The organism is Aquitalea sp. USM4 (assembly GCF_004328945.1).
Lineage (GTDB): Bacteria > Pseudomonadota > Gammaproteobacteria > Burkholderiales > Chromobacteriaceae > Aquitalea > Aquitalea pelogenes.
In genome coordinates, this window is record NZ_CP029539.1 from 3313749 (window position 1) to 3544434 (window position 230686).

196 protein-coding genes, 3 tRNA genes, 3 rRNA genes and 2 riboswitches (2 of these 204 only partly in view) are annotated in these 230686 nt (G+C 59.1%); of the genes, 112 read left to right on the top strand and 90 right to left on the bottom strand.

Features of this window, described 5'->3' with window-relative positions; all coding sequences use genetic code 11:
• From DKK66_RS15340 to DKK66_RS15355, 4 genes are all read left to right on the top strand, one after another.
• Window positions 1-2198 carry the 3' portion of a type VI secretion system Vgr family protein gene (locus tag DKK66_RS15340; protein ID WP_131359480.1) on the top strand. 454 nt of this gene lie to the left of the window's left edge, so only the last 2198 of its 2652 coding nucleotides appear in the window; its start codon lies off the left edge, out of view; the stop codon is at window positions 2196-2198.
• The gene (locus tag DKK66_RS15345) at window positions 2195-4351 is read left to right on the top strand and encodes a phospholipase D-like domain-containing protein (protein WP_207389792.1); all 2157 of its coding nucleotides are present in this window, start codon (window positions 2195-2197) and stop codon (window positions 4349-4351) included. The genes DKK66_RS15340 and DKK66_RS15345 overlap by 4 nt, the downstream gene beginning before the upstream one ends.
• Before the next feature lie 3 nt (window positions 4352-4354).
• The gene (locus DKK66_RS15350; protein WP_131359482.1) at window positions 4355-5659 is read left to right on the top strand and encodes a DUF6396 domain-containing protein; all 1305 of its coding nucleotides are present in this window, start codon (window positions 4355-4357) and stop codon (window positions 5657-5659) included.
• Between the two features lie 118 nt (window positions 5660-5777).
• The gene (locus DKK66_RS15355) at window positions 5778-6704 is read left to right on the top strand and encodes a LysR family transcriptional regulator (RefSeq protein ID WP_131359484.1); all 927 of its coding nucleotides are present in this window, start codon (window positions 5778-5780) and stop codon (window positions 6702-6704) included.
• A gap of 5 nt (window positions 6705-6709) precedes the next feature.
• Here the strand turns inward: DKK66_RS15355 and bluB are convergent, their stop codons facing one another.
• The 17 genes from bluB to cbiB all read right to left on the bottom strand — a co-directional run bounded on the left by bluB (window position 6710) and on the right by cbiB (window position 29893).
• The gene (bluB, locus tag DKK66_RS15360; protein WP_131359486.1) at window positions 6710-7363 is read right to left on the bottom strand and encodes a 5,6-dimethylbenzimidazole synthase; all 654 of its coding nucleotides are present in this window, start codon (window positions 7361-7363) and stop codon (window positions 6710-6712) included.
• Window positions 7360-8652, bottom strand: a complete 1293-nt coding sequence (locus DKK66_RS15365; RefSeq protein ID WP_131359488.1) for a cobyrinate a,c-diamide synthase — start codon at window positions 8650-8652, stop codon at window positions 7360-7362. The genes bluB and DKK66_RS15365 overlap by 4 nt, the downstream gene beginning before the upstream one ends.
• 1 nt (window position 8653) lies before the next feature.
• Window positions 8654-9256: a cob(I)yrinic acid a,c-diamide adenosyltransferase gene (gene cobO, locus DKK66_RS15370; RefSeq protein WP_131359490.1), complete on the bottom strand. Its 603-nt coding sequence runs from the start codon at window positions 9254-9256 to the stop codon at window positions 8654-8656.
• A gap of 30 nt (window positions 9257-9286) precedes the next feature.
• The gene (locus DKK66_RS15375; protein ID WP_131359492.1) at window positions 9287-10387 is read right to left on the bottom strand and encodes a GTP-binding protein; all 1101 of its coding nucleotides are present in this window, start codon (window positions 10385-10387) and stop codon (window positions 9287-9289) included.
• Window positions 10384-11922 carry a precorrin-3B C(17)-methyltransferase gene (gene cobJ / locus DKK66_RS15380; RefSeq protein WP_045845053.1) on the bottom strand — a complete coding sequence of 513 codons (1539 nt, stop codon included), beginning with the start codon at window positions 11920-11922 and terminating at the stop codon, window positions 10384-10386. Before cobJ ends, DKK66_RS15375 begins: the two co-directional genes overlap by 4 nt.
• 2452 nt (window positions 11923-14374) lie before the next feature.
• Entirely contained in the window at window positions 14375-15139 is a 765-nt protein-coding gene (locus DKK66_RS15385; protein WP_131359494.1) for a cobalt-precorrin 5A hydrolase, read from the bottom strand.
• Window positions 15136-15975, bottom strand: a complete 840-nt coding sequence (gene cobM / locus DKK66_RS15390) for a precorrin-4 C(11)-methyltransferase (RefSeq protein WP_131359496.1) — start codon at window positions 15973-15975, stop codon at window positions 15136-15138. Before cobM ends, DKK66_RS15385 begins: the two co-directional genes overlap by 4 nt.
• The gene (cobI, locus tag DKK66_RS15395) at window positions 15972-16703 is read right to left on the bottom strand and encodes a precorrin-2 C(20)-methyltransferase (RefSeq protein ID WP_131359498.1); all 732 of its coding nucleotides are present in this window, start codon (window positions 16701-16703) and stop codon (window positions 15972-15974) included. Before cobI ends, cobM begins: the two co-directional genes overlap by 4 nt.
• Window positions 16696-17850 carry a cobalt-precorrin-5B (C(1))-methyltransferase CbiD gene (gene cbiD, locus DKK66_RS15400; RefSeq protein ID WP_131359501.1) on the bottom strand — a complete coding sequence of 385 codons (1155 nt, stop codon included), beginning with the start codon at window positions 17848-17850 and terminating at the stop codon, window positions 16696-16698. The genes cobI and cbiD overlap by 8 nt, the downstream gene beginning before the upstream one ends.
• Window positions 17847-19418 (bottom strand): precorrin-8X methylmutase, encoded by a 1572-nt coding sequence (locus tag DKK66_RS15405; RefSeq protein WP_131359503.1) that lies wholly within the window; start codon window positions 19416-19418, stop codon window positions 17847-17849. The genes cbiD and DKK66_RS15405 overlap by 4 nt, the downstream gene beginning before the upstream one ends.
• Entirely contained in the window at window positions 19415-20155 is a 741-nt protein-coding gene (locus DKK66_RS15410) for a cobalt-precorrin-7 (C(5))-methyltransferase (protein WP_255434277.1), read from the bottom strand. The genes DKK66_RS15405 and DKK66_RS15410 overlap by 4 nt, the downstream gene beginning before the upstream one ends.
• A gap of 10 nt (window positions 20156-20165) precedes the next feature.
• A complete protein-coding gene (locus DKK66_RS15415) occupies window positions 20166-22112 on the bottom strand; it encodes a putative cobaltochelatase (RefSeq protein ID WP_131359505.1) in 1947 nt (648 codons plus the stop codon).
• Entirely contained in the window at window positions 22109-26251 is a 4143-nt protein-coding gene (locus DKK66_RS15420) for a cobaltochelatase subunit CobN (RefSeq protein WP_131359507.1), read from the bottom strand. The genes DKK66_RS15415 and DKK66_RS15420 overlap by 4 nt, the downstream gene beginning before the upstream one ends.
• Window positions 26248-26577 carry a ferredoxin gene (locus tag DKK66_RS15425; RefSeq protein ID WP_131359509.1) on the bottom strand — a complete coding sequence of 110 codons (330 nt, stop codon included), beginning with the start codon at window positions 26575-26577 and terminating at the stop codon, window positions 26248-26250. Before DKK66_RS15425 ends, DKK66_RS15420 begins: the two co-directional genes overlap by 4 nt.
• A gap of 16 nt (window positions 26578-26593) precedes the next feature.
• The gene (locus tag DKK66_RS15430; RefSeq protein WP_045848307.1) at window positions 26594-27652 is read right to left on the bottom strand and encodes a HoxN/HupN/NixA family nickel/cobalt transporter; all 1059 of its coding nucleotides are present in this window, start codon (window positions 27650-27652) and stop codon (window positions 26594-26596) included.
• Between the two features lie 100 nt (window positions 27653-27752).
• Window positions 27753-27930, bottom strand: a riboswitch (cobalamin riboswitch).
• Between the two features lie 42 nt (window positions 27931-27972).
• Window positions 27973-28959: a threonine-phosphate decarboxylase CobD gene (gene cobD / locus DKK66_RS15435; RefSeq protein WP_131359510.1), complete on the bottom strand. Its 987-nt coding sequence runs from the start codon at window positions 28957-28959 to the stop codon at window positions 27973-27975.
• On the bottom strand, window positions 28952-29893 hold the full coding sequence (cbiB, locus tag DKK66_RS15440) for an adenosylcobinamide-phosphate synthase CbiB (RefSeq protein WP_131359512.1): 942 nt from the start codon (window positions 29891-29893) through the stop codon (window positions 28952-28954). The genes cobD and cbiB overlap by 8 nt, the downstream gene beginning before the upstream one ends.
• Before the next feature lie 113 nt (window positions 29894-30006).
• Between cbiB and DKK66_RS15445 the strand changes: the two genes are divergently transcribed.
• Window positions 30007-31470, top strand: a complete 1464-nt coding sequence (locus DKK66_RS15445; protein ID WP_131359514.1) for a cobyric acid synthase — start codon at window positions 30007-30009, stop codon at window positions 31468-31470.
• Between the two features lie 42 nt (window positions 31471-31512).
• Here the strand turns inward: DKK66_RS15445 and DKK66_RS15450 are convergent, their stop codons facing one another.
• A complete protein-coding gene (locus DKK66_RS15450; RefSeq protein ID WP_131359516.1) occupies window positions 31513-34140 on the bottom strand; it encodes a response regulator in 2628 nt (875 codons plus the stop codon).
• A 21-nt stretch (window positions 34141-34161) separates the two neighbouring features.
• Entirely contained in the window at window positions 34162-34665 is a 504-nt protein-coding gene (locus tag DKK66_RS15455; RefSeq protein ID WP_062787153.1) for a molybdopterin-dependent oxidoreductase, read from the bottom strand.
• A gap of 456 nt (window positions 34666-35121) precedes the next feature.
• Here DKK66_RS15455 and DKK66_RS15460 point away from each other — a divergent pair, with 456 nt between their 5' ends.
• The 3 genes from DKK66_RS15460 (at window position 35122) to DKK66_RS15470 (ending at window position 37712) form a co-directional block, all read left to right on the top strand.
• Window positions 35122-36417: an NAD(P)/FAD-dependent oxidoreductase gene (locus DKK66_RS15460; RefSeq protein WP_242673506.1), complete on the top strand. Its 1296-nt coding sequence runs from the start codon at window positions 35122-35124 to the stop codon at window positions 36415-36417.
• Window positions 36418-36621: 204 nt separating this feature from the next.
• Window positions 36622-37044, top strand: coding sequence for a RidA family protein (locus tag DKK66_RS15465; protein ID WP_045848302.1), 423 nt, complete (start codon window positions 36622-36624; stop codon window positions 37042-37044).
• The gene (locus DKK66_RS15470; protein ID WP_131359520.1) at window positions 37041-37712 is read left to right on the top strand and encodes a DUF1028 domain-containing protein; all 672 of its coding nucleotides are present in this window, start codon (window positions 37041-37043) and stop codon (window positions 37710-37712) included. Before DKK66_RS15465 ends, DKK66_RS15470 begins: the two co-directional genes overlap by 4 nt.
• A gap of 54 nt (window positions 37713-37766) precedes the next feature.
• Here the strand turns inward: DKK66_RS15470 and DKK66_RS15475 are convergent, their stop codons facing one another.
• The 3 genes from DKK66_RS15475 to DKK66_RS15485 form a co-directional block, all read right to left on the bottom strand.
• The gene (locus tag DKK66_RS15475) at window positions 37767-38549 is read right to left on the bottom strand and encodes a transporter substrate-binding domain-containing protein (RefSeq protein WP_062787144.1); all 783 of its coding nucleotides are present in this window, start codon (window positions 38547-38549) and stop codon (window positions 37767-37769) included.
• An 80-nt stretch (window positions 38550-38629) separates the two neighbouring features.
• Window positions 38630-39439, bottom strand: coding sequence for a carbon-nitrogen hydrolase family protein (locus DKK66_RS15480; RefSeq protein ID WP_131359522.1), 810 nt, complete (start codon window positions 39437-39439; stop codon window positions 38630-38632).
• Complete coding sequence (locus tag DKK66_RS15485; protein ID WP_131359524.1) at window positions 39436-40602, bottom strand: methionine aminotransferase; 1167 nt, start codon at window positions 40600-40602, stop codon at window positions 39436-39438. The genes DKK66_RS15480 and DKK66_RS15485 overlap by 4 nt, the downstream gene beginning before the upstream one ends.
• 112 nt (window positions 40603-40714) lie before the next feature.
• Here DKK66_RS15485 and DKK66_RS15490 point away from each other — a divergent pair, with 112 nt between their 5' ends.
• Window positions 40715-41635 carry a LysR substrate-binding domain-containing protein gene (locus DKK66_RS15490; protein WP_165494189.1) on the top strand — a complete coding sequence of 307 codons (921 nt, stop codon included), beginning with the start codon at window positions 40715-40717 and terminating at the stop codon, window positions 41633-41635.
• Between the two features lie 49 nt (window positions 41636-41684).
• Here DKK66_RS15490 and DKK66_RS15495 read toward each other — a convergent pair whose 3' ends face one another.
• Both DKK66_RS15495 and DKK66_RS15500 read right to left on the bottom strand, forming a co-directional pair.
• Window positions 41685-42140: a single-stranded DNA-binding protein gene (locus DKK66_RS15495; protein WP_045848297.1), complete on the bottom strand. Its 456-nt coding sequence runs from the start codon at window positions 42138-42140 to the stop codon at window positions 41685-41687.
• 90 nt (window positions 42141-42230) lie between these two features.
• Window positions 42231-43595, bottom strand: a complete 1365-nt coding sequence (locus DKK66_RS15500) for an MFS transporter (protein WP_131359528.1) — start codon at window positions 43593-43595, stop codon at window positions 42231-42233.
• 180 nt (window positions 43596-43775) lie between these two features.
• Here DKK66_RS15500 and uvrA point away from each other — a divergent pair, with 180 nt between their 5' ends.
• Both uvrA and DKK66_RS15510 read left to right on the top strand, forming a co-directional pair.
• Window positions 43776-46604, top strand: a complete 2829-nt coding sequence (gene uvrA, locus DKK66_RS15505; RefSeq protein ID WP_045848295.1) for an excinuclease ABC subunit UvrA — start codon at window positions 43776-43778, stop codon at window positions 46602-46604.
• 128 nt (window positions 46605-46732) lie between these two features.
• A complete protein-coding gene (locus tag DKK66_RS15510; RefSeq protein ID WP_131359530.1) occupies window positions 46733-47176 on the top strand; it encodes a VOC family protein in 444 nt (147 codons plus the stop codon).
• Between the two features lie 23 nt (window positions 47177-47199).
• Here DKK66_RS15510 and DKK66_RS20210 read toward each other — a convergent pair whose 3' ends face one another.
• Window positions 47200-47361, bottom strand: coding sequence for a hypothetical protein (locus DKK66_RS20210; RefSeq protein WP_165494190.1), 162 nt, complete (start codon window positions 47359-47361; stop codon window positions 47200-47202).
• A 126-nt stretch (window positions 47362-47487) separates the two neighbouring features.
• Between DKK66_RS20210 and DKK66_RS15515 the strand changes: the two genes are divergently transcribed.
• The gene (locus DKK66_RS15515; RefSeq protein WP_045848293.1) at window positions 47488-47688 is read left to right on the top strand and encodes a hypothetical protein; all 201 of its coding nucleotides are present in this window, start codon (window positions 47488-47490) and stop codon (window positions 47686-47688) included.
• Window positions 47689-47786: 98 nt separating this feature from the next.
• On the opposite strand, the gene DKK66_RS15520 is transcribed toward DKK66_RS15515, so the two are convergent.
• From DKK66_RS15520 to DKK66_RS15540, 5 genes are all read right to left on the bottom strand, one after another.
• Window positions 47787-48899, bottom strand: a complete 1113-nt coding sequence (locus DKK66_RS15520) for a class II histone deacetylase (protein WP_131359532.1) — start codon at window positions 48897-48899, stop codon at window positions 47787-47789.
• A 16-nt stretch (window positions 48900-48915) separates the two neighbouring features.
• Window positions 48916-50097 (bottom strand): MFS transporter, encoded by a 1182-nt coding sequence (locus tag DKK66_RS15525; protein WP_131359534.1) that lies wholly within the window; start codon window positions 50095-50097, stop codon window positions 48916-48918.
• Window positions 50098-50155: 58 nt separating this feature from the next.
• Window positions 50156-51031 (bottom strand): transporter, encoded by an 876-nt coding sequence (locus DKK66_RS15530; protein ID WP_131359536.1) that lies wholly within the window; start codon window positions 51029-51031, stop codon window positions 50156-50158.
• A 123-nt stretch (window positions 51032-51154) separates the two neighbouring features.
• A complete protein-coding gene (locus tag DKK66_RS15535; RefSeq protein ID WP_131359538.1) occupies window positions 51155-52132 on the bottom strand; it encodes a helix-turn-helix transcriptional regulator in 978 nt (325 codons plus the stop codon).
• 324 nt (window positions 52133-52456) lie between these two features.
• Complete coding sequence (locus DKK66_RS15540) at window positions 52457-53353, bottom strand: LysR family transcriptional regulator (protein WP_131359540.1); 897 nt, start codon at window positions 53351-53353, stop codon at window positions 52457-52459.
• A 101-nt stretch (window positions 53354-53454) separates the two neighbouring features.
• On the opposite strand from DKK66_RS15540, the gene DKK66_RS15545 reads away from it, so the two are divergent.
• Window positions 53455-54723 carry an MFS transporter gene (locus DKK66_RS15545; RefSeq protein WP_131359542.1) on the top strand — a complete coding sequence of 423 codons (1269 nt, stop codon included), beginning with the start codon at window positions 53455-53457 and terminating at the stop codon, window positions 54721-54723.
• A gap of 83 nt (window positions 54724-54806) precedes the next feature.
• Here the strand turns inward: DKK66_RS15545 and DKK66_RS15550 are convergent, their stop codons facing one another.
• On the bottom strand, window positions 54807-56207 hold the full coding sequence (locus tag DKK66_RS15550) for an L-serine ammonia-lyase (protein WP_131359544.1): 1401 nt from the start codon (window positions 56205-56207) through the stop codon (window positions 54807-54809).
• Between the two features lie 394 nt (window positions 56208-56601).
• A riboswitch (glycine riboswitch) is annotated at window positions 56602-56689 on the bottom strand.
• 146 nt (window positions 56690-56835) lie between these two features.
• On the bottom strand, window positions 56836-57477 hold the full coding sequence (locus tag DKK66_RS15555) for an NAD(P)-dependent oxidoreductase (protein WP_131359546.1): 642 nt from the start codon (window positions 57475-57477) through the stop codon (window positions 56836-56838).
• Window positions 57478-57601: 124 nt separating this feature from the next.
• Here DKK66_RS15555 and DKK66_RS15560 point away from each other — a divergent pair, with 124 nt between their 5' ends.
• Both DKK66_RS15560 and mmuM read left to right on the top strand, forming a co-directional pair.
• Window positions 57602-58489 (top strand): LysR family transcriptional regulator, encoded by an 888-nt coding sequence (locus DKK66_RS15560; RefSeq protein WP_197077251.1) that lies wholly within the window; start codon window positions 57602-57604, stop codon window positions 58487-58489.
• Window positions 58486-59442: a homocysteine S-methyltransferase gene (gene mmuM, locus DKK66_RS15565; RefSeq protein ID WP_131359548.1), complete on the top strand. Its 957-nt coding sequence runs from the start codon at window positions 58486-58488 to the stop codon at window positions 59440-59442. The genes DKK66_RS15560 and mmuM overlap by 4 nt, the downstream gene beginning before the upstream one ends.
• A 46-nt stretch (window positions 59443-59488) precedes the next feature.
• On the opposite strand, the gene DKK66_RS20705 is transcribed toward mmuM, so the two are convergent.
• Entirely contained in the window at window positions 59489-60595 is a 1107-nt protein-coding gene (locus tag DKK66_RS20705; RefSeq protein ID WP_131359550.1) for a methyl-accepting chemotaxis protein, read from the bottom strand.
• 397 nt (window positions 60596-60992) lie between these two features.
• Between DKK66_RS20705 and tauA the strand changes: the two genes are divergently transcribed.
• Genes tauA through tauD form a run of 4 tightly spaced genes read left to right on the top strand, consistent with a single transcriptional unit; the run spans window position 60993 to window position 64553 of the window.
• Entirely contained in the window at window positions 60993-61988 is a 996-nt protein-coding gene (gene tauA, locus DKK66_RS15575) for a taurine ABC transporter substrate-binding protein (protein ID WP_131359552.1), read from the top strand.
• Between the two features lie 2 nt (window positions 61989-61990).
• Complete coding sequence (gene tauB / locus DKK66_RS15580) at window positions 61991-62782, top strand: taurine ABC transporter ATP-binding subunit (protein ID WP_045847932.1); 792 nt, start codon at window positions 61991-61993, stop codon at window positions 62780-62782.
• The gene (gene tauC / locus DKK66_RS15585; protein ID WP_131359554.1) at window positions 62779-63660 is read left to right on the top strand and encodes a taurine ABC transporter permease TauC; all 882 of its coding nucleotides are present in this window, start codon (window positions 62779-62781) and stop codon (window positions 63658-63660) included. Before tauB ends, tauC begins: the two co-directional genes overlap by 4 nt.
• Before the next feature lie 59 nt (window positions 63661-63719).
• Complete coding sequence (gene tauD / locus DKK66_RS15590; RefSeq protein WP_062787079.1) at window positions 63720-64553, top strand: taurine dioxygenase; 834 nt, start codon at window positions 63720-63722, stop codon at window positions 64551-64553.
• A gap of 109 nt (window positions 64554-64662) precedes the next feature.
• Here the strand turns inward: tauD and dbpA are convergent, their stop codons facing one another.
• On the bottom strand, window positions 64663-66048 hold the full coding sequence (gene dbpA, locus DKK66_RS15595) for an ATP-dependent RNA helicase DbpA (RefSeq protein WP_131359556.1): 1386 nt from the start codon (window positions 66046-66048) through the stop codon (window positions 64663-64665).
• Between the two features lie 157 nt (window positions 66049-66205).
• The gene (locus DKK66_RS15600) at window positions 66206-67834 is read right to left on the bottom strand and encodes a methyl-accepting chemotaxis protein (protein WP_131359558.1); all 1629 of its coding nucleotides are present in this window, start codon (window positions 67832-67834) and stop codon (window positions 66206-66208) included.
• A 242-nt stretch (window positions 67835-68076) separates the two neighbouring features.
• Here DKK66_RS15600 and DKK66_RS15605 point away from each other — a divergent pair, with 242 nt between their 5' ends.
• Both DKK66_RS15605 and DKK66_RS15610 read left to right on the top strand, forming a co-directional pair.
• Window positions 68077-69324, top strand: a complete 1248-nt coding sequence (locus DKK66_RS15605) for a TIGR03862 family flavoprotein (protein ID WP_131359560.1) — start codon at window positions 68077-68079, stop codon at window positions 69322-69324.
• Between the two features lie 166 nt (window positions 69325-69490).
• Window positions 69491-69703 carry a sigma factor-like helix-turn-helix DNA-binding protein gene (locus DKK66_RS15610; protein ID WP_045847980.1) on the top strand — a complete coding sequence of 71 codons (213 nt, stop codon included), beginning with the start codon at window positions 69491-69493 and terminating at the stop codon, window positions 69701-69703.
• A 49-nt stretch (window positions 69704-69752) separates the two neighbouring features.
• On the opposite strand, the gene DKK66_RS15615 is transcribed toward DKK66_RS15610, so the two are convergent.
• On the bottom strand, window positions 69753-70649 hold the full coding sequence (locus DKK66_RS15615; protein WP_165494191.1) for a LysR substrate-binding domain-containing protein: 897 nt from the start codon (window positions 70647-70649) through the stop codon (window positions 69753-69755).
• Between the two features lie 96 nt (window positions 70650-70745).
• Here DKK66_RS15615 and lysA point away from each other — a divergent pair, with 96 nt between their 5' ends.
• Together lysA and DKK66_RS15625 are read left to right on the top strand one after the other, a co-directional pair.
• The gene (gene lysA / locus DKK66_RS15620) at window positions 70746-72131 is read left to right on the top strand and encodes a diaminopimelate decarboxylase (RefSeq protein ID WP_131359564.1); all 1386 of its coding nucleotides are present in this window, start codon (window positions 70746-70748) and stop codon (window positions 72129-72131) included.
• A 111-nt stretch (window positions 72132-72242) separates the two neighbouring features.
• A complete protein-coding gene (locus DKK66_RS15625) occupies window positions 72243-73028 on the top strand; it encodes an ABC transporter substrate-binding protein (RefSeq protein ID WP_052694230.1) in 786 nt (261 codons plus the stop codon).
• 45 nt (window positions 73029-73073) lie between these two features.
• Here the strand turns inward: DKK66_RS15625 and DKK66_RS15630 are convergent, their stop codons facing one another.
• Both DKK66_RS15630 and DKK66_RS15635 read right to left on the bottom strand, forming a co-directional pair.
• The gene (locus tag DKK66_RS15630) at window positions 73074-73742 is read right to left on the bottom strand and encodes a hypothetical protein (RefSeq protein WP_045847938.1); all 669 of its coding nucleotides are present in this window, start codon (window positions 73740-73742) and stop codon (window positions 73074-73076) included.
• A 181-nt stretch (window positions 73743-73923) separates the two neighbouring features.
• Complete coding sequence (locus DKK66_RS15635) at window positions 73924-74472, bottom strand: NADPH-dependent FMN reductase (protein WP_131359566.1); 549 nt, start codon at window positions 74470-74472, stop codon at window positions 73924-73926.
• Window positions 74473-74659: 187 nt separating this feature from the next.
• Here DKK66_RS15635 and asd point away from each other — a divergent pair, with 187 nt between their 5' ends.
• Both asd and DKK66_RS15645 read left to right on the top strand, forming a co-directional pair.
• A complete protein-coding gene (gene asd / locus DKK66_RS15640) occupies window positions 74660-75508 on the top strand; it encodes an archaetidylserine decarboxylase (RefSeq protein WP_207389793.1) in 849 nt (282 codons plus the stop codon).
• Between the two features lie 302 nt (window positions 75509-75810).
• The gene (locus tag DKK66_RS15645) at window positions 75811-77310 is read left to right on the top strand and encodes a diguanylate cyclase (RefSeq protein WP_131359569.1); all 1500 of its coding nucleotides are present in this window, start codon (window positions 75811-75813) and stop codon (window positions 77308-77310) included.
• A 75-nt stretch (window positions 77311-77385) separates the two neighbouring features.
• Here the strand turns inward: DKK66_RS15645 and prpF are convergent, their stop codons facing one another.
• From prpF to prpB, 4 genes are all read right to left on the bottom strand, one after another.
• A complete protein-coding gene (gene prpF, locus DKK66_RS15650) occupies window positions 77386-78573 on the bottom strand; it encodes a 2-methylaconitate cis-trans isomerase PrpF (protein WP_131359571.1) in 1188 nt (395 codons plus the stop codon).
• A gap of 169 nt (window positions 78574-78742) precedes the next feature.
• Complete coding sequence (gene acnD, locus DKK66_RS15655; RefSeq protein WP_131359573.1) at window positions 78743-81343, bottom strand: Fe/S-dependent 2-methylisocitrate dehydratase AcnD; 2601 nt, start codon at window positions 81341-81343, stop codon at window positions 78743-78745.
• Window positions 81344-81412: 69 nt separating this feature from the next.
• Window positions 81413-82561, bottom strand: a complete 1149-nt coding sequence (prpC, locus tag DKK66_RS15660; protein ID WP_059287001.1) for a 2-methylcitrate synthase — start codon at window positions 82559-82561, stop codon at window positions 81413-81415.
• A 137-nt stretch (window positions 82562-82698) separates the two neighbouring features.
• Window positions 82699-83580: a methylisocitrate lyase gene (gene prpB, locus DKK66_RS15665; protein WP_045847945.1), complete on the bottom strand. Its 882-nt coding sequence runs from the start codon at window positions 83578-83580 to the stop codon at window positions 82699-82701.
• A 243-nt stretch (window positions 83581-83823) separates the two neighbouring features.
• Between prpB and rpoE the strand changes: the two genes are divergently transcribed.
• The 16 genes from rpoE to nagZ all read left to right on the top strand — a co-directional run bounded on the left by rpoE (window position 83824) and on the right by nagZ (window position 96307).
• Entirely contained in the window at window positions 83824-84423 is a 600-nt protein-coding gene (gene rpoE / locus DKK66_RS15670) for an RNA polymerase sigma factor RpoE (protein ID WP_045847946.1), read from the top strand.
• A 2-nt stretch (window positions 84424-84425) separates the two neighbouring features.
• Window positions 84426-84899 carry a sigma-E factor negative regulatory protein gene (locus tag DKK66_RS15675; protein WP_131359575.1) on the top strand — a complete coding sequence of 158 codons (474 nt, stop codon included), beginning with the start codon at window positions 84426-84428 and terminating at the stop codon, window positions 84897-84899.
• Window positions 84899-85855 carry a MucB/RseB C-terminal domain-containing protein gene (locus tag DKK66_RS15680; RefSeq protein ID WP_131359577.1) on the top strand — a complete coding sequence of 319 codons (957 nt, stop codon included), beginning with the start codon at window positions 84899-84901 and terminating at the stop codon, window positions 85853-85855. Before DKK66_RS15675 ends, DKK66_RS15680 begins: the two co-directional genes overlap by 1 nt.
• Window positions 85856-85950: 95 nt before the next feature.
• A complete protein-coding gene (locus DKK66_RS15685; RefSeq protein ID WP_062787045.1) occupies window positions 85951-87366 on the top strand; it encodes a DegQ family serine endoprotease in 1416 nt (471 codons plus the stop codon).
• Complete coding sequence (locus DKK66_RS15690; protein WP_045847950.1) at window positions 87363-87602, top strand: glutaredoxin family protein; 240 nt, start codon at window positions 87363-87365, stop codon at window positions 87600-87602. The genes DKK66_RS15685 and DKK66_RS15690 overlap by 4 nt, the downstream gene beginning before the upstream one ends.
• 65 nt (window positions 87603-87667) lie before the next feature.
• Window positions 87668-89461: a translation elongation factor 4 gene (lepA, locus tag DKK66_RS15695; RefSeq protein ID WP_131359579.1), complete on the top strand. Its 1794-nt coding sequence runs from the start codon at window positions 87668-87670 to the stop codon at window positions 89459-89461.
• On the top strand, window positions 89462-90424 hold the full coding sequence (gene lepB, locus DKK66_RS15700) for a signal peptidase I (RefSeq protein ID WP_052694226.1): 963 nt from the start codon (window positions 89462-89464) through the stop codon (window positions 90422-90424).
• Window positions 90425-90445: 21 nt separating this feature from the next.
• Window positions 90446-90802 (top strand): DUF4845 domain-containing protein, encoded by a 357-nt coding sequence (locus DKK66_RS15705; RefSeq protein ID WP_131359581.1) that lies wholly within the window; start codon window positions 90446-90448, stop codon window positions 90800-90802.
• A gap of 5 nt (window positions 90803-90807) precedes the next feature.
• Window positions 90808-91518, top strand: a complete 711-nt coding sequence (gene rnc / locus DKK66_RS15710) for a ribonuclease III (protein WP_045847953.1) — start codon at window positions 90808-90810, stop codon at window positions 91516-91518.
• Window positions 91515-92405: a GTPase Era gene (gene era, locus DKK66_RS15715; protein WP_045847954.1), complete on the top strand. Its 891-nt coding sequence runs from the start codon at window positions 91515-91517 to the stop codon at window positions 92403-92405. Before rnc ends, era begins: the two co-directional genes overlap by 4 nt.
• Window positions 92405-92722, top strand: a complete 318-nt coding sequence (locus DKK66_RS15720; RefSeq protein WP_131359583.1) for an antibiotic biosynthesis monooxygenase — start codon at window positions 92405-92407, stop codon at window positions 92720-92722. The genes era and DKK66_RS15720 overlap by 1 nt, the downstream gene beginning before the upstream one ends.
• Window positions 92719-93450 (top strand): DNA repair protein RecO, encoded by a 732-nt coding sequence (gene recO / locus DKK66_RS15725; RefSeq protein ID WP_045847956.1) that lies wholly within the window; start codon window positions 92719-92721, stop codon window positions 93448-93450. The genes DKK66_RS15720 and recO overlap by 4 nt, the downstream gene beginning before the upstream one ends.
• Before the next feature lie 22 nt (window positions 93451-93472).
• Window positions 93473-94201 (top strand): pyridoxine 5'-phosphate synthase, encoded by a 729-nt coding sequence (gene pdxJ / locus DKK66_RS15730; protein ID WP_045847957.1) that lies wholly within the window; start codon window positions 93473-93475, stop codon window positions 94199-94201.
• A 5-nt stretch (window positions 94202-94206) separates the two neighbouring features.
• Entirely contained in the window at window positions 94207-94770 is a 564-nt protein-coding gene (locus DKK66_RS15735) for a metal-dependent hydrolase (protein WP_131359585.1), read from the top strand.
• Entirely contained in the window at window positions 94767-95147 is a 381-nt protein-coding gene (gene acpS, locus DKK66_RS15740; protein WP_131359587.1) for a holo-ACP synthase, read from the top strand. Before DKK66_RS15735 ends, acpS begins: the two co-directional genes overlap by 4 nt.
• Window positions 95148-95224: 77 nt before the next feature.
• Window positions 95225-96307 carry a beta-N-acetylhexosaminidase gene (nagZ, locus tag DKK66_RS15745; protein ID WP_131359589.1) on the top strand — a complete coding sequence of 361 codons (1083 nt, stop codon included), beginning with the start codon at window positions 95225-95227 and terminating at the stop codon, window positions 96305-96307.
• 61 nt (window positions 96308-96368) lie between these two features.
• Here the strand turns inward: nagZ and DKK66_RS15750 are convergent, their stop codons facing one another.
• The 5 genes from DKK66_RS15750 to DKK66_RS15770 all read right to left on the bottom strand — a co-directional run bounded on the left by DKK66_RS15750 (window position 96369) and on the right by DKK66_RS15770 (window position 105129).
• Window positions 96369-97529, bottom strand: coding sequence for an HD-GYP domain-containing protein (locus DKK66_RS15750; RefSeq protein WP_045847961.1), 1161 nt, complete (start codon window positions 97527-97529; stop codon window positions 96369-96371).
• A gap of 126 nt (window positions 97530-97655) precedes the next feature.
• Window positions 97656-98789, bottom strand: coding sequence for an HD-GYP domain-containing protein (locus DKK66_RS15755; RefSeq protein ID WP_131359591.1), 1134 nt, complete (start codon window positions 98787-98789; stop codon window positions 97656-97658).
• 86 nt (window positions 98790-98875) lie between these two features.
• Window positions 98876-102817, bottom strand: coding sequence for an ATP-dependent RNA helicase HrpA (gene hrpA, locus DKK66_RS15760; RefSeq protein WP_131359593.1), 3942 nt, complete (start codon window positions 102815-102817; stop codon window positions 98876-98878).
• 112 nt (window positions 102818-102929) lie between these two features.
• Window positions 102930-104405 (bottom strand): methyl-accepting chemotaxis protein, encoded by a 1476-nt coding sequence (locus DKK66_RS15765; protein ID WP_131359595.1) that lies wholly within the window; start codon window positions 104403-104405, stop codon window positions 102930-102932.
• Between the two features lie 445 nt (window positions 104406-104850).
• Entirely contained in the window at window positions 104851-105129 is a 279-nt protein-coding gene (locus tag DKK66_RS15770) for a hypothetical protein (RefSeq protein WP_131359597.1), read from the bottom strand.
• 483 nt (window positions 105130-105612) lie between these two features.
• Between DKK66_RS15770 and DKK66_RS15775 the strand changes: the two genes are divergently transcribed.
• The 21 genes from DKK66_RS15775 (at window position 105613) to DKK66_RS15875 (ending at window position 130217) form a co-directional block, all read left to right on the top strand.
• Complete coding sequence (locus DKK66_RS15775) at window positions 105613-105879, top strand: hypothetical protein (RefSeq protein ID WP_131359599.1); 267 nt, start codon at window positions 105613-105615, stop codon at window positions 105877-105879.
• Window positions 105880-106429: 550 nt separating this feature from the next.
• Window positions 106430-108259: an acyltransferase family protein gene (locus tag DKK66_RS15780; RefSeq protein ID WP_165494192.1), complete on the top strand. Its 1830-nt coding sequence runs from the start codon at window positions 106430-106432 to the stop codon at window positions 108257-108259.
• A 114-nt stretch (window positions 108260-108373) separates the two neighbouring features.
• The gene (locus tag DKK66_RS15785) at window positions 108374-109594 is read left to right on the top strand and encodes an outer membrane beta-barrel protein (protein WP_131359603.1); all 1221 of its coding nucleotides are present in this window, start codon (window positions 108374-108376) and stop codon (window positions 109592-109594) included.
• A gap of 35 nt (window positions 109595-109629) precedes the next feature.
• Window positions 109630-111015 carry an undecaprenyl-phosphate glucose phosphotransferase gene (locus DKK66_RS15790; protein WP_131359605.1) on the top strand — a complete coding sequence of 462 codons (1386 nt, stop codon included), beginning with the start codon at window positions 109630-109632 and terminating at the stop codon, window positions 111013-111015.
• A gap of 25 nt (window positions 111016-111040) precedes the next feature.
• On the top strand, window positions 111041-111850 hold the full coding sequence (locus DKK66_RS15795; protein ID WP_165494193.1) for an EpsD family peptidyl-prolyl cis-trans isomerase: 810 nt from the start codon (window positions 111041-111043) through the stop codon (window positions 111848-111850).
• 4 nt (window positions 111851-111854) lie between these two features.
• Window positions 111855-112706 (top strand): polysaccharide export protein EpsE, encoded by an 852-nt coding sequence (epsE, locus tag DKK66_RS15800; protein WP_207389794.1) that lies wholly within the window; start codon window positions 111855-111857, stop codon window positions 112704-112706.
• A gap of 42 nt (window positions 112707-112748) precedes the next feature.
• A complete protein-coding gene (gene epsF, locus DKK66_RS15805) occupies window positions 112749-114158 on the top strand; it encodes a chain length determinant protein EpsF (RefSeq protein ID WP_131359609.1) in 1410 nt (469 codons plus the stop codon).
• Window positions 114159-114187: 29 nt separating this feature from the next.
• A complete protein-coding gene (epsG, locus tag DKK66_RS15810) occupies window positions 114188-115060 on the top strand; it encodes a chain length determinant protein tyrosine kinase EpsG (RefSeq protein WP_131359611.1) in 873 nt (290 codons plus the stop codon).
• A 64-nt stretch (window positions 115061-115124) separates the two neighbouring features.
• A complete protein-coding gene (xrtB, locus tag DKK66_RS20215) occupies window positions 115125-116753 on the top strand; it encodes an exosortase B (RefSeq protein WP_165494194.1) in 1629 nt (542 codons plus the stop codon).
• Between the two features lie 140 nt (window positions 116754-116893).
• Window positions 116894-117961: a glycosyltransferase gene (locus tag DKK66_RS15820; RefSeq protein ID WP_165494195.1), complete on the top strand. Its 1068-nt coding sequence runs from the start codon at window positions 116894-116896 to the stop codon at window positions 117959-117961.
• Between the two features lie 5 nt (window positions 117962-117966).
• A complete protein-coding gene (locus DKK66_RS15825) occupies window positions 117967-118632 on the top strand; it encodes a hypothetical protein (RefSeq protein WP_165494196.1) in 666 nt (221 codons plus the stop codon).
• Between the two features lie 87 nt (window positions 118633-118719).
• On the top strand, window positions 118720-119808 hold the full coding sequence (locus DKK66_RS15830) for an acyltransferase (protein WP_131359616.1): 1089 nt from the start codon (window positions 118720-118722) through the stop codon (window positions 119806-119808).
• A gap of 1 nt (window position 119809) precedes the next feature.
• Complete coding sequence (locus DKK66_RS15835) at window positions 119810-120871, top strand: acyltransferase (protein WP_131359618.1); 1062 nt, start codon at window positions 119810-119812, stop codon at window positions 120869-120871.
• Window positions 120868-121845 (top strand): glycoside hydrolase family 16 protein, encoded by a 978-nt coding sequence (locus tag DKK66_RS15840; protein ID WP_131359620.1) that lies wholly within the window; start codon window positions 120868-120870, stop codon window positions 121843-121845. Before DKK66_RS15835 ends, DKK66_RS15840 begins: the two co-directional genes overlap by 4 nt.
• A 20-nt stretch (window positions 121846-121865) precedes the next feature.
• Window positions 121866-123092 carry an O-antigen ligase gene (locus DKK66_RS15845; protein WP_165494197.1) on the top strand — a complete coding sequence of 409 codons (1227 nt, stop codon included), beginning with the start codon at window positions 121866-121868 and terminating at the stop codon, window positions 123090-123092.
• Window positions 123085-124011, top strand: coding sequence for a glycosyltransferase family 2 protein (locus DKK66_RS15850; protein ID WP_131359624.1), 927 nt, complete (start codon window positions 123085-123087; stop codon window positions 124009-124011). The genes DKK66_RS15845 and DKK66_RS15850 overlap by 8 nt, the downstream gene beginning before the upstream one ends.
• Window positions 124012-124017: 6 nt before the next feature.
• Complete coding sequence (locus DKK66_RS15855; protein WP_242673630.1) at window positions 124018-124956, top strand: glycosyltransferase; 939 nt, start codon at window positions 124018-124020, stop codon at window positions 124954-124956.
• A gap of 9 nt (window positions 124957-124965) precedes the next feature.
• A complete protein-coding gene (locus DKK66_RS15860; protein ID WP_131359628.1) occupies window positions 124966-126234 on the top strand; it encodes a lipopolysaccharide biosynthesis protein in 1269 nt (422 codons plus the stop codon).
• Between the two features lie 18 nt (window positions 126235-126252).
• Window positions 126253-127575, top strand: coding sequence for a UDP-glucose/GDP-mannose dehydrogenase family protein (locus tag DKK66_RS15865; RefSeq protein ID WP_131359630.1), 1323 nt, complete (start codon window positions 126253-126255; stop codon window positions 127573-127575).
• Between the two features lie 50 nt (window positions 127576-127625).
• Entirely contained in the window at window positions 127626-128756 is a 1131-nt protein-coding gene (locus tag DKK66_RS15870; protein ID WP_131359632.1) for a sugar phosphate nucleotidyltransferase, read from the top strand.
• A 60-nt stretch (window positions 128757-128816) separates the two neighbouring features.
• Window positions 128817-130217: a mannose-1-phosphate guanylyltransferase/mannose-6-phosphate isomerase gene (locus DKK66_RS15875; RefSeq protein WP_131359635.1), complete on the top strand. Its 1401-nt coding sequence runs from the start codon at window positions 128817-128819 to the stop codon at window positions 130215-130217.
• A 78-nt stretch (window positions 130218-130295) separates the two neighbouring features.
• Here the strand turns inward: DKK66_RS15875 and DKK66_RS15880 are convergent, their stop codons facing one another.
• The 4 genes from DKK66_RS15880 to DKK66_RS15895 all read right to left on the bottom strand — a co-directional run bounded on the left by DKK66_RS15880 (window position 130296) and on the right by DKK66_RS15895 (window position 136047).
• Window positions 130296-131282: a glycosyltransferase family 2 protein gene (locus tag DKK66_RS15880; RefSeq protein WP_131359637.1), complete on the bottom strand. Its 987-nt coding sequence runs from the start codon at window positions 131280-131282 to the stop codon at window positions 130296-130298.
• A gap of 68 nt (window positions 131283-131350) precedes the next feature.
• Entirely contained in the window at window positions 131351-132310 is a 960-nt protein-coding gene (locus DKK66_RS15885) for an NAD(P)-dependent oxidoreductase (RefSeq protein ID WP_131359639.1), read from the bottom strand.
• Between the two features lie 439 nt (window positions 132311-132749).
• Window positions 132750-134828, bottom strand: a complete 2079-nt coding sequence (pta, locus tag DKK66_RS15890; RefSeq protein WP_131359641.1) for a phosphate acetyltransferase — start codon at window positions 134826-134828, stop codon at window positions 132750-132752.
• Window positions 134829-134853: 25 nt separating this feature from the next.
• On the bottom strand, window positions 134854-136047 hold the full coding sequence (locus DKK66_RS15895) for an acetate/propionate family kinase (RefSeq protein ID WP_131359643.1): 1194 nt from the start codon (window positions 136045-136047) through the stop codon (window positions 134854-134856).
• Between the two features lie 666 nt (window positions 136048-136713).
• On the opposite strand from DKK66_RS15895, the gene DKK66_RS15900 reads away from it, so the two are divergent.
• The 10 genes from DKK66_RS15900 to rrf all read left to right on the top strand — a co-directional run bounded on the left by DKK66_RS15900 (window position 136714) and on the right by rrf (window position 147935).
• Window positions 136714-137823 (top strand): aromatic ring-hydroxylating dioxygenase subunit alpha, encoded by a 1110-nt coding sequence (locus tag DKK66_RS15900; RefSeq protein ID WP_131359645.1) that lies wholly within the window; start codon window positions 136714-136716, stop codon window positions 137821-137823.
• A 13-nt stretch (window positions 137824-137836) separates the two neighbouring features.
• Window positions 137837-138418, top strand: coding sequence for a hypothetical protein (locus tag DKK66_RS15905; RefSeq protein ID WP_231588915.1), 582 nt, complete (start codon window positions 137837-137839; stop codon window positions 138416-138418).
• A gap of 34 nt (window positions 138419-138452) precedes the next feature.
• A complete protein-coding gene (locus tag DKK66_RS15910; RefSeq protein WP_255434154.1) occupies window positions 138453-139322 on the top strand; it encodes a DMT family transporter in 870 nt (289 codons plus the stop codon).
• Between the two features lie 145 nt (window positions 139323-139467).
• Window positions 139468-139824, top strand: coding sequence for an STAS/SEC14 domain-containing protein (locus tag DKK66_RS15915; RefSeq protein ID WP_131359647.1), 357 nt, complete (start codon window positions 139468-139470; stop codon window positions 139822-139824).
• A gap of 59 nt (window positions 139825-139883) precedes the next feature.
• Complete coding sequence (locus tag DKK66_RS15920) at window positions 139884-142199, top strand: Tex family protein (protein ID WP_131359649.1); 2316 nt, start codon at window positions 139884-139886, stop codon at window positions 142197-142199.
• Between the two features lie 472 nt (window positions 142200-142671).
• Window positions 142672-144207 (top strand): 16S ribosomal RNA (locus tag DKK66_RS15925).
• 64 nt (window positions 144208-144271) lie between these two features.
• Window positions 144272-144348: transfer RNA gene (locus DKK66_RS15930), tRNA-Ile, on the top strand.
• A gap of 4 nt (window positions 144349-144352) precedes the next feature.
• A tRNA-Ala gene (locus tag DKK66_RS15935) sits at window positions 144353-144428 on the top strand.
• A gap of 281 nt (window positions 144429-144709) precedes the next feature.
• Window positions 144710-147596: ribosomal RNA gene (locus DKK66_RS15940) — 23S ribosomal RNA — on the top strand.
• A 224-nt stretch (window positions 147597-147820) separates the two neighbouring features.
• Window positions 147821-147935: ribosomal RNA gene (gene rrf, locus DKK66_RS15945) — 5S ribosomal RNA — on the top strand.
• Together the 16S, 23S and 5S rRNA genes with 2 tRNA genes alongside form the textbook arrangement of a ribosomal RNA operon.
• Window positions 147936-148116: 181 nt before the next feature.
• On the opposite strand, the gene DKK66_RS15950 is transcribed toward rrf, so the two are convergent.
• Both DKK66_RS15950 and DKK66_RS15955 read right to left on the bottom strand, forming a co-directional pair.
• Window positions 148117-149079, bottom strand: a complete 963-nt coding sequence (locus DKK66_RS15950; RefSeq protein WP_242673507.1) for an LD-carboxypeptidase — start codon at window positions 149077-149079, stop codon at window positions 148117-148119.
• Between the two features lie 166 nt (window positions 149080-149245).
• On the bottom strand, window positions 149246-151405 hold the full coding sequence (locus DKK66_RS15955) for an HDOD domain-containing protein (RefSeq protein WP_131359651.1): 2160 nt from the start codon (window positions 151403-151405) through the stop codon (window positions 149246-149248).
• 224 nt (window positions 151406-151629) lie between these two features.
• Between DKK66_RS15955 and cysD the strand changes: the two genes are divergently transcribed.
• Both cysD and cysN read left to right on the top strand, forming a co-directional pair.
• A complete protein-coding gene (gene cysD, locus DKK66_RS15960) occupies window positions 151630-152553 on the top strand; it encodes a sulfate adenylyltransferase subunit CysD (RefSeq protein WP_045848721.1) in 924 nt (307 codons plus the stop codon).
• 78 nt (window positions 152554-152631) lie between these two features.
• The gene (cysN, locus tag DKK66_RS15965; RefSeq protein WP_131359653.1) at window positions 152632-154062 is read left to right on the top strand and encodes a sulfate adenylyltransferase subunit CysN; all 1431 of its coding nucleotides are present in this window, start codon (window positions 152632-152634) and stop codon (window positions 154060-154062) included.
• Between the two features lie 1034 nt (window positions 154063-155096).
• On the opposite strand, the gene DKK66_RS20365 is transcribed toward cysN, so the two are convergent.
• Complete coding sequence (locus DKK66_RS20365; protein WP_207389796.1) at window positions 155097-155378, bottom strand: hypothetical protein; 282 nt, start codon at window positions 155376-155378, stop codon at window positions 155097-155099.
• On the opposite strand from DKK66_RS20365, the gene DKK66_RS15970 reads away from it, so the two are divergent.
• A complete protein-coding gene (locus tag DKK66_RS15970) occupies window positions 155377-157401 on the top strand; it encodes a methyl-accepting chemotaxis protein (RefSeq protein ID WP_207389797.1) in 2025 nt (674 codons plus the stop codon). The two genes, DKK66_RS20365 and DKK66_RS15970, sit on opposite strands and share 2 nt — an antisense overlap.
• Window positions 157402-157548: 147 nt before the next feature.
• Here DKK66_RS15970 and DKK66_RS15975 read toward each other — a convergent pair whose 3' ends face one another.
• Both DKK66_RS15975 and DKK66_RS15980 read right to left on the bottom strand, forming a co-directional pair.
• The gene (locus tag DKK66_RS15975) at window positions 157549-158397 is read right to left on the bottom strand and encodes a 23S rRNA (adenine(2030)-N(6))-methyltransferase RlmJ (RefSeq protein ID WP_045848109.1); all 849 of its coding nucleotides are present in this window, start codon (window positions 158395-158397) and stop codon (window positions 157549-157551) included.
• Window positions 158398-158447: 50 nt separating this feature from the next.
• Window positions 158448-159194, bottom strand: coding sequence for a tRNA pseudouridine(65) synthase TruC (locus DKK66_RS15980; protein ID WP_131361048.1), 747 nt, complete (start codon window positions 159192-159194; stop codon window positions 158448-158450).
• 463 nt (window positions 159195-159657) lie between these two features.
• On the opposite strand from DKK66_RS15980, the gene DKK66_RS15985 reads away from it, so the two are divergent.
• The 7 genes from DKK66_RS15985 to DKK66_RS16010 all read left to right on the top strand — a co-directional run bounded on the left by DKK66_RS15985 (window position 159658) and on the right by DKK66_RS16010 (window position 166493).
• Window positions 159658-160662 carry a BMP family protein gene (locus DKK66_RS15985; protein WP_045848108.1) on the top strand — a complete coding sequence of 335 codons (1005 nt, stop codon included), beginning with the start codon at window positions 159658-159660 and terminating at the stop codon, window positions 160660-160662.
• A gap of 123 nt (window positions 160663-160785) precedes the next feature.
• A complete protein-coding gene (locus DKK66_RS15990) occupies window positions 160786-162312 on the top strand; it encodes an ABC transporter ATP-binding protein (RefSeq protein WP_062790674.1) in 1527 nt (508 codons plus the stop codon).
• A complete protein-coding gene (locus tag DKK66_RS15995; protein ID WP_082696176.1) occupies window positions 162309-163415 on the top strand; it encodes an ABC transporter permease in 1107 nt (368 codons plus the stop codon). The genes DKK66_RS15990 and DKK66_RS15995 overlap by 4 nt, the downstream gene beginning before the upstream one ends.
• On the top strand, window positions 163415-164377 hold the full coding sequence (locus DKK66_RS16000; RefSeq protein WP_197715528.1) for an ABC transporter permease: 963 nt from the start codon (window positions 163415-163417) through the stop codon (window positions 164375-164377). The genes DKK66_RS15995 and DKK66_RS16000 overlap by 1 nt, the downstream gene beginning before the upstream one ends.
• A 224-nt stretch (window positions 164378-164601) precedes the next feature.
• Entirely contained in the window at window positions 164602-165282 is a 681-nt protein-coding gene (locus DKK66_RS16005) for a hypothetical protein (RefSeq protein ID WP_131359657.1), read from the top strand.
• Complete coding sequence (locus tag DKK66_RS20220; RefSeq protein WP_165494199.1) at window positions 165282-165440, top strand: hypothetical protein; 159 nt, start codon at window positions 165282-165284, stop codon at window positions 165438-165440. The genes DKK66_RS16005 and DKK66_RS20220 overlap by 1 nt, the downstream gene beginning before the upstream one ends.
• Window positions 165441-165929: 489 nt before the next feature.
• Window positions 165930-166493, top strand: a complete 564-nt coding sequence (locus DKK66_RS16010; RefSeq protein ID WP_131359659.1) for an FxDxF family PEP-CTERM protein — start codon at window positions 165930-165932, stop codon at window positions 166491-166493.
• A 76-nt stretch (window positions 166494-166569) separates the two neighbouring features.
• Here DKK66_RS16010 and DKK66_RS16015 read toward each other — a convergent pair whose 3' ends face one another.
• Both DKK66_RS16015 and DKK66_RS16020 read right to left on the bottom strand, forming a co-directional pair.
• The gene (locus tag DKK66_RS16015; protein ID WP_165494200.1) at window positions 166570-167202 is read right to left on the bottom strand and encodes a phosphatase PAP2 family protein; all 633 of its coding nucleotides are present in this window, start codon (window positions 167200-167202) and stop codon (window positions 166570-166572) included.
• A gap of 473 nt (window positions 167203-167675) precedes the next feature.
• Window positions 167676-169163, bottom strand: coding sequence for a hypothetical protein (locus tag DKK66_RS16020; protein ID WP_131359663.1), 1488 nt, complete (start codon window positions 169161-169163; stop codon window positions 167676-167678).
• A 379-nt stretch (window positions 169164-169542) separates the two neighbouring features.
• On the opposite strand from DKK66_RS16020, the gene DKK66_RS16025 reads away from it, so the two are divergent.
• The gene (locus DKK66_RS16025; protein ID WP_131359665.1) at window positions 169543-169947 is read left to right on the top strand and encodes a cytochrome b562; all 405 of its coding nucleotides are present in this window, start codon (window positions 169543-169545) and stop codon (window positions 169945-169947) included.
• Between the two features lie 13 nt (window positions 169948-169960).
• Window positions 169961-170524 carry a cytochrome b gene (locus DKK66_RS16030; RefSeq protein WP_207389798.1) on the top strand — a complete coding sequence of 188 codons (564 nt, stop codon included), beginning with the start codon at window positions 169961-169963 and terminating at the stop codon, window positions 170522-170524.
• 171 nt (window positions 170525-170695) lie between these two features.
• On the opposite strand, the gene DKK66_RS16035 is transcribed toward DKK66_RS16030, so the two are convergent.
• Window positions 170696-172039, bottom strand: a complete 1344-nt coding sequence (locus DKK66_RS16035; protein ID WP_131359667.1) for a sigma-54-dependent Fis family transcriptional regulator — start codon at window positions 172037-172039, stop codon at window positions 170696-170698.
• Window positions 172040-172214: 175 nt separating this feature from the next.
• Here DKK66_RS16035 and cydP point away from each other — a divergent pair, with 175 nt between their 5' ends.
• From cydP to DKK66_RS16070, 7 genes are all read left to right on the top strand, one after another.
• Window positions 172215-172406 carry a cytochrome oxidase putative small subunit CydP gene (gene cydP / locus DKK66_RS16040; RefSeq protein WP_062790996.1) on the top strand — a complete coding sequence of 64 codons (192 nt, stop codon included), beginning with the start codon at window positions 172215-172217 and terminating at the stop codon, window positions 172404-172406.
• Window positions 172396-173946 (top strand): cytochrome ubiquinol oxidase subunit I, encoded by a 1551-nt coding sequence (locus tag DKK66_RS16045; RefSeq protein ID WP_131359669.1) that lies wholly within the window; start codon window positions 172396-172398, stop codon window positions 173944-173946. The genes cydP and DKK66_RS16045 overlap by 11 nt, the downstream gene beginning before the upstream one ends.
• Before the next feature lie 78 nt (window positions 173947-174024).
• The gene (gene cydB / locus DKK66_RS16050) at window positions 174025-175164 is read left to right on the top strand and encodes a cytochrome d ubiquinol oxidase subunit II (RefSeq protein WP_207389799.1); all 1140 of its coding nucleotides are present in this window, start codon (window positions 174025-174027) and stop codon (window positions 175162-175164) included.
• 1 nt (window position 175165) lies between these two features.
• Window positions 175166-175525, top strand: a complete 360-nt coding sequence (locus tag DKK66_RS16055; protein WP_131359671.1) for a nitrogen fixation protein — start codon at window positions 175166-175168, stop codon at window positions 175523-175525.
• Entirely contained in the window at window positions 175522-175626 is a 105-nt protein-coding gene (gene cydX / locus DKK66_RS16060; protein WP_370302624.1) for a cytochrome bd-I oxidase subunit CydX, read from the top strand. The genes DKK66_RS16055 and cydX overlap by 4 nt, the downstream gene beginning before the upstream one ends.
• A 214-nt stretch (window positions 175627-175840) precedes the next feature.
• Window positions 175841-176176, top strand: coding sequence for a hypothetical protein (locus DKK66_RS16065; protein ID WP_131359673.1), 336 nt, complete (start codon window positions 175841-175843; stop codon window positions 176174-176176).
• A 54-nt stretch (window positions 176177-176230) separates the two neighbouring features.
• Entirely contained in the window at window positions 176231-178123 is a 1893-nt protein-coding gene (locus DKK66_RS16070) for an FAD-dependent oxidoreductase (RefSeq protein ID WP_131359675.1), read from the top strand.
• Window positions 178124-178261: 138 nt separating this feature from the next.
• Here the strand turns inward: DKK66_RS16070 and DKK66_RS16075 are convergent, their stop codons facing one another.
• Window positions 178262-179167 (bottom strand): LysR family transcriptional regulator, encoded by a 906-nt coding sequence (locus DKK66_RS16075; RefSeq protein ID WP_131359676.1) that lies wholly within the window; start codon window positions 179165-179167, stop codon window positions 178262-178264.
• Between the two features lie 133 nt (window positions 179168-179300).
• Here DKK66_RS16075 and DKK66_RS16080 point away from each other — a divergent pair, with 133 nt between their 5' ends.
• Complete coding sequence (locus DKK66_RS16080; protein WP_131359678.1) at window positions 179301-180047, top strand: SDR family oxidoreductase; 747 nt, start codon at window positions 179301-179303, stop codon at window positions 180045-180047.
• A 91-nt stretch (window positions 180048-180138) separates the two neighbouring features.
• On the opposite strand, the gene DKK66_RS16085 is transcribed toward DKK66_RS16080, so the two are convergent.
• The 3 genes from DKK66_RS16085 to DKK66_RS16095 are packed head-to-tail and all read right to left on the bottom strand — an operon-like array spanning window position 180139 to window position 182882.
• Window positions 180139-181233, bottom strand: coding sequence for an MBL fold metallo-hydrolase (locus tag DKK66_RS16085; protein ID WP_131359681.1), 1095 nt, complete (start codon window positions 181231-181233; stop codon window positions 180139-180141).
• A gap of 43 nt (window positions 181234-181276) precedes the next feature.
• The gene (locus DKK66_RS16090; RefSeq protein ID WP_165494201.1) at window positions 181277-182254 is read right to left on the bottom strand and encodes an aldo/keto reductase; all 978 of its coding nucleotides are present in this window, start codon (window positions 182252-182254) and stop codon (window positions 181277-181279) included.
• Between the two features lie 58 nt (window positions 182255-182312).
• Window positions 182313-182882, bottom strand: a complete 570-nt coding sequence (locus DKK66_RS16095) for a TetR/AcrR family transcriptional regulator (RefSeq protein WP_131359685.1) — start codon at window positions 182880-182882, stop codon at window positions 182313-182315.
• Window positions 182883-183109: 227 nt separating this feature from the next.
• On the opposite strand from DKK66_RS16095, the gene DKK66_RS16100 reads away from it, so the two are divergent.
• The 5 genes from DKK66_RS16100 to DKK66_RS16120 all read left to right on the top strand — a co-directional run bounded on the left by DKK66_RS16100 (window position 183110) and on the right by DKK66_RS16120 (window position 190448).
• Window positions 183110-184012, top strand: a complete 903-nt coding sequence (locus DKK66_RS16100) for a LysR family transcriptional regulator (RefSeq protein WP_131359687.1) — start codon at window positions 183110-183112, stop codon at window positions 184010-184012.
• Between the two features lie 286 nt (window positions 184013-184298).
• On the top strand, window positions 184299-185501 hold the full coding sequence (locus tag DKK66_RS16105; protein WP_131359689.1) for an efflux RND transporter periplasmic adaptor subunit: 1203 nt from the start codon (window positions 184299-184301) through the stop codon (window positions 185499-185501).
• 20 nt (window positions 185502-185521) lie between these two features.
• On the top strand, window positions 185522-188764 hold the full coding sequence (locus DKK66_RS16110; RefSeq protein WP_131359691.1) for an efflux RND transporter permease subunit: 3243 nt from the start codon (window positions 185522-185524) through the stop codon (window positions 188762-188764).
• A 12-nt stretch (window positions 188765-188776) separates the two neighbouring features.
• The gene (locus DKK66_RS16115) at window positions 188777-190228 is read left to right on the top strand and encodes an efflux transporter outer membrane subunit (protein ID WP_131359693.1); all 1452 of its coding nucleotides are present in this window, start codon (window positions 188777-188779) and stop codon (window positions 190226-190228) included.
• Window positions 190229-190265: 37 nt separating this feature from the next.
• Window positions 190266-190448 carry a hypothetical protein gene (locus tag DKK66_RS16120; protein WP_131359695.1) on the top strand — a complete coding sequence of 61 codons (183 nt, stop codon included), beginning with the start codon at window positions 190266-190268 and terminating at the stop codon, window positions 190446-190448.
• A gap of 96 nt (window positions 190449-190544) precedes the next feature.
• Here DKK66_RS16120 and DKK66_RS16125 read toward each other — a convergent pair whose 3' ends face one another.
• The 5 genes from DKK66_RS16125 to DKK66_RS16145 form a co-directional block, all read right to left on the bottom strand.
• Window positions 190545-191459, bottom strand: a complete 915-nt coding sequence (locus DKK66_RS16125; RefSeq protein WP_131359697.1) for a carbohydrate kinase — start codon at window positions 191457-191459, stop codon at window positions 190545-190547.
• Entirely contained in the window at window positions 191456-192883 is a 1428-nt protein-coding gene (locus DKK66_RS16130; RefSeq protein ID WP_165494202.1) for a glycoside hydrolase family 32 protein, read from the bottom strand. Before DKK66_RS16130 ends, DKK66_RS16125 begins: the two co-directional genes overlap by 4 nt.
• On the bottom strand, window positions 192873-194255 hold the full coding sequence (locus tag DKK66_RS16135) for a sucrose-specific PTS transporter subunit IIBC (protein ID WP_131359701.1): 1383 nt from the start codon (window positions 194253-194255) through the stop codon (window positions 192873-192875). The genes DKK66_RS16130 and DKK66_RS16135 overlap by 11 nt, the downstream gene beginning before the upstream one ends.
• Before the next feature lie 55 nt (window positions 194256-194310).
• Window positions 194311-195339, bottom strand: a complete 1029-nt coding sequence (locus tag DKK66_RS16140; protein ID WP_131359703.1) for a LacI family DNA-binding transcriptional regulator — start codon at window positions 195337-195339, stop codon at window positions 194311-194313.
• 109 nt (window positions 195340-195448) lie between these two features.
• Window positions 195449-196366 (bottom strand): LysR family transcriptional regulator, encoded by a 918-nt coding sequence (locus tag DKK66_RS16145; protein WP_131359705.1) that lies wholly within the window; start codon window positions 196364-196366, stop codon window positions 195449-195451.
• A 114-nt stretch (window positions 196367-196480) separates the two neighbouring features.
• On the opposite strand from DKK66_RS16145, the gene DKK66_RS16150 reads away from it, so the two are divergent.
• A complete protein-coding gene (locus tag DKK66_RS16150) occupies window positions 196481-196987 on the top strand; it encodes an SRPBCC domain-containing protein (protein ID WP_131359707.1) in 507 nt (168 codons plus the stop codon).
• Window positions 196988-197061: 74 nt separating this feature from the next.
• Here the strand turns inward: DKK66_RS16150 and DKK66_RS16155 are convergent, their stop codons facing one another.
• A complete protein-coding gene (locus DKK66_RS16155) occupies window positions 197062-197820 on the bottom strand; it encodes an SDR family NAD(P)-dependent oxidoreductase (RefSeq protein WP_131359709.1) in 759 nt (252 codons plus the stop codon).
• 134 nt (window positions 197821-197954) lie between these two features.
• Between DKK66_RS16155 and DKK66_RS16160 the strand changes: the two genes are divergently transcribed.
• Window positions 197955-198875, top strand: a complete 921-nt coding sequence (locus tag DKK66_RS16160; protein ID WP_131359711.1) for a LysR family transcriptional regulator — start codon at window positions 197955-197957, stop codon at window positions 198873-198875.
• Window positions 198876-199026: 151 nt separating this feature from the next.
• On the opposite strand, the gene DKK66_RS16165 is transcribed toward DKK66_RS16160, so the two are convergent.
• The 3 genes from DKK66_RS16165 to DKK66_RS16175 all read right to left on the bottom strand — a co-directional run bounded on the left by DKK66_RS16165 (window position 199027) and on the right by DKK66_RS16175 (window position 203291).
• Window positions 199027-200466, bottom strand: coding sequence for a family 16 glycosylhydrolase (locus tag DKK66_RS16165; protein WP_131359713.1), 1440 nt, complete (start codon window positions 200464-200466; stop codon window positions 199027-199029).
• Entirely contained in the window at window positions 200463-201173 is a 711-nt protein-coding gene (locus tag DKK66_RS16170) for a hypothetical protein (protein ID WP_131359715.1), read from the bottom strand. The genes DKK66_RS16165 and DKK66_RS16170 overlap by 4 nt, the downstream gene beginning before the upstream one ends.
• A gap of 240 nt (window positions 201174-201413) precedes the next feature.
• Window positions 201414-203291, bottom strand: coding sequence for a methyl-accepting chemotaxis protein (locus tag DKK66_RS16175; RefSeq protein WP_131359717.1), 1878 nt, complete (start codon window positions 203289-203291; stop codon window positions 201414-201416).
• A 659-nt stretch (window positions 203292-203950) separates the two neighbouring features.
• On the opposite strand from DKK66_RS16175, the gene DKK66_RS16180 reads away from it, so the two are divergent.
• A complete protein-coding gene (locus DKK66_RS16180) occupies window positions 203951-205588 on the top strand; it encodes an alpha/beta hydrolase (protein ID WP_131359719.1) in 1638 nt (545 codons plus the stop codon).
• A 72-nt stretch (window positions 205589-205660) separates the two neighbouring features.
• On the opposite strand, the gene DKK66_RS16185 is transcribed toward DKK66_RS16180, so the two are convergent.
• Window positions 205661-206569, bottom strand: a complete 909-nt coding sequence (locus DKK66_RS16185; protein WP_131359721.1) for a lysine exporter LysO family protein — start codon at window positions 206567-206569, stop codon at window positions 205661-205663.
• Window positions 206570-206766: 197 nt separating this feature from the next.
• On the opposite strand from DKK66_RS16185, the gene DKK66_RS16190 reads away from it, so the two are divergent.
• Complete coding sequence (locus DKK66_RS16190) at window positions 206767-207681, top strand: LysR family transcriptional regulator (RefSeq protein WP_131359723.1); 915 nt, start codon at window positions 206767-206769, stop codon at window positions 207679-207681.
• 109 nt (window positions 207682-207790) lie between these two features.
• On the opposite strand, the gene DKK66_RS16195 is transcribed toward DKK66_RS16190, so the two are convergent.
• Window positions 207791-208978, bottom strand: a complete 1188-nt coding sequence (locus tag DKK66_RS16195; protein WP_131359725.1) for an MFS transporter — start codon at window positions 208976-208978, stop codon at window positions 207791-207793.
• Window positions 208979-209198: 220 nt separating this feature from the next.
• Between DKK66_RS16195 and DKK66_RS16200 the strand changes: the two genes are divergently transcribed.
• Window positions 209199-210098, top strand: coding sequence for a LysR family transcriptional regulator (locus DKK66_RS16200; RefSeq protein WP_131359727.1), 900 nt, complete (start codon window positions 209199-209201; stop codon window positions 210096-210098).
• A 335-nt stretch (window positions 210099-210433) separates the two neighbouring features.
• Complete coding sequence (locus DKK66_RS16205) at window positions 210434-211048, top strand: DJ-1/PfpI family protein (protein WP_062787840.1); 615 nt, start codon at window positions 210434-210436, stop codon at window positions 211046-211048.
• A gap of 69 nt (window positions 211049-211117) precedes the next feature.
• On the opposite strand, the gene DKK66_RS16210 is transcribed toward DKK66_RS16205, so the two are convergent.
• The 3 genes from DKK66_RS16210 to DKK66_RS16220 all read right to left on the bottom strand — a co-directional run bounded on the left by DKK66_RS16210 (window position 211118) and on the right by DKK66_RS16220 (window position 213526).
• The gene (locus DKK66_RS16210; RefSeq protein WP_131359729.1) at window positions 211118-211753 is read right to left on the bottom strand and encodes a glutathione S-transferase family protein; all 636 of its coding nucleotides are present in this window, start codon (window positions 211751-211753) and stop codon (window positions 211118-211120) included.
• Between the two features lie 72 nt (window positions 211754-211825).
• A complete protein-coding gene (locus DKK66_RS16215; protein WP_131359731.1) occupies window positions 211826-212533 on the bottom strand; it encodes a YafY family protein in 708 nt (235 codons plus the stop codon).
• 108 nt (window positions 212534-212641) lie between these two features.
• Window positions 212642-213526 (bottom strand): LysR substrate-binding domain-containing protein, encoded by an 885-nt coding sequence (locus DKK66_RS16220; RefSeq protein ID WP_131359733.1) that lies wholly within the window; start codon window positions 213524-213526, stop codon window positions 212642-212644.
• 106 nt (window positions 213527-213632) lie between these two features.
• Here DKK66_RS16220 and DKK66_RS16225 point away from each other — a divergent pair, with 106 nt between their 5' ends.
• The 3 genes from DKK66_RS16225 to DKK66_RS16235 are packed head-to-tail and all read left to right on the top strand — an operon-like array spanning window position 213633 to window position 214933.
• On the top strand, window positions 213633-213953 hold the full coding sequence (locus DKK66_RS16225) for a carboxymuconolactone decarboxylase family protein (RefSeq protein ID WP_131359735.1): 321 nt from the start codon (window positions 213633-213635) through the stop codon (window positions 213951-213953).
• 7 nt (window positions 213954-213960) lie between these two features.
• Window positions 213961-214359: a tautomerase family protein gene (locus tag DKK66_RS16230; RefSeq protein ID WP_131359737.1), complete on the top strand. Its 399-nt coding sequence runs from the start codon at window positions 213961-213963 to the stop codon at window positions 214357-214359.
• A 10-nt stretch (window positions 214360-214369) separates the two neighbouring features.
• Entirely contained in the window at window positions 214370-214933 is a 564-nt protein-coding gene (locus DKK66_RS16235) for a DUF4865 family protein (RefSeq protein WP_131359739.1), read from the top strand.
• A 102-nt stretch (window positions 214934-215035) separates the two neighbouring features.
• On the opposite strand, the gene DKK66_RS16240 is transcribed toward DKK66_RS16235, so the two are convergent.
• Together DKK66_RS16240 and DKK66_RS16245 are read right to left on the bottom strand one after the other, a co-directional pair.
• Window positions 215036-216298: a Y-family DNA polymerase gene (locus DKK66_RS16240; protein ID WP_131359741.1), complete on the bottom strand. Its 1263-nt coding sequence runs from the start codon at window positions 216296-216298 to the stop codon at window positions 215036-215038.
• On the bottom strand, window positions 216295-216711 hold the full coding sequence (locus DKK66_RS16245) for a LexA family transcriptional regulator (protein WP_062787855.1): 417 nt from the start codon (window positions 216709-216711) through the stop codon (window positions 216295-216297). The genes DKK66_RS16240 and DKK66_RS16245 overlap by 4 nt, the downstream gene beginning before the upstream one ends.
• Window positions 216712-216859: 148 nt before the next feature.
• Between DKK66_RS16245 and DKK66_RS16250 the strand changes: the two genes are divergently transcribed.
• The 3 genes from DKK66_RS16250 to DKK66_RS16260 all read left to right on the top strand — a co-directional run bounded on the left by DKK66_RS16250 (window position 216860) and on the right by DKK66_RS16260 (window position 219284).
• Entirely contained in the window at window positions 216860-217516 is a 657-nt protein-coding gene (locus DKK66_RS16250; RefSeq protein ID WP_242673508.1) for an SOS response-associated peptidase, read from the top strand.
• Window positions 217517-217985: 469 nt separating this feature from the next.
• A complete protein-coding gene (locus DKK66_RS16255) occupies window positions 217986-218555 on the top strand; it encodes a hypothetical protein (protein WP_131359745.1) in 570 nt (189 codons plus the stop codon).
• Between the two features lie 219 nt (window positions 218556-218774).
• Entirely contained in the window at window positions 218775-219284 is a 510-nt protein-coding gene (locus DKK66_RS16260; protein ID WP_131359747.1) for a hypothetical protein, read from the top strand.
• 359 nt (window positions 219285-219643) lie between these two features.
• On the opposite strand, the gene DKK66_RS16265 is transcribed toward DKK66_RS16260, so the two are convergent.
• From DKK66_RS16265 to DKK66_RS16300, 8 genes are all read right to left on the bottom strand, one after another.
• Window positions 219644-219731: transfer RNA gene (locus tag DKK66_RS16265), tRNA-Ser, on the bottom strand.
• A 70-nt stretch (window positions 219732-219801) separates the two neighbouring features.
• The gene (recN, locus tag DKK66_RS16270; protein ID WP_131359749.1) at window positions 219802-221472 is read right to left on the bottom strand and encodes a DNA repair protein RecN; all 1671 of its coding nucleotides are present in this window, start codon (window positions 221470-221472) and stop codon (window positions 219802-219804) included.
• 12 nt (window positions 221473-221484) lie between these two features.
• Window positions 221485-222360 (bottom strand): NAD kinase, encoded by an 876-nt coding sequence (locus DKK66_RS16275; RefSeq protein WP_131359751.1) that lies wholly within the window; start codon window positions 222358-222360, stop codon window positions 221485-221487.
• Window positions 222361-222370: 10 nt separating this feature from the next.
• Window positions 222371-223039: a response regulator transcription factor gene (locus tag DKK66_RS16280; protein WP_062787864.1), complete on the bottom strand. Its 669-nt coding sequence runs from the start codon at window positions 223037-223039 to the stop codon at window positions 222371-222373.
• 362 nt (window positions 223040-223401) lie between these two features.
• Entirely contained in the window at window positions 223402-223932 is a 531-nt protein-coding gene (msrA, locus tag DKK66_RS16285) for a peptide-methionine (S)-S-oxide reductase MsrA (protein WP_131359753.1), read from the bottom strand.
• A 58-nt stretch (window positions 223933-223990) separates the two neighbouring features.
• Entirely contained in the window at window positions 223991-224887 is an 897-nt protein-coding gene (locus tag DKK66_RS16290; protein ID WP_131359756.1) for a histone deacetylase, read from the bottom strand.
• Window positions 224888-224898: 11 nt separating this feature from the next.
• Window positions 224899-225114 (bottom strand): DUF1653 domain-containing protein, encoded by a 216-nt coding sequence (locus DKK66_RS16295; protein ID WP_045847383.1) that lies wholly within the window; start codon window positions 225112-225114, stop codon window positions 224899-224901.
• Window positions 225115-225171: 57 nt separating this feature from the next.
• Window positions 225172-225627 carry an N-acetyltransferase gene (locus DKK66_RS16300; protein ID WP_131359758.1) on the bottom strand — a complete coding sequence of 152 codons (456 nt, stop codon included), beginning with the start codon at window positions 225625-225627 and terminating at the stop codon, window positions 225172-225174.
• Between the two features lie 60 nt (window positions 225628-225687).
• On the opposite strand from DKK66_RS16300, the gene DKK66_RS16305 reads away from it, so the two are divergent.
• The gene (locus DKK66_RS16305; protein ID WP_131359760.1) at window positions 225688-226635 is read left to right on the top strand and encodes a tRNA-dihydrouridine synthase; all 948 of its coding nucleotides are present in this window, start codon (window positions 225688-225690) and stop codon (window positions 226633-226635) included.
• A 331-nt stretch (window positions 226636-226966) separates the two neighbouring features.
• Here DKK66_RS16305 and DKK66_RS20225 read toward each other — a convergent pair whose 3' ends face one another.
• The 3 genes from DKK66_RS20225 to DKK66_RS16315 form a co-directional block, all read right to left on the bottom strand.
• Entirely contained in the window at window positions 226967-227116 is a 150-nt protein-coding gene (locus DKK66_RS20225) for a hypothetical protein (RefSeq protein WP_156156974.1), read from the bottom strand.
• An 8-nt stretch (window positions 227117-227124) separates the two neighbouring features.
• Window positions 227125-227541, bottom strand: coding sequence for a translesion error-prone DNA polymerase V autoproteolytic subunit (locus DKK66_RS16310; protein WP_353851342.1), 417 nt, complete (start codon window positions 227539-227541; stop codon window positions 227125-227127).
• A 316-nt stretch (window positions 227542-227857) separates the two neighbouring features.
• Window positions 227858-228673: a LuxR C-terminal-related transcriptional regulator gene (locus DKK66_RS16315; protein WP_045847379.1), complete on the bottom strand. Its 816-nt coding sequence runs from the start codon at window positions 228671-228673 to the stop codon at window positions 227858-227860.
• Window positions 228674-228872: 199 nt separating this feature from the next.
• Between DKK66_RS16315 and DKK66_RS16320 the strand changes: the two genes are divergently transcribed.
• Window positions 228873-230369, top strand: a complete 1497-nt coding sequence (locus DKK66_RS16320; RefSeq protein ID WP_131359762.1) for an aldehyde dehydrogenase — start codon at window positions 228873-228875, stop codon at window positions 230367-230369.
• Between the two features lie 26 nt (window positions 230370-230395).
• Window positions 230396-230686, top strand: the start of a protein-coding gene (locus DKK66_RS16325; RefSeq protein WP_131359764.1) for an aspartate aminotransferase family protein. It continues 1092 nt past the right edge of the window; only the first 291 of its 1383 coding nucleotides appear in the window; the start codon lies at window positions 230396-230398; its stop codon lies off the right edge, out of view.

Here is a 230686-nt window from a genome sequence, read left to right on the forward strand (position 1 = left end):
TTGCCGCCAGTGCCGTGCGCTTTCAGTTGACGGCGCCACTGCCCACCCATGCCCATCTCACCCAGTGGCGCGAGTCGGATTTGCAGTTCATTTCCCGCCTGGCGGCGGAGGCGGGCCTGTTTTACCAGTTTGTGGTGGAGGAGGCGGGCAAGGAGGTGCTGCTGTTTGGCGATAATCTGGAGCACTATGGCCGCGGGCGGCTGCTGGATATTCCGCTGCGGGCGGCGGGCGGGCTGCGCCAGGATGACAGCCCGGCCGTCCAGCAGTGGCAGATTCATCATCGCAGCCTGTTGCACAGCGTGCGCCGCACCGATTTCAACTATCTCACCGCCGATACCGTACTGGATGCCGCGCATGGTGTGGCTGGACCGCAAGCAGCGGCCTACGGCGTGGATTATGCCTGGGGCGAGGGCGGACGTGATGCAGCGGAGACCGAGCGCATCGCCCAGCTGCGCCATCAGGCCTCGCAGGCGCGCCAGTGTGTGGCCAGTGGCAGCGGCACCGTGCTGCACAGCCGTCCGGGCGAGGTGTTGCGGCTGGCGCAGGCGTTTGATGAAGCGCCGCATGGCTGGCTGATCATTGCCGCCCGGCATCAGGGCGCGCGCGATCAGGCCTATCACAACCACTTCCAGGCCATTCCGGCCGACCGCATCTGGCGACCGGCCTTGCTGCCCAGGCCGCGCATCCACGGCACCTTGCCGGCCATGGTGGTGAGTCCGGGCGATAACAGCTATCGCTATCCCTTTCTGGATGAGCTGGGCCGCTACCGGGTGCGTTTCCTGTTTGATCTGGACCGCTGGAGCCCCGGTGGCGACTCGCGCCCGGTGCGGCTGGCCAAGCCCTTTGCCGGCGGCGGCTTTGGTTTTCATCTGCCCTTGCATGCCGGTACCCGCGTCAACCTGGGCTTTGATGATGGCGACCCGGACCACCCCTACATTGCCTCGGTGCTGCACGACAGCAGCAAGCCGGACCACATCGACAGCGGCTGGCACACCCGCAACGTCATCCTCACCCGTTCCCACAACAAGCTGCGCATGGAGGACTTGCAGGGCAAGGAGCATATCAAGCTGGCCACCGAATATGGCAAGACCCAGCTCAATATCGGCCACCTGGTGGATGCCCAGCGCCAGCCGCGCGGGGCAGGGTTTGAGTTGCGCAGCGACCAGTGGGGGGCCATCCGGGCCGGTAAAGGCCTGCTGCTGTCCGCCCACGCCCAGCCGGGGGCTGGCGGCCCGCAACGCGACATGGCGCAGGCGCTACAGCAACTGGAGCGGGCCAATCAAAGCATCGACAGTCTGAATGCCGCCGCCAGCCAGGCCAGGGCCGACCCGCTGCACTGGCAAGCGCAGCTGGACTTGCTCAATCAGCAGGTGAAGGACCTGCAGCAGGCGGTGCTGCTGGCCAGCGCCCCGGCCGGCATGGCGCTCACGACTGGCGGCAGCCTGCACGCCGCCGCCGGGCAGGACATCGCCCTCACCGCCCAGCAGCAGGTGGGCGTATCGGCGCTGAAGTCGCTGGTGGTGAACATCGGCCAGGCCATCAGCCTGTTTGCTGCCAAGGCGGGCATCAAGCTGGTCGCCAACCAGGGCAATGTCGACATCCAGGCGCAGGGCGCTGCCTTGCTGCTGTCCTCGCGCCAGGACACGCAAATCCGCAGCTTGCAGAAGATCAGCCTGGCGGCGCAGGAGGAGATTGTACTGAGCGTGGGCGGCAATGCGGTGCGCATTACCGCCGAGGGGGTCAGTACGCTGGGCAAGACCACGGTGTACGGCGGCTTCTCGATCACATCCAAACAGCAACTGAACGTGGGGATGCCGGACTTCCCGGTGTCGCAGGTGAAGGTGCCGCTGCAATTACAGCTGCAACAAGGTCCGGAGGGCGGCGTGGGCTGGGCTCGCATGCCCTATACCGTGCTGGCCAACGGGGTGGAAGTCAGCAAGGGCGTGATGGGCGCGGATGGCACCATCCCGCTGGCGCATGAGGCGGGCACCCAGCGTTATCAGGTGAGATTGGGGAATGGCACGCGCTTTGAAATTCCTGTGGCACAGGATTTCAGCAATCCAGACCAAGGGGTCATGGCCAACCAGGGGCTGCCCAAGCTCTGGGACGACACTGGCGTCATCGACACAATCCGCCAGCGCTATCAAGCCTTGCTCAGCACATCGGCCACTGACCATCACGATCAGGAGGAATCATGAACCGCGCCAAGCAAATTCAACAAACCCTTCCTATCCTGGCGTGCGATCTCAAGGGCAGTGCCAATGCCCAATGGCATGTCAACGGCTCGAAATATGCGCCTTGTGAGGCCACTTATCGGCCACTCAATTGCGGAGAAGAAGCGTTCCGCGAGGTGTATCAGGCCATTGCTGCGGCCAGGCATTGCATCGACATCATTTGCTGGGGGTTTCAACCTTCCATGTTCTTTATCCGCGATGGCGGTAAGTCACTGATGATAGGCCAGTTGCTTGAGCAAAAAGCCAAGCAGGGCGTCAGCATCAAAATCCTCGGCTGGGACATGTCCCCCTTGGGGCTGAATGTCTCTGGCATGGGCGGCGAGGCGAATCTGCCGGGGGTAGGAGGCGGCCTCAAGAACCGTAACAAAGTCTTCCGCCTGGATGACAAGCGCAGCTATAGCAAAGGCGGGCAATACACCTCGACTGATGCGCAATTCGCATACGATCAATACTGGTTTGCCACCTATATGGACACCACAGCGCCGGAAGAAGCCACCGGTGGCAACGATGCCTTTGCGCTGTACCTGCAAAGAGCGCAATTGAAAAAGATGAATGCCGGCAAAAAACTGCGTTTTCATGGTCGGGGGTTTTCCAATTTCGACCGCGGGGAAATTGCCGCCCGCATGGAACGCCTGAGCCGCCTGCCAGGCCAGGCCATGTCCGACACCCAGAAAGCCGCCTTGGCCGCTGCCCCCAGTCATCACCAAAAAAGCGTGCTGGTGGATTATGTCGACCCCGAGCGCGCCATTGGTTTTGTCATGGGCCACAACATGCTGGACGAATACTGGGATACCGAGGCCCACCACTATCTGCCCAAAGCGCCAGATGCCGGACGCAATGGCTACGGCCCGCGCCAGGATATTTCTGCCATGGTCAGCGGCCCGGTGCTGTGGTATCTGCACGATAACTTTGTCAAAGCCTGGCAGCACAATACCGACGAAGACCTGGCCGCCGAACCGGCACGCCAACGTGCCAGCCAGCGTTACCGCGACACAGCACAAGCCTGCGCACTGCTGCGCCATGACAAGGGCCAGGCCACCATGGCACAAGTGTTCCGCACCCAGCCGCAGGAAAAATGCACCGACATTGCCAGGCTGTATTTTCAGGCAGTCAATAATGCCACCCGCCTGATTTATATCGAAAACCAGTATTTCCGCTGGCTGCCTCTGGCGGAAGAAATCAAGCAGGTCGCGCAAAACCTGGTGCGGCATGGTGCCCACCCCGGTCAGTACGGCGATTTATACCTGTTTGTCGTCACCAATAGCGACGATGACGGCGTCGGCAAAGGCACGGTCAACACCTACAAAATGCTGGACAGCCTGGGCCGTGCCGACACCATCCCCAATGTGGCCCGCAGCCAGGAAATCGACTGGCGCAAACAGCAGCTGGAACAAGCAAAAGCCAAGCAAGCCAGGCTGGAATCCCAGGTCAACCGCTCTGCCGCCCACTACCCGCGCGTCAACCCTGGGCATGAGGCCCTGCTCAAACAGGTGAATGAGGCCAGGGACGAGGTAGTCAAGGCCCAGGACGCGCTGCAAGCCAGCAGTGTGGCCCGCGATGCCGCACAGAAACGCGGCAAGGAACAAACCATCCAGCCGCAAACCGTACCCGGCCTGAAAATGCATATTTGCACGCTGGTGGCCCCGGATTCCCCCGGCTATCAACCGGACGTATATCGCCCCACACCCGCCAATCCCAGACAGACGCTGGCCATGCGCTACGACCCTCAGGCCGATCCTGCCCCGCGCCAACTGGTCAAGAACACCACTTGGGTGCCGGTGTATGTACACAGCAAGCTGATGATTGTGGACGATGTGATGATCACCAACGGCTCTGCCAATCTCAATGTGCGCAGCATGGAAGTGGATAGCGAGCTGAACATCATGTCGCCCAATGCCAAGGTGGCGCGCGCCTTTCGCCAGCGGCTGTGGAAGCAGCATACGACGAACCACTTTAACGGCAAGGTCCAAGGGCTACATGATGACCCAGCAAAGGCATATCAGTTGTGGGGCTCATTAATTAAGCAAAATAAGACCGCCCAAAAGCAGGGTAAACCGCCCGAAGCCTCGCTGGTCGAGTTCTTCCGCGACAGCCCCGACCTGTCAGACCTGGACTAAACCATGCGCTTATTTTTTTATCTGCCACTCAGCCTGTGCCTGCTCGGCTGTCAGGCCAAACCGGAGCATGCCATGCCCGATGTCTCTGCCGTTCACGCCAAACTGGCCTTCACCTGCGCCTACGAGAAAGACCGCCTGCCGCCGCTGAACCCGGAAGCCGAACAGTTATTCCGCTATGGCCGCTGGCTGTGGCGCGGCAATATCGTCACCCCCAAGCCCGCCGTCTATGCCGACATGGCGCGCTATTACCGCATTGCTGCTGCCTATGGCCATTACAAAGCCAATTTCAATCTGCAAAACCTGTATAGCCAGGGCGTGATTGACGGCGATATCGAGGAAATGCTCGACCTCAACGATGCCTTGATCAAGGCAGGGATACCGGTTGGCTACTACCTGCTCGGCCATTATGTGGAAGGCGGCGTCGGCTATGACGCCAATAAAGAACTGGCTTTGAAATACTTTCGCAAAGCCGCCGACCTGGGCAATAAAGAGGCCCAATACTATGTTGGCGATATTCTTGAAATGAAATTCATCGGCCAACTCGCCGTTCAGTCGATCGGCAGTGCAATGAAGCGCTGTGCAGCCGAGCAGGGGCATGGTGTAGCCGCGCAAGAAGTCGGTATTGATCTTAAGTCAAACAAACATTATCCAGAGGCGGTCAAATATTTTGAGATGGGTGCCCGCGCTGGGGATAATGGTTCAGCTTTCTGGTTAGCCGGTGGCTATAAGGAGAACGATCCCCAAGGTATGTTTTATCTTGCCTTGCCGCTGGATGAAGAACGTAGCCAACGCTATGACACGCTCAGCACATTGTTGCTGAACTACGAAATCTTCAACCCGGTGCTACCCGATCTGGCCGAGATTATTCCCCCCCCTCCAGCCCCGCTGCCGCCGTGGGATGGCAAATTCCAATGGCTGCGCGACTTTGAAGCCAACGTCCCGCCACCGCTGCCAACAGAACAACGCATCCGTGAACTGGCCGAGGCCAAGGCGCTGGACCCGGCCACCGGGCGACCCGACCCCAAACGCCAACAGGCGCAAAAAGCCCAGGCCGCGCAAGCCAAGGCACTGCCCTTGGGCACTACCCGCCACACAGGCGAGAGCTGTCCGCAAAGCGGTATCTGGCATGCCCAGTTTCCACCGCACAGCATCAGCAACCGCCAGCCGGGTTACGACGTACAACGCTTTTTTGCCCAGGGCAGCCTGCTGCCCCCTTTACCGGTGCACTACCTCCGGCTGCTGGGGCGCTGGCTGGGCTACCCCGCCCAGGTGGAGCCGGTACGCTGGATTCTGATGGAGTATGCCTGATGCACTCGCTGCGCTATCCGTAGATGGAGTGCCTGCTACGCAACGTCACCCATATAGATACCAGCTGAATAGGCGCGGCTGACTTATCCAGGCCGCATGAAAAAGGCGAGTCATAACCGTGGCATTTTCCTTCCGGCAGTTGAAGTATTTTGTGGCCACGGCTGAAACAGGGCAGGTTTCCCAGGCGGCCATCCAGCTGTGCATCACCCAATCGGCAGTGACGGCAGCCATCCGGCAACTGGAAGAAGTGCTGGCTACGTCCTTGTTTGTCCGCCACCCTCAGGGCATGGTGCTGACCGACTGCGGACGGCGCTTTCTGGGTCATGCCTACGAAATTATGGCCAATGTGGAAGAGGCCATGCTGCTGGGCAAACGGGATGGCGATTTTGCCGGCAGGCTGACCGTGGCTGCCAGCTATACGGTGATGGGGTATTTTCTGCCTGCCCATGTGTGCCGCCTGTCCGCCTTTTACCCGCAACTGAGGATTGAACTGTTCGAATTGTCACGTGAGGACATTGAAGCCGGGCTGCTGCGGCAGGATTTCGATGTCGCGGTGCTGTTGACTTCCAATGTGGACAACCCGGCTTTGCGGCTGGAGCCCATCATCAGTTCGCCCCGGCGCTTGTGGCTGCCGGCACAGCATCCGCTGCTGTCACACCCGGCACCCGACTTGCAGGATATTGCCGAGCAGCCTTACATCATGCTGACGGTGGATGAGGCAGAACAGACAACGTGGCGCTATTGGCAGCAGTCGCCATGGCAGCCGCAGGTGAGGGTGCGCACCAGTTCGGTGGAGGCGGTGCGCAGCATGGTGGCCAATGGCAGCGGGGTGAGCATTCTGTCAGACATGGTGTTCCGGCCGTGGTCGCTGGAGGGGCGTCGTATCGAAACGGTGAGTCTGCACGGTCTGGTGCCGCCGATGACGCTGGGGCTGGCATGGAAGGCCGGGTCTGAGGTCAGCCCGGCCATTGCCTTGTTCCGTGATTATTTCCGGCAGCAATTCATGAGCCCGGCCAGCAGCCAGCGTAGCGCGGCTGCCCGCTGAGGGCTTCAGACGGCTGGGCGACTGTCAGCCCAGCTGTTTTCAAATACCAGCTCGGCCAGGTTTTGCCGCTTTGCCCAGTTTTCCTGTTCCAGCATGGGTTTGTCGTAGAAAGCCTCGACATGGCCGATGCACAGGATGGCCACCGCCTTGGCCTCGGCCGGCAGGCCCAGCAGCGTGCCCAGCCGCTGCGGGTCGAACAGCGATACCCAGCCCAGGCCGATGCCCTCGGCGCGGGCGGCCAGCCACATGTTCTGGATGGCGCAGGCGATGGAGCAGATATCCATTTCCGGCAGGGTGCGGCGGCCGAATACATGGCGTTCGCGCCCGTCCATCAGCGCCGCCACCAGCACCTCGCCGCAGTCGAGAATGCCCTCAACCTTCAGCTTCATGAATTCGTCTTCCCGCTGGCCCAGTGCCTTGGCAGTGGCTACCCGTTCTACTTCCACCTCGGCATGCAGTTGCTGGCGCAGCGCGGTATCGCTAATGCGGATGAAGCGCCAGGGCTGCATGAAACCCACGCTGGGGGCCTGGTGCGCGGCCTGTAGCAGGCGTTGCAGCAGGGCCGGGGCCACCGGGTCCGGCTTGAAGTGGCGCATGTCGCGCCGTTCGCGGATGGCGCGGTAGACGGCGTCGATGTCGGCTTGGGGATAGGCATTCATGGCAGGAACAATCTGGCGCAGGCCGCAGGGTTGGACGGGAAGTAAAGATGCAGATAACTGGCCAGCAGGCTGCCGTGGCGGTATACCGCCTCGCCCGGCCCGCTACCGGTGGCGCGGCTGGCATGGGTGAGCGGGGTGATGGGTGTATCCAGGCTGGAATAGTGAAAAGTGTGGCCACGCAGCACTGCGCCATCCAGTTGCAGTTGTTGCAGGCCGAGCGCGCTCAGGCGGGTATTCAGCCGGGCATGGCCGGGCAACAGGCCCAGCATCTGTCCGCTTTGACCCTGCTTGTCGGTCAGGCTGTCCAGCAAATACAGCATGCCGCCACATTCGGCATACAGCGGTTTGCCTGCTGCCACGTGGGCATGCAGGCTGGTGCGGCTGTGCTCTGCACCTGCCAGCGCGGCCAGATGCAGTTCCGGATAGCCACCGGGCAGCCAGACTGCGTCGCAGTCGGGCAGGGCATCGTCGGCCAGTGGCGAGAAGTAATGCAGTTCGGCACCCAATGCCTGTAGCGTCTGGATATTGGCCGGGTAGATGAAGCTGAAGGCGGTATCGCGGGCGATGGCGATGCGCACGCCGTCCAGCAGCCGTGGCAGGCTGGGTGCCGTGGCAGGCTGGAAGGCGACTGCGGGTGGCAGATCGGCCAGACGGGTGGTGGCAAGCTGGGCGGCGGCGCGCTCCAGCCGTGCTTCCAGATCGTCCACTTCCTGCGCCTGCACCAGCCCCAGATGGCGCTCCGGCAGGCCCATGTCCTGCTGGCGCATCACCGCGCCCAGATAGTTGAGGCTGGCGGGCAGGGCGGCGGTGAGCATTTCTGCATGACGGGCTGATGCCACCTGATTGGCCAGTACGCCGTAAAACGGCAGGCCGGGGCGGAAGCTGGCCAGGCCATGTGCTACCGCCGCAAAGGTTTGCGCCATGCCGGCCGCGTCGATGATGGCGGCTACCGGCACGCCGAACAGCTGGGCCAGGTCGGCACTGCTGGGGGTGCCGTCAAACAGGCCCATGCTGCCTTCAATCAGGATGAGGTCGGCCTCGGCGGCGGCCTGGTACAGGCGCTGGCGGCAGTCATCCTCGCCGTTCATCCACAAATCCAGCGCATACACGGTGTGGCCGCTGGCCTGTTCCAGCACATAGGGGTCGAGGAAATCCGGCCCGGTCTTGAACACGCGCACGGTTCGGCCCAGCTGGCGGTGGTAACGCGCCAGCCCGGCGCTAAGGGTGGTCTTGCCCTGATGCGAGGCAGGGGCGCTGATGAACAGCGCCGGGCAGTGGCGGATGGCCATGTCAGAACTCCACGCCCTGTTGCGCCTTGATGCCCTGCTCGCGGAAGGGGTGCTTCACCAGTTTCATCTCGGTGACCAGATCGGCGGCATCAATCAGCGCCTGCGGCGCATGGCGGCCGGTAATCACCACATGCAGGTTAGCCGGGCGGCTGGCCAGTGCCGCCAGTACCTCGTCCAGCGGCAGGTAGTCGTACTTCAGCACGATGTTCAGCTCGTCCAGGATCAGCATGTCGTAGTGGCCACTGTTCAGCATCTCCAGTGCGGCCTCCCAGCCCTGACGCGCGGTGGCGATGTCGGCCTCGCGGTTCTGGGTGTTCCAGGTATAGCCCTCGCCCATGGTGAGGAAGCGGCAGTTGTCGAAGCGGCTGAACAGATCGCGCTCGGCAGTGTGCAGTGCGCCCTTGATGAACTGCACCACACCCAGCTGCATGCCGTGGCCGACAATGCGCAGCCCCATGCCGAAGGCGGCGCTGCTCTTGCCCTTGCCGCTACCGGTATGGACGATGAGCAAGCCTTTTTCCTTGGTGGCGGCAGCCTTTTTCTTTTCAAAGCCGGCCTTGCGCTTTTCCACCATGCGCTGGTGGGCGGCGGCGTCGGTTTTCATGGTCTTGTCCTTGTCTGATCAGGCTGGCGCTTACTGCCAGTGCGTGCCGGTCAATGTTTTGAGCCGCTCCACAATGCGCGGCCGGCTGGGGTGATAGCCGATGAATACCAGCTGCGCCTGCCGTGGTGCGGCGGTGTCCGCTTCCTGTTGCAGCTGTACGCGCTGGCGTACCGCTTGCAGTGTCAGCCGGCCCTCTCCATTGGCACTGGCCGCATGGCCCTTGATGCGCAACAGCGCTTCCTCGCGGGCAATGGTTTCCACCGCTGCCAGTAGCCGTGCTGGGTCCTGTGCGTCCTTGCTGCGAATCAGGAAGGACTGCCAGCCCGGGTCCTGCTCGTGAAAATGCTTGTGGGTGGCCAGGCCATGACTGTGCGCGGCCAGGCCGCCGTGGCTGTGGCCGTCCAGCAGCGCCTGGTTGGCCAGCGGCCGCAGATTCAGCGGCAGGCTGGATACCGGGCCGTAATGGCGGTGGCCGCTGCCGCTGACTTCGTGCAGATGCAGGCCCAGCGTCAGCCGGGTGTCCAGTTTTGCCTGATAGGCCAGCTCGATAAAGCGGATGGACGGCGCCAGCTGGCGCACCGTGCTTTCCGCTTGCAGCATGGCGGTATCGGTAAGGGTGTCGATCTTGTTCAGCACCACGATGTCGGCGTTCTCCAGTTGCTGGCGGAACAGGCTGGCCACCGCGTCGTCCTGCTGGCCGTGGCCGCTGTCAAAATCGCCAGCCAGCAGCAGCGGGGTATCCACCACCGCCAGTGTGGCGTCCAGAACAAAGCGCTCGGCCAGCTCCGGGCCTTGCAGCTGCTCCATTACCGCGCTGGGCAGGGCCAGTCCCGAGGTTTCGATCAGCACATGGTCGATTTGCTGACGGCGCTGCCACAAGGCCAGCATGGTGGGCAGGAAGTGTTCGTCGTCGTCGTAAGCCACCAGACCATTGGCCAAATCGTGAATCTCCACCCCGGCCTTGTCGTCCGTACGCAGGATGGTGCCGTCGATGGACACCTCGCCAAATTCGTTGACCAGAATGGCCAGCCGCCGTTGTTTGCTGTCGCGGATCAGATTGGACAGCAGGGTGGTTTTGCCCGCGCCCAGAAAACCGGTGAGCACGGTGACCGGAATGCGCGGGCTGCTCATGCCAGTTGCTCCAGTGCGGCTTGCAGGCTGGCAAAGTCGGCAAAGCTGACCGGGTAGTCCAGCTGCGGACGGTCCACCACGATGAAGGGAATGCCCAGTGCGGCCGCAGCGGCAGCCTTGGCGCTGTAGCCACCGGCGTCACCCGATTGCTTGCTGATGACACAGTCGATCTGCCAGTCGCGCCACAGGGTTTCATTGGCCGCCTGCGAAAACGGGCCTTGCATCGCGCACAAGCGCGCACGCGGAATGCCCAGATCGATGGCGCGTTGCAGGTGTTGCGGGTCCGGTGCCAGCCGCACGAACCATTGCTTGTCAGCCGCACCCTCGGCCTGCACAAAGCTGGCCAGCTCCTTGCTGCCGGTGGCCAGGAAAATGCGCTGGCCATGCTGCATTGCCAGCTTTGCTGCTTCGGCCATGCTGCTGCAGTGAATGGCCGGGTGCTGATCCACCGCGCTGGGGCGCTCGTAGCGCAGATAAGGCAGGGCCAGTTCCTGCGCCAGCGCCATCAGCTGTTGCGACATTTCCGTGGCATAGGGGTGGGTGGCATCCACGATGCAGCGTGCCTGGCTTTGTTGCAGCAGCTCGCGGCGACGCTCCACACCCAGGCGCCCGCTGATGCTGGTGAGGCCGGGGCTGTCGGCGGCGACGATTTCGGCACCGTAGTCGCTTGCCGTGCTGACAATCACCGGCTGGCCTCCTGCTGCCAGTTGACGTGCCAGCGCATTGCCGTCGCTGGTGCCGGCAAACACCCAGGCGGCAGCGCCAGGCAGGCTGTCAGCGGTAATGGTGTCGGCGGTGTTCTGCCAGTTGAAATAACCGCGCGGGGTGAACATCCAGTTGCGCTTGCGGCGGGTGAAACGGTTGCCGATTACCAGCGAGGTGAGCATGTTGAACTGGCGGGTGCGCAGCTCGGCCAGGGTGACGATTTCCACCGTCTGGCCCTCGCGGTAGGCATTGTGCACGATGCCGCACAGGGTTTCCGGCCGCTTGTGTTCCAGCATGATGTCCAGAATGCGGTACACGCCTTCCTGCCGCTGCTTGCTTTGCACGTTGTAAAACACCACGGCCAGATCCGCCTCGGCAATATGGCGGGCGCGGCTTTCAATCCACTCCCACGGGCACAGCAGGTCGGACAGGCTGAGGGTGGCAAAGTCGTGCGACAGCGGCGCGCCCAGCAGCGAGGCGCAGGCATTGGCCGAGGTGATGCCGGGAATCAGCTGCACGTCGAAGGTATCGTCCTCGCGCATGTCCTCGTAAGCCAGCGTGGCCATCGCATAAATGCCGATGTCGCCGCTGGAAATCAGTGCGACGGTCTTGCCGGCGCGGGCTTCTTCCAGCGCCAGCTGGGCGCGGTCGCGTTCCTGGGTGAGCGGCAGGGTGCGGATGTCCTTGCCGGCAATCCACGGCTGGATCCAGGTAAGGTAGAGGTCGTAGGCGACGATGACGTCGCTGGCGGCCAGCGCCTGTTCCACCATGGGCGGGATCAGTTCGCGGCTGCCGGGGCCGACGGAGACAAGATAAAGTTTGCCGGTCATTGTTTTGTGCTTTCTGCTGCATGCAGGCGGGGCCTGCCAAAAGTTTGTCTGGGCAATGCGTGCTGCGCATTGCGGATGTAGATCCTGTATTTGTTACGTAGCGGTGCTGGTATTCCCACACTGGGTTATCACCGTAAACATAAAAACCAAAATCAAATCGCGGGTCTCGCCCCGCCGTCGAGGTACTTTCTTTTGCTTCGCCGAAAAGAAAGTACCCAAAGAAAAGGCGACCCGCAGCGCGTCGAATTCCCGCCCCAGCCATCCTGCCCAAGGCGCGGCTGAACTCGCACCGTGCTACCGTCACGGTGCTCAAACATGCAGCCGCTTAAAACCTTGGGCAGCACGCCTGTGTCGGCTCGCGCTGACGGGACTGGGACCGCGCCGGGTTTGTACTCACCATCTTTAAAAGCCGTGGGATTCGAACCCACAGTCCGGTCAGATAAAACCGGATTTTCTACCGTTCCTCATCATTTCCACCGTAACGACGCCACCCTTGGCCCCATCAAGCATGCCGACGGGTGGCCGGGGCGAGGTGTTAAGCGCCTGCAATGTCTGAGCGATTTGACGTTAGCAAATCGCGAGTTCAGGCGCGCCTCGCCCCGGATGGGACCTGTCGGGCAGCCGCAGGCCATGCTTGTGGGGTGGCCTTGGAGGTGAAGGAGGGCTTGGCCAGGCAAGCCCTCCTTCCCGTCTGCCGCGCGGAAGCGGCACTTAAACCATCATCCGCGTAGCGGATGCAAAGCCTGTTTTGACTTGGCAATGGCAACCCGATTTTCATCCAGCGCTACTGCGTTTAACTTCGCGGGTCTCGCCCCGCCGTCGAGGTACTTTACTTTTGCTTCGCCAAAAGAAAGTACCCAAAGAAAAGGCGACCCGCAGCGCGTCGAATTCCCGCCCCAGCCGCACCGCTCAGGGCGCGGCCGGAACTTGCGGCACGCTAGCGTCGCGCCGCTGCGGACAGCCGACCGCTTAAGACCCTGAGCGGCACGTCTGTGTCGGCTCGCGCTGACGGGGCCGGGACCGCGCCGGGTTTGTACTCACCATCTTTAAAAGCTGTGGGATTCGAACCCACAACCCGGTCGGATAAAACCGGATTCTTTTACCTTTTCACATCACTGCCATCGAACCGACGCCACCCTTGGCCCCATCAAGCATGCCGACGGGTGGCCGGGGCGAGGTCTTAAGCGCCTGCAATGTCTGAGCGATTTGACGTTAGCAAATCGCGAGTTCAGGCGCGCCTCGCACCGGACGGGGCCTGTCGGGCAGCCGCAGGCCATGCTTGTGGGGTGGCCTTGGAGGTGAAGGAGGGCTTGGCCAGGCAAGCCCTCCTTCCCGTCCGCCGCGCGGAAGCGGCATGTAAATCATCATCCGCGTCAGCGGATTTCTAACCAGCACCATCCAACGAAAAACCAACAACAAAAGCCACTTCGCGGGTCTCGCCCCGCCGTCGAGGTACTTTGCTTTTGCTTCGCCAAAAGAAAGTACCCAAAGAAAAGGCGACCCGCAGCGCGTCGAATTCCCGCCCCAGCCATCCTGCCCAAGGCGCGGCTGAACTCGCACCGTGCTACCGTCACGGTGCTCAAACATGCAGCCGCTTAAAACCTTGGGCAGCACGTCTGTGTCGGCTCGCGCTGACGGGACTGGGGCTGCGTCGAATTTGTCGTTTCAACGAACCAACGACTGCGACGACACCCGGCACATCCTAATTTTTACTGCTGTCTTGGCCTCGTCTGGAGACGGGGTCACCAACGATGCTGTTTGTCTTTCAAAAATCAACCACCGTACCAACGCGCCCATGGGCCCCGTCAAGCATGCCGACGGGTGGTCGGGGCGAGGTGTTAAGCGCCTGCAATGTCTGAGCGATTTGACGTTAGCAAATCGCGAGTTCAGGCGCGCCTCGCACCGGACGGGTCCTGTCGGGCAGCCGCAGGCCATGCTTGTGGGGTGGCCTTGGAGGTGAAGGAGGGCTTGGCCAGGCAAGCCCTCTTTCCCGTCCGCCGCGCGGAAGCGGCACTTACATCATCATCCGCGTGAGCGGATGCAAAGCCTGTTTTGACTTGGCAATGGCAACCCGATTTTCATCCAGCGCTACTGCGTTTAACTTCGCGGGTCTCGCCCCGCCGTCGAGGTACTTTACTTTTGCTTCGCCAAAAGAAAGTACCCAAAGAAAAGGCGACCCGCAGCGCCGCGAAACCCCGCCCCTGCCGCACAGCTCAGGGCGCGGCCGGAACTTGCGGCACGCTAGCGTCGCGCCGCTGCGGACAGCCGACCGCTTAAGACCCTGAGCGGCCCGTCTGTGTCGGCTCGCGCTGACGGGACTGGTCTGCTCCGACATGCGTTCTGATCAAATAAGCACCGTCCACCGCGCGGAAGCGGCATGTAAATCATCATCCGCGTAAGCGGATGCTTGCCCTTTGTGTCTCAAGAGCCACCCTTAGCGGATACAAATCCCTCATCCACCTGCGCCAAAATCAGCAACCCCATCTTCCACCACCGCCACCGTCACCCCCTCACGCGCTATTTTCGGCACCAGCAGCCGCCCGCGCGGGCTGGCAATCAAGGCGCAGGGTTCGCACACCCCGTCCACCCCCACGTTCTGCTGCACCCAGGCGGATGGCTGGCCGGTCCAGCCGCGGGCCGCCACGTCGTTGCGGGCAATGACGCGCAAGGGCAGCGCATGACGGGCGCAGAATTCCAGCAGGCCGGTTTCATCGGCCTTCAGGTCGATGGTGGCTACTTCGCGCACGTCATTGAGGCTGCGTCCGGCCAGTGCCTGCAACACAGCCTGTTCGATGGCGTCGGCGCTCTTGCCACGGCGGCAGCCTATGCCCAGCGTCAGCGGCTTGAGTGCTTCGGTGGCCGTGGTGATGGCAGGGGTGGCACCGGTCAGGCGGGCGACGTGGTAGGCCAGCGAATTGGCACCGCCTTCGTGGCCGGACAGCAGCGGGATGGCAAAGCGCGCGGCTTCGTCCAGCACCACCACCGCCGGGTCGGTGAGTTTGCTTTGTGGCAGGCCATCCAGATAGCGCACGGCAATGCCGCTGGCCATCAGCAATACCCATTGGCGGTGCTGGTGGAAGACAGCAGCAAATTGCTGGCGCGCGTTGTCATCCGGCTGTTGCCAGGGCTGGTAGAGGGTGGCGTCCAGCGCGCGGGCCAGTTGCCGCGCCAGCGGCAGCGCCGATTCGCGTACTGTCCAGATGGCGGTGTGGCTCACGAGGCTAGCTGCTCCGGGTCCTGTTCCGATTGTGCTGCCAGTTCCGGCTTGCGCTTGCTGGGGCGCGGGGTTTTGCGGTCGGTGCCATCGCGGAAAATATGCGTGAAACCAGCGGCGTACAGGCTGGATTCCACCCCGCCTTCGCGCGACAGTGCAGCACCCACCAGCAGCAGGGTGGTGAGCAGCCAGTCTTTCTGTTTGACCTCTTCCAGCAGCTTGCCCAGCGTGCTGCGATGGATGGACTGGTCCGGCCAGCTGGCGCGGCGCACCAGTGCCACCGGGGTGTCCGGCGGGTAGTGCAGCAGCAGGTCGGCCACGGTGTATTTCAGCCGCTGGCCGGACAGGAAGATGCACATGGTGGCCTGGTGTTCGGCAAAGCGGGCGATGGATTCCAGCTCCGGCACCGCGCTGGCGCGGCCGGAGACGCGGGTGAGGATGATGGACTGCGAGATGGCCGGGCGGGTCAGCTCGCTGCCCAGTGCGGCGGCGGCTGCGGTGAAGGACGACACGCCGGGGACGATTTCGTATTCAATACCCAGCGCTTCCAGCCTGCGCATTTGTTCGGCGGTGGCGCCGTAGATGGCCGGGTCGCCGGAGTGCAACCGCGCTACGTCGATATTGGCGGCCTGGGCGCGGCGGTAGCAGTCTTCCTGCTGGTCCAGCGACAGTTCGGCGGTGTCGAGGATTTCGGCACCTTCACTGCAATGCTGCAGCATGTCGGTGGGCACTAGCGAACCGGCGTACAGCACCATGCCGCAACTACCCAACAGGCGCGCGCCGCGCAGGGTGATCAGGTCGGCGGCACCGGGGCCGGCACCAATGAAATAGACTTTCATGAATGACGTTTCTCTCTCGCCTGACGGCGGATCAGCATGGTGGCCAGGTAACCGCTGGCCGAGGCGTCCAGCTGGCTGACATCCGGACACAGGATTTCATCGCTCAGGCCGATGCGGCGGGCAAAGGCACAATGCTGGGCAATACCCAGCCGCGACAGCAGGGCCAGTACGTCCGGCAGACGCTGGCCGATTTTCATCAGCACCACGATGTCGTGGCTGGCGATGTCCGCTTCCAGCGCGGCCATGTCGTCCGGGCAGGGCAGAATCAGCATGCGTTCCTTGCCTTCACCCAGCGGCCAGGACAGCGCCGAGGCGGTGGCGGCAAAGCTGGTGACACCGGGAAAGGTGGTGTGGGCAAGGCCGGGCAGGCGTTCGCGCAGCGCGGCCAGCAGGTAGCCGTAGGTGGAGTAGGTCATGCTGTCGCCGATGGTGAGATAGGCCACGTTATGGCCTTGCTCCAGTTCGGCAGCCACGCTGGCAGCCAGCGCGGCGTAGTGGTCGGCCAGCAGGCTGCGGTCCGGGTCCATGATGAATTCCACGTCACGGAATTTGCTGGCGTCGACGGGCAGGCCGGCCAGACATTGCTGTGCCACCGATTGCTCGCTGCCACGTGCGCGCGGCAGGTAGATGATGTCGGCCTGCTGCAATGCCTGCAGCGCAGCCACCGGTATCAGCCCGGCCTGGCCCGGGCCTACGCCCACGCCAATGAAATGTCCCAGTTCACTCATGTGTGTCTCCGGCGGCTGCGCCCAGCGGCGTGCCGTCCATGCTGAACAGCCGCACTGCCACGCGGCGGGCGCTGGGCAGTCGGCTGTGCATGCGGGTGGATACCCGCTGTTCTATCTCCATCCAGAAGGCTTGCGCCTGCGGATGGCCTTGCAATATCTGCACGATGTTTTCCACCGTATTGGCCTGGCGGATGGCCTGTACCAGCGCCGCGCTCAGGCCCAGTTCCTGCGCCAGTTGTGCCACATCGCCCATGGCCATGCCGCTTTTGCCGGAGTGGGTGTCCCATACCGTGGGGTCCAGCAGCTTGGCCAGCTTGCCGGGGTGGCCCAGCACCCACAGTGTGTCCAGCACCCGGCCTTGTTCCTGCAGGATGGTTTCGGCCTGTTCCAGCGAGCTGCCGACAAAGTTGGCAATCTGCACCACCTGCTTTTTCGGCAGGCCCAGTACGTCGGCGGCGTAGCCTCGGCCTATCTTGCCGGGGGTGAAGGCGATGGCGGCAGGCAGATCGCCCAGCGCCACGCGGATATACACCTCGATGGAAGCCATCCAGGCTGCCAGTGACATCGGCTCGACAATGCCGCTGGTGCCCAGGATGGAAATGCCGCCGACGATGCCCAGCATCGGATTGAAGGTGCGTTTGGCAATGCGCCCGCCCTCCACGCAGCCGATGGCCAGGTCAAAACCGGGGTCGGCACGGCCGGCCAGCACCTCGGCCATCGCCCACTGCATCATCTGCCGTGGTACCGGGTTGATGGCCGGTTCGCCCGGAGGAATGCGCAGGCCGGGCAGGGTGACCGTGCCCACGCCTTCGGCGGCGATAAAACGCAGCTGGCCGCTGCCATTGCATCGCACCTCGGCAAAGATGGTGGCGCCGTGGGTGTTGTCCGGGTCGTCGCCACCGTCTTTCAGCACTTCGGCGCGCGCGGTGTGTTCATCCAGCAGGTCCACCGCCTGTATCGGCACGCTGAGGTAGTAGTCCGGGTCGGGCAGGCTGATGTCCACTTCGCTGGCGCGCACCCCGTCCAGCAGGCAGGCCAGCGCGGCTTTCACTGCCGCCGTGGCACAGCTGCCGGTGGTGCGACCGCGGCGCAGGCCGTTGGGGGCCGGCACCGTCAGGTCGTAGGGGACGCGCCGTTCGTGGGTCATGCCTCTTGCGCTGCCTGTTGCTGCTGGTAAACATGGCCGATGGCGTCAATCATCAGCGCATTGACGATGGTAGCCGCCCACGGCGAGCCGCCACGGGTGCCGCTATTGGTGATGCGCGGCACTTGCAGCAGGCCGCGCAGCGCGTCCTTGCATTCGCGGGTGCCGACAAAGCCCACCGGCAGTCCTACCACCAGTTGTGGCCGCCAGCCGTGTTCGCGCACCAGCCGTACCAGTTCCATGATGGCAGTGGGCGCGTCGCCAATGGCGACGATCACGTCATTGCCAAACTTTTCCCAGGCGCGGCGGATGCCGGCAGCAGAGCGGGTGAGGCCGTGGGCCTCGGCCAGCAGATAGGTTTCCGGGTCGTGCACGCCGCACCAGGTTTCCACCTCCAGCTGTTGCAGTACCGCGCGCTTGAGGCCGGTTTCCACCATGGTGACATCGGTGACGATGCGGCGGCAGCGCAGCAGGGCGCGCATGCCGATGGCGGCTGCGCCGGGGGAGAAAAACAGCTCGTCCACGCTGCTGAAGTCGCCGGTGGTGTGCACCAGCCGGTGCAGCGCGGTGTGCTGTTCTGCCGGAAAGGCGGACCAGTCACGCCCCTCGCGGATGATGCGCATGCTTTCCGCCTCGATGGGGTGCGGCACATAGGGCGGCCAGGCGGGCGCGGCGGCAGGGGTGTTGTCCTTGGCCAGCAGGCCGCGCACCTTGCCGTGATGGCCTTGTTGCGGCGTGCCCACTTGCTGTTCGAAACCGATGATCTGCACCCGGTATTTGCACAGCGAGCAGTTCATGCTGGCGCGGCCTTCCACGCCTTCCTGCGCCCGCTCCAGAAATACCTCGGCCACATGTTCGTGCACGCCCAGATAAGGCGCGGCCAGCACTTCGATGTCCGGGCAGCGCGCGGCCAGATCGTCCACCGCGCCGTAAATGCGCTTGACCAGCACGCCATCGAACAGGAAGTAAGGCAGCACCACGATGCGCTCAAAGCCCAGCAGGCTGGCCGCTTTCAGGCCATCGGCCACCAGCGGGCGCGCGGTGCCGGAATAGCAGACAAAGGATGCGCCAAAGCCCATGCCTTCTTCCAGCATACGGGTGAGTTTGGCGATTTCCGAGTTGGCGTCCGGGTCGGTGGTACCACGGCCCACCACCACCAGGCAGCTGTCGCCACGCGCTACGGTGCGCGTTGAACGTGCCTCGGCCTCGATGATGCGCAGGCGGCACAGCTCCAGCAGGCGTGGGTGCAGGTCCATGGCCGCGCCAAAGTGGAAGGCGGTGTCCGGGTGTTCCTGTTGCAGCGCCAGCAGTTCGCTGGGCATGTCGTTCTTGGCATGGGTAGCGGCCAGCAGCACGCCGGGGGTCATCACCACCGTCTTGGCACCATCGGCAATGGCTTCTGCCACCGCCTGGTCGATGGTGGGCGTGGCGAATTCCAGAAAGCCGTGGTAGATACGGCGCTGCGGTGCACGCTGGCGCATCAGCTCAACCAGCGACATGAATTCGGCGATACCGGCCGGGTCGCGGCTGCCATGCCCGGCCAGCACGATGCTGTAGTCCTGCGTGCTCATTGCGCCTGCTCCGGCGTGGGCAGATGGCTGGGCTCGATCTGGCTGGCCATCGGCGTTTTGGTGCGGATCAGCATGATGCTCATGTCCGAGCAGCGGTGTTCGGCGCACTCGGCCAGCGTGCCGTGCCATTCGGCTTCACCACGGGTGAGGTTTTCCCACACTTCTACCTGCTGGTCGGCCGGAATGCCGTTTTCCAGCAGGTAGGCAGCGATATGCCAGGGCATGAAGGAGCGCGCTTCGTCCCAGGGACAGGGAATCACGATGGCATTGCGCTGGTCTTGCAGCACATGCACCAGATGGCGCTTGAACGGGGTGAGGTCGCCACGGCGGTGGAAGGTGATGAAGGTGGTTTCGTCAAAACACACCTTGGCACGCGAGGCCAATACCTGGGCCGAGGACAGGCCGGGCATGGTTTCCACCGGGTGGCCGCAGGCGCGTTCCACCCGTTCCAGATACTGGAAGCCGCTGAAATGGATGTCGCCCATGAATACCACCACGCAGTTCTTGCCGGCGTGGTGCAGTTTGGCCACTTCGTCCAGCTGGGCCACCTGGTCGCGGTAACCCATCTGGATGACCTGGGCGCTGTCCGGAATCAGCGGGCGCACCACGTCGATGACGGCGTTGAAACCGGCGACGACGTCGGCATTGGCAATGAGGTCGGCCGAGCGGCGTGGCAGGTAGCCGATATCGCCGGGACCGGCACCGATGCAGATAATCATGTCTGTTCCTTTATGCAGCGCGACGGCATCAGCCCAGTCGCGCCTGAATCGTGATGGTGAGTTGTTCGCTGGACAGCTGCTCGCACGGCAGGTATTCCGCCCGCATGGCCTGGGCCAGCTCGCGGGCGCGGCCCAGCTTCACATAAGCTTGTTCGGTATCCAGTACCAGCGCTGGAATGGCGGCGTCGGCCAGCTCGCCCGCCAGTTGCAGGCTTTGCTGCCACGGGTCGGCATGGTCTTCGCCCAGCGCCACATTGGCGCGGCCGTCGCTCAGCACTACCAATAGCGGCGATAGGCCCTGCGCGCCCTGACGGCCCAGCGTGGTGGCAGCCAGTTGCAATGCATGCGGCAGCGGGGTGCGGCCACCGGTGGGCAGCGCGTGCAGCGCCTGTTCGGCCTGTTCCACCTGACGGGTGGGCGGCAGCACCAGCTCGGCCTGACGGCCACGGAAGGCGATGACGGCAATCTGGTCGCGGCGCTGGTAGGCGTCCTGCAGCAGGCTGAGTACCGTGCCCTTTACCTGTTCCATGCGCTGCTGGGCGGCCATGGAGCCGGAGGCGTCCACCACCAGCACGATCAGATTGCCCTGTTTTGCCGTGCGCACCTTGTTGTGCAGGTCGGCGCGGGTGACGGCAAATTCCGCCGGATTACGCTGGATGGCATGGCGCAGGGTGGCGTCCAGTGCCAGGGCCTGCGGCTGGGTACTGGGCACGGCGCGCACGCTGTGACCCCGCCGTGCATTCAGCACCGTGCTGCGGCGGCCGCTGGCCTCGCTATCGCTGCTGTGGCTGGCCAGGCGGATGGTGCCGATGTCCTGCGGTGCGCGGGCGGCAAACACCTGTTCGCTGCCGTTATCTGCTGGTGACTGCTGGTCCTGCTCGTCGTCAGCGGGCGTGTCTTGCTGCTCGCCCGGCTGTTGTTCTGTGGTGGCGGCGTCATCGGCTGCGCTGGCGGGCGGCGGCGGATTTTGCGCTTGCTGCGTCAGCTCGTCCAGCTTGTCCTGATCCAGCCCGCTTTGCTCGAAAGGCTTGCGGCGGCGGCGGTGCGGCAGCACCAGCATGGCGGCATTGCGGATGTCTTCGGCGCTGACCTGTGCCCGCGCATCCAGCGCGGCCAGTGCCCGTGCCGCCTTGTGCAGCACGATGTCGGCGCGCAGGCTGGCCACTTCGAATTCGCAGCACAACTGGCTGATGAAGTCGAACAGGTGCTCGCTCACCGTCACCGTGGCCAGCATGGCCTGGGCCTGACGAATCTGCTCCTGCAGCGCGCTGCCATCGGCCTGCCAGCGGGCGGCAAAAGCCTGCGGGTCGGCTTCGAAAGCCAGGCGGCGGCGTACCACCTCGCTGCGGATGGCGGCATCGCGCGGGGCGCTGACGTCCACCATCAGGCCGAAGCGGTCCAAGAGTTGCGGGCGCAGTTCGCCTTCTTCCTGGTTCATGGTGCCCAGCAAGGTGATGCGCGCCGGGTGGCTGATGGACAGGCCTTCACGCTGCACGGTGTTGACGCCCATGGCGGCCACGTCCAGCAGCACGTCTACCAGATGGTCGGCCAGCAGGTTCACTTCGTCGATGTACAGCAGGCCGCGGTGGGCATTGGCCAGCAGGCCGGGCTTGAACGCCTGGCGGGCCTGCTTGAGTGCCTGTTCAAAGTCCAGGCTGCCCAGGACGCGGTCTTCGCTGGCACCCAGCGGCAGGTTGACGAAGGGAATAGCAGCATCTTCCGCCACCGCGTGTTCGCCCTGACAGCAGCTGCATTCGGGCAGGGGAGAGGCCGGGTCGCAGTTAAAGGCACAGCCCGGCACGCGGCGGATGGGCGGCAAAATGGCCGCCAGCCCGCGTGCAGCGGTGCTCTTGGCACTGCCCTTGTCACCACGGATCAGCACACCGCCTATGCTCGGGTCGACCGCACACAGCAGCAGCGCCTGCTTCAGTTGTTCCTGACCGACGATGGCGGCAAACGGATAAATCTGTTTCATGAGCGGCCTTGCGGATGTTCGCCACGCGCTTCGAGCATGGCTTCGCTATTCAGATGCAGTTGTTGCAGCGCGGCCAGGGTTTCCGGCCTGGGCTGCTGCCACAGCTGGCGCTGGGCGGCTTCCAGCAGGCGTTCGCTGATGGCATTGAGCGCCCACGGGTTGCTGTCGGCAAAAAACTGCTGCATGGCCGGGTCCAGCGCGTAGCGGGCGGCCAGTTCCTCGTATACCCAGTCGTCCACCACATGGGCGGTGGCATCGTAGCCGAACAGGTAGTCCACGGTGGCGGTCAGTTCCAGCCCGCCCTTGTAGCCGTGCTGCTGGATGCTGGCAATCCACTTGGGGTTGGCCACGCGCGAGCGGAACACGCGCAGCACTTCTTCCTTCAGCCCGCGCACTTGCGGCTGGTCCGGGTTATGGCTGTCGCCAAAGAAGGCGCGCGGCTGACGGCCGGTCAGGCTGCGGATGGTGGCAATCATGCCGCCGTGGTACTGCAGGTAGTCGTCGCTGTCGAAGATGTCGTGTTCGCGATTGTCCTGATTGTGCAGTGCCACTTCCACGCCGGACAGGCGATGGCGCAGCGCGTCGCGCGCATCGGCCCCCTGCACGTGGCGGCCATAGGCATAGCCGCCCCAGTTGAGGTAGGCGGTGGCGAAGTCGGCATCGGTCTGCCAGTTCTGCTCGTTGATCAAGGGCAGAATGCCGGCACCGTAGCTGCCGGGCTTGGCACCGAAGATGCGTAGCAGCGCCGGTTCGGCGGCGTGGTCGGGCAGGGCTTGCAGCAACTGCTGGCGCATATCGTCCAGATAATGCTTGCGCAGGTAGTTGTCGGCCGGGTCTTCGTCCAGCATGGCCACCGCCTGCACTGCGTCGTCCACCAGCGCAATCAGCTGCGGGAAGGCATCGCGGAAAAAGCCGCTGATGCGCACCGTGACGTCAATGCGCGGGCGGCCCAGCTCGGCCAGCGGAATCACCTCGATACCGGCCACACGGCGGCTTTCGGCCTGCCAGCGCGGACGCACGCCCAGCAGGGCGAGGATTTCGGCAATATCGTCGCCATGGGTGCGCATGGCGCTGGTACCCCACACGCTGATGCTGACCGATTCCGGATAGCTGCCGGTTTCCTTGCGATGGCGCGCCAGCATTTCATTGGCCAGCTGGCTGCCCACCTGCCAGGCAGCTTGCGAGGGCAGGCCGCGCGGGTCTACCGAATAGAAATTGCGTCCGGTAGGCAGGATGTGCGCCATGCCACGGGTGGGCGCGCCGCTGGGGCCTGCCGGCACATACCCACCGGCCAGACCGCGCAGCAGGTTGTCGATTTCCTCGTGGGTGCGCGCCAGATTGGGCAGCAGTTCGCGCTGGATATAGGCCAGCACCTGTTGCAGGGCCTGGCTGTTACCGGCCTGCGGCAATACGGCGGCAATGATGGCGGGCAGCGGCGAGCTGACCGGGGCCAGCAAGCGGGCCACCAGCTGGCGGGCCAGCTGGTTGATGTGGTCGATGGCATCGCTGCGGGTGTGCAGCAGTTGCGGGCTGCTCATTTCCAGCGGGGCGGGCACGTTTTCCAGGCGGCGGCCCTTGTCGTCCTGCAATGCCTCCCACTCCACCCCCAGCGCGGCGGCCACGCTGGCGGGCAGGCTGGGCACAGCCAGGTTGGGCAGGCGGGTGAGGGCGCACAGCATGTCCACCAGTGCCTCGCCCTGCGGGGCCTGACCGAGAATGTGCAGGCCGTCGCGGATTTGCGCCGCGCCCAGTTCGCACAGATAGCCGTCGATATCCTCGATCAGGTGGGCCACGTCCACGCCCTCCATCTTGGCCAGCGTCAGCGGCACGCCGTCGGCGTTCAGTGTGTTATCCCATTCGTGGGCATGGTCGTGGCCGTGATCGTGATGATCATGATCATGGTCGTGGTGATGGTGCCCGTGTCCATGGTGATGATGCCCATGGTCATGATGGTGATGATCATGTGCGCCATGGCTGTGCGCTGCGCCCTTGGCCACCGGGCGGAACTGCATGCCGGCTGCCTTGGCTGGCGTCGCTTTCCCGGCTTTGGCTGGCTGGCTCAGACGATAGCCCGCTGGCGCTGCCTTGGGCGCATGCGGGTGGGCATGATCATGGCCGTGGTGATGGTCGTCATGGTCGTGCTCATGTTCATCATGGTGATGATGGTCGTGCCCCAGCATGGCAGCCAGATCGCTATCCAGCTTTGCTTCCTTGATCAGGTCCCAGATTTGCTGCTGCAACAGTGGCAGCTTGTTCGGGTCCAGCATTTCCACCTGGTAGTACTCGTCTACCAGCTGGGTGAGCTGGGCCAGCGGGCCGTAGGTGTCGGCGGTGGTCATCGGCGGGGTCAGGTGGTCGATGATCACCGAATGGGCGCGACGCTTGGCCTGCGAGCCTTCACCCGGATCGTTCAGGATAAAGGGGTAGAACATGGGCATGTCGCCCAGCAGCGCGTCGGGGAAGCAGTGCTCCGACACGCCCACGCCCTTGCCCGGCAGCCATTCCAGCGTGCCGTGCTTGCCCACGTGGACAATGGCGTCGGCCTGCCATTCGTCGCGCAGCCAGCAGTACAACGCGTAGTAGTGATGGGTGGGCGGCAGGTCCGGCGTGTGGTAGATGGCGTCCGGGTCCATGCCATAGCCACGTGGCGGTTGCAGCGCGACAAAGGCATTGCCCAGCTCCATGCCGGCAAATACCAGCTGGTCGCCATCCACATAGGCCGTGCCGGGTGCTGCGCCCCAGCGTTCCAGCATGCGTTGTTGCAGCGGGGCGGGCAGTTCGGCAAACCATGTCTGGTAACGCGCCAGCGGCACGCGGGCCACGGCATTGCGTAGTTGCTCGGCGCTCAGGTAGTCGGTGTCGTAACAGCCGCGGTCGATCAGGCTGTGCATCAGCGCGTCGCTGCTCTCCGGCAGCGGGCCTATCCGGTAGCCATCGGCCTGCATCGCCTGCAGCAGTGCATACAGCGAGGCGGCGGAATCCAGCCCCACCGCATTGCCCACTTGCGAGGCCTTGCTGTTGGAGTTGGTAAAAATAAAGGCTACCCGCTTGTCCGCCGCCGGGGTGTGCTTGAGCCGTGCCAGCCGGGCGGCAATGCCGGCCAGACGGCGCATGCGGTCCGGCAGTGGCTGGTAGTCGCTGCTGGCCGGGTCTTCCGGCTTGAACGATACCGGCACGCCGATGATGCGGCCGTCGAATTCCGGCAGCGCCACATTCATGGCGGTGTCCAGCGGGTTCAGCCCGCGTTCGGATGCTTCCCACTGCGCCTGGGTCATGCTGCTGGTGATGGCTTGCAGCACCGGGATGTCCAGCTGTTCGAAGGCTTCTACTGCCCAGCTGGCCTGGGTGGCCCCTTCGGCATTCACTTCGCCCATGGCAAAGGAGGTGGTGTTGATGAGCACGCAGGGCTGGCCGGCACGCGGGTCGCGCAGCAATTGCAGCGCAGCAGGCAGGCCCTGCTCATCCTGGCTGCGCAGCGAGGAGGTAAACAGCGGCAGCGCGTTGATCTGCCGCTCGGCCAGCATGTCCACCAGCATGTCGATGAAGCGGGTGTTGCCGCTCAGCCAGTGGGCGCGGTAGAAGCTGATGGCCACCGTGGGCCAGCCGGGCTGGCGAATTTCACACCAGTCATCCAGGCTGCAGCCGTCGGACAGTTCCGGGTGATACAGGCCGTGTTCCGGCAGTGCGGCTGGCGGCAGGTAGCCGTGGCCGGTGAGCAACAGGCGGTCGGACAGATAGCGCATCAGCTGCGCCATATTGCTGCTGCCACCGGCTTGCAGGTAGGCATTGGCATCCTGCTGGATGGCCGGGGGGACGGTGCTGAGGGCGGCCAGTTCCGGGTCCGGCTCGCCGGTGCCGCTGAGGATGATCAGCGCCTGTCGTCGTGCCAGCGCCTGCTGGCGCAGGGCATCGAAAGCGGGGATGGCCTGCACCCGGCCAAGTACGCGCAGCAGCAGGATGCGGGCGCTGGCCAGCGGGCCGTCCAGCAACTGCTGCATCTGGTTTTCATCGGCGATGTGTTGCAGGGCAAGGCCGGACACCGGGCTGAAATCCTGCGGCCAGTGGACGCGGCCCAGCGCGGTAAGGTCGGTGCCGGCATGGCTGAGCAGCACGATGCCGCCAGTATTGTCATGCGTCATTGCGGGCTTTCCGTGCCGACATCGCCCGTGCCCAGGCGATGGAAAATCAGGGGTTCCACTGGTGTGCCGCCTTGCAGGTGCTCGCTGACAATGCGCTGTACTGCACTGGCATCCACCTTGCGATACCACACGCCCTCCGGGTAAACCACCATGATGGGGCCTTCCTTGCACACGGCAAAACAATGGCTGCGCGTGCGTTTCACCTTCAGACCGTCGCAGGCGTCAATGGCCTGGCCCAGTTGCTTGAACATGGCCTCGGCCTGCTGGCCGTTTTCGGTACAGCGCGGGCCGGTACACATCAGCACGTGTTTGTAATGCAGTCGCATGCGGTTCTCGCGGCAATCACCCAGCCTGTTGGCCGGGCAGGGTGTCAAAACGTTTCCACTTGTAGATGGCGGCGGACAGCGCCCAGGTGAGGGCAAACAAGGCCACCACGAAATAGCCGAAGTGGGCCAGATTGTCGTTGAGCATGGCCACCACATCCCAGGCGCCGCCGCTCAGCTTCAGCTTGTCGGCAATCAGGCCCAGGGTTTCCAGCCCGCCTATGCACACGGCCACCAGTACCGACACCAGGGTGATGGTGAGGTTGTACCACAGCTTGCGGATGGGGTTGATGAATGCCCAGCCGTACACTTCCACCATCAGCATGCTGTCCAGCGTGTCCACCAATGCCATGCCGGCGGCAAACAGCACCGGAAACACCATGATGTTCCACAAGGGAATGCCGTCCGCGCTTTGCGAGGAGGCAATGGCAAACAGGCCGATTTCGGTGGCGGTATCAAAACCCAGGCCAAACAGCAGGCCGATGGGCAGCATGTGCCAGCTTTTGCTCACCATGCGGAACAAGGGCCGCAGCAGGCGCGACAGCATGCCACGGTTGCCCAGCAGGATGTTGAGCTGCTCGTCACACACGGCTTCACCCGCGCGGGCGCGGCGGAAGCTGTGCCAGATACCGCGCAGCGCAGACAGGTTCATTGCGGCCAGCGCCAGCAGGAAAAAGGCGGAAATGCCGGTGCTGATGGCCCCGCCGATTTCACGGAAGCCGTTGATCTGGTCTTGCAGCGCACGGGTGGCAAACACCACCGCAGCCACCGCGGCAATCACCAGCAGGGAATGACCGATGGAAAAGAAAAAACCCACGCACAGCGGTTGCTGGTTTTCCTGCATCAGCTTGCGCACGGTGTTGTCGATGGCGGCGATATGGTCGGCATCCACGGCATGGCGCAAGCCCAGCAGATAAGCCAGCAAGGCGGTGCCCAGCTGGGCCGGGTGGTCGGCAAAGGCGGTGAGTGCCCAGGCCCATACCAGCAGATTGGCTGCCAGCAAGGGCAGCAACACCAGTAAATGACGGGAGCGGCGCTTGCCGCTGTAAGGTAAGGAAGAACGCAGATCTGCTTGCATGATGCCCTCGGAGACGATACGTCGCCGCAAGCGAGGGCACTGTCCGCCGGCAGTGGGCGGCATCGTGCAATCCCCCGGTACACCCCGCCCGGATTCAGCCTGCGTCGACACGTATGACGGCCGGTCTCCTGGCTCGCGCTTCTTTACCCGGCATCGCCTTCCCGGATGGGCCGGTGGCATGTGATGCGGACTCGTCGCTTACAGTTGCGGGGGCAGCTGCGGTGTCTCACCGCATTCCCGTTTCACCCCGATGGGGCACCGTCATGGAAGCGGGCATGATACGTGACAAGCGGGTAAATGGGAATTCTGCCGACTGATTTTCAAGGCTTTTCCCATTGACCAAGTGCGGTTTCCAGCCGCAGCCAGCCCGCTTCGTCGGGTGGAAGGCCAAGGCGCAGGCTGGGGCCATCGGCAAAGCGGCGCACCAGAATGCCTTTGCTCGCCAGAAAGTCGAACAAGGCCGGGCAGTACGCCCCGTGCAGCCACTGGAACAGGCGGCTGCCGCCTGCCGGAGTCAGGCCGTGGTCTTGCAGTAGCTGCTGCAAACGCTGGCTGTCGCGGGCCAGTTGCCCGCACATGGCTTGCTGCCAGACGTGGTCCTGCAAGGCCAGTTTCACCACTTCACGCGCCGGGCCGTTGATGCTCCACGGCCCGATGGCTTCGGCCAGCTGTTGCAGCAGGGCCGGCCAGGCAAACACAAAACCCACCCGCGCGCCAGCCAGGCCAAAGAACTTGCCCACTGATCGCAGGATAATCAGCCCCGGCAGGCCCACATCACCCAGCAGGCTGTGTTCCGGTGTGGCGTCCATGAAGGCTTCGTCGATGACCAGCCAGCCGCCCCGGCTGGCCAGCCGGGCACGCCAGTCTTGCAGCCGGGCGCGGGAAAAGGTGGTGCCGGTGGGGTTGTTGGGATGGCACAGCAGCAGCACGTCCAGTTCATCAAGCGCCGTGTCGATGTCCTCGGGCGCATGACGGCTTAGCGTGTGGCCGTGCTGTTCCCAGTGCCAGGGGTGTTCGGCATAACACAAGGGCAGCATGCCCACCCGGCAGGGCGGGCGCAGCGTCGGAAGTAGCTGGATGGCAGGCTGGGAACCGGCCACCGGCAGCAGTAGCGGGCTGCCGTAGTAATCCGCCGCGGCTTGTTCCAGCCCGTCGTCCTGTTCTGGCAGGCGCTGCCAGCTGCGCGGGCTGATGGGCGGCACCGGCCAGCCTTGCGGGTTCAGTCCGGTGGACAGGTCCAGCCAGTTTTCCACCGCAATGCCGTATTGCTCTGCGGCACGCAGGATGCCGCCACCGTGTTCAAGCATGAGAAAAACTCCAGTTGAGCAAGCCAGCCAGCAAGGCCAGCGCCACCCACAGCCACAGGCTGCGCTGTACCAGCGCGATGGCGCGGGCGATGTCCTCGGCCACCGGCGGGCGTTGCAGGCCCAGGGTGGGGCGCTGTTTCAGCTTGCCGTGATAGCTGGCGGCACCGCCCAGCAGCACACCCAGCGCACCGGCACCGGCGGCCATTACCGGCCCGGCATTGGGGCTGTACCAGGTGGGGGCCTGGGCGCGCCAGCATTGCCAGCCCTGACGGGTATGGCCCAGCAGGATGTAAGTCAGCGCGGTGAGGCGGGCGGGAATCAGGTTGAGCACATCGTCAAAGCGGGCGGCGGCCCAGCCAAAGTGCAAAAAGCGTTCGTTGCGGTAGCCCCACATGGCGTCCAGGGTATTGGCGGCGCGGTACAGCACCACGCCGGGTGCGCCCAGCAGCAGAAACCAGAATACGGCGGCAAAAATGGCATCACTGCCGTTTTCCAGCACCGATTCGATGGTGGCGCGCGCTACCGCAGTTTCGTCCAGTTCGCTGGTGTTGCGGCTGACGATCATCGACACCTTGTAGCGGGCCAGCGGCAGATCGCCAGCGCGCAGCGCATCCAGCACGGCTTGCGCATGCTCACGCAGGCTCTGTGCGCCAATGGCCAGATACAGCAGCAATACCGAGGCCAGCTGCCCGATCCACGGTAAACGTGACAGCCCGCAGGCAAGGCCGGTCAATGGCAGCAGCAACAGGCTGATGCCCAGCACGCCACGCAAACGCATGCGCCACACCGGCTCGGCCTGGGGGACGGCCGGGTAAAGTGCATGCTCCACCTTGCGCACCAGGTAGCCATAACCCACCAGTGGATGCCAGCGCCGTGGCTCACCCAGCAGGCGGTCCAGCACCACGGCCAAAAACAGAAAAACAGCTGAAATCACATCACTCGCCTATATAATCGCCGGCTTCAGGACAGCTGCATGGCTGGCTGTCCATGGTCGAAAAAAGCGTCATTTTAGGGGGCTTCCCGAAAAAATGCGCGCCGGAGAACAGCATGTCTGCCAAAACCATCATGATTCAGGGCACCACTTCGGATGCCGGCAAGAGCACTTTCGCCACCGGCTTCTGCCGTTTGCTGGCCCGGCGCGGCCTGCGCGTGGCCCCGTTCAAGCCGCAGAACATGGCGCTCAACAGTGCGGTGACGGTGGATGGAGGCGAGATTGGCCGCTCGCAAGCGGTGCAGGCGCTGGCCTGCGGCGTGGAACCGCATACCGACATGAACCCGGTGCTGCTCAAGCCCAATAGCAATACCGGTTCCCAGCTCATCATCCAGGGGCGGGCGGTGGGCAATATGGACGCGGTGTCCTACCACGCTTACAAGCCGGTGGCGATGCAGGCGGTGTTGCAGTCGCACGCCCGGCTGGCCACGCAATACCAGTGCATCGTGGTGGAAGGGGCGGGCAGCCCGGCGGAAATCAATCTGCGCGAGGGAGATATCGCCAATATGGGCTTTGCCGAGGCAGTGGACTGCCCGGTGGTGCTGGTGGCGGATATCGAGCGCGGCGGCGTGTTCGCCCATCTGGTGGGCACGCTGGAATTGCTGTCCGACAGCGAACGCGCGCGGGTGGTGGGGCTGGTGATCAATCGCTTCCGTGGCGACCCGGCGCTGCTGCAGTCCGGCGTGGAGTGGGTGGAGCAGCGCACCGGCAAGCCGGTGCTGGGCGTACTGCCGTATCTGAATGGCCTGCATATCGAGGCGGAAGACAGCCTGGCGCTCAATCGTCCGCAAGGCGAACATGCGCCGCAGCAAACGCTGCGCGTGGTGGTGCCGGTGTTGCCGCGCATCAGTAATCACACCGATTTCGACCCGCTGCGCCTGCACCCGCAAGTGGAGCTGTTGCTGGTCAAGCCCGGTCAGCCGCTGCCGCCTGCCGACCTGATCATCCTGCCCGGCAGCAAGAGTGTGCGGGCTGATCTGGCCAGCTTGCGTGCTGCCGGTTGGGAAGCGGCCATTGCCCGCCACCTGCGCTATGGCGGCAAGCTGATCGGCATTTGTGGCGGTTTGCAAATGCTGGGCCAGCAGCTGCACGACCCGCTGGGGCTGGAAGGCGAGGCGGGCAGCAGTGACGGCCTGGGCTGGCTGGAGATGGAAACCACGCTGGCCACGCACAAGCAGCTGACGCGGGTGAACGGCCAGCTGACGCTGGGTGCGGCAGCGGTGAGCGGCTATGAAATCCACATGGGGGTCAGTACCGGTGCGGCACTGGCGCAGCCTGCGGTGCGGCTGGAGGATGGCCGCTGCGACGGGGCCATCAGCGCCGATGGCCAGATTCTGGCCACCTATCTGCACGGGGTGTTCGATCAACCGGCAAGCCTGGCCGCGCTGTTGCAATGGGCCGGGCTGGCTGCGCCGCAGCCGCTGGACTACCCGGCCATCCGCGAGGCACATATCGAGCGGCTGGCCGACATGCTGGAGCAGCATCTGGACCTGACACCGCTGGCGCGCTGGCTGCCCTGATTGGCCAGTCCTGATCGGCCTGTCCTGATCGGCCTGCTGTGGTCAGCCAGTTGTGGCATCTTGCGGCGGCAGGTACGGGTGGATTTCCACCAGCAGGGCCTGATGGCAATCCAGCAACTGGGGCAGCAATTGCTCCAGTTCGGCTGCGGATTGCTGCTGGGCGGCGGATTCAATGCGGTAACACAAGGCAGCAAACGGTGCCGCACCAATCGACAGCGCCGCCCCGCGCAGCGCATGGGAGAACATGGCGATATCGGTCATGCGTTGCTGGCTGACAGCCTGCTGCAGTTTTTCCAGCCGTAACTGGGCATCGCGCACAAAGGTTTGCAGCAGGGTGAGCAGGAATTCCTGATCACCATCACAGTTTTCCAGGGTTTTCTGGTAGTCCAGCTGGCCGCTGGCGGCGGCCTCGGCCTGCGGTGCCGCATGCTGGGGCAGGGTGCCCTCGCCACTCAGTACCCGTTCTATTTCCTCGAACAGACGCTGGGCATCCACCGGCTTGCTGACGTAGCCATCCATGCCGGCAGCCAGGCAGCGTTCCCGGTCGCCGGTCATGGCATTGGCGGTCATGGCAATTACCGGCAGGCGCGGCAGTTGCTGTTCGGCTTCACGCTGGCGTAATGCGCGGGTGGCTTCCAGGCCGTCCATTACCGGCATCTGCATGTCCATCAACACCAGGTCGAAGCTGTGTGCTTGCAGCTGTTCCAGCGCCTCGGCACCGTGACCTGCCACGCTGGCAGTGCAGCCGCGGCGGCTGAGAATGGCCAGTGCCAGTTTCTGGTTGACTTCGTTGTCCTCCACCAGCAGCACATGCAGCTGCTGTTTGACCTCCCGCACGCTGTAGCGGGTGACCAGCTGGGCGCTGTTGTCGGCTGGTTCGCCGCGCAGCTGGCAGATGGTGGCCAGCAGTTCTTCCTGCGGCACCGGCTTGGTCAGATAACCGCCAATGCCCAGTTCCTGGCAGCGGCGGCCATCGCCACGCTCGCCGGAAGAGGTGAGCATGATGATGTCGGCCTGGCAGCCTTGTTGTTGCAGCTGGCGTGCCACATCGAAACCGGACATGCCCGGCATGTGGCCATCCAGCAGGATAAGGTCGAAGGACTGTTGCTGCAGGATGGCAAGGGCGGCAAAGCCGTCCTCGGCCAGCGTGGCCTGCATGTCCCAGTTTTTCAGCAGGGCCGCCAGCCAGCTGCGGTTGGTGGGGTTGTCATCGCATACCAGCACGCGCAGGCCGGCCAGTTGTGCCGGGGTGCTGGCCGGGGCTTGCTCGGTTGCCAGCTCCAGCGGAATGGTGAAAACAAATTCCGAGCCTTGCTCCGGTACGCTGGATACATGGATTTCACCGCCCAGCAGCCCCACCAGTTTCTGGGTGATGGACAGGCCCAGCCCGGTGCCGCCATAGCGGCGGGTGGTGCTGTTGTCGGCCTGGGCAAAGGCGTCAAAGATGACACGCTGCTTTTCCGGGGCAATGCCAATACCGGTATCGCGTACCGAAAAAGTCATCAGGTAGCGGCTGGCTGTTTGTTGCTGGCCGGTGACGCTGAGCACGATTTCGCCCTGCTTGGTGAACTTCACCGCATTGCCCAGCAGATTGTTCAGCACCTGGCGCAGGCGGGACGGGTCGCTGATGACGCGGTCCGGCAGTTCCGGGGAAATCTGGCAGATGACTTCCAGGTCGCGTTCTTCCGCTTTCAGGGCAAAGGGGTAGCTGGTCTGGCTGATCAGGCTGCGTAGCGAGAAGGGCAGCGATTCGAGCACCATCTTGCCGGCATCGATCTTGGAGAAGTCCAGAATGTCGTTGATGATGGTGAGCAGCGCATCGGCCGATGACTTCACCACTTCCAGATATTCGCGCTGTTCGGCATTCAGTTCGGTATCCAGCGTCAGCTCGGTCATGCCGATGATGCCGTTCATCGGGGTGCGGATTTCATGGCTCATATTGGCCAGGAAGGCCCCCTTGGCGACATTGGCCGCTTCCGCCAGTTCCAGTGCACGGTCCAGCCTGCGGCTCAGCGCCTCGGCCTGTTCGCGGCGGTGTTCGCTATGCCGCAGGTTGCGCCAGGCCAGTACGGCAATCAGTACCGCCACCAGCATCAGCAATGCCGCGGTGATGGCAACCGTGGTGTTGATGTCCTGCAGGCTCTGGTTGCTGAGATTGGCCGCATCGGTCAGGCGGGTGTTGGCACCCACCGTCAGCTCGCGCACGTTGTCGGCCACGCCATCCAGCCGCTGCAACAGGGCGACGGCCTGGGGGCGATCGAAATAACCATCGCCGGCATTGAGCTGTTTGTCGGTCTGGGCGATCAGCCTGACCAGTGCGCCGATTTGCTGCTGATACCAGCTGCTGTTGGGAAACAGCGCGGCGAAACGGTATTCGCGCAGCAGGTTGATGCGGGACACCAGGATGTTGTAGCGCAGTTGCAGTTCGTCCAGGTCGGCGGTCTTGCCGGTGGCCTCGGCCACCTTGGCTGCGCCCAGCGTGCGGTAGTAGTCGATGCCCAACTGGGAATACACCCACACCACATTGTCCTGGCCCTGTTCGGCAAAACGCTTCATTTCCGACTGCTGGCGCTGATACAGCATGCCCACTACCAGCAGGGCAGCCACCAGCAGGATGCCCAGCAGCCAGACCTGATTGCGAACCGGCGTCTTGCGCGAAAACAAAGTCACAGGCGATGTCCGATACGGGGTTTATTCAACGCGGATGCGGTTAACCTGCCACACGCAGCGGGAATAGATTTCCTTGGTGCGCAGTTCCGGCTTCTTGTCGAAGGGGTACATCACGAACAGCGGACCCTTGTCGCGTACGGTCAGCACCTTGCCGTTGACCTTGCGAGCCAGGATCACGTCGTATTTTTCCAGATCAGCCAGCGGAATTTCAGCAGCGTAATCATTGAGCGCCACCACATACAGCTTGCTGCCCTTGCTGCCGGCTGCCTTGAGCACATCGCGGAACAGCGGCCCTTCAAAAGTCTGCTCTTCTTTATACCACGGTGTAGGCACTGTCATTTTTACCTGCGGCAGCTTGTCCAGCATGGCTGCGTCAAATTGCGCATCCGCACCGCTGTTCTTTTCCGAGATCAGGCCGGTAATGGTGACGATGGGGTGACCGGTGGTCTTGTCCAGCGCCAGTGCGTGGGTGGATTGCAAGGCCAGCAGGGAAGCCAGCATCAGTGCGTAGCGGATCTTTGCCATGGACATTTTCCTTGGAGTTTAAACAGCTTTAATGACAAATCACGGAAAAAGGCTGCTTTGATGTTAGGCATTCTACAAGCTGCCAATGAAAAAGCCATCTTTGATGCCAGGGACATCGCATGTCGGGACCGCTGCCCGGCAAAGCACCTTTTCCTTCAATTGCTTAGCGCAGGCCTGGTTTGCTGCGGCCTTTCTTGCGTCAGGGTGTCGGACAGGATTTTGCATAAGAAAAAACAATTCAGATTAAAAAATAAACATATTTTCGGTATTTACCGGCCTTCCCTAGACTGCAGTGGTCAGCCAGTGCAGCCGCGTGGTGCCACAGGCTGCCTGATCTGCCGCAACACGTGGCCATGTACAGCGCCGCTGCGGCACTGCCTGAACAGGCAGGCCCCCAAGCCACCCTCGTTTGCGGTGTTCGGGGGCATTTCACAGGGAAGGGAAGTGACGATGGTGATGGAAAAAACCGATACGCTGGTGATTGGCGCAGGCCAGGCCGGCATCGCCCTGAGTGAACACCTGAGCAAGCTGGATGTGCCGCATCTGGTGCTGGAGCGCCAACGCATTGCCGAGCGCTGGCGCTCGGAGCGCTGGGATTCGCTGGTGTGCAACGGCCCGGCCTGGCACGACCGCTTTCCCGGCCTGGATTTTGATGATGTCGCGCCGGATGCCTTTGCCGGCAAGGAGCGGGTGGCGGACTATCTGGAAGCCTACGCCCGCAAATTCCACGCCCCCATCCGCACCGGCGTGGAAGTGCTCAAGGTGGTGCGCAATGACGGACGCCCGGGCTTTACCGTGGAAACCTCGGACGGGGTGATAGAAGCCAATCGGGTGGTGGCTGCCACCGGCCCCTTCCAGCAGCCGCTGATTCCGCAACTTATCCCGGCTGACAACCCGGTGAAACAAATGCATTCCGCCGCATACCGCAACCCGCAGCAATTGCCGCCCGGCGCGGTACTGGTGGTGGGTTCGGGCTCGTCCGGTGTGCAGATTGCCGACGAGCTGCAGCGCGCAGGCCGCCAGGTGTATTTGTCGGTCGGCCCGCACGACAGACCGCCGCGCCGTTACCGTGAACGGGACTTCTGCTGGTGGCTGGGGGTGCTGGGGGAGTGGGACGCCCAGAAAGTGAAGCCGGGGCGTGAGCACGTCACCATTGCGGTGAGCGGCGCACGTGGCGGACATACCGTGGATTTTCGCCGGCTGGCCGAGCAGGGCATCACCTTGCTGGGCATGACCCGCTCTTGCGAAAACGGCGTAATGCAGTTTCAGCCGGACCTGGCGGAAAACATTGCCCGTGGCGATGAAAACTACCTGGGGCTGCTGGACGCTGCCGATGCCTATATTGCGCAGAACGGGCTGGACCTGCCGCCAGAGCCGCAAGCGCGACAACTGCCGCCGGACCCGGCCTGCGTGCGGGAACCCATCCTGTCGCTGGACCTGGCTGCCAGCGGAGTTGGCACCGTGATCTGGGCTACCGGTTTTGCCGTGGATTACCGCTGGCTGCAAGTGAATGCCTTTGACGAAAAGGGCAAGCCCAGCCATCAGCGTGGCATTTCCAGCGAGCCGGGCGTGTATTTCCTGGGCCTGCCCTGGCTGTCGCGGCGTGGCTCCAGCTTTATCTGGGGGGTATGGCATGACGCCAAGTTCATTGCCGACCACATTGCCACCCAGCGCAAATACCAGGCCTATCACGCCAGTACTCCCGCCACCGCAGCGCCGGTGCGTGAAACGGTTTGTCGGGCTGCTGACTAAGTGATTTGATTCGATTTGAAAGGACCCGGCGAAGCCGGGCCTTCCGACTAACTGATTGATTCCGCAGCCTTGCCATCTGTTCCCAATCCCCCCGCCCTTGCCCTGCAAGGGAGCCTCGCTTTCTCTCCAGAAAGCGAGAAGGGATTGTCAATAACCTGTGGCGGCGGCATGACCGCCACCCCACACACAGCAATGAGGTGAAACATGGTTCACAAACGCATTCGTCCGTTCAATACCCGCGATACCTACCCGGAACAAAAGCTGGACAACGACCTGTGCCAGGCCGTGGTGGCGGGCAATATGGTGTTCCTGCGCGGCCAGATCGGTCAGGACCTGGATACCCGCGAGTCGGTCGGCATCGGCGATGTCACCGCCCAGGCGGAAAAGGCCATGGCCAATGTGAAGATGCTGCTGGAGGAATCCGGCAGCCATCTGGACCACGTATGCAAGATCGTCATCTACCTGGTGGATACCCGCTATCGCGAGGCGGTGTACCAGGTGGTGGGGCGCTGGCTCAAGGGGGTGTATCCGGTATCCACCGGGCTGGTGATTTCCGCCCTGGCACGGCCTGAATGGCTGGTGGAAATCGACATCACCGCGGTGATTCCGGAAGGCTATCAGCCATGACTTTTTCCATCGCCGCACGTTGTCCGCAAACCGGCATGCTGGGGGTGGCGGCGGCTTCATCCAGCATCGCCGTGGCCAGCCGCTGCTGTCATGTGGCAGCCGGGGTGGGCGCGGTGATGAGCCAGAATGTCACCAACCCGGCCCTGGGGCCCAAGGCGCTGGCCTTGATGGCAACTGGGGAGCGTGGCCGCAGCCTGTGCCAGGCGCTGGCACTGGCGGATGGCAATCTGGCCTGGCGTCAACTGCTGCTGGTGCCGGCACAGGGGGAAATTGCCACCTTCAGCGGTCAGCATGCGCTGGGTGTGTTTGCCACGGCGCAGGGGGAACACTGCGCTGCCGGTGGCAATATCCTGGCCGATGCCAGCTTGCCCGCGCGCATGGTGGAGGCTTTCGAGCAAAGTTGCGGCCATCTGGCCGACCGCCTGCTGGCTGCCATGCAGGCAGCCGTGGATGCCGGGGGGGAAGTTGGCCCCATCCATGCGGCCGGACTCAAGCTGGTGTGGACGCAAAGCTGGCCGGTGGTGGACCTGCGGGTGGACTGGAGCGATGGTGAGCCGGTAGCGGAGCTGCAGCAGCTGTGGCAGCGTTATCAGCCGCAAATGCAGGACTACATCACCCGCGCCGAAGCGCCGGATCAGGCTCCCGGCTACGGCGTGCCGGGGGTGTAGCGCAAGTTGCAGAAGACAGTGCCGCCCTGCTTGCAGCAGAGGCGGCATGTGGTCTTATTTCACTGATACATCAATGCCTTCACCCAGGTATCTGGCGGCCAGCGCCTTCACCTTGCCGCTGGCTTGCAGGCGGGCAATGGCGGCGTCCAGTTTCTTGCGCAGTTCCACATCGTCCTTGCGCAGGCCAAAGGCAATGCCGCTGCCCAGAATCTTGTCGTCATGCACGGCGCCGACAAACTGGAAGTCCTTGCCATCCGGGCGGGTGAGGAAGCCTTTCTGTCCCGCCGGGGCCATCACCAGCGTGGCATCCAGCCGGCCGGTTGCCATATCGGCGTAAACCTGGTTCTGGTCCTGATAGGACACCACGCGCACCCCGGCAGATTCCCAGTGGCTGCGGGCATAGGTTTCCTGGATCGACCCTTGCAACACGCCCATGCTCTTGCCTTGAAGCTTGTCGGCTGCGGTGGTGATGCCACTGCCTTTGCGGGCGATCACCATGCTGGGCACCCGGTAGATGATGCTGGTGAAGGCAATGCTCTTGCGACGCTGCTCGGTGGCATTCATGGCGGAGTTGATGGCGTCGAATTTCTTGCCTTGCAGTGCCGGAATCAGCCCGTCAAAGGCATTTTCCACCCAGCTGCATTTGAGATGGGCTTCGGCACAGACAGCCTTGCCCAGTTCCACATCCAGCCCTTGCAACTCGCCGCTGGCGGATTTGTATTCAAACGGCGGGTATTGCGCCTCGATACCGTAACGCAGGGTGGATTCCGCCATGGCCGGCAGGGCAAAGCTGCCGGCTGCCAGGATGGCCGTCATCATCAGGGTGTGCTGTTTCATCTGTTTTCCTTTGATTGTTGGTGGCATGCAGTCTGTCACTCAGCCCTGTACCGGGCTGTTGGTATTGCTGGTTGATATGTTCACAAACGGCGGTGTTGCAGGGCGGGCAGGCGTGCTCGCCACGCGGTTTGTCCAGACAGGTCAAGCCGGGCCAGCGCCATGCCTTCGCCTTCTTCATGGCAGGCCAGCACCTGTCCCCATGGGTCGACAATCATGCTGTGGCCATAGGTTTCCTTGCCGCCGGGGTGGCGGCCGCACTGGGCCGGGGCAATGACGAAGGCCAGGTTTTCTACCGCCCGTGTGCGCAGCAGCAAGTCCCAGTGCGCCTGGCCGGTGGTCCGGGTGAAGGCGGCGGGGGCGCTGATCAGGCCCGGTGCCGGTGGCTGGCGATACAGTTCGGGAAAGCGCAGGTCGTAGCACACTGACAGGCGCAGGCTGCCCCATGGCGTGTCGGCGCTGATGGGCTGGTCCCCGGCCTGCATGGTGTCTGCCTCGGCATAGTATTCGTCGCCATGCCGGAAACCGAACAGATGCATCTTGTCATAGCGCGCCGTGCATTGGCCGTCGGGGGAGAACAGCAGGCTGCTGTTGTGAAAATGTGCGGCATCGCCACTTTGCAGTGGCAGGGTGCCGGCCAGCAGCCAGATGCCATGTTGGCGGGCCAGGCTGGCCATCTGCGCTTGCAGCGGGCCATTGCCAAACGCCTCGGCCAGCGGCAGTCGTGCCCGCTCGTCGGCCGGCATCAGGTAGAAATATTCGGGCAGCGCCACGAAACGGGCAGCAGCCTGTGCCGCCTCTCCAACCAATTGTGCCGCCCGGGCCAGATTGTGTTGCAAATCGTCACCCGAGCACATCTGGATGGCAGCGGCCAGTAGTGTGTCTGCCATCATGCTGCTCCGATTTCGCACAGCCGGGCGGCACCGGCCAGCAAGGTGGCATCATCCTTGGCAAAGGACAGGCGGATCACGCGCTGGTCGGTGCCGTCGCGGTAGAAGGCCGATACCGGAATGGTGGCTACGCCGTGGCGGGTGATCAGCCGTTGGACGAATTCGCTGTCGCGCTCATCCGACAGATGAGCAAAACTGGCCAGCATGAAAAAGCTGCCCTGGCTGGGGAGCAGTTGCAAGGGGCTGTCGGCCAGCGCAGCGCACAGCAGATCACGCTTGCGCTGGTAAAAGGCGGAAAAGCCCAGATAGTGTTCCGGCTCGGCCAGGATGCGGGCCAGCGCGTATTGCATCGGGGTGTCGGCGGCAAACATGGCGAACTGGTGCACCTTGCGGATTTCCTCCATCAGGGCCTGTGGTGCCAGGCAGCAGCCCACCCGCCAGCCGGTGACGTGGTAAGTCTTGCCAAAGGAAGTCACCACCACCGAGCGGGCCGCCAGTGCCGGGTAACGGCTCATGCTGTGATGCAATGCGCCGTCAAACACCACGTGCTCGTACACCTCGTCCGACAGGATCACGATATCGCTGCCTTCGGTCAGCGCTTGCAGCCGTGTAGCATCAGCGGCTGACAGCGTGGTGCCGGTGGGGTTGTGCGGGGTGTTCAGGATCAGCATGCGGGTGCGCGGGCTGATGCGTGCGGCAACTTCGTCCCAGGGAATGGAAAAGTTGGGCGCGGCCAGTTTGATCACCACCGGTGTGGCGCCTTGCAGTTCAATCATCGGGATATAGCTGTCAAAGGCCGGTTCGAACACGATGACCTCGTCCCCGGCATGTACCAGCGCATTGACTGCGCAGAACAAGGCTTCGCTGGCGCTGGCCATGATGGTGACTTCGTGCTCGCTGTCATAACGACAGCCATACAGGGCTTCGGTCTTGGCGCTGATGGCCTCGCGCAAGGCGGGCAGGCCGGTCATCGGCGCGTACTGGTTGTGCCCGGCCTGCATGGCTTCGCTGGCGTAGCGCAGCAATGCTTCACTACAGGGGAAATTGGGAGCGCCCTGTGACAGGTTGATGGCCTGGTGCTGTGCGGCAAGCTGGCCGATCACGCTGAAAATGGTGGTGCCGACATGCGGCAGGCGCGAGCGGGCTGTGACGGGTGAATGCAGCATGGTGTTGGACCGGTGATGGTGGGGTGACGCTATTCAACGGCTTTGTCAGCCATGACACAAACGATTAATCGGCATGTTATAAATGAGAAAAACTCAGTCATGGATACCGGACATGCCCAGAAAAACCTTGCCCTTGTATGCCTTGTCGGTATTCGAGGTGGCTGCGCGCCACCAAAGCTTCACCCATGCGGCCAATGAGTTGTTCATCACCCAGGGCGCGGTCAGCAAGCAGATTGCGCAACTGGAAGACAGCCTGGGTTATCCGCTGTTTCACCGCTATGCGCGCAGCTTGCGCCTGACGGCGCAGGGCAGTTTGCTGCTGGGCTATGTGCAGCGTGGTTTCAAGGTGATTTCCCAGGGGGTGGATGCAGCCGCCAGCCTTGCCGCACCCTTGTGCATCAAGGCTCCCAGCTGTGTGGTGCGCTGGTTGCTGCCGGTGCTGCAGCAGTTTTCGCGTGAGGCACCGGAATGGCCGGTGCAACTGGCTGGCGTACATGAGCATGCAGTCAGCTTTGCCCGCGAGGATGTTGATCTGGCCATTGTCTACAAGCCACAAAAAGCCATTGCGGGGAATGAGACACTGCTGCTGGTCGAGCAGCTTACCCCGGTGATTGCCCCGCAATTGCTGGCCAAAACCGGCCAGCCACTGCAGCAGGTGGCGGACTTGCAGCACTACCCTCTGCTCCACCCCTCGCATGACCGGCGCGACTGGCGGCAATGGCTGGCCAGCCGCGGCGCAGCGACGCTGGAATATCGTGGCGGCACCGTGTTCGACACGCTGGATCAGGCGATGAATGCTGCCTTGCAAGGCTATGGCGTGACGCTGGGTGATGTGAGCCTGTTGCGGCAGGAACTGGCAGAGGGGCTGCTGCTGGCACCATATGGCCCGCCGTGGAGCAGTGGCTACGCCTATGCACTGGCGCTGCGGCCTGATGAAAAACGCCCCGGTGTGCTGGCGCTGCACGCTTTCCTGCTGGATCAGATGAGGGCAGTACCCATGCCGGACAGCATGGCCGACGAACGCGGGCAGTAAAAAAGCCAGATCTGCTGATCTGGCTTTTGCTTTGGCACTTTATCTCGCCTCAGAACGGAATGTCGTCGTCCATGTCATCCAGCTTCGGTGCCGGTTTGGCTTCCATGCGGCGCGGGGCGGCGGGTGCGGCTGCCGGGCGGGACTGGGCTGCCGGTTCGCCGTAGGCGTAGTTGTCGTCCATGGACGAGCCGCCTTCGCGCTTGCCGCCTTGCAGGCTCAGTTCGTTCACGCGCACATCCGGCGACAGTTGTTTCTGGCCTTCCTTGTTCTGCCATTCGCGCAGGGTGAGCTGGCCGTATACGGTGACTTGCTGGCCCTTACTCAGGAAGTTTTTCAGCGATTCGCCGCGCTTGCCCCATACCTGGCAGCTAAACCAGTTGGTGGTCTTGCGCTCGCCAAAGCCGATGTCGCTGGCCACGCGGAAGCTCAGCACCGGTTCGCCGCTCGGGGTGTAGCGCAGTTCGGCGTCTGCCGCCAGGCGTCCGTCAAAAGTGATGCTGTTCATGTGGATCTCCGATTCGATTCGATAATGCTGCGCCGGTCTTGGCCGACGCATGATTGCAGGGTGAGGTGCGTCCTGGCAATGGCCGCACCGTCAGGAATAAGTGGCTTCAACCAGCTGTTTCACGGTGTTTTCGTCCCAGCCTTGCTGGGAGACTTTGAGGTAGGCCACCCGGTCTTCCATCACCACCACCGCTTCGCTGACGCCGGCGAGGGCTGATAGCTGCTGTGATAGCTGTTGCGGGTTGCCTTGCCAGTCCTCGCCAATGTGAAACATCACCGAGCGCACTGCCTGTGGTGCCTGCATGCTGAAGGATGCCAGCAGCCAGCTGGCCATCAGCACGCTGGTAAAGCCGAACACACCGGCCGGGCCGTAATGGGTGTACAGCCAGCCGCCGGCGGCAGCACCCATGAACAAGCCAAAAGACTGGGCCGTATTATACACACCGATGGCCGTCCCTTTGGCATCGGCCGGGGCAATTTTTGAAATCAGCGAGGGCAGGGTGGCTTCCAGAATGTTGAAGGCGATGAAATACAGGCCCAGCCACATCACGATCTGCCAGAAGCTGTCCAGCGCCAGTGCCATGCCCAGCTGGGCGGCAGTCATGATGGCGATGGCACCGATGAATACCTGCTTGAGCCGGGCTTTTTTCTCGCCATAGATGATGGCGGGCACCATCAGGATGAAGCCGATGACGGTAACCGGCAGGTACACCTCCCAGTGGTGGGCCTTGTCCAGGCCTGCGGTCTTGATCAGGGCAAACGGAATGGTGACGAACATGGCCATTTGCGCGGCATGCAGCGCGAAAATACCGTAGTTCAGGCGCAGCAGTTGCGGGTTTTTCAGTACCGCCGGCAGGCGTTTGGTATTGGCTTCGGTATCCGAGTGAAAACGCGAGATGGCCGGGTCGGGGATGATCAGCCACACGCCCACCAGCGCGGCCAGCGACAGCGCGCCGGTGAGCGCGAAAATGCCGTTGACGCCGATGTACTGCGCCAGCACCGGCCCCAGCACCAGGCTGACGGCAAAGGTGGTACCGATGCTCATGCCTATCATGGCCATGGCGCGGGTGCGGTTCTCTTCGCGGGTGAGGTCGGCCAAGAGGGCGGTGATGGCGGCGGAGATGGCACCGGAGCCCTGGATCACGCGGCCGATGGTGAGGGTGACGATATCGTGCGCGCCGGCGGCCACGAAGCTGCCGATGGCAAACAGCAGCAGCCCGCCGTAGATCACCTTCTTGCGGCCGATGCGGTCGGACAGCATGCCCAGCGGCAGTTGCAGCAGCGCCTGGGTGAGGCCGTAGCTGCCCAGTGCCAGGCCAATCAGGGTGTGGTTGTCGGCCCCGCGCAGGGTTTGCGCGTAAATGGCAAACACCGGCAGGATCAGGAACATGCCCAGCATGCGCAGGGCGTAAATACCAGCCAGCCCTAGGCTGGCGCGCAGTTCAAGCGAATTCATGTGTGTTGTCGTTATCGATTCAGGAGTCAGGCTATCAACGCCGCCAACGGCCAGCGGTTTACCTTGCGGGCCATTGTCCTGCGCTGCCTTTTTTGCTGCAGCGCATACTTTGGTGGAGCGGCGGTCGCCAAGTCGGGTATATTATCAGGTTCCCCGACCGACTGAGTAACGCTCTCACACATGGACACCATCCGCATTCGTGGCGCTCGGACGCACAATCTGAAAAACGTCAATCTGGATTTGCCGCGCAACCAGTTGATCGTCATCACCGGCCTGTCCGGTTCCGGCAAGTCCTCTCTGGCTTTTGACACCCTGTATGCCGAGGGCCAGCGCCGCTATGTAGAGAGTCTGTCGGCCTATGCGCGGCAGTTCCTGCAATTGATGGAAAAGCCGGATGTCGACCTGATCGAAGGCCTGTCACCAGCCATTTCCATCGAACAAAAAGCCACCAGCCACAACCCGCGCTCCACCGTGGGTACTGTCACGGAAATCCACGACTACCTGCGCCTCTTGTTTGCCCGCGTGGGTGAACCGCACTGCCCGGAACACGGTGTGCCGCTGGCATCGCAAACGGTCAGCCAGATGGTGGACCATGTACTGGCGCTGCCGGAAGAAACCCGGGTGATGATCCTGGCCCCGGTGATTGTCGGTCGCAAGGGTGAAAACCTCGACCTGTTCGACGACCTGCGCGCCCAGGGCTTCATCCGTGTGCGGGTGGATGGCGAAGTGTACGAAATCGATAGCCTGCCCAAGCTGGACAAGAACAAGAAGCACACCATCGAGGTGGTGATCGACCGCCTGAAAGTGCGCGAGGACATGAAGCAGCGCCTGGCGGAAAGCTTTGAAACCGCCTTGCGCCATGCCGAAGGCCGCGCCATTGCGGTGGAGATGGATAGCGGCCAGGAACACTGGTTCTCGGCCAAGTTTGCCTGCCCGGTGTGCAGCTACAGCCTGCCGGAACTGGAGCCGCGCCTGTTCTCCTTCAACAACCCCATGGGCGCCTGCCCCAAGTGTGATGGCCTGGGCGAAATCACCTTCTTCGATCCCAAGCGCGTGGTGGCCCACCCGGAGCTGACCCTGGCCGCCGGTGCCATCAAGGGCTGGGACAAGCGCAACCAGTTTTACTTCCAGATGCTGCTGGCGCTGGGCGAGCATTACGGCTTTTCGCCCACCGAGCTGGCGTTTGAAGACCTGCCGGAAAAAGTGCGCCATGTGGTGCTGCACGGTTCCGGGCGCGACAGCATCGAATTTGTCTACATGTCGGAGAAGGGCACCCGCTTTACCCGCGCCCATCCGTTTGAGGGCATCATCCCCAATCTGGAACGTCGCTACCGCGAAACCGACTCAAGTGCCGTGCGCGAGGAACTGGCCAAGTACCAGAACAACCAGCCCTGCCCGCACTGCCAGGGCTCGCGTCTGCGGCTGGAGGCACGCCACGTGTTCATTGGCGGCCAGACGCTGCATCAGCTTAACCAGCTGCCGCTGAAAGAAACCGCAGCCTTCTTTGCCCAGCTGGAATTCAGCGGCCAGAAGCAGGCAGTGGCGGAGAAAATCGTCAAGGAAATCAGCGAGCGGGTGTCCTTCCTCAATAATGTGGGGCTGGATTACCTCAACCTGTCACGTTCGGCCGATACCCTGTCTGGTGGCGAGGCGCAGCGTATCCGCCTGGCCAGCCAGATCGGTTCCGGCCTGACCGGGGTGATGTATGTGCTGGACGAGCCGTCCATCGGCCTGCACCAGCGCGATAACGACCGGCTGCTGGCCACGCTGATGCGCCTGCGCGACATCGGCAACAGCGTGATTGTGGTGGAGCACGACGAAGACGCCATCCGCGCCGCCGATTACCTGGTGGATATGGGCCCCGGTGCCGGCGAACACGGTGGCGAAGTGCTGGTGGCCGGTACGCCGGCTGATGTGGCAGCCAATGAAAATTCGGTGACCGGTGCCTTCCTGTCCGGCCGCCGCCGCATCAACTGGCCGGGCGAGCGCCGCGCAGTCAACCCGGAACGGGTGCTGAAGCTGCATGGAGCCACCGGCAATAACCTGAAGAATGTGTCGCTGGAACTGCCGCTGGGCATGCTGGCCTGCATTACCGGCGTGTCCGGTTCCGGCAAGTCCACCCTGATCAACGACACCCTGTACAAGATTGCCGCGCGCGATCTGAACGGCGCCAGCGAAGAACCGGCACCGTACGACAGCATTGAAGGGCTGGAGCTGCTGGACAAGGTGATCAACGTCGACCAGAGCCCGATCGGCCGTACCCCGCGTTCCAACCCGGCCACCTATACCGGCCTGTTCACCCCCATCCGTGAACTGTTTGCCGGGGTGCCGCTGTCGCGTGAGCGCGGCTACGGGCCGGGCCGCTTCAGCTTCAACGTCAAGGGCGGCCGCTGCGAAGCCTGCCAGGGCGACGGGGTAATCAAGGTGGAAATGCACTTCCTGCCGGACATTTACGTGCCGTGCGACGTGTGCCACGGCAAGCGCTACAACCGCGAAACGCTGGAGGTGCAGTACAAGGGCAAAAATGTTTACGAAGTGCTGGACATGACGGTGGAACAGGCGCTGGAGTTCTTCAGCGTGGTACCGGCAGTGGCCCGCAAGCTGAAAACGCTGATGGACGTGGGCCTCGGCTACATCCGCCTGGGGCAGAGTGCCACCACGCTGTCCGGTGGCGAGGCGCAGCGGGTGAAGCTGGGGCTGGAACTGTCCAAGCGTGACACCGGCCGCACTTTGTATATTCTGGATGAACCCACCACCGGCCTGCATTTCCACGATATCGACCTGTTGCTGCAAGTGCTGCATCGCCTGCGTGAAAACGGCAACACCGTGGTGGTGATCGAGCACAATCTGGACGTGATCAAGACCGCCGACTGGCTGATCGACCTCGGTCCGGAAGGCGGTGCGGGTGGTGGCCAGATCATTGCCACCGGCACGCCGGAACAGGTGGCGGATAATCCGGTCAGCCATACCGGGCGTTATCTCAAGCCCCTGCTGCAACCGCGCACCTGAGCGCGGCACGCGCAGCGCAGTACCAAGCCGCGGCGGGCAGCCAATGCCATTTTTGCCGGCTGCGGCAAACACCGTAGAATGAGCACGCGCCACTGGCTGGCGCGTCACCCACACCCGATGAGGATGCAATGCTATCGCTTGGCAAGATTGACCATATCCATATCCGTGTCACCGATCTGGCAAAGGCGCAGGGCTGGTACCAGCGTGTACTGAACCTGGCACCCGACACCCGCTACAAGCACATGCAGAGCGGGCCGCACGGCGTCGTGATGCTGATGAACAGCAATGGTTCGGTGCGTCTGGCCATTTCCCAGGAAGACAAGCCGGTTTGTGAGCCGGGCTCGGTGGCCTTTCTGGTAAGCGGGCAGGATTTCCTGGAGTGGATAGACCAGCTGGCCGGCGAGCGGGTGATCGACCGCGCTGGCCAGACCGTGGCGCGAGATTCCGTGGTGGATCACCAGTTTTTCTTCTCCATCAGCTTTGTCGACCCGTTCGGCAACCCGTTCGAGATCGTCAGCTACGACCATACCTGGCTGGCTGGCAAGCTCAAGCTGGCCAGCAAACCGGCCTGACCGGCTGTCTGCCGCCGCATTGGTCACCAACCCGCTACGGCGGGTTTTTTCATGCCTGCTGTGCTGAAAAATGCTGTCAAATCAGGAAACTGGGTGAGGTGATGCCGGAGTGTCGTCAATTGGCGACCCAAAAAGTGCTGCCATTTCAATAACTTGGGTAATTTTTTGCCGTGCTTGTCGCTCATTGCTGACAACCGGCATGGTCCGGCTTGGTGTTATTTGGTGCAAGTCATTGTTTTTAAATGACAATGCATGGCTGGCATGGTGTTTGCAGTAACAGGCTTGTCTTCCAACCACATTGAAAGAAGCTCATGCATAAGAAATTGCTTGTTGTGGCCATGCTTTCCCTGCCCCCGGCCAGCCTGGGATTGATCAATCTGGTGTTTGCCGCCACGCCCGCGCCGCAGACACAGACAGAGCAGCCAGAGGCTTCGGCACCACAAGGCAATCTGCCTGATGCAGCACCGGAGCAGGGCAGCAGCATGCCGCAGCCCGCCGGACAACAGCAGTAAAGCTGCCACGCCGGGTTTGAACCGGTGACGTGACAAGGCCCGCCATTGGCGGGCTTTGTTCGTTTCAGCCAGGCAGATCAACGCTGCGGTGGCAGGGCTTATAGCCCGTGCAGTCTGGCCATCTCATCCAGCAACTGGCGCTGCAATTGCAACATGGCCGCGCAGGGCTGTTGCTGGCGGATGAAGTCCAGCAGCGGGTCGACTACTTCGCTGCCAAGGCCCGACAGGGCTTCGATGGTGGCGAGGCCGCAGAATGGCACATAGGCTTCGGAATAGCCGCCTTCGTGCATCAGCACCAGCTTGCCGGCGCAGTGCTGCCCGGCAAAGCTGCGCAGCAGGGTGGTCATCTGGCGGAAGGTGTCACTGTGGGCCAGCATGCGCGCCAGTGGATCTACTGCATTGGCGTCATAACCGCAGGCGACAATGATCAGCTGCGGCTGATAGCGCTCCAGCGCCGGCAGCACGATACGCTGCATGGCATACAGATAGGCATCGTGACCACTGCCCGGTAACAGCGGGATATTGATATTGGCCCCCAGCCCGGCCCCTTCACCCCGGTCTTCGCTGCCGTTGTAGCCCGGCGGGAAGCAGCCATCCTGATGAATCGACATGGTGAGGACGTCCGGGCGCTGGTAGTAGATGGCCTGGGTGCCGTTGCCGTGGTGCACGTCCCAGTCCAGCACCGCCACTCGTTCTATGCCGTAGCGCGCCTTGGCCGCTTCGATGGCAACGGCGATATTGGACAGGAAGCAAAAGCCCATGGCAGCATCCGGCAGGCAGTGGTGGCCCGGCGGGCGGGTCAGCACATAGGCATTGGCCAACTCGCCGCGCCACACCGCATCCACCGCGGCGATGGCAAGGCCGGCAGACAGGCAGGCAATGTTGTAGCTGCCCGGCCCGACCGGTGCTTGTGGGCCGAGTTCGCCGCCTCCGGCATCGCTGATGCGTTTGAATTCATCCAGATAGGCTGCGCCATGTACCCGCAGCAGGTCTTCACGGCTGGCTGGCTCGGCAGTGCATTGGCGTAGCTGACGGCTGATGCCGGCCACATCCAGCAGGTTTTTCAGGCGGCGCTTGGTTTCCGGCGATTCGGCATGGCCGGCGGCGGCTGGCGGCTGCACCCAGCCTCCCACCGGCAGTGTCAGTGCATGCAGGCCGGCGCTGTGCCACATGCACAGTTCATCAAAATAAAAGGCGGTAGCGGATGTCATGGCATCTCCTTGGGTTTCAGGCGTGGGCAGGGATGGAGCGGGGGGCTTGCAGTGCCAGCAACAGGGCCAGCGACAGGGCCGCTAGCAGGGTGGCCAGCAGTAGCAAGACATGCAGGCTGCCGCCATTGGCGGCGATCAGCTGACCGGCCAGCGCGGGGCCGATGGCCAGGCCGCCACCGATGACGAGATTGGTGGCATTCATCAGCTTGCCGCTGTGGTCGATGTCGGCCAGCGTGGCCAGGATGAAGGGCAGGATGAAGGTCCAGCTGAACTTGAACAGCAGTGCTGCGGTGGCAAAGCGCGCCAGTGCCGGGCTATGCAGCAACAGCAGCATGGCTGCCATCATCATGGCAAAGCCGGCCAGCAGCAGTCGGGAGCGTGGCAGGCGGCGGCCAATCAGCGAGGCGCTGCCAGCACCGGCCACGCCCAGCAAGGTGGCAATGGCGAAGATATTACCGCTTTGCTGTGGATCGATGCCGGATTGCACGGCGATCTGGCCGACAAAGGTCCATACCCCGCTCAGGCTGATGTAGAACGCCAGTGTGGCGATGATGCCCAGTGCAGCACGCCCCCGGCGTGGGCCAGAGGTGGACACAGTGCGCGCTGGCGTGACTTGCTGCAGGCGCTGGGGAAAACAGCGCGCCAGCGGTGCACACAGTGCCATCAGCAAGGCCAGCCCCACATAACAGGCGGCAATGCCGAAGCGGGCAAACAAGGATGGCATCGCCACCAGCCCCACGGCCCCCAAGGCCAGCTGGCCCATCACCCACAAGCCATAAACGCGGTCGCGGTTGGGCAGGGTGGCGGCAGCGGACAGGCACAGAATCATCAGCGAGCCTCCGGCCAGCGCACTGACAAAACGCAGGCCCAGCAGCAGCGGATAGCTGACGGTAGTGGCCGACAGCAGGTTGGCTGCGATGAAGACTGCCACCGCCAGCCAGGCGGCGTTGCGCCAGTTGACGCGCGGCAGCCAGAAAAATGCCGGCAGGGTGGCCAGGCTCATGGCACCCAGTTCGGCGGAGAACAGCTTGCCGATATCCACCGGCCCCAGTTGCAGCTGGCTGGCCAACTGGCTGGCGACGGCGGGGGCCATCATCAGCACGGCAGGGACGATGGCGGCAAAACCGACAATGGCGGCCATGGCCGGACGCGCATGGTGTGCTGGTGCGGCGGGCTTGGCGCTGGATAGCGTGTTCATGGTTTTTCCTCTGTAGCGGGTGATCCGTCGGACGGATGTTCTTGTCGGCTTGGTCAACTCAGAAAACATGTACCAGACGCAACATGGCCTGGCTGCTGTCAAAGCTGTTGGTGGTGTGGACATTGCGCGCCAGCATCAGCATCAGCTGGTCTTGCTTGCTTAGCCAGTGGCCCAGTTCGACGCCCAGTTGGGTGCTGTTCTGCCGGGTGTCGGACAGCGTCTGTCCGTTCAGGCGCAAGGTCCCGCCGCGGGTGTGGTACAGCCGTAGCGCGCCGTAGGTATCCGGCGTGAAGTCATAGGAGGCAAAGGCCTGCAGCCGGTACAAGGGCTGCTGTTTCAGGCTGTTGCCCAGATAGTTGTCGTTGTTGCCGTAGAACTGGGCTTCCAGTGAGGCTTCCAGTACCCAGCTTTTGCCTACGCCGTGGGTGTAGTTGTAGAGAAAGGTGGCAGCCCAGCGGTTTGCCCCGGCGGAAACATCCGGGTGCCGGGCATCGTAGCTGCCTGCCGGCAGGGTGATCAGGGTCAGCAGGCCGCTGTACTCGCGCTTGTCCGGCTGGTTGATGAAGAACAGCGTGCCGCCCACCTGCGGATCGCCGATGCCGCTGTCCTGCTGGCTGGTCTGGCTGCCGGGCAGGGTGGCTTTGATGTGAGCGGCCGGGATGATGAACTGCGGCGTGCACAGGGTGCCGCAGATATCGGAAAACCACAGCTGGCGCCAGGCCAGGGCTTCCACATTCAGCCGGGCATGGTTGTCCTTGCCGCTGGCGGAGTGAAAGCTGTCGGCCCAGGTGACGGGCAGGTAGAGCACGCCCAGCGAGGTGCCGACCGGCGCGCTGAAAAAGTCGCGGGCATTGGTATCGGCGGCATGGCCGGGCAGGCTGGCAAGCAGCAGGCTGGCCGCCAGAGCGGTCAAAACAGGGCGAAACGGGGTCATGGTTTGTTCCTTTGGGTGGGTGAGCGAAAAACCCTGGACGCAACTGTCCCTGCCAGCCATGGCGGACCATGGCAGCTTCGGTAGCTTCAGGGACGTAGGGGTGGAATCAGCAGGCTGGAAAGATCAGCCGAATGGCGCTTGCTGGTGCAAGAGATGAGCGATGCCTGCCTTGCCCTTGATGCCCAGCTTGGCGTAGATGGCGCGAATGTGATGGCGTACGGTATGCGGCGACATGCCCAGCCTGCGCGCGATGTCCTTGTAGGTGAGCCCTTCGCCGAACAGGCGGGCGACATCGGTTTCGCGGCTGGAAAGCTGCTCCATCGCGCAGCGGTAGCGCGCGGTCAGCAGGTAGAGGTCGCTGATGCGGCGCGCCTCGATATTGAGCCTGTCACCGTCATGTCCTTGCGGTGACAGGCCTGCGGGCAAGGCCGGGCCAGTCCATTGTGGCCACTCGGTCAGCAGCAGGTCGACAAAGCCGGGCTCGGCACAGTGCAGGGTGCCGTGCTGGTCGCACACTGCCATGGCCAGCCGCGGCCCACTCATGGTTTCGCGCAGCGCCTGCAGGGTGCGGATCTGGTTGACGGCCACGCTGGAGGCCAGGTGCGGCATCAGGCAGGACAGCAACAGGCAGTCGGCGGCAGTAAAGCGTGGTGCGCCGGGGCGACGGTACAGCGCCAGATGGTCGCTCAGCTGGGTGACCGGGTCGATGTGGATCACGCACAGCAATTCGCCAATGTCGTGGCGCTGGCCCAGCCATTGCAGTTGTGGCGGTGCATCGTCGCCCTGCATGTCCACCACCACGGCCAGGCCGGGCCGGGCATGCACGCGCGTCACGGTGACATCGTGCTGGCGGATGGATTTCCAGTCGTCGATGTAGTGGTCCGGCAGGCCAAACAGAAAGGAACTGTGCTCGTGCGGGCCATCCGCCGCCTGGGCGGCGCGGCCCCACCAGGCCTTGTCGAAGTGCAGTTGCGGGCGCAGGCACTCCAGCACGGTGTGGTGAAAGCGCTCCAGCGACTCCTCACGCGCCAGGCGATAAATCTCCAGCAAGATGGCGCTGAACATGGCCAGATCGGGCTGATGGTCTGATGGCTGCTGCATGTTGTTCTCCTCTGTATGGCGTGCGGTGGCTGCGTGGCCTGCCGTCTGTCCTGCAGGGCGGCTGACAAAATGGCAAAGCGTCCCTGTGGCAAGGCGCGCCGACGCAGGCAGTACAGGCAGTACGGCAAGGCGGCGCAACGCAGCGGCAGGGTTTTTGTCAGTCGCTCTTATTGTGGAGCCAGTGTCATGCAGCTATCAGGTGCTGACCATCCTGCAAATGAGGGATGGGCTGGCGTCGGCGGAAAATCCGGGTTGTTACCATGAAAAATCGGCTGTTTTTGCCAATTCTGGATAGACAAAATGCAACAAATCGTCAGCCGGGGATCAGCTGGCCGGGATTTCGTCCCACAAGTGGGTAATAAAACCGGCCACCAGCGGCGAGCTGTCGCCCTCGCGGGTGGCAATGCCCATGGCCAGATACGCGCCGTCGTCGGTCAGCGGGATATAGCGCACGCCCGGCAGCTGCACGCAGTTCAGCGGCGAGGGCAGGATGGCGATGCCAAGGCCGGCCGCCACCAGCCCCACCTGGGTGGTGGCCTCGCCCGCTTCCTGCGTGATGCGCGGCTCGAAGCCATTGGCCTCGCACAGCTGGCGGATGACCGTATGCAGGCCGGTACCGGCACTGCGCGGATAGCTGATCATGCCCTCATCGCGCAATTGCCCCAGTGACAGGCTGGGCTCACCTGCCAGCGGGTGGTTGCTGTTGATCACCACCAGCAACGGGTCGCGCCGCAGCTCCTGCACCACTATCCGGTCTGCCGGAGACAGGCCGTTGAAACGCACGAAGCCGACGTCGATATCCTGCTGCTGCAAGGCGGAAAACTGGTCGGTGGTGAACATTTCGCGCAAGGTCAGCCGTACTGCCGGGTAGTGCTGGCGATAGGCATGCAGCGCGGCGGGCAGGATGGGGGTAAGCGGCAGGGAGGAGGTAAAGCCGATGCGCAGCTCGCCCACCTCACCGCGTGCGGCGCGTCTGGCCTGTTCGGCGGCTTCTTCGGTATCGGCCAGAATGCGCCTGGCGCGTTGCAGAAATTGCTGACCGGCGGCGGTGAGTTCCACCTTGCGCTTTTCCCGCAGAAACAAGGCCACGCCCAGCTCGGCTTCCAGTGCCTGGATTTGCTGGGACAAGGGCGGCTGGGCGATGTGCAGGCGCTCGGCAGCGCGGGTGAAGTGCAGCTCTTCGGCAACGGTGACGAAGTAACGCAGGTGGCGCAGTTCCATATTGATACATTTAAAGTATTAAAAATTGAATAAAGATATATTGGACTGCTGTTTTGTCAAGGACTAAGCTCGAATCCTGTATCACTGCTACCGGTTTCATCATGGCTCCCGATTCTGCTTCCTGTGCTGCTACGCTACATGCAGGCCCTGCTGCCTCACAGGAGAACACCATTTCCCCCAGCGCCCGCCTGCAAGCCGGTTCGCCCGCCTTTCGTGCCACTGCACGTGCCATGTTTGTCGGCGGCTTTTGCACCTTTTCCATGCTGTACAGCATGCAGCCGCTGATGCCGATGTTTGCGCAAGACTTTGCCCTGAGCCCGGCTGCCGCCAGCAGCGTGCTGTCGGTGCCCACCACCGGCCTGGCGCTGGCGCTGATTCCGGCCAGCTTCCTGGCGGACAAGGTGGGGCGCAAGCCGGTGATGAATATTGCACTGAGCCTGGCCGCGCTGCTGATGTTGCTGGCGGCTTTTGCGCCCGGCTTTCAGCAGTTTCTCTACCTGCGTGCCATTTTCGGCGTGGTGCTGGCCGGTTTGCCTGCCGTGGCCATGGCCTATCTGAGCGAAGAAGTGGAGCCCTTGTCACTGGGCCATTCCATCGGCCTGTATATTGCCGGTAATGCACTGGGCGGCATGAGCGGGCGCTTTCTGGCCGCGGTGATTGCTGACCACTTTGGCTGGCGTGCAGCGGTGCTGGCGTTGGCCGTGCTGGGCCTTGCCGGTGCCATCGAATTCTGGCGCAGCCTGCCGGATTCACGACACTTCAAGCCGGTGCCGTTGAACCTGGCCGAACTGCGGCGTGACGTGGGCAGCCATTTTGCCGACGGCGGCCTGCCCTGGTTGTTCCTGTCCGCCTTCCTGTTCATGGGCTGCTTTGTCAGCCTGTACAACTATCTGGGTTTCCGCTTGCTGGCCGCACCGTTCAACCTGAGCCACAGCGTGCTGGGCTTCGTGTTCTCGCTGTACATGGTGGGCATCTGGGCCTCGGCCTGGGTAGGGCGCATGGCCGACCGCTTTGGCCGCCGCAACATGCTGTGGCTGATGGTGGTGCTGATGGCCGCCGGGCTGGTGTGCACGCTGGCGGATTCGCTGTGGCTGATGGTGCCAGGCATTGCCTTGTTTACCTTCGGCTTCTTTGGTGGCCATTCGGTGGCCAGCAGCTGGATTGGCCGTCGTGCGCAACGCGGCAAGGCGCTGGCCTCGGCGTTTTACCTCACCGCCTATTATCTGGGTTCCAGTGTGGTGGGTTCCTTCTCCGGCCTGCTGTGGGGTATGGGCAAATGGAATGGTGTGGCGGCGATGATTGCGCTGGGTTTGCTGGCCCTGCTGCTGATTGCCCTGCGGCTGCGCAAGCTGGAACCGCTGGCAGTTTAGTTTTTCAGGCAGTGCCAGCCATGAAAAACGCCGTGGACAGTGTCCACGGCGTTTTGTCTGGGTTCACAGAACGGGCAGGGCGCTCAGCACTCCACCACGTTGACCGGTACTTCGATCACATTGATGGCCAGGCCGCCACGGGCGGTTTCCTTGTACTTGGTGCTCATGTCGCGGCCGGTGTCGCGCATGGTCTTGATCACGCGGTCCAGCGACACGCAATGCTGGCCATCGCCACGCAAGGCCATGCGCGCGGCATTGATGGCCTTGACCGAGGCCATGGCGTTGCGCTCGATGCACGGCACTTGCACCAGGCCGCCTACCGGGTCGCAGGTCAGGCCAAGATTGTGTTCCATGCCGATTTCCGCTGCGTTTTCCACTTGTTCCGGCGTGCCGCCCATCACCTCGGCCAACGCACCTGCCGCCATGGAGCAGGCCGAGCCCACTTCACCCTGGCAGCCTACTTCGGCACCGGAGATGGAGGCATTGAGCTTGAACAGGATGCCGATGGCACCGGCGGTCAGCAGGTAGCGCACGATGCCGTCTTCGCTGGCGCCCGGTACAAAGCGGGCGTAGTAATGCATTACCGCCGGGATGATGCCGGCGGCGCCATTGGTGGGGGCAGTGACCACGCGGCCACCGGCGGCGTTTTCTTCATTCACCGCCAGCGCATACAGATTCACCCAGTCCATCACCGTCAGCGGGTCGCGCAGCGCGGCTTCCGGTGCAGCCAGCAGCTTCTGGTACATGTCGGCGGCGCGGCGTTTTACCTTCATGCCACCGGGCAGGGTGCCTTCGCGCTGGCAGCCGCGTTTGACACAGGCTTGCATCACGCCCCAGATGGTGAGCAGGTCACGGCGTACTTCCTCCTCACTGCGCCAGGCCAGTTCGTTTTCCAGCATGATCTGGCTGATGCTCTTGCCCTGTTCCTTGCACAGTGCCAGCAGCTCGGCGGCGGTATTGAACTGGTGTTTGAGCTCGGTGACGCCCGGCGGAGCAAAGCCGGCTTCGATGGCTGCTTCATCCACCACAAAGCCGCCACCTACCGAATAGTAGGCGCGCTTGGACAGGCTGTTGCCGTCCGCGTCGAAGGCTTCAAAAATCATGCCGTTGGGGTGGTAGGGCAGGGTTTTGCGCTTGTGCAGGATCAGGTCGTCCGGCTCGTTGAAGGCAATGGCGTGCTCGCCCAGCAGCTTCAACTGTTTTTCCTGACGGATGGTGGCCAGGATGTCCGGTACGGCGTCGGTATCCACCATGTCGGGCAGTTCGCCCGCCAGGCCCAGCAAAACGGCGGTATCCGAACCGTGGCCCTTGCCGGTCGCTCCCAGCGAGCCATACATTTCGCTGCGTACGCGGCGGGTGGCCGTCAGCAGGCCATCTTTTTCCAGCCGGGCGACAAACTGGCGCGCGGCACGCATCGGGCCAACCGTGTGGGAGCTGGACGGGCCGATACCAATCTTGAACAGGTCAAAAACACTGATTGCCATGATGCTCTCTTGTCTGATGCAGGCAGCTTGCCGTGCAGGCTGCCGGTGTTGCGGGTGGGGGACTGCCTGGTTGCGGATGCAGGCCCGTGTGTCGTGTGTCAGCGTGTCATGCTTTGTGCAGGCTGACTGTTCTGCTTCCGGCCATCAGGCGTCGTGAAGCGTCAAGTCCGGTAACCGGGTGGGGGTTGGCGAGCGGGCGCGGGTCTGCTGGTGCCGGGCGGTGGCTGGCGGCCGGGGCTTGCCCCTTGAATTCAGCCGGACAGCCTGCGCGCAGGCATGGCGCAGTCTTCGCCCCCTCTGTCCTTTTGCCTGAGAGATTGTGGTCGGCAGGCGACCTTCCTTCGGCGAGACCGCAGGGCAGCAAACAGGCCCGGGTCTTCTCTCCAGAGAGCCAGATGATGGTGCAGTTCTTTTGCCTGAGAGTTTCTGGGGCGATACCCCTTCGGCGTCACCTGCGGGGTGATCTCTCCTGCGCCATCCATTACGGCTGGCTGGCACTGTAGATAAGCCGGGAATGGCTGTCAACGCCAATATTGGTGCGGGTTTTGATGTGCGGTTGCAGCATGCGCGGGCTAATGAAAAAAGCCGCCTGCAGGAGCAAGGCGGCCAAGGCGGGTACGCGGGAAAATCAGTGTGCGACGGTAAAGCGCTGGCGGCTGTGGCGCGGCGTTTCCACCTCGTCGGCAATGGCTACGGCAAGGTCGGCCACGCTGATGCCGGCGGGGGCTTCACCATCCATCAGCAGCGCATCGCCACCCAGACGGTACTGACCGCTGCGCTCGCCCGGAGCCAGCAGGGCCGGTGGCGACAGGAATACCCAGTCCAGCACGGTTTCCTGTTGCAAGTCTGCCAGTGCCTGGCGGGCACCTTCGGCACCTTCCTTGTATTCGGCGGGGAAGTGCGGGGTGTCGATCAGTTGCACGCCCGGTGCCACGTACAGGCTGCCGGCACCGCCCACTTCCAGAAAACGCTTCACCCCTGCCTGTTTCACGCCGGCCACAATGGCGGCATGGCCCTTGAGGAAGAGGGTGCGGATGTCGGCCTTGTCCCAGCCGGGGTTGAAGGTGCTGATCACCATATCGTGTCCGGCAACGGCCTGGGCAATGGCGGCGGCATCATAGGCATCGGCCTTGACGGCTGTCAGTTGCGGGTGGGCGGGCAGGCGTTCCGGGCGGCTGACAATGGCGGAAACCTGATGCTGGCGGGCCAGCAGTTCTTGCAGTACGGCAGAGCCGACAAAGCCTGTGGCACCAATCAGAGCGATTTTCATTTTGCATTCCTTTGGGTGGATAGTGAATGAATCGCAGTGTAATGACTTGCCGTCCTGCTGATAATCAGCTGATACTGGCATTAATAACTTAGCCAAACTTAATAATATGGATATCTTGCGCCGTATGGCAGTGTTTGCCACCGTGGTGGAGCAAGGCTCGATGGTGGCGGCGGCACGTGCGCTGGGTATGACGCCATCAGCAGTCAGCCAGCACATCAGCAAGCTGGAGTCGGAACATGGCGTGTCCTTGTTGCACCGGACCACGCGCAGCCTGACCCTGACCGAAGCAGGCAGCCTGTTTTATCAGGGCTGTGCCGACATGCTGGCCGCCGCGCGCCTGGCCGAGCAGCGCCTGAACGAAATGCGTGACGCCCCGGTGGGCGAATTGCGCCTGTCCGCACCCACCGGCTTTGCCGGGCCCATGCTCACCGAAGCACTGGCCCCCTTGCTGGCGGCTCATCCGCGCCTGAGCCTGAAGCTGTTCTTTCATGACGAAATGATCGATCTGGTACAGCACCGCATCGACCTTGCCTTGCGTGCCGGGGATCTGAAGGATTCCTCGCTGGTGGCGCGCCATCTGGCGGACTGGGAGAGCGTGTTGTGCGCGGCACCGTCTTATCTCGCGCGTCATCCGGCCATCACCACGCCTCAGCAACTGGAACAGCACCAATGGGTGATGCTGGACCATGAGCGCAGTCACACCTGGCTGACCATGGAAAATGCAGCTGGCGAGGTAGAGCGGCCAATGGTGGAGCGGCGGGTGAGCAGCAATAACATTCTGGCGGCGCGGCAGTTTGTGCTGGCTGGCATGGGCCTGTCGATACAGCCGGAGCCCGAAGTGCGGCAGGAACTGGCCGATGGGCGCTTGCTGCGTGTGCTGCCGCAATGGCGCTTGCCTGCCCTGGGGATCTTCGTGGTGACGCCACGGCGCGATGCCCAGCCGGCAAAAGTGCGCTATGCCATTGAAGCCTTGCGCCAGCGCATGCAGCAAAAACCGGGAGCGGCGACATGAGCAGGGCAGGCCTGACGGTGCTGCAGGACAGGCTGGCGCAACGCGATTGCCTGTTGCTGGACGGTGCGCTGGCCACCGAGCTGGAGGCGCGCGGTTTTGATCTGGCCGACCCGCTGTGGTCGGCACGCGTATTGCTGGAAGCGCCACAGGCCATCGCCCGGCTGCATCTGGACTATCTGCAGGCCGGGGCCGACATCATCACCACATCCAGCTACCAGGCCAGTTTTGAGGGCTTTGCCCGGCGTGGCCTGGACCGGCTGCAAGCCGCCCGGCTGATGCAGCTGTCGGTGGATCTGGCCTTGCAGGCGCGCCAACGCTTCATGGCCGGCCAGCCAGAAGAGGCGACAGCGCCGCTGGTGGCAGCGTCGGTCGGACCTTACGGGGCCATGCTGGCGGATGGCTCGGAATACCGGGGGGATTATGGCCTGAGCGTGGCGCAGCTGATGGACTTTCACCGTCCACGGCTGGCTGTGCTGGCCGCCAGCGGGGCCGATTTGCTGGCCTGCGAAACCATTCCCTGCCCGCAGGAGGCCGAAGCGCTGGCGCGCTTGCTGCAGCAGGAATTTCCCGCCACGCCTGCCTGGATCAGCTTCAGTTGCCGCGATGCAGGACATGTATGGCAGGGCGAGCGGCTGGCCGACTGCATGGCCATGCTGGACGCCGTACCGCAAGTGGTGGCACTGGGGGTGAACTGTACCGATCCATTGCTGCTGGAGGCACTGTTGGCGCAAGCGGCCAGCGTAACTTCCAGGCCCTTGCTGGCCTACCCCAACTCCGGCGAGCACTGGGATACGGAACAGCACTGCTGGCAGGGTAGCGCCAGTGTGGCGGGTTTTGTTGCACTGGCGCAGCGCTGGCGTGCTGCCGGGGCACGGCTGATTGGCGGCTGCTGCCGTACCGGCCCCGCGCATATTGCCGCCTTGCGTGCCAGCTTTGTCGCCAATGACGGTTAAACAAAAAGCCGGTCAAGGACCGGCTTCAGGCTGCTGACAAAGTAATTCAGATCTTGCGGGTACAGGGCTGGTTTTCCATGTCGGTGAGGATGTCCATCACCTGGCTGGACGCATCTTCCATGCGGCGCAGTGCCTGCTGTGCCTTGGCAAAATCGTGGGCGTGGAAGGCGTTGAGCGCTTCCTTGCCGAAGTTGTGCACATTGGCGTGCGGCGCTTCCAGCTGGGTGTAGTTGCTGTTGCCCTTGCATTCCTGTGCGCCGCGACCTTCGTAATACCATTTGCCCAGACGGCAATGCTGGTGAGACGACACCTTGTCGGCATGCAGGTCGTGATAGCCGATGAAGGCCTTGTAGATATCCAGCTTGAACACGATGTGATCCAGCTTCACCACTTCCATGAAGCTGGTGTTGGTGCCCTGGGCAATCACCCGTGCCATCTGTTCGCTGACATCCACCATGCTGCGGATGGCATTGGCGGTTTCAATGCCGGTTTCACGGTAACCGGCTACCTGTGCGGCTGCTTCGGTCACTTGTTGCTTGGTGCTGTGCGAGGCGCTTTCCACATCGCCCACCAGGCTGGAAATTTCATTGGTGGCATTGGCCGTGCGCTCGGCCAGCTTGCGCACTTCGTCGGCCACCACGGCAAAGCCACGGCCCTGTTCGCCGGCACGGGCGGCTTCGATGGCGGCGTTCAATGCCAGCAGATTGGTCTGGTCGGCCACGTCCTTGATCAGCTGCACGAACTGGCGGATCTGCCCGGTCTTGCTGTTGAGCGAGTCCATGGATTCAGCGGTTTTCTGCTGTGCCTGGGCGATTTCATCAAAGCTGTGCGCCAGGGTATCCACCGCACCACGGGTGCCATGCAGCGTGGTGACGGCATCGGCGGCAGCGCCAAAATTGTTTTCCATCAGGGTGGCGAGGTCGGCAAACGAGGCGCGGATGCTGGCGAGGCTGCTGCAAAAATCACCAAAGGGTTCGATATAGCTGTCATTGCGCTGGCTGGTCAGTTGCAATTTGGACAGCTGCTGCTCGGCTTGCTGACGGGCTTGTTCACTTTCCTGCAGGCGGGTTTGATTGAGGCGTGCTTCCTGTTCCAGCTGTGCGACTTGTTGCTCTAATTCCTGGATACGTCTGTTCTTTGCTGCACCAAACATTAAAGTCTCCGGCTACCGTTGGGTTGTTCTCTTTGATTGAAGCTGTTGTTTTGATTTTTAATGACTTTACTGCGCTTCGGCATGTCGTGGTGAAGTATTTGCACTGACAAGTGCCTGGGCCTTGTTAATTGAAAAGCCAGCTTTTAACTGCATGGTATTTTCTCTGCGCTCTGGTTTAAATAGCCGCGGAACAAACTTTGCCCCCTGTTTGCTTCACATCAAGCCGATTGTTCGGTTTTGGCCGGCTCGCTGGGTTTTCAGCTGTTTTTGTGATTACTGTCAGGGTTTTCCTATTGCATTTTTTTGCTAAGTAAAACGTTTTTTCTTGCTTAGTTTTCCGGTGGCTGCTTGCTAGATTGGTGTCCAGCAAACAAACCCACCAATAACGGAAAACACCATGACACAAGCCAAGACCAAGACGGTTCGCCTCTCCCTGATCGCCGCTTCCCTTGCCCTGTTCGCAAGCCTTGCCCATGCCGGTGATGCAGTCACCATCGCCTACCAGACCGGCATCGACCCTACCAAGATTCCGCAAGCTGACGGTACTTATGAAAAGGCCACCGGCACCCAGATCAACTGGCGCAAATTTGAAAGCGGTTCGGAAGTGATTGCCGCCGTGGCCTCGGGCGATGTGGTGATCGGCAACCTGGGTTCCAGCCCGCTGGCCGCTGCCGCCAGCCGTGGCCTGCCCATTGTCACTTTCCTGGTGGCCGATGAAATCGGTGACGCCGAGGCACTGGTGGTGCGCAATGGCAGCAAGATTGCCAAGCCGCAGGACCTGATCGGCAAGAAAGTGGCCGTACCTTATGTGTCCACCACCCACTACAGCCTGCTGGCCTCGCTCAAGCACTGGAATGTGGATGCCAGCAAGGTAAATGTGCTGAACCTGCGCCCCAGCGAAATCACTGCTGCCTGGCAGCGTGGCGATATTGATGCCGCCTACGTATGGGACCCGGCACTGGGCAAGATCAAGGCTAACGGCAAGGTGCTGACCAGCTCGGCACAGGTCTCCAAGTGGGGCGCCCCGACTTACGATATCTGGATCGTGCGCAAGGACTTTGCCGATGCCCATCCGGAATTCGTCAACAAGTTTGCCAAGGTGTCGCTGGATGCCATCGCCGGCTATGTGGCCAACCCCAAGGCCTTTATCGCCAACAAGGACAATATCGACAAGATCAGCCGCCTGACCGGTGCGGCTCCGGCCGACGTGGTGCTGGGCTTGCAGGGCAACCGCTTCCTCACCCAGAAGGACCAGATTGCCCTGCTGCAAAAGCCTTTCGTGCAGGCTGTGGCCAATACCGCAGCCTTCCTGAAATCGCAGGGCAAGGTGGACAGCCTGCAGGCTGATTACAGCCCCTATGTCAGCAACCAGTTTGTGAAGGCAGCGAAATAATCATGGCCATCCTCTCCGCCAACAAGGTGAGCGTGCGCTATCCCGGTCAGGACCGGCCCGCCTTGTCCGAAGTGTCGCTGGATATCGGTCCGGATGACCTGACCGTGGCACTGGGGCCGTCCGGCTGCGGCAAGACCACCTTGCTGAACCTGTTTGCCGGATTTGTCCAGCCGGATGGCGGCGAGGTGCGCTTTGGTGAAGCCCGGGTGACCGGGCCGGGTGCGGACCGCGCCGTGGTGTTTCAGCACGACGCCTTGCTGCCCTGGCTTTCCGTGCGTGACAACGTGGCGTTTGGCTTGCGTCTGCAAGGCGTGGCCAAGGCCGAACGGCTGGCGCGGGCCGACGAGGTGCTGCGCCTGGTCGACCTGCCGGAGGCCGGCAGTCGCTACAGCTGGCAGCTGTCCGGCGGCCAGCGTCAGCGCGTGGGGATTGCCCGCGCACTGGCCAGCCACTCGCAGGTATTGCTGATGGACGAACCCTTCGGCGCACTGGATGCCTTTACCCGCGAGCAAATGCAGGAGCTGCTGCTCAAGGTGTGGCAGCAGGCACGGCGACGCATTTTCCTGATCACCCACGATATCGAAGAGGCGCTGTTTCTCGCCACTGAACTGGTGCTGATGTCGCCGGGCCCGGGCCGCATTGTGGAAACCCTGCGCCCGGGCTTCAGCCAGCGTTACCGCGCCGGTGAATCAGCGCGGGCCATCAAGTCCGATCCGGCCTTCATCGCGCTGCGCGAGCAATTGCTGGCCACCTTGTTCGACCATCGCCGTCAGGCCGAGGAGATTGCCGCATGAATGCACTGGAACAGACACTGGAACAAAAACTGGCTGATGTTGCCGTCAGCAAAACCGTACCGGACGAACTGCCAGTTACCAGCCCGCGCGCTGGTAGCTCTCGCTGGCGGCAATACCGTCGCGGCTGGCTCAGCCTGATCAGCCTGCTGGCAGTGCTGGGCGGCTGGTGGGGGCTGTCGCACAGCGGCATTGTGCCGCCGCTGTTTCTGCCTGCGCCCGAAGCGGTGGTGGCCAAGCTGATCACCGTCAGCACCCAGGGTTTCATGGATGCCACCTTGTGGCAGCACCTGGCGGCCAGCCTGCAGCGCATCGTACTGGCCTTGCTGGCTGCGGTGTTGCTGGGTATCCCGCTGGGTGTGCTGATGGGCGTCAGCCCGGTGGCGCGTGGCTTGCTGGACCCGCTGATTGAAGCCTATCGCCCGGTGCCGCCGCTGGCTTATCTGCCGCTGATTGTCATCTGGTTCGGTATTGGCGAATTGTCCAAGGTGCTGCTGATTTTCCTGGCGGTACTGGCTCCGGTCATCATCGCCACCAGCCACGGCGTGGCGCAGGTCAGCCGTAACCGCCTGCGTGCCGCGCAGACGCTGGGGGCCAGCCGCAGCCAGTTGCTGTGGTTTGTCATCCTGCCCGAGGCCTTGCCGGAAATTCTCACCGGCATCCGCATCGGCCTGGGTACCGGCTGGTCCACCTTGGTGGCGGCCGAACTGGTGGCGGCCACCCGCGGGCTGGGTTTCATGGTGCAGTCGGCGGCGCAGTTCCTGGTGACCGATGTGGTGATTCTGGGCATTGCCGTCATCGCCGCGATCGCCTTTGCGCTGGAACTGGGCTTGCGCCTGTTGCAGCGGCGACTGGCACCCTGGCATGGCCAGCTGGATTGAAGATTTCATGGTCGCTGCCTGTTGCGGCGGCCAGAACCGAATGATGCAAGGAATAGAAGATGAGTCTGACTCTTACCCGTTTGTCCCCGGCGCTGGGCGCGATTGTTGAAGGCGTGGATCTGGCGCAGCCGCTGACTGACAGCCTGCAACAGGAGATACAGCAGGCCCTGCTGCAACACCAGGTGCTGTTCTTCCGTAATCAGGACATCAGCCCGCGCCAGCAGCGCGACTTTGCCGCCCGCTTTGGCGATCTGCACACTCACCCCATCTACCCGCAACATCCGGATGCACCGCAGGTGATGATTCTGGACACCGACGCCTTCGACCTGAAGGACAATGCCATCTGGCACACTGATGTCACCTTCATCGAAACACCGCCTGCCGCTGCGGTGCTGGCCGCACGCTTGCTGCCGGAGTTCGGCGGTGACACGCTGTGGGCCAGCAGCTTTGCGGCCTGGGATGCGCTGTCCGACCGGCTGAAAACCTTGCTGGAAGGGCTGACCGCCACGCATGACTTCACCAAGACCTTCCCGCTCAAGCGTTTTGGCCTGACGCCGGCCGACCGGGAAAAATGGGAACAGACGCGGCGCGACAATCCGCCGCTGAGCCATCCGGTGGTGCGCACCCATCCGGTGAGCGGTCGCAAGGGCCTGTTCGTCAATGGCGGTTTCACTACCGAAATCAACGAGTTGCCGGAAGAAGAGGGCGCTGCCTTGCTGGCTTTCCTGCTTGCCCATCAAGCGCGGCCGGAATTCACCATCCGCTGGCGCTGGCAGGCCGGGGATGTGGCGTTCTGGGATAACCGCTCTACCAGTCATTATGCGGTGGACGATTACCGTCCCAACCGTCGCATCATGCACCGGGCCACGATTCTGGGTGATAAACCCTTCTGAACAGACTCAGAACAGGTTCAGAACAGACTCTGAATAGACTCTGGTTTTCTGTCGGAAAACAAAAAAGCCACCCCTTGGGGTGGCTTTTGCATGGTGCGTCGCGCAAGGCTTATTCGACAAAGCGCATCTTGAACAAGCGACCTTTGATTTTGCTGACCGACAGCTGCTCGAAAGCTTGCTGGGCGATGTCGCGCTGCAGGGCAACAAAGCTGGCACCTTCCAGCACGTTGATCTTGCCCACATGACTGCCGGCAATGCCGCCGTCACCAGTCAGCGCGCCCAGAATGTCACCCGGGCGCAGCTTGTCACGTTTGCCGCCGGCAATTTCCAGCGTCACCATGGCCGGAATCAGCTGGCCGCCCGGCGCTGGGGTCAGTTCGTCCACTTCGGCCCAGGTGAGCGGGGCCTTCTGGTAGTCCTCAATCTGCACCAGGCGGCGGGCATCGCTTTCGCAGGTCAGTGTCATGGCCAGGCCATGCAACTCGCCACGGCCGGTTCGGCCAATGCGGTGGATGTGCACTTCCGGGTCGTGGCTCACGTCCACATTGATCACCAGGTCCAGTTCCTTGATGTCCAGCCCGCGTGCGGCTACGTCGGTGGCTACCAGCACGGTGGTGCTCTTGTTGGCAAAGCGCAGCAGGATCTGGTCGCGGTCGCGCTGTTCCAGATCGCCATACAGCGCCAGCGCGGAGAAGCCACGGCTTTGCAAGTCTTTCACCAGCTCCTTGCAGCGTTCCTTGGTATTGCAGAAGGCCAGCGCGGAAGCCGGGCGCACGTGCTGCAGGATGCGGGTGACGGTTTCCAGCCGGGTTTCCGGCTTCACCTTGTAGAACCATTGTTCGATATGGTCGCCGCTGTGCAGCGCTTCCACTTTCACTTCCACCGGCTGACGCAGGAACTGCGCGCTGGCCTTGCGGATGGTGTCGGGATAGGTGGCGGAGAACAGCAGGGTCTGACGCTGGCGCGGGCAGGCGCGCACGATGCCGACGATTTCCTCGATGAAGCCCATGTCAATCATGCGGTCGGCTTCGTCCAGCACCAGGGTTTTCACCCCGGCCAGGTTCAGCGATTCGCGGTACAGGTGATCCTGCAGACGGCCAGGCGTGCCCACCACGATGTGTGCACCGTGTTCCAGCGAGGCGCGCTGCGGCCCCATCGGCGAGCCGCCGGTCAGGGTCACTACCTTGATATTGTCGATGCTGCGTGCCAGTCGGCGGATTTCCTGTGCCACCTGGTCGGCCAGTTCGCGGGTGGGGCACAGCACCAGTGCCTGTACGGCAAACCAGCGCGGGTTGATGTTGGCCAGGATGCCAAGGCCGAAGGCGGCGGTCTTGCCGCTGCCGGTCTTGGCCTGGGCGATCAGGTCGCGCCCGTCCAGAATCACCGGCAGGCTTTCGGCCTGGATGGGGGTCATGCTGTGGTAACCGAGGCTGTCCAGGTTGGAGAGCAGGGCTTCAGGCAGCGCGGTGAGGCTGGAAAAGGCGATTTTTTTCACGGACTTGGCGATATCACGACAGAAACGGGCTGGCAGTGTAACAGCAGACGGCGTATTGGCCAAACCGGCTGTTGCGGATGTGGCTGTACCGCGCTGGCAGACAGAAAAAACGCCAGTGGGCCGGGGCGCACTGGCGTTGCTTGCTCTTGCCTGTCTGCTACACCTTGAAGCGGGCCACCGAGTCGTTCAGTCCGCCTGCCAGTTGTTCCAGCTCTTCGGCCGAGCGCACGGTGTGCTGGATGGCTGTGTCATTGGTATTGGCCAGCTGGGCAATGCTGTCGATATTGCGGGTCACGCGTTCGCTGGCTTCACGCTGCTGTTCGGTCACCTGCACGATTTGTTGCAGGCCATTACGGACGGCCACCGCCGAGTCATTGGCGGCATCCAGTACGCTGGCCACTTGTGCCGCCGACTGATTGCTGGCCTGCAAGGATGTGAGGCTGGCTGCCACGGCATCGCGCACGGCTTCGGTCTTGTTGTTCAGCGCGTCGGTGACGCTGTCGATTTCGCGCGCCGACAGGGCGGATTTTTCTGCCAGCTTGCGCACTTCGTCCGCCACCACGGCAAAGCCACGTCCGGCTTCACCAGCGCGGGCGGCCTCGATGGCGGCATTCAGGGCCAGTAGATTGGTCTGTTCGGCAATGTCGCGCACCTGCTGCGTCATGCCGGTGATGGCGGCGGTGGATTGCACCAGCTCGGTTTCGGCTTCGGACATCATGGTGACAGCTTGCTGGATTTCGCCAACCTGCTGTTGCAAGCGGCTCAGGTCCTGGCGGCCCTGCTGCGAGCGTTGCAGGCTTTCATCCGACTGTTGCAGTACCTGTTCGGCATGGCGGGCAATGTCGCCAATATGCTGGGCCAGTTGCTCCACCGCCTGCGCCGCATCCTGCGATTGGCGATTCTGGGCTTGCGAACCCTCGGCCAGTCGTTCCGCGCCCTGACTCAACTGGCCGGAAGACGAAGCCACGCTGCGCGCAGCGGTGCCAACCTGGCGTACCAGCTCGGCAATGGAACCCAGCATCTGGTTGAACAGGCTGGCAGTCTTGCCGATTTCATCCTGATGGCGCACTTCCAGCCGGTGCGTCAGGTCGCCTTCACCCTTGGCCAGTTCAGCCAGACCACCTGCCATGGCTTGCAGCGGCCGGGTGACAAAGCGGCGGATGAACAGGAACACCACCAGCATCAGCGGCAGCGAGGCGATGATGGCAAACAGGATGCTCTGGTTGCGGAATTGCGCCACCGAGGCGTAGGGTTTTTCCAGTGAAATGCGCATGCTGACCGCGCCCAGCGGGGTACCTTCGCTCACCTGGTGACAGCTGATGCAGTTCTTGCCCAGGTAATTGCTGGCTGCGCGCGCCGGGTACACCACGTGCAGGTGTTCGCCCAGTTGCGGGCTGGATTCAATGGCTACGTAGGGCTGGCCGCTGGCAAGGGCGGTCTTTTCCGCTTCGTCCGCAGCGTGTGCCTTGTCACCGGCGTTGCCGGGACCAAACTGCTTGTTGACCGCGTCGCCACGTACCACTCGCAGTTCGCGCACGGCGGACAGTTCCTTGATCTGGTCCAGAAACACATCACGCTGACCCACGGTGCCGGTCATCATCATGCCGGTGAGGCCGGCCAGCGTCATTTCGTTCATGCTGCTGGCAAGGTCCTTGGCCTGCGATACCGCAATATCACGGCTGACCGTGGTTTCCCAGGCAATCAGCCCGCTCCACGCCACCACCAGACAGCACCAGATGGCGCTGGTCAGACGCAGCCAGATTGGCCATTCGGAAAATTTTTTCATTATATGTACGGGAGCCCCGCCTCCTTTTGTTGTTGCTTATGTTTTTATCCAGGCCGTCTCGACCTGCTACAGCGGCCAGCGTAACGCACGTCATATTAACTGTGCTTGGTTTAAAACAAAATTTTTTCCCCCTTTGGCCGTATGGGTACGATGTGGCTTGGGATAACGCGGGTTTTCTGCAACAATCCGCCCTCTGTCGACCGGCCCGCCGGTTTTGCCTTGTTCTTGCTGCAGGAGTTGTCATGTCGTCATCCCCATCTTGTTCACGTGTTGCCATCATTGGCGGAGGTCCGTCCGGCCTGATGGCAGCCGAGGTACTGTCCCGGGCGGGTGTGACGGTGACGGTATATGACGCCATGCCCTCGGTGGGGCGCAAATTCCTGTTGGCCGGCGTGGGCGGGATGAACATCACCCATTCCGAAGCCAAGGCGGACTTTCTCGGCCGCTATCGCGAACGGGAAAACGAGGTCGCCGCCTGGCTGCAGGATTTCGATGCCGACATATTGCGTGAATGGGTGCATGGTCTGGGGGTGGAAACCTTTGTCGGCAGCTCGGGCAAGGTATTCCCGCGCGAGATGAAGGCAGCGCCCTTGCTGCGCGCCTGGCTGACGCGCTTGCGCGAGGCCGGGGTGCAATTCCGGGTGCGCCATCGCTGGCTGGGCTGGAAAGACCAAGGCGCGCTGCGCTTTGCCACGCCGGATGGCGAGCAGGAAGCCCGTCATGATGCCGTGCTGCTGGCCGTGGGTGGCGGCAGCTGGAAAAAGCTGGGTTCGGATGGCAGCTGGCTGCCCGTGCTGGCCGAACGTGGTGTGGCGGTGCGCGATTTGCTGCCGGCCAATTGCGGTTTTGACTGCAACTGGAGCAGCCACTTTGCCGACAAGTTTGCCGGAGAGCCGCTCAAATCGGTGCTGCTGGAGTTTACCGATCTGGCTGGCCATACCGTACGCAAGACCGGTGAATGCGTGGTCACCCGCCACGGGGTGGAAGGCAATCTGATCTATGCCTTCAGCGCGCCCATCCGCGACAGTTTGCTGGCCAATGGCAGTGCCACGGTGTATCTGGATTTGCTGCCACAAAAAAGTGCCGGACAGGTGGCAGCGGAAGTAAAACACCCGCGCGGTTCGCGTTCGCTATCCAGCCATCTGCAAAGCCGCCTGAACCTGAAAGGGGTGAGGGCAGGCCTGCTGCGCGAATGCCTGAGCAAGGAAGCATTCAACGATATGGATCAGCTGGCTGCAGGTATCAAGCGCTTGCCGCTGACCATGCACGCTACGCGGCCCATCGACGAAGCCATCAGCACTGCGGGCGGGGTCCGGCTGGAGGCGCTGGACGCCGGGCTGATGCTCAAAGACATGCCGGGCGTATTCTGCGCCGGTGAAATGCTGGACTGGGAAGCCCCTACCGGCGGCTATCTGCTGACCGCGTGCCTCGCCAGCGGCCGCGCCGCCGGGCAAGGCATGCTGGACTGGCTGGCCGCAACGGACGGCTGAGCCAGCCTGGTCTTTCTTCCCGCTTGCAAAACTGTCCGTGCATTTTTTTTGCAAGCATCTATGCTGAATTTACCGGCCCCGGCAAGTGGTTTTACCGGGGTTGCCAGTGTCTGCTGCACTGGCTGGAGCATCATTCCCCCACCCCATGATGTCGGAGATCAGCGCCATGAAACTCGACGATTTCAACCAGGTAGCCGACCTGATCGGCCTGAAAAAGCGTTCGCGTGAAGCCGTCTGGCTGATGGAAGTAGAAGGCATGACCGGCTACTTCGCCGCCCAGCAGATGGATATCAGCGAATCCACCGTATCCCGTGCCCACACCCGTTTCCGTCAGGCACTGCGCAAGCTCAATGCCCTGTCCACGCATTTGCCTTTGTGATTTCTCCTGTGTTGTTGACTTGTCGCCCGGCCTCCATGCCGGGCTTTTTCTATGGCGCGTGGCAAATGCCGCCAGCCTGCTCGCGCAGCCAGGACAGTAAATCCTGCAAGCCCGGATGCTCGGCATAACTCTCGGGGTAGACCAGCCAGTAACCGGATCCGGTATGCAACTGGCTATCGAATGGGCAGACCAGCCGGCCTTGTTCCAGCTCGTCCTGCAGCAAGGCCATGTCACCGATCGCCACCCCCAGCCCGCTGGCAGCCGCCGTCCACGCCAGGTGGTGCAAGTCCACCACTTGATGCTTGTAGGCGGCAAGCGTGTGTATGCCCTGGGTATCCAGCCAGGCAACCCATTCCTCATAGTCGCGGGTGGTGTGAAACAGGGTGTGGCCTGCCAGGCTGTCCACACCGGACAGTTCAGTCCGCATGGCAGGGGAGCACACCGGGCTGAGCACCTCGGGTAACAGCAGCTCGGCCTGCATGTTCGGCCATTGTCCGCGCCCGAACAGGATATAGGCCTGATGGCTGTCCGGGTCCAGCACCTCCGGTTCGTACACCATGCTGTCGATGCGCAGCTGGGTAAGCGGGTGCTGCTGATAAAAACTGCCCAGCCGCGGCATCAGCCAGCGCACGGCAAAGCTCACATACACCTGCAGGCTGAGGATGTCGCTGCGGGTTTTGATCTGCCTGTCCACTTCCTTCAGTTTTTGTACCACCTCACGTGCCACCGGCAGCAGGGTCTGGCCTGCCGGTGTCGGGCGTATCTGCCGGTGCTGCCTTTGCAATAGCGCAGTGGCGTAGTGCTGCTCCAGCAGGCTGATCTGCTTGCTGATGGCACCCTGGGTCAGAAACAGGCGGCGTGCAGCTTCGGTAAAGCTGCCGGTGTCGATGACGGTGACAAAGGCACGCAAGGCGGTGAGCGAGGGCAGGTGGTGGGTTTCATTCATGACGGAATGGAATGGTTTGATGCCAATTATTCGTTCGTGAAAACTAGGCGATTTCCGTATGTTTGGCAACAAACAACACAACATGACGGAGCGCACATGCATCACGATTTCGATTCCCAACGGCAATACACCCTGCAACACGACCGCCGTCTGTCTGCTGCTGATGGACAGTTGCAGATGGAGGGGGTGGGGCTGGCCGCGCTGGCCGCAGAATTCGGCGCACCGCTATTCGTGTATTCCACACCGGAAATTCGCCGCAATGTCGACGAAATCAAGCAGGCCTTTGCCAGCCATGCCAATACCCGCATCTGCTACGCCTCCAAGGCTTGCTCCTTGCTGGCGGTATTGCAGGTGGTGCGCGAATCAGGCATCAGCATCGAAGCCAATTCGGTCAATGAAATCCGCCGCTGTCTGGCCGCAGGTTTTGCCGGCAGCCAGATTGTCTACAACGGCGTGGTGAAGCGTGATGAGGAACTGGAATTCGCCATCCGCCAGCAACTGCATGCCATCAATGTGGATAGCGAGCACGAATTGCAGGCCATCGACCGTATCAGCCGTCAGCTGCAAATTCCGGTACGCATCTGCCTGCGGGTGGAGCCCAACGTCAAGGCCGCTACCCATGAAGGCCTGATGACGGCATTCCGCGCCAAGTCCGGGGTGGATCTGGCCGATGCCGAAGGCATTTGCCGTCAGGCACTGGACATGCCCTATGTAAAGCTGTGCGGGCTGCACATGCATGTGGGTGACCAGGTGCCGGATGCCGAGCCGTTTGGCGCGGCCACCCGTGTGCTGGTGGATTGTGCCCGCCAGCTGGAAGCAGCACTGGGTGTGCGCTTTGACATGATCAATGTCGGCGGTGGCATTCCGGCACCATATCGCTACGCCACCGACCGTGGCCTGGGCGGGCCGGACAATATGCAGCCGCAAATCGGCGCCAATGAATTTGCCGCTGCCGTCATCCGCGAAGTACACGCCTGGCGTGAGGATATCGAAATCTGCATCGAGCCGGGCCGCAAGGTAGTGAGCAGTGCCGGGGTATTGCTCACCCGCATGGTGACCGCCAAGCGCAAAACCTTGTTGCGCGAGGATGGCAGCGTGGAAGGCCAGGTGCAGTGGTGCATGCTGGATGCTGGCTTCAATGCCATTCCGGATTACAAGGACTGGTACTTCTATGTCTACAACGCCAGCCGCATGACGGACAGCCACAATCAGCCCGTGAAGCTGGGTGGCCCCTTGTGCGACGGTGGCGATTACTTCCGGCATGGCCCGCTGGGTGAGCAGTTCCTGCTGCCCGAGGCCAGTGCGCCGGGCGATGTGCTGGCCTTCCTGGATGTGGGTGCCTACCAGCTGGAAAACCAGACCGTCTACAACGCCCAGCCGCGTTCCGCTGCGGTGCTGATTGACGGGCCAGGCCAGTACCGCCTGATCCGCCGTCAGGAACGCTTCGACGACATGCTGTTGCTGGAGCGTGACCTTTCCTGACTGTCAGAACCTTTTTGCCGTACCGCCACACCCCTTGACGGGTGTGGCGCGATAACACCAAGCCGTCCCTTGTCGTGCGTTTGTCTACTCACCCAGTCCGGAGGAATGAAGATGAAGCTGCAATCCTGGTGTGCCGTGTTGTTGTCTGCTGTCGCCCTGCAAGCGGGAGCGACGGACCTGAACAATCTGCGTATCGGCATGGATGCCACCTATCCGCCGTTCGAATCGCTGAACCCGGCGGGGCAGATCGTCGGCTTTGAGGCAGACCTGGCTGCTGCCCTGTGCAAGGAAATGAAAGCCCGCTGCAGCCTGATCAATCAGGACTGGGATGGCATCATTCCGGGGCTGATGGCCAAGAAGTACGATGTGATCATGTCGTCGATGACCATTACCGCCGAGCGGGCCAAGACGGTCAGCTTCACCGAGCGCTATTTCCGTACGCCGCAGCGGCTGATTGCCGCCAAGGGCAGTCCGCTCAGGTTCACGGTGGAGGGGATGAAAGGCAAGCGGGTAGGCGTGCAGCGCGGCACCACGGCCGACATGTACCTGAGCAAGTTCTGGGGGCCGCGCGGCATGGATGTGGTGCGCTATGAGGATCAGGACAAGGCCTATGCCGACCTGGTGAATGGCCGGCTGGATGCCAGCTTCCAGGACGAGCTGCAAGTGGAAGCGGGTTTTCTCAAGAGCGAACCGGGCAAGGGTTTTGCCTTTGTCGGCCCGTCCATCAATGGTGACAACGCCGCTGAGCGTGAGGTGCTGGGCTCCGGTGCCGGCATGGCGGTGCGCAAGGAAGACAAGGCCTTGCTGGACAAGCTGAACAAGGCCATCAGCGCCGTGCGCGCCAATGGCACTTTCAAGAAGCTGAGCGTGCAGTACTTCGGCCGCGATATTTACTGACACGGCTGGTGTTCCCGCAGCCCGGTCACGGACTGCGGGCATGCTTCAACTGCTCGCGTTTTGTGTGGCCTGCTGCTGGTCCTGCTGCAAGTCCGGGCGGATCAGCGTGTAGTCGTTATTGCTCGGCAGGCCGTTTTTCTGCCAGTCATCCAGCGTAGCCATGATGGCATCCCGCGTCTGGTTGCTGATGTCCGGCAGGCTGCCGCCAAATGCCTTCTTGGCTTCGTCAAAGCCCTGCTGCACAGCCGCGCGAATGGTATCTATCTTGCCGGGGTCGTTGCCTATGCCCAGCCGGGCAAAGTCCAGAATGCGCCGCGCGGTGTTCTTGATGCCCAGTTCGCCATCTTCCGACACCGCCTGGGTGGCTTCTGCCTTGGTCTGCGGGTCAACCGTCAGCTTCTGTTCGCCACTGACCACCTTGTTCCATTGCAGGCCTTGTTGCTGGACCAGATTGCCCAGCAGCTTGAGGAAATCCGACACCTGCTGGTTGGACTTGGCCAGCAAGGCAGGTACATCCACCGGCGTGCTGCTGCCCGTGGTCGGTTTGCCATAGGTGAGGGCACTGTTGTCTTCACTGTTTTGCCCCAGCGTGACCACTTCGTCCACGGTGAGGGTGCTGCTGCTGATGCTATTGCCGGTTTTGCTGTCGGTAATGGTGCTGCTGCTGTAGCTGGCATTCAGCAACAGGCTGCTGTTGACGCTGTTGACGGACATGGGAGGCTCCTGCTGAAAACGGAGAAGGACGCCAGCCTGTGCATGGCGCCGGGTCTGCGTGCCGTATGGCCTGCGGCAGATGTCTGTATATCGGCAGGATGGAAGTAAAATTGAGTAAAAACAAGATAATGCGCTGTCCCGCAGCCGGGTGTGGAACAGCGCAGGGTGTGCAGCGATGCGATCAGGCTTTCAGCTGGGTGGCCCAGGCGTGCAATGCTTCCAGCTGCTGTACCACCAGGCCTTGCAGGCGCTCGTCGGTGAGGTTGCCTTCGGCATCAAAACCGCCGGCAAAGGCATTGGCAAACACTTCCGGCTTGTTCAGCGGGTGCAGGTCCAGATACACGCAGCTTTGGCGCAGGTGGTACTGCGCACGCGAAGTACCCATGCCGCCGCCAGCGCCCACAATGGCCACGGCCTTGCCTGCCAGCAGTTTGTTGTCCGGCTCGCGCGAAGCCCAGTCCAGCGCGTTTTTCAGCGCCGGGGCCATGGAGTAGTTGTATTCCGGGCAGCCCAGCAGCAAGGCATCAGCCTTTGCCAGTTGTGCCAGCAGTTGTTGCACGGCGGCCGGTTTTTCAGTGATGTCGGCGTTGTAGAACGGGACCTGACTGAGGTCGGCAATGTCGATCTGGATGCCGGCTGGCGCATGTGCCTTGGCGTAGCGCAGCAGACCCATATTGGTGGAGGCACGGCGCAGGCTGCCGCAAATGGCCAGAACGTTCAGTGTGCTCATTGTGGTTCCTTGTGTGAGGAAAGCGGGCAGAAGAGGTAAAGCCCGTCTGCATTCTAGTTAGCGCATCCATGGCTTTCCAGTCCTGACGGTCAGTGACCGGCTGTGCAGGCAAATGCAGCTTGGCGTTTCGCATTCACTGGCAGTCCAGCTTATAATGTGCGGCTGTCCGCATTCAAGGTTTTACATCGTGTCCGAACGCTTTGCCGTATGGCTGCAATATCTTCTGCCCAAGCAGGCTTTAACCATTCTGGCCGGCAAGCTGGCAAGTGCCGAAGCCGGCAGCCTGACCACGGCGGTCATCCGCTGGTTTGTCGGACGCTATCAGGTGAACATGGCCGAAGCGGCCAATCCGGATATCAGCAGCTATCCCAGCTTCAACCAATTTTTTACCCGCCCGCTGCGTGCCGGTGCGCGACCATTGGCGGATACCGCACTGATCTGCCCGGTGGATGGTGCCATCAGCCAGTTTGGTGCCATTCACGCCGATCAGATCTTCCAGGCCAAGGGCCATGCGTATTCCACCACCGCGCTGGTGGGTGGTGATGCCGAGATGGCGGCACGCTATCAGGACGGCCAGTTCGCCACCATTTATCTGAGCCCGCGTGATTACCACCGCATTCACATGCCTTGCGACGGGCGTCTGCTCAGCATGACTTATGTGCCCGGTGCGCTGTTTTCGGTGAATCCGGCCACGGCACGTGGTGTGCCCGGCCTGTTTGCCCGTAACGAACGGGTGGTATGCGAGTTTGAAGGCCCGCATGGCCGTTTTGTGTTGACGCTGGTGGGTGCCACCATCGTTGGCAGCATGGGTACGGTCTGGCACGGCATTGTCAATCCGCCACGTCCGGGCCGCATTCAGCATTGGGATTATCAGGACCAGCAAATCATGCTGCGCAAGGGCGAGGAGATGGGCCGTTTCCAGCTGGGTTCTACGGTGGTATTGCTGTTCCCGGCCACAGCTGGCCTGCATTTTGAGCAGGACTGGCAACCGGCACGTCCGGTGCGTCTGGGCGAGAGCATGGCGGACACGGTCTGAATGCCATCCGGTTTGGACATGGCGTGCATGAACCCGGTTTGGCCGGGTTTTTTCGTATCCGGACTGGTATGAGGCCGGGTGTGCAGTCAATATGCAACAGCTATCCATGCAATATCATGCTTCTGTCCCGGCTGGGCAGGGGTAATGCCGCAGTCGGGTGCAATATCCCTGCTGAGCAAGGGTTAATTATGCTAATGTCACTGCCGCGCCTTGCCTGTGTTCCCGGTTTGTTCCGCCGCCCAGCCCAGTGTTGGTGGCAAGGCAGAATGATTTCTCAATCCCGTTGTGAGCCTTGATTCACCATGAATACCGACGCTGCCGGCTCCTCATCTTCCGTGCTGTCCGTTCCTGCGGCTTTTGCCAGTGCACGCGCGTCCTTTGCCAGCCCCTGGCGTTTGTGGCAACAGCTGTCGGTACGTGAGCGCTGGCTGTTGTTTGGCGCGTGGCTGGGCAGTCTGCTGGTTTCGCTGGGGCTGGGTGTGCTGTCGGTGGTGGATAACTGGTCTGGCATGCCACTGCAATTTGGTGGGGTGACGGTGTATATCACCGTCTACCCGGCCTTGCTGATCAGCCTGTGGTGGAGTTTGTGCATTGGCTGGTGGTGGGGGGCGATTCCGGCCTATCTCACCACCTTGTCGCTGGCCTTGTATGCCGGCATGGCCTGGCAATGGGCAGTACTGTTTGCCTTTGCCGACCCGTTGGGCGTTGCCGTGATTGCCCTGGGGTTTCGGGCCCTGCCGACGATGCGTGGGCTGCGCAGCCTGGAGTCGCTGCTGCATTTTGTCCAGCTCTCCTTTGCCGGCAGCATTTTCAGCTCCAGCGGCGCGCTGATCTGGACCTACAGCAATCATCAGCCTTTGTCGGAATTGCTGCCCATCTGGCAAGGCTGGTGGCTGGGCTTTTTCCTGCAGAACCTGTTGCTGGTGGGGCCTATCCTGGCGTGGTCCTGGCTGCAGACCGAGCGTTGGCTGTATGCGCGCTTGCCGCAGGTGCAGGGCAGTGATGGCGAATCGCGCCATCTGGTGGTGCTGCTGCTGTTATTGGTCAGTGTCGGCGTGCTGGTGTTTGGCTATTTGTCGCTGAGCCTTGGCAGCAGCCTGTTGCTGGGGCAGTTGCAGCGCGGTCTGGCTCCGGAGGTGCATCAGGCGGCGCTGGTAATGACCCAGACCGGCTGGGTGTTCTTCTGGGTATTTGCCCTGATCGTACTGTTCAATGCCTTTTTTGCCTACCGCCTGTTCCTGCACTGGCAAGGGCGCAACCAGCAACTGCTGGATGCGCTGAAGCAGAGCAATACCTATCTGGCGCAATTGGTGCGGCTGGACGGGCTGACCGGTCTGCTCAATCGCCGGTCCGGTGACGAGGTATTGCAGCAGGAGTGGTTGCGCTGTCAGCATTCAGGCCAGCAAGCGGTGCTGATCATGCTGGATATCGACCATTTCAAGCAGGTGAATGATGAGTACGGCCACGATGTGGGCGATCTGGTGATTGCACAGGTGGCCATGCTGTTGCAGGAGCATATGCGCCTGCACGATACCGCCATCCGTTACGGTGGCGAGGAGTTCCTGCTGGTGCTGCCGGACTCCACACTGGAACATGCCGCGCTGCTGGCCGAAACCCTGCGTCAGCAAATGGCGGCACGCACGGTGCATGCCAGTCAGGCCGATATCACGGTAACGCTGAGCCTGGGGGTGGCAAGCGCCTCGCTGTTGATGGCCGACAAGGCCGCCTGGGTGAAGCAGGCTGACATGGCGCTGTATCAGGCCAAACGTGCCGGGCGCAACCGGGTGGTGGTGGCAGGCTGATGCTGGCCATTACCCAATGAAAAATGGCCACCCGGGGGTGGCCATTCTTGTTTGTTGATTTGCTGACTTCAGCGCTCAGAAACTGTCGCCGGGAATACGCACCCAGCCTTCCATCAGCACGCGGGCGCTGCGGCTCATGATGGCCTTGCTGACCTGCCACTGGCCGTCCACCAGCCTGGCTTCCGCACCTACGCGCAGGGTGCCGGACGGGTGGCCAAAGCGCACAGACTGGCGTTCGCCACCACCGGCGGCCAGGTTTACCAGCGTGCCAGGAATGGCGGCTGCGGTGCCGATGGCCACCGCAGCGGTGCCCATCATGGCGTGGTGCAGTTTGCCCATGGACATGGCGCGCACGCGCAGGTCGATGTCCGCAGGGGTGATTTCCTTGCCGCTGGAGGCGATGTAGGCCGCAGGCGGAGCGACAAAGGCAATCTTGGGCGTGTGCTGGCGGGTGGCCGCTTCGGCAATGTCCTTGATCAGCCCCATGCGGACTGCTCCATGGGCGCGGATGGTTTCAAAGCGGGCCAGTGCGGCGGCATCGCCATTGATGGCCTCCTGCAGTTCGCTACCGCTGTAACCCAGTTCTGCTGCGTTAAGGAAGATGGTGGGGATGCCGGCATTGATCATGGTTGCCTGGAAACTGCCCACGCCCGGAACATCCAGCGTGTCCACCACATTGCCGGTGGGGAACATCGCACCGCCGCCATCGCCTTCGTCGGCCGGGTCGAGGAATTCCAGCTGTACCTCGGCGGCCGGGAAGGTGACGCCGTCCAGTTCGAAATCGCCGGTCTCCTGTACTTCACCGTTGGTGATGGGCACATGGGCGATGATGGTCTTGCTGATATTGGCCTGCCAGATGCGTACCGTGGCCACGCCATTGGCCGGGATGCGGCTGGCATCCACCAGTCCGCTCATGATGGCAAAGGAGCCGACGGCGGCGGACAGATTGCCGCAGTTACCGCTCCAGTCGACAAAGGCCTTGTCGATGGCCACCTGGCCAAACAGGTAGTCCACATCGTGATCGGGCCGGCTGCTCTTGGCCAGGATCACCGTCTTGCTGGTGCTGGAGGTGGCACCGCCCATGCCGTCGATCTGCTTGCCGTAGGGGTCGGGGCTGCCGATCACCCGCATCAGGATGGCGTCACGCACCGGGCCGGGCTGCTGCGCGGCGGCAGGCAGGTCTTGCAGGCGGAAAAACACCCCCTTGCTGGTGCCGCCACGGATATAGGTGGCAGGAATGCGGATTTGTGGAGCATGGGCCATGCAGTCTCTCCTGTCATGCTGTGGGCAAGGCCGTCAACAGGCATTGCCGGAATAGGTTGGCAAGCAGCAGGGCGGCTGCGAAACCGATTTCGCGCCGCCCTGCGGTTGGGGGCTGCTCTGGGTCCGGCCTGCCGGCAGGGACATACCCGCAGGCCGGGAGCAGCAAAACTCAAGCAGTGGTGGACTCCAGGAAGTCCTGGGCGAAGCGCTGCAGCACACCGCCAGCCTGATACACCCGCACTTCGGCGGCGGTATCCAGGCGGCAGGTGACCGGCACTTCCAGCGTCTCGCCATTGCGACGGTGAATCACCAGCGTCAGCGTGCAGCGCGGCGAGATGTCGCCCTTCACGTCGTAGCTTTCGGTACCGTCAATGGCCAGGGTCTTGCGGTTGGTGCCAGCCTTGAATTCCAGCGGCAATACGCCCATGCCCACCAGGTTGGTGCGGTGGATGCGTTCGAAGCCTTCGGCCACGATGGCTTCCACCCCGGCCAGCCGCACGCCCTTGGCTGCCCAGTCACGCGAGCTGCCCTGGCCGTAGTCGGCACCGGCAATGATGATCAGCGGCTGTTTGCGCGCCATATAGGTTTCGATGGCTTCCCACATGCGGGTGACCTTGCCTTCCGGCTCGATACGCGCCAGCGACCCCTTCTTCACCGCGCCATCCACCACGGCCATTTCGTTCACCAGTTGCGGGTTGGCAAAGGTGGCGCGCTGGGCGGTCAGGTGGTCGCCACGGTGGGTGGCGTAGGAGTTGAAGTCCTCTTCCGGCAAGCCCATCTTGGCCAGGTATTCACCGGCAGCCGAGCTGGGCAGGATGGCGTTGGACGGCGACAGGTGGTCGGTGGTGATGTTGTCCGGCAGCACCGCCAGCGGCAGCATGCCCTTGAGCGTACGCTCGCCGGCCAGCGCGCCTTCCCAGTAGGGCGGACGACGGATGTAGGTGGACTTCGGACGCCAGTCGTACAGCGGGCTCTTGGCTTCTTCCACCTGACCCAGGTCGAACATCGGGATGTATACCTGCTTGAACTGCTCCGGCTTCACGCAACGCGCCACGATGGCGTCGATTTCATCATCGGACGGCCACAGGTCCTGCAGGCGGATTTCCTTGCCATCCACCACGCCCAGTACGTCTTTTTCGATATCAAAGCGCACGGTACCTGCAATGGCGTAAGCCACCACCAGCGGTGGCGAGGCGAGGAAGGCCTGCTTGGCATACGGGTGGATACGGCCATCGAAGTTGCGGTTGCCCGACAGAACGGCGGCGGTGTACAGGTCGCGGTCTATGATTTCCTGCTGGATTTTCGGGTCCAGTGCGCCGGACATGCCGTTACAGGTGGTGCAGGCATAGGCGACGATGCCAAAGCCCAGCTTTTCCAGTTCCGGCAGCAGTCCGGCTTCTTCCAGATACAGCCTGGCCACCTTGGAGCCCGGGGCAAACGAGGACTTCACCCACGGCTTGCGCAGCAGGCCCAGCTCATTGGCTTTCTTGGCCAGCAGGCCGGCGGCCACCACATTGCGCGGGTTGCTGGTGTTGGTGCAGCTGGTGATGGCGGCAATGATGACCGCGCCATCCGGCAGCAGGCCTTCGGCTTCTTCGGCACGGGCCTTGTCCAGGTCAACCGCAATGCCGCGCTCGGCCAGTGCCGAGGTGGGCAGACGTTTGTGCGGGTTGGACGGGCCAGCCATATTGCGCACCACGCTGGAGAGGTCGAACTCCAGCACACGTTCGTATTGCGCGCTTTCCAGGCTGTCGGCCCACAGGCCGCTGACCTTGGCGTAGTTTTCCACCAGTGCCACTTGCTCGGCTTCGCGGCCGGTCAGCTTGAGGTAGTCGATGGTTTGCTGGTCGATATAGAACATGGCGGCAGTGGCACCATATTCCGGGCACATATTGGAAATGGTGGCACGGTCGCCGATGGACAGGCTGGCAGCACCATCACCAAAGAACTCGACATAAGCGCCCACCACGCGCTCCTTGCGCAGGAACTCGGTGAGCGCCAGCACGATGTCAGTGGCGGTAATGCCGGGCTGGCGCTGGCCGGTGAGCTTGACGCCGACGATGTCCGGCAGACGCATCATGGACGGGTGGCCCAGCATCACGGTTTCCGCTTCCAGGCCGCCCACGCCGATGGCAATCACGCCCAGTGCATCCACGTGCGGGGTGTGGCTGTCGGTGCCGACACAGGTGTCGGGGAAGGCCACGCCGTCGCGCACCTGGATCACCGGCGACATTTTTTCCAGATTGATCTGGTGCATGATGCCGTTACCGGCCGGAATCACATCCACATTCTTGAAGGCAGTCTTGGTCCACTCGATGAAGTGGAAGCGGTCTTCATTGCGACGGTCTTCAATGGCACGGTTTTTTTCAAAAGCCTGCGGGTCGAAACCACCGCACTCCACTGCCAGTGAGTGGTCGACAATCAACTGGGTCGGCACCACCGGGTTGACCAGCGAGGGGTCACCGCCCTTGTCGGCAATCGCGTCACGCAGACCGGCCAGGTCGACCAGTGCGGTCTGACCCAGAATGTCGTGGCACACCACGCGCGCCGGATACCAGGGGAAATCCAGGTCGCGCTTGCGTTCGATCAGTTGCTTGAGCGCGTCGGTCAGCAGTTCCGGTTCGCAGCGGCGCACCAGTTGCTCGGCCAGTACGCGCGAGGTATAGGGCAGGGTGGCATAGGCGCCGGGCGCAATGGCGTCAACGGCGGCGCGGGTGTCGTAGTAGTCCAGCTGGCTGCCGGGCAATCGGGTGCGGTAGTTTTTGTTCATGGCGTCGCTAAAACTCTCAGGGTGGAAGCAAAGCGGGGAGCTATCCTTGCGGCTTAGCTCCCCTGACCATCAGCGTTGTGCCAGCGGCACGAAAGCCTGATCGTCCGGGCCGGTGTAGTTGGCCGACGGGCGGATGATCTTGCCGTCAATGCGTTGCTCGATCACGTGCGCGCTCCAGCCGCTGGTACGGGCAATCACGAACAGCGGGGTGAACATGGCCGTCGGTACGCCCATCATGTGGTAGGACACAGCGGAGAACCAGTCCAGGTTGGGGAACATCTTCTTGATGTCCCACATCACGCTTTCCAGGCGCTCGGCAATGTCGAACATCTTGCTGTCACCAGCGGCGGCGGACAGATTGCGCGCCACTTCCTTGATCACCTTGTTGCGCGGGTCGGAGATGGTGTAAACCGGGTGACCAAAACCGATCACCACTTCCTTGCGTTCCACGCGGGCCTTGATGTCAGCCTCGGCTTCATCCGGATTGTCGTAACGCTTCTGGATTTCAAACGCCACTTCATTGGCACCGCCGTGCTTGGGGCCGCGCAGCGCGCCAATGGCACCGGTAATGCTGGAGTACATGTCCGAACCGGTACCGGCAATCACGCGGCTGGTAAAGGTGGAGGCGTTGAATTCGTGCTCGGCGTACAGGATCAGCGAAGTGTGCATCGCCTTCACCCACAGCTCGGACGGCTTTTCACCGTGCAGCAGGTGCAGGAAATGACCGCCGATGGAGTCGTCGTCGGTTTCCACGTCAATGCGCTTGCCGTTGTGGCTGAAGTGGTACCAGTACAGCAGCATGGAGCCGAAGGAAGCCATCAGGCGGTCGGCGATGTCACGCGCACCGGCGATATTGTGGTCGTCTTTTTCCGGCAGGGTGCAACCCAGGGCGGACACGCCGCTGCGCATCACGTCCATCGGGTGGGCGGAGGCAGGCAGGGCTTCCAGCACACTCTTCACCACTTGCGGCAGGCCGCGCAGGGCTTTCAGCTTTTGCTTGTAGCCTGCCAGCTCGGCCTTGTTCGGCAGCTTGCCGTGCACCAGCAGGTAGGCGACTTCTTCAAATTCGCACTGATCGGCGATATCCAGAATGTCATAGCCGCGATAGCTCAGGTCGTTGCCGGTACGGCCAACCGTGCACAGGGCGGTATTGCCGGCGGCAACGCCGGACAGGGCGACCGATTTCTTCGGCTTGCCAGTCAGAACCACTTCAGTCATGCCATTTCTCCTTGGACAATTTCTCTGCTGTTACTGTTGTGCGCATGGTCAGGCTGCGCGGGGCTGCCTGACTGATTGGTTTTGCTGCCAGTCTTGCTGGTGGCAGGCAGTTATTTGTTTTTGCCTTCGGCGGACCGTTACTTGTTTTTGCCTTCGGCAAACAGCCCATCCAGCTTTTGCTCGTAGCTGTGGTAGCCCAGGTGTTCGTACAGATCCATGCGGGTCTGCATCAGGTCCAGCACATTTTTCTGGGTGCCGTCGCGACGCAGCGCGCCGTACACATTCAGCGCGGCCTGGCTCATGGCGCGGAAGGCGGACAGCGGGTACAGCACCAGCGACACCCCGTTTTCGCCCAGCTCCTGGGTGGTGTAGAGCGGGGTGGAGCCAAACTCGGTGATGTTGGCCAGCACCGGTACACCCACGGCTTCGGCAAACTGCTTGTACATGGCCAGATCGGTCATGGCTTCCGGGAAGATCATGTCGGCACCGGCTTCCACGCAGGCCACGGCGCGTTCGATGGCGGAATCCAGTCCTTCCACCGCCAGCGCATCGGTACGGGCCATGATGACGAAGCTGTCATCCTTGCGCGCATCGGTGGCGGCCTTGATGCGGTCTACCATTTCTTCCTGGCTGACAATCGCCTTGTTCGGGCGATGGCCACAGCGCTTTTGCTGTACCTGGTCTTCAATATGCACGGCAGCAGCACCGGCTTTTTCCAGGCTGCGGATGGCGCGGGCAATATTGAAAGCGCCGCCCCAGCCGGTATCGATATCCACCAGCAGCGGCAGTTCGGTCACGTCGGTAATGCGGCGCACATCAATCAGCACGTCTTCCAGGGTGGTGATGCCCAGGTCCGGAATGCCGCAGGAGCAGGCAGCCACGCCGCCGCCGGACAGATACAGGGACTTGAAGCCAGAGTGTTCGGCCAAACGTGCTGCATAGGCGTTGACTGCACCTACAACCTGCAGCGGCTTTTCTTGTTCTACGGCGAGACGGAAGCGTTGACCGGGTGTGCTCATGGCTGGGTCCTTGTGTTGATCCGGGTGATGTTGTGGTCATTCTAGCAAGTGCTTGGTTGGAGTGCAAATGCTCTATGGCCTCATTCTGCACGGAGGAACGTTTCAGCTTTTGCGCAAGGTCTGCTATGTTTCCGGGCAACAAAGCTCGGGGGAACTCATTGCACGAGCCACTGTCTAGCGTTGTGTTCACACAGCAGTACACACAACTAAACCAGTGGACAATTCAGGGAGCATTACAACGACATGAGTGATCGTGAGATCGATCAACAGTTGGTGGAGCGTGCCCAGCGAGGTGAAAAAAGAGCTTTCGACCTGCTTGTTGGAAAATATCAGCGTCGTCTGGCCAGACTTTTGTCACGTTTCATTCGCGACGGCGCCGACATCGAAGATGTGACGCAAGAAGCATTCGTCAAAGCGTATCGCGCCTTGCCATCTTTCCGTGGCGAGAGCGCGTTTTACACATGGCTGTACCGAATCGGCATCAATACTGCCAAGAATTTCCTCAGTTCAGCCGGGCGTCGTCCGGTGGTGAACAGCGAGTTTGAAGACGAAGATGGCGAGAGCTTCGACCTGGCGTCGCAAGTTCCCGACATGAATACGCCCGAAACCGAGCTGATGAACAAGGAAATCGTGACGACAGTGAACAGTGCCGTGCAGGCTTTGCCGGAGGAGCTCAGAACCGCCATCACCCTCAGGGAGATGGACGGACTGTCCTACGAAGAGATTGCACAGGTAATGAATTGTCCCATCGGCACCGTCCGCTCGCGTATTTTCCGTGCGCGGGAGGCCATTGCTGCCGAGTTGAGGCCATTGCTGGATACGGCAAAAAACAAAAGGTGGTAGGTATGAAAGAAAAATTATCTGCACTGATGGATGGCGAGCTGGACGGGCAGCTCGCTGACAGAACAATCAAAGCCATCACGGAAGAAGAGGAGCTCAAGCAGGTGTGGGATGCCTACCACCTGATCGGGGATGCCATGCGTGACAATTCCCATGTGAGCGTCAATGTGCGTCAGCGTGTTGCCACGCGCCTGGCTGCTGAGCCCACGGTACTGGCGCCGCGTCGCTGGATTGCGCCAATCCGGTCGCGCCGGGCGGGTGCCGTGGCGCTGGCGGCCAGCGTCAGCTTTGCCGCTGTGGTCGGCTGGCAGCAGCTGTCGCATGGCAATGCCGATTCCGCCGTGGCGGACCGGGGTGTGCCGGTAGCGTCGGTACAGTCGGCCCAGGAGCATGACGACCTGTATCTGGCGGCCCATCAGGAAATGACCGCTGACCAGAGCGTAGTCAAGGTTGCTTACGGGAATGGAGTCCGCCACTGATGCGTCTGACACAGCTCTCCGGGGTTTGTCTGATGGGGGTGGCCGTATTGGCTCACGCGGACGATGATTGGCTGGTGGTAAAAAAAGCCGCTGCAGCGGCAAGGCAATTGCCACTGAGCGGCACCTACCTGCATCAGATGAATGCCACTCTGGAAACCTACCGTATTGTGCGTGCCGGTTCTGGTGACAATATCCAGGAAAAACGCACCTCGCTGGATGGTCCGTCGCGCGAAATCATCCGCAAGGGTTTCGAGTTGGTCTGCTACGCGCCGGATGCCAAGTCACTGGGAGCGGCCAAGGTTAGCGCCATGCGCCTGTTTCCGGCCATTTTGCCCGACGACATCAGCAATATCGCCCAGTCCTACACGCTGAAGCATGGTGGCAAGGATCGGGTGGCGCAGCGTGATTGCAGCTGGCTGGACCTCAAGCCCAAGGACAGCAAGCGTTACGCCTTGCGCATGTGTGTCGATCCGGTCAGCAATCTTCCGCTGAAGGTCATCACGCAAAATGCCGCCGGAGAGCCGGTGGAGCAGTTCACTTTTACCGAAGTCGAATTGCAAGGCCCGAAAGACCGTGCAGCCTTCAAGCCGCAATACAAGCTGAGCTATGTATTGCGCAGCGCCAGTGCGCCGCAGATGACGCTGGATGCCGACGCGCCGTCTGAAGTTACCGGCATGCCGGGCGGCTTCAAGCTGTTGCGTGCGGTGCAGCGCAGCCTGCCTGGTCAGGCGGAGCGTACGGTGCGGCACATGGTGTATAGCGACGGTTTGGTAATGTTGTCGCTGTTCATCGAGCCACAGGGCGACAGCCGTGCCGAACGAGCGGTTAATCTGCATGGCGCGGTCAATATGGCCACGGCACCCCAGGGGGATTATCTGGTCACCCTGGTGGGCGATCTGCCCGAACCAACCATGCTGGCGATGATCAGGAACCTCAAGATCACTCTCAAGCCATGATGGTGCTGGCCGACCTTCCCGCCCTGGGCGGGGAGGTCGGCCACTTTAAGCTTCTCCGCTGTTTTCTGTGCAAACCACATCAAGATGGAGCGACCATGTCGATCAAAAAGCTGATCGTTGCTGCCATGCTGGCGGCTTCTGCATTCACTGTCCAACCTGCGGCTGCCCTGGCGGCTGATTTGCCTGACTTCACCCGTATTGTTGAAACGGAAGGACGTGCTGTTGTCAACGTCAGTACCACATCCACTATCAAGCAGAATGTCAGTGCCATGCCCGAAGGCATGGAGGGCGATCCATTCTTCGAATTTTTCCGCCGTTTTGCCCCGCAACAGCAGCAAGAGCGACAGGAGCGTTCGCTTGGCTCCGGCTTCATCATTTCGCCGGATGGCTATCTGCTGACCAATGCCCACGTGGTGGCGCGGGCGGACGAGATTACCGTCACCCTGACCGACAAGCGTGAATTCAAGGCCAAGGTGATTGGTTCCGATGCGCGCACCGATGTGGCCTTGCTCAAGATTGATGCCAAGAACCTGCCTGTGGTGCGGCTGGGAAACATGGCGGACGTGAAGGTTGGCGAATGGGTGCTGGCCATCGGCTCGCCCTTCGGCTTTGAAAACACGGTGACTTCCGGCATTGTCTCGGCCAAGAATCGCCTGCTGCCGGATGAGAATTTTGTCCCCTTCCTGCAAACCGATGCCGCAGTGAATCCGGGCAATTCCGGTGGCCCGCTGTTCAATCTCAAGGGTGAAGTGATCGGTATCAATTCCCAGATCTACAGCCGTTCCGGTGGCTTCATGGGTATTTCCTTCTCCATCCCGATTGATGTGGCCATGAATGTGGCCGATCAGCTCAAGGCCACCGGCAAGGTCAGTCGCGGTCGTATTGGCGTGGCAATCCAGGAACTGAACAAGGATCTGGCCGCTTCCTTTGGTCTGGCCAAGCCGGCTGGTGCGCTGGTGAATGATGTGGAGAAAAAAAGTCCGGCCGAGAAGGCAGGGCTGCGAACCGGTGATATCATCCTCTCCGTTGCCGGACAGGCCGTGGACTCTTCGTCAGACTTGCCGCGCCTGATTGGTGCCATTCGTCCGGGCAAGCCGGTGGTGCTGGAAGTGTGGCGCAATCGTGCCATGCAGAAGCTGACCGTGGTGCCGGAAGAGCTGAAAACCGAAGACGCCCGTACCGCCCAGCGCGAGTACCGTTCGCCGCAAGCGGTGCCGGATGCGCAGAACATGAAGCAGCTGGGCCTTGCCTTGCAGGAGCTGACGCCTGCCCAGTTGGCCAAGGTAGGGGTCAAGTACGGTTTGCAGGTGAAACGGGTGGGTGGTGCTGCGGCCCGTGCCGGCATTCAGCCGGGTGACGTGATTGTTGGTCTGGGTGGCGAGGCGCTGGGCAGTTTTGCCCAGTTCAAGGCGGCGGTCACTGCTGCGCCCAAGGGAAGTACCCTGGCCTTGCAGCTCTGGCGTCAGGGCATCACCCTGTTTGTGCCCTTGAGCATTGGTGGAGAAGAATGAAGCTGACTTTGTATTTCCGGGAGTACTGCAGTTTGTGCCATCAGATGCTGGCGGAACTCAAGCCGTGGCAAGACCGGCACGGCTTTGCGCTGGATGTGGTGGATGTGGATGCAGACCCCGAACTGGAGGCCAGATTCAACGAACTGGTGCCGGTTTTGATGGATGGTGAACAGGAGATTTGTCACTGGCATCTGGATATTCCTGCTTTGGCTGCACATTTGGGCGAAATCGGCTAAAATCCGCGCCAGTGTGAGTTGTTCGAGGGCACGCCAGCGTGCCCTTATCTTTTTGCTGGATACCGATGAAACATATCAGAAATTTCTCGATCATTGCCCATATCGACCATGGCAAATCGACCCTGGCCGACCGCTTCATCCAGTTTTGCGGTGGCCTCGAACTGCGTGAAATGAGTGCCCAGGTGCTCGACTCGATGGATATCGAGAAAGAGCGCGGCATTACCATCAAGGCCCAGACGGCTGCCTTGCAGTACAAGGCGCGTGACGGACAGGTATATAACCTGAACCTGATCGACACCCCGGGGCATGTGGACTTCTCCTATGAGGTTTCCCGCTCGCTGTCCGCCTGCGAAGGCGCACTGCTGGTGGTGGATGCCTCGCAAGGCGTGGAAGCGCAGACTGTGGCCAACTGCTACACCGCCATCGACCTGGGCGTGGAAGTGGTGCCGGTACTCAACAAGATCGACCTGCCCGCGGCCGAACCCGAGCGTGTCTCGCAGGAAATCGAGGACATCATCGGCATTGAAGCCATTGATGCCGTGCGTGCCTCGGCAAAGTCCGGCATCGGCATTGAAGACATCCTGGAAACCGTGGTCAGCAAGATTCCGCCGCCGGAAGGCAACCCGGATGGCCCACTCAAGGCGCTGATCATCGACTCCTGGTTCGACAACTATGTCGGCGTGGTGATGCTGGTGCGCGTCAAGGACGGTCAGGTACGTCCCAAGGACAAGATCAAGTTCATGGCCACCGGTGCCGAGCATCTGGTGGAGCAGGTGGGCGTGTTCTCGCCCAAGTCGGTGCAGCGCGAAGTGCTGAACGCCGGTGAAGTGGGCTTCATCATTGCCGGTATCAAGGAACTGAAGTCGGCCAAGGTGGGCGATACCATCACGCTGATGAAAACGCCGGCCACCGAGCCTCTGCCGGGCTTCAAGGAAGTGCAGTCCCAGGTATTTGCCGGCCTGTACCCGGTGGAAAGCCACGATTACGAAGCGCTGCGCGATGCGCTGGAAAAACTGCAGCTGAACGATGCCTCGCTCAAGTTCGAGCCGGAAGTGTCGCAGGCGCTGGGCTTTGGTTTCCGTTGCGGCTTCCTTGGCCTGTTGCATCTGGAGATCGTGCAGGAACGTCTCGAACGCGAGTTCGACATGGACCTGATCACCACGGCACCCACCGTGGTGTACGAGCTGGTGCTCAAGGATGGCAGCATCATCCAGGTGGAAAACCCGTCGCGCCTGCCGGATCCGGGCAAGATCGAGGAAATCCGCGAACCCATCATCACGGCGCACATCCTGGTGCCGCAGGATTATGTGGGCGCGGTGATCACCCTGTGTACCCAGAAGCGCGGCGTACAGCGCAATATGCAGTACCTGGGCCGTCAGGTGATGCTGACTTACGACATGCCGATGAACGAAGTGGTGATGGACTTCTTTGACAAGCTCAAGTCCACCAGCCGTGGTTATGCCTCGCTGGATTACGAGTTCAAGGAATTCCAGTGCTCTGATCTGGTCAAGCTGGATGTGCTGGTAAACAGCGAGAAAGTGGATGCACTCAGCCTGATCGTGCACCGTGCCTCCAGCATTTACCGTGGTCGCGAGCTGGTGTCCAAGATGCGCGAACTGATTCCGCGCCAGATGTTCGACATTGCTGTGCAGGCGGCCATCGGCGGGCATATCATTGCGCGTGAAACCGTCAAGGCGCTGCGCAAGAACGTGCTGGCCAAGTGCTACGGCGGTGACATCACCCGTAAGAAAAAGCTGCTGGAAAAACAAAAGGCAGGTAAAAAGCGGATGAAACAGGTGGGTAATGTGGAAATTCCGCAAGAGGCATTCCTGGCCATTCTTCAAGTAGGGGACAAATAAGTGGGCGAAAACCTGTTCTGGGTATTTATCGTTGCCGTGATTGTCGGCGGCATGCTGATTGCTTTTGGCGGCCAGCGTGAAGTCGGCCAGAAAGACTGGCCGGTATCGGTGCAGTGGGGCTATCTGGCCCTGGTCATCGGTGGCTTTGGCCTGCTGTCCAATTACATGAGCTTCACCGCGGTGATGCTGGTGTTCGTGCTGGTGACCGGTGTGGTCTGGGCGCTGGACAAGTTTGTGCTGGCAAAGAAACGTGCCGGTGAAGCAGGGCACTTCGTTGAATACTCGCGCGGGTTTTTTCCGGTCATCCTGGTGGTGTTCCTGTTGCGTTCCTTCCTGGTGGAGCCTTTCCAGATTCCCAGTAGCTCCATGCGTCCGGGGCTGGTGGTGGGTGACTTCATCCTGGTCAACAAGTTTGCCTACGGCATCCGTGTGCCGGTGCTCAACAACGTGATCGTGCCGGTGGGCAAGGTCAGCCGTGGGGACGTGGTGGTGTTCAACTATCCGCCCAACCCCAAGGTCAACTACATCAAGCGTGTGATTGGTGTGGCCGGTGACGTGGTGGAATACCGCAACAAGCGTCTCACCATCAATGGCAAGGCAGTGCCGGATGAAAAAGACGGTACTTATGACTATCTTGAACAAAGCCTGGGCACCATTCACAACGACCAGTTCAAGGAAGTGATGGATGGCAAGGCGTACAAGGTCCTGAACATTCCGGATGCACCGGTAGTGGCACTGGGGCAGGTGGCAGAATTCCCTTACCGCGACCAATGCCAGTATGATGACAACGGCTTTGTCTGCAAAGTGCCGGCCGGTCATTACTTCATGCTGGGCGATAACCGGGACAACAGCCTGGATGGCCGCTACTGGGGCTTTGTTGACGACAAGCTGATGGTGGGCAAGGCTTTCCTGATCTGGATGAACTTCGGCGCCCTGTCACGCATCGGCACCAGCATCCACTAATACCAAGTCATGGGGACTCACATGCAGCGTCAGCACGGTTTGTCAGTCATTTCTGTTCTGGTCATCATGTTGTTTGTCGGCGCAGGTTTCCTGCTGGCAGGCAAGGTGCTGCCGGTATACAAAGAGTATGCCGAAGTGCGCAAGGCAGTGACGGCCATGGCCGGGCAAACCGGCAAGAGCGAGTACGATTTGCGTCGTGAGTTCATGAACCATGCCATGGTGGGCGACATTTCCTCGATCAAGCCGGAAAACCTCACCATCATTACCACCAGCAACAGTGTGTTCATTCGTGCCGCCTACCGGCGCGAAGTACCGCTGTTTGCCAATGTCAGCCTGGCCTTCGATTTTGATACCCAGGCTGGACAGACACCTCAGTAACTACCGTGAACCATGTTGATACCCGATTCCGGCGCCTGTCCGAGGCGCTGGATTATTCATTCCAGAAGCCCGATCTGCTGCGTCAGGCGCTGACGCACCGCAGCTTTGCCGCGTCCAACAATGAGCGTTTCGAGTTCATTGGCGACAGCATTCTCAATTACACCGTGGCGCGCATGTTGTTCGACCAGTTCCCCCGCCTCAGCGAGGGCGAACTGTCGCGACTGCGGGCCAATCTGGTCAACCAGAACACGCTGGCGGAAATCGCCCACGAACTGAAGCTGGGTGACTACCTGTATCTGGGCGAAGGCGAACTCAAAAGCGGCGGCTTCAACCGTCCGTCCATACTGGCGGATGCGCTGGAGGCCACGTTTGCGGCGGTCAGCTTTGATGCCGACTTCCAGCATGCCGAACAGGTGGTACGTCGGCTGTATGGCAGCCGCGTGGCCGCCATCGACCCCACCAAGCATGCAAAGGACGCCAAGACCCGCCTGCAGGAAGCCTTGCAGGCGCGCAAATGGCCCTTGCCCAAATACCGCATTCTTGGCCAGACCGGCGAAGCCCACGAACAATGGTTCAAGGTGCTGTGCGATCTGGGCGAACTGATGATCGAATCGCAGGGCGAAGGCGGCAGCCGCCGCGCCGCAGAACAGCAGGCAGCGGAAGCCGCCTTGCTGCTCCTTGAACAAAAACTGGCCACAGGCAAGAAACACGCATGACAGAACACGCATATCACTGTGGCTTTGTAGCCATCGTGGGCCGCCCGAATGTGGGCAAGTCCACGCTGATGAATCACCTCATCGGCCAGAAAGTCAGCATCACCTCGAAAAAGGCGCAAACCACGCGTCACCGGGTCAATGGCATTCATACCGAAGACAATGCCCAGTTCATTTTTGTTGATACGCCGGGTTTCCAGACCTTCCACAAGGGCGCGCTCAACGAAACGCTCAACAAGAGCGTGAAGGATTCGCTGGGTAGCGTGGACTGTGTGCTGTTCATTCTGGAAGCCATGCGCATCAGCGCGGCCGACCGCGAAGTGATGGCGCTGCTGCCAAAGCACACGCCGGTAATCCTGGTGATCAACAAGCTGGACAAGGTCAAGGACAAGCTGTTGCTGCAGGAATTCATCGACGGCGTGCGTGCGGAATTCCCCTTTACCGATTGCGAAGTGGTCAGCGCCAAGCACGGCCAGCGCCTGAGCGAACTCTTGGACAAGGTGCGTCCGCATCTGCCGGAATCCATGCCGCTGTATCCGGACGACATGGTGACCGACAAGAGCGAGCGTTTCCTGTCGGCCGAAATCGTGCGCGAAAAGCTGTTCCGCTATCTGGGCGAAGAACTGCCTTACGAAATGAACGTGGAAGTGGAAATGTTCGAGATGGACGGTGCGCTGCGCCGCATCCACATTGCCGTTCTGGTGGACAAGGAAAACCAGAAGCCCATTGTGATTGGCAAAGGCGGCGAGAAGCTGAAGAAGATTTCCACCGAAGCTCGTCTGGACATGGAAAAGCTGTTTGACGGCAAGGTATTCCTGCAAGTGTGGGTGAAGGTGAAATCCGGCTGGGCCGATGATGTACGCTTCCTGCGGGAATTCGGCTTGAACTGATGTTGCACGCTTCTTCACAGCCGCCCTGTTGGGCGGTGATTTTTTCTGCACCCGCCAGCCCGGCGGACCTGACCGGACGCATGTTGCGCCTGGCCAGCCTGCAAGCGGGCTATCTGGGTGCTGATTCCGTACAGGATGACAGCGGCAAGGCCTTCACCCGTTGCTATTGGGACAATGTGGATGCCATCGCCGCCTGGCGCATGCATGCCGAGCAGTTGCTGTCTCGTGCCGGAGGCCGGGAAGGCGAGCTGCAATTTGCCCTGCAGATCGACCGCATCAGCCCGCCTGCGGATGTTGGTTCCGGAATGAAGAAATGAGCCAGCAAGGCAGGGTGGACCGTCAGGCCGCGTATTTGCTGCATGCACAACCCTACCGGGAAACCAGCCTGCTGGTGGAAGTGCTGACGCCGCAGCATGGCCGCTTCACCATGGTGGCGCGCGGCGCGCGCCGGCCACGTGCTGATGTGCGCGGCGTCCTGCTGCCGTTCCAGCCGCTTACCCTGTCCTGGTTCGGCAAGGGCGAGGTACGTACCCTGCACACGGCTGAATGGAATGGCGGGGTGCCACAACTGGCCGGCATGCGCCTGATCTGCGGCTTTTACCTGAACGAGCTGATGCTCAAGCTCACCGCCCGTGACGATGCCGAGCCGCGTGCCTTCGCCGTCTACGACCAGGCGGTCAGGGCGCTGGCGCTGGCCGACTCCCTGTCAGCCACCTTGCGACGTTACGAATTGCGGCTATTGCAGGCGCTGGGCTATGCTGGCAGCTTCGCCTGTGACCAGCACGGCGCTGCCATCGACGCCGCAGCCCTCTACCTGTGCCGTGGTGGTGCCTTGCCCGAGCGCGATGCCGGATTCGACCCGACAGGGCCCTTCCTGCGCCTGCCAGGCAGTGAACTGCTGGCCATCGAGGCAGACAACTACACTGCCATCAGCACCCGCCGTGCAGCGCGCAGCCTGCTGCGGCTGCTATTGACTGATTTGCTGGGCGAGGAGCCATTTGCCTCGCGTGAACTCTTGCAGGCCGTCAACGCCATTGCCGATTGAGGCCTGCCAACAGGAGCTGAACATGATTTTGCTTGGTGTGAATATCGACCACGTTGCCACCCTGCGCCAGGCGCGCGGCACCCGCTACCCCAGCCCGATCGAAGCGGCGCTGGTGGCGGAAACCGCCGGTGCCGACCTGATTACCCTGCATCTGCGCGAAGACCGCCGTCACATCCAGGATGCCGACGTGGTGGCCATGCGTCAGGTCATCAAGACCCGCATGAACCTGGAAATGGCGATGACGCCGGAAATGCTGGCCAATGCGCTGGCCGTGGCACCGGAAGACGTATGTCTGGTGCCGGAAAAGCGTGAAGAAGTCACCACCGAAGGCGGCCTGGATGTGCTTGGTCACTATGCAGATGTCTGTCATTACACCGAAACCCTGCAACAGGCCGGTATCCGGGTGTCCATCTTCATCGACCCGGATCGCGCGCAGATCAGCAAGGCTTTCGAAGCCGGTGCCCGCGTGATCGAACTGCACACCGGAGCCTACGCCGACGCCGTACATGCCGCTGAACGCGAAGCGGAACTGGCACGCATCCGCGGTGCGGCCGCCTTTGCCGCCGAGCTGGGCATGGTGGTGAATGCCGGTCACGGACTGAATTATCACAACGTCAAGCCGATTGCCGCCATCCCGCAAATCACCGAGCTGAACATCGGCCATGCCATCATCGGTCAGGCGGTGTTCGTCGGCCTGGATCGCGCCGTGCGCGACATGAAAGCCCTGATGCAGGAAGCCCGTCAGGGCTGAGCCGCATGCCCACCATCATCAGCCACGGGCTAGCCGGGGCCACGCTATCGCGTCTGGCGAGTGCTGGCTCTGCGGCAGCCTCACGCACCGATGGTCTGAAGGTATTGCTGCTGTGCGCTGCGGCGGCCATGCTGCCGGACCTGGACGTGGTCACCTTCAAGCTTGGCATTCCTTATGCCAGCCCCTGGGGGCATCGCGGTGTGTCGCATTCCTTGCTGCTGGCCCTGCTGGCAGCGTTGTTGCTGGCTGCTTGCAGCCGCGGTGTGTGGCAGCGTCTGGGTTGGTCCTTGCACTCGGCCTGCTTGCTGCTGTTTGCCGTCATCGCCAGTCATGCCGGACTGGATATGCTGACCGATGCCACACATGGCCCGGCCTTGTTCATGCCGTTCGACATGCAGCGCTATCTGTTGCCGTGGCGGCCGATTGAAGGTGCTCCCATCTCGCCCCGCCTGTGGCTGACTGCCAAGGGCTGGCGCGTGGTCTATACCGAGTTGCTGTATGTCTGGCTGCCTTGCCTGATGTTATGGGTGTTGAGAGTCAGATTTGAACGGTGCAAGGAGCCCGCATGATCTACGGCATTGGCACGGACATGGTGGAAATCGCCCGCATGCAGGGTCTGCTGCAACGCTGGGGTGACAAGGCCGGCCGGCGCATTCTGGCCCAGGCCGAAATGGCGGATTTTCTGCAGTCCCGCGACCAGGCGCGCTTTCTGGCCAAGCGTTTTGCCGTGAAAGAAGCGCTGTCAAAGGCGGTTGGCACCGGTGTGGTGGACCCGGTGCTGTTGACTGCCATTGCGGTCAGCCATGACGAACTGGGCAAGCCGCAACTGGTCTTTTCTGCTGGCTTGCAGGCTTTTCTCAGCCAGCGTGGCATTGTGCGCAGCCATGTTTCCATTACCGACGAGCGGGAACACGCGCTGGCTTTCGTCGTGCTGGAGCAAGCCTAGCGCCGCCGGGCCCGGCCCGGTGCCATCATCAATTGAATTGCGGAGGCATGCCTTCGCACAGTCTTGGAGAATCAGCCATGCAAGTAGCGAATCTGCCGCGTGGACCGGTCATGGTGGATGTACACGGCTTTAGCCTGACCGAGCAGGAAAAAGCCCGCTTGTCCCACCCGCTGGTGGGTGGCGTCATCCTGTTCCGCCGCAATTTTCAGAACATCGACCAGCTCAAGGCGCTGACGGCGGAAATCCGCGCACTGCGCACACCCGAGCTGCTGATTGCTGTGGACCACGAAGGTGGCCGTGTACAGCGTTTTCTCGATGGCTTCACCCGTCTGCCGCCCATGAATGTGCTGGGCGAGCTGTGGCAGCAGGACGAAGCTGCCGCCCGTGCCGCTGCCGAGAATGTCGGCGTGGTGCTGGCGGCTGAGTTGCGTGCCTGCGGCATCGACCTGTCCTTCACCCCAGTGCTGGATCTGGACTGGGGCCGCTGTGCCGTTATCGGCAACCGGGCTTTCCATCGCGACCCGCACATTGTCAGCGAACTGGCCCTGGCCTTGCAGCGTGGCCTGCGGCAAGGTGGCATGTCCACGTGCGGCAAGCACTTCCCTGGTCATGGTTTTGTTGCTGGCGACAGCCATTTCGTGATGCCGCAGGACGACCGCACGCTGGCTGAGCTGGAAGCAGACGACTTGATTCCGTTTGCCCGCCTGGCAGAGGCTGGCATGGGGTCGGTAATGCCGGCGCATGTGGTGTACCCGGCAGTGGACAGCCGCCCGGCGGGCTTCTCGCCGGTATGGCTGCAAGACATCCTGCGCGGCAAGCTGGCTTTTGATGGCGTCATTTTCTCCGACGACCTGGGCATGGAAGGTGCCGCTGGCGCAGGCAGCTTTGTCGAACGTGCCGAAGCTGCACTGGCGGCAGGCTGCGATATGGTGCTGGTGTGCAATCAGCCGGAACGTGCCGATGAAGTGCTGGCCGGGCTGCAGCCGCCTGCCCAGCCGCGTCTGGCCGAGCGTTTGCAGCGCATGGCCGGGACCGGAGACATTACCGGCTGGCAGCAGGCAATTCTCAGTCCGGCCTTTGCTGCGCGTCAGGCAGAGGTGAAGGCGCTGGCCATTCCGCAAAACGTGTTGCAGGGGCCGGCTGTGGGTGAGGCCAGTTAATCGCGTTGATTCAAGCAAAAAGCCGGCAAATGCCGGCTTTTTTGATTTTGCAGCTGAAAGTTCAGTTGGGCTGGGTACGCCACAACCGTGCCAGATGAGAAGGCCGCACGCCTGCCAGCGTGGCCGGGCAGGGTGCCACCACCTTGTGTGCCGGTTGGCTGGTGTCGCGGATCAGGGCATCGATATATGCCGGGCCGTCACTGCGGCGAATGGCAGCCACCTGCGGTTCGCTGGCTTTTTCACGGCGCGCCAGCACCACACCGATTTCATCATTGGCCAGTTTGACAAAGCTGCCGGGCGGGTAGATGCCCAGTTCCTTGATCAGCAGGGTGGTGTAGGCCGGGTCGAATTCGTGGTCCTTGCGCTGGAAAATATGCCCCAGGGCGGCAGCGGGCACCATGCCGGCACGGTAGCTGCGCGGGGTGAGCTTGGCGCAGGTGATGTCGGCCATGTGCAGCATGTGTGCCAGCGATTCGATCTCGCCACGCCCCAGCCCGTAGGGGTAGCCATTGCCCAGCCAGGATTCATGGTGGGTCTGTACCAGCCAGTGCCATAGCTCATCGCTCACCCCGGCTTCACGCAGGATGGCGGAACTCATCAAGGGGTGGCTGGCGATTTCGTCCTCTTGCTGTGGGCTGAGCGCTTCCTGTTGATGGTAAAGCGCGTTTTGCAGCTCGCAGATGGACATGTTCATGGTGAGCGCGGCAGACAGCATGGAGGTGCGCTGCTCAGCGGACAAATCCGGAATGCGGCGGCTGAGCAAGGCCAGCAAGGCGGTGGTGTGCAGGGCATGCGCCGGGCCGTATTCATTGAATGGCACCAGCAGCAGGCTGGCAATCACGCCGTCCGGGTGTTGCTCGGTCAGCCGCACGATGTCGCGCACCACCAGCGATACCTTGCGCGGGAAGTCCTCCAGCTGCATGGCATAGCTCAGCAGGGTACGGGTGCGCTGTTGCAGGAAGGCCATTTCATGCAGCACACTTTCGCGCACCATCATGGTGTCCGGCTGTTCCGGCAGGTTGATGGCATCCAGACGGTTGCCGTCCACCGAATAACCCATTTCCAGCAGCTTTTCGCGCTGGCGGTCGCTCAGTACGAAATGCCCCTTGCGCAGCAACAGCAGGCCGTTCTTGGCATAGACATCCAGTGGTAGTTCCTTGCCCATGTGAATCTGGTCGGGCGCTACCTTGTCCTGTAATTGGATCTTGAAACGGGTGTTCATGCTGAGCGTGTCGTCGGCTGGGTTGGCAAGTGGCTACTGAACTTAAGGCCAGCTGCGATTATAGGCCGATGCGCCTGCCCTTGCATGGTTTTTACCTTGCCCCTTTTCCTTGTCAGTAAAGGGGTTTCAGTATTTCCACAGCCCGGCCAGAAAGGAAATGCGCACACCCGACATATGCGCCGGGCAAGGCGAGATGATCTTGTAGGCCGCGTGGCTGGTTTCACGCAGCAATACCTCGGCATAAGCCGGGCCATCGGCCTTGCGCAGCGCGGCCACTTGCGGCTCGCTGGGCTTCTGGCGACGCGCCAGCACCACGCCGATTTCGTCGTTGGCCAGTCGGACAAAGCTGCCGGGTGGATAAATGCCCAGCTCGCGGATCAGCATGGTGGTGAAGGCGGCATCAAAGTCCACATCCTTGCGCTGGAACAGCTGCCCCAGCGCGGTGGCCGGCAGTTGTGGCGGCCGGTAGCTGCGCGGCGCCAGCTTGGCGCAGGTGATGTCGGCCAGGTGCAGCAAATGGGCTGGCGGTAGAATTTGCTTGCGATCCAGCCCGAAGGGGTAGCCCTTGCCATGCCAGTTTTCGTGGTGGGTCTGGATGAGTGCATGCCACAAATCGTTCTCGATGCCGGCCTCACGCAGGATGGCCGAGCTGAGCAAGGGGTGCTCGTGAATGGCGGCATGCTGTTCTGCTGCCAGTGCGCCCTGGTGGCGGAACAGTTCGTTTTGCAACTCCACCTGGGCAATATTCATGGTGAGTGCTGCGCACAGCAGGATTTCCCGATGATCTGCCGGCAGTTTCATCTGCCGGGTAATCAGTGCCAGCAGCGCAGTGGTATGCAGCGAGTGGGCCGCCGCATAATCCTGGAAGGGCAGCAGCAGCATGGCGGCGATCAGCCCGTCCGGATGCCGTTCGCACAGTGTCATCACCGCCTGGGCGATGCTGCGCACCCGTCCTTCCAGTCCGGGACGGCCCAGCGCATGTTGCAACATGCTGCGTACGCGTTGCTGCAGGAAGGCAACTTCTTCGAACAGCAGCTGGTTCTTGTAGCCTTCTGCGTCGGTCTTGTCCGCCGGCTTGGGTTCTTCGGCGTGTTCGGCAAAACCCAGCTTGATCAGCCGGTGCTTCATGTCCGGCGTCAGCACATAATGCCCGCGCTTGAGCAGCAGAATGCCGTTTTTGGCATAGACATCCATCGGCAATTCCTTGCCGATGGAAATGGCGCTGGACTTCAGTTTGTCAGACAAGGAGCGATCTGGCATGGCACACCGTTAGCGTTGAATGGCCAAATTATATAGATATACCAACATTTTCACTCATGCATATCGGGTGAAAATGTTGATAATCATCATTGTTTGGGTAAATCCTGCCATGCCTTTTGCAAGCGCTTCACCGAAACCGGATAAGGCGTTTTCAACTCCTGGGCAAACAGGCTGACGCGCAGTTCTTCCAGCTGCCAGCGGAAATCCAGCAAGGCGGCAGATGGTTCGCCGCGCTCGCGCTCATCTGCCAGCCGGGCTTCCCACTTGTTCCACAGCTCGCGGATTTCTGCCGCCCGCTGGCCGTCGCGCTGCGGGTTGGCCGGCTGCTTGTCCATGCGCAGGCTCATGGCGCGCATGTAACGGGTGAGGTGCGGCAGTTGTGCCCATGGCGTGGCCTGCAGGAAGCCGGGGTAAACCAGGCGGCTCAATTGCTGTTGTAGCTCATTGCCCAGGCGGTGCTTCTGCATTTTGGTATACAGCACCATGTATTCGCTGCCGATCTGGCTCAAATACTGCGTGACTGCCTGAATCACTGCCGGCAGTCGGGTACGGGCACGGGTTTTCTGCTCGTTGAAGGCTTTTTCGCTGCGCGGCAGCGCGTCTTCGCCAATAAAGGCACGGTCGCAGATGCAGGCAATGGCATCGGCCAGCAGTACATCCGCATTGGCCACATTGCGCAGGTTCAGGCCAATCTGGGTCATGCCGGACAGGCCCTTGCCCAGTTGCTTCATCTGCTCCTTCAATTGCAGTTGCAACAGGCGGATCACCCCGGCGCGATGGTGGCGTTCGGCTTCGGGCTGGGTATCGAACAGGCGGATGGCCACCTTGTCTTGTTCCAGCGTCAGCGCCGGATAGCCGGTAAGCTGCTGGCGGCCACGGGCAAACTGGATGCTTTCCGGCAGATCGCCAAAGTCCCAGCTGCTGACATCATCCCGTTCAAAATCGGCGCTGCTGTCACGGAAGGTCAGCTGGGCGGCCTGGCCAAACTGTTTTTGCATGGCAAGCAGGTCGCGGCCCAGGCCGATTTCCTGCTTGCCGTCGTCGATGATACGGAAGTTGAACAGCAGGTGTTCCGGCAACTCCTGCTTGTTGAATTCGTCGATGTCGACCTTGACGCCACCGGTTTCGCGCAGGATGAAGCGCGCCAGCTGCGGCGCAATGGGCTGCTGCAGGTCCGGATTGCTGCTGAGGAAACGGGTGACAAAGTCCGGCACCGGCACGCAACAGCGTCGCACCTGCTTGGGCAGGCCCTTGAGCAGCTGTTGCAGCTTGTCGCGGATCATGCCCGGCACCAGCCATTCAAACGGAGCGGGTTGCAGACGGTTGAGAATGGCCAGCGGCACATCCATGGTGACGCCATCCAGCGGGTGCTTGGGTTCAAAGCGGTATTTCAGCCGCAGCTTGCCGTCTTCCAGTTCCAGCCATTCCGGGAACTGGTTTTCCGTCACATGCTGGGCAGCGTGACGCATCAGTTCCTCGCGTGTCAGGTGCAGCAGCCTGGGTTCGGTTTTTTCCGCTTCCTTGCGCCAGGCTTCAAAGCTGGCGGCATCCACTACCGTAGCCGGAATGCGTTCGTGATAGAAGGCATACAGCGCTTCTTCATCTACCAGCACGTCCTGACGGCGCGCCTTGTGTTCCAGTTGCTCCACTTCGCGGATCAACTGCTGGTTGCGCTGGAAGAAGGGCGCATTGCTGACGTAATCCATGTTCACCAACGCCCCGCGGATGAACAGCTCGCGGGCTTCTTCCGGCGCAATGCGGCCATAGCTCACCGCCCGGCGCGGAATCAGCGTCAGGCCGTACAGGGTGACGCGTTCGCTGGCCACCACTTCGCCGCGGCTCTTTTCCCAGTGCGGCTCAAAGTAGTGGTACTTCACCAGATGGGGGGCCAGTTTTTCCACCCATTCCGGCTCGATCTTGGCCACGCAACGGGCGTAAAGGCGGGTGGTTTCCACCAGCTCAGCTGCCACCAGCCACTTGGGCTTGCTCTTTTTCAGGCCGGAACCTGGGAAAACATGGAAGCTGACGCCGCGAGCGCCCTGGTAGTCGTCGCCTTCCAGATTCTTCATGCCGATATTGCCCACCAGGCCGGTAAGCAGCGCCTTGTGCAGGTTTTCATAGGCCACGGCGTCCAGTTGCTGGCGTTTTTTCTGCGACATCTGGGCATCGGGCTGCTCGGCATCGGCATGGGCTGCTTCGCGCTTGATCAGGCCCAGTTCGCTGGCAATCTCCGCCAGCTGGCCGTGCAGCTCGCGCCATTCGCGCAGGCGCAGATAGGACAGGAAGTGCTCGTGGCAGGTGTTCACCAGCAGGCGGTTTGACTTCTTGTGCTTGATGGCTTCGCTGAAGAAGTCCCACAAATGCAGATAGGACAGGAAGTCGGACTTTTCATCATTGAAGCGGGCCTGGGCACGCTCGGCGGCTTCGCGCGCTTCGAAAGGGCGCTCGCGCGGGTCCTGGATGGATAGCGCCGAAGCGATGATCAGCACCTCGCGCATGCAGCCGAAGTCGCGGCCCGCCAGCAGCAGGCGGCCCACTTTCGGGTCCACCGGAATGCGCGCCAGCTCCTTGCCGATCGGGGTCAGTTCGTTGCTGTCGGTTACCGCGCCCAGCTCGGTCAGCACCTGGTAGCCGTCGGCAATCAGGCGGCTGCTGGGGGCTTCCAGAAAGGGGAAGGCATCCACCCGGCCCAGGCGCAGCGCGGCCATGCGCAGAATCACCGCTGCCAGGTTGGAGCGGACGATTTCCGGGTCGGTAAACGCCGGACGAGCGTTGAAGTCCTCTTCGCTGTACAGGCGCACGCAGATACCGGCTTCCACCCGGCCACACCGGCCAGCCCGCTGGCGCGCGGCGGCCTGGGAAATCTTTTCCACCTGCAGCTGTTCCACCTTGGCGCGCGGGCTGTAGCGGTTGATGCGCGCAAGGCCGGTGTCAATCACATACTTGATGCCCGGCACGGTAAGCGAGGTTTCCGCCACATTGGTGGCCAGCACGATGCGCCGTCCGCCGGATGGCTTGAAGATTTTCTGTTGGTCCTCGTTGGACAGGCGGGCAAACAAGGGCAGGATTTCATAACCGCGAATGCCGGACTTGCGCAGCTTTTCCGCCGTTTCGCGGATTTCGCGCTCACCGGGCAAAAACACCAACATGTCGCCAGCACCCTGGCGCGACAGCTCGTCAGCGGCGTCGACAATGGCGTCTTCCATTTCCATTTCGCGCTCGTCTTCGTCGCGCTGCTTGAGCGGGCGATAACGCACTTCCACCGGGAAGGTGCGGCCGGAGACTTCAATCACCGGTGCGCCATCAAAATGGCGAGCAAAACGGTCGGCGTCGATGGTGGCCGAGGTGATGATGATTTTCAGGTCAGGGCGGCGCGGCAGCAGCTGCTTGAGAAAGCCCAGCAAGAAGTCGATGTTGAGGCTGCGTTCGTGCGCCTCGTCGATGATGATGGTGTCGTAGGCTTCCAGATAGCGGTCGGTCTGGGTTTCCGCCAGCATGATGCCGTCGGTCATCAGCTTGATGACGGATTTCTCCGACAGCTTGTCGGTAAAGCGCACCTTGAAACCGACATGCTCGCCCAGTTGCGAGCCCAGCTCCTGCGCAATGCGGGTGGCCACCGAGCGTGCGGCCAGACGGCGCGGCTGGGTGTGGCCGATCAGCCCGTACACGCCACGGCCCAGCTCCAGGCAGATTTTGGGAATCTGCGTGGTTTTGCCCGAGCCGGTTTCGCCGCAGATGATCACCACCTGATGTCCGGCAATGGCGGCCTTGATGTCGTCCAGCTTCTGGTTGACCGGCAGGGCAGGGTCAAACTGCGGGCGCGGCATGTGCTGACGGCGGGCATCGGCGCGGGCCGTCGAGCGTTCCAGCTGGGCACGGACATCATCCAGCAGCTTGTCGGCCGGCTGGTTTTTTTTCAGCCGTTCAGCCACATCATTCAGCTTGCGTCGCAGGCCGTGGCGGTCGCGCAGCAGGCAATGGGCAAGGCGGGATTTCAGTTGGGACAGTTGCTGAGCTGGGGTGGTCATCGGGCAAAGAGCACTGGTTTACACAAGCCGGGCAGTATAGCAGAGGGGGGAGGGGGACAAAATGCAAAAGACCGCCAGTTGGCGGTCCGGGCATGATGAGGCCTTGTGGCGACTAGCCGGCGTGCTGGGCCTGCGAGCTGCGACCCAGATCATCCAGCAACTGGTCCAGCCGCTTGATGGCATCGGCAATGGAGCGGGTTTCGGTGGACAGCGAGCGAGTGGATTCGCCCACCGCGGTAATGTCACCGGCAAACTGGGCAAAGCCCTGGTTCTGGCTGCTTTCCGCCCGGGATACTTCCTCCAGCAGGCTGGCCAGCTGGCGGGTTTCCTGAATGATGCCTTGCAGGTTCTGCTGCGCCTCCTGCGCATTGCTGCGCCCGGCCTGCATCTGGCTGTTGCCGTCACGCATGGCGATGATGGCCTGATTGGTGCCATCCACAATCAGCTTGATCTTGGTTTCGATATCCAGCGTGGCGTTCTGCGTGCGCTCGGCCAGCTTGCGCACCTCGTCTGCCACCACGGCAAAGCCGCGCCCCATTTCACCAGCGCGGGCAGCTTCGATGGCGGCATTGAGCGCCAGCAGGTTGGTCTGGTCGGCAATGTCACGAATCAGCTGCACGATGCCGTTGACCTCGGTACTGCGCTGGCCCAGGTCTTCCAGCTTGCTGGCGGCATGGGAGATGACTTCCCCGGCGCGGCCCAGCTGCAATACCGCCTGGTCCATCACCTGGCCGCCGCTGCTGGCCGCCTCGCCTGCGGTTTGCGCCAGCCGGGTGGCGCTGTCGGACTGGGCGGCGTTCTGGCTGGTGACGACCGCCATCTGCTGTGCCACCACCATCATGTCTTCGGCACGGCTGCGCTGCTCGGCCATGGTTTGTGCCATCAGCCCGGTGCTGTCGGCAATGTCGCGGCTGGCGCTGGAGGCAGCGCGAATGGAGCGCGCCACCTGTTCCATCATCTCGCGCATGGCGCGGCTGGCCTGCTCGGACTCGGCGCGTGCCTGTTCCAGCTTTTCCAGGCTTTTTACCTTGGCCTTGTCAAAGGCCATGGCCAGCGACAACACCACGATGGTGAGGCCGATCAGCGACTTGGCTTGCAGTTTGGGAATTTCGGCATGGTCGATCGGCACCGGTGGTAGCGCACCGGGGTCGGACGACAGCAAAAAGAACAGCCCGATAGCCAGAATGGTCAGCACCATCCACACCATGCCGGAGCGGCGGGTAGCCACGAAAATGGCGGTAAACGGAATGGAAGCAAACCACACCACGCTGGTGGACATGATGCCGCCGTTGACATACACCATCCAGCACACCATCACGAACATGCAGCTGGTAATCAGCTCGGCACAAAAACGCAGTGCGCCGGTGAGTTTCAGCAAGAGTGGCGCCAGCAACAAACCCAGCCCGCCCAGTGCAATGCCGGTGCCCATGGCCGGGTGATTCAGCATGAAGTACTCGATGGAAAACAGCGGGGCAATACAACCGGCCAGCAGGCCAACGCCCACCGTTGTGCGTGCGCCAATGGCCTGGGCGGGGGATTGGCGGATGGTTTCCGGTATGAACCAGTCGGTAACGGACTTGGCAGTCATGTGGTGAGTCTCCCTCGTTGTGTCTTGATTTGTAAGTATTGTTTTGTTTTTTACGCCCTATTCCAGGCGATTGGCTAATGTAAAACAACTGTTTGAAATCGGCAATCGTACTATTTGCTGAGCACGTGCCAGCGGGGTGCTCAGTCAGAGAGGGCTGTGTATTTTTAGCTTTGCAAGGGAGTGGCAGCGTGTGACGTATGGAGAAGCCATCTCCATGGGCAAAGCGTTGGTCGCTGGCTTGGCCCTAGGATGGCAGCCTGCGGCAATGGAGCATGCGGTGGCTCTGTTGAGACTCTCGCAATGTCGGAGTGCGAGCAGCAAGCCATCTGAAAAGAATCACCAGGAAGTCAGATTTGGGCTGGTGCAGTGTTTGTTTCGACGCTAACAACAACCCGGCTTGCCTATTTGGCAGCCGGGTTGTTTTACATGGGTGAATTGCGTGGGTTTAAGCCAGTAAATGCTGCTGTTGCCGCTGCAAACCCAGCAAGCCCTGCATCAAGTGATTGCGGTAGGCATCAGACGGATGCAGAGCCAGCAAGGCCATCACTGCCTCCAGCGTCTGGGCCTGCTCCCGTAATGCCGATTCCAGCTGGGCAAAGCTATGTGCCAACTCCTGCACCGGGCTGCGCAGCGCGGCAAAGCGGTCCTGCTGGAGCATGGTCTGCAGCAGGACGATGTGTTGGCGCATCAGGGGGAGGATGGGTGTGGTGGTTTGGTGTGTCATGAGCTGCGCCCTCCCCTTGGTTGGCATAGGGCGGAGGCGGCAAGCAAGTAAACAGGGAAAATCATGAATGGTCTCCTGGAATGTTTACCTGCCGCCCGACGCCAATCGGGGGTGGCAGGCACATGGCAGGATTGGCGTACCGTAACCAGGAACGGCGCCTCGTAAGAGGCTCCCACCATGGCCCGCCATAGAAGACGTGCAATGGTGTACGGACGCGACAAAGCATGGGCTTTGACCAAAGTCCGTCTGATTACAGGACGCCAATCCTGATGCCGCTATTGAACGGCACGGAGGGGATTATCTAGTGCAGGGAGAGGGAAGGCAAGGTTCACCACTGCCAGGGTAGGCGGAAGCAGACCGCGCTACCTGGCGTGACGAACGACGCATGTCGGTGATGAGGCGGAAAAGCCAGGCAAGGACGGACATTGCAATGAATGCTCATTGGCAACATGTAAAAGCGGAAAGTCTGCAAGGGGCGAACAGGTGCTGAGCACCCTCACCATCCGCTGCAAAAACCTGTCAAAACAAGCGCAACAAGTTTGCTGCATCAAAGCAGGGCACTACATGGCTGCCGGCGATGAATACAGCTTCTATCAAAGCCGGGCATGTACAAGCCAGCATGATCAAGTGGCGGCGATTCCGTTGGCAGCGTATGGGATTGAAACAATCCTGACCACGACGCAACAGGATGAGTTGCTCAAATTCGAAGCAAATCATTTTAATTTGAAACAAATGCGCCTGAATCCGTAGCTGAGGCAAAGAAAAACGACCGTATGGCTGGTGGTGTGGAGTGTGCTTATTTGCCTGCAATTTAAACAAACCTACGAACAAAACACGTCTTTACTAGTTTTCACAGGATGTCCATCAGTAACTATACGTATTTGGCGAGGTGAGGAAAATTTAGCTTTGATTAGCATGTATTTAAAATGACAAACCGATTTGAAAACCAACAGCGAATTTGACGACAATTTTGTTGCAGCGCAAAGATTCATTTTGATGTGCGGCTGAAACTTTGTTAACTTCTGCAACTGACAGAAAATGCAGTGTCTGCGCCCATCAGACAAGCAATATTGCTATTTAATGATTTACTTAAATTCAGCGAAAAGAAGGTGTGGTTTTGTTGGAAACATCATAAGAGTAGAGCTAAAAATTATAGGCCAGAGGTTGATGGATTCAGTGCTATTGCAGTAGTACTTGCTAACTAAGTGAGTGCGCACCCATTTAGTGATTTGCTGGTCTCTTATGTTGCTTATGAATATTTAAATTCATTGAAAATAAAAATAGTTGGAGTAATAAAACAGTGAAGTACAGATCAGATATAGATGGTTTGCGTGCACTGGCAGTCCTGTCGGTTGTGCTATTCCATTTTGGTTTTCCGGGTTTTTACGGTGGTTACGTTGGTGTAGATATATTTTTTGTAATATCCGGGTACTTGATATCAGGAATTATTATTGATGAAGCCGAGAGTGGAAAATTTAGTGTAGTAGAATTTTATCGTCGGCGGATTATCAGAATATTTCCTGCACTGTTTGCAATGCTGGTAATTGTTGCTTTGGTTGGTAGTTATGTTTTACTACCAGATGAATTGCTTGATCTGGGTGGGCAAATTTTAGGCGCATCTTTTTTTTATTCCAATGCATACTTTTTTAAGACGGCTAACTATTTTGGTGGTGATGCACATGCAAAGTTTCTGTTGCATACGTGGTCACTGTCAGTTGAGGAGCAGTTTTACATAGTTTGGCCATTCTTGTTGGTTTTGTTTCATAAAAATAGAACGATTAGTAAAAAAGGAATTGCAGCAGTTTTTGTAATTTCATGCATACTGCTATCGCAGTATCTTGTATCTATTGATCAGTCTTTCGCATTTTACATGATGCCTGCTCGGATTTGGGAGTTTGGGGTTGGGGCTGTGGCGGTTTATGTGGCTCGTGGTAATAAATTGGATGATCGTACTTCAGTATTTTTAGGACTGGTTGGTCTTTTGGCTATATTGATTCCGGTCAAGATGTATAACGAGCAAGTGGTTTTCCCGGGGTTTTCAGCTTTGCCACCATGTATTGGTACGGCATGTATTCTTGCAACAAATGGACGTGGATTTGCTAGTAAATTTATCTCGAATGATATTTTTACATTTTTTGGCAAAATTTCATATTCTCTATACTTATGGCATTGGCCGGTGGTTGTATTTGCGTCGGTGTTCTATTTTCATGAGCTGAATCTGGTTGGTAAGGTTGTTCTTTTCGTTATTTCAGTAGTGTTGGGTTACTTGTCTTGGCGTTTTGTAGAGCAACCGGTGCGCGTGAGTGCGAAAAAAATTAATGCAAAACTTGCATTTAAATCAGCCGGCTTATTATTTGCATTTTCCTTGTTAGCTGTGTTGGTTGTGAATCAGGATAGTGGGTTGAAATGGCGCTTTGATGGTAGGCAGAATAGAATTGCAACTTATATAAGTTATCATGGAGATGAAAAATATAGAGAAGGTAGCTGTTTTGTTGTTCAGAAAGGGGAGTCTTTTGATGCAAAAAGATGCTTATCAATTTCTGATAAGAAAAAAAATATTTTGATCATTGGTGATAGCCATGCAGCTCACTTGTGGCCTGGTTTTAAGGAAAAATTCTCTGACTATAATATTCTGCAAGCAACTCATACGGGTTGTCGGCCATTGATAGACAATCGTAAGCATGGAGACTGCGAAGAATTCTATAATGTGTTTTTACATGATTGGCTCAAAAGTAATAAGGTTGATATTTTAATAATGGCGGGTCGTTGGGCTAGGCAGGATATGAGTATCCTGCCTGCTACGATTAATGAGTATAAAAAATATACGGATAAGTTGATTTTGATAGGCCCTGTTCCACAGTACGTGTCATCCCTGCCAAGATTGTTGGTATGGAAAGGAGATGAAGCTGTGTTGAATACGTCGATGCTGAAAGATGCCATTTTTTTGGATCCGCAAATGGCTAATATCGCAGAAAAGAGAGGGGTAAGCTATATTTCCCCGATTTCGTTGTGGTGCAAGAATGGAAAATGCTTAACTGAAATAGATAATGTCCCTGTTCAATTCGATTATGGTCACTATACGGTTGAAGGGTCGATTGAGTTTGCTGGGATGCTTAATTCTATTTTGTAGTAGGGAATTTATTTCTTTGATGATTAGTTATTTGACTTTGTAGAATTGTTTAGCATGGTCGTAGTGTAAAATAGCTACGACGATACATGGCGGTATGGAATAATAGGAGGTTGTGTGTCCGATTTTAAGTGGTCAATGGCACTGATTGCTGGTTTGGTATCATATGCGGTTCATGCTGCAAGCTATGTGGGAGTTGAACAGCAGTCGGGTCTGCATCCCTATGCACAATACCAAGTGAATTACAGTAATAACATTTTTGATGTGCAAGATGCTAATGCCGCTCAGTCCAAATACGGGACCAGCAGAATGTCAGACACGGTGCAGTCAGCAACACTGGGTTTGCTCTACAACCAAAGCTATGGCAGGCAGCAAGTGCAATTGGGTGTTTCGGCTACGCATAACAAGTATGATTATTTTTCGCAATACAGCAATAATGACAAGAAACTGAACTCATCATTAGCCTGGGTAATAGGCAGCAAGTTGACTGGTCATGTAAGTTATGATTATTCGCAAACATTGACGCCGTTCAGGTATTTTCAGGTGACTGAAAAAACAATGACCAGCTATGCAACGGCCAATGCGGATGCCGTATGGAGCATTGCGAATCATTGGGGGCTGACTGCCGGAGTGACTTCGGTACGTTCTGATTATAATAATGCGCAACTTAATCAGTACGATTACACAAGCCTGGCTGCTAGTGTTGGGGTGCTGTATAAAACAGTGCAAGATAATGAATTTGGACTATATGCCAAATCCACCAATGGCAGTTATCCTAATACAACAGTTGTTAATGGAGCGACCCTGGATAACTCCTATTATCAGGATGAATATAATCTCAAGGCACGCTGGGTTCCCAAGAGTGATTTGAGCTTTGATCTGGAGGGAGGTTGGCAAACCAGACGCCGCAAGGATACGGATGTCGGTAAATATAGTGGCCTGAATGCCAGGTTGAGCAGCTATTGGAAGGCTAGTGGCAAGTCTACCCTGGGTGTCAGTGCATGGCAGACGTTTAGTGGCTTGACCGAGGCTGATGCCAACTTTGCCCTGTCCAAAGGCTATGCTTTGTCCTGGCGTTATGCGCTGACAAGCAAGGTGTCTTTCTTGTCCCAGTATCGTTATGAAAACAGAAACTACAATGGTGTTTCCATTATCTCCGGTGTTTCACCTCTGGGCAGGAAAGATACCTATAAAAAGGCGAGTGTAGATATGACTTATAACGCTTATCAAAAGCTGGCCTTCCTGATGTCGCTGCGTAAAGAGAATAATGCTTCCAATATCAATGGCAGCAGTTATTCGGCGTTGGGTGCTAGCATTTCTGCAAAATATACGTATTGAGGGTGGTGTAAATGCTGAGTATGTATGACAGAACGATGCAGCATAATAATAAGCCTAGTGCTGTTTTTTCCTTGTTGCATCGTTTTTTCGAGCCGCTGCTGATCGCGGTCTATTATCTGCTACTTAATTTCATTGTTGCTCGAACTGTCAATGAATACCATATTGATATCGCCATTGTTATTTTCTTCCTGGCGTCTTATATCTTTGGCTGGATGAGTACAGCAAGGGCACGTCATGGTATTACCTTTAATCTGCTACGCGATTCCGTGCTGGATTGGGGTTTTGTCCTGCTTGCCTTTTATGCGGTCACCTGGTTAAGCCATCTGGATGACCATGTTGATGCAGGAATCTTGCACTTCTGGTATGTGAGCGTGGCACCCATGCTGATTGCCAAGCGTGCCTTTCTGATTCATGTGATTCATCGCTATCACCTGACTGGGCAGGTACAGAAGGCGGTCATTATTGGGGTCAATCCGGCCTCCTTGAACCTGGCCAAGCGTATTCATGATTATCCGTCGCTGATGGTTAATCTGGTTGGTTTTTTTGATGATCGCGGAATGGAGCGCCAGCCGGAAGGTGCAAATATCGAGTTGTTGGGTGGAATGAAAGATGTGGTTGAGTTCTGCCGCAAGCAGAATATCAATCAGGTATATATCAGTATGCCCATGTCCGCGCAGCCGCGTGTGATGGAGTTGCTGGATGGATTGCAGGACACAACGGCTTCTGTTTACTTCATTCCCGATATTTATATTTTCAATTTGATCCGTGCTCGTTTCGACTATATCGGTGGTGTGGCAGTAATGGCAATCTGCGAAACGCCATTTATCGGCTTTAACAGTATGGTGAAACGTGTATCGGATATTGTGCTGGCTTCTATCATTCAGGTTCTGTTATTGCCTGTGATGCTCTGCATTGCCATTGCCGTCAAGACAACGTCCAAAGGCCCCATTATTTTCAAACAGCGGCGCTATGGACTGGATGGTGAAGAAATTATCGTCTACAAGTTCCGTTCCATGCGGGTAATGGAGGATGCGGCAGTGGTTACCCAGGCCAGCAAGGGTGACCCGCGGGTGACCAAGGTAGGGGCATTCTTGCGTAAGTCCTCACTGGACGAGTTGCCGCAATTTTTCAACGTGTTGCAAGGAAGAATGAGCATTGTCGGTCCACGGCCGCATGCGGTCGCGCACAATGAATTGTATAGAACCCAGATTAAGGGCTACATGTTGCGACACAAGGTCAAGCCCGGTATTACTGGCTGGGCTCAGGTAAATGGCTTGCGTGGTGAAACCGAAACGCTGGACAAAATGCAGGCACGTATCGAATTTGACCTGGAGTATCTGCGACGTTGGACTTTGTTATTCGACCTGAAAATCATTCTCAAAACAGTGTCCATCGTGTTGAAAAAAGAAAATGCGTATTGATGCTTGTGCCAGTTTAGGGGATAGCATGAAAAATAATGCACTGAGTAAGCAATTGGGCATTTGCTTGTTGTCGGTAATGTTGTTGACTGCGTGTAACAAGCCTGGCAATTCTGGTCAGGTTTTAGCCAAAGTGGGTGATGCCGAGCTGACCGTAAACCAGCTGAATGCCGAATTAGCCTCATTGCCACAGCCTTCCAAGGCTGTGGCAATGGAAAATTTGGTATCGCGCCAACTATTGGTCAATGCTGCTGTGGGTAAAAAGCTGGATCAGGATCCTGGCGTTCAAATGCAGATTCAACGTGCACGTGATGCTGTGCTTTCCCAGGCCTATATTCAGCAACTGGTGAGTGAACCACCGAAGGTGACGGATGCTGAAGTCAATGATTTTTACCAACAGAATCCTGCAAAATTTGCCCAGCGGACCGAATTCCAGTTTCAGCAACTGGTTTTGGAAAGTGATAATGTCGATGAAGGTTTGCAAAAGACAGTGCAAGCCGGCAGCTGGGATGAGGTTTCCTCTTACCTGGTACAGCATGGCTTGAAATACCAACGACAAATGGTGTGGAAGTCCAGCGCTGAACTACCTGCAGAGTTGCTGGAAAAGATAAGGAATATGCAGCCAGGCATACTGTTCACCGTTAAAGAACCAAAGCTTACAATTGTTGCAGTTATCCGTAACAAGTATAATGACCCGGTTGAAATCAGCGATGCCAAAGAGACGATTCGTCGCGTATTGGAGCAGAAAAAAGTGCAAGAAACGCTGACAACGCATCTGCAGCAATTGAAAGATGCTGCCAAGGTAAGTTATACCGAGCAAGCTAAGTCATTGAAATAAGAAGATGTTTGCCCTGTGGTGCCAAACACCTGTCTTTATTAAATTGAAACCTGATTGGACTTGTTCCATGCAAAAAATTCTTTTCCTGTTCCTGGCGCTGTTTCTGTTTGTGGCGAAAGCAGCCAGTGCTGGTGATTTGCCTTTAGGGCCTGGTGATATTGTGCGTATCACCATTTATGGCGATACCAATCAGCCAACTGATACCCGTATTACGGATAGCGGAGATGTAACCGTCCCGATGATTGGCCCTGTTCAGGTGGGGGGGCTGTCCACACCAGAAGCGGAACGCAAGGTTGCACAATTGCTGCGTGACAAGGGGTATATGAAAGACCCGCAGGTCAATATTCTGGTTACTACGGTGAATAGCCAGTTGGTATCGGTGATTGGTCAGGTGAACAAGCCTGGCCGCATCGTGCTGGATAATGGCCGCACTGTAACCGATATGGTGGCCAGTGCCGGTGGCGTGACGCCGGATGGTGGTGACATGGTTACCCTGATCCGCAATGAAAACGGTAGCAGCGTCAAATACCAGATTGATCTGTATGAGCTGTCGCATGGGGGAGACCCGCAAAAAAACCTGCGGGTGAAAAAGGATGACGTAATCATTGTTGAACGTGCATCGCGCTTTTTTATCTATGGCGAAGTGCAGCACCCTGGTGCCTTCCGGCTGGATCGTGGCACGAATGTGCTGCAGGCAGTTGCCTTGGGTGGCGGCCTGACTGACAAGGGCACCATGCGTGGGCTGGAAATCAAGCGCAAGGATGCGGATGGCAAGTTACAGAAAATCAAGGACATCAACGAGGAAACTGTTTTGCTGCCAGACGATATTGTGTACGTCAAGGAAAGCTGGTTCTGAATATTTTAACTACACAGTTTCCAATTGAGCGCCGGGAGTTTTATGGATATTGAACAGTTGTTACTCATTTTGCGGGCACGGAAAAAGACAATCATCAAGGTATGGTTGTCCGTGCTTGTTCTTGTTGTGGTGGCCAGCCTGGTTTTCCCAAAAACCTATAAAGCCAGCACCAGTCTGGTGCTTAACTTCAAGGGTTTTGACCCTGTTTCCGGTATTAACCTGCCTGCGCAATTGACACCGGGCTATGTACCAACCCAGATTGATATTATCTCCAGCAAGCGTGTTGCGTTGCGTGTGGTTGACCTCCTAAAGCTGGACAAGTCTGCTGCGTTGAAGGATTCATTTCAGGAGCAAACAGCAGGGGATGGCAATTTCAAGGACTGGATTGCTTCCATGCTGTTGCGCAAGCTGGATGTTGTTCCGTCCAAGGACAGTAATGTCCTGGAAATTACTTACAAGAGTAATGACCCCAAGTACGCAGCTACCATGGCCAATGCATTTGCATCGGCATATCAGCAATTGAGTGTTGAGCTGAAAGTTGAACCCTCGCAACAAGCGCAGGAATATTTTGCGGGTGAAATCAACCGTCGCAAGGCCATTTACGAAGCCGCGCAGCGCAAGTTGTCCCAATATCAGCAAGAAAACGGCATTGTTAATGTAGATGACCATTACGATGTGGAAAATGCCCGCCTGAATGATTTGTCCAGTCAGTTGGTGCAAGCACAGTCCCAGGCCATGGAAGCCACATCGCGTCGTGCCCAGGTAAGAGGCGGTGGTAACTCCTCTCCGGATGTCACCAATAACACCCTTATACAAAACCTGAAAGCCAGCCTGGCAACTTCCCAGTCCAAACTGGCGCAGTTGTCGGAGAAGCTGGGTACCCGCCATCCGGATTATCTGGCGGCCAAGGCAGATGTTGATAATCTGCAAGCCGAGCTGGACAAGCAAACCCATATTGCATCCACTGCGGTGGGCGGCAGTGCTCAAATATATTTGCAGCGTGAAGGGGAGCTGCGCAGTGCAGTGGCCGCGCAAAAATCCAAAGTGCTGGATTTGAACCGCAAGCGGGATGAGCTGGCAGTATTGAGCCGTGAGCTGGATAGCGCCCAAGAAGCGTTCAAGTCTATCAGCGCACGTGCAACACAGGTCAATCTGGATGCACAAGCGGTGCAATCTGATGTGGCAGTATTGAATCCCGCCACCCCTCCGGTTGCGCCATGGGCCCCCAAGCTGCCGCTGAATGTTGTTTTGGCAGCCATTGCCGGTGCTTTGTTGGGCGTGGTTGTCGCCTTGGTGCAAGAGTTGTCCAGCCGCCGACTGCGCTCGTTGAATGAAGTGCTGGCTTTGCAATTGGGCCCCAATCTGGCGGTCATCGATGATTTCAATCGCAGCGAGTTGCCTTTGTCGGGCAAGAAAAAGCGCTTTGCTTTTTTCCGCAGTAAAAAATCGTGATGAATGCATCCCGGATCGAAAGTAGGAACATGACACAAACAAATGCATTCGGTTTCAGTTCTGCCAGTCGTCTGCAAGGACGTTCCATTGGCGTCATCCTGGTTGAAAGCGGCCGCTTGAGCCCCGAAAACGCAGAACGCATCCTGCAACTGCAAAAGGAAAAGGGCTTGCGTTTTGGTGATGCAGCCATGCAATTGGGCTTGCTGAGTCAGTCGGATATTGATCTGGCCTTGTCAGACCAGTTTGATTTTCCCTATTTGCAGGCAGGCAAGAGCAATGTCAGTGAAGAAGTGGTAGCGGCCTACAAGCCGTTTGACAGGCAAATTGAAAAGTTGCGCAGCCTGCGTAGCCAGTTGATGCTGCGCTGGTTTGAAGACAAGCAGAATCAACCCACCTTGTGCATCGCTGGTACTCAGCGCGGCGAGGGCAGGAGTGTACTTGCCGCAAACCTGGCCGTCATTTTTTCCCAGTTGGGTGAAAAAACCTTGCTGATTGATGCCGATATGCGTAATCCGCGCCAGCATGCGTTGTTTGGCATCAGCAATTCCCATGGTCTTGCCGCTGCACTGACTGGCCGCGCCAATGAGCCTTTGCATGCCATTGCAGGTTTGCCAGGTTTGCACATTCTGCCTGCGGGTAGTTCCATCAATGCGCAAGAGCTGCTAGGCCGGCCGGCTTTTGCCCAGTTGCTGGCGGAGTTTTCTGCTGTCTTTGACGTGATTCTGATCGATACCCCAGCTTCCAGCGAGTACGCAGATATCAGCACTATTGCTGCGCGTACCGGCGCCGCCCTGGTTGTAGTTCGTCAGAATCACAGTCTCGCGGCTGAAGTGAAAGAGCTTGGAAATGTACTGAATCAGGGTAGTGTCAATGTTGTTGGCACCGTACTGAACAACTACTGATTCCGGTTTATTGCTTTATTGGTAAAGGTGGGCTATGGCCCACCTTTTGGTTATCAGAAATGGCATGATGATGAATCAGGCAAAAGTTGTTTACAGCCAGCTGAATAAAATACCCGGGGCGGTGTTTTATCTGCTGTTAGCCGGTTTTTTCATGCCCACATTGCTGGATTTGTTGCATGGCCCTTGGGGTAGCGAGAAAAACGCACATGGCCCAATGGTGCTGATTGTTTCCATTGTTTTTTTTGGTATCAAGTACAAGCAGTCCGCGCAAAATAAACAACTGTTTTTGCAACCAGATCATTTAAAAGCCTGGTTTTTTATTTTTACTGGTTTGTTGTTTTATATATTTGGCAGATCGCAGTTTATTTTTCAGTTTGAAGTATCAGCCTTTATCGTCATTCTGTTAGGTTGCTTTTTGTTGACGCATAGCTGGAAATCCAGCCATGCCATGTGGTTTGCATTTTTCTTCATGCTATTCATGGTGCCGTTGCCAGTAACCTTTGTGGATATGGTGACCATGCCCATGAAGATGGCGGTTTCCTGGGCGAGTCAGGCTGTATTGTTCAAGTTGGGTTACCCGATTGCACGTGATGGTGTCATTCTGACAATCGGGCCATATCAGCTATTGGTGGCAGATGCATGTGCGGGATTGAACTCCCTGTTTACTCTTGAGGCAATGGGCTTGCTGTATTTGAATATCAACCAGCACCAGTCCTGGATGAGAAATGCCGTGCTTGGCGTGCTGATTGTGCCCATTTCTTTCATCGCCAACGTGCTACGGGTAATCATTCTTGTGTTGATTACTTACTATTTTGGCGATGCAGCAGGCCAAAGTTATTTGCATGGTTTTGCCGGTATTGTCCTGTTTGTCAGTGCGCTGCTCATCATCATGGGAGTGGATAGCCTGATCCAGCGTTGGGTTGGCAAAACGGTGCGTACAGAAGTGAAAGACAAGGCGGCAAAGCCTGCCTTGCCAGAAAGGCAGGTTGTTGCAAGTGTGCTATTGGCTTGCTGCTTTGTTGCCGCGTATCTGTTGGCTAGCTATTTGCAACCACAGGTAAGCCACGACGGAGCTGTACCGCAATTCGAGAAACTGTTACCCGAGCGTTTTGCGCAATGGCAATCGGTTCCGGCATTAGTGCCGCAAGTTGACCTGACCACTAATACTGAGGCCGGTAATGACTACGACAAACCCTATGATGCGGTGTTGATGCGCTCATACAAGGATAAGACCGGCCATGTTGTCATGTTGGCTATTGCCTATGCCAAGCAGCAAACGCAGGAAATCAAGATTCATCGCCCGGAGTACTGCTATCACGCTCAGGGTTTTACCGTGGCACGGCAAGTTCCCGTCACCCTGGAGGTAGGTACGCAGCAATTGGCGGGTAATGGCCTGTTGGTACGACGTAATGGACGTAATGAATGGGTGCAATACTGGATACGTATCGGTTCTGGCTTCCCCCGTACAGGTATGGATACCCGGTTGCAATTATTGAAAGAAAGCATGAAAGGCCATGTGCCGGATGGGATTCTTATCCGGGTATCCAGCCTGATACATGATGATGCTGAAATTCCACAGCAGACTGCGCTACAACAGAAATTTCTGCAAGACATGCTGGGAAGTATTGCGGCAAATGAATTGCCGGCTTTGCTCGGCTCGCCTGACGCAACTTCTCCTTTGAATAATAAATAATTGATTAGTGGGTTTTGATAATGAAATGTTTGTGGATTGCCAGAGAGATTCCATTTCCGGCCAATAGCGGCGACCGTATTTACAGCGCCTTTTTGTCGCAGGCATTTGCAGCCAGTAATGGTGGGCTTACCTTTGTCGCATTGGAAAACGAAGGCGAAAAAGCCGAGTTTGATACCTCTTTGGTAAAGCTCATTACCGTAGGTGGTGGGCGTTATTCACTCTTGCGTGGCTTGCTCAGCTCCATGCCGCTGGTGAGTGCTGTACATGCAACGCAGCCCTTTCACCAGGCCATGGATAAATTGTTTGCTGAAGAGTGGGATGTCATTGTGTTCGACCACTATGCATCTGGTTGGGCATTGCAAAAGTACCTGCGCAAGGTGGGCAAGCAGAGCAGGGCAAAAATGGTGTACATCGCCCACAACCACGAAGAAAAGGTATTGCGTGCGGTTGCCGCCGAGTCCAAGACTTCATGGGTGAAAAAGCTGGGTTTCTGGCAAAACTACTTCAAGGTAAAAGCCATGGAGCGCTTCATGGTGGAGCGTGTGGATGTGGTTACCGCCATTACGGAAGAAGACAAACAAACCTTCCTGCAGAACACCCCAGGCAAACATATCGAAATCCTCACGCCGGGTTACTCTGGCCGTGTGGTTCAGCAAAGAACGCTATTGGAGAGCGACCCGATGAGCGTGGTCATGCTGGGTTCTTTCCATTGGGCTGCGAAGCAGGAAAACCTGCGTCAGTTTCTGAGAATTGCCGACCCCATATTCTTGCAGGCCGGCGTTACTTTTCACGTTATTGGTAGCATGCCGCAGGCATTGCGTGACGAGCTGCTACCCCAGCTCAAAGCCAGTAAGTTACACGGCTTTGTGGATGACCCGGCAGCCATTCTGGATGCTTCCCGTATAGCGCTGGTACCAGAAGCCATTGGTGGTGGTTTCAAACTCAAGTTCCTGGATTACATCTTCCAGCGTTTGCCGGTTGCCACGCTGGAGGACGCTGCATCAGGCCTGCCGGATGAAATACGGGCACAAATGATTTGCAGTAAAACACATGAGCAGATGGCACACGATATCGTGGCCAGTATTGTTGATATCAAGCGCTTGAATGCCATGCAGGAAAATGCGTTCTCGTTGGCTAGCAATCTGTTTCTATGGGCCGATCGAGGGGATGCCTTGTTGAATGCCGTGAGTGCACCGGAAAAGCAGTAGGTGAAATGATGACCGCTAAGAAAAACAAGATAAAAATGGTTCTGACACGTCTGGTGTCTTATTTGCCTACTAATACACTCCGTTTGATGGGCTACCGTTTATTTTCCTACTCGTTTGGGCAGGGCTGCAAGGTAGATTGGGGGGTATGGATTTGTGTGGATGGCTTTACAGCAGGTAACAAGCTTTCCATCCGTCGCAGAACGCGGATATTGGGGCCGATAAGCGTTGACTTCAAGAATAATGTTCTGGTGGGCCGAGGAAATCGAATCGAATGTGGCTGGTCGGCAGCAGACCCATCCAATGCAAGTAAAAACTATGCACGGTCATTCAAAGTCGGGGAGAACTGTCTTTTGCATGAGGACCATTTGTTTGACGTCTATGGCTCCATTCATATTGATGATGGTAGTTGGGTGGCAGGTTTTGCCTCGCAATTCCTGACACATGGAGCCAGTGCCGTGGACCGGGATATCTACATCGGGAAATCCTGTTATGTGGGTTCCGCTGTGCGTTTTGCACCAGGAGCTAGTATCGGCAATGAATGTATTGTTGGCATGGGGGCTGTTGTAACAAAGAAGCTGGAAGATGATCGCTGCATTCTTGGTGGCGTTCCGGCTCGGGTGTTGCGTCAGCGTGAAGCTGATGATGCATTTGTTTTTGTGAAGGCTTGGTAGGTTTCTTTTCTATAGATGAGTCTCACTATAGGTGCCCTATCTATAAAACCTGGCACATTAAATTAATATATACTGTCTGCTATATAAATGAAACGTATTGTTGAATTGGATGGCTTGCGAGGTGTCTTGGCTTTGTGGGTCGTTTTATATCATATGTGCTCAACACTTCCAGCTATTAAGCATATTCTTAGTGGCTACTTTCCCATTGTTATGGAAGCATGGTTTCCTGTTGATGTATTTTTCATGATGAGCGGCTTTGTAATGATGCATGTTTATGGAGAGCAGTTTGCATCTAATGTGTCAGTAAGCCGTTTTAAGCATTTTATGGTGGCGCGTTTTGCAAGACTCTACCCTGTACATGCATTTTCATTGCTTTGTCTATTGTTCATCATGCTGCCTGGTTTGATACACGAGGCAGGCTTTTATTCCTTGGATGGGCGATATTCTATTGGTACTTTGGGTGCGTCGTTTCTCTTATTGCAGGCTCCTTGGGTGTTGATTCGGACTTGGAATTATCCGGCATGGTCAATTAGTGCGGAATGGCATGTTTATGTTTTGTTCCCGTTGTTAATGATGACAATCAATAAGTTGGGCAAAAGAACAGTTATTTTTTCTATTGTACTGCTCACTGCTTTTGTTTTTCTGCTTTACTGTAGTTTAATTGGTAATGAGAAGTATCCGACAAATGGTTTGGCGGTGATGTTGAGGGTTGTTCCATTATTCTATTCGGGAATGGCGCTTTATCGCCTTTTGTCTGAGTCGAATGGTTTGGTACAAGTCCATCTTTTTCCTGCTTTTTTGATTGCAGCATTTTTGTTTTTTCTTCTTTCTAATGGTCAACTTTCGACATTTGCTGTGTTTTTTGTTCCAGTTCTGATTTTTCTAACCTTGTCTAATTCTGCTTTTTCTAAAGTGTTTGGTTCAAAATTTTCAATTTTTTTGGGCAAGATTTCGTACAGTATGTATATGACTCATGCCGTGGTTCAAGCATTGGTATTGATTGCCTTGCCTAATTTTTTGCATCGTAAATACATGTTTGATTTGGCTGCTGGATCTTTGTTTTTACAGTTGCTGTTTTTTTTGGTTGCAGTATTGCTTTCGGTTTTAATTGGTTGGTTGGTGTGTGTTCTGCTGGAAGCACCTATGCGTAGATTTGTAATTGAAAAGTTGGGTTAAGATGAAGCTAAATAACTTGCAGATTTTGCGCTTTATTGCTGCTGGTTTGGTGCTTTTTAGTCATGTCCAACACCAGGCACAGAAGCTTTTTGCCGCTAATTCGTCTTTTGATGTCTTTGAGCCTATTTACTGGGCTGGTGGCGTTGATATATTTTTTGTTATTAGTGGCTTTATTATGTATTACATAGCATCAGAGAAATTTGGTGCTAAGGGAGCTGCATTCGGGTTTCTGCTTAAACGTTTGGCTCGGATTGCTCCCCCGTATTGGTTGTTTACCGTATTGATGGTGATTTCTACAGTCTTGTTTGCAAAGCACATTTCGCATCCGGATTTTAGTTTTTCATTACTACTTAGCTCGCTATTCTTTATTCCTAAGGTAAATAGTTACGGTTTGTTTTATCCGGTTTTAATGCTTGGTTGGACTTTAAACTTCGAATTTTTCTTCTATATTGTCTTTTCAATAGGTTTGCTTTTTAATAGGAAGCCTGGAGTTGTACTTATAGTGCTAATGCTTCTAATGATTGCTTCTTTAAAGTTTGTGATCAATGTTGAAGGAACTTCATTTGCATTTTATTCAAATACAATTATTTTTGAGTTCGTATTTGGTATTTTTCTTGCAATTTGCTTTTTGAGTGGATTGCGTTTTCCGCTATTGTTGAGTGTGTGTGTTGTTTTGCTATCCATCGTATTGATGGTAACTCTTAAAAGTGCTGGTATTGCGTCGAATTATTGGCCATATCGCTTTTTATGGATGGGGTTGCCTGCTTTGTTGTTATGTTCTGGCTTTGTTCTGTGTGATGTTAAAGATAATCACTCTACGAATATTTTTCGGGATTTCTTATCATTCATGGGGGATGCTTCATATTCATTGTATTTGTCGCACCCTTTTTCCTTGAATTTGATAGCGTTATTGTGGGTAAAGTGTAAGTTTGGTGCTCCTTGGCTTTACGTAGGAATAAGCTGCTTCTTCTCCCTTCTGTGTGCTGTTTTTGTGTATCTATGGATTGAGAAGCCGCTTGTTGGATTTTCTTCTCGGCTTTTAGCCATCAGGAGTCAGAAATGAGAAATTTTGTCATTGGTCTGTTTGGGGCTCTATTTTCAATAGCGTCTGGTGCAAAAAACATAACCATAGATATTCCTGATGGTGTTGCAGAAGAAACATGCAAAGTAATTGTTAATCCGGTAATGGCTAATCGTATTTTTTTATATAAATCATTTGATGGTGATATAAAGAATTTTCGGCTGTACGATGGAAAGTGGACCCCACATTATGATGGTGGTTACGATGAAAGCCAGAAAAAATGGTTAGGGTATGATTGGGTTACTAAGCGTACGTTGCCGGCTGCCCGTGAGCAGCAAATATATGTAGATCCCCAATATAAAGGCAGCTCTAATCAAGCGCTTGGTCTTAACCCATTTTCTGTAGTGGATGGAAGGTTAGTCATTACAGCCAGGAGCATACCTCCTAATTTAAATGCGGCCTTGCCTGGATTTTCATTTACATCTGGTTTGATAACAACCAGATCATCATTCTTACAAAAGTATGGTTATTTTGAAATCGATGCCAAGGTGCCTCAAGGTGCTCACCTTTTACCTGCCTTCTGGCTTTTGCCATTTGATAAAAGCTGGCCTCCTGAGATTGATGTTTTTGAGGCCCCTGGGCATGAGAAGGATACAATAATAACAACGGTACATTCAAAGGATTCGATCGGGAAAATCCATCATTCTGGTTGTAGATTAAATATGCCGAATTATGACAGGAATTTTCATAAATACGGTGTTCTTTGGCTTCCGGATAAGTTAATTTTTTATATCGATCGCAAGCCAGTTTCCATTGTTAAGTCTCCTTCAGGTTTTGATAAGCCTATGTATATGCTTGCTAACCTGGCTGTAGGAGGAACTTGGGTGGGGTTTATGATGAATGATGATGGTGTGCCAGTTGATTACGTAATTAAGGATATTTCTGCTTATTCACTCAAAAATAATTTTGAATGTAACTTGTCGCAAGATGGGGCTAAATTATGCCAAGGTATGTAATTATTGGTAAGCCCGTTTTCATGTTGCGACTTTCATATTTTTTTATAATATGTTGTATTCTGCAGTTTTCAGCGGCATGGATATATCCACCTACCTCTTTTTCAGGTATTAGTACTGTAATTCAGGATAAAATATTTGGTGTTCCTTTTCAGTATGCTCTTTGGCTTGCAGTTTTTTTGACATTTTTGTTTGATGCGACGCGCAATGGTTTTGACTTTTATGTAAATGTTATTAAGCCATTTCTGCCATTCTTTTTGTTTGGTATGTTTTCATCTGTTTTCGGAATTATGCCAATGGAGTCAATTAGATTGATTGCTCTCTATTGGGTTATGGCTTGTGCTGCCATCTTGCCAGTTTCTATCGCTAATGTTCGTGCTGCAAGAATCGCTTCTTATAACACCTTTTTTACATTGATTTTGATTTCTGTGTTGGTTTCAATCTTGCTTCCTCAGATTGGTGCTCAGTCATATGGGACAGTTGTTGCCTGGCGTGGGCTTTTCACAAATAAAAATGCGTTCGGTTGGTTCTCCGCAATTGCATTGATTATTGCTGTTGTCTTTTTTGACAAAAAGCGTATTTCGAAATCCTTGTTGTTTATAATACTTCCTGTTGTTGCATTGTTATTTTCTCAGTCTAAGGGAGCGCTTGTTTCTGCTGGAGTTTCACTCTTATTTGTGCCGCTTCTGGTTGGTTTGCAGAGGCGAGTTTCGCTATGGCTGGCTGTTTTGTTTTTCTTTGTGATATCTGTTTTTATATCGGGGTTGGTGTATTTTTTCTTTACGGATGTTTTATTGCTGTTGGGCCGTGATGTTACTTTGACTGGTCGTACAGTAATATGGGGTATGTATTTTAACTCAATGTCAGGATCCCCATTTCTTGGTGGTGGGCCTGGTAGTTACACATCATTAACAGAATTGACGTTGCCCCTCGCTTACAGATTGCAAGATATGGGTGCTATTTTAACTCCTCACAATATTTATCTTGCTGCATTTGGCGAGTTGGGGGTTTTTGGTCTTTTTTCTTTTGTTGGTATTTTAATATATTTTGCATTTTTTCAATATTTTAACTTTCCTAATTTATATTCACTGGCGTGTGCTGCAGTGTCTATCTTGTTGTTAATCGGTGGCTTTTCAGATACGCACGAAGTCTTTTCTGCAGGTCTATCAATGTTTGTCATGATTTTATTTAGGGCGATGGCTCTCAAGCAATTTGCATTGAAAATCGATAAGGTCAATCGAGATGATTAAGGGTGTTAAGTATGTTGTAGCGATACCAACCTATCGCAGAATCGATTTGCTTTCTGTGCTTTTAGATTCATTGAAAATCGAACTTAATTCAAAATCGGTTGCAGTTCTCATTGCTGACAATGACTGTGGTGATGCTGTGCCAGCATTGGTGGAGTCGTATCGTAATTATTTCACCCATATTTCCTCCATGCCAGTTCGCGAGCGAGGTGTTTCACAAGCTCGGAACGCACTAGTTTCAACTATAGTTCGTACTTATCCTGATTTCGAGTTCATCTTAATGCTGGATGATGATGGACGTGTTACCACTGGCTGGTTTGAGCGAATCACTAAAGCTGCTGTGGAATATGATGCGGCCCTTGTTGGTGGTCCTGTTATTGGTGAATTGCCTGATAGTGCCAGTATTTTTGCCAAAAACAGTATTTTTTCAACGCGTAAGCGTTGGCCTACCGGGGTGGTTTCGTCATTGAATACAACCCAGAATTTGTTATTGTCTCGCAAAGTTATTGAATTGGTTGGCTTGCCCTTGTTCCAGAACCAATATGGTGCATCTGGTGGTGAGGATTACGACTTGTTTAGACGTGTCGCTAGCTCCGGGGGTACGATCGTTTGGTGCGATGAGGCGGAAGTTATCGAGCCAGCACCTGCAGAAAGGCTGACTTTCAGCAGTCTTGTATCGCGCTATAGTACCACCGGTAGTTATATGTACTTAATTGATTCATCAATGGATGGCAGACGAATTACTTCTCTACGTGCTATCAAAGGATTCACCGTTTCGATTTTCAGAGTTATTTTTTGTATTTTATGTTTTAATATGAATGGTTTTGCTCGCTCAGTTTTATCACTGGCTCATTTTTATGGTCGCCTTCTGGGTATGGTGGGCCGTAAAACATCTCGATATGTAAGTACTTCGGGTAAGTAATTGAAAATGGATAATTTTAAAGTTGCCGTTGGTTTTTGTACCTATAAACGCCTGCATTCACTTGAAAGACTGTTCCAGCATCTGGCTGGCACTATCAAGGCTGTTAATGAGCAGTGTGTAATCATCGTGGTTGATAATGACGGTAACGACCCGGCAGTACCACAGGCCATTGATGGTTTTGCACAAGCTCATGGGCTGGATGTGCGTTATCTGGTGGAAACGCAGCCTGGTATTTCTGCTGCGCGCAATGCGGTATTTACAGAGGCGGAGCGCCTTGGCGTGCAGTTCATGGCCATGCTGGATGATGATGAGTGGCCGACTGATCGCTGGTTAAGCGAATTGCTCAAAACCCAGGCTATCAATAACGCCAGCATTGTTGGCGGACCTGTTCGCCCGGTGTTCCCAGAGTCCGCCCGCCACCTGGAAAAATATGCCCGTTATTGGTCGGTACAGAAGCAGTCATTGGATGGCAAGCCATTCGTGTTTTGTACCTGCAATTTTCTGGTAAACATGCACGCCATTGCCAAGGAGCCACGCCCCTTGTTCGACGAGGCATTCGGTTTGTCTGGTGGTGGCGATACCGTATTCTTCCGCAAGCTGTTTTATCGCGGCCATGCCATGGCGTGGTCTGAAGATGCCTGGATTTACGAAGAAGTGCCGGCATCCCGCGCAGGTTTCAAATGGATGCGCCAGCGTCGCTTCCGGGTCGGGAATCATGCTGTGCGTTGGGAAAGTGTAAATGGTCGGGGTTTGCGCAGTCTGATCAAAACCATCGGCCTTACTTTGCGTTTGCCAATTTACCCGCTGTTCCGTCGTGAACCGGAGTCGCCGTTTGTTGGCTGGTTGCTGGAGATGGACAAGGTAAGAGGGCGCTGGGCTTCCCATTTTGGTGATGTTTTTGTGGAATATGCCCGGCCCCAGCCGGGGCAAAAGGCCTGCCGCTAAGGGGTATTGATGCTTTCCTTGTTACGCGGTGTGCTGGACCGGCTGGAGTCTCGTTTCCGCTTGCTGACGATAGGTGCCACCCTGGTTCCTACCATGTCAGCCTTGTTGTTTCAGCTGGTGACTTTTACCATTACGGCCCGTGGCCTGGGGGTAGAGCAGTTTGGTATCTATACCGGCCTGCTGGCCCTGGTGGGTGTTTTTGTTGAGTTGACCGGGCTGGGCAGTGCTGACTTGCTGGTGCGCGGGGTTTCCAGGGATGTCTCCAGTTTTGCCCGTTATTACGGCAATTTGCTGTTGTCTGTTCTGATTACCTTGCCGCTGGCGGTGCTGGCTAGCCTGTTGATTGCATCCTTGCTGTTGCATATCCAGTTGCCGCTATGGCCCATGGCATTGGCTTTGCTTGCTGAAATCATGGTGTCGCGTGTTTCGGCCTCTACCGAGTTGGTGATGGTGGCGCATGGCCATACTGTGCGGGCTGGCTGGGTACGTTTGGCTACGGTATTGGCCCGTCTGTTTATGGCGGTGCTGTATTTTGTCTTGTTCCACCAGACGCAATTGGTGGGCTGGATTGATGTGGTGCTGCTGCAATCGGTGCTGATGTCGTTGTTTTACCTGCTGTTGTCTGCGCGGCTCTATGGTGCACCGCATTTCTGTTTGCTGCTGAGGGAATTGCATAGCGGGGTGATGTTCTGTCTGAACCAGAGCTCACGGGCAATGCAAACCAATCTGGACCGCATGATCCTGGCGCGCTTTACCGACGCCACCACCCTGGGCAGTTATGGTGCAGCGTCCCGGGTATTGCAGCTGGGCTTGTTTCCCATGCAGGTGTTGACGCGTATTTACTACCCGCATTTTTTCCGTGAAGGCAGCAAGGGTTTTGTTTCTGCCTTCCGGTATGGCGTGTCGGTTGCGCCCACCATGTTTGTTGCCGGGGTGGTGTCAGCATTGGTGGTGTCGGTGTGTGCTTTGGCGGTGCCTGATTTGTTGGGTAAAGGCTTTCAGGACAGCGTGCACTCCATTTTCATTCTTTCGGCGTCCTTGCCGCTTATTGCTTTGCAATATCCTGCTTCCGATATTCTTACCGGTGGTGGAAGGCAAGGGCTGAGAACGGTTATTTTCACCGGGTCCACCTTTGGCTTCGGCTTTGTCCTGGTTGGTGGTGTTCTGGTGTTTGGCTTTGCCGGATTACTGTATGCATTTGTATTCGCGCACTTTTTATTGGCCTGTGTTCTTTGGGGAGCAGCCTTCTTGTGCTGCAAACACAGCCGGGTTTCTTGATCTGTTGGAGTCCTTTTAATGAAAATCACAGTTATTGGTACGGGTTATGTCGGTCTGGTGACGGGCACTTGTCTGGCTGAAATGGGTAATGACGTACTTTGCCTGGATCTGGATGTTTCCAAGATCAAGATTCTGCATGAGGGTGGTATCCCCATTCATGAACCGGGCTTGCTGGAGATGGTGCGTCACAATGTTGAGGCGGGCCGTTTGCGTTTTACCAGTGATATTCAGGAGAGCGTTGCCTTTGGTGATTTGCAGTTCATCGCCGTGGGCACGCCGCCGGATGAAGACGGTTCGGCAGACCTGAAATACGTGCTGGCCGCTGCGCGCAATATTGCCTTGCACATGAATGATTACAAGGTGGTGATTGATAAATCCACCGTGCCGGTGGGTACGGCGGACAAGGTGAAGGCGGTGATTGCGGAAACCTTGCAGCAACGTGGTGTGGATGCCGGCTTTGCCGTGGTGTCCAACCCGGAATTCCTGAAAGAGGGTGCTGCAGTTGAAGACTTCATGCGTCCGGACCGGATTATCGTTGGTGCTGACGACGAGCGTGCCATCAAGCTGATGCGTGAATTGTACGCACCGTTCACCCGTAATCATGACCGCATGATCGTGATGGATGTGCGTTCGGCTGAGCTGAGCAAATACGCTGCCAATGCCATGCTGGCCACGCGTATTTCTTTCATGAATGAGCTGGCTAATCTGGCGGAAAAACTCGGCGCGGATATCGAGCAAGTGCGTATCGGTATCGGTTCCGATCCGCGTATCGGTTTCCACTTCCTGTATGCCGGTTGCGGCTATGGCGGTTCTTGCTTCCCCAAGGATGTGCAGGCACTGATTCGTGCTGCAGAGGAAACCGAGTTGCCGCTCAAGGTTCTGCAGGCAGTAGAGGATGCCAACGATGCCCAGAAAAACGTCCTGCTGAACAAGATCAAGCATCGTTTTGGTGCGGACCTGTCCGGCAAGACTTTTGCCGTATGGGGCCTGGCATTCAAGCCGAATACCGACGATATGCGCGTGGCACCCAGCATTGTTCTGATTGAAGGCCTGCTGGCCTTGGGCGCTGAAGTGGTGGCCTATGACCCGGTGGCCATGACGGAAGCACGTCGCGTATTTGGCGAACGCGCAGGCCTGCGCTATGCCACATCGCCATTGGCTGCTGCGCAGGATAGTGATGCGCTGGCCATTGTCACCGAATGGAAGGAATTCCGCGCCCCCAATTTTGATGCGCTGAAATCCGCCCTGAAAAACCCGGTAGTGTTTGATGGCCGCAATATGTATGTGCCAGAACAAATGCGCCAGCGTGGTTTCGAATACGACACCATTGGTCGTCGTTAATCCGGTCAGAATAAAATAATTCGCTCAGAGAGAGTCAGCACATGAAGGCCATGATTTTAGCTGCGGGCAAGGGAACCCGCGTTCGCCCCCTGACCTATGATTTGCCCAAACCGATGATTCCGATTCTGGGCAAGCCGGTGATGGAGTATCTGGTAGAGCATCTGGTGCGCTATGGTGTGCAGGACATCATGGTGAACGTCAGCTATCTGCACGAAAAGATCGAGCAGTACTTTGGTGACGGCCAGCGCTTGGGCGCGCACATCGGTTATTCCTTTGAAGGCTATGTCGATGATGCCGGTGAGGTGAATCCGCACCCGGTGGGTTCCGCTGGCGGCATGCGCAAGATCCAGGATTTTGGTGGTTTCTTTGATGAAACCACGCTGGTGATTTGCGGCGATGCGCTGATTGATCTGGATATCCGCTCGGCCTTGTTCGAGCACAAGCGCAAAGGCGCGCTGGTGAGCGTGATCACCAAGGAAGTGCCGCTGGAGCAGGTGTCCAGCTATGGCATCGTGGTGACTGACAACGATGGCCGTGTGCGCTCATTCCAGGAAAAACCAAAGCAGGAAGAAGCGCTGTCGCGTCTGGCCAGTACCGGTATCTACATCATGGAACCGGAAGTACTCGATCTGATTCCCAGTGACACCTTTTTCGATATCGGTAGCGACCTGTTTCCACTCATCGTGGAAAAAGGCCTGCCTTTCTATGCCCAAAAGCGCCATTTCAACTGGATTGACATCGGTAATGTGAAAGACTTTCTCACCGTGCAGCTGGATATCCTGAGCGGCCGCGTGGCGCAAATGTATGTGCCGGGTGTGGAAGTGGCAGAGCGGGTATGGGCAGGGCTGAATACCCGTATCGACTGGGACAATATCGAGATTCAGGGGCCGGTATTCTTTGGTTCCGGTTGTCATGTGGAAGCTGGTGCCAAAATCATCGGCCCGGCCTGGATTGGCCATGGCAGCCATATCTGCAAGAACACGCTGGTCGAGCGTAGTGTGTTGTTTGAATACACCCGCATTGCCGAAGGTTCCACGGTGCAGGACGCCGTGGTGTATGGCGATTACACAGTGAGTCACTCCGGTGAAATTCGCCATATCAGCGAATTCAAGGATAATCTGTGGAATGACGCGCGCGATCGCCGCCTGAAGCCGCGGGTTAATACTGACAAGACCGAATAATCATCTGACAGGGGGCCATCTTGTGCATGGGTCCCTGTGCATTCTGTTAAAGAAGACCTGATGAAAATCACCCCCGTTATTTTGTGCGGTGGCAGTGGTACCCGTCTGTGGCCATTGTCTCGCAGCAGCTTTCCCAAGCAGTTTCTGGAGCTTGCCGATGGCGAGTCGTTGCTGCAAGCCACCCTGCGTCGTTTACCTGCTAGTGCCAGCGATGCGCTGATTATCTCTAATGCCGACCACCGTTTTCTGGTAGCCGAGCAATGCAAGTCGCAGCCGGATGCCACGGTGGTGCTGGAGCCGGTGGCGCGTAATACCGCGCCGGCCATTGCCGCCGCTGCCTTTATTGCCCGTCAGCGCGACCCGGATGCCGTGATGCTGGTATTGCCCAGCGACCACCTGATTCGCGATACCGCTGCTTTCCATGGTGCAGTTGAGGCCGCCTATCCGTCTGCCGTGGCAGGCAAGATCGTTACCTTCGGCATCGTGCCGGACCAGCCCAATACCGGCTACGGCTACATTCAGCGCGGTGCGGCGTTGTCTGGTGACGTCTATGCGGTACAGCGCTTTGTGGAAAAGCCGGATCACGACAATGCCGTGCGCATGATTGATTCTGGCGATTACTACTGGAATAGCGGCATGTTCCTGCTCAAGGCCAGTACCTATCTGGATGAGCTGGCCCGTTTCCAGCCGCAGATGCATACCCAGGCAGAACAATCTGTGTTGCAAGCCAGGCAGGACCTGGACTTTTTCCGTCTGGATCCGACAGCTTTTGCCGCTTGCCCCAGCGATTCCATCGACTATGCCGTGATGGAGCGTACCACCAGTGCCGCAGTGGTGGCTTCTGATTTCGGCTGGAGCGATATCGGCTCCTGGACGTCTCTGGCCGAATCGCTGCCGCACGATGAGCAAGGCAATGTATTGCGTGGCGACGTGGTGCTGGATGACAGCCGCAATTGCCTGGTGATGGGCAATCACCGGCTGGTGACGGCTACCGGTGTGGATGATCTCATCATCATCGAGACTTCCGATGCAGTGCTGGTGGCGCACAAGGACAAGTCACAATCGGTGAAGAAGATTGTGGAGCAGCTGCAAAAGCAGCAACGTGCAGAAGCGCATCTGCACCGTCAGGTGTATCGCCCGTGGGGTACTTACGAAGGCGTGGATGATGGTGACCGCTATCAGGTCAAGCGCATCACCGTAAAGCCGGGCGCATCGCTGTCACTGCAAATGCACCATCACCGTGCCGAGCACTGGATCGTGGTGAAGGGCACTGCTCGCGTCACTTGCGGTGACAAGGTGAGCCTGCTGACGGAAAACCAGTCTACTTATATCCCGCTGGGTGAAGTGCACCGGCTGGAAAACCCGGGCAAGGTGATGCTGGAGCTGATTGAAGTTCAGTCCGGTTCCTACCTTGGCGAAGACGATATCGTGCGCTTTGAGGATACCTACGGGCGTAATTGAGTCAGCGTCGTAGTGTTTCAGTAAAAAGAGGTGTTGCCTGGCAACACCTCTTTTTGTTTTCAGTCTGGGCGGTGAGTCTTAGGCTTCAGGCTGCCATTTTTGCTCGCGCAGCCTGACCATTCCGTAGGCAAAGCCAAGCGCCCAGCCGCTGTGCATGGCGAAGGCGGCTACCCCTGCCAACAGCGCGCAGGGCTTTTTGTGCTTGGCCACTACGGATGCTGTGCCGGCCAGCAGTAGGCCAAGATAGCCTGCCGGAATAATCAGGCTATAAGGCGTGACCAGCGCCAGCGGCAAGGCCAGCAAGCTGCTGCCAATGCATGCGGGCACGGCAAATTGGCGCAGGCGCAGCGAAGTAGGGTGCTTCCGCACCGTGCGTGAGCGGCCCTTGCCGTAGTTGAAATATTGCTTGAACAGGCTTTTGAAATTGGCGCGAGGGTGGTAAATCAACCGGATTTTGCCATCCAGGTAAATCTTCATGCCGCGGGCACGCAGTCGGCAGTCAAATTCGGCATCTTCATTATGGGTAAAGGTAGCGTCGTAGCCTTTGTTCCGAATGAAAGAAGCCGTTTTGAAAATGGCATGATGGCCATGGTCGACATAGCCACTGAAATTGCCACCGCGGTGTGCCGAACCGCCAGAGCCGATCAGACTGTCGGAAACCCAGGCAACTGCATTCTGAAAGCAGCTTTCTCCACGGGAGTCCATCGGGACTACAACAGAGTCGGCATCATGCTGTTTGATGGCGTCAAGCAGCGCGCTGATGAAGTTGGGCGGATAGATGGCATGGGCATCGCAGCGGATGACATATTCGGTTCCATGACCGAATTTTTCTACCGCAAGGTTGACTGCGGCGCTCTGGATTTTCTGCGGATTGTGCAGCAGCTTGACGAATGTGTGCTCACGTGCATAGTTCTGGACTTTCTGAGCAGTGTCGTCACTGCTGCCGCCATCGGCCACCACGATGGTGGTGTTGGCGGGCAGCCGGGCTGAAATGCTGTCCAGAACGGATACGATATGTTTGCTCTCATTGAGCGTGGGGATAACAATCAATATGGAGTCGGACATGCTGTGCTGGATTTCTTTGGTCTTGATTTCAATTCAACCGGGCTTGAGTGCCATGCTGACTAAGTGCTTCAGTCAAAACGTCCCTGGCTTTCCTTGCCCCATTGGTTCAGCGCATTGATCAATGCCGATTCCTTTTGTTGTTTTTGCTCGGTCAGCCATGAAGGAATGATGTCGGTAGAGCGTACCAGCTTCATCACCCGGTCCGGATGAATACCAAGCCCAAGTGCCGAAAACGGCCGCAATAACTGGGCTGCGGTGTAAACGATGAATTTCGGTACCAGATAGGTTTTGGCCTTTGGGAAATGATGTTGACGGAAGGTGTCGACAATTTGCTCCATGGTGTAACGGTCTGGATAGCAGCCATTCAGCAAGGTAAAGCGCTGGTTATTACGCGCAGCATATTCGATGGCTTCCAGCAGGTCGCCCACATAAAAGCAGGCTTTAACCGTGTCTTTGCGGCCAGGGTAGATAAAGAAGCCTTTTTTCAGCAACTTGGCCATACGGGTAAAGTTACCGCCTTCGCCATGACCAAAAATGACGGCAGGGCGGCAAATGACCAGTTTTCGGCTGCCGTCCTCATCCATCCAGTTTTTCTGAATGCGCTCCGCCAGAAATTTGGACCAGCCATAAGCGGACTCGGGTGTTGGCTTGGTGCTTTCCGATTTGGCTTCTTCAGAAGGGCCATAAACAGAGATGGAGCTGGTAAATACAATTTCACTAATATTGTTTCTGCGTGCCCAGGCAGTAATTTCGGTGGCACCCAGAACATTTGTTTCGTAGTACTCGTGTGTGGGGTGACCGGGCGTGGTGTGGATGGCTGCAAGGTTATAAATGCGGTCTACTTTGCCGCTCACGTTCAATTGACTGAGGTCACGTACATCGCCGGTGATGTAGTCAACACCGTTCAGGCGTTCGCGTGGGGGCTTGATGTCGATGGAGACAACCCGCTGGCCTTCCGCGACCAGTCGACGTGTGAGGTGTGTTCCAATGAAACCCGATCCGCCGAAAATGACACTGCATTGAACCATGAGTACTCCAGAAGTTTTTAACCGAAATGTAAGAATTGCGCTGGAAAGTAATGTGAAGCAAAGAAGAAAAGAGTGCACCCGGCTCGTGATGTTGTCTGCGCACGGATGATATTTTTATGTTGAGGCATGCAAGGTTTTACATCCCAAATGTCGATGCGCAATAGGCTATGTTTTTACCATATTTTCAGGCCGGAATCATCCATTTTATACAAGCCCTTGCGGCTTCTGGCTGGGTGAAATTAGCTATCTGGGTAGAGGTTAGTGAATATCTAGCACCATGTTTATTCATTTCACCAAGCTTGTGTTTAATTCTTTGCTCATTTTAAATTATTGATACGGATTAGACCTGTACTGGGCTGGTGATCATGCTGAAAAGAAAAAAGCCGGTGCCCGGCAAGCATGTCCTTGCTGGGTACCGGCTTTTGCAAGCGGTGCTTGCTTAGCGCTTGTCCGCCTGAATGGCCGTCAGGGCGATGGTATAGACAATGTCGTCCACCAGTGCGCCACGCGACAGGTCGTTCACCGGTTTGCGCAGGCCTTGCAGCATGGGGCCGACGCTGACCACGCCTGCCGAGCGCTGTACCGCCTTGTAGGTGGTGTTACCGGTGTTGAGGTCCGGGAACACAAACACGGTGGCGCGGCCGGCCACGGTGCTGTCCGGGGCTTTCTGGCGGCCGACCGACTCCACGCTGGCGGCGTCGTATTGCATCGGGCCGTCGATTTCCAGGTCCGGGCGCTTTTCCTTGGCGATGCGGGTGGCTTCGCGCACTTTTTCCACGTCCGAGCCACTGCCGGAGCTGCCGGTAGAGTAGGAAATCATCGCGACGCGCGGCGGAATGCCAAAGGCGGCGGCGGAGTCGGCGGACTGGATGGCGATGTCGGCCAGGTCTTCCGCGGTCGGGTCCGGGTTGACCGCACAGTCACCATAAACCAGCACCTGTTCCGGCATCAGCATGAAGAACACGCTGGAAACCAGCTTGGCTTCCGGTGCGGTCTTGATCAGCTGCAGGGCGGGGCGGATGGTGTTGGCGGTGGTGTGTACCGCGCCGGATACCAGGCCGTCCACTTCGCCCAGTGCCAGCATCATGGTGCCCAGTACTACATTGTCTTCCAGCTGTTGCTCGGCCATCGGTGCGTTCAGGCCCTTGCCCTTGCGCAGTTCCACCATGGGCTGGATGTAGTTGCCGCGTACTTCATTGGGATCGAGGATTTCAATCGAAGCGGGCAGGGTGACACCCTGGGCTTCGGCAATCTGTTCGATTTCGGCGCGGTTGCCAATCAGCACGCAGTGGGCAATGCCCTTTTCCTGGCAGATGGCGGCAGCCTTGACGGTACGCGGCTCGTTGCCTTCCGGCAGTACGATGCGCTTGCCAGCACGGCGGGCTTTTTCCATCAGCTGGTAGCGGAAGGCCGGTGGCGGCATGCGGTGTTCGCGCGGCGCGCCGACGTTGCGCTTGAGCTTGTCGGCATCCAGATGCTCGGCCACGAAGTCGATGACCCGCTCCATGCGCTCCAGGTCGTCCGCCGGTACCTGGCGGCTCATATTGCTGAGGAAGCTGGCGGTTTCGAAGGTGTTGTGCGTGGTGGACATCACCGGCAGGCCGCTGGTGAAGGCCTGGTGGCACAGTTGCTGGATGCGCGGGTCGGGCAGCGAGTCGCAGGTCAGCAGCAGGCCGGCCAGCGGCACGCCGTTCATGGCGGCCATGGAAGTGCCCAGCACAATGTCTTCGCGGTCGCCGGCGGTGACAATCAGCGCACCGGGCTTGAGCAGATGAACCACATTGGGCACGGTGCGGGCGGTCACCGCCATGCTGCGCACGCGGCGGCGGCTGATCTGCCCGGCGTGCAGCACTCGCGCTTGCAGGTAGTGGGCCACGTCCAGCGTGCGCGGGGCCAGCAGCTCCGGCTCGTTGGGGATGGCACCAATCATCGGCAAGCGGTTTTTGTGCAGCAGGTTGCCGGCTTCCTGGATTTCCATCGCCAGTTGCTGGGCGTCCTGTTCCTTGGGCAGACGGTTCAGGATATAACCCGCCACGTGGCCGGGTTGGGCGCCAAAGGCTTGTACGCTCAGCTCCAGTTGCTCGGCAATTTCGTGGCTGGCCAGCTTGTCGGCAGCGGTCACCAGAATGGTTTGCGCTTGCAGGTTGCGGGCAATCTTGGTGTTGAGGAAGGTGGAGAACACCTGTTTCTGGTCGGGTACCAGGCCTTCCACAATCATCAGGTCTACATTGTGCGAGGCTTGCTGGTAAAGCGAGACCACCTCTTCCATCAACTGGTCGATTTCACCTTGCGACAGCAGGTGTTCCACCCGTTCCATCGCCAATGGTTCCGGCGGGTTCAGGTGGCAGATGGCGCGGGCAAAGTGGGTGGAGCGCTCCGGCGAGCTGTCCGCCCCTTGGGCGATGGGTTTGACAAAACCCACGCGCAGGCCGGATTGCTCCAGCGCGCGGATCATGCCCAGCGCTACCGAGGTGAGTCCGGCATCAAAGCCGGTCGGTGCCAGGAAAAAAGTATGCATGCTTCTGACTCTTTCTTGGGCTGCCTCAGACAGACAGGCCCGCCAGCTGGGCGGTGTCCAGGGCAATCATCAGTTCTTCATCGGTGTTGATCACCAGGGCAGGCACGGAGTCGGCGGTGGTGATGCGGCCAGCCTTGCCGCGAATGCATTGTTCATTGGCTGCTTCATCCAGCTGCAGGCCCAGGAAGCCCAGCTGTTTGATCACACGGGCGCGCAGGTAGGACGAGTTTTCGCCAATGCCGCCGGTAAACAGCACGCCGTCCAGTCGGCCCAGTGCCACGGTAAGGGCGGCAATGTGCTTGGCCAGGCGGTAGCTGAAAATATCCAGTGCCAGAATGGCTTCGGGCTTGCCGGCCATGGCGGCGTCTTCCAGTTCGCGGCAGTCGCTGGACAGCTCGGACAGGCCCAGCAGGCCGGATTTCTTGTTCAGCAGGTCGGTGACGCCATTTACATCCAGGCCCAGTTCGGAGGCCAGGTAGCCAAAGATGCCCGGGTCAATGTCGCCGGAGCGGGTGCCCATCACCAGGCCTTCCAGCGGGGTCAGGCCCATGGTGGTGTCCACGCTCTTGCCACCCTTGATGGCTGCGGCGGATGCGCCATTACCGAGGTGGGCACAGACAAAGGCGGTTTCTTCCAGCGGCTTGTTCAGCAGACGTGCCGCTTCGCCGGTGACAAAGCGGTAGCTGGTGCCGTGGAAGCCATAGCGGCGCACGCCATGCTCGCGGTACAGCTGCATCGGTACGGCATACAGATAGGCCTGCTGCGGCATGCTCTGATGGAAGGCGGTGTCGAATACGGCAACCTGGGTCAGGCCGGGGAATTGCTGCATGGCAGTGCGGATGCCCAGCAGGTGGGCCGGGTTGTGCAGCGGTGCCAGTTTGGCGCATTTCTCGATTTCGGCGATGACGGTGTCGTCGATGACTGCGGAGGCCTTGAAATGCTCGCCACCATGCACCACGCGATGACCAACGGCCTTGACGCTGTCCAGCAAATCCAGCTCGCGCAGGCGGGCAATGATGGCGTGCATGGCAGCAGCATGGTTGGCTTCGCTCAGCGTCAGGCTGTCTTTCTGGCCTGCGTGCTTGAAGCTGATCTGGCCTTGTTCCAGGCCCAGTTTCTCGGCCAGGCCAGTCAGGATGGCTTGGTGAGAGGCGGTGTCGATCAGGGCAAATTTCAGCGAGGAACTGCCGCAGTTGATAACGAGAATGCTAGATTTCATAGGCACTGGGATCGTAAATGACAAAAAAGGGGTCCGTGGGGAAAATCACTGCATCAATCCGGTAGATTGGCCATATTAAAGGTTATGACTGTGTCGGCCTGATGACTGGTTGCGCAGCTGACGGGCTCCTCTTGATTTTCCTTTGGTCGGCATGAACCGGGCGGCGATTATCCGGTGCGTCTTGGCGCTCAGCAATAAGGGATTTACCTTGCTCTCGCGCCTTGCTGCAACATGATCCGGCTTGCCATGCGGCTACTGGTTTCTGCCTTCACCCACTGGCTGCGGATGTTGGTAAAAGCAGCGAATGGTACTGGCTGTCACGTTTCAGCTTGTCCCTGGCACTTAGGCCGGTTCAACCGTGCGGCGAGTATAGCATACCCATCATCAAGTGCTGATGTTGCTTTGCACAATTTGAGCTAAAGCAATGATTTACATGATGGCTGTTGCTGAAAATGTGCCAACGCCTGCGAAAACGGCCGATATTTTGCCGATGTCGGCTTTCTTCCTGCTAAAAATAGCTTGCCCCCCCTTTCGGGGCGGGGCATAATCCCGGCCTCGAAAAGCAGGGTCTTGGCCCTTGTTTTCATTATTGTTTTGATGGTTCCGTAAACTCGTTTAGCGAGATTCGGCTGGTCTTATATCTTCTTCCACGGAGGTGTGGGAATAATGTCTGATCTGGCTTCTTCGCAGATGCTGCAAGCATCTGCTGCTCAGCTGCCTATCTATACCTACTTTGACCCGGCTCATTACGAGCTGGAGCAAAAACAACTGTTTGCCACTGCTCCGCAGTACTACGGCCATGCGCTGATGGTGCCCAATGAGGGCGACTATCACACGCTCGAATGGCTGGGCCACGGCAAGATGCTCAAGAATGTGGGCGGCGAAATCAAGCTGATTTCCAACGTCTGCCGCCATCGTCAGGCGCTGATTTATCAGGGTCGCGGCAATGGCAACCACATGGTGTGCAATCTGCATGGCTGGACTTACGACGCCGAAGGCAAGCTGCTGGGCGCGCCGCATTTCCCGCAAACGCCTTGCCTGAACCTGAATCAGACGCAACTGACCAACTGGAACGGTTTGCTGTTTGATGCCGGTCGCGACATCGCGGCCGATCTGGCGCAGCTTGGTGTGGCCAAACACCTGGATTTCTCCGAGTTTGCCTTCCATTCGACGCATACCACCGAGTATGACTTCAACTGGAAGACTTTCATCGAAGTCTATTCCGAGGACTACCACGTCGACCCCTTCCATCCCGGCCTGGGCAATTTTGTCGATTGCGCCGAGCTCAAGTGGGAGTGGGGCGCGCAGTATCACGTGCAGACTGTGGGGGTGAAAAACCAGCTGGCCCGTTCTGGTTCGCGCGTGTATGGCAAGTGGCACGAGGAGGTACGCCGCCGCTTTGCCGACCGTCAGCCTGAATTCGGTGCCATCTGGCTCACCTACTACCCCAACATCATGGTGGAGTGGTATCCGCATGTGCTGGTAGTCAGCGTGGTGATTCCGCGTGGCCCGGAAAAATGCACCGTCATCACCGAGTTCTACTACCCGGAAGATGTGGTGTACTTCGAGCCGGAATTCGTCGAGGCAGAGCAGGCCGCCTACTTCGAAACCGCCAAGGAAGACGACGAAATCTGCTATCGCATGCACCAGGGCCGTCGTGCGCTGTGGCTGCGTGGCGAGAGCGAAGTGGGGCCGTATCAATACCCCACCGAGGAAGGCATGCAACACTTCCACGAGTTCTATCGTCGCCTGATGGGCGATGCCATGGCTGGCTAAGCCGGGTGTTTCAGTGCAGAATGACAAAGGCGCGGGTTTCCGCGCCTTTTTCTTTGTCTTGATGACAATGCACTGGCAAAAACATTTACTCATTCTCAGCCTTGGCCTGTTGAGTGCTCAGGCGCTGGCCAGCGGTTATACCGACCCGGCCAGCAAGATCAACTTCACCTTGCCGCCCGGCTGGAAGGTCCGCAGCGTGGTGCAGGAGGGCGTGCGCGTCATCAAGGTGATTCCGCCCAAGGCGGATCAGCGCGAGCGCGCCGCCATTGAAGTCACCCTGCAGGAGTACAAGGCCACCCGCGCTGACAGCCCGGAGCGCCTGCAACGCCGTTATCGACAGGCCGACGGTGATCGCGAGGCTGCCTTGTATGCCCGGCTCAACGCCCATACCGGGCGGCTGGTGACTGAATATCGCGAAGGCCGTTTCGTTTCCGGACGTTTGTGGATAGTGCGGCATAATCTGCATGTCTTTCTTCCCACGCCGGGCAAGCGCCTGCTGGAGGCGCGCTGTGCTGCCAATGCATCGGAATTCAAGACCTACCGTCATCAGATGGAGTTGATCTGTCTTTCCGCCAACAGTACCCGCAAGCCATGATTTGTATTCCTTGTCTTCCGTGTTGGAGCCAGTCGTGAGTGGGGCGCTGATCGTGCGTTTGCGCCGTGGGCAACTGGGCGCAGGCTGGATGGTGGTGGCTGCCGCCTTTTTTGCCTGGATGGGTGTGTTCGTCAAGGCAGGCGCGCAGCATTTCAACTCCATCGAGCTGCTGTTCTGGCGTACGTTGATTGGCACCGTCATTCTCGGTGCCGGCATCCGCTGGCGCGGACTGTCGCTGTCCACTCCGCACTGGCTGGGGCACATCAAGCGTAGCTTTGTCGGCTATCTGTCCATGTCGGCGCTGTTTTATGCGCTCACCCATTTGCCACTGTCCACTGCGGTGACGCTCAACTACACCTCCTCGCTGTTTTTCTCGCTGATTTGCGTGGTCAAGCTCAAGGACAAGCTGTCCCGCGCGGCGGCGCTGGCTCTGGGGCTGGGTTTTCTGGGTATCGTCCTGCTGCTGCGGCCTACCTTCAGCTCGGACCAGTGGCTGGCTGGCGTGGTGGGCCTGCTGTCCGGTGTGTCTGCCGGTTTTGCCGTGTTCCAGGTGCGGGAGCTGGGGCAAATGGGCGAACCGTCGTGGCGGGTGGTGTTCTGGTTTTTCGCCATTGCCAGCTTGTTCGGGCTGGTCTGGCTGCTGCTCGGGCCCGGTTTTTCACCGGTGCACGCCGGAAACATATCCGCCTTGCTGGGTGTGGGGGTCTGCGGCATGTTGGGGCAGCTGGCCATGACCATGGCTTACAAGGAAGGGCGCAAATACCTGGTAGCCAGTTTCGCCTATCTCACCGTGGTGTTCTCGGCCTTGCTGGGCGTCTTGCTGTGGGGCGATGCGCTGGGGCCGGATGCCTTGTTGGGCATGGGCTTGATCGTCGGGGCGGGCATGCTGGCAGCGCTGCGCTGAATCATGCCAAAAACATGTCACTCCTTGACGGTTGTCAGCAGAAACTTCCCCGCGGCGCACTAGAATGCAATCATGATCACGCAATTGAAGCTGGCGTGGTTTCATCAACAATAACAGGCAGGACTCACACTTTAGGAGATGCAGCATGATTTCTATCCGCGAACAGGATTATGGTCTGGATGTGGCGCTGTTCAATGAATTCTCGCTGGCAGATTTCAAGCTGTTTGAAGATGCGCTGGTCAAGCGCGTTGCCGAACAAGGCAAGCCGGACGTGCTGCTGGATCTGACCGAGCTGGTGGACTTCACCCTGGATATGGCGGTAGAGGAGGTCAAGTTTGTGCGTGCGCACGAACAGGACTTCGGCCGTATCGCGCTGGTGGTCAGCGATGTGTGGATCAAGCTGGCGGCCCACATTGCCGGCCTGCTGTCGCACAACCACCTGGAGTATTTCGACACGGTGGAAGAAGCGCAAGCATGGCTGGCTCGGTCGGTTGCTGCTTGATTTTGGACTGAATGGCGGTACAGTAGCGGTTTTTGTTCAGCACGAAAGAATAAAAACCGATGTTGAAAAGCATAGCCAGCCGTCTTGCTACTGAACTGGCCGTTCGCGAGAACCAGGTGGCGGCCACCATCGAACTGATCGACGGTGGTGCCACCGTTCCCTTTATTGCCCGCTACCGCAAGGAAGTGACCGGCGGGCTGGATGACACCCAATTACGTACGCTGGCCGAGCGGCTGGTGTATCTGCGTGAGCTGGACGAGCGCCGCGATAGCATCCTCGCCAGCATTCGCGAGCAGGACAAGCTCACCCCCGAACTGACTGCTGCGCTGTACGCTGCCGACAACAAGACAGCGCTCGAAGACCTTTACCTTCCTTACAAGCCCAAACGCCGTACCAAGGCCCAAATCGCCCGCGAAGCCGGCTTGCAGCCGCTGGCTGACAGTCTGCTGGCCGACCCCACGCAACAGCCAGAAGCATTGGCAGAAGGCTATCTCAATGCCGAGGCTGGTGTGGCTGATGTCAAGGCTGCACTGGACGGTGCGCGTGCCATCCTGATCGAACGGTTTGCCGAAGATGCCGAGCTGCTGGGTCGCCTGCGCGAAAAGCTGTGGAACGAAGGCGAGCTGGCTGCCAGCGTGGTGGCAGGCAAGGAGCAGGAAGGTGCCAAGTTTGCCGACTACTTCGACCATCGCGAAGCCATTCGCGCCACGCCATCCCATCGTGCGCTGGCTTTGCTGCGCGGTCGCAATGAAGGCGTGCTCAGTCTGGCGTTGAAGTATCAGCCGGATGAAACCCCGATTACCGAGCGTTCCGCTTACGAATTGATGATCGCCCAGCGCTTTGGTGTACAAGACAAGGGCCGCGCTGCCGACAAATGGCTGCTGGATGGTGTCCGTCTGTGCTGGCGCGCCAAGATCTTCCTGTCGCTGGAGCTGGAACTGATGGGCAAGCTGAAAGAAGCGGCAGATGGCGAGGCCATCAAGGTGTTTGCCGATAATCTGCACGACTTGCTGCTGGCGGCACCGGCGGGTCAGCGCGCTACCCTGGGTCTGGATCCGGGTTTGCGTACCGGCGTGAAAGTAGCTGTGGTGGATGGTACCGGCAAGGTGCTGGACACCACGGCCATCTATCCGCACGAGCCACGCCGCGAATGGGACAAGTCCATCGCCATTCTGGGGGCGCTGTGTACCCGTCACAATGTTGACCTGATTTCCATTGGCAATGGCACGGCCAGTCGAGAAACCGACAAGCTGGCGCAGGACCTGATCAAGGCTTACCCGCAGTTGGGCATGACCAAGATCGTGGTGTCCGAGGCGGGTGCGTCGGTGTATTCGGCTTCCGAGCTGGCGGCCAAGGAATTCCCCGATATGGATGTCAGTTTGCGCGGTGCAGTCTCCATTGCCCGGCGCTTGCAGGACCCTTTGGCCGAACTGGTGAAGATCGACCCCAAATCCATCGGCGTGGGCCAGTATCAGCATGATGTCAACCAAAGCCAGTTGGCACGCGCGCTGGATGCTGTGGTGGAAGATTGCGTGAATGCCGTGGGTGTCGATGTGAATACCGCCTCCGTTCCGCTGCTGACCCGCATCTCCGGGTTGAATGCTACCTTGGCCGCCAATATCGTGGCTTATCGCGATCAGAACGGTGCGTTCAAGAACCGCAAACAACTGTTGAAAGTACCGCGCCTGGGTGACAAGACATTCGAGCAGGCAGCCGGCTTCCTGCGCATCCGTGGTGGCGACAATCCGCTGGATGCCTCGTCGGTGCACCCGGAAGCTTACCCGGTGGTAGAAAAAATCGTCGCCAGGCTAGGGCGCGAAGTGAAGTCTTTGCTGGGGGATTCGGTGACGCTCAAATCAGTCAAGGCAACTGACTACACCGATGAGCGTTTCGGCCTGCCCACCGTCATGGATATCCTGAAGGAGCTGGACAAGCCGGGTCGCGACCCGCGTCCGGAGTTCAAGACCGCCACCTTCCAGGACGGTGTCGAGGACATCAAGCACCTTCAGCCCGGTATGGTGCTGGAAGGGGTGGTCACCAATGTGGCCAACTTTGGTGCCTTTGTGGATATTGGCGTGCATCAGGACGGGCTGGTTCATATCTCCGCACTGTCCAGCAAATTCATCGACGACCCGCGCAAGGTGGTGAAGGCTGGTGATGTGGTCAAGGTCAAGGTGCTGGAAGTCGATGTGGCGCGCAAACGTATTGCCCTCACCATGCGCCTGAGTGACGAAGTGGGTGCGGCCAATCGTGGGGCCAGGTCAGAAGCTGGGCGTGGCAGTGATCAGCGCAACCGCCAGACTCAAGGCCGTTCGCAGCAGCCTGCTGGGGAGTCCGCCATGGCTGCGGCATTTGCCAAGCTGAAGCAGCGCTGATTGCATGTTTAACATATATATGTAAGTCACCAAGCCCGGCCCAGCCGGGCTTTTTGCTGCCTGTGTCGGTGCTGAGACCGGCTTTTTGCGCCAGTTTCCTGCATGGGTCAGCGTCAGGATGGACGCCAGTGCGCCGCTGGCTGTGCACCCGCAGCAAAACAGCCATGAAACCCGCATTTCATAAAGTATTACCGTTCAGTGACTTAGCGGTCTGCGCGACGGAATTTTGGCAAATCCTGCAGATTTCTTCGGATAAAGTGTTGACGAGGTCAGGCCGCGGGCGTATAGTTCGCCTCCTCAGCAGACAACGCAGCGACGGAAACGAAACGCAGCGACCTGCACCGCTCTTTAAAAAAAACAGAATAACCGATAGGTGTGAGTGCTTGGCGAAAGCCAAATACTTGCACTGCGAGAATGAAGAAGTACTTGTTTATTTCTTTGATCTTGCGTGCCAGAAATTTGCTATGAGATTGAACTGAAGAGTTTGATCCTGGCTCAGATTGAACGCTGGCGGCATGCTTTACACATGCAAGTCGAACGGTAACAGGGAGCTTGCTCCGCTGACGAGTGGCGAACGGGTGAGTAATGCGTCGGAACGTGCCGAGTAGTGGGGGATAACTATCCGAAAGGATAGCTAATACCGCATACGCTTTGAGAAGGAAAGCAGGGGATCGCAAGACCTTGCGCTATTCGAGCGGCCGACGTCTGATTAGCTAGTTGGTGAGGTAAAGGCTCACCAAGGCATCGATCAGTAGCGGGTCTGAGAGGATGATCCGCCACACTGGGACTGAGACACGGCCCAGACTCCTACGGGAGGCAGCAGTGGGGAATTTTGGACAATGGGCGCAAGCCTGATCCAGCCATGCCGCGTGTCTGAAGAAGGCCTTCGGGTTGTAAAGGACTTTTGTCAGGGAGGAAATCCCTAGCGCTAATATCGCTGGGGGATGACAGTACCTGAAGAATAAGCACCGGCTAACTACGTGCCAGCAGCCGCGGTAATACGTAGGGTGCAAGCGTTAATCGGAATTACTGGGCGTAAAGCGTGCGCAGGCGGTTGTGTAAGTCTGATGTGAAAGCCCCGGGCTTAACCTGGGAACTGCATTGGAGACTGCACAGCTAGAGTGCGTCAGAGGGGGGTAGAATTCCGCGTGTAGCAGTGAAATGCGTAGAGATGCGGAGGAATACCGATGGCGAAGGCAGCCCCCTGGGATGACACTGACGCTCATGCACGAAAGCGTGGGGAGCAAACAGGATTAGATACCCTGGTAGTCCACGCCCTAAACGATGTCAACTAGCTGTTGGGGGTTTGAATCCTTGGTAGCGTAGCTAACGCGAGAAGTTGACCGCCTGGGGAGTACGGCCGCAAGGTTAAAACTCAAAGGAATTGACGGGGACCCGCACAAGCGGTGGATGATGTGGATTAATTCGATGCAACGCGAAAAACCTTACCTGGTCTTGACATGTACAGAACTTTCCAGAGATGGATTGGTGCCCGAAAGGGAGCTGTAACACAGGTGCTGCATGGCTGTCGTCAGCTCGTGTCGTGAGATGTTGGGTTAAGTCCCGCAACGAGCGCAACCCTTGCCATTAGTTGCTACCATTCAGTTGAGCACTCTAATGGGACTGCCGGTGACAAACCGGAGGAAGGTGGGGATGACGTCAAGTCCTCATGGCCCTTATGACCAGGGCTTCACACGTCATACAATGGTCGGTACAGAGGGTAGCCAAGCCGCGAGGTGGAGCCAATCTCATAAAACCGATCGTAGTCCGGATCGCACTCTGCAACTCGAGTGCGTGAAGTCGGAATCGCTAGTAATCGCAGATCAGCATGCTGCGGTGAATACGTTCCCGGGTCTTGTACACACCGCCCGTCACACCATGGGAGTGAGTTTCACCAGAAGTGGGTAGGCTAACCGTAAGGAGGCCGCTTACCACGGTGGGATTCATGACTGGGGTGAAGTCGTAACAAGGTAGCCGTAGGGGAACCTGCGGCTGGATCACCTCCTTTCTAGAGAAGGCGATCGTCGAGTACTCACAGCCTATCGGTTATTCGAGATTTTAAGGGTTTGACTGGGTTTGTAGCTCAGCTGGTTAGAGCACTGTGTTGATAACGCAGGGGTCGAAGGTTCGAGTCCTTCCAGACCCACCAGTTTGGGGGATTAGCTCAGTTGGGAGAGCACCTGCTTTGCAAGCAGGGGGTCGTCGGTTCGATCCCGTCATCCTCCACCACCACCTTACAGTGCAAACAAAAGCGCACACAGCATGATTGATTGCTGCGTGGATTTTTGTTTGCGTTGTGTAGACAATGCCCGATCTTTAACAAACTGAAGAAGCCGAATTAATTAGACGGCGAGATGAAACACCTGCAGTTAATTCTGTATGTGGGACAAATCGTCATCTTGGGAATTTGATTGTATCTAATGTCATGTCGCCATACCAAAAGGGGCGGTGTGACATGTCGCACAAACACAATCCTGTCGGATTGGTAACTCAGGTTACTGAAATGATAGGGTCAAGCGACTAAGTGCATCTGGTGGATGCCTTGGCGATCACAGGCGATGAAGGACGTGTAAGCCTGCGAAAAGCGCGGGGGAGCTGGCAATAGAGCTTTGATCCCGCGATATCCGAATGGGGAAACCCACCCGCAAGGGTATCCCGTACTGAATACATAGGTACGTGGAAGCGAACCGAGTGAACTGAAACATCTAAGTAACTCGAGGAAAAGAAATCAACCGAGATTCCGTCAGTAGTGGCGAGCGAACGCGGAATAGCCTGTATGTGATAGAGATTGAGATAGTGGAAGGACCTGGAAATGTCCGCCATAGTGGGTGATAGCCCCGTACACGAAATTTCATTCTTGGTACTGAGCATACGAAAAGTAGGGCGGGACACGCGAAATCCTGTCTGAAGATGGGGGGACCATCCTCCAAGGCTAAATACTCGTGATCGACCGATAGTGAACCAGTACCGTGAGGGAAAGGCGAAAAGAACCCCGGGAGGGGAGTGAAATAGAACCTGAAACCGGATGCATACAAACAGTGGGAGCCTCGCAAGGGGTGACTGCGTACCTTTTGTATAATGGGTCAGCGACTTACGTTCAGTAGCAAGCTTAACCGCATAGGGGAGGCGTAGGGAAACCGAGTCCGAATAGGGCGTCTTAGTTGCTCGGCGTAGACCCGAAACCGAGTGATCTATCCATGGCCAGGATGAAGGTGCGGTAACACGCACTGGAGGTCCGAACCCACTAGTGTTGCAAAACTAGGGGATGAGCTGTGGATAGGGGTGAAAGGCTAAACAAACTCGGAGATAGCTGGTTCTCCCCGAAAACTATTTAGGTAGTGCCTCATGTATCACTTCCGGGGGTAAAGCACTGTTATGGCTAGGGGGTCATTGCGATTTACCAAACCATGGCAAACTCTGAATACCGGAAAGTGCGAGCATGGGAGACAGACGGTGGGTGCTAACGTCCATCGTCAAGAGGGAAACAACCCAGACCGCCAGCTAAGGTCCCAAATGATCAGTTAAGTGGTAAACGAAGTGGGAAGGCCCAGACAGCCAGGATGTTGGCTTAGAAGCAGCCATCATTTAAAGAAAGCGTAATAGCTCACTGGTCGAGTCGTCCTGCGCGGAAGATGTAACGGGGCTCAAACTGATAACCGAAGCTGCGGATTTGCACGTAAGTGCAGATGGTAGGGGAGCGTTCTGTAGGTCTGTGAAGGTGTCTCGTAAGGGATGCTGGAGATATCAGAAGTGCGAATGCTGACATGAGTAGCGATAAAGCGGGTGAAAAGCCCGCTCGCCGAAAGCCCAAGGTTTCCTACGCAACGTTCATCGGCGTAGGGTGAGTCGGCCCCTAAGGCGAGGCTGAAAAGCGTAGTCGATGGGAAACGGGTTAAAATTCCCGTACTTTTGTGTAGTGCGATGTGGGGACGGAGAAGGTTAGGTCAGCGGCCTGTTGGAATAGGTCGTTCAAGCCGGTAGGCGTGAAGGGTAGGCAAATCCGCCCTTCTTTAACGCCGAGAAGTGATAACGAGGGTCTACGGACCTGAAGTGACTGATACCACGCTTCCAGGAAAAGCCACTAAGCTTCAGCTACACAAGAACCGTACCGCAAACCGACACAGGTGGGCAGGATGAGAATTCTAAGGCGCTTGAGAGAACTCAGGAGAAGGAACTCGGCAAATTGATACCGTAACTTCGGGAGAAGGTATGCCTGTTGTGGTGAACACCCTGCGGTGGGAGCTACGACAGGTCGCAGAGAATCGGTGGCTGCGACTGTTTATCAAAAACACAGCACTGTGCCAACACGAAAGTGGACGTATACGGTGTGACGCCTGCCCGGTGCTGGAAGGTTAAGTGATGGGGTGCAAGCTCTTGATCGAAGCCCCAGTAAACGGCGGCCGTAACTATAACGGTCCTAAGGTAGCGAAATTCCTTGTCGGGTAAGTTCCGACCCGCACGAATGGCGTAACGATGGCCACACTGTCTCCTCCTGAGACTCAGCGAAGTTGAAGTGTTTGTGAAGATGCAATCTCCCCGCTGCTAGACGGAAAGACCCCGTGAACCTTTACTGTAGCTTTGCATTGGACTTTGAAGTGGTTTGTGTAGGATAGGTGGGAGGCTTTGAAGCAGGGACGCTAGTTCCTGTGGAGCCGACCTTGAAATACCACCCTGACCCCTTTGAGGTTCTAACCTTGGTCCGTTATCCGGATCGGGGACAGTGCATGGTAGGCAGTTTGACTGGGGCGGTCTCCTCCCAAAGTGTAACGGAGGAGTTCGAAGGTTACCTAGGTACGGTCGGAAATCGTGCTGATAGTGCAATGGCAAAAGGTAGCTTAACTGCGAGACCGACAAGTCGAGCAGGTGCGAAAGCAGGACATAGTGATCCGGTGGTTCTGAATGGAAGGGCCATCGCTCAACGGATAAAAGGTACTCCGGGGATAACAGGCTGATACCGCCCAAGAGTTCACATCGACGGCGGTGTTTGGCACCTCGATGTCGGCTCATCACATCCTGGGGCTGTAGCCGGTCCCAAGGGTATGGCTGTTCGCCATTTAAAGTGGTACGTGAGCTGGGTTCAAAACGTCGTGAGACAGTTTGGTCCCTATCTGCAGTGGGCGTTGGAAGTTTGACGGGGGCTGCTCCTAGTACGAGAGGACCGGAGTGGACGAACCTCTGGTGTACCGGTTGTCACGCCAGTGGCATTGCCGGGTAGCTAAGTTCGGAAGAGATAAGCGCTGAAAGCATCTAAGCGCGAAACTCGCCTGAAGATGAGACTTCCCTGAGGGCTTGACCCTCCTGAAGAGTCGTTCGAGACCAGGACGTTGATAGGTCGGGTGTGGAAGCGCTGTGAGGCGTTAAGCTAACCGATACTAATTGCTCGTGAGGCTTGATCCTATCATTTGAGTGGCTTGGGAAACCGAGGCCGGATGGATAGTGAGTGTGCGACGCGATCAAAGATCCAAGACTAATTAAGGCGGGAGTGGAGAGTGGGGAGTGGAGAGTAAAACCCTGCAACTGACGAACTACCCCCGAAACGGAGAGCAAGACAAGAGCGGGCAGAGACAACTCCCGACTCCCTACTCCCCACAAGGCTTCTTTTAGTTTGTTGACAGTTTATGTCTGGTGGCCATAGCGAGGTGGTCCCACGCCTTCCCATCCCGAACAGGACCGTGAAACGCCTTAGCGCCGATGATAGTGTGGCATTCGCCATGTGAAAGTAGGACACTGCCAGACTCCCCCTTCGAAGCCCAGCTCAAACGAGCTGGGCTTTGTGCATTTGGGTGCCGGTAACGGCCATGCGTCATGCTGGTAGATTGGTACTGATCATGAGGAAAATTGCGGGTAATTTGCGGCCCAGATAGCGTGCAGAGTCAAACAAAAAGCCACCCTGGGGTGGCTTTTTGCATTGGTGCGCTTAACTTTCCGTCAGCAGCCGGTCCAGTGTGAGTCCGGAGGGGGAGTGTGCCGGATAGTGACTGAAAGTGAGCGTCAGGCCGGTTTCATCTGCGGCAAAGTGGGCTGGATAGCCCAGTGGCAGGGTAGTCTTGTCGTGAATGTGTCCGAAGGGAATGCCGGTGAAAACGGGGATTTTTAGCTGGCTGCGTATTTGTGCAATCACGGTGTCCAGCGTGTAGCCTGCATCGTAGGCATCCACGATGCGGCCCATGGCGAAATCACCCAGGAAAATGGCTTGTTGGCGTTGCAGGATGCCAGCCAAGTAGAGCTGCTGCAGCATGCGTTCCAGACGGTAGGGCTGTTCGCCCACGTCCTCCAGAAACAGCAGGCCGCCCTGGATGTCTGGCAGGTATGGGCTGCCGACCAGGCTGGACAAGACGCTGAGATTGCCGCCCCAGAATATGCCTTCACCTGTTGCGGTGCTGGTTTGTGGCGTTGGTGTGAAGACAGTCCAGTTTTCGCTTGTCGTGGCCTGAATGAAATGCTGCATGGTCATCGGGCTGAGTTTGCGGCCACCAAAGTCGCTGTACAGCATGGGGCCGGCGAAGCTGCCAACGCCTCCTTTGGTCAGCAGGGCAAGTTGAATGGCGGTGAAGTCGCTGTAGCCCATGATCTGGGTGCCTGCTTCCTTGAGCATTGGACACAGTCGCTGGTAATCAATGTCCTGCAGCAGGCGGCATGCGCCATATCCACCACGACCCGCCAGCAGCATGCGCGGCATGTCTTGCCGCTGTGTCAGCTGGTTGAGGTCTTGCAGCCGTTCCTGATCGGTGCCGGCGAAACGCTGGTACTGGCGGTCTATGGCGTTGCGGTTGCTGATGCTGAACCCGGCTTGCTGCAAACGATCCACGCCATGCTGACGCTGCAAGGCGTTGGGTAGTGTTCCTGAGCAGGCAAGTAGCGCAATTTCGTGGTTTCGCATGGGCATGGCGTTAGGTGTAGTGGTAATGGTAGTGGGGCGTGTTGGTGTGCCACAGGCTTGCAGCAGCCCGACACCGGCAACGGCCAGGCCATGTCGTAGCAGGCTTCTGCGGGTCAGCGCTGTGGCTGTCGGGATTGATGAAGGCAAGCGGTTTCTCTGGCTGGGTTCAATTCTGCTGTTGGCGGATGGCCAGCAAGGCCTGGTTGCGTAGCGTCTTGAGAAGATTCAGTTCGTCTGGCCGCAAGGGCAGGCTGTGTGCCTGGTTTTTATCACCGTAAAGAAAGCCTATTTTCCTCTTTTCCAGCACCAGCGGAAAGATGATAAATGTCTGGGCAAGATTGAGTTGTCTATACCATGCCGGGATATGGCTACTGATGGCAGCGGCACTGGCGTCTTCGATAAAGATGTCGACATTGCGTTCCATGGCGATGCAGAAGGCATTGTCCTGCTGCTGCAGGTCCACCTTGAAGACCGGCAGCAAGGCTGCGGTGTTTTCTCCAAAGCCGAAGCGGGCCTGCAGCATGTTTTGTCGCGGGTCCTTGGTGCAAAGCACCACATGATCAAAGCCTACTGCGCGGTACATGATTTCCAGAATCATCCGCAGCAGGTCGTTAAGCTGGTAATTGCCGAGCAGTGTGGACGTGACTTCCTGTATGCCGCTGGATAGCAAGGATGTGGTGGCCGGGCCGGAGGCGAGGCAACTGGATTCCAGCTCGGCTGCCGGTGCGGCTGGCTTGCTGTCCGGATGCGGGCCCAGTGTGGCGCCTTTCAGCTGTTGGGCCTTGCCCTGCACATGCGCTTCATTGCTCCATTCATGCAGCGTGCTGGCAAATTCTGCCTGCGTCTCGGCAATAACGGCATGCAGGCTGTTGATTTCCAGTGGCAAGGCGCGCGCATAGCGGGTGAGGAGTTGTTGGGCCTGCGTGGTGTTTGCCGTAACGGGGCTGGACAGCAATTGGGTGAGCTCCTGCGCCAGGTTACCCAGCATGCGCAGTCGGGCGGCATTGTGCTGTGGCTGTCGAACCGGGCCTGGCGGGTAGGGTTCCAGGCTGCTGACGATGCGTTCGGGAAAGCTCCATGCCTCGGCAGTACTGGTGCCAAGTGTGGCATAGGATATGCCTAGCGTATGTTGTACTGCCTGTGCCGGGCTGCTGCCGGTGTCGGTTTTCTTGCGGATCAGGTGATATTCATTGCGGAAGTAGTACACGCACAGCAATTCACCCAGTTGCTGGAACATGCCGCATATCAGTGCTTCTTCTGCCTCTTGCATACGGCTGTGCCGGGCCAGGCTACGCGCCAGCAAGCCACAAAACAGCGCACTGGTGGCGACATCACGGACTTCCTTGGCATGGCTGCGGTTGTGCATGTGTTCAAACAGCAGCAGCGTCAGGGCCAGGTTACGGATGGTGTCAAATCCGAGAATGACGATGGCGCGCGAAATGGTGCTGACTGCACCGCCGAATTGGCTGAAATTGGCAGTATTGACCACCCGCAGCAGTTTGTTGGTGAGCGAGAAATCCTTGAGGATGATTTCCGCCAGTACCTGCAGTCTTTCACTGTCGGCATTGCCGATGTGGTTGATGGCATTGATGGCCTGCGACAGCGCGGGGAAGTCCGGATTGTGACGCATGCGCTGCAATAGTTGCTGCAATGCAGCCTGCTGATTGCCCTCGCTGCGGATGAAGCGTTGCTGCCGGACCAGCCAGTCTTGCAACTGGGCGAGGGCGGCGCGGCTGACTGTGCTGGCTGCTGCATGGCAATCCAGCAAGCTTTGGCATAGCTGGTGCAGTTCCGGGTCCAGATCCGGACGGAATTGTTGTAGTGGCAGGCTGCCATGCGGCCGACCAGTGAGCAGGCGGTAAAACAGCTGCCCCGCCTGTCGAACATTGTCTTGTAATGATGCTTCGTCCGTTGCGGTCGTGGCTTGCCCGGCCAGCAGGCAGGCCTGTCCTTGCTGGTCCAGGAGGATGTGTTCTGCATCCAGTCGCGGCAGGATCAGTTGATGCCGCTGCAGGTGAAGCAATGCTTCCATGCAGTCGCACAGCATGCCGGCGGCTGTGCGGTCATCCGGTTTGCTGACCAGTGTGTCGCTGAGCAGCTGGTTGTCACTCATCGGGTAGCAGCTGTATGGCTGCCCGGCCAACTGGGTTGTCGTGTCCGGGCTGGCAAGCAGGCCGTGCGCAGGTGCCGGGCGGTTGTCAGTGGCTGTCAGAGGATCCAGCAGATAGCACTGGCCATCCAGGCCGCACAGTAATAACACGCTGCCATCGCGGCACTGGATACGGCGGCTGACCTGGTATTCCGCATTATTGTTGTCGCGGTTCATGATGTTTTCTCCCTGCTTGTCACTATATGGCGAAACCGGCGGCAAGGCATGGCTTAATCAGCATTGCGTTATTGCTCTTTGGACTGAATTTTCACTTGGATAGTGCATATTGATATATCCAACTGATTTTGGAAAAAAGCAGTGCTTCCGGTACATTGAGCGTCAAGCAAACCATCATGCTGTGCTCGCCAAGAGTGCAGACAGGCCAGGAACAGGCGGGAATCATGAACATCAGTCAACAAAAGCTGACTCATCTCAAGCAGCTGGAAGCCGAGTCGATCCACATCATCCGTGAAGTTGCAGCGGAATTTGAAAATCCGGTCATGTTGTACAGTATCGGCAAGGATTCTGCCGTGATGCTGCATCTGGCGCGCAAGGCTTTTGCGCCCGGCAAGCCGCCGTTCCCGCTGATGCATGTGGACACCACCTGGAAGTTCAAGGACATGTACGCCCTGCGCGACAAGCAGGCAGCCGAAGGCTGGGACCTGATCGTGCATGTGAATGAAGAGGGCGTGAAGGCTAACGTCAACCCGTTTACCGTAGGCAGTGCCAAGCACACCGACGTGATGAAGACCGAAGGCCTGAAGCAGGCGCTGAACAAATACGGTTTTGACGCGGCATTTGGTGGCGCGCGCCGTGACGAAGAGAAGTCCCGCGCCAAGGAGCGCGTGTATTCCTTCCGCGACAAAAACCACCGCTGGGACCCGAAAAACCAGCGTCCGGAACTCTGGAACATCTACAACAGCAAGATCGACAAGGGCGAGAGCATCCGCGTGTTCCCGCTGTCCAACTGGACCGAGCTGGATATCTGGCAGTACATCTATCTGGAAAACATCGACATCGTGCCGCTGTATTTCGCCGCCGAGCGTGAAGTGGTCAACCTGAACGGCACGCTGGTGATGATTGATGACGACCGCATTCTGGAATACCTGACGCCCGAGCAAAAAGCCAGCATCACCAAGAAGCAGGTGCGTTTCCGTACGCTGGGCTGTTACCCGCTGACTGGCGCGGTGGAGTCCACTGCCGCCACGCTGCCGGAGGTCATCCAGGAAATGCTGCTGACCACCACCAGTGAGCGTCAGGGCCGTCTGATCGACCATGATCAGGCCGGTTCGATGGAAAAGAAGAAGATGGAAGGCTATTTCTAAGCCCGGCTCCATCCAGTCACCACTCTGAAGAATTGATGCTCATCGCCCTGGCGGTGGGCTACAGCGGAAAGAACGATCATGTCTCACCAGTCCGAGCTGATTGCCAGCGATATCCTGGAATACCTGAAGCAGCATGAAAACAAGGACATGCTGCGCTTCATCACCTGCGGCAATGTCGATGATGGCAAATCCACGTTGATTGGCCGTCTGCTGCACGACTCCAAGCTGATTTTCGAAGACCAGCTGGCGGCCATCGAACGCGACTCGAAAAAGTACAACACCACCGACCAGGAAATCGACTTGGCCTTGCTGGTGGATGGTTTGCAGGCCGAACGTGAGCAAGGCATCACCATCGACGTGGCCTATCGCTACTTCAGCACCGAGAAGCGCAAGTTCATCATTGCTGACTGCCCGGGCCACGAGCAGTACACCCGCAACATGGCTACCGGCGCGTCTACCTGCAACCTGGCAGTGATCCTGATTGACGCGCGCCGTGGTGTGCAAACCCAGACCCGTCGTCACAGCTTCATCGTCAGCCTGCTGGGCATCAAGCACGTGATTGTGGCCATCAACAAGATGGACCTGGTAGAACACAGCCAGGAAGTGTACGACCGTATCCGTGAAGAGTACCTGGCCTTTTCCGAACACCTGACCATCCCGGACATCCGCTTTGTACCGATCTCCGCCCTGCGTGGTGACAACGTGGTGACGCGCAGCGAAAACATGGGCTGGTATCAGGGTGCCACCCTGATGGAGCTGCTGGAAAGCGTGCAGGTAAGCCACGACGTGGCGCTGGAAGCCTTCCGTCTGCCGGTGCAGTACGTCAACCGCCCGAATCTGGATTTCCGCGGCTTCTGCGGCACCGTGGTGGCGGGTGAAGTGAGGCCGGGTGACGCCATTGTGGCCCTGCCGTCCGGCAAGCGCAGCAAGGTGAAGGAAGTGGTCACCTTTGAAGGCAATCAGCCCTCTGCTTTTGTCGGTCAGGCCATTACTCTGACATTGGAAGATGAAATCGACATTTCCCGTGGCGACATGATTGTGCGTGCTGGCGAGCAGCAACCCAATGTGGCGCAGGCATTTGATGCCCATGTGGTGTGGATGGCCGAGGCACCGCTGGTGGTGGGCAAGGAATACGGTTTCAAGCTGGCAGGGAAGGTGGTGAGCGGACGTGTGTCTGCCATCGAGCACCGTGTTGATGTCAACTCGCTGCAACAGTTTGACGTGCAAGAGCTGGCGCTGAACGAAATCGCCCTGTGCCGGGTGGAGCTGAACGCGCCGGTAGTGTTTGATGCCTATGCCCAGTGCCGTGGCACTGGCAGCTTCATCATCATCGACCGCCTGAGCAATGCCACTGCTGCTGCGGGCATGGTGACGGCTGCGGCTGAATCCAGTGCCGAGCCGGTGAGCGACGAGCTGGCCCGCCTGCGTGCTTTCGAGCTGGAATTCAACCAGCTGGTGCGCAAGCACTTCCCGCACTGGGAAGCCAAAGACATCTCCAAGTTGTTTTAAACACCAGTTTCTGCGAGCGCTTAGAATCAAGAAATCGCGTTAGGCGCTTTAAAGCCAACCCTCATTCGTAGTCCTTGCTATCGCATGGATTGCGAATGAGGGTTTTTGTTTGAGTTTGGCTTGCGCCAGGGTTGATGCCGGTTCTGCAGGATTAGCCGGTTGCAATGGCGCTGGTGGCTTGTTATGCCTGAGTTGCAAAGTGCTTGTCGGATCAATATGCCCATCGGTGGTGCTGGGTGTGCTCCTGTCTTTCGCAGTTTCTCCTCCAGGCGTTTGCTGTTGTCACCATCTCATCATGCTGCTTGTCCCATATATTCATTAACTTCACTGTCAAGTGAAGTTATTTGATCATCAGGCATTTTATGCGGTGATATTTCCATTGTAAATCACGATGTCATTGATTGTTATTGATTAATTAGGCAATTGGTTTAATGCGAGTGCGTATCGCTATATTTGGTGGTGGAGTAAATAGCGATGGTGATGGAAAGTAGTACTAAAGTAGTAGATCTCCGTCGTAGCCGTATATGGGAATATGTGAGAGATATATTTCTTGAGCGGGTTCGGTCTTGCGCTGATCATTTCATCTTGGTGGAAATAAAATTATGTGATTCAGTGTTTTGCTTGCTTATTTTGCTTAGGCTTCTGTGTGCGCTGTACTGAGCTGTGAGTGGCGCGAATTATACAAATCCAACGCGATGCATCTCATTAGTGATTGTTTCATGAACGTTCAATTGAAAACTCACCGATTGGCACTGTGTGCGGTTTCAATTTAAAGTGCGTTTTTTGATGGCGTCGTCATGTGTGTGATCTGGATTTGTTGGGAAGCTGAGGTGAATTGGCTATTCCGGATACCATTGCAGTGACTATTTGTTGAGCGATAATTAATCGCTTGTGTTTGATGCTGATCAGATTATGCATTTTTGGTGGAGGCTATTGTGGGTTGCTTGTTCTATAAAATGACCCTGTCTTGATTGGCGATAAGGACTGTTTTGTATTTTGCTGCAGTTGGCTACGCGCTACCTGTGGGAAGGTTTTTAGATTGTTTTTGTTTCAAGTGTCAGTGCTACTGAGTTGAAAAGCAGGGTATGCAGAACTGTGTAGCAGTATCTTGGGTATCTGTTGCGCAGCCGGGGATATTTAAAACAGGGAGTTGATATGAAAATAACAAAAGAAAAAATCAGGGCAGTTGGTTTGAAGTCAGTCCAGGGGCGTATTGCAGTTGCGGCAGGTACAGCCTTGGTGATCAGTTCCGTGGTGTTGCTAACGATCAATGTCGGTTCGTCGATGATGACCCAAAACATGGTCAACGGGCGCATGAATGAATTGATCCGGACGGAAACCGAGGCCAAGTTGAGCAATCTTGCCTCCGCCCAGGCCGGAGCCATCCAGGCGCGCTTCGATCTGGCACTGGATGCGGCACGTACCATGGCCCATACCTTTGCATTGTCAAAAAGCAGCCTGCCGATGGGGCGCCAGCAACTGAATGCGATTTTGCATAACGTTCTGCTGAGTAATCCGGAATTCAACGGCACCTATTCGTGCTGGGAGCCTAATGCGGTTGACGGCGGGGATGCGCAGAACGCAACGGCAGGCAATGGCAACAATCCCCAGACCGGCCGGTTCACGCCGTACTGGACCCGTAGCGAGAGTGGCTCCATTGCAGTTCAGCCGCTGGTGGAGTACGACTCGGATGCTTTGCATCCGAATGGGGTACCCAAAGGTGGCTGGTATGCCGGGCCGAAGGCGAGTAGCAAGGAAAGCGTGCTGGGGCCTTTGCCTTACATCGTGCAAGGCAAGAGCGTCTTCCTGGCGACCATGTCGGTGCCCATCATCATCAATGGCAAATTCATGGGGGTGGCCGGGGCCGACTACAACCTCGATTTTGTGCAGAAAATAAGCCAGGAAACCAACAAGACGCTTTATGAAGGGAAGGGCAAGCTGCTGATTCTGAGTGATCGTGGCCTGGTGGTGGCCGATAGTGCCCATCCGGAGCTGATTGGCAAGCCTTTCACCCCCGAGGTGGGCGAATCCAATGCACAAGGCCTGCTTGCCGACATTCAGACGGGCAAGTCCAAGACATGGACCGATGATGCAGCAAATACCATGAATGCACTGGCACCCATTCCGCTAGGAAAAACCGGAAAGCCATGGGCGGTGTTGATTCAGGTGCCCAAGGATGTAGTGCTGGAGCAGGTCAATGCGCTCAATCATGACATTACCAGCCGTTCAGTCTTCACAACCCTGCTGCAGGTTGGCGTTGGTATTGCCATCATTGTGCTGGCCAGCCTGTTCCTGTGGCGCATGGCGGCCCGCATTGCCAGGCCGATTCGTGATGCTGCTGACATGGCGCAGAATATCGAAGATGGTGTTTTTGACACCCGGCTGAACGTGGCTTCGAGTGATGAGGTGGGGAAGCTGGCGTCTGCCCTGAACAGCATGTCCGACAGTCTGCAGGAAAAGGTGAATCTTGCCGAGCAGATCAGTCAGGGCAATCTGGACTGCAACGTCAAGCTGACTTCGCAATCTGACCAGTTGGGAAGGGCCTTGCAGAAAATGGTGGAAAACCTGAACCGGATGATAGGCAATTTGCAGAACGAAGCCCGGGCCATCGACAGAAACGCGAAGGACATGTCCTCTCTCAGCCAGGAGCTGTCCGAGGGCGCGGGAAGCTCTGCGGCGTCTATCGAGCAGATCAGCACGGCCATGGCGGAGATCAGCTCCCAGACCAGGAGCAATGCCGACAATGCCGTGCGGGCCAGAAGCATTTCCCAGACCTCGCATGCGGCTGCTTTGAATGGTGCGCGTGAGATGAGTGAAATGCTGGCTGCAATGCAGGATATAAAAGCCTCTGGTGACAATATCACTTCAATCATCCAGGCCATCAATGACATTACCGAGCAGACCAATTTGCTGGCCTTGAATGCGGCGATTGAAGCTGCCCGTGCAGGGGAGTCCGGACGTGGTTTTGCCGTGGTTGCCGACGAAGTGCGCTCTCTGGCAATTCGCAGTGCCAATGCGGCCCAGCAGGTGGCCAAGCTGGTGCAGTCGTCCAGTGCCAAGACCGCTGTCGGTGTTAATGTGGCTAACAAAACGTCTGATTCGCTCAGACAGATTGTGTCCAGTGCTGAAGAGTTGTCTGCGCTGGTGGAGAGTATTTCCCTGGCATCGCAGGAGCAGGTAAGCGGTATCGAGGAAATTACCCAGGGCTTGCACCAGATCGACAATGCTACGCAAGCAGTCAGCACGCATGCCGAGCAGTGTGCATCCACTGCGGTGCAACTGACTGCACAGGCAAGGCTGGTGCATGATTTGATCAAGGACTACCGCGTTAAAACCTAGGTGCAGTGATGCGTTTGAAATCAACCCCCGACCTTGCTTGGGGGTTGATCAGGAATCACCATCAAAACCGCAGCCAACTAGCGATGTGGCTGCACAAGAAAAATGCCACCTCGCAGGGTGGCATTGTGCAATGGAGCGGGGAGCGGTTTACAGGTCGCCGCCGGTTTCCAGAATGAAGCTGGCCTTGGCATCCTGGCCCAGGTGTTCAACCAGATAGGGCAGGACTTCCTTGAGCATGGCAGGCAGGGTCCACGGCGGATTCAGCAGGAACATGCCGCTGCCGTACATGCCAAAACCGTCTGCCGATGGCGCCTGCACATGCAATTCGGCGCGCAACCAGCTCTTGGCGGGCAGTTTTTTCAGCTCTTTGGGTAGCTCTTTCATCTCGGCGCGTTGCAGGCAGGGGTACCACACGGCGTACACCCCGGTGGCAAAACGCTTCAGGCCTTCTTTCAGTGCGGTCACCACGTGCTGGTAGTCGCGTTTGTCCTCATACGGCGGGTCGATCAGCACCAGGCCGCGACGTGGCGGTGGCGGCAGGATGGCCTTGATGCCTTCAAAGCCATTGGCCTGTTGCAACTGGGTGCGGCGCGGATGGCCGCCAAAGTTCTGCTCCAGCAGCTGAAAGTCGGTGGGGTGCAGTTCGAACAGGCGCAGTTTGTCGCTTTGCGGCATCACGGCAGCGGCACACCAGGGTGAGCCGGGGTAGTAGCGCAGTTCGCCATCCGGGTTCATTTCGCGTACCACGTCCACATAGGCTGCGACCGCAGGGGGCAGGTCGGTACGGTCCCACAGACGGGCAATGCCGCTCAGGTATTCGGCATTCTTGGCTGCATAACCCTCTTGTAGAGCGTAACCACCGGCACCGGCATGGGTGTCGATATACCAGTAGGGTTTGTCTTTCTGGCCCAGGTAGTCCAGTACGGCAATTTCAATCAGGTGCTTGAGCACGTCGGCGTGGTTGCCGGCGTGAAAGGCGTGGCGATAACTCAGCATGCATCAGCTTTCTAAGACAATGGCGGCATTGTAGCGGATTTGGCAGTCCATCAGACGGCGGTCAGCCAGTTGGCGGGCAGGGCCTGTTCCCAGCCCAGTGCACGCACTACGCTGGCAAAGTCTTCTGCCAGCGGGCAGGTCAGCTGGATGGCTGCGCCGGTCTGCGGATGGGTGATCTGCATTTCCATGCAGGCCAGCAACATGCGCTGGCTGCCAAAGTGCTCGGCAAACATGCGGTTGTGCACGCCCTTGCCGTGGGTGGCATCGCCAATGATGGGATGGGCGATGTGCTTCATGTGGCGGCGCAACTGGTGGCGGCGGCCGGTGAGCGGGGAAAGCTCCAGCAGTGCGTAGCGGCTGGTGGGATAGCGGTCCACTGCAATGGGCAGCTCCACCGTGGCCAGGCGGCGGTAGTCGGTTTGCGCCTCCTGCGGGCCCGGCGGCACCTTCTCACCCAGCCAGGCCAGGTCGTCCACACGGCGGCTGAGGGCGTGGTCGATATGGCCGGATTCGGCCGGATGGCCGCGCACTACCGCCAGATAGCGCTTGCTGACTTCCTGGCGTTCGAATTGCCAGCTCATCTCACGCGCACTGTCCTTGTCCAGCGCAAACAGCAAGACGCCGGATGTGCCCTTGTCCAGCCGGTGTACCGGATAAACCCGCTGGCCGATCTGATCGCGCAGCAGCTGGATGGCAAAGCGGGTTTCGTGGCGGTCCAGTTCGGAGCGATGCACCAGCAGGTTGGACGGCTTGTGGATGGCGATCAGCTGCGAGTCGCGGTAGAGGATGGGTAGCATGGTGGTATGGTCAGGAACAAGGCGGCGATTGTAGGGCTTTGCGCCCGGCTTGGATATGTGGCTGGCCATGACGTGGCTGATTTGACACAGCAAGGGGTAGGGGGGAGACAGTGCAATCTTGCCTTGCACCGGCCAATTCGTCATATTTTCTGTTTTGTCATGGCATGTTGGCATGTGTTTTATAGCGTTGGGCGCAGCATGGTGCGGTTTTGTTGCGCGCAACACCCAGCTTTGCGACAGGGTATTTCAAAGTCGAGAGGAAAATGTTTACAGTCAATTTTCCCCTCATTACAATTCGCCGCGCCCATCAGATTGAAATACCGCCTTGTTGGCTGATTTCGGTTTAGCTACAACAAGGTGATGTGTGCAAAAAAGCCAATGCGGAAGGTGGGGCTTCCCGAAGCTGCCTGTGCTGGCATGTCCGGCACAAGCCTGTTGACCAACAAAACCAAGAGTTCCTGATATGACCATTCAATTGAAACGTGCAAGCCTTGCCGTTGCCCTGTCCGTACTGGCTGGCACAAGCTTTGCCAAGGATTTCAGCCCGGCAGTGATTTACGACCAGGCTGGCAAGTTCGACAAGAGCTTCAACGAGGCGGCGTTCAACGGCGCAGAACGTTTCAAGAAGGAATTCAAGATCAGCTACCGTGAGGGCACCATCGCTTCGGAAGCGCAGAAAGAACAACTGCTGCGCAACCTGGCACGCAAGGATGCCGACCTGATCGTCTCCGTCGGCTTCTCCTTCACCCAGGCGGTGGAAACCGTGGCCAAGGAATTCCCCAAGGTGAAATTCACCATTATTGATTCCGTGGCCAAGGGTCCGAACGTACAGAGCATCGTGTTCAAGGAACAGGAAGGCTCCTTCCTGGTGGGCATGGCTGCCGCGCTGGCGTCCAAGTCCGGCAAGGTGGGTTATATCGGTGGCATGGATGTGCCGCTGATCCGCGCCTTTGGCTGTGGCTATGTGCAGGGTGCCAAGTACGCCAACAAGAAAACCGAAGTCATCCAGAACATGACCGGTACCACCCCGCAGGCTTTCAACGACCCGGCACGTGGTACCGAACTGGCCAAGAGCCAGTTTGACCGTGGTGTGGACGTGGTGTTTGCCGCTGCCGGTGGTACTGGCCTGGGTGTATTGCAAGCCGCCAAGACCGCAAACAAGCTGTCCATCGGCGTGGACAGCAACCAGAACCACCTGTACCCGGGCTTTGTGCTGACTTCCATGGTGAAGCGCGTGGACAATGCCGTGTACGACACTTTCAAGTCCGCCAAGGATGGCAGCTGGAAGCCGGAAGTGAAGGTGATGGGCCTGAAGGAAGGTGGTGTTGACTGGGCGCTGGATGCCAACAACCGCAAGCTGATTTCCGCCGATATGGAAAAGAAGATTGGCGCGGCCAAGAAGGACATCATCAGCGGCAAGCTCAGCGTGGTGGACTATCGCACCAACAACAGCTGTCCGGTGAAGTAAGTCTTTAGATGACCTTTTCCCGGCTGCGGCCCGGGAGGACTGCAGGCACGATGGCTTCGGCTCTCGTGCCTGTTTGGTTCTTGTGGCCCGGCCGGGATTCATTGCATGCGGGGAAATACAGGCATGACTGATTTCGCCATCGAACTGGCTGGCATCAGCAAGCGCTTTGGTGCGGTGCAGGCCAATCGCGATGTGTCCATGCACATCGCCAAGGGCTCCATACACGGCATCATCGGGGAAAACGGCGCGGGCAAATCCACGCTGATGAGCATTCTGTACGGCTATTACCAGGCCGACAGCGGCAGCATCCGGGTGAATGGCCGTGAGGTGCGCATCCGTAACAGCCAGGAGGCCATCCGGCTGGGTATCGGCATGGTGCATCAGCACTTCATGCTGGTGGATACCTTTACCGTGCTGGAAAACATTGTGCTGGGGGCCGAAGGCGGTCTGCTGCTCAAGCAGGGCATGGAGCAGGCGCGGGCGCATTTGCTGCAGCTCAATCGCGATTATTCGCTGGAAGTGGACCCGGACGCCCTGGTGGGCGAGCTGGGCGTGGGCCTGCAACAGCGGGTGGAAATTCTCAAGGCGCTGTATCGCGGTGCCGATGTACTGATTCTGGATGAGCCCACTGCGGTGCTGACACCGCAAGAGGCCGACCATTTGTTCTGCATCCTGCGTGCGCTGCGCGAACAGGGCAAGACGGTGATCCTGATCACTCACAAGCTGCGCGAGGTGATGGACATTACCGATGCGGTGAGCGTGATGCGCGCCGGCACCGTGGTGGGTAATGTGCGTACTGCTGATGTCGACAAGGAAAAACTGGCCGACCTGATGGTGGGGCGCAAGGTATCGCTGAAGGTGGACAAGGCCGAGCGTACACCCGGCGCAGCGGTGCTGGAGGTCCGTGGCCTTAGCCTGACCGATGCGCGCGGCGTCAAGCTGCTGGACGGGCTGGATTTTCAGGTGCGTGCCGGTGAGATCGTCGGCATCGCTGGCGTTTCCGGCAATGGTCAGTCCGAGCTGCTGGAAGTACTGGCCGGCATGGTGGAACCCACCAGCGGTGAAATTCGCTACCACGGCAAGGACTTGCTGCAGGAAAAATCCAGCCAGCCGCGTGCTGCGCTGTATCGCCAGAAGGGTATTGCCCATGTGCCGGAAGACCGTTCGCGCGAGGGGCTGGTGAAATCCTTCCCCATGTTCGAAAACGCCATTCTGGGCTACCACAACGACAAGACCATCAGCCGCCGCGGCCTGTTCTCCCGTCAGGCGCTGCTGGCGCGTACCCGCGACTTCATCCGCCAGTTTGACATCCGTCCGGACAATGCCCAGCTGCGTGTGGGCCTGCTGTCCGGCGGCAATCAGCAAAAAGTGGTGCTGGCACGGGAAATCCACGCCAACCCGGACTTGCTGCTGATCGGCCAGCCCACGCGCGGGGTGGATATCGGTGCCATCGAGTTCATCCACCGTCGGCTGGTGGAATTGCGCGATGCCGGCAAGGCCATCTTGCTGGTGTCGGTGGAACTGGAAGAAATTCTGGCCTTGTCCGACCGCATCCTGGTGATGGCGGGCGGGCAGATCAGTGGTGAAGTGGCGGCCAGGGAAGCCGACACCGTATCGCTGGGCTTGTTGATGGGGGGGCATAAACAGTGAAATTCGGACAACCGTCCACCTTGCCGCGCTGGGCGCAATTAAGCGTGCTGCCGGTACTCAATCTGCTGGCCGCCTTGCTGGTGACCGGCTTTGTTACCTGGCTGATTGGCGAAGACCCGTGGGAATGCCTGCAACTTCTGGTCAGCGGTGCCTTTGGCAGTGGCGAGGGCATTGGCTATACGCTGTTCTACACCACCGGCTTCATTTTTACCGGCCTGGCCGTGGCGACGGCTTTTCATGCCGGCTTGTTCAATATCGGCGGGGAAGGGCAGGCCTATCTGGCTGGCCTTGGCGTCACGCTGGTGGTGCTGGCGTTTGATCACACCCTGCCGCCCTTGGTGCTGGTGCCGCTGTGCATTCTGGCAGCCATGGGATTTGGTGCCGCCTGGGCCTTCATTCCGGGCTGGTTGCAGGCCAAACGTGGCAGCCACATTGTGGTGACCACCATCATGTTCAACTTCATCGCCTATTCGCTGATGTTGTACCTGATTGGCCATCACCTGATTGAAGCCGGTTCGCAAAACCCCACTACGCGGGAATTCGGCCACAATGCCTGGATTCCGGCCCTGCATCAGCTGGCTGCCGGTGTGGGGATCGAACTGCCCAATACCCCGCTCAACCTCACCTTCATCATGGCCTTGCTGGCCTGCGTGCTGTTCTACCTGCTGGTGTGGCATAGCCGCTGGGGCTTCCAGCTGCGTACCGTCGGCGTGAACGAAAGCGCGGCGCGCTATGCCGGTATCAATGTCAGCAAGACCATCATGCTGGCCATGTGCATTTCCGGTGCGCTGTCCGGCTTTGCTGCCATCAACGAATTGCTGGGTTCCACCCACCGCATGAATGTGTCCTTCACCAATGGCGTGGGCTTTGTCGGCATTGCCGTGGCGTTGATGGGGCGCAACCATCCGGTAGGCATCATCCTGTCCGCCTTGCTGTTTGGCGGTCTGACCCAGGGTGGGCTGGAGCTGTCGTTTGAAAAGCCGGTGATTACCCGCGAGATGATCATCTTCATCCAGGGTTTGATCATCCTGTTCTGCGGTGCACTGGAAAACCTGTTCGAGCCCTTCATCGCCGGGCTGTTCAAACGCAAGGAGGATAAGTGATGGAGCAATGGCTCAGTCTGCTTGATTCAACCATCCGCGTGGCCACGCCGCTGGTGCTGGCGGCCTTGGCAGGCATGTTCTCCGAGCGTTCCGGCGTGGTGGACATCGGCCTGGAAGGCAAGATGCTGGTGGCGGCGTTTGCCTCCGGCGCGGCGGCTTTTGTCACCCATTCGCCCTGGCTGGGCCTGTTGGCCGGGGTGATGGCAGCAGTCAGCATGGCCATGGTGCATGCCTTTGTTTCGGTTACCTATAACGGCAACCAGCTGATTTCCGGCATGGCCATCAATACCATTGCCTCCGGCATTACGCCGGTGCTGGGTCTGGCCTGGTTCCAGCAAGGTGGCAATACGCCGCAGCTGGATGATGATTCGCGCTTTCACGACATCACCCTGCCGTTTGCCGATGCCTTGTCGAATGTACCTGTCCTTGGCCAGCTGTATAGCAAGCTGCTGTCCGGGCACAGCATCCTGGTGTACCTCACCATCCTCATCATTCCCTTGGTGAGCTGGGTGGTATACCGCAGCCGCTTTGGCCTGCGCCTGCGCGCGGTGGGCGAAAACCCGCATGCCGCGGATACCGCTGGTGTGTCTGTAGCGCGGGTGCGTTACATCGCGCTGTTCTGGGGTGGTGTGCTGTGCGGCATGGCCGGTACTTTCCTGTCGGTGTATCAGACTGGTTCCTTTATCAAGGAAATGACGGCGGGCAAGGGCTTTCTGGCATTGGCGGCACTCATCTTCGGTAAATGGCGCCCGCTGCCTGCGGTGCTGGGCTGCTTGCTGTTTGCCTTTGCCGATGCGCTGCAAATCCGGCTGGAAGGGGTGGATCTGCCTATCGTCGGCCAGATTCCGTCGCAGGCCATCCAGGTCATTCCCTATGTGCTGACTGTGTTGCTGCTGGCTGGTTTTGTTGGTCGCGCGGTAGCACCCAAGGCTATTGGCGTGCCCTTTGTCAAATCGCGCTGATGCGGTGTTGTTGATGCAGGATCAAATCAGGAAAACCGGCCACTGGCCGGTTTTTTCATGGCCAACGCATGCGGCGGAAATTAGTAAACAAGTGTTGGATACACTACAACACATGCATCGCCTGCCACGTATGCAGGCGCGGTGGGACTGGAACAAGCAGCCTGCCGAAGCAAAGCAGTCAATAACAATGAGAATGTGTTTTCGGGGGAAATATGTGGCTGAGCATGCTGGTGTTGGTTGTGTCAGGTTTTGTCATTGCCGGGCTTGCCACCTGGTTGGGTGCTGTCTGGGCTGAGCGGAGCGGGCAGCAGGACGTGGCATTGCCGCCCTGCGCCGAAATCCAGCTGCCGCCTGCATCCCAGCCGCGCCGGCGCAGTGATGAGGCGGCAGCCAGAAGTGGCGGCCCATTTGTGCGTGATCGTCTTACCTTTCCGCCGCTGGATTTTCCCGCTGTCATCATGCATAGCAGCATCACGCCTGGGAAATGCTACCGGGTTGATCCGGGCAGCATGAGTTGTAGCTGTAATTACTTTTTGCTGCGTGGTGCGCACGCGCCAGTGGGCAGCAAGGAACGGCTGTGCCGGCACTTGCGCCGCTTTTATGCCCAGCGCGGCGGCCTAGCGCCCATCGTCAATATGGTGTTGCTGGATGACGTCCACTTTTGTGAAAGCGACCAGCTGTGGTCCGGCGAAGTGGAAGGCGTGCCAGTGGCCATCGCCTGGCGGGAGGGTGACCCGTGGGTGACGCTGTATTCCCGCAATAATTCCCCCGGCCAACCGGCCCAGTTCGAACGCTTCAACTACCACCTTGGCCGTCAGGATTGGGCAGACGGGCGCATGCCGCGTTTCAATGCGGCGGTGATCAAAAGCATGCTGGGGGAGTGGTTTGGCGGTGGAAGTTCCTGATGTCAGAACAGGGCTATCTGCTTGTTCTGCTGGAAGTATTGCTATCCGTGTTGCATAAATGCAGCGAAAAACCGACAGATCGGCAAAAAATTTTACCTGATAGCCCAATTTTTGATCTGGTTTCTGGGTCGGTGATCAAAATTGTTAACAAGTTTTGAAGAGGGCGAGGCAAGTGTTGGTCTGTTTGGAATTCCAGTTGCCGGGCTTGATGATGGAGATGTTATTTATAGTTAATTGTTGAAAACCCAGCCCTGTGCGCTTTTTTAATAGTAAATTGCAATCAGTACACTGTTTTGATTTTCATTGGCAATCAGTGTTTGTGGCAAATTCATCTCTGTTGCTCAGAAATTACATGGGCTTGCCTAGGGTGTAACAGGCTGATTTACTAGCAAAGTTTAATAGTGGAGCTGTCCGGCAGGTATGTGCGTGCTTGGGATGGAGGGAGAGACGAACAGGATGGTTATTTGTAAAAAAGGTTTGAAAGACAATCTGTCGGCACTGCTTTATAGTTCGGCCATGTAAAGAAGTTAAAGATATGTATGTCGGTCAGATGCAGTATGGATGTATTGGCAAATCTTCGTGAATTGCTCTGGGCCGTATCTGTCTTCAAGAGCGTTTAAATACTAAATCCTTCAGGGAGTTCGTCAATGAGCAAGTTCAAAAAACTGCTGGTTAGTGCGTCCATCGCCTCCGTTATGTCTTTTGCTGCAGGTCATGCTGCAGCTGACACCGTTTTGGCACCGATTTCCCCGGTTACCGTTAATGTAAACGGCACCACTTCTACTTCCTTCTCTCAGTCCACCGTTTTCTCCCTGGACTCCCTGAGTGAAGTAGCTGGTAGCGTATTCCTGTACAAGAAAGCCGGTACAGGCACTTCCGCTTTGCAAAGCATTGCCGCTACCCTGTGGCAAAAAACCGGCAGCAGCTGGACTTCGGTATGGACTGATAGCGCTTCCTTTGCCCAGTCTAGCCATACTTCTACCTGGTCTTCCTCTTTTGACCAGTCCCCGCTGGCAGCCGGTCTTTACAAGCTGACGCTGACTGGCAGCATTTTCTCCGGCACCAAGCTGTCTGGTTATTACAACTACAACCTGTCGATCTCCCCGGTTCCGGAGCCGGAAACCTACGCTCTGATGGGTGTTGGTCTGGCTGCAGTGCTGCTGCGCCTGCGCAAGAAAAAAGTTTCCGGCACCGCCGCTGTTGCCGTGTAAACATGTTCTGAAGCTGCTTGCCAGCTGCAAAAAAAGCCTGATGATTTCATCAGGCTTTTTTTATTGTCCGGCACGTTCAAGGCCGCCTGCCGTTTTGTCCAGTCATGGACTCAGCGTGCAGGTCAGTACGGCTGTAGGGTTTTTCGTGTTGGGAAATCGCCAATGCTAGCCGGGTGATGATGTCCTGCCCCGGTGCCTTGTTGCCAAATTGCAGGTTGAATACCACTAGCGCCGGTATCAGCAGGCAGACTGCCGCTTTGCTGCTGTAGCGTTCTGCAGTTTTGCTGGCAAACCAGCTGCTGGCCAGCAAACCACAGGCAAACCCCAGTACCACTTCTGATAGGGAATGGGCGTGGACTTCCAGGCGTGAGTAGCCAATGGCTGCGCCGCCCAGCCAGCCTATGGCCAGGGCCAGGGTGCTGTGACGCGGTAGCCAGGCGCGGCTGAGCAGGTATAGCAGTACCGGCAGGGTGGCGGTGGCCAGCATGGTGTGGCCGCTGATGCCGGTAAAGTCGAAATCGCTACTGCCTATGCCCCAGCCGATAAAGGCGATCTTGCTGATGGCGACCAGCAGTCCGGCACTGCCGAAGGCCAATAGCCAGCGCAGGCTGCTGGAAAATTGCTTCTGCGCGGCCAGCCAGACGGCAATGGTGGCGGACAGCGGCAGCATGACGGCGAGGTCGCCCAGGTTGGTGAATCTGTTCCACATGCGGGTGGGTGCTCCTTGATTTGGCTGCCCGGCTTGCTGTGCTGGCGGGCGGCTCATTATACGGCAGGGCCTGTTGGCGGATGGCGTGATTGGAGGCGGGGCGGTTGGGAAAGTTCTGAGCTGCTGCAATGCTGCGTGCCAGAGAGGGTGTGTTGCATCTTGGGGCGGGCGGTGCGCAGTGCGCAATGGCGGCTATTGGCTGCTGGCCAGCACAGTTGCTGGCTGCTGACGGTGTATTGCTGCCCGTTTGCCCGTTTGCCCGGTTAGAGCGGTTGACGCAGGTACGCTTGGCGGCTGCAGGCTGCAGGCTGCGCTGCCTGATGCCTTGCAGCCATTACGGCGAGCAGGTTTTTTGCTCTTGAAGCGACTAAGGAAGCAGCATAGCGCCCCTGCGGCAATGCGCGCCGACGCAGGCCCAAGATAAAAGTATGGCAAGAGGGCGCAACACGGCGGCTGGTTTCTGTTAGCGACGCCTAGCTTGCCAGCTGGAATTCCATGGCCTGATACAGGCCGGTATTCATGTGCATGCGTGTTACCTTCACCCGGTGTTCGCCGCGCTGGTCGCGCAGGCGGAATTCCTTGCCGCGCAGCAAGGAGTGTCCCGGGATGATGAGCAGGTCGGCATTGTGATCGCCATCAGCCGCGGGCAGGCGCAGTGCAGGCTGATAGCTGGCATGCTGGCCGGCTGCCAGCGGGCTGACATCGACTGCTTCCGGGTCGTTGCCTATCAGTTCTGCTCCGCAGGAGACTTCATTGGCGTGTTCGGATACTGCGGTCCAGCGCACGGCATACAGCGATGGGGTGCGATGTGCCTGCTTGTCGGCAATCAGCAGCAGTTCGCCGATTTTCAGTGACTGGTAGCCCGGGTCGCCACGTAGCAGCAAGCCGCTTTCACTCTTGTTGATGGCCTGGAAGATGGATATCTGCGAAGGGGGCGTGCTGTTGCGCAGACCGGCCTGCATGTCCGGCCGGACGGCACCGCCGCCCAGTATCTGGCGGATGGAGCGCATTTGCGCGATCAGTGCCATGGACTGCATTACGGCCTGGCGCTGATGACGGCGCCGGCGCGGCGATTGCCAGCCATCCATCAGTCTTTGCGCGACGATGACCGACAAGGCATCGCGGCCGGGCATGCCGGCCTGGCTGGTATGGGTCTTCAGCACATCGATGGCTGCGCCAAGGTCGCAGGACAGGCAGTGTTCGCGCTGGGGCAGGGTGTCGGTTTCCAGCAGGAATTGCGGCGGGGCGCCACGGGTGAGGTCCAGCAAGTAAAGATGTCCGGCCCTGGCTGTGTCGGCGGCGGGCAGTGGCTGAAGTGCCACCTTGTCCGCCAGGCGCGCAGTCCACAGCAGGGTGGCTTCGACTTCCCTGGGGCTCAGGTTCTTGCCATCGGTGATGCCCATCAGCTGGAGCTGGTGGTAGCCGTGCAGGATGCTTTGGCCGTCGGGCAGCTGATGCTGCAACCAGTTGTGCTGGCTGGCGTTGTAGTACAGGTAGTGGGTGGCCAGCCAGAAGCTGCCATTCAATTCCACATGACAGCGCAGGGCAAAGCTGGCATAGCGCCTGGCCACACACAGTGCCAGTGTCAGTTGTTGCAAGGCGCGTCTGCGCCAGGTCAGTAGCGGACGGCTGCTGAGTGTGCTGCGCAGGTCTTGCAGCAGCGGTTCCAGCAGGTGCTGCAAAACCTTGCTGCCCATGCGGGCCAGGCGCAGGGCAGGGTGGTTGCAGGCATTTTCACTGAACTGGATTTCCAGCTGGTGCAGCCAGCGGCAGACGTGATCGAACAATTGCTGTTGCAGCGCCAGCCGCTGTGCGGGCTGTATGGCATTCTGGCAAATGAAGCCGTGTATCTCGATGAGTTGTTCGCCGCTGCCACGCAGATCGCCCCTTGGTAGCCGCTCCAGCCAGTTGTTGACTGTTTTCTGGTTTTTATTGTGACCGAGGGCAGAGTTCAGACGCATGTGGGTTCAATCCATTGTTCTGTATGAAGGCGGCGTTTGCACCGGCTTGATGGCTGACCGTACCGTGCGCGGGGTGCCGCGACTGGATATTGGTACTGTGCGATTGGGATGCTGCCAGGCCTGGCGGGTTAGCAGGCATGTGCAGTGCGGGCCATCTGTTCATGAAGCTGCATGATTCTAATGAATCTGTCATGAATGAACGATACGCATATCCACCTAGGATGATGTGGGCTTGCGCTGTATTGCGGACTGCAAGAGCAGCGCTATGTCAGACAGGCCGGGGCGCGCAGTGCGATGGCAGGTACTGGCTGCCATGCCGGATTTACCCTTTTTTTGTCATTGCGCGGCTTTAAGTTTGCGTTAAGCACTGCCTTTTAACATGGCCCCATCCATCCAGAAGGGGTACCCAATGTCTCGTTTCATGCAAAAAACCTGTGCCGTGCTTTCCATTGCCTTGCTGTCTTTCTCTCTGGCGTCTGCTGCACAGGCCGGTGAAGTGAAGAAGCTGATGAAAGACATGAAAGTGGCCATGCAGCAGGCGATGGCCAGCAAATCCATGCCTGAGTTTTCCCAGAATTTCTCCCGCTTGCAGAGCGATGCCAAGCTGGCTGGCGAACAGGCCTGGCGGGCTGACCCGGCCTTGTACAAGGAAGGTATGCAGAAACTGCAATTTCAGCTTGCTGCGGTTGATACGCAAATTAAGGCGAATAATCTGGCGGGAGCCAAATCCGCGTTGAGTGACGTCAATCCGATCAAGAAAAAATACCATAACTATCTGAATTGAAAGGAGAGCGTTGATGGAAATGTCCGGAGAGCTATCCGCCTCCTCAGGCCATGCAGGGCAATCGGCCAGGCGCTACCCCTTGCTGATCATCCTGGCGCACTGGCTGATAGCGGGCGGGATTGCAGCCAATCTGGTCACCGGCTGGCTGCTGGATGACGCAACCGAGCTGCTGGACCTGCATCGTTCCATTGGTGTGCTGGTGCTTGCGTTTTCAGCCTTGCGCCTGTTCTGCCGTTTTGCCTACCGCAAGCAGATGCCGGATTCGGTGAACGAGGCCGGGTCCTTGCAATACCGGGTGGAGAAGCTGGCGCACACGCTGCTGTATGCCGGCATGGTGCTGGTGCCTTTGCTGGGCTGGCTGAAAACCAATGCGGCGGGCCATGTGCTGGTGCTGTTTGATACCGTGGAGCTGCCGGTACTGATGGCGAAGAACCGCGAGCTGTCGTCCTTGTTCGGCGAGTTGCACTCAGTAAGTGCTTATCTGCTTGCCATGTTGATTGGCCTGCACATTGCCGGTGGTGTGGCGCATGTGATGATGGAAAAACGCAATGTATTCAAAAGGATGTTGCCTTTTTGATTGCCTTTCGCAGCAGGCCGGCCTGGCTGTTGACCGCGGCTGATTGCCAGGCTGCTTGTTGAGCCGGACTGCAGTGTCTGGCACGGCTGATCCGCCTGGCGGCCCGGCCTGCTGGAACAAAGATTGCTTGAGACTGCTTCACCAAGGTTGCATTCTCTTTGCCCCCGCCCATCAGGTGGGGGTTTTCTTTTCCAGCGCCGCCAACTGGCGGTATAGCGTGCGTTCGGTGATTTGCAGGCGGGCCGCCAGTTCCTTGCGGCCCAGCTGACTGTGGCGAACCGCCCATTGCAGATAGCGGGCCTGTACTTCGGCCAATGGCAGCAGACCGCACTGGAAGGGCTGCATCGGTGCCGGTGCCACGGGCTGGGGCATGCTGTCGGTTTGCAGGCCGGATGGTGCATTCAGGTGCTCGCGGCTGATCTGCTCGCCGTCGCTCAGCAGGCTGGCGCGTTCCAGCAGATTGCGCAGTTCACGGATATTGCCGGGGAAGGCTTGCTCTACCAGCCATTGCCGGGCGTCGGCGTCCAGTTGCAACTGACGGCCCGGGGCCACCCGTTCCAGCAGGGCGGCGGCCAGCAGCGGAATGTCCTCGCGCCGTTCGCGCAGCGGCGGCAGACGGATGGGAAACACGGCCAGCCGGTAGTAAAGGTCGGCGCGGAAGCTCCCTTCAGCCACCATCTGCGCCAGATCGCGATGGGTGGCGGCTATCAGGCGGAAATTGGCCGGTATGCTGTGGATGCCCCCCACCCGGCGGAAGCTGCCGCTTTCCAGCAAGCGCAGTAGTTTCACCTGCTGCGACAGCGGTAGGTCGCCGATTTCATCCAGAAACAGCGTGCCGCCATCGGCCGCTTCCACCAGGCCCTGCTTGCGCTGCTGTGCGCCGGTAAACGCGCCTTTCTCATAACCGAACAATTCACTTTCCAGCAGGGTTTCGGTCAGGCTGGCGCAGTCCACGGCAATGAATGGCCGCCTGGCATCGCCGCCACTATTGTGGATGGCACGGGCCAGGCCTTCCTTGCCGGTGCCGGATTCGCCAATCAACAACACCGCGGCGCGGGACGGGGCCGCGCGGCGTGCCAGCAGCAGCATGCTGCGAAATGCCGGGCTGCGTCCCACCATCTTGTCCGGCACCGGCTGGCTGCTGGCTTGCGGCAGATGCTGCATTTTCTCGATGAACAAATGGCGGTGCCCGCTGATGTCGGCCAGCGGCATCAATTCCACATCCACATGCTCTTCGCCATGGGCGGTGCGGTGAATGTGCAGTACCCGCTCCGGCTGGCCGCTGCTTAGCGTCATTTGCAGCGGGCAGGATTCGCCCTCTTCATTGCAAGGCCGCTGATAGCCATGGGATGCCGCATGACAGCGCTGACCCACCACCTGGCCATACAGGGCTTGATACGCCGGGTTGGCATGCAGGATTTCAAACTGTTCGGTAATGACGATGCGTGGCTCGTCCAGTTCATCCAGCATGCGGCTGATGGTGTCCAGGCTGGCTTCGGTGGTCAGTGGTGACATGGTGACGTTGGTGACATGACGAAAATGTCATGTTAGCCCGGAAAATGCCGCCAATACAGCGAATTTTCGCCCTCTGGCTGCTGGCATGGCACTTGCAATCAGCGCTGTCAGGCAGGGTGGGCCCGACCGGAATGGCCGGTGTGGCTCTGTTTACCCTGACAACGGGAATCAGCCCATGAAAAAGACATCAAGCAAGCTGAGCCGTGAGCTGGCCTGGATCATCGGTATCAAGCTGGTATTGCTGCTGATCATCTGGAAGGCATTCATCGCGCCTTACCGCGTGGCGGTAGATGCCGATTCCGTCGCCGGCAAGGTGCTGAATCCGGCACAAAGCAGCCAACAACTGGAGAAAAACAATGCTAGATAATGTCGTCGATTTATCGCGACTGCAGTTCGCCGTGACGGCGCTTTACCACTTTCTGTTTGTGCCGCTCACCATCGGCATGGTGTGGATGCTGGTCATCATGGAGGCGGTATGGGTGATGACCGGCAAGCAGGTGTATCAGGACATGACCCGTTTCTGGGGCAAGCTGTTCGGCATCAACTTTGCGCTGGGGGTGACTACCGGCATCACCATGGAATTCCAGTTTGGTACCAACTGGGCGTATTACTCGCACTATGTGGGCGATATTTTCGGCGCTCCGCTGGCCATTGAAGGCCTGATGGCCTTCTTTCTGGAATCCACCATGATCGGTCTGTTCTTTTTTGGCTGGAACCGCCTGTCGCGCAAGCAGCACTTGCTGGTGACCATCCTGATGGCCATCGGTACCAATCTGTCGGCCTTGTGGATATTGATTGCCAATGGCTGGATGCAGAACCCGGTGGGTGCGGAATTCAGCTACCAGACCATGCGCATGGAAATGACCGACTTTGCCGCGCTGCTGTTCAATCCGGATGCCCAGGCCAAGTTCGTGCATACCGTCAGCGCCGGTTATGTCACCGGGGCCATGTTTGTTTTGTCCATTTCCAGCTGGTATCTGCTGCGTGGGCGCAATGTGGAGTTTGCCCGCAAGAGCTTCCGCATTGCCGCGGCGTTTGGCTTTGCCAGCGTGTGTTCGGTGATTGTGCTGGGTGATGAGTCCGGTTACACCGTGGGTGAGGCGCAGCAGACCAAGCTGGCCGCCATCGAGGCCATGTGGCATACCGAGCCGGCCCCCGCGTCGTTCAACCTGCTGGCTTGGCCCAATGAAACACGCATGGAAAACGACTGGCAGTTGAGCATTCCCTGGGTGATGGGCCTGATTGGCACCCGCTCTGTCAGCAAGCAGATTCCCGGCATCCACGAAATCATGGCGCAAAACCGCTTGCGCATTCAGTCCGGCATGCTGGCGGTGCAGGCGCTGGAAGCCGTGCGGCGCGATCGTAAGGACAGTGCTGCGCTGAAGGTGCTGGAAGCGCACAAGCAGGATCTGGGCTTTGGCCTGCTGCTGAAGAAGTACACCGCCGATGTGGCCACCGCCACACCACAGATGATTGATGCCGCCGCGCGCGACACCATTCCTCGCGTGGCACCGATGTTCTGGTCCTTCCGCCTGATGGTGGGCATGGGCATGGCCATGTTGTTGTTGTTCGGCTGGTCGTTCTGGGCTTCGCTCAAGGGGGATTTCCAGCACCGTCCGCGCCTGCTGAAGCTGGCCTTGTGCTGCCTGCCGCTGCCGTGGCTGTCCTGCGAGCTGGGCTGGGTGGTGGCGGAATACGGCCGCCAGCCATGGACCATCTACGGCGTGCTGCCCACCCGGCTGTCGGTGTCCACCCTGTCGGTGGAGTCGCTGTACGGTTCGCTGGCGGGTTTTGTCGGTTTCTACACCGTGCTGCTGGTGGTGGAAATGATGCTGATGGTGCGCTTTGCCCGTCAGGGGCCGGGTAGCCTGGGCACCGGCCGCTACGACAATGAAACCGCTCACTGATATCGGCTTACAACACATCTGCTGCTGTATTGCGGCAGGGCTGTTGTGCTGCTTCGTGCACAGCACAAAGGAATAATCATGCTGGATTATGCAAGTCTGAAGGTGATCTGGTGGCTGCTGGTTGGCGTCTTGCTGGTCGGTTTTGCCATCATGGATGGTCACGATATGGGTGTGGGCACGCTGCTGCCCTTTGTCGGCAAGGACGATACCGAACGGCGGGTGGTGATCAACACCGTCGGCCCGCACTGGGACGGCAACCAGGTGTGGTTCATCACCGGGGGCGGTGCCATTTTTGCCGCCTGGCCGCTGGTGTATGCCACCGCGTTTTCCGGTTTTTACTGGGCCATGCTGCTGGTGTTGTGGGCGCTGTTTTTCCGCCCGGTGGGCTTTGACTACCGCAGCAAGATAGACAACCCCACCTGGCGTTCGGTATGGGACTGGGGCCTGTTTGTCGGCGGAACGGTGCCGCCGCTGATCTTTGGCGTGGCCTTTGGCAATTTGCTGCAAGGCGTGCCGTTTCATTTCGACAACAATCTGCTCTCCACCTACGACGGCAGCTTCTGGGGTCTGCTCAATCCGTTTGCCCTGCTGTGCGGGGTGGTGTCCAGCGCCATGATCAGCTTCCACGGCGGGGTGTATCTGGCGCACCGCACCGAGGGCACTATCCAGCAGCGTGCAAAAGCCTGGGTGCGGGTGACGGGGCTGATCTGGCTGCTTGGTTTCACCCTGGCCGGCATCTGGCTGGCGCGGGGGATTGATGGTTATGTGATCAGCTCGGCCATACAGCCGGATGCGCTGCCGGACCCGCTGGCCAAAACCGTCAGCCGTGCCGCCGGGGCCTGGCTGGGCAATTACCAGCGCTGGCCCTTGACCATGCTGCTGCCGGCCACCGGCTATCTGGGCTGTATTGTGGCCATGCTGCTCTTGCGTAATGGCCGCAGTTTTGCTGCTTTCTGGGCCTCCGCCGTAGGGCTGGCCGGGGTGATTGGTACGGCTGGTGTCAGCATGTTCCCCTTCGTGATGCCATCGTCCAGCCATCCGGCTTCCAGCCTGACGGTGTGGGACAGCGTGTCCAGCCAGCTCACGCTGCAGTTGATGCTGGTGGCCACGCTGATCTTCATGCCCCTGATCATCCTGTACACCCGCTGGGCCTACAAGGTGATGGGCGGCAAGGTGACCGCCGCCTATGTGCGGGAAAACAATCACAGTGCCTATTGAAATGAAAATCGCCATAGCCAGTCAGAACCGGCGTACCAGCACCGCCCACGCCGGCAAATGCACCCATTTCTGGGTGGTGGATAGTGAGCAGGGCAGCTGTGTCAGCCTGCGTTTGCTGCCGGAGCAGATGCTGAGTCAGGCGGCAGGGTTGGATGGACACCCCTTGCAGCAAGTCGATGTCGTTCTGGCCCTCAGTGCCGGACAGTCACTGGCGCAACGCCTGGCAGCCATTGGAACGGTGCTGGCCCTGACGGAGGAAAGCGACCCTCTGCGGGCGGCCCAGACCTGGCTGGCAGGGCGCAAAACCGCAGTGCAGATGCCGGGAAAAGGCCGCTGCCAGATGATGATAAGGAGAGCATGATGTGGTACTTCGCTTGGGTATTGGGTATCGGTTTTGCCGTATCGCTGGGCATCCTGAATGCCATGTGGGGAGAGTACGAGCAGGATCGCAAACAGCAGTAATAAGGATGATGTGAAGCAAAGCGGCGCAGTCCGGGTGAGTCCTGGCTGCGCCGTTGTCATGTTGTCAGCGCCAGATGCTGTTCTGTGCAGCCGCCTGGCAGGCGCTTCCGGGGCGCCATGCCATTTTTAAAGACACTTCTTAAGAATTATCAGAATATGCTTATTCATTTGAATCTGCCACATCGTAAGACTACCGGGTTTTGCAGAGGCAATCATGTCTGAAATTTCTGGTGGTAGTGTCAAGTCAGTGGTGGATCTGAAAGATTACCGACAGCCCATGGTGACATCAATCGGGGTTATTCTGGGTTTTCTGATTGGTTTTCTTGGACAGTGGGTCACGGAAAGCGATTTTAATCTGGATCGCTTGGACGATCAGTTCATTTTTGGTGGTTGCTTTGTCGGTGTCGTGTGTCTGTTTATTGCCCTATTCAGAATGCTATCAGTGGTGCAGGTAGACGACATGGTCAAGTTTTATAACAGAACACTATGGATTTATTTTTTTGGTGTGGTGGTCATGTTTGCAGGAATCATGCTGTCCGTATTTCTTTGATACTTGCTTTCAGTTATTGGCACGTGTGTTGTGTGAATCCTGAATGAGGTTGTTATGCCTGAAATATCACGGCGAGATTTTTTGAACGGAATGGCTGTGCTTGGTTTGTCCGGATTGATGCGTCCGGCAGATGCACTGGCTGCCGCTTCAAGCCCTTATCCACCCCGGCTGACTGGATTGCGTGGAAATCATCCAGGCTCGTTTGAAGTGGCGCATGGGCTGGCATGGGGAGGTGGCGGAGACTTCGGTAAAGTCGAGGCCGGAGTCGAGAACTACGACTTGATTATTATCGGAGGTGGCATCAGTGGCCTGTCTGCTGCCTATTTTTATCGAAAACATGTCAAGTCAAATGCCAGAATTCTTGTTCTGGATAATCATGACGATTTTGGTGGCCATGCCAAGCGCAATGAATTCTTGATCGGTGGACGAGAGTACATCAGCTATGGCGGGGCGCAGTCTTTGGATAATCCATCCGCATACGGAAAAACTACATTGCGCATGTTGTCGGAGTTGGGGGTTGATTTATCCGCGCTGGCGCGAAGCTACGACAAGGATTTTTTCAAAAAATACCAAATGACTTCCGGTGTGTTTTTTGATGAGGCTGATTTTGGCAAATCAATGCTGCTGAAAAGTGGCATGCCTGCTGCCGGTAGTGTGGACGGTGAAATCAGCCAGTGGCTGCCCGGCCTGTTGGCTCCGCCAGCATTTCAGGATGTCATCCAGCGTGCACCATTGACGGATGCCCAGAAAAAAATGCTACGCACGGTATTGGCTGGTTCCAGTCGCGGGGTGGATTACTTCAAGGGCGCCTTGGGTGAGAAAAGATTCTATGAAGGAAACTATATTGACTACCTGTCTGCGGTTTATCAGATAAAAGACAAGGGGCTGCTTAAACTGCTTTCCATGACCCTGGCGGAAGAAGCCGCACTGGGCGGGCGTGGCGTGTCAATGCCCTTGGCGCAGGAGTCCGGCTTGTTGGGTATTCCGGATGGCCGCAGCCTGGCCCGGGTGCTGGGGGATGCGTCTTTGATTCCTGATGCTGAGGGCGGCGATGAGTATACCTATCACTTTCCGGATGGGAATGCCACGCTGGCAAGGCTGTTGGTGGCAAAGCTGATTCCGGGCGTGGCAAATTTCAAGACGGTGGATGAAAGCCTGCTTAGCCGGTTTGACTATCAGAAACTGGATAATCCGGACAATCCGGTGCGCATCCGTTTGTCCAGTACGGTGGTGAAGGCGGATAACAAAGATAATGGAACTTTTGTCCAGTATGTGAGGAATGGAAAATTATACGAGGCCAGGTCTGCCTGCTGCGTGATGGCGGCCTGGCATATGATGGCCGCACATATCATTCCCAGCTTGCCAGCCAGTCAGAAGGCTGCCATGAAGGCAAATGTAAAAATGCCTCTGATCTATGCTCAGGTGGCTTTACGCAATTGGAAAGCCATCCAGAAAAGCGGTGTGGCGGCTTCTTACTGTCCGGGCTCTTATTATCAGTTTGTACAAATGGACTTCCCGGTCAGGTTCTCCAGTTATGCCCCTGACCGCTCGCCAGACAAGCCCACGGTGTTGTTCATGTCACGCATGCCATGCCCTGCATTTGCCGAGGGGTCGGTGCCTGATCTGTTGCGGCAAGGGCGCGCGGAGGTGCTGAGTACCGACTTTGCGACCTATGAGAAAAATATCCGCCAGCAATTGGCAGCCATGTATGGGCCTGCCGGGTTGGATGTAAACAAGGATATCGCAGCAATTACCGTTAACCGCTGGTCTCATGGTTATACATTTGAAGATGCCATGTATAACAAACGTCCGGCCTACCTGACGTCAAGCATGCGTCATGGGCGTATAGCCATGGCCAATGCCGATGCCACTGGCCGGGCCTATGTTGATGGCGCTATTGATGCAGCATGGAAGGCGGTGCGGGAACTCAAGCGCTATGCGGTTTGAGATGGTTATGCCCAGTTGCATGGTCTGCGCACATTGAACTGACATGCAAAGGCTTGTGTATGTGTAGATATAAGACCGGGCTGCTTCCGGCTGCGCCTTTGTCATGTTGCATCTGCCGCGGTGTGTGCCGCAGTGGATTCAGCGGAAAAACGCGGCCTGACTGAAGTGTTGCAGCAAGTGGTCGAATACGGCGCGGATACGGGCGGGTACCGGCCCGCGCTGCGGTCGGTACAGATAAAGCTGCCATGGCGCTGGGGCCAGCTGCGGCAATACCGCTTGCAGCTGTCCGCTGGCCATCAGCGGCGCGGCCATGAAACCGGCCAGCTGGCCAAAGCCGATGCCGCCAAGCACGGCCTGGCATTCGGCGCGGGTATCGCTGGCCATGAATACCGGGGCAGGCGGCTGCCACTGTTGTTCACCGGCCAGAAACCACGGCCAGGGTTTGCCGGTATTCGGGTCCAGGCTCACTGTTACCGGCAGCGCTTCCAGCTCGGCCAGCGTGCTTGGGGTGCCGCAACGGGCCAGCAGGGCCGGGCTGGCCACGATGTGAAACGGCACCGGACACACGGCGCGGGCAATCACCCGGCTGTCACGCATGAAGCCCACCCGGATGCCGATGTCGATCTGCTCGTCCACCGTATTGCTCAGCACGTCGGACAGGCGCAAATCCACCCGCAAACCGGGGTGCAAGGGCAGCAGGCTGGCCAGCGCCGGTGTCAGATAGGCATCCCCGATGGCGGCCGGGGCGGTTATCCGCACCAGCCCGCTGATTTCATCCGCCGCCTGCGGGCCTTGATGCTGGAACAGTTGGTCCATTTCCCGCACCGTGTGCCTGGCACGCACTGCCAGGCTGGCGCCAAACTCGGTAATGCGGATATGGCGGGTATTGCGGTAGAACAGTACTTCGCCCAATAGCTGTTCCAGCTCCTTGATGGCGCGGGTTACCGCCTGTGGCGAGCTGCCCAGTTGCTGTGCCGCTTCCTTGAAGCTGCTGCATTCCGCGGCCACGCAAAAGATGCGCAGCATTTCCAGCCGGTTCAACATGGTTTGGCTCCCGTCGCTGATTTATTCCATTTTTTGTCATTATAAAATGCAAACAATTTCATTTATTGGTGTTTTCTGCTGATGGATACTGCTTTGCAAGGCGGGACGGACCCGCCATCACATGGAGCAAGCAATGTCGAATGGAATCGCAGGAAAAGTCGTGGTGATTACGGGTGCCAGCAGCGGGCTGGGCGAAGCTACGGCCCGTCACCTGGCGGCGCTGGGTGCGCGGGTGGTACTGGGCGCACGCCGTGGCGATCGCCTGCAGGCTCTGGTGGAGGATATCCGCCAGGCTGGCGGCGAGGCAGTACATGCGGTGACCGATGTCACCAGCAAGGAGGATGTGCAGGCGCTGGTGGAGGCCGGTCGTGCTGCCTTTGGCCGGGTTGACGTGATGGTCAACAATGCCGGTCTGATGGCCATTGCTCCCATGTCGCAACTGCGCAGCGACGAGTGGGACCGCATGATAGACATCAATATCAAGGGCGTGCTGTATGGCATCGCTGCCGTTCTGCCCTTGTTCGAGCAGCAGGGCGGTGGCCATGTGATCAATATTTCGTCGGTGGCCGGCATCAAGGTGTTTGCGCCGGGCGGCACGGTGTATTCCGGTACCAAGTTTGCCGTGCGTGCCATTTCTGATGGCTTGCGCCAGGAGCTGGCCGGCAAGGTGAGGGTGACCTCCATCGAGCCGGGTGCCGTGGAGAGCGAGCTGAAGTTCGGCTCCAGCGACCCGGCCAGCCGTGAGGACATTCTGGCGTTTTATCAGCAAGAGGCCATCCCGGCCGATTCGGTTGCCCGCGCCATTGCCTACGTCATCGAACAGCCGGCGGATGTGGCCATCAACGAAGTGGTATTGCGCCCGACTGTGCAGGAATTCTGATCCTGTAACCGTAAACGCAAACGTCCCCTCGCGTGCAGGCGCGAGCGGGACGTTTTGTCTTGTCCGGCCGCAGGGCTGATATTGACGCTGTTCAGTCTGTTTCCGGCAGTGGGTCGGGGTGGGCTATTGCGCCAAGGCGTGGTCTGCTGGCTTCGCTCTGACGCCACCACGGCTGGGTCTGGGCTGGGTGCAGAATGTCCAGCCGCTCGCCAAAGCGCGGCGTGCGCAGGCTGACTGCGTGCCGGGCGGCCAGTGTGCTGATGCGCTCCAGCGGTTCGGTCCAGCCATGCAGTGCCAGATCGAAGGTGCCGTTGTGGATGGGTATCAGCACTTCGCCACGCAGGTCGAGATGGGCTTGCAGGGTTTGCTCGGGATGCATGTGCACGTCTGCCCAGTCTTCGTTGTAGGCACCGTTTTCCAGCAGGGTGAGGTCGAAGGGGCCGTGGTGCAGGCCAATCTGGCGGAAGCCGTCGAAATACCCGCTGTCGCCACTGAAAAATACCCGGCTCTGGCTGCTGCCAATCACCCATGACGCCCACAGGGTGCGGTTGCCATCCCGCAGGCCCCGCCCGGAAAAGTGCTGGGCCGGGGTGGCGGTGATGTACAGCGGCCCGGCAGTCACACTTTGCCACCAGTCCAGCTGGTGGATTTTTTCCGCCGGGATGCCCCAGTCCTGCAGGCGCTGGCCTACGCCCAGCGGGGTGATGAACAGCTTGGTTCGCTGCTGCAAGGCAATGACGGTGCTGCGGTCCAGATGGTCGTAGTGGTCGTGGGAGATGATGACCACATCCAGCGGTGGCAAGTCATCCAGTGCGATGGGTGGCGCATGGAAGCGCTTGGGGCCGATGAAAGAAAAAGGCGAAGCGCGCTGGCCGAACACCGGGTCGGTCAGCAGGAAAGCACCATCCAGCTTGAACAGCACGGTGGAATGCCCCAGCCGCCACAGGCTGTTGTCTGGTGCAGCGGCCAGGTCGGCCGGGCTCAGGGGCAGTGGCTGGATGGGCCGGTCAGGTACGGCGTGCGGTGATTTGTCGGTAAAAAAGCGCAGCATGATGCGCAGGGTGTCGCGCAGCCCGCCTGCGCGGCGTGGCTGGGCGTTGCGATAGCGGCCGTCGCGCAGCAGGCTGCCGCCGGGCGATGGCTGGCCGGCTTCGGCTGCCGGTTGGTCTGTGTTCAAGGTGGGCATGAGGTTCTTCCTGGTGAGGGAAATGAAATGGCTTGCAGCTGGCTCAGGCGCAGCTTCTTGCCAGCTCGCCCTGTGCTGCCGGCATCTGCTCCTGTGGCGCAAACCAGTCTGGCAAGAGCGGGGTGGGGGCGCTGGCAGCATCCAGTAGCAGCAATTCGGTGGCGGACAGCTGCAAGGTGGTGGCATGCAGGACCTCTGTGTGCTGCATGGCGTTGTTGAAGGCCGGCACGATGCTGGAAACCGCATCGCGGGCCAGCAGCCAGGCCAGCGCAATCTGCGTGGCGCTGGCCTGATGACCATCGGCAATGTCACGTAACAGTTCGGCCAGCCGGTGATTGCTGCGCGGGCTGTCTGTCAGCGTGGGGCAGCTGGCGTGGCCTTGACTGGGCTTAAGGCCGCTTGGCTTGGCCTTGGCAATCAGGCCCAGGCCATAGCTTTGCAGCATGGGAATGGCTTCCCGCTCCGGGCTGCGGGTATTCAGGGCGTAGTGCAGCTCGCCAAAACAGAAGGGCGCCCAGCCGTGACGCTGTTGCAATTCCAGCGCTTTGGCCGCCTTCCAGGCGGGCCAGTTGGCAAAGCCCAGATAACGGACTTTCCCGCTACGTACCATGTCGTCCAGCGCTTGCAGGGTTTCTTCCAGCGGCGTGTACGGGTCTTCATGCGGTACCACGCACAGGTCCAGCCAGTCGCTGCCCAGCCGTTTCAGGCTTTGCTCGATGGACCATGCAATATCGCTGCGCGACAGGCTGGGGTGGCTGTGGGTGCCGTTGCGCCGCGCGCCAAGCCGGCTGCTGACCAGCACTTCGGCCCGGCGCTTGCCCAGGGCTTTTGCCAGCAGCGATTCCGCCATGCCGTCCATGCAGCTGGTGGCATCAAACAGATTGATGCCGGCATCCAGTGCCTGGGCTATGCCGCGGGCTGTCTGCTGTGCAGCATCCGGGCAGGCCGGGTCTGGCCGCGGTACTGCACAGGCCAGCCGGGAGAGGGTGGGGCCGCCAAGGCCCAGTCGCGCATAGTGCATGGCACAGTCCTGTTGTGAGTACTCACTCATTAATTGGGCAAAAAAGACGGTGCAATTGTCAGCGCACCGAGCCGGACCAGAACACCCGGAATCCGGCGCTCTTGTAGGCCTGGCCATTGGCCGGGTCGCGCACCACAAACTGGATGGTGGTTTCCGCCAGCGCCATGAACACGGCATCGGCAAAACCACCGGGCAGGGCGGAGAGGCCGTTGTTGTCGGAGCAGGCCTGGGCGACACATTTGATGTCGGACAGCTGGCTTGCCACCGTGCAGCGGGTTTCATCGGTTACCTTGTCCGATACCACCAGCTGGTTCAGCGTTTTGAAAAAGGACAGATTGCTCACGCCCCAGTCTATGTAGGCATCCCACAGCGCACGCACCTGTTCGTCCAGGCTGTCGTGCACGGCCATGTGCTGGCGCAGCGCGGCAGCCAGATCCAGCTTCAGGTGGGTGTAGAGCGCGTTGTACAGCACATCCTTGGTGGCGAAATAGCGGAACAGCGTGCCTTCGGCCACGCCAGCACCACGGGCGATCGACGCAGTGGACGCACCCAGCCCCTGCGCAGCCATGATGTCGGCGGCAGATTCCAGCAAGGCGATGCGCTTTTCTTCACTGCGAGGGAGGGCCATGGGCGGAGAAAGTAAGTGAGTAATTACTCATTCTATCCGTGCGGGCTGCTCAGGCGCAAGTGAGTTGCACACCCCATGGGAGATGTGTTGCGGCGATGGTCTGGCTGGCGGTTGTTGCTGCTTGTTCTGGCAAAGCAGGCCTGCCACCGGCGAAGATGGCAGATTGTGCTGGCGCATTGCGCCATCTTGCAAAATAATGCGCCAGTCCAAATGAGATTATTTCAATAATGGCCCGTGAAAACCTGAATGACCTGCGCACTTTTGTCCTGGTAGCCCGCGAAGGCAGCTTTACCCGTGCGGCGGCCAAGCTGGGTGTATCGCCCTCGGCGGTGAGCCACACCATGCGCGCGCTGGAGGAAAGCATGGGCATGCGTCTGGTTACCCGCACCACCCGCAGTGTGGCGCTGACCACAGCAGGCGAGCAGGTGCTGGCCATTTTTGCCCCCCGGCTGGACGAAATCGAAGCCGAGCTGTCGGTACTGCGCGAGCAGCGTGACAAACCGGCGGGCAGCATCCGCATCACCGCGACCGATTTTTCCGCCGAGCAATACCTGCTGCCCAAGTTGGCGCAGCTCCTGCCGGACTACCCGGACGTGCAGGTGGAGCTGTCCATCGACTACGGGCTGACCGATATTGTGGCGCAGCGCTTTGATGCCGGTATCCGCTTTGGCGACCAGGTGGCGCGCGACATGATTGCCGTGCGCATCAGCCCGGATATCCAGACCACCGTGGTGGCCACGCCAGCCTACTTTGCCCGCCATGGTGTGCCAGAACACCCGCGCGAGCTGACCGAACACAACTGCATCAGCATGCGCCTGCCCACCTATGGCGGGCTGTACGCCTGGGAGTTCGAGCAGGGCGCGCACAAGTTTTCCATCCGGGTGGGTGGCCAGCTCATCATCAACACCCTGCCGCAGATGCTGAATGCCGCGCTGGCCGGCATGGGCATAGCCTATACCGCCCGTGACTATGTACAGTCTTATCTCGCCGATGGCCGCCTGCAGGAAGTGCTGCAACCCTGGTGCGCGGTGTTTCCCGGTTTTCATCTCTACTACCCCAGCCGCCGCCAGTCTTCGCGTGCGCTGATGCTGCTGGTGGATGCCTTGCGTTACCACGCCGGCCAGGCATAACTCTTCCCGTCGCGCTGTCTTCCGTGCAGCTTGCGCTGTCATTGATGAATTTATCTCACAATGGCATGCATGAAATTGCATCTAGTTCAGCAAAATCCCAGCTGATACATTTGCGTCCCTGATCAAGCGGTGAATACCCGGCTGGCATGTGCCGGCCCTTGTGCCGTGTTCACCCGACAACAAGACAGCGCCAATGCGGCCAGCCCGCACAGGCACTGCGTCGCCTTACCTGACCGGTCACGCGTATTGCGCTGGCCATCTGTGCTGACCTTACGGAACCAAACACATGAACCCACCCAACAAGGGCCGGCGACCGCTGGCCATGACTGCCATTTCCTTTGCCGTGCTGGCTGCCATTGGCGCGGCGGCCTGGCTTGGCCTGCACAGCCAGGCAGTGCAGGCGGATGCCCCGGCTGCCGCCAGCCAGGCTGTTCCTGTTTCTGCTGCCTTGCTGGTGCAGCAGGAAGTCAGCACCTGGCAGGATTTTTCCGGCCGCCTGGAGGCGGTGGAACGGGTGGAGCTGCGCTCGCGCGTGGCCGGTGCCATCCAGTCCGTGCACTTTCGTGAGGGTGCGCTGGTGAAGGCCGGCGACCTGTTGGTGTCTATCGACCCTGCGCCGTATCAGGCCGAGGTGGACCGTGCCGCCGCCCAGGTGGCCGCCGCCCAGTCCCAGCTGGTATTCGCCCGCAGCGAGCAGGAACGCGCCAGCCGCATGCTGGCCGACCACGCCATTGCCCAGCGCGATGCGGACGAGCGCAACAACGCTGCCCGCGCCGCCGATGCCAGCCTGAAGGCCGCGCAGGCCGCCTTGCAGACGGCACGGCTGAACCTGGGCTACACCGCCATCCGCGCGCCGGTATCCGGCCGGGTGGGCAAGCTGTTGGTGACTACCGGCAACCTGGTATCGGCCGGGCCGGATTCGCCGGTGCTTACCACGCTGGTGTCGGTAAACCCGGTGTATGCCAGCTTTGATGCCGACGAGGAAACCGTGAACAAGGCGCTGGCCGAGCTGCCGGATGCCGGCGCTGCCCGTGCGCGGCTGGGTGACATTCCGCTGCAGGTCGCCACCAGCACCGCGCAAACCTTCCCCGCCAAGCTGCAACTGGTGGACAACCAGGTGGATGGCAAGAGCGGCACGGTCAAGCTGCGCGCCACGGTGGATAACCGCGACGGCGTGCTGATTCCCGGCCAGTTCGTGCGCATCCGGCTGGGCCAGGCCAAGCGTCATCCGGCGCTGCTGCTGAACGAGCAGGCCATCGGCACCGATCAGGACAAGCGCTTTGTCATGGTGGTCGATAAGGACAGCAAGGCACGTTACCGCCAGGTGCAGCTGGGGGCCAGTGTTGATGGCCTGCGCATTGTCACCGCCGGCCTGCGTGCCGGTGAGCGGGTGATTGTGGACGGCCTGCAGAAAGTGCAGCCCGGCGCAGCGGTAGCACCGCACATGGTGCCGATGCAGCCCCCGGCCACTGCGGCGGCCAATAGCTGATTTCCACGCGAAAGACATTCATGAACCTATCCAAATTCTTCATCGACCGCCCGATTTTTGCCGGGGTGCTGTCGCTGCTGATTTTCCTGGCGGGCCTGCTGTCCTTGCGGGTGCTGCCGATTTCGGAATACCCGGAAGTGGTGCCGCCGCAAATCATCGTGCGGGCGCAGTTTCCCGGTGCCAACCCCAAGGTGATTGCCGAATCGGTGGCCACGCCGCTGGAAGAGGCCATCAACGGTACCGAGGGCATGCTGTACATGAGCAGCCAGGCCACCACTGACGGCCTGATGACGCTGACGGTGACTTTCCAGATCGGCACTGATCCGGACAAGGCGCAGCAACTGGTGCAAAACCGCGTGGCGCAGGCCGAACCGCGCCTGCCGGAAGACGTGCGCCGCCTGGGCCTGACGACAATCAAGAGCAGCCCGGACCTCACGCTGGTGGTGCACCTGCTGTCGCCCAATGGCCGTTACGACATGACCTATCTGCGCAACTACGCCATTCTCAATGTGCGTGACCGGCTGGCACGCATCAGCGGGGTGGGGCAGGTGGGGCTGTATGGCGCGGGCGATTACTCCATGCGCATCTGGCTGGACCCGCAAAAAGTGGCCATGCATGGCTTGTCGGCCAGCGAGGTGGTGAGCGCCATCCGCGAGCAGAACGTGCAGGCCGCCGCCGGTAGCATCGGTGCCTCGCCCAGTGCCAAGGGCATCCAGCTGCAATTCCCCATCAACGCGCAGGGCAGCCTGCAAACCGAGCAGGAATTCGGCGACATCATCGTCAAGACCGGTGCCGACGGTGCGGTAACGCGCCTGCGTGAGCTGGGCCGCATCGAGCTGGGTGCGTCTGAATACGCACTGCACTCCACGCTGGACAACAAGGCGGCGGTGGCCATTCCGGTATCGCAAGCCCCAGGCTCCAATGCCTTGCAGATTTCCGACCAGGTACGCGCCACCATGGCCGAGCTGAAGAAATCCATGCCGGAAGGGGTGGACTACGCCATCGACTACGACCCCACCCAGTTTGTGCGTGCGTCAATCGAATCGGTGGTGCATACCCTGCTGGAAGCCATTGCGCTGGTGGTGCTGGTGGTGATCCTGTTCCTGCAAACCTGGCGTGCCTCGCTGATTCCGCTGCTGGCGGTGCCGGTGTCCATCGTCGGTACTTTCGCGGTGATGCACAGCTTTGGCTTCACCATCAACACCCTGTCGCTGTTTGGGCTGGTGCTGGCTATCGGCATCGTGGTGGATGATGCCATCGTGGTGGTGGAAAACGTGGAGCGCAACATCGAGGCCGGGCTGGACCCGCGTGCGGCCTCCTACCGCGCCATGCGTGAAGTGTCGGGCCCCATCATCGCCATTGCGCTGGTGCTGGTGGCGGTATTCGTGCCGCTGGCCTTTATCGGCGGCCTGAGTGGCATGTTCTACAAGCAGTTTGCGCTGACCATTGCCATTTCCACGGTGATTTCCGCCATCAACTCGCTGACGTTGTCACCGGCACTGGCGGCCTTGCTGCTGCAACGCCACGATGCGCCGCAAGACTGGCTGACCCGCCAGATGGACCGCTGGCTGGGTGGTTTCTTCGACCGCTTCAACAGCCTGTTCAACCGCGGTGCCACCCGTTACAGCCAGGGCGTGAAGCAGGCTATCGGCCGCAAGTTTGTCATGCTGGCCATCTATGCCGGTCTGGCCGCGCTGACGGCGGGGCTGTTCCACAGCATTCCGGGTGGCTTTGTGCCGGCGCAGGACAAGCAGTACCTGATCGGCTTTGCCCAGTTGCCGGACGGTGCCACGCTGGACCGCACCGATGCGGTGATTCACCGCATGAGCGACATCGCGCTGAAGATACCGGGCGTGGAGCACGCCATTGCCTTCCCCGGCCTGTCGATCAACGGTTTCACCAACAGTGCCAACTCCGGCATCGTGTTTGTCACCCTCAAGCCCTTCGAGGAGCGGCGCGGCAAGGCCATGAGCGCCAATGCCATTGCCGGGGCGATGAATGCCGAGTTTGGCAAGTTGCAGGACGCCTTTGTGGTGATGTTCCCGCCGCCGCCGGTACAGGGGCTGGGCACCACCGGTGGGTTCAAGCTGCAACTGGAAGACCGTGGCGGCCTGGGTTACGAGGCGATGGACAAGGCAGTGAAGGCCTTCATGGCCGGTGCCGCCAAGGCGCCGGAGCTGGCCGGGCTGTATACCAGCTACCAGCTGAACGTGCCGCAGCTGCTGGCTGACCTGGACCGCAGCAAGGCCCAGCAGCTGGGGGTGAAGGTGACCGACGTGTTCAACACCATGCAGATTTATCTGGGCAGCCTGTACGTCAACGACTTCAACAAGTTTGGCCGTACCTACACCGTGCGGGTGCAGGCGGATGCCAACTTCCGTGCGCGGCCGGAAGACGTGGGCCAGCTGCAGGTGCGCTCGGCCAACGGCAGCATGGTGCCGCTGTCGGCCCTGCTCAAGGTCAAGCCCAGCTTCGGGCCGGAACGGGCGATGCGTTACAACGGCTTTCTGGCGGCTGACATCAACGGCGGTGCCGCGCCCGGCTATTCCAGCGGACAGGCACAAGAGGCCGTGGCGCGCGTCGCCGCGCAAACCCTGCCGCCTGGCATTGGCTATGAGTGGACCGAGCTGACCTATCAGGAAATCCTGGCGGGCAATTCCGGCAGCTGGGTATTCCCCATCGCCATCCTGCTGGTGTTCCTGGTGCTGGCGGCGCAGTACGAAAGCCTGGCGCTGCCGCTGGCCATCATCCTGATTGTGCCGATGGCGCTGCTGGCGGCCATGGCCGGGGTATGGCTGAGCCACGGCGACAACAATGTGTTCACCCAGATCGGCCTGGTGGTGCTGGTGGGCCTCAGTGCCAAGAACGCCATCCTGATTGTCGAATTTGCCCGCGAACTGGAGTTTGCCGGACGCAGCCCCTTGCAGGCCGCCATTGAAGCCAGCCGCCTGCGCTTGCGCCCCATCCTGATGACCTCGATGGCCTTCATCATGGGTGTGTTGCCGCTGGTGCTGGCACAAGGTGCCGGCGCGGAAATGCGCAATGCCATGGGCGTGGCGGTGTTCAGCGGGATGATAGGTGTCACCGTATTCGGGCTGTTCCTCACCCCGGTGTTTTATGTGCTGATGCGCCGTCTGTCCGGCAACCGGCCACTGAAGCTGCACGGCGAGGTGCCGCATCTGGACCCGATCGCCCAGCCGCCCATGGGGCATGAGCACGGCCATGCACTGCACCCGGCTGCCCAGCAACACCATGTCGAATAAGGAAGCGGACAGATGATCAACAGAATCACCCTGGGCCTGTTGCTGGCGGCTGCGCTAAGCGCCTGCGCCACGCCGCCCACCATCGATGGCAGCCAGCTGCCGGCCACCCCGGCCAGCTACAAGAACCCGCCAGCGGCCACACTGGCCGACGGTAGCTGGACGCTGGCCGCACCGGCCGATGCCGCCACCCGTGGCGACTGGTGGCTGGCGTATCAGGACAGCACGCTGAACCGGCTGATCGACACCGCGCTGCAACACAATACCGACCTCGCCACAGCGGCGGCCCGTCTGCAACAGGCCCGTGCCGCACTGGGCGTGGCCGATGCCGACCGCATGCCGCAGCTGGGCGTGAATGTCGGCAATGCGCGCGGCACGCAGGCCGGGGCCGGGCCGTCCGGCACCAGCCTGCTGAACAGCAGCAACACCACGCCGGTGAAGCTGACCAGCGTCGGGGCCAATTTCAGCTATGAAATCGACCTGGCGGGTCGCCTGTCCGGTACCAGCCGCGCCGCCGCGCTGGATGCCGAAGCCAGCGCCGCACTGCTGCAGGGCAGCCGTCTGCTGGTTGCCAGCCAGGTGGCACAGACTTACTTCAGCCTGCGTCTGCTAGACCAGCAACGTCAGCTGTTGCAAGACACCGTGCAGTCCTATGCCCGCACGGCACAGCTCACCCGCCAGCGCTATCAGGCTGGCGAGGAGTCCGGCCTGTCGCTGGCGCGCATCGAAGCCGACAGCGAAGCCACCCGCGCCCAGGCCATTGCGCTGGACCGCCAGCGCGCCCAGCTGGAAAACGCACTGGCAGTGCTGACCGGCCAGCCGGCGTCCGGCTTCAGGCTGGAAGAAAGCCGCTGGAATGCCAGCCTGCCGCAGATTCCCGCGGGCTTGCCCGCCGCCATGCTGGCGCGCCGTCCTGATGTGGCAGCCGCCCAGCGCAAGCTGCTGGCCGCCCAGACCCGCGTCGGCGTGGCGCAAGCCGCCTGGTTTCCGGACCTGACGCTGACCTCGGCCGGTGGCTATGCCAGCTCGCAGTTGCGCGACATCTTCCGCTGGTCGGCCCGTGCCTGGTCGGTGGAAGGCCTGCTGTCCCTGCCGCTGCTCGATGGTGGCCGCCGTCAGGCACTGCTGGGTTCGGCCCGTGCCGACATGGAGGTGGCGATGGCGGATTACCGCCACAGCATCCTGCAGTCTCTGGCAGAAGTGGAGGATTCGCTCAGCGACATCCGCCTGCTGGCGCAGCAGGAAGCGGCCCAGCTGCAAGCAGTGGCCAGCGCAGCCCGTGCCAGTGCGCTGGCGGACTCGCGCTATCGCAATGGCCAGACCGGCCAGCTGGAACTGCTGGACGCCCAGCGCAGCGAACTGAGCATACGGCGCCAGGCCTTGAGCATCCGTCAGGACCGCTACCTGGCCTCGCTCAGCCTGATCCGCGCGCTGGGCGGCAGCTGGGATGACAGTGCCAGCAAGTAAACATCAACGAAACAGAAACCAATTCAAAGGAAACAGCATGCACAAATTCATCGCCCCCATCCTGCTGCTGGTGGCATGCAGCAGCCAGGTCTTTGCCTCCGATACTCCGGCGCAAAACCAGACAAGCCAGCAACATGCCCAGCGCAATGCCAATGATGCCTTCTGCACCGCCGGAACCCCGTGCGAGGTAAACCGCCAGCGTGCGGGTGAGCATCACTGAGTCAGTGTCCCGTAATCCGTGACGAACCATAAAAAAAGGCCATGCAGTGCATGGCCTTTTTTTACGGATAGCGTTAATCGGTGGCATGCAAGCGGCTTAGCCGCTGTGCTCAGCCAATAGCTGCGCCACTTCTTCCCGCGTGGGTGCATGCGCACCATGCTGTCTTGCCGTGCAGGCCGCTGCGGCGGCAACAAAGCGCAGCAAGTCTTGCGGCGTGGCCTCCGGCTGGTGCAGCAAGTGCGTCATCCAGCTACCCATGGCTGTGTCGCCGCAGCCGACGGTATCGGCCACTGTTACCTGCATGGCAGCCTGCTGGTACTGTTTGCCGTTGGCAAACAGCGTCATGCCGTCGGCACCCCGGGTGAACAGGATGCAGGCTTGCGGAGCCTGTTGGTGCAAGGTGGCCAGTGCCGCGTGCTTGTCCAGTTCGGGATACAAGCCGAACAGGTCATCGTCCGCCACCTTGATGTAGTCAGCCAGGCATAGCATGGCCTTGAAATGTGTCCGGTAGCCTGGCGTGTGCATGCTGTTGCGGAAGTTGGGGTCAAAGGCAATCCGGCAGCCTTGTGCCGCCAGTTGTCTGGCCAGTTGCACCAGACGACTGGCCAGCGGTTCGCGTGCCAGGCTGATGCAGCCAAAATGGGCAATGCGTACCGACTGCTCCCAAGCCGCAGGCAGGTGGGCGGGGTCGAAGTGCAGGTCGGCACTGTTGTCGCCAATGAAAAAATATTGCGGTGGCCGGGTGGATGGCACCATGGCCAGCAGCGGCGGGTAGGGCAGTTGCTGGGTATAGCGCATGTCCAGGCCCGCTGCTTGCGCGCCTTGCCACAGGGCATCGCCAAAACGGTTCTGGCTGACTGCTCCGGCAAAGGCTGCGCGGGCACCCAGCCGTGCCGCCACGCGCGCCACATTCCAGCAGGAGCCGCCCGGATAGTCTTGCCAGCGGCCATCGTCTTGCAGGATGAAGTCGGTCAGTGCTTCACCAAAAACCAGATAGTGCGGGTGCGTCATGCTGTCAGGCTTTCTCCGCTTGCGGCCATGCGTACCGGCATGGCATTGAGTGGCCAGAACGCCAGTTGCTCGATATGGATGTCACCCTCTGCCTGCAGGCCGATGACCTGGGCGTCTGCATCGGGGAAGATGCAGGCCGACATCACCACCGTGCCGTCAGCGGCGAAGATTTCCAGCGTGCTGCGATCCAGCAGCAGATGCAGTTGCAGCCTGTTGCCAGCGGGGAGTGGTGCGCGGCTGATACGGCCTGGTGCGCTGCCGCTGTGACGGGTGTCCAGCACTAGCTCGGCCGTGGCCGGCAGCCAGCTCAGCCGGGTGTGGCAGTGCTGGCCTTGTCGCAAGACAAGGTGACAGGCGCTGGCGTCCTTGCTGTGCAGGCTCAGTTGCAGTTCGGCGCACTCGCCGTGCAGGGCGGCATGCTGCCAGTTGCTGTGAATGGCCTGATCGGTCAGTAACAGGCCTTCGCCACGCAAGGCTTGCAGTGCCGGGTGCGGCTGCTGGCTGAGTTCACCGTCATGCCAGCTCAGCAACCGTGGCGCGCTAAGGCAATGGCTCCAGCCATCGGCCACGCTGGGGGTGTCGGGCTGTTCCGGCTTGCCCATCCAGCCCCACAGGATGTGTTCGCCATGCGGGCCGTGCAGGGTTTGCGGGGCGTAGAAGTCCGGGCCGTAATCCAGCGCCTGCGGACGATCAAACGCAGCGCCGTCCTGCGGCCTGCTGGTGTAGCAACTGGCATTGGCATTGGGCCAGGGCCAGCCTGTGCCGGCCTGCCCTTGCGGGCAGAACAGCAGCAGCTGGCGGTGTTGCAGGGTGAGCAGGTCCGGGCATTCGCACATATAGCCGTTGTTGCTGCCGGGTAACAGCTCGCCGCGCAGCGCCCATTGTTCCAGCGTGGCACTATGAAAATGCAGCACCGTGCCACTGCCGTTGTTGCGCTGTGCGCCCAGCACCAGATGAAAACCGTCCGGCTCGCGCCACAGCCGTGGGTCGCGGAAATGGCTGGTATAGCCTGCGGGAGGCTGCTGCAGCGTCGGGCCCAGTTTGGTGAAGTGGATGCCGTCATCGGACACCGCCAGGCACTGGTAGCTGTGGCGTACTTCACCATCGCGCACATTGCCGGTGTATATCAGCCACAGCCGCTCGTCCATTACCCAGGCGGAGCCGGAATAACAGCCGTGGCTGTCATAGCGCTCGCCTGGTTGCAGCGCGGGAGGGTGCAGGGTCCAGTCCAGCAGGTCCGGGCTGCTGGCATGACCCCATGATTTAGCACCATGTGTGCAGGCATTGGGGTTCCACTGGAAAAACACATGGTAACGCCCGGCAAAATAAACCAGCCCGTTGGGGTCGTTCAGCAGCCCTTGCGGGGGCGACAGGTGAAAGGTCGGTCGCCAGTTGCCAGTGGCTGTGTGGTGCTTATTGCTCACGCTTTGCATCCTGTGTTTTCAGGCCAAACAGCCAGCTGGCGGCAAAGGCGCTGCCAAAGGCAATCAGCAGGCCGGCAATGTAAGACAGCATGCTGCCGGCCGGGACAATGGCAATGCCGGGCAGGCCGGTGACGCCGATGGCAGTCATCGACACCTGGTTGAACACCACCCAGGCGCCGCCCAGTGCGCCACCCAGCGCAGCAGCGACAAAAGGGCGGACAAAGCGCAGGTTGACGCCGAAGATGGCGGCCTCGGTAATGCCCAGCAGGCAGGACAGGGCGGCCGGCAGGGCGATCTGTCTGACCTTGTTGTCACGGGTGCGGAAAAACACCGCCAGCGCGGCACCGCCTTGCGCCACATTGGCCATCGACCAGATGGGCAGCAGGAAATTCTTGCCAATGGCCGGGTTGCTGAGCAAACCCGCTTCGATGGCATGGAAGCTGTGATGCACGCCGGTAATCACCACCAGTGAGTACAGGCCACCAAACAGCAGGCCGGCCAGTGCGCCGCCATGCTGGTAGATCAGCATCAGGCTGATGGAAATGGCATCCCCCAGCATGCGGCCGAAGGGGCCGATCAGCAGCAGCGCAATCAGCGCACTGCACATCAGCGTGAGAAACGGCGTGAGGATCAGGTCCAGACTGTTGGGGACGATGCGGCGCAACTGGCGCTCGATATGGCTTTGCACCCATACCGCCAGCAACACCGGCAACACCGTGCCCTGGTAGCCCACCTTGGCCACATGCATGCCGAACAGCGTCCAGTATTCATGAATGCCGGAACCAAGCGTCCAGGCATTCTGCAGGGCAGGGTGAATCATGATGCCGCCCAGCGCGGCCGCCAGGAAGGGGTTGCCATTGAATTCGCGCGCGGCGGAGAAGGCAATCAGGATGGGCAGGAACACGAAGGCGGTGTTGGAGAACATGTCCACCATCTGCAGCCAGGGCGTATCACTGGCCAGCCCCAGTGTTTTTGCAGTGCCGATGACGCCCATCAGCAGGCCACAGGCCACGATGACCGGAATGATGGGCACAAAGATATTGGACAGCGTCTGCGCCAGTCGCTGGGCCAGCCCCAGGCGGGCCGCCGCCAGTTTCTTGCTTTCCTGGGTGGAGGCCTGATTCAGTCCGGTGCTGGCTATCAGCGCCGCGCAGACGTGATTGACCAACCCTTGCCCCAGCACGATCTGGAACTGACCGCCATTGACAAAGCTGCCTTTCACGCTGTCCAGCGCATCCAGCGCGGCCTTGTCTACCCGCTGCGTGTCGCGCAGCACAAGGCGTAGCCGGGTGGCGCAATGGGCAATGCTGTCGATGTTCTCTGCGCCGCCTACCAGGGGCAGGATATCGGCGGCAATTTGTTGGTAATTCATTGTCTCCTCCATGTGGTAACGTTACCACATTTGCGTTTTAAAAAGCCCCAAAGTGTTACGGGGCCAACTGCCGTGCGCTATCGCGCATCTTGATGGTGAACGGCATCACCAGCTTGCTGCTGGTAGCCGTCTTTTGCTGCAACTGCTCCAGCAGCAATTGCGCTGCCTGGCGGCCACTGGCCTGGTAATCGTAATGCACGGTGGAAAGGCGCGGCTGCATCATGGCGGCAATATCGATATCGCCCATGCCGGCCACCGAAACATCTTGCGGCACGCGCAAGCCCAGTTCCGCCAGACGGCTGATGGCGCCAATGGCCAGCCGGTCGGTAGCAGCCAGCAGGGCAGTAGGCCACTGCGACAGGGCCATCAGCTGGTCCACGGCCTGTGCCGCGCTGGCAAAATCAAAGCCGCCAGCGGTCATCAGGGCTGCATCCGGTGCAAGACCTGCTGCTGTCAGGGCGTTCTGGTAACCGCGCTTGCGCTCGCCGCCTACTTGAACGTCACGGGCATTGACGCCGATAAAGCCAATGCGCCGATGGCCGCGCTCCAGCAAGGCCTGGGTCAGCGCGGTGGCGGCCGCGCATTCGTCCTGCAATACGCAGCTGAGGCCCAGGTCCGATGCGTCCTGACCCAGCACCACCAGCGGGCGTTGCAGCATGGCAAAAGCCTGGCGGTGCTGCTCGCCCAGTTCCGCAGCCAGCAGCAGCACGCCGTTGACGCGTTGCTCCTTGAACAGTTGCAGGGCCTTGAGTTCGCGCTCGGCCTGATTGTCGGTATGCGCCAGCAGCAGGCTGTAGCCCGCTGCTTCCAGCACGGCGGAAATGCCCGCCACCATGGCGCTGATGCTGTAGGAGTCGATACGCGGAATCACCACGCCCACCAGCGAGGACTGTTTGCGCTGCAAGCCCTTGGCCACGGCGCTGGGGACAAAGCCGGTGGCGGCAATCACCCGTTCGATGCGCTCGCGTACCTCGGCTTTGACATAACCGGACTGGTTGAGCACCCGCGACACGGTGGAGACGGAAGTCTGCGCCAGCGCAGCCACTTCGCGAATGCTGTTGGCAGTTTGTGGTAACGTTTCCATGTTGCGCAGGCTAACCGCAGGGCCGGGGCCTTGTCAATCGGCTTGGTTGTTGTGTGGCTGGTGTATTGCGTGGTGGGGCAGGGCCTGCCTGTGCGGCTTCTGGCCGGTTTCAGGCTGGCTGGCGCAGCCGGGCCAGCAAAAAGTCGACACATGCCCGCACCCGTGCCGACAGGTGACGGTTTTGCGGGTAGGTGACGGAAAACTGCCGTGCCCGTCCAGCGTGATCCGGCATCACCTCCACCAGCTCGCCGCGTGCCAGTGCGGGCGCGGCAATGAAATGGTAGGTCTGGAACAGTCCGCCCCCGGCCATTCCCCAGCTGATGCAGCCCTGGGCATCGTCCAGCAGGCGCAGGCGGCTGTGGAACTGATGGTCCAGCGCTTCGCCACCGGGCAGGGTCAGCAGCCATGGCATGGCGCGGCCGGTGCTGGGCAGGATGAATTGCAGGCAGTCATGCCCGGCCAGCTCATCAATCTGCCGCGGCACGCCGCGCCGGGCGAGGTAACCGGGTGTGGCAAAGATGCCAAGCGTGGCGTCTTCCAGCTTCTGCACCACCAGGCGGGAATCCTGTGGCGTGCCGATGCGGATGGCCAGGTCGTAGCCTTCTTCGACAATATCGGCCACCCGGTTGGATAGGCTCAGCTCCAGTTCGATCTGCGGATAGGCGCTGGTGAATTCCTCCAGCAAGGGCAGCAAGCGGTAATTGGCGTACAGGGTGCCAACACTGATGCGCAGCAGGCCGCTGGGCACTTTCTGCCGGCCGGTGATGGTGCGCTCTGCTTCGGCAATCTGGTCCAGTGCCTGGCGGCATTGCTGCCAGTACAGCTCGCCTTCGTGGGTCAGCCGCATGGTGCGTGTGGTGCGTGCAAACAGGCGTACACCCAGCCGTTCTTCCAGACGCTTGATGGCCCGGCTGACCGAGGCTGGCGTCAGCCCCAACGCTTCCGCCGCCGCGGAAAAACTGCTCAGCTCTGCCGCTTTGCAAAACAAGGCGATGGTGCTGATCTGGGTGGCGTCGAATGCGGGCATATTTGTTCTTTGATGTAACAAATAATGTGATTTTACCGCCATTTATTCGTTGATGTGCAATGCGTACAGTAGCAGCCAGACTTTCTTACTGTTAACTGCCGCAAGGAAAACATCATGAGCGACATTATCTGGCCGGCCGGCTATGTGCCCGGCTTTACCGACAATTACTGTTCCAATGAGGTGATTGTCACTGGCGTGACCATCGAAAAACTGTGGACCTTGCTGAACACACCGCAGCTGTGGCCTGGCTACTATGCCAATTCGGCCAATCCGCGCTTTTACGATGGCAAGGGGCCGGAACTGGCCATGGGCGACCGTTTTTACTTTGAAACCTTCGGCTTCCCGGTGGAGGCGCAAGTTGTCGAGCACATTGCGCCAGTCCCCGGCCAGGCAGCGCGCATTGCCTGGCATGGCTGGGCCGGCAGCACGGCGGAAGACAGGCTGGATGTGCATCACGCCTGGCTGATTGAAGAGCTTTCTGCTGGCCGGGTGCGCATCCTCACGCAGGAAACCCAGGTGGGCAAGCCGGCGCAGGCGCTGGCCCAAACCAGGCCCAATCCCATGATCAACGGCCATCAGGACTGGCTGGATGGCATGGTGGCCGCTGCACGGCAGTCATGAAAGTGGCCGGAGGGCAGTCCGCGTCGCATTCCTGCGCCGGATAGCCCTCCGGTTCTGTCATGACGACCATGTGCTTACAGCATCATCCCGCCTGAAGCTTCAATCCGCTGGCCGGTAATCCAGTTGCTGTCTGATGTCAGCAAGGCGGCGATGGCGTCGCCAATGTCGTCGGGCAGTCCGGCACGGCCCATGGCGGTATTGGCGGCAATCATGGCATTCACTTGCGGGTTGTCACGTGTCTGGCCGCCGCCGAAGTCGGTTTCGATGGCACCGGGTGCCAGCACGTTTACCGAAATGCCGCGCGGGCCCAGCTCCCTGGCCAGGTAGCGGGTAAGGGTTTCCACCGCGCCTTTCATGGTGGCGTAGGCGGCATAGCCGGGGAAGCTGAAGCGCGCGAGGCCGCTGGATATGTTGAGGATGCGTCCGCCGTCGGCTATCAAGGGCAGCAGGGTCTGGGTGAGGAAGAACACCCCCTTCAGGTGCACATTCATCAGTGCATCGAATTGTTCCTCGGTGGTTTCGGCAAAGCTGCCGTAAATACCCATGCCGGCATTGTTCACCAGATGGTGAATCCGCCCGGTTTGCCATTTGTCCTGCAGCACGGTTTTCAGCTGTTCTGCAAAGGTGGCAAAGCTGCGCACATTGCCGGCATCCAGCTGAAGTGCTGCCGCGCGGCGGCCCAGTTGTTCTAGCTGGTGGACCAGCGCGTCGGCTTCGTCCCGCCGGGTGTGGTAGGTGATGATGACATCGATGCCCTTGGAGGCAAGCTTGAGTGCTGCATTCTTGCCAAGGCCACGGCTGCCGCCGGTGATGAGTGCGATGCGTTGTTGCATGGTGTTCTCCTGCGAGAGGTGGAGTGGGGCATTGCCTGCCGGATGCTGTGCAGTCTATTGCTGATTAATTTGCCGATAAACATGCAATTTATGGCTAAACTGTCCAGTATTTGATAACAATAAGGCGCGCCACCATGAATCAATTCGACGCCATGCAGGTTTTTGTCCGCGTTGCCGAACTGTCCGGTTTTACTGCCGCCGCAGAAAGCCTGGGGCTGCCCAAGGCAACGGTTTCACTGGCGGTGCAGCAGCTGGAAAACCAGCTGGGCACCCGCTTGCTGCACCGGACCACGCGCAGCGTGCAACTGACGCAGGACGGGCAGGTGGTACTGGAGCGCTGCAAGGACCTGTTGGCCGACATGAGCGAATTGCAGCAGATGTTTCGCTCAGAGCCTGCCGCGCTCAGCGGGCGCTTGCGGGTGGATATGCCGCTGGCCATTGCGCGCGAGCTGGTGATTCCGCAACTGCCGGATTTCCTGCGTCAGCATCCGGCCTTGCAGCTGGAATTGAGCAGCACCGACCGGCGGGTGGACCTGGTGCGTGAGGGCTTTGACTGTGTGTTGCGGGTGGGAGCCTTGCTGGATTCCAGCCTGATTGCCAGGCCGGTCGGGCAGTACCGGATGATCAACTGCGCCAGCCCGCGCTATATCGCCGAATACGGCATGCCGCAGTCACTGGCCGAGCTGGACCGGCACCGGCTGGTGCATTACCAGGCCAATTTTGGCGGACGGGATCCCGACTTTGAATATGTCGACCCGCAAGCGCCGGGCAGCGTGCACCATGTCGCCATGGCCGGTGTGCTCACCGTTAACAATTCCGAAGCCTATACCGCAGCCTGCCTGGCTGGCCTTGGCATCGTGCAGTCGCCCGAGCCGGGCATGCGCAGCTATCTTGCCAGCGGGCAGCTGGTGGAAATACTGCCCGACTATCGCCCGGCACCGATGCCGATTTCCTTTATCTATGCCAACCGTCGCCAGCTGCCGCAGCGGGTGCAGGTATTCATGAAATGGATGACCGACTTGTTGCAATCCCGCTTGCAGGAAATAGACGGCTAGTAAGTCGCCGGTCGCCAGGCGGATTGGTGTTTACTGACCCATGACTGCTGAACATCAGCACTGCGTCAGCATGGCGTGCACATGCTGCAACCGAAGGAATGCGCCATGGTGTGGCGTACTCCGACCCCTTAGTGCTGGGGTCGGACCGGGATTACAGAATCCAGACATTGATTTGCTGGATGGTAAAGCTGTCAATCACGCCGCTGGCGGGGGTGTGCGCCGGATACAGGCCAATCTGCATACTGCTGCCTTGCACCGAGCCGACTGCCAGATTACAGCCTATGGTAGCGGGCTGGCCTGCCCAGCTGGCCATGCCCAGGTCGGCACAAACAAACGCATCGTCGACGAAGTAATACACTGCACTGCCGTTCCAGATCATCTGGAAGCGATGCGGGTTACCATCAATGACCGATGCGGGCGGTCGCCAGTAGCTGGCAGTCAGCCAGGTTCCGTTGCCGGTGGCGACACTATGCACTTGCGTCGCACCGGTTGGACCGTGCGTGGTCTGGGTCAGTACTCCGGCTAATTTGGGAGAGAAGCTGGCGCAGTACATCTCCATGATATCGATTTCCGAACCGGTCAGCGCCGGGCGCACTACCGAGCCATCACCATAAAGCCAGGCGGCGGGCCAGCAACCCTGGGCACGCGGCATGATGGCCTGCACCTCAACCGCCACGGATTTTTGCAATGCATTGGCCCCAGCCCAGTAATTCTTGTGCGACCAGATCTGTCCGGCATTGAGTGGTGGCATGCACAGCACCCGCATGCCTGCCGAATAGGCAATGCCAATGGGGCTGGCCAGGCTGATGACACCGCTGCTGGCATTGACCGACTGAATGATGGGTTGTCCAAAGGCACTGGAGCCATAGGCCGTAACCTGCATGCCGGGAACGATTTGCGCCGGAAACGGCCACGGTGCCGTACCGCCCGCCGCGGTTGGCAGGCAGGTCAGGGTGAGTGAGCTTGCAGAGTTGACGCTGGAAATGGTGGCGACATAAATCGGCAGGAAATCCACCGTGGTATAGGCCGGATTGAGATTGTTGATGACCGGTGCGGCACCTGTTGCCGGGTTGCTGCCCCACAGTGTGACGATGTTGTTGACGGTATCCACCGCCGTGACAAACAGCAGTCCCCCGAAGTTGGCGCATGCAGCCACCTGCCCGAGGTTGATACCGCTGACATCATTCAGGTAAAGCTGGTTCGAGCCGTTGGGGGCCTGGGCCAGGGATTTGCTCAGCACCGGCCAGGGCAGGGTTGGCAAGGTGGCTGTCAAGGCTAGGCCGTTGTCCCCGATGGCATGGTTGCTCGCATTGAAGGGCTGATAGCGTTCAATTTCGTAGTTGATGGTGTACAAACCGGTGCCGGGTTTGTAAGGCTTGAAGTATTTTGCCAGCGTGGAAAGGTCGGCAATCCGTATCTGTTTGGGGTCGGTGGGCGTGGTGTTGCTGCCAAACAGATAACTGTCGGTGCTCTGGAAATTGCCAGCCTTGAGGGCTGCAGCAAACGATTGCGGTACCGTTGCCGGGTTATAGGCTGCCGGTACTGGCAGGGCTGCTGCCAGTTGCGCCAGTGAATTGAGGGCATTGCTCATTTCATGAAGCCCTGGGCATTGACGTAAACCGCAGCCCCGGCGGTGACGACATAGAAATTGAGCGCGGTATTGGCTGTGCTGATCAGCTCACCATCATCAAAACTCAGTATGGCGGGGGTATTCATGTTGGCAGGCAATTTGCAGCGCCAGATGGCACTGTTGCCATTGGCCACATATACCTCGGTGGCAGTGCTGCCGGTATTGATCAGCTGCAGTTTGCGCAGATAACTGCAGCGGCCATTGATATCGGCGGCTGCCAGAACCACGCTGCTTGCCGTGCTGATGCCACCGCTGCTGGCCACATAGTTCCAGGCAGTACCGGTTTCCACATTGACGCTATAAAACGGATTGCCGGCAATTCCATTGGCGTTGCCGGACGGGTCGCGGCTGGATACCTGGGCAATGCCACTGGTCAGGTTGGAAATAGCCACCAGCGGGGTGCCCAGCATGACATCGATGGCGATGCTGCCAGAGGGATTGTCAAAACTGGCCGCCGCCTGCACCCATACCGCCTGAGCGGTGTTCACCTGAATAATGGGCCTGACCTGAGACAGCACAGAACCGACAGCACCGCTGGCCGGTTGGGTGTCCGAAACGATCACGGTAGCGCTTCCACTGAGAGTCAGCAGCTGGATGGTGAGCGGACCTGTACCGATATTGGTCCAGCTGCCTGCGGTGATGGTTTGTTCGCCGTTGGACTGACTCATGATTTACCCCTTGCAAGTAGTGTGGAATGCCGATTTGCATCAACAACTGGTAATTAATAATACCATTGGCATTTAATAGCAATGAGTTTGTTATTCACCAGTCAGGCTGGGCTGGTCCAGAGAGGGGTTGAACTGGTGGCATGCACCATGTGCATGGTGCCAGGGAGCCCGCAGCTAGGCTATGTGCGGGGAATGATGGAGTGGGCTGACCGGAGAGTGGTCAGCCCGTGTGGTACGGGTTTACACCTTGAAGCGGCTGAACATTTCGCGCATTTTCGAGGCGGCGTCATTCAGGGTGGACAGTGTGCTGTGCACGCCCTGCAAGGACTGGTCGCTGTCGATGATGCGGTTGTTGATGCGTTCGGTGCTTTGCGAAATGGCAGTGGTGGCGTTGTGCTGTTCCTTGGTGGACAGCGAAATCTCGTTCATCTTGTTCACCACGTCCTGCATGGCCTGGCGGATGTCGTCGATACGCTTGACCGCGCCCTGGGTGATTTCCACCCCGCCATCCACCGAGTTGACGGTCTGCTGCATATTGCTCACCGCCTGGCTGGTTTCGCTGCGGATGGTGTTCACCATGCTGGTGATTTCCAGTGTGGCTTGCGCCGTGCGCTCGGCCAGCTTGCGTACTTCGTCCGCCACCACGGCAAAGCCGCGGCCCATCTCGCCGGCGCGTGCCGCTTCGATGGCGGCATTCAGGGCCAGCAGATTGGTTTGATCGGCAATGTCCTTGATGACATTGGTAATGCCGGTAATCTGCTGCGAACGGTTGTCCAGGGTTTCCAGAATACCGGACAGGCCCTTGACGGCATCCACCGTGCGCGCCATTTCGGACGAAATCTGCTTGATGTCGCTGGCGCTCTGGGTGGAGGCGCTGTCGGTCTGGCTCACCAGCTGGTCTGCTTCGCGGGTGGATTCGGCAATATGGGCAATGCTGACCGTGATTTGTTCCAGCGTGGCGGCGTTGCCGCTGAATACGTCGGAAATCTCGCGTGAGTCCTCGGCCACCCGGCGTACCGTGCTGCCGGCTTCGTCGACTCCGCTGATCACCCGGTCCGCTTCCTGTTTGACCTGGCGGAACATGTCACGCAGATGATCGACGAACAGATTGAAGGCATGGGCGGTTTCGGCAATTTCATCCTGACCGGATACCTCGATGCGGCGGGTGAGGTCGGCTTCGCCGCGGGCAATTTCATTCATGGCCTGGTTCAGGTGACGCAGGCCCTTGAGCATGGAGGCCAGAATCACGCTGGCAATGGGCACCAGCACCAGCAGCGAAACAGCGGCGATGATGACAATGGTCAGCAGCAGCTTGTTCAGCGGTTCGCGGATCACGCTGTCGTTCATCACCACGCCCAGCAACCAGTCGGTACCCGGAATGGCCACCACCTTCACGTATTTGTTGCTGTCTTCCATCTGGATCAGCTGCATGGCATTGCTGCTGGCCAGGCTGTTCAGCTGTTCGGCCGACAGGGTGGGGGCAATGCTGCTGATGGGTTTGAGCGTCAGTTGCTGATTGTGGTGGGCGATGATATTGCCGCTCTTGTCCACCAGGAAGGCATAGCCATCACCGCGCAGCTTGATCGACAGCACGGTCTTGACCAGGGCGTCGATGAAAATGTCACCGCCCACCACGGCCTTGAGTGCGCCGCCAGAGGACACCGGAGAAACAAAGGTCAGGCACAGCTTGCCGGTATCAAAGTCCACATAAGGGGCCGACACCGTGGCCTTGCCTGCGGCTACCGCTTGCTGGTACCAGGGGCGCTTGGCCGGGTCGTAGCCGGGCTTCTGGGCGTGGCCGTCGGAATAGACAATGTGGTGATCGGCAAAGCCGACATAGGTCAGCGAGAAACCACCGGCTTCATTGATGCGGGCCAGGGTGGGGACAGGGTCCGGATGGTCGGCCAGCGGGTTACCTGCCACCACGGCGCGCAACTTCTCGTCGTACCAGCTTTTGACAAAAGTGCCATAGCCGTTGGCTGTGCCACTCAATTCGTTTTCCACCCCGGTGACAATACTGCTGCGCATCTGGTTGTACACCAGCGCGGCAATGCAGGTGCTCAGGATGGCCAGCAATATTGCAACAAAGACAATCAGTTTGGCTTTTAACGACCGCATTATCCACACTCCTTTATAGTTTTATGTTCCGGCTAGCAGGTGCCGTGGGCAGTATCCACCTGCCTTGTTGCCAGTTGATTTCAGACGCAAGACGTCATCACCAGATAGTATGGATGCTTGCCTGCGGAAAATAAAACATATTTCAAAGTGAAGCTTATTATTAAATCTTTTTCTTTCAAGTCTCACCAGCAATAGATGCACCATTACCAAGCCATTCTGCTAAATGAATGGCCATGTTTTGCCGGGCGAGTAGGTGTTTGTTGCGAATGTCTGCCTGCATGCCAATTATTATGGATACCTGGCAAGCCACCGGGTGCTGGCGGAACAGGGCGGCTACACACAGCCAAATGGCCAGCACATTTTGCGATTTGCGCTGTAGTGAAAAAACCATTACCTGACAAAAAACGGTAAGGTCGCTTGAGAATGTGTGGTGTTTGCCCCAGCCTTATTGGCAGCAACTCCCGCTTTATATCAAACAAAACCGGTAAAGGCATGAGCAAGCCGCCTGGGTGGGCTATGCTGGCTTGACCATTCAAGGTACATGCTGCGGGGAGAGCTTCATGACTAAGCCAGCAACGGAAAATACTTGGTTTATCGATTCCTTCCAGAATGCACAGCATTTTGTGCATGTGCTGGAAAATATTTTTGACCCATTTGGCATGAGCAGATCTGCCATCCACACCCAGCTGGCCTGGTTGTGCCATCCCGCCCAGCTGGCTGAATCCAATGCCCGGCTGGCACAAAAGCTGTTCAATCTGCAGCAGTATGCCGCCAGACGCTGCCTTGGGGTGAAAGGGCCGGAAGTAGAGTCACCCCATCCGGAAGACACCCGGTTTGTGGAGGCGGAGTGGTCGGATACCGCCAGTTTTGATATCGCCAAACAGTGGTATCTGATCCTGACCCATCACCTGCAAGACATGGTGTACGAAACCCCAGGCCAGTCGGCGCGCACTACCCGACAGGCGGCGTTCTGGAGCCGTAACTGGCTGAATGCACTGGCACCCAGCAATTTCTTTTGGAGCAACCCGGTTGCCATGCGCCGGGCGGCCGAAACCAATGGCGAAAGCCTGCGGCTGGGCTGGCAGAATTTTCTGGAAGATGCCCGTCAGGGCGCGGTGCGCATGAGCAGTACCAATGAATTCAAAGTAGGGGAGAACCTGGGCACCACGCCGGGCAAGGTGGTGTTCCGTAATGCCTTGTTCGAGCTGATTCATTACACCCCCACTGTCAAGGCGGTGCATCAGGTGCCGGTGGTGATTGTGCCACCGTGCATCAACAAGTTTTACGTGCTGGATCTCACCCCGAAAAAGAGCATGATCCGCTACCTGCTGGAGCAGGGGCTGGACACCTATATCATCAGCTGGCGCAATCCGGGCGCGGATCAGTCCGGCACCACTTTTGACCAATACTTGCAGGACGGGCTGGACCAGGCATTCCGGGTGGCATGCGCGCTGTCCGGTCAGCCACAGGTCAATGCGGTGGGTTATTGCATAGGCGGGGCCATGCTGGCCACCTGGCTGGCATGGAGCAGCCAGCACTACACCAATGGCGATAATCCGGTAGCCAGCGCCACCTTTTTTGCCACGCTGGTGGACTATCACAGTCCGGGTGACATCGAGGTATTCATCGACCCGGCCACGCTGGACTGGCTGGACGGGAAAATGGCCGAAACCGGCTATCTGGATGGGAAGGACATGGCCATGTCCTTCCGCATGCTGCGTCCCAACAGCCTGATCTGGCACTACGTGGTGCATGGCTGGCTGTACGGTGAAAAACCTTCGGCCTTCGATGTGCTGTACTGGAATATGGACACCACCCGCATGCCGGCAACCATGCATTCCTGGTATCTGCGCCAGTTCTACCAGCACAATAATCTGATCAAGCCCAACGCGCTGACCGTGGCTGGTCACCCCATCAATCTGGAGACCATCAGCCAGCCGGTGTATGCCGTTGCCGCCGAAGACGACCATATCGCACCGTGGAAACAATCCTTCCGGCTCAATCACTTCCTGTCTGGCGACAAGCGCTTTGTGCTGTCTACCTCCGGCCACATCCTGGGCATCGTCAACCCGCCGGTCAATCCGCCCAAGCGCGCGTTCTGGGTGGCCCCGGCCGAGCGCCACCAAAGCCCGGAACACTGGAAGCAAGCGGCCGAACATCATCAGGGCAGCTGGTGGGATGACTGGATGCAATGGCTGAAACCACGCTCGGGTGCGCTGGGCAAGGCACCGTCGGTCAGCAGCCGGCAATACCCGGCACTGGGTGATGCGCCTGGCAGTTATGTGCTGGAGAGCTGAGCCAGGCTATTTGGTCGATAGCGCATGATGTTCACCTGCCCGCAGCTTGCTGTGGGCAGGCGGCCCGATGCGCTAGGCCAGGGAAACCATGATCAGTAGCGGGCTGACAAGGGTCAGCACAAAACCGCTGATCAGGGCCAGCGATACATGATGAGTGCCGCATTTCTGCCGGATCAGTGGCAGGGTGGCATCCAGTGCGGTGGCACCGCAAATGCCGATGGCCTCCCTGCTGAAACGTGCGCCCAGCAGGTACAGCATGGCAATGGCCATCAGCTCCCGGAACAGGTCGGTCAGCATGGCAATAGCCCCATAGTTGCTGCCCAGCTTGCTGCTCACCAGAATGCTGGACAGGGTGACCCAGCCAAAACCGCTGGACAGCGCCAATGAAGTCCACACCCCTTCGCCGGTAAACACGGCCGCCGCCATGCCTCCGGCCAGCGAGCCGATGATGACCAGAACCGGCAGCACCATCACCTCCGGCGTGCGCCAGGCACTGCCCAGCTTCAGCTCCACCAGGTCGATGCCAACCAGCACAATCAGCAGGTAAAGCAATTGGCTGGTGCTGATGGCATCCAGCCAGCCTAGCTGAAACCCGGATGCAACGGCCCCCATGCCCACCATGCCCAGGGCCAGCAGGCAGTCGCGCAGTGCATGCAAAAACTGCGTGACGGGCGGGCGTTCGGCTGGCTCTGTTTTGCCGCTGGCACGCGGCTGACGCATGCACAGCACAATCAGCCCCCATGGCAGCAAGCTGGTCAGGGACGCAAAAATCAGCGCCGTCCCCAGGGTTTTGCCCAGCATGCTGCCATCACTCAGCACTGTGCCGAAGCCCTTGCCGCAAAAGAACAGCAACAGCCAGATCAGCGGCGTCAACAGGCGGGCACAGTGCCGGGTATGGCGGCGCGGCAGCAGCAGGCCGATGCCGTAACCGCACAATAGCGCCAGCATGATGGGGAGGATGGATGCCAGGATCAGTTGCATGAAGGCCTCATTTCAAGGCAGGGCGGAGGTGTAAACATGATTGTTTTTTTCATGGTGATTGCTATGCGCTGTCGTACTGCTTGGCGCCTGAGGCCGTCAGTATCACCAATTGCTGAATTCTCAGGAATGGATGAAACAAGCTTTTTGAATTCCTGAAACAGGAATAAGCTGCCCGGTATCACAAGGGGAGTGGATGCATGCTGAATCGACTGGAAATGCTGCGAATCTTCTGTACTGCGGCGGAAACACGCAATTTCAAGGAAGCCGCGCAGCAACTTGGCATCTCGCCACAGGTGGTGACCCGTGCCATCCAGGAGCTGGAAAGCCAGTTCGGCGAGCTGTTGTTCCATCGCAATACCCGTCAGTGCCGGATTACCCGCGAAGGTGAGCGTCTGGCACATATCGCCAGGCAAGGCGTGGAGGGGATTGATTGCTTGTTCCGCGGCGCGGAAGCCAATGCGGCCCAGCAAGTGGAAGGCACGGTAAGGCTGACCGCGCCGGAGGCCATCGGCCAGACCAGCCTGGTACACAGCCTGGCACGCTTGCGCCAGCAGTATCCGGGCCTGCATTTCGAACTGCATCTGGAAGATGATGAAACCGATGTGGTGGATGAACAGATTGATATCGGCATCCGCCACGGCTTGATCCGGGACAGCCGCTTTGTGGCGCGGCAAGTAGCCGAAGTGCCGTTCTACATCGTGGCCGCCCCCGGCTTGCTGGCCCGCTGCGGAGTGCCGCGCACGCTGAAGGACGTGCAGCAACAGCCTGTGGTTGGCACCATCGACCAGCGCACCGGCAAACCGTGGCCCTGGTTTTTCCGTCAGGAGTCGCAGTGGATTCCGCGGGAGCTGGCATTCATCAGCAACAGCACCCAGGCCGAGTGTGCCGCGGTGGTGGCCGGCTTCGGTTTCGCCCAGATGCCCGGTTTTGTCGCCATTCCCCACCTGCGCAGCGGCGAACTGGTGGAGGTGCTGCCCGAGCTGGCACCCACCCCGTGGGCGCTGAGTGTGTACCGGCCACAGCGCAGCCCGGTTCCGGCGCGGGTTCGCGTGGTATACGACTGGCTGGTCAGTGACTTTTCCAATCCCGCGTTTTTCCCGCTCCTGCCCTGAAACCGCAGCCAGTCCCATATCGGCCTGTGCCTGCGTGCTGACTCCCCGCTAGCGCCTTGGCAAATCGCCACCTGCCATCAGGGAAGGCAGCGTGGCCAGGCAGGGGCGCTCATGGCGTGCAGTTTGCCAGCGTGGGGCTGGCACGCCGGTCCAGTACGCCGGACCAGGTGGTGAGCGCCAGTGCCAGCAGTACGATCAGGGCGCCAATCCACGGGGTGGCCATGATGCCCATCGCCTCGACAATCAGGCCGCCCGCCCAAGCACCGAATGCAATGCCCAGATTGAATGCAGCAATGTTCAGGCCGGATGCCACATCCACCGCATGCGGTGCATCCCGCTGGGCTTGTTGCACCACATAAAGCTGCAGGCCGGCCACATTGCCGAATGCCACCGCACCCCACAGCAAGATGGTGAGCACCACCAGCCATTGCGAACTGGCGGTCAGCGCCAGCAATACCAGCGCAAGGGCCAGGCCTGCAAAGATGATCTGCAGCGCCCGTACCGGGCCTTTGCGGTCGGCCAGGCGGCCACCCCAGACATTACCCACGGCAACCGAAATACCGTAAACCAGCATCAGCACGCCGGTGGCCGAGGCTTTGAAGCCGCTGACCTGCTCCAGCATCGGGGCAAGATAGGTAAACGCAATGAATGAACCGCCGTAGCCCAGCGCCGTCATGGCATACACCAGCAACAACCGCGGCTTGCCCAGTACCGAAAACTGGCCGAGCAAGGAGGTGGGCGCCGTGCGGGCGATGTTGTCAGGCACCAGCAGCCAGCTGCCGGCAAGGGCGATCAGGCCAAGGCCGGAGACGGCAAGAAAAGTGGTTTGCCAGCCAAATGTCTGGCCGATGAAGGTGCCCAGTGGCACACCGGTCACCAGGGCAACCGTCAGGCCGGAAAACATCAGCGCAATGGCCGAGGCGGCTTTCTGCCTGGGCACCAGGCTGGTTGCAATGGTGGAGCCTATCGAGAAAAACACACCGTGGGTCAGGCCGGTCAGCACGCGGGCGATGGCCAGCGTGCCATACGCCGGAGCCTGCCAGGCCAGCAGGTTGCCCAGCGTGAACAGGGCCATCAGGGTCAGCAGCAGGGTTTTGCGTGGCAGGCGGCTGCTGAGGGCGGTCAGTACCGGCGCGCCAATGGCCACGCCCAGCGCATACAGGCTGACCAGCAGGCCGGCAGAAGGCAGCGATACGTGCAGGCTGGCGGCAATGGTCGGAATCAGCCCGACGATGACAAATTCGGTGGTGCCGATGGCAAACGCGCTGAGTGTCAGCGCCCAGAGGGCAAGTGGCATGCAAAAACTCCTTAAAGCAGTGTGAGGACATCACCGGTGACCCGTGCTCCGCTCCCGCCGGTGCAGCTGGGGGCCAGTTGCGGATGGCTGGCACCGGACTGCCCCGGCACGGGTTTGCGTGGAGGTCGGTTGGCAATGCAGGAAGAGTTCGCATTATCATTGCTTGAAAAGGCAGGAAAAATACGTCTGAAACTCAATGTCTTGTGACTGGTAATCAACAATGCTGAGCACAGAAACCATGCAGGCTTTTGTCACCGTGATCGAGGAGGGCTCGTTTTCTGCTGCGGCAGAACAGCTGGGGCTGACTCCATCCGGCATCAGCCGCAGTATCGGCAAGCTGGAAAAACAGCTGGGTGTGCGCTTGATCAGGCGCACCACGCGGCGGCTGGATCTGACCGATGAAGGGCGCTGGTTCCTGGAGAATGCCCGCGACATCCTGGGCCGCATGCAGGCAACGGAGCTGACGCTGCAGTCGGCGGCGGAGCATCCGTCCGGCCTGTTGCGCATCAATGCCGCCACGCCGGTGTTCGATCATGTGCTGGCCCCCTTGTTGCCGGCGTTCTGTCGTCGTTATCCGCGCATACGGCTGGAGCTGACCAGTGGCGAGATGGTAGGGGACCTGATTGAACAGGGGGCCGATGTGGCCTTGCGCGTCGGCCAGCTGCAGGACTCCACCCTGAATGCGCGCTTGCTGTTTGAAAGCCGCTGGCGTCTGGTGGCGTCGCCAGCCTATCTGGCCGAACACGGTGCGCCGGACTCGGTGGCCGAGCTTGCCCGCCAGCGCCTGCTGGGCTTCTCCCAGCCTTCGTCCTTGAATCTGTGGCCCTTGCGGCATGGTCATGTTGACGGTTTGGCGATAGAGCCGACCATGACCGCTTCCAATGGCGAGACGCTACGCTATCTGGCGCTGGCCGGTAACGGCATTGCCTGCCTGTCGGATTTTCTGGTCGACCAGGATATTGCCGCCGGTCATCTCACCGCCTTGCTGCCCGATGACATGCTGCCGTGGCGGCAGCCGGTGTGGGCGGTGTATTACCGTCAGGGTTTTCTGGCGGCGCGGGTGGCGTGCTTTGTCGACTTTCTGTCCGGACAGTTGCGCGCGCACAGTCAGCAGTCCTGAACCGTGCGCCATGTGCCGGCTGCCAGTCAGCAGTCGCTGGGCAGCCGGATGATACTGGCGCTGGTATGCAGTGCCGCAGGCCGCACGACAGGTTCAAGCGGGCCTGAAACCGCTTGCATCCTGCTGGGTTCATGGCCTGTATTCATGCCAGTTTTTGCTTGTGTTGCTTATTCAGCTTGGCGCCGCTAACAAAAAACCTGCTGCGGCGTTGCGCCTCCTTGCCGTACCCTTGTACTGTCTGCGTCGGCGCGCCTGGCCCCAGGGATGCTACGCTATTTTGTCAGCCGCTCTCAGGCTGGCATTTCACAATCACTTCGGACAAGCGAGGCCCGGTCATGCACATTGCCATTCTTACCTTCGACGGATACAACGAACTGGACTCGCTGATTGCCTTTGGCATCCTGAACCGCATCAGGAAGCCGGACTGGCGGGTATCCATTGCCAGTCCGACGGCACGGGTGACGTCCATGAATGGCGTGGTGCTGGAATCGCACATTTCGCTGGCCCAGGCCTGCGAGGCGGATGCCGTGATTGTAGGCAGCGGCCTGAAAACGCGGGATGTGGTGGCCGACGAAACGCTGATGGCGCAGCTGCGGCTGGATCCCTCCCGCCAGCTGCTGGCGGGCCAATGCTCGGGCACGCTGATACTGGCCAGGCTTGGACTGTTGCAGGACATCCCGGCCTGTACCGACCTCATTACCAAGCCCTGGGTGCAGGAGGCGGGTATCAGCGTGTTGAACCAGCCGTTTTTTGCCAGAGGCAATGTGGCAACGGCAGGGGGCTGCCTGGCCTCGCAATATCTGGCTTTCTGGCTGATTGCCAGGCTTGAAGGCATGCAGGCCGCCCGGGATGCACTGCATTACGTGGCCCCGGTGGGGGAGAAGGAAGACTACCTGGCACGTGCTTTACAGCATGTGTCGCCCTACCTGAACGCGGACAGCGTGGCCTGAGCAAGGCTGACCGCCTGTTTGCCGGTGTGGGCCTGCACGCCATTGTGCTGCCGCGCAGGCCTGCCGTGCTCAGTCTGCCTGTACGCTGGTGATGTGCCCGGTTTGCTGCCAGCAGTCCAGCGCCTGAATCTGGCCGAACCAGCGGACGATTTCCCCGAACTCTTTGAGCGGCAGGCGGGCCTGTTGCCAGTCGGCCAGCGGGGCGGCAATGGCCAGATCCGCCAGCGATGGCTGTTGGCCGCATATCCACTCCCGCCCGGCAAGGTGCTGATCGAGAATCTGGCCGGCGGCGACAAAACCGGCTTCCGCCCGTTCTACTTCCACCGCGCTGGCCGGGCCTTGCCCGGCCATTTGCTTGATTGCGTTCTCCCAGTTAAGGCTGCTGATTGGCGGCATCCAGTGCTGTGCACACCAGAACATCCAGCGGCTGGCGTCGGCCCGTTCGCGTGCACTGGCTGCATGCAGGGACTGGTCCGGCGCCAGCTCTGCCAGGTACTGCATGATGGCGTAAGACTCCCACAGCACATGGCCATTGTCTTCCAGCACAGGAACCTGATGATTCGGGTTCAGCTGCAGGAAGGCGGGTGTGTTCTGCTCGCCACGGAACAGATCAACCTGTATCAGTTCAAGCGGCAAGCCAAGTTGCCGGGCAACAAGCAGCACGCGGCGGCTGCAAGACGACAGGGGGTGGTAATAAAGACGCATGGCATTCACTCCGGTGGGTTGATCTCGAGTGATGCCATTGTCACGCCAGCCACTGACAGTTTTTGTCAGTAGTCAGCTGTTGTTACTGTTTTTGGCCTGCCGGGCGGCATCGGCTGCGCGCCACGCTTTCAGCAGCTCGTGCTTTCTGTGCGGGTAGTGCTCCTTGCCCGCTCGCAGGGCAAAGATGCGGTCTGTCCGGAAATGACGGAAATCCTGCCGTGTTTCACACCATGCGGCCAGCATGCGTACGTGGTCGAAATAGCCCAAGGCCAGCGGCCAGATGGTGCGCTGGGTGACATTGCCCTGCAAGTCGCAGTAGTCGATGCCCAGCTTGTACCCGGCGCGAATGGCCTGACGGATGATGGACAAGTCCACCGCATCGGCTTCTGCCTGTGAAGGCGAGCCCACCAGCAGCGAACTGTTGTCCAGACTGTGGCGCAATGCAGCGGGCAGCACTGCGGAAATCTTGGCCAGCGCATTCTGTGCGGCACGGCCCAGTTGGGTGTCGGTGCGCTTGGCCACCCATTGCGAGCCCAGTACCAGCGCTTCGATTTCCTCCGTGCTGAACATCAGCGGCGGCAGCATGAAGCCGGGTCGCAACACATAGCCCAGGCCGGGTTCGCCTTCAATCTCGGCACCTTGTGCCTGCAGGGTGGCGATATCGCGGTACAGCGTGCGCAGGCTGATGCCCAGCTCAGCGGCGAGGCTGGCCCCGGTCACCGGGAAACGGTGTTGCCGCAGGGCTTGCAACAGGGTGAACAATCTTTCCGTACGTGACATGAAATACTGGTCTGGTGATAAGTACGCAGCGATCTTGCCACAGCGGCGCGGGTGACAGGCATGCATTTGCACGGACATGGCAGTATGGTGACGATGTCGGGATGCTGCTCAGGCACCGCCCAGTCCATGCAGATAGTCTTGCAAGGACTGGCTGACAATGTCTGACAAGCGTTCGCAGCCGACTGTGGCGGTGGATTCGGCGCGATACAACATGAGGCGGATGTCTGGCAGGGCGGGCAGGTCCTGCCGCAATTGCAGCGTATCCGGCACGCCGACCGGGGTGCGCACCGTCACGCCCAGCCCGGCGGCAACGGCAGCCCATATCCCGCTCAGGCTGCTGCTGCTAAAAGCCTGCCGCCAGGCCAGATTGGCCTGTTCCAGTGCGGCGCAGGCGGCTGCCCGCATCAGACAGGGGGCTTCAAATGCCACCAGCGGCAGGGCGCTGTCCGCCGGGTATGGCCACGGGTTGGCCTTGCTGTCTATCCAGCACAGCGGCAGCCTGCCCATCACCTGTTGATAGGGCCAGGGCTGGCCGCCATCCCAGGCCAGGACCAGGTCAAGCTCTCCTTTGGCCAGACCATCCAGCAATTGCTGATTGCGTGCCACTTTTACCTCCAGCCGGAACTGCGGATGGGCACGGGAAAACTGCCCCAGAATGGCCGGCAACAGCGATTCGCCAAAGTCTTCCTGCATGCCGAACCGTATCCAGCCTTGCTCCAGCCCGCTGCCTTGCACCGCTTGCACCGCCTCGTCATTCAGTGCCAGCAATCGGCGGGCATAGGCCAGCATGACTTCCCCGGCGGGTGTCAGTACCAGGCCTCGGCCTGCCTTGCGCGTCAAGGGTTGGCCGGCTTGCTCTTCCAGTTTTTTCAGCTGGGCGCTGATGGCGGAAGTGGAGCGGTTCATGCGCTGGGCGGCCATGGCAAAGCTGCCCATCTCCACACCGGTCACAAAGCTGCGCAGCACATCCAGGTCCAGGCTGATACGGCTCACGGTAATAGTCCTGAAAAAGTGAACGGTAATGAAAAAACATTTTGATTATCAAAATCATTCTGACTGCTTAAGCTGGGTGCTGTCAAAAACGACAGGAAAATCAGGCATGACCAGCTCTTCTTCACGCAGCATGCAGAACATGACAGTCGAGGCCCCCAGACTGGCTGAAATCACCCAATCGCTCCTGTTTGGCGATGTCTGGCAACGCTCCGGCCTGAGTCCGCGCGAGCGCAGCATTGCCACGGTCGCCGCACTCACCGCGCTATACCGGCTGGAGCAGCTGCCGTTTCACTTGCAGCTGGCCATGGACAATGGCATCAGCCGGGCCGAACTGGGCGAGCTCATCACCCATCTGGCCTTTTACGCCGGCTGGCCTGCCGCTGCATCGGCGGTGGATGTGCTGGCGGCAATGCCGCACGGAAAGTGAGCCTGTCATGCCTTATACCCGTATCGCACTGGCGGCCGGCAAGCCGGAGTCCTGGCTCAGGGCCATCTCGCACAGCCTGCAGCAGGCGCTGGAAGAAAGCTTCGAGGTACCGGCGGGCGACTGCTTTCAGGTGTTCCAGCAATGTGGGGCTGGCGAGCTGGTGTTCGACCGGGAGTATCTCGCCACCGCAGGTGCGCGCAGCGCGGACTTCACCCTGTTCCACATTACCGCCGGTCGGGCCCGCAGCACAGCCTGCAAGCGCGCATTCTTTGCCCGGCTGGCAGAGCGGCTGGCGGCCAGCCCCGGCCTGCGCCAGCAAGACATCATGGTGGTGATTACCACCACCGGGCTGGAAGACTGGTCATTTGGCAATGGCAAGTCGGCACTGCCTGAATGCGACAGTTAGGAGACACATCATGCTTGCCATGCAATACCGTTTTGTCCTGCCCGCCGACTACGACATGGCCATCATCCGGCAGCGCATCCGTGAACGCGGCCATCTGCTGGATGGCTTTCCCCAGCTCGAATGGAAGGCCTATCTCTGGTCCGAACATGATGTCCGGCAGCCGGGCAGCGTCAATGCCTATGCGCCGTTCTACCTGTGGCGGGATAACGAGGGCATCAACCGTTTTCTTTCCAGCCCCGGTTTCAAGGCGCTGTGCGCCGACTTTGGCAGGCCGCATGTCGATATCTGGCCGGTCTGGGACAGCATCGGGAGCCATGTCATGCCCACCGCCAGCGTGTGCCTCTGCCAGACGCAAGCCATTCTGCCCGGTCAGTCGCTTGACGCTTTGCGCCAGCAGGAGCAGGAACAGGCCGCCCGGCTACAGCAGCAAGGTGCCGTGTCGGTGTTGACCGCTTACGACCCGCGACAATGGCAGTTGCTACGAGTATCGGCCTGGCGTGGCGAACAGGACTTCCGGCAGCAGGAGATGGACGGCACCTGTTACCGGATTGGCTATGTGGCGTCCGGGGCCTGAGTGTGCCGCATCAGCGCCAGCAAGCCGCGCCGACACCGACAGTACAAATGGTACGGCAGGCATGGAAGCACAAGGCAGGAGCAGGGTGGGTGTTGGCGGGCCTTAGCGCAGTTGCACGATGTCGCCCACGCGGGTGGTGTAGCAGGGCGATTTCTTTTCCTGCTTCATCCGCCAGTCCTCGGTCAGGCCTTCGGCACCCAGCTTGATGGTTCCGCTGCCAAAATCGCGGTTGAGCTTGTCGATGGCGGCCATCAGCCGGTTGCGTTTGGGGTCGGGCAGCGGGCAGAACATATCCGGCTGCTGACGGGTGGCCGGGCCGATGTCCATCAGGATGACTCCGGCCTTGTGGTAGCTGAACTCCTTGCGCCAGATGGCGCGCAGCGCTGCCTGGGCGGCGCGGTTGAGTAGCAGGGTGTCAGCGCTGGGGTGGACGAGTGGCACGCAGGTGTAGCCATGGTATTGGCCCAGGTCGCGGAAGGGATTGGTGCGGATGCTGACGCCAATCAGCCCGGCGGTGCTGCCCTGGGCGCGTAGCTTTTCGGCTGCACGGGCGACGTGGTGGCTGATGCTGGCAGAGAGTGAGGGCAGGTCGTGCACCAGGCGGCTAAAGCTGCGGCTGGAGATGATTTGCTGCCTGGCCGGAGCCACGTCTTCCAGTGCCAGGCAGGCTACGCCGTTCAGCTCTGCCACCGTGCGCTCCACCACCACATTGAACTTGCGCTTGATGTGGCGCGGGTCGGCCAGTTTCAGGTCCAAAGCACTGTGGATATTCATCAGGGTCAGCTTTTCGGCAATGCGACGGCCAATCCCCCACACCGCGCCGACCGGGAATTCGGCCAGCAACCGGTCCGCCTCGCGCGGGTTCAGCCAGTCCCATTCAAACACGCCGTTCCACTCTGGCCGCTTCTTGGCCACATGGTTGGCCAGCTTGGCCAGCGTCTTGCTGCTACCCATGCCCACGCAGGTGGGAATACCCAGCCCCTGCCACACCGCCTGGCGGATGCGGTGGCCGTGGCTGTCCAGGTCCGGGATGCCTGTTACATCGAGAAAGCATTCGTCGATGCTGTAGATTTCCTGCTGCGGGGCAAAGCGCGACAGCACACTCATCATGCGGCGCGACATGTCACCGTACAGCGCGTAATTGCTGGAGAACACCGCCACACGGTGCTTGTAGCACTGTTGCTGTATCTGGAAAAAAGGCAGGAAAGCCGGAATGCCCAGCGCCTTGGCCTCGGCCGAACGGGCCACCACGCAGCCATCGTTATTGGACAGCACGATGATGGGGCGGCCGATGAGGTCCGGGCGGAACACCCGCTCGCAACTGGCGTAAAAGCTGTTGCCATCCACCAGTGCAAAGGTGCTCATACCAGCCGCCGCACCACGGCAATCACCACCCCCCATATCTGCAAGGTGTAATCGCCTTCTGCCGGAATCATGGGATAGCCGGGTGCATCGGCCAGCAGCGCCAGCATGCCTTGCTGCTTGTGCAGGCGGCGCAGCACAAAGCCGTCCTCATGCGCGGCCACCACCACATTGCCGTGTACCGGGCTGCGTGCCTTGTCGATCAGCACATAGTCGCCCTTGAAAATGCCGTGGATGGCATCGTTGCTGGCCATCATCAGGAAGGTGCAGTCCGGGTCGTCCACCAGCAGGGTGTTGAGGTTGATATTGTCCTGCACGTAGTCGTCGGCCGGGCTGGGAAAACCGGCACGCACGCTGCTGGCCACCAGTGGAATGCGCAGCGGGCTGGAGCGGGACAGAGGAATGGGGTAGTGCATGGCAACTGCTCTATATGATTATGTACAAAATCAAATATAGCAGAAAGCAGGCAGTGCAGGGTGAGGATTTGCGCGAGAAAAACCGAAGCCGCCGCGCTTGGCAAGGCCGGGCCGGACGGCATACCATGCCGCCATGTGCATCAACTTCATGCCTCCAAACCCGCGCCAGCTGGCAAGCCATTTCAATCTGCCAGCTGGTGACCTGCTGTGGCCGGACGAGTGCTGGCAAGATTATCTGGCACCCATCATCGTCAAAGGCCGCCACGGCGAAGCGGTGCTGCAGCTGGCCAGCTACGGCATGGTGCCCAAACGCCACCAGCCACCCGGCGTGCGCATCAGCACCATGAATGCGCGCGCCGAAACCATTGGTGAACTGTTCAACTACCGCCGTGCCTGGCAGCAGCAGAGCCTGTGCCTGGTGCCCATGCAGCACTTTTACGAGCCGTGTTATGAATCCGGCCGCGCCGAGCGCTGGCAAATCGGCATGGCCGACAGCAGTCCGTTTGCCGTGGCCGGCCTGTGGCGTGCCTGGTCCGAGCCGGATGGCAGCATCAGCCACACCTTCACCCAGATCACCATCAACGCCGACCACCATCCGCTGATGAAGCGCATGCACCGGCCGGGCGATGAAAAGCGCTCGCTGGTGATTGTGCCGCCGGATCAGTACATGCACTGGCTGAACTGCTCCAACCCCGAACAGGCACGCAGCTTTCTTACTCACTACCCCGCCGAACTGATGACCGCCGCCCCCGCACCGCTCAAGCCGAAAGAAGCCGCTCCGGAGCAGGGCAGCTTGTTTGATTGAGCTGTAATCATTCCTTCTTTTCCTGATGGCTTGAAAGCCTCATACTGGCTTTTATGCAAAAGTCATTGATTGGGTGTTTCCCCAAAACTTCAAGATCGAAGCTGTCAAGCAGCTTATTGAACGCGGCTATCCCATACCGCCATCACCAAACAGGTCACTCAACTCGGTATGTCTGTTCTCAAGCTGTATTAATGGTTAAAACGCCATATCGGGGAGGTCGGACTTGGGAGCTGAAAGATGTTGCATCAAGGCATGATTGAAGGGGATGGCCGGAGGATGGAGCGGGGTCCTTCAAAAAGCCACTGTATCCCCGGTAGATTCTTTGATGTTTGAAAAGCTTGGCCGATTTATCGTGAAGACTTGCAAAAGTGATCAAGCCAGCAGGGATTCTTGATGATGGATATTATTGAGTGAGTAAATCATGCTGATACTGTTTTCGGGTGTGCCGGTCGGTTAAGTGGAGAGATTGATGAATAAGTTAATTTTGTTCATGTTTCTTTATGAATGCATTGGCTTTTCCTGTGCTTCAGAAATTCGTGTATTCAAATACATTGCAATGGCTGAGGCAATGGCTAGCGTCGGTAATGTTGTTGAGGGGGTGCCTGATTTTTTGGAGGTTGGTTACTATGAAAACGGCAGGAAGGGTTTTGTAGTGGTTAATCGTAATTACAAAGGTGAGTGTATTATTGATGGGGATCCTGACAGATATTATTCGTTGCGAGCGCATTTCGCAAAGTACAATATACGTTATTCGAGGAAGGGGGTGAGGGGTGCGTTTGTTTATGAACAGCCATATGGGTGTGATTCTGGATTGTATTTTTATAAATTATCAAAATCCAGGCGTATTTATATTGTTGGTGATGCTTATAGCGAAAATGGTCTGCAATTTTTAACGGCTCCTAATTTTAGAGGCTATGTTGCCAAATCGGAGTTACCCGCGGGGTGGAGGCAATATGAGCCGGATGATAGCTGGTTTTATGTAGTGCAGGAGGTTTTTGTTTTTGATGACTTGAAAAAGAATTTGCGAAATCCGAGGTGAGGCTGGATTTGAAGCACTCTTTATTGCATTGCTTGTATGCGTTCTTGATTGCTAGGTCTGTCAGCTGCGCTGCATCAAGGCATGATTGAAGCGGGTGGCCGGGGCGGGGTGAGGGATTGCGGCAGCGATGAAGGGGGTTGTTTGTGAATCATATTGTCGAGTGGAAAATTGTGCGGCTAATGTTTATTCAATTTTGAGGTTATATTGTTTGGGGTTTGTATGAAATGGAAGATTATTTTTACATTATTGGTTGTTATTTTTTTTAGTCTCTGGTATGCATTTGACTCTCTTGAGGGTTATTGTATAAGTGATCGGCGGAGGTATTCTGATGATGAGTTGATTAATCTGGCGATTGCAAATTTACTTATGAGTTATCCGCAACCTGCCTCGGGTTATGATGATTATAGGGAGAGCTTTCGGGGGGAGGGAGTGGCTCAAAATTATGACAACTATATTAATCCGAAGGATGTTATTTATTACGATGGTGTTAGGGATTTTATTGATAAAAATAAAGGATGCTGTTCTGTTGTTAAGAGGCGAAATGTTGATGAAGGTGAGTTGGAATATTGGAAGAGTATATTTGGAGGGGGCTGGCGATTTGTAAGGATAGTGTATCGATTGAAATACCATGTTGATGGTCGAGTGGAAAGTCCTTTGGTTGTATGGATGGGTCCGGTCGATAGTTGTGGTAATCCAACCCTTAGTACAAGTCAAACATTTTTGAGGTGATGTCGTGAGCAATGCCATGAATAGTGTCAGCGCAAATGGCATAACAAGTTCATTTTTGTATGGTAGTGAAAATGTCCTATGAATTGATTGTATGGAAAGAGAAGAAACTTTTCTCCCGTGCAAACGCGTATTCCAGTACTCAGTGACATGGCAACGGTTGGTCAGTGTAGTTTGCGTGCTGACTAAAGAACGTTTCTAGGGCAGGTGTGAAACGACAACGAATAAGTTTGTTGTGTATTCATCGCGTGCGAGTGAGTGCCGTGTAAGACAATGAATGTCTTGCTGGCATACCTAATGGCATACCAGTGGATGTGGAAAACAAAAAAGCCCTGATTAATCAGGGCTTTAATGATAATTAATGGCGGAGGCTGTGGGATTCGAACCCACGGACGGTTTCCCGTCGGCAGTTTTCAAGACTGCTGGTTTAAACCACTCACCCAAACCTCCGCAGTTTCTTGCCAGCGACCGTGTCGTCTGGCGAAGAGGACGCAATCATAACCGTCCCAGGCCGTTTTGGCTAGGGGGTGGCGCGGTTCATTTCCAGCATTTCTGCGGCATGCTGGCGGGTGGTCTGGGTGAGCTCGGCACCACCCAGCATGCGGGCGATTTCCAGCACGCGCTGCTCGGCGTCCAGCGGGGTGATACGGCTGACCACGCGTTTCTTTTCTTCACGCTTGCTGACTTGCCAGTGCTGCTCGCCGCAGGAGGCCACCTGCGGCAGGTGGGTGATGCACAGCACCTGATAACGCTGGCCCAGTTGCTTCAGCATATGGCCGATGACTTCCGCCACGCGCCCGCCAATGCCGACATCCACTTCGTCGAAAATCAGCGTGGGCACGCTGGCCACCTGGCTGATCACCACTTGCATGGCCAGGCTGATGCGTGACAGCTCGCCGCCGGAGGCCACTTTGGCTAAGGGGCGCAGACTGGTGCCGGCGTTGGCTGCCACCAGGTATTCGATGGATTCCAGACCATGGGCGCCGGGTTCGGCCAGGGCGGCCAGTTCGATGGCAAAGCGGGCGCTGCTCATGGCCAGCTGCTGCATTTCCTTGCTGATGCGGGCGGACAGTTCGCTGGCGGCCTGGCGGCGTTTGCCAGACAGGGCTTCGGCCAGGGTGCGGTAGCGCGACAGGCTGGCGGTTTCGGCCAGCGCCAGGGCTTCGCTGTCGGTGGAGGCTTCCAGCGCGGCCAGCTGGGCTTGCCAGTCGGCCAGCTTGAGCGGCAGTTCCTGCGGCTGCACGCGGTATTTGCGCGCCATGCTCATCAGGCTGTCGATGCGGCTTTCCACCTGTTGCAGCTGGCCCGGGTCTTCGTCGATGTCGCTGGCGTAGTCGCGCAGGCTGTAGACGACTTCGCGCAGTTCGGCATCTACCGAATCCAGCAGGGACAGGGTGTCGGCCAGCCGTGGGTCGAGGTTGGCCAGCTTGCTCAGGCGGCTTTGTACCTGGGTGAGCACGGACAGGCAGTTGCCCTCCATCTCGGACAGGGTATCCACCGCGTACTGCGCGCTTTGTACCAGCTCGGCAGCATTGGCCAGGCGGGAGTGGCTCTGGTTGAGCCCGGCCCATTCGTCCTGTTGCAGGCCCAGTTCGGTCAGTTCGTTGATTTGCCAGGTGAGGCGTTCGCGTTCCACTTCGGATTCGCGCGACAGCTTGTCGGCATCGCTGCGTGCCTTGCGGGCGGCTTGCCATTCCTGCCAGGCCTGATGCACTTCGCGGGCCAGCGAGCTGCTGCCGGCATAGGCATCCAGCAGTTCGCGCTGGGCTTCGGCCTTCACCAGCGACTGGTGGGCGTGCTGGCCGTGGATGTCGACCAGGAATTCGCCCAGCAGCTTGAGCTGGGCCAGGGTGGCTGGCTGACCATTGATGAAGCTGCGCGAGCGGCCGGATTTGTCCAGTACGCGGCGGATCAGCACGATGTCGTCGTCGCCCGACAGGGCATTTTCCTGTAACCAGGCCTTGATTTCAGGACGCTGGCGGCTGTCGAATTCGGCGCTGATTTCGGCGCGTTCGGCTCCTTCGCGCACCAGCGAGCCCTCGGCGCGGTCGCCCAGCAAGAGGCCCAGGGCATCCAGCAAAATGGATTTGCCTGCCCCGGTTTCGCCGGTCAGTACGGTAAAACCGGGGGAGAAGTCCAGCGCAATGCTGTCAACGATGACGAAGTCTTTGACCAGAAGGGATAGCAGCATGGTGTGTGCGTGTCAGAGCAGGCGCTCGCCCCAGTGGAGCTTGTGGCGCAGCATGTCGTAGTAGTTGTAGCCCACCGGGTGCAGGATGCGCAGCGGGTTGCGATAACGGCGGATCAGCACGCGGTCCATTTCCATCAGGTCGCAGTGCGACTGGCCGTCAAAGTGTACGCGCGCGTCCAGGCCGCGGGTCAGCATGAATTCCACTTCGCAGGAGTCGTTCACCGCAATGGGGCGGTTGTTGAGCGACTGCGGGCAGATGGGCACCAGTGCAATTGCCTGCAGCGTGGGGTGCAGGATGGGGCCGCCAGCGGCCAGCGAGTAGGCAGTGGAGCCGGTGGGGGTGGAGACAATCAGGCCGTCCGAGCGCTGGCTGTAGACAAACTGGTTGTCGATGAAGACTTCGAATTCGATCATCGAACCCACGGCGCCGCGGCTGAACACGATGTCGTTGAAGGCCAGCGCATTGGCGACTTCGGCGTCTTCGCGAATCACCGATGCTTGCAGCAGGATGCGGTTTTCCGGCACGAAATTGCCGCCCAGGATGGCGTCGATGGCTTCCAGCATTTCATGACGCGGAATGTCGGTCATGAAGCCCAGTCGGCCCTGGTTGATGCCGACCAGCGGCACGCGATAGGGTGCCAGCTGGCGGGCGATGGACAGCATGGTGCCGTCCCCGCCCAGCACGATGACGAGATCGGCCAGCTTGCCCATGTCGCTGCGTTCGATCAGCTGATGGGGCCCGGCTTCGGCCGGGGTGGCGCTTTCCTTGTCCACGAATACGGTGATGCCGGCAGCGGCCAGATGATCGGCCAGGGTGCGCAGCGATTCCACCACTTGCGGTTTGCTGTGTCTTGCCACCAGGCAGACATGTTTGAACAGTCGTTCCATGTGGGCGATTCTACTGCCTTGGGGCGGTTTCGTTCAAAAAAGACTCGTCGCTGCGTTTTTTGCCGGTGGCTTCCAGCGCCTTCAGGTAAAAGCGGATCAGGTCGGCCAGCGAATCCACCCCCAGCTTGCTGAACAGGTTGGCACGGTGCACTTCGATGGTGCGCGGCGACAGGTCCAGCTGGCGGGCGATTTCCTTGCTGGACAGGCCGTCGGCCACCAGTTCCAGCACTTCACGCTCGCGGCCGCTGATGCGGGCCAACTGGTTCATCACTTCCTGGGTTTCTTCATCCTGCTGCTGTTGCTGGATGCTCAGGCGTATGCCCTTGCGCAGGCTGTCGATCAGGCGGTTCTGGTCGATGGGCTTGGTCAGGAAATCAATGGCACCGGACTGGAAAGCACGGCGGCACTGTTCGATATCACCATGGCCGGTGATGAAGACAATGGGAATGGACAGGCCGCGTTCTACCAGTTTTTCCTGCAGGGCAAGGCCGGTGATCTGCGGCATGCGGATATCCAGCACCATGCAGCCGATTTCACCTTCGGTATAGGTTTCAAGGAATTCCATGGCGCTGGCGAACGTCACCGTGCGCATGCCCTGGGCCATGATCAGCAAGGCCAGTGAGTCGCGTACGGCCGGGTCGTCATCCACAATGAAAACGGTGGGCATCATGTACTTCATTAACGGTCATCTCCTGCAACAGCGATTGCTGTTTATGTGCCAGATACGGCAAGGCCAGGCCCGTTGCCTGTCTGGCTGTCAGCAACGGGAAGCATGGGTGGTCTTGCCGGGTTCGTGTGCTTGTGGCGGGGCATGGCGACCGGGTAAGGGCATCTCCCGAAGTCAATGCGCTCCATGATACCCGTGACCGCCTTGTCCGGTCTGCCTTTTGCCGGCATGTGCTGCCGGTATTGCTTGCTTGTTGCAATGCCGCAAGCAGCGCCAGCCAGCGCGAATGTTATCAGCATAATGGCTGGCTGGCTGCACGGACTGCTGTCATGGCGATACTATATCGGCGGTTTTGTGCTGCCGGGTCAGTATCGTCATGGTTTCAGCCAGTCGGCAAACTGGCGTCGCAGCTTCAGCTGCTTGGGCTGAATGACAGCCTGGCAGTATGGTTGCTCGGCGTTACGGGCAAAGTATTGCTGATGGTAGTCCTCGGCCGGATAAAACTGGCTGGCCGGCTCCAGCGTGGTGACGATGGGGGCAGCAAAAATGCCTTGCTGTTCCAGGTCGGCCATCACGGCCCTGGCCGTGTCCAGCTGCTCTGCATCATGATAAAAGATGGCGGAGCGGTACTGGCTGCCCACATCATGCCCCTGTCGGTTCAGGGTGGTGGGGTCGTGGGTGGCAAAAAATACCTGCAACAGCTGACGATAACTGATGATGGCCGGGTCAAAGCGGATCTGCACTGCTTCGGCATGGTCGGTGTGGCCAGAGCAGACGCTGCGATAGTCCGGGTTGGGCGTCTGCCCGCCGATATAACCGGATTGCACCTGGCTTACCCCGTTGAGGGCGAGAAAAATACTCTCGGTACACCAGAAGCATCCGCCGGCCAGGGTGGCTGTGTTCATTGCGCTCTCCATTTTATGGGGGTGGGTACGCTGTTTCGTCGGGGCTGGCGGGTGAATCTTACACGCCTGAGCCAAATAGCTGGTACGCGGCAGCGACGGTATTGGTCTGGATTTCCACCGTGTCGCTGATCGGGTTGGCATAGCCTCCGGCCATGGTGATCACCAGTGCGGCACCGCTGTTCCGCACTTGCTGCATGACCAGCTGGTCGCGTTGCAGCAAACCCGCCTTGCTCAGTGCCAGCTTGCCCAGCCGGTCACCTGCATAAGGGTCGGCACCGGCCAGGTAAAACACGATATCGGGCTGTTGTTGCAATAGCGCGGGCAAATGCCGTTGCAGCCGGGAAAGGTAGCTGGCGTCGTCGGTCTGGTCTGGCAGGTCGATGTCCAGCGAGCTGGCTTCCTTGCGGAAGGGAAAGTTCTTTTCGCCATGCATGGAGAAAGTGAACACGCGTGGTTCATCGCGGAAAATGGCGGCCGTGCCATTGCCCTGATGGACGTCCAGATCAATGACCAGAATGCGGCGCGCCAGGCCTTCTTGCAGCAGCAGGCGCGAGGCCACGGCGACATCATTGAATACACAAAAGCCGCTGCCCTTGTCGTGATAGGCATGATGGGTGCCCCCGGCCAGATTCACCCCGCAACCATGCAGCAAGGCGGTGCGGGCGGCGGCAACAGTGGCACCGACCGAGCGGCGCGAGCGCTCCACCAGTTGCGGCGACCATGGCAGGCCGATTTCACGCCAGGCGCGTGGCGGCAGGCTGCCATCCAGCACCTGGGCGACATAGTCTGCTGCATGTGCCTGTTGCAGTTCCCATGCACTGGCCGCCGGGGCTTCCTCCATCAGGGGGGCGGCAAATTGCCCCACTGCGGTGGCAAGCAGCTGGTATTTTTCAGCCGGGAAACGGTGGCCTTCCGGCAGCGGCAGGGCAAACTGGTCGGTACGGTAAATGCGCATGGACTGTGTGGCTAGAACAGTTTGACGGGTGAGAAGCGTGGCAGGCTCTCGCCTTCGTGGATGACGGTTTCCAGGAACATGCCGGCAGGGCGTGTCCATAGTTGATAATCGCCATAGAGCGCGCGATAGGCCACCATGGGTTCATGTGTTTCAGAATGCAGACCCAGCCCGAGCACTTCGTAAAGATTACCCCGGTAATGGCGATAAATGCCGCGTGGAATGTCCATCTGTGTTCCTTGTCGGTTTCTGCTGGGCCGCCAGCATGGCGCTGCCGGGCAGTGCGGTCAAGTGTTCTTGCCATCCCAGTAATACACCCGGAATTCGGTATCCAGCACAAAGCCGTTACGTTCGTACAGTCGCTGTGCTCGGGTGTTGTCGTGGGCGGTTTGCAGCATGATGTCGCCACCACCCAGGCTGATGACATGGGCCTGACAGGTTTGCAGCAGCTGCTTGCTGACACCGCTGCCGCGGTAGTCCGGTGCGACATACAGGTCGTGCAGCAGCCAGTTAGGTTTAAGCGTCAGTGAATTGAAACCGGGATACATCAAGGCAAAGCCGACCGCAATACCAGCATCCTCCGCCAGCCACAGGCAGGCCTCGCGCTGGCGTATGCGCGCTTCGATAAACTGCAGGCAGTCCGCATCGCTTTGCTGTACATGATAAAAGGCCAGATAAGCCTGAAACAGCGGCAGGCAGCGCTCAAGCTGGTGTGGGGTGACAAGGCTGATCTTCAAGGTCATGCATTCGCTCCCGGGCAGTGATTCCGTTACAATAGCGCCCTTTTTTCAGCAGGTTAAGTCATGAATCTGATGCTGGCCCCGATGGAGGGTCTGGTTGACCCCATCATGCGGGATGTACTGACCCGTCTGGGCGGTATCGACTTGTGTGTAACCGAATTTGTCCGGGTCACCAATGTGCTGTTGCCCACCCGTACTTTTCACCGTCTGGCACCGGAATTGCTGAACGGTGGCAAAACCCGTGCCGGAACAACGGTGCGGGTGCAGTTGTTGGGCTCGGATCCGGTCTGTCTGGCGGAAAATGCCGCCAAGGTGGCCAGCCTGGGTGCACCGGGTGTGGACCTGAACTTTGGCTGCCCGGCACCCACGGTCAACCGTCATCGTGGCGGGGCGGTACTGCTGACCGAGCCGGAACTGCTGCACGCCATTGTCAGGCAGGTGAGGGCGGCTGTTCCGGCCGAGATACCGGTAACCGCCAAGATGCGGCTGGGCTATGAGGACAAGAGTCTGGCACTGGACTGCGCTGCTGCCTTGGCAAGTGCCGGGGCAGCCGAACTGGTGGTACATGCGCGTACCAAGGTGGAAGGGTATAAGCCGCCAGCCCACTGGGACTGGATTGCCCGTATCCGGGAGCATGTCACGGTGCCGGTGATTGCCAATGGCGAGGTATGGACCGTGGCGGATTACCATGCCATCCGGGCGCGAAGCGGCTGTGAGCGGGTAATGATTGGCCGGGGGCTGATTGCCGCGCCCGACCTGGCACTGCGCATTGCGGGCGATCAATCCGACACGCCCATGACCTGGCAGGCACTGATGGGATGGTTGCTGGATTTCTACCAGCAGTGCTTTACCGAGGCAGGGGAGTCGCGCTACCCACCGGCAAGGCTCAAGCAGTGGCTGGGGCAGTTGAAGAAAACCTACCCGGAGGCGGGTGACTTTTTCGAAGTGATTCGCCGCGAAACTTCTTCTGAGAATATTCTGAGAGTAATGCAGGATATGTCTGTTAAGTAAATTCACCCATAGCCAATGCCAGGTGCAAACGTTAGGATGAAAACGTGCTTGGTTCTTGGTATGGATCCAGGCGCTGTATGACCGGCTGCCCTCAGCTTCCGGTCGTTACACTTCCCCGATACCCTGTTAATCCCTCCCCTTGCGGGAGGGTTTTTTTTGCCTGCATGGGCCTCAGGATGATCCGGTCAGCAGGATGATCCGGTCAGCCTCACGACGCCAATCTGGCCGATGAGAGCGGGGCTGTCGCTGGGAGTAAACCAAATGAAATCAGACCAGGCATGCTGGTCTGATGATGTTGTCGCGACAGGGGAAACTTGCCTGGGCGCGCAGTCTAGACGAACTGCACCGGGACAAAGTAGCTGCGGCCAGTGCGGGATACCAGCACCTGCGGTTGTCCGGCGCGGACTTCACGAAAAGCACGCGGCAGACGGCGCCAGTCCATGAACTTCATCTTGATCAGGCTTTCATCGATTTGCATCATGCGCTCCTTTACGAGACCGGGTGAATGACGTTGGTCACCACACCCCAGATAAACAATGCCGCTTCTTCCGGCACTTCGATTGGCGAGTAAGCCGGGTTCTCCGGCATCAGGAACAGGCCGCTTGCCGTTTTTTCCAGCCGCTTGACGGTAAGCTCGCCGTTGATGACCGCCACCACCACCTTGCCGCTGCGTGCTGGCAGGGCGCGGTCGACAATCAGCAGGTCGCCATCGTGAATGCCGGCATTGATCATCGAGTCGCCTTTCACCGTCACCATGAAGGTGCTGGCAGGGTGGCTGACCAGATGGGCATTCAGGTCGATGTCGGCTTCTTTCAGGTCATCGGCGGCAACGGGCGAGCCGGCAGGTACCCGGCTGGCGAACAAGGGCAGTGACAGCTGGCTGAGGGTTTCCGACAGGGTGCGGATATCCTGGGTGTCCGCTGTTCTGACCGTACGCAGCTGGCGATATTCAGCCAGCCAGTTTTCCAGCAGTGGCCGCAAGGGTTCCGGCACACGCATGGCTACGGTTTTGTCACCACCGAATGCCGATTTGCGTCCGGCACCATCTCGTTTGCCTCCTTGTGCCATCTTGGCCCTTCCTGTTTCGCTTGCGTTGAATTGATTGTGTACAAATTCAAATGACTTGGCAATGCCAATGTGAAAATGCCGGGTTTTAGTGTGGCATTCTTGCTGTTCTTGATATTTTTAAATGAATCAAATCATTGAAAATAAAAGACAAATACTATTTCTGCTTGCGCGGTGCGCTGGAAGTGCCATCCGGGGCCGCAAACAGCAGAAACAAACCGGCCTGCTGGCTGACGCCCAGCTTGGCGTACAGATTGCGCCGGTGCACCTTGGCGGTATCCAGTGAAATGCCCAGCTCACGGGCAATGGCCTTGGTGGAGTGCCCGGCCAGAATCAGCAGGGCGACCTGCACCTCACGCTCGGTCAGTTGCGGATTGCCGCGCTGGCGCAAGGCATCTTCCAGCCTTGACTGGCGTTCCACCGGGTTGTTGCGCTGCTGTTCGATCAGGCTGGTGTCAAATTGCCATGCCTTGCGCAGCAGGGTCAGCAGCCAGGGGCTGAATAACTGGCAGCTGCCAATCTCGCTGGCACTGAAGCGCTGACGGCTGGCCAGCGACAATGACAGCACGCCCTGGCCGGCAATGGGCAGCAGGAACTGCAGCTCGTCTTCCCCGACATTGCGGCTGAAATACTGGCGGTAGTATTCGGTGTCACGGAAAGAGTCCGGTGCCACATCGTCCAGCCGATACAGGCCAGGCATCGGGTTTTGCTGGCTGAAGGCATAGAAGGGGTCAATGCGGTACAGCCCGGCGCGGTAGTCGGCAAACAGGTCGTCCGCTGCGAGGTTGGCGGCATGATCCGCCAGGATCAGCGGTGGCTGGTCAGCCTGGAACAGCAGCACTACCCAGGTATCGAAGGTGGCAATCTCGCCCAGAAAGCTGGCCAGCACCGGCCAGAAGCGTGGCTCTCCCAGTTGTTCCAGCAATTTCCCCAGCCGGTGATGAAAGGCCAGGTCACTCACGGCGATCTGCATGTCTGTTCTTGCTCCTGTTTCGGTATTGGCCATGGTTTTGCATGATGCCGCAACTGTTCTGCCCCGGCGCTACCCCCAAGGGGTGAGTGGCCTCACCCATCAAGGCGATGGGCGGGGTGGGGCAGCCTGCCTAGACTGTGGCCATCGCATGTCAGTCGTATGTGGAGTCGCGACTGGCTAAACCCGACAGGAGAGTAGCATGTTGTCATCGAAAGATCTGTCATTCTGGACGGCTTGCGCCAGCGCGCTGCAGCCTGCTGCACAGGCCTATATGGATGGCCGGCTGCAAGATGCAGTAGATGGCCGCCAGTTTGCCAGCATCTGTCCGCATACCGGCCAGACCATCGCCATGGTGGCGCGTTGCGCACAGGCGGATGTTGACCTGGCAGTGAGCGCCGCACGACGCAGCTTTGAGGCCGGGGACTGGTCGCGCTGTCATCCGCGAGAGCGCAAACCGGTGCTGCAAAAACTGGCGCAACTGCTGCGCGACAATGCCGACGAACTGGCCTTGCTCGATTGCCTGGACATGGGCAAGCCCATCTCGGATGCGCTGAATATCGACGTGCCGGCCACGGCGGCCTTGTTCGACTGGTATGCCGAAGCCTGCGACAAGCTGTATGACGAAGTGGCCCCCAGCGGCCCGGATGCGCTGGCGCTGGTGACGCGCGAACCGGTGGGCGTGGTGGCGGCAGTGATTCCGTGGAATTTCCCGTTGGACATGGCCGCCTGGAAAGTGGCACCGGCGCTGGCGGCAGGCAATAGCGTGCTGCTGAAACCGGCCGAGCAGTCGCCGTTGTCTGCCATCCGTCTGGCGCAGCTGGCCAGCGAGGCCGGTCTGCCGGCCGGTGTGCTGAACGTGCTGCCCGGCTATGGCGAGGAGGCCGGGCAGGCGCTGGGCCTGCATCCGGACATCGACTGCCTGTCGTTTACCGGCAGCACCGAAGTCGGCAAGCGCTTTCTGGCGTATTCCGCCGCTTCCAACATGAAAATGGTGTGGCTGGAGTGCGGTGGCAAAAGCCCGAATCTGGTGTTTGCCGATTGTGCCGACCTGGACGCGGCGGCACGCAAGGCGGCCTTTGGCATCTGCTTCAATCAGGGCCAGGTGTGTTCTGCCAGCTCGCGCCTGCTGGTGGAAAGCAGCATTCACGACCGTTTTGTCGAAAAGGTGCTGACCGAAATGGCGCATTACCAGCCGGGCAATCCGCTGGACCCGGCCACGCGGCTGGGCACGCTGGTGGATGCCGGGCATACCGGCCGGGTGCACGGTTTTATCGAGGACGGCGTGCGGCAGGGCGCGCGCTTGCTGGCTGGTGGCGAGCGGCTGCGACTGGGTGACAGTGACTGCTATTTGCAGCCCGCCCTGTTTACCGGAGTGACGCCGCAGATGCGTATTGCCCGCGAAGAGATTTTCGGCCCGGTGCTGTCGGTGCTGCGTTTTGACAGCGAGGCCGAAGCCATTGCCATGGCCAATGACAGCATCTACGGCCTGGCAGCTGCGGTATGGACCGACCAGCTGCAGCGGGCCCACCGCGTGGCGCGTGCCTTGCGCGCCGGTACTGTCTCGGTCAACACCGTGGACGCACTGGACCCCGGCGTACCGTTTGGCGGCTGCAAGCAGTCCGGCTTTGGCCGCGACCTGTCCCTGCATGCGCTGGACAAGTTCAGCCAGCTCAAAACCACCTGGATCAGCCTGTAAGCCGGTGCCCCGGCATGGAGACCACAATGCACACCAATCAGAAGCAACGCAGTACCGCCGACTATCAGGCCATGGATGCCGCTCACCATATTCATGCCTTTCTGGACCAGAAAGCCCTGAACGAGGAGGGGCCGCGCGTCATCACCCGTGGCGAAGGCCTGTATGTGTGGGACAGCGAAGGCAAGCAGTATCTGGACGGCATGTCCGGCCTGTGGTGCACCAATGTCGGCTATGGCCGGCAGGAGCTGATTGATGCCGCCACCCGGCAGCTCAAGGAGCTCAGTTACTACAATATGTTTTTCCATACCACCCACCCG

Coding starts and splice junctions, on each gene's coding strand:
- DKK66_RS16255 (WP_131359745.1), top strand. CDS start 217,986: ATGAATAAGTTAATTTTGTTCATGTTTCTTTATGAATGCATTGGCTTT.
- mmuM (WP_131359548.1), top strand. CDS start 58,486: ATGAGCAGGGCAGGCCTGACGGTGCTGCAGGACAGGCTGGCGCAACGC.
- DKK66_RS15915 (WP_131359647.1), top strand. CDS start 139,468: ATGATTTCTATCCGCGAACAGGATTATGGTCTGGATGTGGCGCTGTTC.
- DKK66_RS20225 (WP_156156974.1), bottom strand. CDS start 227,116: ATGATGCAAATCGATGAAAGCCTGATCAAGATGAAGTTCATGGACTGG.
- DKK66_RS15515 (WP_045848293.1), top strand. CDS start 47,488: ATGCATAAGAAATTGCTTGTTGTGGCCATGCTTTCCCTGCCCCCGGCC.
- cydX (WP_370302624.1), top strand. CDS start 175,522: ATGATGTGGTACTTCGCTTGGGTATTGGGTATCGGTTTTGCCGTATCG.
- DKK66_RS15750 (WP_045847961.1), bottom strand. CDS start 97,529: ATGAACACCCGTTTCAAGATCCAATTACAGGACAAGGTAGCGCCCGAC.
- DKK66_RS16185 (WP_131359721.1), bottom strand. CDS start 206,569: ATGCAACTGATCCTGGCATCCATCCTCCCCATCATGCTGGCGCTATTG.
- DKK66_RS16085 (WP_131359681.1), bottom strand. CDS start 181,233: ATGCCCACCTTGAACACAGACCAACCGGCAGCCGAAGCCGGCCAGCCA.
- DKK66_RS20210 (WP_165494190.1), bottom strand. CDS start 47,361: ATGAGCGACAAGCACGGCAAAAAATTACCCAAGTTATTGAAATGGCAG.
- DKK66_RS16315 (WP_045847379.1), bottom strand. CDS start 228,673: ATGCAGATCGCCGTGAGTGACCTGGCCTTTCATCACCGGCTGGGGAAA.
- bluB (WP_131359486.1), bottom strand. CDS start 7,363: ATGAATGCCTATCCCCAAGCCGACATCGACGCCGTCTACCGCGCCATC.
- DKK66_RS15555 (WP_131359546.1), bottom strand. CDS start 57,477: ATGAAAATCGCTCTGATTGGTGCCACAGGCTTTGTCGGCTCTGCCGTA.
- DKK66_RS20220 (WP_165494199.1), top strand. CDS start 165,282: ATGTCAGAACAGGGCTATCTGCTTGTTCTGCTGGAAGTATTGCTATCC.
- prpB (WP_045847945.1), bottom strand. CDS start 83,580: ATGAGCACACCCGGTCAACGCTTCCGTCTCGCCGTAGAACAAGAAAAG.
- DKK66_RS15885 (WP_131359639.1), bottom strand. CDS start 132,310: ATGGTTCAATGCAGTGTCATTTTCGGCGGATCGGGTTTCATTGGAACA.
- DKK66_RS15470 (WP_131359520.1), top strand. CDS start 37,041: ATGACTTTTTCCATCGCCGCACGTTGTCCGCAAACCGGCATGCTGGGG.
- DKK66_RS15445 (WP_131359514.1), top strand. CDS start 30,007: ATGTCTGCCAAAACCATCATGATTCAGGGCACCACTTCGGATGCCGGC.
- DKK66_RS15690 (WP_045847950.1), top strand. CDS start 87,363: ATGAAGCTGACTTTGTATTTCCGGGAGTACTGCAGTTTGTGCCATCAG.
- DKK66_RS16195 (WP_131359725.1), bottom strand. CDS start 208,978: ATGCCACTTGCCCTCTGGGCGCTGACACTCAGCGCGTTTGCCATCGGC.
- cbiD (WP_131359501.1), bottom strand. CDS start 17,850: ATGACCCACGAACGGCGCGTCCCCTACGACCTGACGGTGCCGGCCCCC.
- DKK66_RS15675 (WP_131359575.1), top strand. CDS start 84,426: ATGAAAGAAAAATTATCTGCACTGATGGATGGCGAGCTGGACGGGCAG.
- DKK66_RS15495 (WP_045848297.1), bottom strand. CDS start 42,140: ATGAACAGCATCACTTTTGACGGACGCCTGGCGGCAGACGCCGAACTG.
- DKK66_RS15535 (WP_131359538.1), bottom strand. CDS start 52,132: ATGCAGCAGCCATCAGACCATCAGCCCGATCTGGCCATGTTCAGCGCC.
- tauD (WP_062787079.1), top strand. CDS start 63,720: ATGAGTCTGACTCTTACCCGTTTGTCCCCGGCGCTGGGCGCGATTGTT.
- prpF (WP_131359571.1), bottom strand. CDS start 78,573: ATGGCCCATGCTCCACAAATCCGCATTCCTGCCACCTATATCCGTGGC.
- DKK66_RS15830 (WP_131359616.1), top strand. CDS start 118,720: ATGAAACGTATTGTTGAATTGGATGGCTTGCGAGGTGTCTTGGCTTTG.
- DKK66_RS15475 (WP_062787144.1), bottom strand. CDS start 38,549: ATGAAACAGCACACCCTGATGATGACGGCCATCCTGGCAGCCGGCAGC.
- DKK66_RS15510 (WP_131359530.1), top strand. CDS start 46,733: ATGCTATCGCTTGGCAAGATTGACCATATCCATATCCGTGTCACCGAT.
- era (WP_045847954.1), top strand. CDS start 91,515: ATGACAGAACACGCATATCACTGTGGCTTTGTAGCCATCGTGGGCCGC.
- DKK66_RS16010 (WP_131359659.1), top strand. CDS start 165,930: ATGAGCAAGTTCAAAAAACTGCTGGTTAGTGCGTCCATCGCCTCCGTT.
- hrpA (WP_131359593.1), bottom strand. CDS start 102,817: ATGACCACCCCAGCTCAGCAACTGTCCCAACTGAAATCCCGCCTTGCC.
- DKK66_RS15850 (WP_131359624.1), top strand. CDS start 123,085: ATGATTAAGGGTGTTAAGTATGTTGTAGCGATACCAACCTATCGCAGA.
- cydB (WP_207389799.1), top strand. CDS start 174,025: ATGCTGGATTATGCAAGTCTGAAGGTGATCTGGTGGCTGCTGGTTGGC.
- DKK66_RS16275 (WP_131359751.1), bottom strand. CDS start 222,360: ATGGAACGACTGTTCAAACATGTCTGCCTGGTGGCAAGACACAGCAAA.
- DKK66_RS15895 (WP_131359643.1), bottom strand. CDS start 136,047: ATGAAATCTAGCATTCTCGTTATCAACTGCGGCAGTTCCTCGCTGAAA.
- DKK66_RS15345 (WP_207389792.1), top strand. CDS start 2,195: ATGAACCGCGCCAAGCAAATTCAACAAACCCTTCCTATCCTGGCGTGC.
- DKK66_RS16100 (WP_131359687.1), top strand. CDS start 183,110: ATGGCCCGTGAAAACCTGAATGACCTGCGCACTTTTGTCCTGGTAGCC.
- tauC (WP_131359554.1), top strand. CDS start 62,779: ATGAATGCACTGGAACAGACACTGGAACAAAAACTGGCTGATGTTGCC.
- DKK66_RS16250 (WP_242673508.1), top strand. CDS start 216,860: ATGCCTCCAAACCCGCGCCAGCTGGCAAGCCATTTCAATCTGCCAGCT.
- DKK66_RS16165 (WP_131359713.1), bottom strand. CDS start 200,466: ATGAGCAATGCCCTCAATTCACTGGCGCAACTGGCAGCAGCCCTGCCA.
- DKK66_RS16200 (WP_131359727.1), top strand. CDS start 209,199: ATGCTGAGCACAGAAACCATGCAGGCTTTTGTCACCGTGATCGAGGAG.
- DKK66_RS16190 (WP_131359723.1), top strand. CDS start 206,767: ATGCTGAATCGACTGGAAATGCTGCGAATCTTCTGTACTGCGGCGGAA.
- DKK66_RS16125 (WP_131359697.1), bottom strand. CDS start 191,459: ATGACGCACCCGCACTATCTGGTTTTTGGTGAAGCACTGACCGACTTC.
- DKK66_RS15735 (WP_131359585.1), top strand. CDS start 94,207: ATGCCCACCATCATCAGCCACGGGCTAGCCGGGGCCACGCTATCGCGT.
- DKK66_RS16160 (WP_131359711.1), top strand. CDS start 197,955: ATGAATCAATTCGACGCCATGCAGGTTTTTGTCCGCGTTGCCGAACTG.
- DKK66_RS15350 (WP_131359482.1), top strand. CDS start 4,355: ATGCGCTTATTTTTTTATCTGCCACTCAGCCTGTGCCTGCTCGGCTGT.
- lysA (WP_131359564.1), top strand. CDS start 70,746: ATGCATCACGATTTCGATTCCCAACGGCAATACACCCTGCAACACGAC.
- DKK66_RS16025 (WP_131359665.1), top strand. CDS start 169,543: ATGGCCCCATCCATCCAGAAGGGGTACCCAATGTCTCGTTTCATGCAA.
- DKK66_RS15415 (WP_131359505.1), bottom strand. CDS start 22,112: ATGAAACAGATTTATCCGTTTGCCGCCATCGTCGGTCAGGAACAACTG.
- DKK66_RS15460 (WP_242673506.1), top strand. CDS start 35,122: ATGGAAAAAACCGATACGCTGGTGATTGGCGCAGGCCAGGCCGGCATC.
- DKK66_RS15765 (WP_131359595.1), bottom strand. CDS start 104,405: ATGACTGCCAAGTCCGTTACCGACTGGTTCATACCGGAAACCATCCGC.
- DKK66_RS16150 (WP_131359707.1), top strand. CDS start 196,481: ATGAGCGACATTATCTGGCCGGCCGGCTATGTGCCCGGCTTTACCGAC.
- DKK66_RS16235 (WP_131359739.1), top strand. CDS start 214,370: ATGCTTGCCATGCAATACCGTTTTGTCCTGCCCGCCGACTACGACATG.
- DKK66_RS15540 (WP_131359540.1), bottom strand. CDS start 53,353: ATGGAACTGCGCCACCTGCGTTACTTCGTCACCGTTGCCGAAGAGCTG.
- DKK66_RS16120 (WP_131359695.1), top strand. CDS start 190,266: ATGCACAAATTCATCGCCCCCATCCTGCTGCTGGTGGCATGCAGCAGC.
- DKK66_RS16075 (WP_131359676.1), bottom strand. CDS start 179,167: ATGTTGAACCGGCTGGAAATGCTGCGCATCTTTTGCGTGGCCGCGGAA.
- DKK66_RS16175 (WP_131359717.1), bottom strand. CDS start 203,291: ATGCGGTCGTTAAAAGCCAAACTGATTGTCTTTGTTGCAATATTGCTG.
- DKK66_RS15865 (WP_131359630.1), top strand. CDS start 126,253: ATGAAAATCACAGTTATTGGTACGGGTTATGTCGGTCTGGTGACGGGC.
- DKK66_RS16180 (WP_131359719.1), top strand. CDS start 203,951: ATGAGCAGATCTGCCATCCACACCCAGCTGGCCTGGTTGTGCCATCCC.
- rpoE (WP_045847946.1), top strand. CDS start 83,824: ATGAGTGATCGTGAGATCGATCAACAGTTGGTGGAGCGTGCCCAGCGA.
- acpS (WP_131359587.1), top strand. CDS start 94,767: ATGATCTACGGCATTGGCACGGACATGGTGGAAATCGCCCGCATGCAG.
- cobI (WP_131359498.1), bottom strand. CDS start 16,703: ATGAGTGAACTGGGACATTTCATTGGCGTGGGCGTAGGCCCGGGCCAG.
- recN (WP_131359749.1), bottom strand. CDS start 221,472: ATGCTGCTATCCCTTCTGGTCAAAGACTTCGTCATCGTTGACAGCATT.
- DKK66_RS15455 (WP_062787153.1), bottom strand. CDS start 34,665: ATGGCAAAGATCCGCTACGCACTGATGCTGGCTTCCCTGCTGGCCTTG.
- DKK66_RS16030 (WP_207389798.1), top strand. CDS start 169,961: ATGGAAATGTCCGGAGAGCTATCCGCCTCCTCAGGCCATGCAGGGCAA.
- DKK66_RS15870 (WP_131359632.1), top strand. CDS start 127,626: ATGATTTTAGCTGCGGGCAAGGGAACCCGCGTTCGCCCCCTGACCTAT.
- DKK66_RS15985 (WP_045848108.1), top strand. CDS start 159,658: ATGACCATTCAATTGAAACGTGCAAGCCTTGCCGTTGCCCTGTCCGTA.
- DKK66_RS15970 (WP_207389797.1), top strand. CDS start 155,377: ATGAATGAATTGATCCGGACGGAAACCGAGGCCAAGTTGAGCAATCTT.
- DKK66_RS15845 (WP_165494197.1), top strand. CDS start 121,866: ATGTTGCGACTTTCATATTTTTTTATAATATGTTGTATTCTGCAGTTT.
- DKK66_RS15490 (WP_165494189.1), top strand. CDS start 40,715: ATGCCCAGAAAAACCTTGCCCTTGTATGCCTTGTCGGTATTCGAGGTG.
- DKK66_RS15840 (WP_131359620.1), top strand. CDS start 120,868: ATGAGAAATTTTGTCATTGGTCTGTTTGGGGCTCTATTTTCAATAGCG.
- xrtB (WP_165494194.1), top strand. CDS start 115,125: ATGATGATGAATCAGGCAAAAGTTGTTTACAGCCAGCTGAATAAAATA.
- DKK66_RS20705 (WP_131359550.1), bottom strand. CDS start 60,595: ATGTTTGGTGCAGCAAAGAACAGACGTATCCAGGAATTAGAGCAACAA.
- DKK66_RS15705 (WP_131359581.1), top strand. CDS start 90,446: ATGCAGCGTCAGCACGGTTTGTCAGTCATTTCTGTTCTGGTCATCATG.
- DKK66_RS16170 (WP_131359715.1), bottom strand. CDS start 201,173: ATGAGTCAGTCCAACGGCGAACAAACCATCACCGCAGGCAGCTGGACC.
- DKK66_RS15625 (WP_052694230.1), top strand. CDS start 72,243: ATGAAGCTGCAATCCTGGTGTGCCGTGTTGTTGTCTGCTGTCGCCCTG.
- DKK66_RS16205 (WP_062787840.1), top strand. CDS start 210,434: ATGCACATTGCCATTCTTACCTTCGACGGATACAACGAACTGGACTCG.
- DKK66_RS15405 (WP_131359503.1), bottom strand. CDS start 19,418: ATGAGCACGCAGGACTACAGCATCGTGCTGGCCGGGCATGGCAGCCGC.
- DKK66_RS15500 (WP_131359528.1), bottom strand. CDS start 43,595: ATGAATTCGCTTGAACTGCGCGCCAGCCTAGGGCTGGCTGGTATTTAC.
- epsE (WP_207389794.1), top strand. CDS start 111,855: ATGTTTGCCCTGTGGTGCCAAACACCTGTCTTTATTAAATTGAAACCT.
- uvrA (WP_045848295.1), top strand. CDS start 43,776: ATGGACACCATCCGCATTCGTGGCGCTCGGACGCACAATCTGAAAAAC.
- DKK66_RS16245 (WP_062787855.1), bottom strand. CDS start 216,711: ATGCACTACCCCATTCCTCTGTCCCGCTCCAGCCCGCTGCGCATTCCA.
- DKK66_RS16115 (WP_131359693.1), top strand. CDS start 188,777: ATGATCAACAGAATCACCCTGGGCCTGTTGCTGGCGGCTGCGCTAAGC.
- DKK66_RS15770 (WP_131359597.1), bottom strand. CDS start 105,129: ATGACACACCAAACCACCACACCCATCCTCCCCCTGATGCGCCAACAC.
- DKK66_RS15630 (WP_045847938.1), bottom strand. CDS start 73,742: ATGTCCGTCAACAGCGTCAACAGCAGCCTGTTGCTGAATGCCAGCTAC.
- DKK66_RS15645 (WP_131359569.1), top strand. CDS start 75,811: ATGAATACCGACGCTGCCGGCTCCTCATCTTCCGTGCTGTCCGTTCCT.
- DKK66_RS16320 (WP_131359762.1), top strand. CDS start 228,873: ATGTTGTCATCGAAAGATCTGTCATTCTGGACGGCTTGCGCCAGCGCG.
- DKK66_RS16045 (WP_131359669.1), top strand. CDS start 172,396: ATGCTAGATAATGTCGTCGATTTATCGCGACTGCAGTTCGCCGTGACG.
- DKK66_RS16110 (WP_131359691.1), top strand. CDS start 185,522: ATGAACCTATCCAAATTCTTCATCGACCGCCCGATTTTTGCCGGGGTG.
- DKK66_RS15880 (WP_131359637.1), bottom strand. CDS start 131,282: ATGTCCGACTCCATATTGATTGTTATCCCCACGCTCAATGAGAGCAAA.
- DKK66_RS16065 (WP_131359673.1), top strand. CDS start 175,841: ATGTCTGAAATTTCTGGTGGTAGTGTCAAGTCAGTGGTGGATCTGAAA.
- DKK66_RS15560 (WP_197077251.1), top strand. CDS start 57,602: ATGGCAGTGTTTGCCACCGTGGTGGAGCAAGGCTCGATGGTGGCGGCG.
- cydP (WP_062790996.1), top strand. CDS start 172,215: ATGAAAAAGACATCAAGCAAGCTGAGCCGTGAGCTGGCCTGGATCATC.
- DKK66_RS15530 (WP_131359536.1), bottom strand. CDS start 51,031: ATGACCCCGTTTCGCCCTGTTTTGACCGCTCTGGCGGCCAGCCTGCTG.
- DKK66_RS15680 (WP_131359577.1), top strand. CDS start 84,899: ATGCGTCTGACACAGCTCTCCGGGGTTTGTCTGATGGGGGTGGCCGTA.
- DKK66_RS15635 (WP_131359566.1), bottom strand. CDS start 74,472: ATGAGCACACTGAACGTTCTGGCCATTTGCGGCAGCCTGCGCCGTGCC.
- recO (WP_045847956.1), top strand. CDS start 92,719: ATGAGCCAGCAAGGCAGGGTGGACCGTCAGGCCGCGTATTTGCTGCAT.
- DKK66_RS16260 (WP_131359747.1), top strand. CDS start 218,775: ATGAAATGGAAGATTATTTTTACATTATTGGTTGTTATTTTTTTTAGT.
- DKK66_RS16140 (WP_131359703.1), bottom strand. CDS start 195,339: ATGGAAACGTTACCACAAACTGCCAACAGCATTCGCGAAGTGGCTGCG.
- lepA (WP_131359579.1), top strand. CDS start 87,668: ATGAAACATATCAGAAATTTCTCGATCATTGCCCATATCGACCATGGC.
- DKK66_RS15875 (WP_131359635.1), top strand. CDS start 128,817: ATGAAAATCACCCCCGTTATTTTGTGCGGTGGCAGTGGTACCCGTCTG.
- DKK66_RS16155 (WP_131359709.1), bottom strand. CDS start 197,820: ATGCAACAACGCATCGCACTCATCACCGGCGGCAGCCGTGGCCTTGGC.
- DKK66_RS15855 (WP_242673630.1), top strand. CDS start 124,018: ATGGATAATTTTAAAGTTGCCGTTGGTTTTTGTACCTATAAACGCCTG.
- nagZ (WP_131359589.1), top strand. CDS start 95,225: ATGCAAGTAGCGAATCTGCCGCGTGGACCGGTCATGGTGGATGTACAC.
- DKK66_RS15545 (WP_131359542.1), top strand. CDS start 53,455: ATGGCTCCCGATTCTGCTTCCTGTGCTGCTACGCTACATGCAGGCCCT.
- DKK66_RS15420 (WP_131359507.1), bottom strand. CDS start 26,251: ATGACGCATGACAATACTGGCGGCATCGTGCTGCTCAGCCATGCCGGC.
- DKK66_RS15860 (WP_131359628.1), top strand. CDS start 124,966: ATGCTTTCCTTGTTACGCGGTGTGCTGGACCGGCTGGAGTCTCGTTTC.
- epsF (WP_131359609.1), top strand. CDS start 112,749: ATGGATATTGAACAGTTGTTACTCATTTTGCGGGCACGGAAAAAGACA.
- cysN (WP_131359653.1), top strand. CDS start 152,632: ATGTCTCACCAGTCCGAGCTGATTGCCAGCGATATCCTGGAATACCTG.
- DKK66_RS15375 (WP_131359492.1), bottom strand. CDS start 10,387: ATGAGCAGCCCGCGCATTCCGGTCACCGTGCTCACCGGTTTTCTGGGC.
- DKK66_RS16305 (WP_131359760.1), top strand. CDS start 225,688: ATGAATCTGATGCTGGCCCCGATGGAGGGTCTGGTTGACCCCATCATG.
- DKK66_RS16225 (WP_131359735.1), top strand. CDS start 213,633: ATGACCAGCTCTTCTTCACGCAGCATGCAGAACATGACAGTCGAGGCC.
- DKK66_RS15465 (WP_045848302.1), top strand. CDS start 36,622: ATGGTTCACAAACGCATTCGTCCGTTCAATACCCGCGATACCTACCCG.
- DKK66_RS15950 (WP_242673507.1), bottom strand. CDS start 149,079: ATGCGAAACCACGAAATTGCGCTACTTGCCTGCTCAGGAACACTACCC.
- DKK66_RS15605 (WP_131359560.1), top strand. CDS start 68,077: ATGTCGTCATCCCCATCTTGTTCACGTGTTGCCATCATTGGCGGAGGT.
- msrA (WP_131359753.1), bottom strand. CDS start 223,932: ATGAACACAGCCACCCTGGCCGGCGGATGCTTCTGGTGTACCGAGAGT.
- pta (WP_131359641.1), bottom strand. CDS start 134,828: ATGCATACTTTTTTCCTGGCACCGACCGGCTTTGATGCCGGACTCACC.
- DKK66_RS15365 (WP_131359488.1), bottom strand. CDS start 8,652: ATGGCCATCCGCCACTGCCCGGCGCTGTTCATCAGCGCCCCTGCCTCG.
- DKK66_RS16145 (WP_131359705.1), bottom strand. CDS start 196,366: ATGCCCGCATTCGACGCCACCCAGATCAGCACCATCGCCTTGTTTTGC.
- DKK66_RS15720 (WP_131359583.1), top strand. CDS start 92,405: ATGTTGCACGCTTCTTCACAGCCGCCCTGTTGGGCGGTGATTTTTTCT.
- tauA (WP_131359552.1), top strand. CDS start 60,993: ATGACACAAGCCAAGACCAAGACGGTTCGCCTCTCCCTGATCGCCGCT.
- DKK66_RS16070 (WP_131359675.1), top strand. CDS start 176,231: ATGCCTGAAATATCACGGCGAGATTTTTTGAACGGAATGGCTGTGCTT.
- DKK66_RS15600 (WP_131359558.1), bottom strand. CDS start 67,834: ATGAAAAAATTTTCCGAATGGCCAATCTGGCTGCGTCTGACCAGCGCC.
- DKK66_RS20365 (WP_207389796.1), bottom strand. CDS start 155,378: ATGCGCCCGTTGACCATGTTTTGGGTCATCATCGACGAACCGACATTG.
- DKK66_RS16015 (WP_165494200.1), bottom strand. CDS start 167,202: ATGTGGAACAGATTCACCAACCTGGGCGACCTCGCCGTCATGCTGCCG.
- prpC (WP_059287001.1), bottom strand. CDS start 82,561: ATGACTGAAGTGGTTCTGACTGGCAAGCCGAAGAAATCGGTCGCCCTG.
- DKK66_RS15980 (WP_131361048.1), bottom strand. CDS start 159,194: ATGCTACCCATCCTCTACCGCGACTCGCAGCTGATCGCCATCCACAAG.
- DKK66_RS16240 (WP_131359741.1), bottom strand. CDS start 216,298: ATGAGCACCTTTGCACTGGTGGATGGCAACAGCTTTTACGCCAGTTGC.
- cobM (WP_131359496.1), bottom strand. CDS start 15,975: ATGAAAGTCTATTTCATTGGTGCCGGCCCCGGTGCCGCCGACCTGATC.
- DKK66_RS15975 (WP_045848109.1), bottom strand. CDS start 158,397: ATGCTGAGTTATCGCCACGCCTTTCACGCCGGCAACCACGCCGACGTG.
- cobD (WP_131359510.1), bottom strand. CDS start 28,959: ATGCTTGAACACGGTGGCGGCATCCTGCGTGCCGCAGAGCAATACGGC.
- DKK66_RS16230 (WP_131359737.1), top strand. CDS start 213,961: ATGCCTTATACCCGTATCGCACTGGCGGCCGGCAAGCCGGAGTCCTGG.
- DKK66_RS15990 (WP_062790674.1), top strand. CDS start 160,786: ATGACTGATTTCGCCATCGAACTGGCTGGCATCAGCAAGCGCTTTGGT.
- DKK66_RS15615 (WP_165494191.1), bottom strand. CDS start 70,649: ATGAATGAAACCCACCACCTGCCCTCGCTCACCGCCTTGCGTGCCTTT.
- DKK66_RS15825 (WP_165494196.1), top strand. CDS start 117,967: ATGATGACCGCTAAGAAAAACAAGATAAAAATGGTTCTGACACGTCTG.
- tauB (WP_045847932.1), top strand. CDS start 61,991: ATGGCCATCCTCTCCGCCAACAAGGTGAGCGTGCGCTATCCCGGTCAG.
- DKK66_RS16095 (WP_131359685.1), bottom strand. CDS start 182,882: ATGGCCCTCCCTCGCAGTGAAGAAAAGCGCATCGCCTTGCTGGAATCT.
- DKK66_RS16290 (WP_131359756.1), bottom strand. CDS start 224,887: ATGCGCATTTACCGTACCGACCAGTTTGCCCTGCCGCTGCCGGAAGGC.
- pdxJ (WP_045847957.1), top strand. CDS start 93,473: ATGATTTTGCTTGGTGTGAATATCGACCACGTTGCCACCCTGCGCCAG.
- DKK66_RS15610 (WP_045847980.1), top strand. CDS start 69,491: ATGAAACTCGACGATTTCAACCAGGTAGCCGACCTGATCGGCCTGAAA.
- DKK66_RS16020 (WP_131359663.1), bottom strand. CDS start 169,163: ATGCGTCTGAACTCTGCCCTCGGTCACAATAAAAACCAGAAAACAGTC.
- cysD (WP_045848721.1), top strand. CDS start 151,630: ATGAACATCAGTCAACAAAAGCTGACTCATCTCAAGCAGCTGGAAGCC.
- cobJ (WP_045845053.1), bottom strand. CDS start 11,922: ATGACCGGCAAACTTTATCTTGTCTCCGTCGGCCCCGGCAGCCGCGAA.
- DKK66_RS16055 (WP_131359671.1), top strand. CDS start 175,166: ATGAAAATCGCCATAGCCAGTCAGAACCGGCGTACCAGCACCGCCCAC.
- DKK66_RS16080 (WP_131359678.1), top strand. CDS start 179,301: ATGTCGAATGGAATCGCAGGAAAAGTCGTGGTGATTACGGGTGCCAGC.
- epsG (WP_131359611.1), top strand. CDS start 114,188: ATGACACAAACAAATGCATTCGGTTTCAGTTCTGCCAGTCGTCTGCAA.
- DKK66_RS15520 (WP_131359532.1), bottom strand. CDS start 48,899: ATGACATCCGCTACCGCCTTTTATTTTGATGAACTGTGCATGTGGCAC.
- DKK66_RS16105 (WP_131359689.1), top strand. CDS start 184,299: ATGAACCCACCCAACAAGGGCCGGCGACCGCTGGCCATGACTGCCATT.
- DKK66_RS16300 (WP_131359758.1), bottom strand. CDS start 225,627: ATGACCTTGAAGATCAGCCTTGTCACCCCACACCAGCTTGAGCGCTGC.
- DKK66_RS16295 (WP_045847383.1), bottom strand. CDS start 225,114: ATGGACATTCCACGCGGCATTTATCGCCATTACCGGGGTAATCTTTAC.
- DKK66_RS15920 (WP_131359649.1), top strand. CDS start 139,884: ATGTTGAAAAGCATAGCCAGCCGTCTTGCTACTGAACTGGCCGTTCGC.
- DKK66_RS15550 (WP_131359544.1), bottom strand. CDS start 56,207: ATGGCAATCAGTGTTTTTGACCTGTTCAAGATTGGTATCGGCCCGTCC.
- acnD (WP_131359573.1), bottom strand. CDS start 81,343: ATGAACAAAAACTACCGCACCCGATTGCCCGGCAGCCAGCTGGACTAC.
- DKK66_RS16005 (WP_131359657.1), top strand. CDS start 164,602: ATGCTGGTGTTGGTTGTGTCAGGTTTTGTCATTGCCGGGCTTGCCACC.
- DKK66_RS15525 (WP_131359534.1), bottom strand. CDS start 50,097: ATGAACACGCTATCCAGCGCCAAGCCCGCCGCACCAGCACACCATGCG.
- DKK66_RS15790 (WP_131359605.1), top strand. CDS start 109,630: ATGCAGCATAATAATAAGCCTAGTGCTGTTTTTTCCTTGTTGCATCGT.
- DKK66_RS15685 (WP_062787045.1), top strand. CDS start 85,951: ATGTCGATCAAAAAGCTGATCGTTGCTGCCATGCTGGCGGCTTCTGCA.
- DKK66_RS16280 (WP_062787864.1), bottom strand. CDS start 223,039: ATGAAGTACATGATGCCCACCGTTTTCATTGTGGATGACGACCCGGCC.
- DKK66_RS15900 (WP_131359645.1), top strand. CDS start 136,714: ATGTCTGATCTGGCTTCTTCGCAGATGCTGCAAGCATCTGCTGCTCAG.
- cobO (WP_131359490.1), bottom strand. CDS start 9,256: ATGAAAACCGACGCCGCCGCCCACCAGCGCATGGTGGAAAAGCGCAAG.
- DKK66_RS15795 (WP_165494193.1), top strand. CDS start 111,041: ATGAAAAATAATGCACTGAGTAAGCAATTGGGCATTTGCTTGTTGTCG.
- DKK66_RS16090 (WP_165494201.1), bottom strand. CDS start 182,254: ATGCACTATGCGCGACTGGGCCTTGGCGGCCCCACCCTCTCCCGGCTG.
- DKK66_RS16215 (WP_131359731.1), bottom strand. CDS start 212,533: ATGTCACGTACGGAAAGATTGTTCACCCTGTTGCAAGCCCTGCGGCAA.
- DKK66_RS16135 (WP_131359701.1), bottom strand. CDS start 194,255: ATGAATTACCAACAAATTGCCGCCGATATCCTGCCCCTGGTAGGCGGC.
- DKK66_RS15425 (WP_131359509.1), bottom strand. CDS start 26,577: ATGCGACTGCATTACAAACACGTGCTGATGTGTACCGGCCCGCGCTGT.
- DKK66_RS15430 (WP_045848307.1), bottom strand. CDS start 27,652: ATGCAAGCAGATCTGCGTTCTTCCTTACCTTACAGCGGCAAGCGCCGC.
- DKK66_RS15755 (WP_131359591.1), bottom strand. CDS start 98,789: ATGCCAGATCGCTCCTTGTCTGACAAACTGAAGTCCAGCGCCATTTCC.
- DKK66_RS15485 (WP_131359524.1), bottom strand. CDS start 40,602: ATGCTGCATTCACCCGTCACAGCCCGCTCGCGCCTGCCGCATGTCGGC.
- DKK66_RS15835 (WP_131359618.1), top strand. CDS start 119,810: ATGAAGCTAAATAACTTGCAGATTTTGCGCTTTATTGCTGCTGGTTTG.
- DKK66_RS15955 (WP_131359651.1), bottom strand. CDS start 151,405: ATGAACCGCGACAACAATAATGCGGAATACCAGGTCAGCCGCCGTATC.
- DKK66_RS16035 (WP_131359667.1), bottom strand. CDS start 172,039: ATGTCACCACTGACCACCGAAGCCAGCCTGGACACCATCAGCCGCATG.
- DKK66_RS15480 (WP_131359522.1), bottom strand. CDS start 39,439: ATGATGGCAGACACACTACTGGCCGCTGCCATCCAGATGTGCTCGGGT.
- DKK66_RS16210 (WP_131359729.1), bottom strand. CDS start 211,753: ATGCGTCTTTATTACCACCCCCTGTCGTCTTGCAGCCGCCGCGTGCTG.
- DKK66_RS16000 (WP_197715528.1), top strand. CDS start 163,415: ATGGAGCAATGGCTCAGTCTGCTTGATTCAACCATCCGCGTGGCCACG.